Origin of the sequence: Candidatus Nanohalococcus occultus (assembly GCF_029207735.1) — an archaeon.
In the GTDB taxonomy this organism is placed as follows: domain Archaea; phylum Nanohalarchaeota; class Nanosalinia; order Nanosalinales; family Nanosalinaceae; genus Nanohalococcus; species Nanohalococcus occultus.
The window spans coordinates 730,299-948,351 of sequence record NZ_CP104395.1 but is presented as its reverse complement, the minus strand read 5'-3'; the positions used below and the strand labels follow the sequence as shown (position 1 = coordinate 948,351).

Below are 218,053 nucleotides of genomic sequence, written 5' to 3'. Positions count from 1 at the left end.
TGGAACTACTCAGAATACCCAAAGATACAGATATCACGCCGTTATATTATTATTACCTTGTTATGTTGAGTTTGTTTTGTTGTCAGAAAACACTCCACAGGAAATCTAGGGGGGTGGGTGTTTTATTAGAAAGGAACGAAAAACTAATTATATGAATTATCACTCTAAAGGCCAAATAGGTTATCATGAACTCGCTAAAATTATGATCGGACGTGGATGCTCTGTAAATGAGCCTGAAGTAGATAGAGGCACAGATATGATTGCGCTGAAAGATAAAAAAGTTGCTTTAATCCAAATAAAGACTGTTATAATGTCTGATGATAAAGAATACAAAACTGTGACTGCTTCAGGATCTAAAAACGGCAGTTTAAAAGAACGATATGAGGGAAGGAATTTAGTGGTTCTCTGTATGAGTAAGAGCTTAGAACGTCGTTATAGCTTGGTTTTTAGTTCCTCAGAGCTTCCAGATGTTCAATCGCTTAAAATACTGCGTAATAAAAGCAGCCTAGGGAAGTATGAGCGTTATGTTGATGCTTTTGAAAATCTTAGCTTTTCAACAATATAGAGGTCTTTGAGAACAGCACCCCATTGTTTCAAGTGGAGATTTTTTGAACAATCCACTTTGAACAACTTTTTGATCGAAATGGTGATTTTGGCCTAGTGTCTCAAACCGGAGAAAAAGTTGGAGTGGAAACCGGGGGGTAGCGGCCTCAGAAAAACCGCTACTTATAAATCAAAATCCTTGGTTTCCTATGGAGACCTTGGTTTCGTCTGCGGTAAAACTTAAGAATTTATCGAACTTCTGTGTTTCTTTTAGGGTTAACTCGAGTAGTTTTTCCGCTGTCTGTTTGTCTATGCCTTCTGCTACTGACTTGGACTTCCCGTCCGATAAAACTGAGCTATAGCTGCCTGAGGAAGTTTTTAACACGTATAGCTGTTTTTCGGGCTTGAAACGTATTTCTGATCGGAAGCTGTCTGTTTGAAGTGTGGAATTGTAGCTTCCGAAACCCTTAGAAAGTTTCAGCTTGGCTTCTTTGTTTTGGATTTCCAAATAGGTTTGATCGTCTTCCTGGTGCTTCTTTAGCTTTGTCTGTCTTCCGGAAACTGTCTTTAAAGCCTTCGAAGTTGAAATCAGCTGATTCAGATCTCTGGATTTTTCCACCTTGAAACTTGTGTTCTTGTCTTCCAGGCTGGCGGTTACGTTACCTTCTTTAACTCCTAGAACCGCCCATTTTACAGTTCTCGAGCTGTTAGGTGGAACTGTGACTTCTTTTGTACGGTTTTCCATAAGTGCTAGGCTTGCGGCTCCATTAAGTTCTAAGCTAAGACTTTTTGCTATTTCGAAGCCGTTAGGGTTCTCGATTACTGCTCGGATATCTCTCTGGGCGCCGGCATCGATATCAGGGCTAAAAAGATAGGTTTTTACGTCCTTTTTCACCCTGAAGCTCTTGGCATCTGAGACACGGATTCTGTCGTTGAACACGTCTATCTGTGCCTCGTACGTTCTGGGTTCGAGAGAACTCAGAGAGATGTTCTCAGAGCCGTCTATACTCCGACTAAATCGGCTTTCATTGCCGTTGATACTGTAGACAAATGTCAGATTCTGGTTGTTACTTGAGTAAACAGTTGCGGACAGTTGGCCCTGACGGTTCACTAGTTCGACGTTGACAGGGGACGTGTAACGTACCTCGAGATGTGCCTCATCCAGAATTAAGGTGTCGTTATCTTCAACTCTCTGAGCTGCCTGAACGTAGTTGAGTTCATCTCCAGTAACCACTCTGTGTTTTTTGCTTGGGGACTCGGTGTACTCAGACGAGCCGTTGGTGAAGTCCCCGGAGTTAGAAAGCAACTTTAACTCGGGGATGGAAATGTTACTTTCTCTATGGTACTCTTCAGAAACCTCTGTCTGTAGAATTTCCGAGCCTTCCGGAAGATGATGTGAGAAACTGTAAAGCGGCACGATAGGTCGGAACGGCTTTAACGCATAATCTGAGGTGTTAAACCGGTAACTGTCCCCGACCTTTTCCGGAGAGGGGTTGATAGAGACTTCCAGAGTACATATCCGGTCTTTACAGTTTTTCGTCGAGTTCAAAGCCGGTTTTTCAAGAGGGTCTTTCACAGTCTCCGGGTTTCCGTAAACCATGCCGGAACGAGCCATCTTCTTCCTAACACCTGGTTTATAGCTCGATGACGGGCTGTAAATAAATCCGGAAGTTCTTAGGCTGTTAACGCCTTCAATAAAGCTCTCACCTGCGGTATCGCCGTACTTGAAGAAATTGTTGGCGATAACAGAGGAGTAACTATGGTATCCTACCGAGGAAAAACCGATGTAGTTTGAAACGCCATTTTTCATCAAGCTCTGTCTTATCTCGGCATCTCTGTCCGCTCCGTTTGTCGAGGAATCGAAGACGATGCTGTCTTTCATCTCGGGGATTTCCTCGGGTGTTAGCTCTTTTTTCGAGTAAGCGCCTTCAATCCTGTTGGTATTCGACGGCAGCTTCCATTCTCTGCTGTTGCCAATCCCTGAATAGTAGAACACGTCAGCCTCACTTAGCCGTTTCTGAAGGTTTTCCTCCGTCAGTTTTTCATGCTTGTCAGGGAAAAGTCCGAAGATAAACTCTTGAAGTTCCTCGACTGTAGGCTCTGTAGGGAAATCGATTTCGAAATCGCTTCCGTATTCATCCCATTCAAACTCCATGTAAACCAGCAAGGTTCCCTTGGCGTATTCAAGTCCTTTGACAATCACTAAGCCGTTTTTAATCATGCTCGCTGAGCTTTCAACGACGTACTCTTCGAGCTTGTCCTGTGTGGCATCCAGTCCTTTCAGGAATGCTGGTCCACCAGCCGTATTGATTAGCAAGCCGACAGGATCCGCACGGTGTTCGACTACATGGGTTGTGTTGTAACCTTCCTTTTCCAGTATCTCCTCGGCGGTGTTCCCGTTCAAAACTCCGCCTCCTAGAGTTGCGAGTACAACCGGCCAGTTTTTATGAAGGTACTCGGATGCGACAACCGCACGCTCGCCTTTATCCCGCCGGATAGAACGGTGGAACAGAACAGAAGCCTTAGAGGTACTTTCCGGGTAACGTCCGACAGCAGCCTCCAGCTTCTTATCGTCGTCCAAGTTACCGTAACTCATATCGCTGTAGAAAATATCGCCGTCTTTCCCATCAGACAGGAGGGGCAGGTTCACAGGATCGCTGTATGCTTTCCGCGGACCTTCTAGTATCGAGACATAACGCCCCTCAGATATGCTTTTCCAGTTGTTCCCGATCTCCGAAAACCGGTCTTTAATCCTAGAATCAACATCTTTGACACCGTTGACTTCGTTGTGTTTCTCGGCCGAGGATTTACGAACAACATCCTGGCTGTAATCAATCGGCATATAGCCTTCCTTTACAGCCATATGAGCTGCTAAAACTCCTGAATCCGAATCCAGATCTGCTAAAACCAGGTGATTCGGCTCGAAAACATCTTCAAACCGTTCTCGGATATCTTCAAGAGAACGATCCGAGAAATCTCTTTCGGCCTCATCCTTGTTGAAAGTTAAGACAGCTCCATTTCTGGCTGCTAAAGCCCCTAGATAGACTGATTTCTCTCGCGAACCAGCGTACCACTTCTCCGAGACATTATAATAATCATAGGCCTCAGAAACCGTACTGTCCGTGGCTTCAACCAGCTTGTTTTCACTTAAATCCTTGAAACTGGATCTTTCCGAACCTACAAAGCTGCTACGGTTCAAGCTCAAAGCCTTAAGCATTGAATCTCCTGTACCATAGAAACTTCGTCCATTAAAGCTTCTATCTCGTTCAACACTTATTCTATACACTTTACGCTGGGTTCGAACCGAAATATCGCCGTTACCATAGAAATCGATCTCTCCCTTGAGATCTCCTATTTTTACAGAAGATAGTTTCTCACCTTCCATGCCGAAAACCGAGAGTTTATCGCCCTGGAAGCCCGCAAGAAGAACTCTTTCCGAGTTCCTAGCTAATTTATCGATTTTCTGATCGAGTTTTTCCGACTTCATCACTTCGCCACTGAAATCTCGCCAAACAAGATGTGTAGAGTTAGAATACAGAAAACTATCTTCAAGCACCACGGGATCGTTCTCTACGTTCTCAACATTTTTCCTCCAGATCTCCGAACCATTACTAGAATGAAGCAACGCGAACTTCCCTTTCCAATCAACAAGAACCTTGTTAGGTGGTACAAACCGCGAGTCGGCATGATGGTTAGAAAATACTTTGTATATCCATTCAACTTCTCCGTTCAGAGTGAAAGCCTCTATTTTTCTGAAGCCTTCCTCTTTAGTCGTGTCTAAAAGCCCTTCCCGTTTATTATCAGAGTCTATATCGTATAGGCGCTCATTAATGGCCTTAATTCGCTTTCTATTAGGGTAATCTAGATTTTTAACTTCGCCATCTTCGATGACTTTGATGAAGCTGTGAGAGGTGGCTAGAAAGACAAAATTTCCATCATCTCTGTATATCTGTCCTTTGTCGAGCCAATTTCCAAGATCTTCTCTATATAATGTTTCTCCGTCTTTGAAGTCCAGAATAATAGCGTCGTTTCCCGTGACCTTGGAAACTGTCATTATATAACCTCTACGTAACGAGAGGTCGTTGAGTCTTACACTGAAGTCCCGGGTAAAGTTCTGACTCGCGGAGATCTTCTTTATAGAGTCTTTGGATGCTATGACTACAGAGTTGTGATGGGTTTTTGCGCTAATTATATCGCGGTTAGAGGAATCTATTTCTTGTTTATCCAACGACAACCCTTGTACTGTAGGTACTAGGATTAAGATTGCTGCTAAGACTGCTTTTTGCTTCATGAAAAGCCTCAAAAAGATTCTAACTAAAAGGAATTTGTATGCGGCAGGCAATATATCATCCGTGGCTCAAGGGTAGAGGTGGCGCGGAAAAAGTAATACTGGAGGCAGCTAAGAACTCTGAGCATGAAACAACGGTTTTCACTCTGTTTTACGATGAAGAACAGACTTTCGAGGAGTTTAAGGATGTAGATATACAGGTAATAGGTTCGAATGCTCAGCCAAGAAATTTTCTGGATAAAGGACTGCGGTTCGGTCTTGGAGCGATGATAAAAAAGCTGCCGCTTGAAGATTACGATGCATTAATAGTTTCAGAAGCAGGTATCGGATCTCTGATTGCTATAAGGAACCACGACATACCTGTAATTGGCTATGTCCATACTCCGCTACGACCAGCGTTACCCGAGTTCAAACAGACTTACAGAGCCGAAAAAAGCGTTTTTACTCGCCCTATTTTTGACATAGGTATTAAAATATATGATATACTGGAAAGACAGGCCTGGAAGCACTTCGATGCTGTATTAGCGAACAGTCAGCTCACTAAAGAACGTATAGTCGAAAAAGGTTTGAAAAAAGAAGATGAGATCGAAGTACTGAATCCTGGAGCCGAACTAGTAGAGGAAACCAGTGACTTAGGAAAATATTTCCTTTATCCGTCGCGTTTCCGACGTTACAAACGTCAAGACTTGGCTATAGAAGCATGGAAGCAAGCAGAAACACAGGACTTCGATTTAGTCCTCGCAGGCGCAGCCCAAGAACAAGATTATATACAGGAACTCGAAGGAAAAGCAGATAGCTCAATCAAATTCAAGTATGATCTGCCTGGAGATCAGTGGAAAGAACAGTTCAAAAATGCTTACGGAGTTTTATTCCTCGCAGAAAAAGAAGACTGGGGTATAGTACCTATAGAAGCAGGAATGTACGGAAAGCCAACAATCGCGGTTAATGAAGGAAGCCCTGCGGAAACAGTAAAAGACAGAGAAACCGGATTTCTAGTAGAAGCTGATTCTGCCGACATTGCCGAAAAAATCGAGGCAATGATCGAATCAAGAGAAAAAGCAGAATTTATGGGTCAGAAAGCGCGTGAAAACGCTGAAAAATACAGCTGGAATAATTTTGGGCAAAAACTGGATGGAAAAGTGAAGCAGGCCGCTGGAAAATGAAGATATCGCTGATCTGTACAGTTTACAACGAAGGAGAATCTATCAGAGATTTGCTGGACTCGCTTCTAGACCAGACAAGGCTTCCGGACGAAGCAGTTTTCGTAGATGGCGGCAGCATCGACAACACTCAAGAAATAATAGAAGAGTACGCAGAAGAAAACGAATGGATTAAGCTCTACGTAGATGAAGGCTGTAACATCGCAGAAGGACGCAATACAGCAGTAAGAAAGGCTGAAAACGATTATATTGTAGGGACCGATGGCGGATGTATTCTCGATGAAAACTGGCTGGAAAGCATGGCAGCTGAGTTCGAAGACGGATACGAGTTTGTTGTAGGAATGTGGAAGCCGCGTTCAGAAAAAATGTTTGAACGGGTTCAGGGACGGATAATAGCAAGCAAAATGAGTCCTGAGGAAGTCAAGAAAGGAAACCGCTCGGCCTCATCGCGTTCAGTAGGATTCACACGGAAAGTATGGATCGAGGTCGGAGGATATCCTGAAGAACTTTATACAGGCGAGGACTCGAAGTTCAACGCAGAAATACTGGCAAAAGGATACGAACAAGGCGTCGCAGAAAACGCATGGGTCGAATGGAAGATGCGGCCAACCTGGAGAAGTCTCTGGGAACAGTTCAAAACATATGGTGAAGGAGATGCCAAAGGAGGTAATCTGTTCACGCACCACAGCAAAAAACTTGGATTGACGAAAAACCTATTGCTTACAGCGTATGCTAAAACGTTTTTACTTACTTTAATTGCTACGGCGGTCTCGGCGCGTTATATACCTGAATACATAAAATATTTGGTTTTGCTGTTAGTTCTAGAGGTTATAGGTCCTTTAATCTATGAAAAAGGCGCTATAATCGAAAGCCTTAGAGAAGACGGTTTCAAGGCGTTTGTATTTGCTTTAGGCATCTCACAGATTAAATTGTGGGCCTGGTTTACAGGGTTTGCCGTGACCTGTTTCAGGAAACCTTCGCTACTGCCATACCAGTTAAAAGAGGTGATAAGGCTTAGATGAGGATAGATTTCTTTGCGGAGACAGAGGGTGTTTCCGGTATCAAAATATATTCTAGGAATCTTCTAAAATATCTCAAAGATCAAGAAATTGGTCATATTATGCCTCCGGATGCTGCCAAACCTTGGCTAGTCAACAGGATTTTTTTGGATTTCTTTGCGCTTAGAAAAGTAGATGCGGATATAGTACATTTAGCTAGCCAAGATCTTCTGTCTGGTATCGTAGTTCCTGAAATTAATAATATGGTTGTCACGGTCCACGATATATTTCCGTATTTAGATGGCTATGCGGGTCCCTTCTACTCGTGGATGGCAAGAAACTATGTAAAGAATTTAGAGAGAAATGCCGACAAGGTAATAGCAATATCTGAAGCCACTAAAGAGCAGCTTGAAGAAAATACGGAGGTAGAAACGCAAAAGATAGAGGTTGTGTATCAAGGAGTTGATCTCGAACTATTTAGGCCTGTTGAAGAAGAGATAGATTACGGTGAGTATTTTCTCCACGTAGGCCATGAACTAGACAGGAAAAATATGGACGGTTTAATTAAAGTATTTGAGAAGATAAAAGAAGAGAAACCGGAGGCGAAACTGGTAAGAGTAGGGAACAAAGATAGGACGAGAAAGTTAATTGAAAATTCGGACATAGTGGATAGCACAGATGTGGTTTACGAGGAGGGCATAGATTCAGATAGATTAGTTAAACTCTATTCTAATGCAGAGAAGCTGTTGTTCCCGAGCGAAGCCGAAGGTTTTGGAAGACCGATGATCGAGAGTCTGGCATGTGGAACTTCAGTAGTAGCTTTTGACAGGAAACCAATGAATGAGGTTCTACCTGAGTTAATGCTTGTAGAGTGGGGAGATACGGAAAGTTTTGCTCAGAAAGCAATTGAACCTCTGGAAAGTCCTGAGGCATGTAGAGAAATTGCTGGAAAGTATAGTTGGGAGACAACGGCTGATCAGACAAAAGAGGTGTATAAGAAATGTCTGAACTGACAGTGATAATACCGACCTATAATCGTTCCGAACCTTTGAAAGGTACTTTGAACTCTCTTCAAGAAACTGAAAACCATCCCGCTGAAGTTATAGTAGTAGATGACTCGGAAGAGGATACGACTCAGCAGGTATGTGAAAATCATGAATACAAAATAAACTATATTCGGCCCGCGAAGTCTATCAATCTTCCGCATGCGCGGAATGTGGCACTAGAAGCGGCTGAAACAGATATAGTGGCTTTTGTAGATGACGACGTAAGATTCAGTGATGGTTGGTGTGACGCGATACTCGAATCTTTCCAGAAAGACGATGTGGGGGCGGTAGGAGGGCCTGCGCTCGAGTATACAGAGGGGTGCCTAAAGCACGCTCGTTCTGAATCTAATGAGAATCAAAATACTGTTACTAAGGAAGGCTTCGTGGATGATAGCTCAGCATATTGGAGGCCGTCGAACCCTGTTGAAACTGATACTCTGAGAGGTGCGAATATGGCGTTTAGAAAATCTGTTCTAGAAGAAATAGGAGGGTTTGACGAAGGATATATAGGCAATTCATTTAGAGAGGATACAGATATCTGCGTCAGAGTAAAAGATAAGGGTTATAGGATAATCTATGATCCGAAGGCAGAACTAGAGCATCTTTATATAGATGAAGGAGGTTGTAGGGATAAAAATAGGGATTTTTGGTACAGTCTCGGATATAATCAGAGACGATTTGTGACAAAAAACTTCGCCTCGAAGACCAGATTAAATTTAATAAAATTCGGTTTTACCTGGGATTACACGCCTTATTCGCTTCTCAAAATTATTCTTTCCGCTATTAAAAATCATGAATTCAAAAGATTAGCTTACGTAAAAGGTCTTATTGGAAGATGAAGAGCTTTGAAGAATCTCCTAACATTGTATTGCTAGTAATGGATACTGTGAGAGCCCAGAATGTTTCGCACTATACTTCTGAGCTACAGACCACGCCGTTTTTTGATAAGGTTGCTGAGGAAGGGGTTGTTTTTGAGAATGCCTATGCGAATTCAATATGGACTCTGCCGTCACACTACTCTCTTTTTACTGGCTTATCTCCTATCGAACATGGCGTAAAATCGAAGGAGTTCAGGGGAAGAATTGATCAGAAAACTTTGCCTGAGAAATTAAAAGACAAGGGCTACCAAACCGTAGGAGTATCAAATAATGGATATGTGTCTCCGATGTACGGTTTCGATAAGTATTTTGACGAGTTTTTCTTTAATACGGAAGAGCCTGAGTTAAATTCATTGATCCTGTTTCCAGACGACAAAAATTTTGAGAAAATGGTTAAAGGAAGTAGAGAGGGAAAATGGGCAAATAGAAGACAAAAATACTATGCTTTCGCAAAGAATTCTCTGTTTTCTCTTTCACCTAAGAGCTTGGTTAATGGGGTCTACTACGTCATGACTCAAAAAGTCATGAGGTCTGTAGATGATGGGGCTCAAGCTTCAAATCAGAGAGCTCAGGACTTAATATCACAGGAGCCTTACTTCCTGTTCGTAAATTATGTTGAAGCACATAGTCCGTATAAGCCACCAAGAGAATATGCTCGAAAATTTATACCGGAAGAAGATATTGAAAAAGCATATGAGCTTGCGGATGAACAAGGTCTAAACAGACTCAGAGATGGAGAGTCTGAAGGAAAAGAATCAGAATTGCTAGAAAAACTGTATAACGCTGAAATTGCCTACTTAGACCACAAAGTTAAAGAATTAACAAAAAGTCTTGAGCAAAATTCAGAACGTGAAACTGTAACGATTATGACTTCTGATCATGGAGAATATTTTGGAGAAAATAATCTTTGGGAGCATATGGGAAGAATAGGTGAAGAAGTTTTGAAAGTACCTTTAGCCATAAAGAATATTGGCAACTTCTCTAGGAAAGAAGTATTCAGTTTAAGCAAGATCAATGATCTTGTCTTGAATCTATCAAACTTGTCTCCTGAAATCCCTCAGAATACTCGCTCAATTGCACACTACGGCGGATTAGAGACGCACCAGTGGGACATAGATTCTGAAGACTTCGATGAAAAATACCTTAGAGAACAGGTATCTCTCAAGGCTCAGGATAAATGGGTATTGAAAGACAGAAAGACATTTGAGTCTGAAGGAATGACTAACAACGAAAAAGATCGCTTTAATACACTCCTCACGAATCTGCTCTTCAAAAAATAAAAATTAAAGCTTTTTGCGTCCGAAAACTATCCATTTGCCCCATTCAACTTCGGAGTCTGAACCTCTCTTAATCTCGTAATCTTCTGAATGAAGCATTTCAACTGTTTCTTCCACGGTGGGTTCTCCTTGTCTTTCAGGCCCGCAATTCACTGCGATTTTTCTTATTTCTAAATCGCTGTCTAGAGCGCCTTTTAGTATCTCTGGTTCTACGCCTTCCGCTTCAATCTTGAGGAAATCAATTTTTTCTATATTATGATCTTTTGCTATGTTGGAAATTGTGTCGGCTTCAACTTTGAAGCCAGTCTCCAAGGAATTCTCATCGGGCGCTAAAATAGAATTATCATTGGGATAGAAAGACTGGTTTATTTCAAGAGTGTCTCTTTCCTTCCAAGCAGCTAGAGCTAGTACCGAAATATTGTCAAATTTTGAAGTATTGTAACTCAGACAGTCGCTGATCTTTGAGTTGGGATCTATGGCAATCACTGTTTTTGCTTTCTTAGATGCCGGTATCGAGAATCCGCCAACGTAAGCGCCTACATCAAAAACAATATCTGAGGTTTCAATGTCAGTAAACTCCTTAGAAGTATAAGTTGAGAACATTAAGCGCTGATGTTTTTCGGAACAATGCCTTGTACCGGCGACCTTTTCTGATAATACAGGTATACGTCTTTTTTCTAAACGCGGCAAAGATACTATCGTCCAATCATTGCCGTTAGGTATGGCCAATCCTTGCTCCTCTATGAAAACATCAATAACGTCAGGCATTATTTTTCTGTATATGAAAAGTGACGACCGCTCTGCTAGGAGTCTAAGGCCTCCTTCTTCGAGCGCTCTCTGAGATTTCATCAGCAGACTCATAGAGTAACTATTGTCTGCCCAACTAATAATCCTTCACGTCGATAAAACTAGTATACGAACAATGTCCGAAGATGTAGTAGAAACATTACTTGAGATAGAGAAAGATCTCGGCCTTCTTGACCAGCAAATCCGGGAAGTCTATTTTTGGGAAAGGATAAGAAATCTTCTGACATCTCGAATAAAAGCCGAGAAAGGGTTAACAAACTCGAATTCGAATGGAATATCTCAAAAGAGGTTGATCCTAAAGAGAATGTACCTCCTTGTGAAGAACGTATTCTTTAGAAATCCTTTACTCGCTAAAGAAAGCGAAGTTATGTTTGTTGGAATACCAAGACGTAAGAAACAAGACGGAAGTTGGAGGGATATTTACTGCGACCCCATCATCGAAAAATTTGAATTAGACTATGTTCTATTTGAGGAGTCTCATCCTTCTCGAAACACTCACAAGACGCCAAGTACTACAGAAAAAATTCGTTATCTGGATCTGATTTACTATTTGGCAGCGATACCTCGATTACTGGGTTTTGGAAAACCAAAACTCTCCAAGAATGAGGCAGAAACTCTTAACGCTCTCGAAAAGACGCTTAATCAGCGTTTGGATGTGGAAATTGACATAGAAGAAGAAGTAGTTCATCAGATCTCTAGGAGAAAGTTCCTGCTTCCCTTGTATAGGATATTATTGCGTATAGTGAATCCTGAGTGTCTGATTATGGTTAGGCCGGGACGTAGAACGTTATTGGAAGCGTGCAAAATTGAAGACGTAGAAGTAGTGGAGCTTCAACATGGAACCATAACAAGAAGACATTTGGAATATTCTTCTTCTAATGGCTCTTTGAAGAACTGCCCGGATAGGATGCTTCTTTGGGGGACGTTCTGGAGAGAGAATTGTGATTTCTCTATCGAAGATGAGCACCTCCACCTGGTCGGATATCCTTTCTTAAGCGATAGGATCTCCCGGAGCGAGAATAGAGAAGGCGAAAAAATTCTTTTCCTATCTCAGTGGGATATAGGAGAAGAGCTTGCTAAAATTGCCGTAAATCTGTCTAAGACGATTTCAGAAGAAATAGTTTTTAAATTACATCCTGAAGAATACAGGAATTGGTCTAAAAAGTATCCTCGGCTGTACAACTCGGATGTAGAGGTGGTTGAGGACGCTGATTTATACAAGCTGTTTTCAGAGTCGAAGCTTCAAGTAGGGGTTTATTCGACGGCTATTTATGAGGGATTGGCGTTCAATCTTCGGACAGTAATAGTGGATCTTCCGGGGTCTGAGAACATGTCTTCTTTAATAGATCAAGAAGGGATACACAACGTGGAAACGGCGTCCGAGATTAGAAAAGTTGTTAATGAGGAAGAAGAGGTGTTGTCATTTGATAGAGACTTATTCTTTGAACCCAAGCCATATGAAAAACTAGAACAAATATTCGATGAACTGGGTGTCAAACATTGAACGTAGCTATCATACCTGCGCGAGGAGGCAGCAAAGGAATAAAAAAGAAGAACATAGTCGATTTCCTAGGTAAACCTCTTATTGAGCACACTATAAATCAAGCCCGCGATAGCAGCTGTCTGGATGGTATCTATGTTTCCACAGATTCTGAGGATATTGCTGAAATAAGCAAGGAGGCGGGTGCAAAAATAATTGATAGGCCAGAGGAAATTGCGGGGGATGAAGCCACTACAGAATCTGCATTACTGCATGCGCTCGAACATATTAGAGAGGAAGAGAATATGGATCCTGATATTATGACCTTGCTCCAATGTACCTCACCTCTAAGAAGACGGAATGATATTGATGAAACGGCAAAGCTTGTTAGTGAGGGAGGATACGACTCTGCTCTCTCAGTATGCGAAGATCACAGCTTTTACTGGGAAAAGGGCAGAAACGGATTTGAGTCTATAAATTACTCTCCACAAACTCGAAAGAGAAGACAGGATCTTGAGAAACGATATCAAGAGAACGGATCTATCTATGTGTTTAAAACAGAAATACTTGAGGAGAAGGAATGTCGTTTGGGGGGTAAAATAGGCGCTCATCAGATGCCGGAAACACACAGTTTCGAGATAGACACTCCTGATGATCTAGAAATAACGCGAGCTGTAGGGCAAAATGTGGTGTTTCATACTGGCTAATTTATAGGTTTCTTAATTCAAAAAGTTCTCAAGCCTCTTTGCTGCTTTTTTGAATCCTTCTGCATTTTTTTCGTGTCCTCTCCATATCTCTGTTGTCTTCGGTACGTTAAGAGTGTTGAGGATTGGCGCCAGTTCTTTCCAGTCTATTTCTCCTTCTTCTATCTGTAATCCTTCTCCGTCTACTCCTGCTGCGTCTGCGATATGTAGGTATTCGATATGTGGTTTGAGTTTTTCCATGTGTTCTTTCAGACTGGTGTCTGAGTAGTTACACCAGAGTTTGGCGTGTGCTGTATCGTAGCAGATTTTCTGGTTGTGTTTTTCACAGTATTCTGCGATCTCGTCTGCGCGCATAAAGTTGTTGTGGTACTGCTGTCCTCCGTAAATCCATGGCAGCGGAGGCATGTTCTCCAGTAGGAGTTCGACGCCTTCGTCGTCTAGGTTGTCCATGGTTTTAGCGAGCTGTTTGTTCATTTCTTCGGTCTGATCTAAAACCATTTTCTCACTGGTGATTCCGCCAGGGTGGATCACAATCATCGGGTCGTTTTCTTTGGAAAAGTGGGGTTTTATCTCGTTCCGGACTTTGTCTATCAGATTCTGGATTATTTCTTCAGCTCTTTTCCTTTCGTCTTCTGTTGTTGAGCTGAGATCCACTATGTCGTGGCCCTTCTGTTCTGGGGCATGTACTGTCAACCTTTTGTCTTTGTGGTCTGATATTTCTATTTCTTCTTCGAGATCTGCTCCGTTTACTCTGAACTCATAGACGTCAGGATCGCCCCAGTCGCTGCCTTCAATATCTGAGAACCGTACAACCACGCCCCAGTCTTCCAGGCTGGTGTCGTACCTGCGTTCTTCCTTCTTTTCAATATCTTCCCACTGTATAATCTGGTCTTCACTCAGGTTTCTTTGTGCTTTCTCGCCTACGATATTGTAGAGTTCTTGTGGTGAAATTCCCTTAGCCGGGCTTTTAGCAGTGAGATCTTCTCTTTTGATTTCTTGACCTTTGTCTATTTTTCTGGAAGCTACAAGGCTTTTTGACAGTGAGACGCGGTTGTTGTATTCGCCACGAGTCATATACCTGACTTCGCTACCTTTACTCTCTTCTATGTTTTCTATATCTCTTACTAGCTTTTTTAGACCTGTTGGCTCTAGGCTTGCGGAGTGATCGGGGCCTTCCATGGTTCTGTCGAGCGTAAAGTGCCTCTCTATAATGGAGGCGCCCATAGTTGCTGCTGCCGCCGATATAGCTATTCCTCGTTCATGGCCGGAGTATCCTATAGGGGCATCGTATTTTTCCATAAGCTTATTCATGAAGTTGAGGTTAAGATTGTGGAAAGGCGCAGGATAGGTGCTTCGGCAGTGTAGAACAGCAAATTCGGCGTTATGTCGCTCTAAGAAATCAACTGTCTTGTCTATTTCTTCCTCATCTGACATACCAGTCGATATTATGATGGGTTTTTCAGTCTCTATGATTTTCTCCAATAAGACAAAGTTAGTCATATCAGGAGAACCGATCTTGTAGGCAGGCATGTCAATGCTTTCCAGAAATTCGACACTTGATTCGTCCCAGGGTGAGCAGAGAAAGTCTATTCCTGCGTTCCTGGCATACTCTGCCAGCTCTCTGAACTGAGCGTCTGAGAGAACAACTTCCTTCAGATTGGAGACTGTGTATTCGACGCCCATTTCCGCGATCGCGGGGTCTTTCACAATGTCTTCTACATAGGTTTCCTCTAACTCTCGCTTTTGGAACTTGACTGCGTCAGCACCAGAATTCTTTGCGACATCGATCAATTCTTTAGCGGTTTGTATGCTTCCATTATGGTTGATTCCTGCCTCCGCTATAATGTAGGGGTCGGAGTTCTCAGAAATTTCTTTTGTTCCTATTTTCATGAATAAATTTCCTAGATCGAACCTTTTGAGTCTGACTCTTGATTCTGTACAGCTCGTCTGACAGACTCTCTGGACTTATTTTTTACATTCCATCCTTCTGCCTTCAGCTTTTCTATGCTTAGACGCATCTCTGGTACGTCGCCTTTCCACCCTTTTTCTCCTCCCGTGTATTCGTATTCGGGATCTTCTTCTAGTTCATCGGATATTATGTCGGCTATTGTATCTACCTCTATGGCGTCTTCAGATCCGATGTTAAATATGACGTCGTCTGATTTCCAAGCCGTCATTATACCAGAGACTGCGTCGGAAACGTGAAGATAAGACTTCTTCTGTTTTCCATTTCCAAGTATAGTGAGCTTTTCGGGGTTTTCTTTTATCTTCTGGAGGAAATCGTAAACTACTCCTTTCCGATTTCTTCCGCCGACGATGTTTGCCAACCGTACTATTGTAAGATCGAAGTTGAACGTTTTAGAGTAGACTTGGCAGATATGTTCTCCGCCACACTTTGTGGCAGCATACATTGAGATAGGGTTCATTTCTGAACTTTCCGAGGTTGGTATTTCTGCGTTTTCTCCATAGACTGCGCTTGAAGATGCAAATATTAGGTTCTCAACATGTGTTTCGCATACTGCGTCGACTACATTTTTAACACCTCCCAGATTCTCTTCGAAATCTTTGTCTCTATCTTCTGGAAAAGTATTGACTTTGGGGTTGGCTGCGAAATGGAAAACAGTGCTGAGATCTTCAAATTCATCACATAAGTTGTCTTCTTTGATATCCTTCCGGATCAGCTCGGCCTTCTCTGGAACATTGCTCTTTTTTCCCGAGCTTAAATTGTCAATGATTTTTACATTATGGCCGTCTTTAATCAGTTCTTCTACTAGGTGGGATCCTATGAATCCTGCTCCTCCAGTAACTGCGATATTCATCTTATGATGATGGATGTTGTGCCGATCTTTATGAGGTGAGGGTTGTCTCAAGAAAACCAGCTTTAAATACTATACATAACTTAAGTATAATATGGCTAGAAAAACTATTTCGCTACCGGATGAACTAGCTGAGTTTGTTGATGAGAACCATATTAATCTCTCGAGGTTTGTTCAGGACAAGCTGAAGGAGCTATCAAATAATGAAAAAGAGAATGAAGAAGTAGATGAAGACGAAGCTAAGGAAATCGCATCTAAGCTTCGACAGTTAGGCTATCTCTGAAAACTGATATTATGGAAGCACCTGTCACACGTGAAGAGATCGAGAACGCACCAATCAAAGCTAAAATCAGAGCGGGAGAGGAAGTTGTAAAACAAGCACTGGAAGAAAATGAGACGGATGAGGTTGTTATTGGTTTCACCGGCGGTAAGGACTCTACTTTGACCGCATGGCTTGTAAAAAGAGTCTGTGAAAAGGAAGGTTTCGAGAAACCGCGGTTCATGTTTGTTGATCACGGCCAGCACTTCGATGAGATCGAACAGTACGTCGAAGATATCGCAGCCGAATGGGGATTCGAGGTCATGGTCGCGAAAAACGAAGACCTGATCGAAAAAGCCGAGAAACCGGGCGATAAAGTGGCTGTCGAAGAGCTAAGCGAACGTAACCAGAGGGAAGCTGACCGTGTCGGAGACTACGAGGAGGTTCCTTGGCTGATGGACACAGAAGCAGGAAACCATCTTCTGAAAACTGTTCCTATGAACCAGCTGCTGGAAAATCACGGCATTAAAGCGGTTATCAACGGCGTTCGCTGGGATGAACACGAATCCCGGGGCAACGAGGAGTTTTACTCTCCTAGAAACGATCCTGATCACACAAGGGTTCACCCGATTCTTCAGTTCGATGAACGCGAGGTATGGGATGTAACCTGGCATCACATGTTGCCGGATACTGTCGAAGCATTCGAAAAGAGCGGTGATTATCCGGAGACGGAAGAAGATCTTCCGAACGGTTTAACCAAAGCTGATCTGCCTATCAGTCCGAAGTACTGGGCCGGGTTCAGAAGCCTTGGATCCGAGGTTTCAACCGATAAGTCAGATGAGATCCCGGCATGGCTACAGGACGTCGAGAACACGAAGGAACGTGCAGGTAGAGCGCAGAACAAGGACGATAAGGAGATTATGGATAAGCTAAGACAGCTCGGCTACATGTAGGCCGGCTCTTTATCTCTTCAAACGCTCTCTTATCTTTTTTCCTTCTTTCTTTATTCTTTCAAGCTCTTCGTCTTTCAGCAAACCTGTTTTCAAGACACCAACTCCGTAGATTAGAGTGAAGACTGTCGCACCGGGTATCAAGGCCCAGAGAGGCACGGTCTCGAAAGCGAGGTTCAAACCAGCATAGACTATCAAGAGCGCGGGTACGGCGGCTAGGACGGGTTTAACGCTGTCTTTGCTGAATGGGTAGACTTTCTTGAAGTGATAGACTTCTACTAGGAGCATTGTTTCGGCGACTATTATCGAGACTGTTGTTGCGATTGCTCCGCCGACGATTCCGTAAAGAGGGATTAGGTAGATGTTCAAACCTACGTTTACAACGAAGTTGATTAATGCGTTTTTGAACAGTATGTCGGTGTGATCCAGGGCTTTGATGACGTTGTCCAAGTGTCCTACTGCTGTTGAGTAAAGATATCCGAACGATAGAACTGTCAAACTCAAGGCGGCTTCTCTGTAAGGCGCTCCGAACAGTATGTGGAGTACTTGCTCGGAGAAAAGAGCCATCAAAACGAACATCGGGAAGCTGACGGTGAATGTCCAGCGTGTCAGGGTCTTGAGGATTTTTGACAGGCTTTTATCGTCTCTTTCCAGGACCTCGCTCATCGAAGGCATTGCCAGTGTGGAAAAAGCAGTGTAAGGCATCATCATCAGGAACGCGGTTGGTAAGGCTGCGTTGTAGAGTCCTACGGCGCTTTCATCCATGTAGTATCCAATAAATGCGGTGTCGGTCCATCCTAGAACTGTGGCGATTGCTCCGGAAAGAACCAACGGGTATGAGTAATGGAAGATCTTGCTGTACTCTCTTCGGCCCTTTATTTTGCTTGTGAGTACTGGTCCGAACTTCTTTTCCATGATGTAGAGTCCGATCACGGCGCTGAAAGCTGAGCCAGCCAGCCAGCCAATGGCTGCGCCTACAACGCCTAGACTGCCTATTATGAGTGTTACCGAAACTAGTAGCTGTATTACGTTCTGTAAAACTCTACGTGTCAGTACTTCGTACTTGGCTTTTCTGTAGGCAAGCGTTAGCGCGAAGCTGTGTTGAGATATTACCGCGAATGGTGGTACGAGTGCGAACACTTTCAAGACAGGTATCAGGTTTGGTGCGTTGAAGATGCCTAGAGAGATTTTCTCTGCGAGTAAAAATATTGAAGCCGAGGCTAGAAGCGATACGGGAAGCGATATTTCGAATGCCGAAGTTACTATTCCTTTTATCGCACCTTCGTCGTTTTCCGCCCGGTACTTTGGCACGAAGTTCTTTATCGCGCTGTTTAAGGCTAGAACGGAGATAGTGGTTGCGAAGCTTACGATCATTATTCCGAGCGACAGGGTTCCATATGCTTCTGGGCCGACAAAACGGGCTATTGCCGCCCGGTAAAGATAGCTGAGGAACTTCGAGACAACTATTCCTATAGCTGTCCAGCCGGCACCTTTCACCAGGCTATCAAGTATGTCGTGATCGGAGTCGCTCACACCAATGGTTCTGTATCAAGCACTTATCAGTTCCCAGCCTATGGGTAAACGGACTTGAATCTTCACCTAGAACAACCAGCCATGGATGTAGTTTTCCTCGGGATGAACGAGGCCGGTCAAAAAGTCCTTGAATGGCTAAAAGATCAAGAAGACGTACAGATAGAAGCTGAGATAACAGAGAAAGAACAACTAAAACGGATTAAACAGATCAAACCTGAGATAGCGATCTCAGCAGGCTTCGAACACAAGGTACCGGAGGAAATAATTGAGGTTCCTGAAAAAGGAATAGTGAATCTCCATCCGTCGTATCTGCCCTTCAACCGCGGTTCCCATCCTTATATCTGGCCTATAGTTGAGAAAACGGTCGCAGGGGTCTCAATCCATTATATGGTTCCGGAGATAGATGAAGGTCCGGTTATAGCCAAGGAAAAAATCGATATAAGACCTGATGATACTGCTAAAACGCTTAGAGATCGTTTAATGAACGCACAGTTCGAGCAGTTCAAGGAGTTCTGGCCGAGAATCAAGGAAGGAATCAGAGCTGAAAAACAGCAGCTCGAGGAAGGTAACGTCCATTACAGCAAAGAACTAGAAGAGTTATCTGAGATCGATCTTAATGAAAGAATGAAGGCCGGAGAGTTAATCGATAGGCTGCGCGGACTCAGCTTCGACGGGGAAAACACTGCTTACTTTGAGAAAGACGGTCAACGGTACTACCTAGATTTAAACATACATAAAGCAGATTAAAGGTTTCTGTGGAGCTTTAACAGGTTTTTCATCGTACAAGCAACTGTTACAGGTCCGAGACCGTTCGGAACCGGAGCTATCAGCGATTTACGAGCAAATTCCTCGGGGTTCGGTATGTCTCCCTGACCTGATTCGTATCCGGCATCGATCACAACGCAGTCGGTTTCCACGTCCGAAGGTTCGATTAGACTCTGTTTTCCTGTCGCAGTCACGATTATGTCCGCTGAACTCAGATGCGCTCCCAGGTTCTCGGTTTTCTCATGGCATAAAGTCACAGTAGCGCCTTCCTGACCAAGGCTCAGGCCTAGAGGCCGGCCTATAAGCACAGAGTTGTTGACAACAACTATGTTTTCACTTTTAAGTTCTATGTTTCTGGCTTTAAGTAGTGTAAGTATGCCTTCGACTGCTGCGGGTCTAATTGCTGGATTTCCACGCACTAACTTCCCTAGATTCTCAGGTGTTAGTCCGTCAACGTCTTTCCGAGGTGATAAAGTTGAGAAAACTTTGTTCTCATCTATGTGGTCCGGTAGAGGCAGTTGTATTAGTATACCGTCTATTTTCTGATCTTTGTTGAACTCTTCGATTTTTTTCAGGAGTTTTCTTTCATCTACGTCTTCGGCTAGCTCTGTTAGATGTGCTTCGAAGTTTATTTTCTGAGCTAACTCCAGTTTCTCGTTTACAAAGGTTCGGGATGCCTCATGGTCGCCTACCAGAACTATTTCCAGCCGGGGCTTTCTATCCGTTTTTTCCAGCTCTTTTTCTATCTCTGCTGCTATTTTTCCGCCGTCTATTTTGCCTTTCACAGGTTGGTGGTTGTCAATGAGGTTCAAAAGTAGGGGCTGACTCAGCTTAAAAAATATCAAGTAATACAAATGTAATATGTCGAAGAAAAGGGTCTCTTTAACGCTGGAAGAATCTCTAGTTGACCGCCTGGATGCTGAAGCCGAGAGAAAAAGCCATAATCGCTCTCAAACTGTCGAAGAAATACTTTCAAAATATTTTGACGCCCAAGGACTTGATACGGCCGTAATACTTTGTGGAGACCCAGAGCTTAAATCTTTAGAGCTTTACAATGGCCGCTCCATTCTTTCAAATATTCTTGAGAATCTATCTGGTCAGGGAATTAGACGTGTTGTGCTTCTAACAGGTAAAAATAAGGAAAGAATTCGGAAAGAGTTCGGTAAAAGCTATGAAGGTATTAGTATAGAGTACGTTGAAGACGAATCAGTTTCCGGCACCGCAGCTGCTCTTGAAAAGCTAGAAGCGGAGCTTACATCCTCTTTCCTTGTTGTAAACGGCCATGTTATTGCTGATGTTGATTTAGATGAAATGTATCGTTTCCATCGGTCGAATGAATCGGTAGCGACCATGGCGTTGACGACGGTAGAAGACCCTTCTCGTTACGGGGTCGCAAGGTTGAAAGGCCGTAAGGTAATCGGCTTCGAGGAAAAACCGGAGCCGGGTAAAGAGCCTTCCCGTCTCATAAACGCGGGGCGTTACGTGCTTGATCCGGAAATATTTGAGCATCTAAGCTCGGAGGACTTGGAAACAGTGTTTGAATCCTTGGCAAAGAGCGGGCGGCTATCCGGATATATTTACGGCGGCGAGTGGAAAGACGTATCTTAGAGAGCGATCCGTCTCTCAACCTTTGCGATCCGTTCGGCCAGACGCTCTTCCAGAATCATCAAAAGGTTGTAGTTCATCGAAACAGACGCACCGGAGACCAGAAACGCAGTCTGCGGTTCGAAACGGGTCAACCACGAGGTCAAAAGTATCGGCACCAACGCCGAGATAAAATGTATCATGCTGAAAACCATGTAGTCTGTCTCCTCGTACTCGACGTTTTCCAAGGGCTGTCTGAAAGCCGCCAGAGTTATCAGACCGAATCCTAGTATGGCTCCTCCGGTGTAAGACAGTACAAGCCCGAGGTCTGGCAGCCCGAAACTGTCTACCAGTACAATTCCCGAACCCCAGAAGGCTAAAGTGAAGCCGTAGGCACGTGATTCCTGTGCCAGCACTGTCCGGAGGAAATTCGAGTTCATATATACGAATTACACGCCCTCACATTTTAAGCTAAACGTAATACGCGGTAATACTATAAATCAAGAGGACTCATTGGAAAACTATGAAGAAGGCATTAGTTACAGGCGGAGCGGGATTTATCGGCTCCAATCTTGTAGAAAAACTTGTAGAACAAGATATACAGGTTGTAGTACTTGATGATCTATACCTGGGTGATGAAAAAAACCTTGAAGCCGTAAAAGACGACATCGAGTTCATTAACGGCAGCGTTCTAGATGAGAAAAAGGTTGAGAAAGCAGTCGCCGATGTAGACACTGTTTTCCACTTGGCGGCCAGAAGCTCGTCTCCAATGCACAAGGAAGATGCCGCAGAAGGCGCAAACGTAAACGTCACGGGTTTTGTAAACACTGTAGAGGCCGCAAAGCAAGCAGGAGTCGAAAAAGTAGTTTATGCTTCGACTTCATCGATGTATGGAAGTGTTAAGCCGCCACATACCGAGGAAGACGATGTCCGACCACCAAATCTGTATACTGCCTCAAAGCTAGCCAGGGAAGTGTATGCGGACTGCTATAGTTACAGAGAGGAAATTCAGACCACTGGACTCCGTTTTTTCTCTGTTTACGGGCCGCATGAAAAGTCTAAAGGGAAGTTCGCAAACATTGTAACTCAGTTCCTCTGGAAGATTCAGAACGGAGAAAGCCCTGTGATATGGGGAGATGGAAAACAGCAGAGAGATCTTGTATATGTAGAAGACGTAGCTAACGCTTTAATCAAGGCAGCTGAAACCAGAAAAGAGCTTGATGGAGAAGTATTCAACGTTGGAACGGGTCGGCCCCAGAGTTTCAATACTGTTGTAAAAGAGCTGAACAATGTCCTAGGCACAGATATTGAAGCCGAACACGTGGAGAATCCACGTGATAACTATGTTGAACAGCACTGTGCAGATCTTGAGAAAACAGAGCAAGTGCTTGGATGGGAGCCAGAATATAGCTTTGAACAAGGCCTAGAGAAGATAGCGGAGTACTACAGCTAGCACTCTGACTTTCTCTATCTTTTCTCTTTTCTTTGTTTAAAGATCAAAGCCGTAGATAATAGCGCCTATAACTCCTTGAACCATAACGCCTATGGTTCTCTGTAAAACTACAAGAGAGAGGGCTGTTGAATAAGGAATGCCTGTATAAACTAGCAAGCCGGTTGCTGCGGCATCACCGGGGCCTATTCCGGCAGGGGAGATAGGGAGAGCTGAGAAAACACTCATTATTGATGTTACGATCGCGGCATCCCAGAAACCTAGGCCTGAAGAGATTGATAGCGCCAAAACGTAGAAAATGATAGCTTCGGTCCACCATTTTATCTGGGAGAGTGTTAAAACTTCCAGAAGCTCTGTAAGGCTGACGGCCCGGAAACCTCCGAGAGTTTCCTCCAAGAATCCGCTGAATCTGTCCGGAAAATGATCTATAACGCCATCTAGCTTCCCTGAGTAAACTAGCATGGCTCCGATTATGAATACGGCTGCGAAAGCTGCTACTGTGCCTGTTACCTGGCTGCCGGTGGTTGTAAACACGGCGGCAACTCCGATGATAAAGGATATACTGGCCGCATCAAGTACTCGCTCGAATCCTGCTCCGCCCAGGATGTTTCCGTGGCTTTCGACATTGTGGTAGCTTTCAGATATTTTTGAACGCACCATGTCTCCGAAGTTCCACGGAAGCAGTTTGTTAAAACTGTATGAGACGGCTACGACTCTTATAGCGTCTAAGAGATTCATTTCGTGTCCGGTAGACTCTGCGATGATCTGCCAGCGTCTTCCACTTGCCAGATACGTAGATAGGAAAAGTAAAACTCCTAAACCGTAGTACTCTAGTTTGACCTTGGAGAGTGTTTGAACTGTTCTGCCTAGATCTGCGAAGTATATGAGTACGGAGACCAACAGCAGAGAGGTCAGGGTTTCTATTAAACGTCTTCTATTCATTTTTGAGTCATTCGAAGTCTTTTCTCAGTGTTCCTTATCTGATCGGCAAGCATTCCGAATATCATGAGCTGTACGGCCAGTATTATCAGCATGGCTGAAAAAACCACGGGTCCAAGGTCCTGTACTCGTCCGGTCGCCAGTTTTTGCTCGAATACTAGGTAGGATGGGTAGCTGGCTATGATTAGAAGCAGGAAAGCTGAGCCTGAGAAAAACTTCAGAGGGTTTAGATCGCGGATGCTCCACATTAAGGTCTTGAAGATGCGCCATCCGTCTTCAATAGGATGTAGTTTGCTTTCTCCGATTCGCTCCGAATAGTTGATATCGACTTCTTTGATGGGAAGATTTGATTCGAGAGTAGATAAGGTCATTTCGGTCTCGATTCCGAATCCAGGGCTGGTAAGTCCGTAATAGTCTATAGAGTTTCTTGTGAACGCACGGTACCCTGAAAGCATATCGGAGACTTCTTTGCCCGTTGCCACTGAAGTCGCTCTGTTGAAAAACCAGTTTCCAATCCGGTTGAAAAACGGTATGGCATCGGCCTCCCTGTTTTTCCTCGCACCTATAACGTGTTCGGCCTCTCCGTCCAGTAAGGGGTCAAGTAACTTTCCGACCTCCTCCGGATCGTAGGTCCCATCACCGTCTATCATAACGTAGTAATCTGCATCTACTTCCGCCAGTATCTCCCTCATCGCATCTCCTTTCCCGCCGTCAAGAGTCTGATGTATTACGTGCGCGCCAGCCTCCTCTGCGTTCTCAACTGTGCTGTCCGAAGAGTCGCCATCTATAACGTATTTTTTAATCTCTTCTCCGCGGTATTTGGAGGGGAATTTTTCTATAACTGATTTTATGGCTTCTCCTTCGTTAAGCGTCGGTATCAGGATCGCTATCATTCCAGCATACCTCTTTCAACCCTGTAGACTATAACCACTGGCTGTGGCTGTGAGCTGATCGGCGAACGAGTCTCTCCGTAACTTCTTACGGGGGTAAGATATTCGGGTGTGTTCGAGAACCGGCTGTAAGCCTCTCTTTGCGAGATCTCTCCGGACTGAAGTGCTGCCCGGACCGAGTTCGGCAGTCTGTAAGGTGCGATACCGGTCTGAGTCCACTGTGGCTGCATAGGCTCGTAGACGTCAACTTCTACATAGCTAATGTTTTTCTCAAGTAAGAAGTTCTGGAACTCTGATTCGTTGTTAGGTGGCATGTAAGCCATACGTGGATGTATGTAGTACCAGAACTGTCCGTTCGAGGTAGCAGCTACATTGCTGTCAAGCGGTGCGTTCTCATCTATGAAATCTCCAGCAGGCTCAAGATGGCTGTAACCTCCTCTCTGCACATCTCCAAGTCCCTGGTTATAGCCCATAAAAACCATCGGTAAGACAATCAAGGCTGTTATTCCAAATGTTTTAATCTCTGAACGTCCTATAAGATTGGATAGCCAGACTGTGAAGCTTCTTACTCCTAGAGAAGCAGTTAAGATTAACGCCGGCATTGTGAAAACGATGTAGCGTGGATCCTTTGTCGCAGGTATCGACATGAAGCCGATCCCTATTCCGGCCCAGATCCATCCAAGTTTCTCGAAGTCCGTCCGGGTGAAAAGAGCCAGCCCGGCCAGAAGAAACATTGGCACAAGTTTTTCCATCAAAACAAAGAGCAATACGGTTCCGCCGAGATAGGTGGCTATCTTGTAAGCTGTTAGCTCTGCGTTCTCCTCATAGCTTTTCATACCTGCGTAAGCCAGCCGGCCGAAAATGAATGCGGCTACTGGCAGGGTAAGCATCAAAGGAAGTGATGAAACGAAAAAGTAAAGTCCCTGAATGTGCTGTACAGCTGGATTGGTTACATCCCGTCCGGCAAAGCTTAATGCGCGCTGGAAGCTACACAACGGGAAACCGCATGTAGACATGTTACGCAACATCCACGGGGTGATTGTCAGGATACCTAATCCTGCGGAAATATAGTATTTCCTATCTGTCAGTTCGCGGTATAACGCCGTTCCCCGGATCTTTCGTTTCTTCCATGCGTCTCGGAAAGCATCTTGTTTCCGGTAAACAAAGTAAAGCGGCAGAATCGCGCCTAAAGCATATCCAGGCTGTTTTGTAAGCACTGTTAGAAGTGTCAACGGTCCAGCAGCGTAAAGACTGTATTTAGAGTACTTGCGGTCTTCAAGGCCGTACCAGAAAGCCAGCATTGTCGCAGTATACATGAAGGTCAGTGTAACTCCTATCAGAATTCTTTCTGAGAGGAACCAGAAGATAGGGTTGACTGAAAGTAAAGCTGCGGCGATTAAACCGGTTTCCCGGTCGCGTATCTCCGCTCCGAACTTATATATCAACGCTATGGTTGCCAGAGATACGATAGGGCTTACAATACGTAGTGCGAACTCGTTGTTGCCGAAAATCAAAACCGAGATGGCCAGCAGGTAAGGGTATACCGGAGGATGGCCTGTTATCTGGCCGTACAGCTCTGAGTTCGTAGAGTAATCCCATAGGTGCTGGGATACTGAGGCCGCTATACGTCCGTAACGGCCTTCATCAATCCACATTCCCTCGAAGAACGCGTATTTGAACCGCAGGAAGCCGGCGAACACTAGAATCCCAAGTAAAAGTAGGAAGCGTTTGTCTGGTATCCGATCTGTCAGTTCTTCGAGTTGTTCTTTCATAGTAATCCTGTGCTTGCTAAGTATAGTGCTAGTCCGCAGATTAAAACTTCTAGGCCTGTCAGTATCCGGGTGATCTGTGGCTCAGTGTAGCCTCTACGCATCAACGGGTGTGTAAGAGAGTAGGTTTTCTCGTGTTGCGGTTTCAGACTTCTGTCTTCCTGTAGAATGCCCCATGAGTGTGGTTTGAAACCTCCTCTGGCTTTAAGGAAAAACTCTGTGATCCAAGGCGTGAATATGAAGACTCCGAACTTCTCCATGTTTCCAAGAACCATTGTCGAAAACAGTGCGGCTCCGCAGAGATAAGTCAATGAATCTCCGGGGAGGAAAGAGGCAGGGTAAAGATTATAGTAAAGAAAAGCCGCTAAGCAGGCTGCTAGGCTTAAACCTATCAGTGCGGCCTCGAGGTTAGAAGCCATCAAAGCCCGGATGCCGAGTGCTGTAGCTGCTACCATGCTCAATGAGGCTGCGAGTCCGTTAGTACCTGCGAGCATATTTACAACGTTTGAGACAAACAGTAGTCCTATAGGTAAAAGCACTAAGGGGTAGAAAATACCCCAGTCAAAGTATCCTATAAACGGCAGAATCATCTCGGTCGATCCCGCACTTACCGCTATCAACGGAAATACTGCGGGCAGGACGAAGATCATCTTCGGTGTCTGTCCAAGCCCTTCCCGAACCATTGTATCGGCTGATTCCTTTTTCGTCACCATGGTCTGGAAGTACTTGCTGGCTTTCTGATGAGGTAGCTCCGATTCAAACTGCTGGAGGAAATCGAACTCCACTTCCTCAGTCTTTATATCCAGCTCTTCTTTCACAATTAATTCAATGTTAACATGTATATCGTCGAGTAAACCGATTAAAGCAATCAGAGTAACTGAGCTTAAAGCAGCTAACACTCCTGCGTCGTTTAAAGGTATATTAAGTAGTGAGGAAACTCCCAGGAAAGAAGTAACTGAAAATATGAATCCGAACAAGACCAAGACGCCTCCCGAGGTCGGAATCCAGGGCTTGTCTTCCTTTTGCTGGTCGACTCCGAATATGCCGGAAGCTAAGAGATAGGTCTTGGCGTAAGGCGCACCGATAAGCACGGTTAGAAAGCCGATCAGCAGGGAAGGAACAAGCTCGATCATTGTCCTTCGAGATCGACTTCCCAGGCTCTTACATAACCGTTTGAACCTTCCGGTACCGGCTCTACATAGTCTATGCCCTGGCCGTTCATCAGGTAAAGGTCAACGAGGTTTGATTCTACGATATTTTTCGGAACAAGCACTATTTGGGCTGTGCCTCCGCTCATCCCTCTCTCGAAGCTGTAGTACGGATGCTCTGCCGCACAGACTTCGACTACTTCTCTTTGTTCCGCCGGGCGATCGAACCATACCTTAGGAAGCTTCGCCGTCTGGTTTGAAGGCGTGTCGAACCGCGTGATCCCGTTTTCCTCGGTCAGGGTACAGTCAACCCGTCCACGTCCGTAAACGCTTTCGACAATCGGAGGGTTCTCGAAACTAATTGAGTTCCCGGAGGATTCAAGCTCTGCGTAAACCGCTGTCCGTGGCAACTGAGCTGTGAAGGCAGCTGATCCGTTGCCCAGTCCCGGCCGAACGTTGTTTGTCGAGGCCATACGCATCGCGCTGAACTCGCTGTTGTCCCTGTTAGCGATCTGGCTCACAGCACCGTACTTGCCAAGCATCCTCGAATCAAGTACGATGTAATCGATGCTGTGCCGTTCCAGCAGATCCGTGTGATTCATCGGATCTGTTCCGGTAAGGAAATCGGCTATAGGGTAGTTAGTCTTTCCGAATACTTCATCGGAGTAGTACTTTTGGTTTCCTCCGTCCGCAGCCGCTGCTCGTCGTCCGATTGACTCGAAGTAGTATCCGTAGTCCCACCAGGAAAGAATGACTGATCCTTCAGGCGTCTCGTTTTCCATCCAGTCAAGGTTATCCATCCAGGCTGAGTTAGGGGACCCTGAGATTCCTTGAGCTGCTGCGAAACCAGATGCTCCGTTTACAAGCATTATGGCTCCTACTATGGCTGCTAGGAGTCCTGCCTTGAGTTCTTTTGCGTTCTCAGGATCGATCTTCGAATAGTCTAGCTCTTTGAGTCCTTTGAATGCCTTTGAGGCTGCGTATCCTCCTACGACTGCTACGGAGAATGTTGAGAGGAATACTAGCCGGGATCTCGTGACTGCTGCTAAAACGTTTGTTATGACCCAGAAGAATGGCAGTATGACGTACCAGTTTTCCGGTATCTTAAAGGTTCCCTCCATCTCGTTCCAGGCGTAGTTTAGCGTAGCCGCTACGATAAAGACTAATGTGGCTGGCACAACTGCTAGGAAGATTGATTCTTTGAAGAATATGCTGAAAGAGATAATCCAGAGCAGGAAGATTGAGGCCAGAAGCTTGTAGTATGAAAGCAGCTGGATCTCAGAATCATCCAGAACATTGAATCTCTTCCCAACCATCAATGCGAAAATCGTACCAAGCATAGCCGTTCCAATAAATGAAAGAGTCCAAGGACCTACAAGATGTCCTAGAAGCCCGAGTCCGGTGTTTATCTGCGCTGCCGGCAATGCTCCTAGCTGTCCGATAATCTGGCTGAGTGTGGCACCCTGGTTTTCCGCGACAGTTCCTGCGATCACGTCAGTGCCTGAGTTTGAAACAGTTACTGTGCCTATAAGCCCCATAACCTTCGAGCCAAGGAACTTCGAGTAAAGCGGTGAGGCTAAGAGTAATACTCCGCCGAGGACTGAGATACTTGGAACCAGGTAGCTCAGCTGTTCTTTCTCAACTAACTGTAGCTCCTCGGCTAGGAAACGCGTCCAGACAAGACCTAACATTCCAAGGTTCACAAGGAAAAAGGTGCTTGTAAACCAGAAACGCGATGGGTTCAAGGCAGCTGCGAGGCCTGCTCCAACCAAAACGGTCGGTGTGTAGGCCATGATCAGCTGCTCGATGTCTCTGTCCATCAAGGCGACAACGCCTACAACCATTGGGTAAAGAAGCCATAGCATCTTCGATCCTCCCCATGATATCGTGAAAAGTCCGAGCATAACTCCCGAGAAAATCCCGGTGAATTTCTCTTTTCTTTTCCAGCATCGGACGAAAAAGTACATCGACATAAGCATCAGGAAGGTTCCGAGCGGTTCTTTCTCGAAGAAACCTGCGGAAGTACGGTGCATTGCTCCTGCTACTGTTGCCAGGAAGAATGCGGAGAAAACTCCAGCGTAATCGTCCCAGACCTCTCTGGCGAAAAGGAAGGATGCGAAAACCCCTAGTCCTCCCATGATAGCTGGGTACATCTTACCCCACTCGAGGTAGCTCATAAACATTGAAGGCCCAAACTGGTAGAGTACGGCAGGGATCAGAATATCGCCCTGGTTCAATGTATATGTAGGTGCGGCATACGGGAAGTAACGCAGAAAGTCAAGCTGAGGGAAGGTTCCTTCCAAGGCTAAGTGCTGGCTTAGCCTGAAGATCATGTAAGGGTCAAGTGCCTGTAAGTACTGCATTCCCTGGGCAGGGCTGAAACGAAGCCAGAAACCGAGCATTGCGATCGCTCCGGCCGCCACAAAAGCCCAGTTGGTCTTTAGTATTTCTTTAAAATCAAGCTGTTCAAAATCAAAATCAAGTTTTCCGGCCGCGTCCATACACACTGAACTGGCTGGCCAGTCTTTTTAAGCTTCTCGCGGCTTTAACCGCCGAGCAGCAACAGACAACCTCTCCAAGTGATTTAAAAGGATTTCAAGAGAATTAGGAATTTGTGAAGCCTGAAAAACTGTTTGACCGGGTTTATGACGACTACGACAAATACATGATTGTACCCGTGGCTCTGATGGTTCTTGCGATCGGAATCCTCGGATTTAACGCTGCGACGAACGGAGAGTTCCTTCAGAAAGGAATCGACTTTACAGGAGGAACTGAGATAACTTATTCGGTACAAGGAGAGTTTACAGCAGTTCAGGCAGAACGAGCCTTCCAAGATTCCGGTAGAAACGATGTTCAGGCCGTAAAACAGATATCGGGAAACAATACTTTACTTCTCGTAAGTCTGCCGCCTCCAGAACTTTCAGAAGAACAGGCAGAGACAATTCTAAATGATGCGGGGATTCAGGCGACGGCTGAAGGATTCCGATCGATATCTCCATCGGTTTCCGGAGCGTTCTTCCAGCAGGCACAGGTTGCTTTCGCCTTAGCATTTACTATAATGAGTCTGGTGATCTTCGTCGCCTTCAAGGACGTTGTGCCTTCGCTGGCGGTAATCTTCGCAGCACTGGGAGATGTTTTGATCGCAGCGGCAGGTATGTCGATACTTGGCATTCCGTTAACGCTTGGATCGCTCGCAGCATTGTTGATGCTTATTGGTTACTCGGTCGATACCGATATCGTACTCTCGACCCGCGTACTCAAACGTAACCGCGGATCGGTGAAATCACGGGTATGGAGTTCGATAAAGACCGGTGTGACGATGAGTTCGGGAGGTATAGCAGGATTTATACTGCTTTACTTTGTATCAAGCTCGATTGTAGGGCCTTCGGAGCTATCAAACATAGCTGCGGTCATGGTTATGGGTCTTCTGGCAGATATGCCGCTTACATGGCTGGGTAACGCGATAGTTCTGAAAAAATACGTTAATGGCGAGGTGAAAACTCCATGGAATTAAAGAAGATGGCAACAGAGTGGAGGATCTGGGTTCTCGTTTTATCGCTGCTAGCAGCGCTTGCGATGCTCGGACCACACTATGAACAACAGGAAAACGGCGAATACACAATAGCAACAGGAATAAACAAAGGACTTGAGCTTCAGGGAGGCACCCGGATACTTCTTGACGTGAACGGCACTAATGTCTCAGAGGAAAATATTACTGAGATCAGGAATATTCTAGGTACGCGTGTATCAGCTTTCGGACTTACACAGACGGATATAAGAACTGTAAGGCTTGGAGATGAACGAAGAATTCAGATAGAGGTTGCTGACACTAATCAGTCTCGTTTGACGCAGCTTTTATCTCAGAAAGGTTCGTTCCAGGCGCGTTTACAGCTTGATGTAACAGGAGAACGCCAGTTTGACATAGAAAACTCTTATACGTTAGAGAAAACATCTGACGGTCTTAGAGCCAATGGCACGGAGTATATGCCGGGCGACCGGTTCAAGCTTGACTCGGTAGAGTTTGTCTATCTCAACGATTCTCAGGAGACAGCCAATCTCGAAGTCGTGATGTATACCGGAGAAGACGTCAAAAACGTTCAGGAGAGTGAGGAAGGCATTACACAGGGAACAACGCGGCGTTTCCCTATTATAATTACAACAGAGGCCGCTGACCGCATCGAGACGATAACACAGAACTATGATACTCGGAGATCTGCCAACGGCCAGAGCTACTTATCGCTTGGAGGCGGCAGCTTCGCACAGCTAAGGCTTTACGTCGATGACAGTAGGGAGGCTTCTCTACAGGTCAGCTCGACATTCCAGTCAGGAGCCGGCACCACGCAGTCCATACAGGTAGGTGGAGAGACTCCTGAGGAAGCCCGGGCAGAGGCAGAACGTATAGCCTCAATTCTACAGTCGGGAGCATTGCCTTACCCTGTCACGATCGAGTCAATCTCGACCATCACCTCCTCTCTGGGATCGGAGTTTATGACTACGGCATTCCTTTCGATCGTTGCCTCACTTATAGCGGTCGGAGTACTCGTTTTCTTCCGTTATGGAGACTTCAAGGTTGCTTTGCCGATTGTAGTTACCGGAAGCAGCGAAGTATTCATTCTGCTTGGTGCCTGGTTCTCGACAGCAGCAACACTTGATCTAGCATCGATCGCAGGGATTATCGCAGCTGTAGGTACGGGTGTGGACGATCAGATCATTATTACTGATGAGTCTGGCCGTGAACGTGTACGTTCGTGGAAAAAACGGATGAAAAGAGCTTTCTTCGTAATCTTTACGTCCGCAGCATCCACGATTGGAGCTATGATGCCGATTGTAACACCTGAGCTTTCGACAATGGCTGTCGGAGCAGCAGGACTAGGACTAATCGGCTACACGCTCAACGGAAAGAAAAACCCTCACTACCTCGCAGTAGGAGCGCTCGCACTCACAGTATCGGCCGTATCCTGGACTATGAGTCCTTCAGGCTTCGCGCTACAGGCGGTACGAGGGTTCGCGGTCACAACGATCTTGGGTATCATGGTCGGTATTGCGATTACACGTCCGGCTTACGCTAAAATCCTGGAAAACATCCAGGATTAGGGCGGGATTAAAGTCGATGAGAACCTAAGTAGCTCATAGATGAAAGTCCTGATAACTGGTGCGGCCAACGGTATAGGAGAAGCGACTACAGAGAAACTTCTTGAAAAAGAAATCGAGGTAATAGCTGTTGACAACGACAAAGATGCGTTGAAAGAACTCTCGGAGGCTGTAAAAACATATGAGTGTGATGTAAGAAACGAAAACGAGGTCCAGGATCTAGTTGGCGGCCTAGAGTTCGATGTTCTGGTCAACTGCGCGGGTTTCTACGAGTTAGGTGCTGTGGCCGATGTTTCTTCTGATACGGCTGAAAAAATGATTGATACGAACTTCCATGGCTACTTGAATCTTATCCGTCACTCGATGGAAACTCTTAGAGATAGCGATGGCCGGGTTGTAAACGTCTCCTCAATCGCCGGTCGGGTCTCCACACCGTACTTCGGGGTCTACTCTGCGTCCAAACACGCAGTTGAGGCAATGAGCGATGCTTTACGTATGAGGAAGCACAGAACAACGTGGATGTAGTTATTGTAGAACCAGGTCCTGTGAAAACGGGTTTTAACCATAGAGCTAGGATGGCGCTGGAAAAGTACGTTCCTGACTCGGTTTACTCGGAAAGATACCGGAAAAAGTTAGAATCAGAGGGTATGACTGGTTCAACGCCGGAGGAAGCAGCAGAGACCATGGTCAAGGCTATAACCGATAAGAATCCGAAAAGAAGATATAAGGTAAGAGCCAGAGACGCTCTGGCCATAAAACTAAAACAGCTTCTTCCTGAAGCTCTATGGGATCGAATACTTCTCAAGCTTTTCTACTGAAGATCCATGACTGCTGAGGCAACGTCTTCATTTTCTTCAAGAGCTTCCTTTGCCTCTGACTCAGAGCAGCCGGTCTTATCGACTACAAGCTCGATGTCCTCGGAGCTAACCTCTGTTTCCTCGGTGTACCCGCCCTGTAGCTGGAAAATCTCCTGTCCCTGTGCCTCGATCTTCGAGATCTCAGGAGAGTTGAAAACCAGTTTCTTCTCGCCTACGGTGATCTCTACCTTATCGGCATCGATTTCTTCCATATCCATTCCTAGCTGCTTCATCATCTGCGACATATCGTTTCCGCCAAACATGTAGAACACACTGTAGACCAGTTTTTAAACAGCTGAGGGAAGCCTGCGATATGATCGAATACCTGGCCGCCACTGTTTTAGGGGTCGCATTCGGAGTATTTACCGGTCTGGTACCGGGCATACACTCGAATACTGTTGTTTTCGTATCGATGCCGTTTTACTTCCGTTACTCTCCTTCTCTCATGGCATACATGAGTTTTATCGCAGCGGTCTCAGTCGCACACACGTTCCACGATTTTCTGCCGTCTATATTCTTCGGTCTCGCGGAGGCAGAAACTGCTCTCGCAGCGCTTCCAGGTCCACGGATGGCAGCACAGGGAAGAGGGCTTGAAGCATTCGCTAGAACAGTATCGGGCGGTTTATACACCGTAACAGGGTTTTTGGTTCTCGCACCGGTACTTTTTCTCGTAGTTGAACCTCTCTATGGCTTTCTCTCAACTTACATGTTCTACATACTGGTGTTTTTCCTTGGCTTTGCGGTATTTCGTTCAGAAAACATGTTTGCCTCAGTTACTATCGTAGCTCTTTCCGGTTTATTAGGTGTTTTAACCTTTAATTCTAATGTTAACCAGTCTTATGCGCTGATGCCTGTTTTCTCCGGGCTTTTTTCTGCCCCAGCAATTGTCAAAGGCATATCTAATGAACTCAATCTACCTGAGCAGCGAAAAAATCTGGAAACCGACTTTGATCTCCCCGGAGTTTCTACAGGTTTTCTATCAGGCTTGGCTGCCGGACTTTTACCAGGTATCGGCTCTGCTATCTCCACATCCTTTTTCTCGCCGTTAATTGAGGAGGAAAACCAGTTTCTAACCGCGATGGGGGCTGTAAATACCGCGGATATATTTTTCTCATTTGTAGCGTTAATGATGATAGGTAAGTCGCGTTCAGGAGCGTCAGTGGCTTTGAACTATCTTTCAAGTTTCAATTATGCTCAGGCAGTATTTTTAATCGGTGTATCTGTGTTTGCCGCAGGCTTGTCCGGCTTTACAGTCTTCAGGGTAGCGAAGTATTTCCTCAAGGTTGTTGATGGATTCAAATTCGCTCATATTTTATCCGCTACCGGTTTGACTGTTCTCGGAGTAAGTTTCTATCTTACAGGAGTCCTAGGGATTTTAATTCTCCTGACGTCTTCAATGATCGGCTATGCGGCTTCTATAAAAGGAGAGCGTAAAAGCTGTATGGCTGTTCTCATAGTGCCTGCGATGAAGTTTTACGCAACCGGTTTAATTGTTTAGTACAAATAAGCCTGTATGGATGTGCAGAAAGCGTTCTTGCTGATTCTGACAGGGCTTTTGACGGTTGTCGCATGGCTCATGGTACGTCCATTTCTCGGATACATACTAGCGTCTGTGCTTTTAGCATTCATGCTACATCCTGTCCACAAGAAAACCCGGAAATACCTTGGAGACAGTATTTCAAGCATAACTGTGGTTTTACTGGCTGTTCTAGCAGCTATAATACCTTTAACACTTGCTTCTGCCGCAGTCGTAAATGACGCCAGCGATTTATCTGAAGACTTAAACAGTACTGACGTTGTAAACACCACGGTACTTGAAGAACAGTTCCACCGATACACCGGACAGGATATAGATATAGAAAGACTTACAGAGGAGACAACAAATCGCTTCACATCTCTCGTGTTCGGAAACTTCTCTAGAATACTTAATGTAGTTGGAAACATGTTTATAGGATTTACTCTAATGACTTTCCTCTCATATTACTTACTGAAGGATGGAGACTCGTTTATTAGATGGGTCAAAGATCTAACTCCTGTATCTGAGAACATACAGAGCGATCTTTACGATCAGATCAATCGCTCGACCTGGGCGGTGCTTAAAGGCCATGTGCTTGTCGCTGTAATACAGGGAGCGGTCGCAGGAATCGGACTGGCCGCAACAGGTGTTCCAAACGCTGTGTTCTGGACGTTTGTCATGATAATGCTAGGATTTATACCGATAATAGGAACTGCAGGTGTCTGGGTGCCTGCTGTAGGATACCTAGTTCTGGTAGGCCGCGTCAACGCTGCTATACTGCTCTTCCTGTACGGAACAATCATGGTTGGGCTTGTAGATAACATTGTCAGGCCGCTCGCAGTAGACCGCTCGGCGAATATTCATCCTGCAGTCATAATCATCGGCGTGTTGGGAGGACTACACATATTCGGAGCTATAGGTCTTTTCATCGGTCCTGTAGTTCTTGGGGCGCTCAAATCAATTCTTATGGTCTTTACCAGATACTATACTCGCTCCTAAACACGTATTTATTAACAGAACGCAGGAAAATCGTTTTGATGACATCAGTTGTACAGGCAGCAGCCGCTGCATCGGTTCTAGTAGGTCTGGTCTCTATACCCGCAGTATCAAAGACTGCGGTCGAGCCTTCCGCAATGAGTGCGGAGATGCCTAATATCTCCGATAACTCGACGACAAGTGAAGTCTCGAAGACCGTAAGCACTGATGGATTCAGAGCTCAGGTACAGACAGCTTTCACGGAGTTTACAACCAACGTCAGGCCTGAAGAGGCAAATGCCACGGTACAGTCTGCCGCTTCAAGGCTACAGGTGGAAAAACAAGCAGGCAAGACAGTCTGGAAGCTTTCAACGTCTACAGGCTCGATGAAGCTTGTTCAAACACCCCAGAAAGTACTTGAAGAAGTTGAAACTCCTAGTGGCACACTTCGAAAAGTACGTGCCGGAGGAACCGTAAGCACAAGCTTCGAAGGCGCTGACAGAGAAGCTGTTGAATCCGCCCGTCAAGATCTCAAGGAGCTACTTGAAAAGAAAAAAGCAGAAATCGACAGAAAGAGAGAAAAGTTCGGAGAAGGCTCCAGTACAGTTTCCAGTAGCTTAGAGCTAAGAGCCAACGAATCAACTGGTTCTGGCTACGGTAACAACACCAGAGAACACGTTGTACTTGTTAACAACGGAGAATCAGTCGATCTTGAAGGCTGGGAGCTCGGGAATAATAACCCTGAGTTCGCCGAACTCGGAGACGTTACGGTCTCAAACGGAGAGTCGGTCAGAATCTACTCGAGTGACATCGATACAGACGGCATCACAGACACAGGACTTACATGGGAGAACGGAGGAGACACAGCAAAGCTCAGAAACCCTGACGGAGAGCTTGTAGCTGAGAAAAGCTACTGAAGCTTCTCCAAATCCCCTTTTATTTTATATTTTTCACCTGTTGCCAATTTCTTCATCTTCATCTCTTCGCCTTCCGCTACAAGTACGAGTCGGTGAAGAAAACCGCTTGAAAGACCGGAACGTTCCTTAAAACCAGCCAAAACCGTCGCACATACAGTCAAGTAAAGAATAGCGGTCAATGTAATCCAGTTAAACCCGTTGAACCGGACTGCAATCAGTCCAAGGCTCGCAGCCGTGCTTCCGACCATCGCATCAGAAACTATCTTATTCACAACCTCAAGCAGAACTCGGCGAGTAAAAACAATTTCTGAAATACTTTTCACACTTCAGTTCGAAGAAGATAGTATGGCTGTCTACTTTCAGTGTCCGGACTGTGGTTACGCACAGAGATCCAAGGCTCAAAAACGGGTTAAATGCCATCGCTGCGGCCGCAGCTACCTGAAACGAGATGCGAAAAAGGTCAAGAAAACTCCGGACGAGGAGAAAGGGACAGGTTTCTTCAAGTACAGCAAGAACTGAGACAAAAAGTTTGCGATTACTAAGGTTTCTGTGAGACACGAATTAAATCCTGAAACCTTCGATCTCGAACAAACACTTACCTGTGGACAGACATTCTGCTGGCACAGATTTGAAGGCCAGCTCTACGACGAAGACGGCGAAAAACGGTTTTACAGCTTTGTAAAAGACCAACCTGTTATAGTTGAGGAAAAAGACGGAAAAGTAATTGTAGAAACTCCTCTGGAAAAACAGGAGGTCGAGGAAGCCCTTGGGCTTCACAAAGACGTAGATAAGATCTTCGATAACTTTCCAGAGGACGAAAGGATCGAGAAAGCCAGAGAAGAGTTCGAGGGCCTGCGTATAATTCAAGACGAGTTTTTCCCGTGCCTGATCAGCTACCTGATGTCTCCGCAGATGAGGATTCCACGTATCAAGAAAATGTTTAATAAGATAGCTGAGCAACACGGAGAAAAAATCGAGTACAAAGGAGAGACATTATTGAAGTTCCCGGATCACGAGACACTGTTAGAGCTATCGGAGGACGAGCTTAGAGACATAGGCGTAGGCTACCGAGCGAAGTACATCGCAGAATCGATGAAAATACTTGAAGAGTTCGAACACACCGATCTCGACGATATGAGCTATGAAGAGGCGCGTGAGGAGATGAAAAAACTTTACGGTGTAGGAGATAAGGTAGCGGACTGTGTGCTGCTTTTCTCAAAGGATTTTACGGAGGCAGCGCCGCTGGATACCTGGGCGAAAAAAGCGTTGAAATCCCAGTTCCCCGAGCTACATTCTGAAGACTACGATGAAGCCTCCGTTAATATCCGAGAGTACTTCGGTTCCGATGCCGGCTACGCGCTAGAATATGTTTTCCATGCAGCCAGAAACGGCGTCTTGGAGGTCGAAGATGAATAAGGATTTGAATATCACTGAGGATCTTTGAAATATGAGAGATGCTCAGCGTCGTGTTGAAGAGTTTGTCCGTGAAAACCAGCTCCGGGGTAAGACTGCGTTCAGAATACTTGATCTGGCTGCGGAAATAGGGGAAATAGCCGGGGATGCGGCTAAATCTGCGGGTTATGGGGTTAAAGAGGATGAAATTGAAGTCAAAGAAGATGAGATAGGAGATGCTCTTTTCTCACTTCTCAGAGTTGCCTCTGATCTAGGGATTGACGCTGAAGAAGCCTTGGAAAAATCTCTAGCCAAGTACAAATCAAGAATTGAAGAAAAAGGGGATCCTGGATCAAAATAACTCTCGTAAGAGATGATCTGGAAAAAGAAGTCGAAAAAGACCTCGAGTTGGATGACGGATCCACGGTAAAGGACTTGCTTGAGGAACAGGGCATTGCTTCCGAGGAGGTCTTGGTATCGATCGATGGAACGGTTGTATCGAAAAGTCGGGTTCTTGAGGACGGTGACTCGATTAGAGTCTTCGATGTTATAGCAGGGGGCTAAATTTTAACTGTAATGATTTCAACGAGTAGATATGGAGTTGTTGAATTTAGAGGGGAAGGATGATAGAGATGTTATATTCACAGTTTTCGGCCTGAACGATCTTCAGAAGTCGATTTTCCAGGAGTTAGAGGACCACAAGCTTACGGTACAGGAGGTCGCATCCAGAGTTGATAGAAACCGATCGACTGTTCAAAGAGCTTTACAGGAGCTTATGGAAAAAGACCTGATTATGAGAGAAGGGCGCACAGATCAAACAGTATACTACCTTTACACCACGCTTCCGCTCGATGATATCAAGGATTTGACACGTGACGCGCTGGATGACTGGCACGAGCAGGTAAAATCAAAGCTTTGAATCCCAGATCAAAACTTCCAGAAAAGAAATCCAAAGTAAAGCACTGCTATAATATCTCCTATTAGCTTGAAACGAGGAACCGCCATGTCTGTCAGGACTGAAAGAGTCCCTATCAACGCCAGAACTGCTACGAACTCTCTTGAACTATCGGACAACGCTTCTTCTAAACTATCATAGCTCTCTCTCAGATAATAAATACTTAGTTTGGAGGTCAGGAAAACAGGTACAAGTAATGTTGCGGTCCTCCAGGTTGCCTGTACGATTTCGTAAGCTAATCCGGTAGCGGACTGTAAAACCATTTACGCTTCCTTTTGAGCATCGCTTGTCTGGAAATCCTTGATCAGCACGATATCGTCGATGGCTTCAACCATGTGGTAAGGAATAACAACGTTTTTCGCCCCGCCGACTTTCTGGGCAAGATAGCTACCTTTCTTAGCACCTACAACTACGGCTCTGACGCCGAACTTCCCCATGTTTATCTCTATATCCTTTAGTTCGCCGCAGTACGATCCTTCTTTCGTAAATACGTCTTTTTCTGTAATGTCGGAGAAGTCAATGATGTTCTCTGTCACGAATCTCGGCCTCTAAACAAGTTTTAGAGTTCAGAATTTTATATAACCCGGCGGCCGAAAAACACTTCCGGCCTACAGGTATTTTAAACAGTTAACTGCCAAACAAGTAGATGCAGACCAAGTCGGGGTCGCATAGCCTGGTCCATTGCGGTGGCTTGCTAAGCCATTGGGGGTGTATGCTCCCACGCGGGTTCAAATCCCGCCCCTGACGCTCAATACGTCTTCATGTTCGCCTAATGATTGTTCTATAAAACCTATAGTTCAATGTTAAACTTGTGGTAGCAGCACTAGCCGTAACGGCAATAATATTAACCAGTCTTTTAGCCACTCTAGGAGCTTTTCTGCTTGCTTTTAACCCGGAAAAGCGGGAGGCCGTTCTGCCGTACCTGATTGCTTTATCCACGGGAGCGATCTTCGGTGGAGTCTTTATTCACCTAATTTTCAAGTATATCAACAAGTATGGTTTCACGCGCTTGACCGGTCTGACGATCGCTTCGACGATCGGAGGAATGCTCTTCCTTGAAAAAATAATTCACTGGCACTGCCATCACAGCGAAAGCGACAAGGAGCCGTTTTCTTACATGGTCTTGTTCGGAGACGCCATCCACAACATCTTCGACGGCATAATAATCGCCTCAGGTTTTGTTATCTCAACGCAGGCAGGTATAGTCGCAACGATCGGCATAATACTTCACAAGATTCCAAAGGAGATCGGGGACTTCGCTACGCTTGTAACCGGTGGTTTTAGCGAAAGGGAGGCACTTCTTTTCAATTTCGGTGTCGGTGTTTTCATGCTTCTCGGTGGAGGAGTGGTTTTGCTTTTCCAGGGATCGGCGGTTGTTGAATCGGTTCTGCTGCCTGTTGCGATCGGATCTTTGATCTACATTGGAGGAACCGATCTTTTCCCGGAGATCAAAGAACACCACTTGAACAACTTCTATCTCGCGGTATCATTTTTCACTGGTGTCGCGGTTATGTATGCGATAGTACTGATAAAACCGGCTTTGGGCTGAGTGAAACTTTGTTAACTCTGCGCTTTGATCTTTAGCTTGATGTCCTCTGGACGAATAGAAGTGATTACAGGAGCGATGTTTTCAGGTAAAACCCGGGAGCTTATCTCAAGAGCTGAACGCGCCGAGATCGCAGGCAACTCCATCAAAGCGTTCAAACCTTCGATCGATGACCGATACGAGGAAGAAAAGATCAGCTCACATGTCGGAAGAAGCCTGGAAGCCGAAGTTCTGGAACCGGAAGAAGATCTCGCTGAAAACTTCGAAGACCTCAAGGAAGATGTCGTAATCATCGATGAAGCTAACTTCTTCCCGGATGAACTTGTAGAGGTATGCCAGAACCTCGCAGAGGGAGGAAAACGCGTTATATTAGCAGGAACTGACCAGACGTTCCGTGGAGAGCCGTTCCCGCCACTACCAAAGCTTTGTGCTATCGCAGAAGAAGTCGAGAAACTGAATGCGGTATGTGTAAAATGCGGTGGCGTTGCCACCAGAAACCAACGTCTAGTTGATGGAGAGCCTGCTGAGAAAGACTCTCCGACAATACTTGTGGGAGCAGAAGAATCCTACGAGGCGAGGTGCCGCCACTGTCACGAACTCAGATAGCTTTAATCGCGTTACTAGTAATGGCGTCTGGCTGTATAGCAAGCCAGGAAGCCACTGTTGTCGACGTAGCTGATGGCGACACTGTTGATGTCCGTTTCAACGGATCTGTGGAGACTGTCCGGCTTATAGGCGTCGATACTCCTGAAATACATACTGAAGTATCTCCTGAAGAGTTCAACGTGCCTGATACCGAAGAAGGCAGACGCTGTCTGTCAAACTGGGCGGAAAAAGCATCGAGGAAAGCAAAGAAACTGGAAGCTCAGGAAGTCAGATTGGCTCACAACGGCGAGCGCGGAACTTACGGCCGACTACTGGGTTATCTCTACGTTGAGAATCGCTCAACGTCTTTTAACTACATGCTAGTGGAAGAAGGTTACGCTCGGGTCTACGAGTCGCGTTTCAAACAGAGATCTCTGTTTCTTGAAGCCCAGACCAGAGCAAAGTTGAATAATAGAGGAGTCTGGAGCTGTAATTAACTGTCAAGCGATGAAGTCGCAGCTTCAGCTATTAAAATCTCTCTCTGTACATGATAGTTTTCCTTACGTATCATAGTGATGTAGCTGGTTATAGCAAACAGTACGAATATCGCTGTCGTACCTAAATACGACGCAAGTCGCTCTACAACACTGGCTTCGCTCTCCAAGCCGACAGTGGCTGCTACAGAGGTTATAATACTTGCGTAGAAAAGAGTCTTCAGACTGGCCTGAATAGCTTTCATATGCCGGTAATGGGTTAATGCGTCCCGGTACCGCTCCATCTGATGTTCCGCAAGCCTCTTTTTCAGAAAACCTCTGACTTCCTTATCGGCCTTCCCTAGAGGAGTCAGTTCGAAAGCAAGCGATTTTAGCTTCACAGTTAACTAGATCTATGGACTGTTAAATAAATCCGCGGGAGTTAAAACCGTTAAGCCAGAATAAGACGGTATGAATCTCCGTGAATCTGATCAAAGTTTTTTCGCTATCGCCTCCATCTTGCTGCTCTTAGGAGCTGTAGCAGGCGGCACAGTCGCTTACGTACATGCCCAACAGCAGATGGATCGACTTGAAGACAGGTTCGAGGACTCGAAAACAACGAAGGTAATACATTATAATGACTCACAGGGATTTTCCCATATATTTGAAGATGTAGAAGGCTCGGTTGTGTCAATAAGAGCTTACGGAGACGCACAGGCACAGGGAAGCGGTTTTGTGTACACAGAAAATGGTTATATTGTAACAAATGAACACGTAGTAGATAACGCGGACAGTGTGGAAGTCGTATTTTCCAGCGGACGCGCATTCAATGCTCGAAAAATTGGAGCCGACCCTTACAGCGATCTAGCTGTCTTGAAGGTTTCAAGACGAAACCTTGAGCCTCTTGAGCTAGGAAATCTCTCAACAGTGGATGTAGGCCAGCCTACCGTTGCTATAGGGAATCCATTTGGACTTCCTGGCACAATGACGGCTGGAATTGTCTCGCAGAAAGGCAGAACTCTTCCGGTACAGGGAGGTTTCTCCATACCAAATGTTTTACAGACAGATGCCGCGATCAACCCTGGTAACTCTGGAGGACCTCTTTTGAACGCAGAAGGTAAGGTTATAGGTGTAAACACGGCGATAGAAACCAATACAGGTACTTTCTCCGGAGTAGGATTCGCCATACCGGTTAGCTCGGTTAAAAATATCGTGCCTCAGATGATAGAGGAAGGAGAGTTCGATCATCCGTGGATAGGAGTGGAAGGCATAGATGTGAACTCGGAGATAGCTAATAAAATGGATTTAGAGGATACGCGCGGTTTCCTGGTTCTTGATGTTGTCGAAGGAAGCCCGGCTGATCAAGCAGGTCTCCGAGCCGGCAACCAGACCACAGACATTAATGAGCGTCAAATGGTTATCGGAGGCGATGTCATAGTTGCTATAAACGACAGAGAAGTCGGCGGGATAAACGATATCCTACAGTATCTGGCGGTTGAGACGGAGGTAGGTCAGACGGTTAACATGACTGTGGTGCGTGATGGGCAGCGGGTTGAGGTTCCGTTGACGCTTGCTGCTCGTTCAGAACGTTAAGGCTTGAAACGTAGGAGTGCGGCCGCTCCTCCCAGGTTCTCGAGGCGTTCGCCGGGTTCGTGATCTGTGTGAACTCTTTTTACCGATCCGCCGGCTTGTTCGACTTTTTTGACGAGTTCTTGGTTGTCTCTGAAGGTTGGAACTGTTATCAGGAGTTTTTCTACCGCTCCCATTTCCGCAAGCTCCTTTATTCGCTCGACGCCGTAATCTGCGTTTCCATCGCCGCGTAACTCATCGAAAAACTCTTCTAGGTCATTTGTCTCCTCTTCTATCCGGGAGCCTTCCACGACCTGTTTTAACGCTCCGCGCTTTACAGCCTCCTGGAAACCGGTTTGCCCGGTAACCGAGGTGTCTTGGACCAGGGTTTTCTGCTGTATTTCTTGTTTCAAAAGATCGTAGATCTTCTGTTTTTCGAATCCAGGGCCTGCCAGGACGAGGTTATCGACTTCTTTTCCGCTTCTTTCCAAGACCTGCTTTAACTCGTTGCGGAAACTTCCTTCTTTCTGGTCGCCATACATCTTCCCGGGAACGTTTTCACTTAGCTTCGAGAGGTCCTGAACTCCCGATTCTCTTACCAGGTAGAGATCGGCCTGACCGGATTCAACTATACAGAAAAGAACTTCGTAGGACTGTTTGGCCTCGGCTTCCTTCAAATGCTCCCACTCGCTATCGGAAAAGTCTTTCCAGAGTTCGAACTCATCGTCGTCTTCAATATTCAGGGTGTGGTAGCCGTGTTCGACTTCCTCTCCGGCCTGCTGGATCTCCCCGGTAACCCGGAGTCGGTCGTTCTGTAACTCTATTTTCTCCGCTCGAACTGTCAGGTTCAAGGTTTTTTTCTCCCGTCCATCGATCTTGGTTCGCTGAGTGAGCGCCCGGACCCGGTCTCCCTTGCCTATAATGCCTTCAAGCTGCCAGAGATCGTCTTCATTTTCCACACGTATCCTGGCGTAACCGTCTCCTCGATTGGTTTTCAGTAGTTTCATATCTGAGAATGAGCTGGCTAACAATAAAAACCTGCGAACCTCTGAAAAATTATGGGACAGGAGTTCGGCGCAGTTATAGCGGTAGGTCTCGCAGTATTCGGCCTAGTATTCGTAGCATCAGAAGCAGTAAATCTAGACCAACAACAGAGGACTACAGAAGACATTGTATTTCTAGAGAGAAACTACGGCGAACTAGGAAACGCGAAACCGGCCTCTCGCACATCCGCATTCGGAAGCTTCAGCGTCGGAGAAGGCCGAGGCGACATACTAGTCGAAAGACGTGACGATGAAACTGTAAGCGCAGAGTTGCTTTCCTCCCAGAGCCTTGAGTTCGATTACAACGGAACACAGCCCCGAGGCGGAACAGTAAGCTTCGAAGTCCTCGGGAAAGAAGGGTACGGCGCATTATACGTCGAAGCCAACGGCCAACGAGTGTTTTCGAACCCGCTAGTAACGGAAGCAACGCCTGAAATCCGAATACCAGAAGGCGTCCTGAAAAACGGGGATAATACAATCAAAATAGGTACTACAAAAGGAGGATTCTTCTCCTCAACAGAATATCGGATAGAAGACTTACAGGTCCGAGTAAACGACAGAAAATTCAACGACCACGTCGATACCTTCCAAATGTATGGCTACGAACTTCAAGACTATGTAAACGGACAGATAAGCTTTAACATCGCAAACTCGGTCATAACAGAACCTCTTGAAGTATACGTGAACGACAACAAGCTCTATGAATTCTCATCGGTCCGAAGCACACAGACAGTGAATATAACACCGCAGAACGCAGAGCTACGTAACGGAATAAACACAGTCAAGTTCAAAACCGATGGAGAAGCCAGCTACGACATAGAAAACGCAGCTCTAACTGTACAGTACCTCGGATCAACACAGGAAGTTAACATAAACGAAGTGTTCGAGCTTACACAGTCCGAGCTAAATTATGCGGAAAGAAACAACACGGTCGAACAGATCAGCTTTGATTACACTGGTCTTCTTGGTTCTCCGCGATCGATGAGCCTTGAACTTAACGACCGACAGTACAACATCACGCCAAGTAATGGAGAAAACCGTATAGAAGTCAACTCTGAGCTAAACGACATGAACTCTCTTGAAATCCGGAGCGATGGAAGCTTCGAACTTGAAAACTTCAGAGTAAACTCGGAAATGGTGGAGTGATACTATTTCAAGTTGGATTAAAGACCGGCTGGGCGATCTTTTCTGGTGTATTCCTATCCCGTTTTTTGATCAGGAAACAGCAGGGTTCTTATTAGGCATCATGGAACTGAAAGGTCTCGATATTGTGCCGCAGTTCTTAGTGAATTTCATGAAAGCCACGGGCGCTAAACCGCTAGATATAGGGAGATTGAATATGATTCAAATAATATTTCTTCTTTTACCGAATGCTGTTGACCGGAACGTCGTCAGGTTGCTTTCTGGAGGTTTTATAGATGTATTTGAAAGCGCAGAAATTCGCGATAATAATCCTACGCTTGATAAGAATCTTATGGATCCTACAAGCTCTAAAAGCTCAGATACGGCTAATAACGTAGGTTTCGATAATTTAAGGAGCGAGGATGGTTCTCCGGCTTTGAAATGGCTTGTCCGTGGGGTAACTGCTGTTGTAGTTATAGGTGTGCTTTTGGCGGTTGTTCCGACAGTTGCCTCGGCGGCAGGTCTGGTAACGGATAATCCGTTAACGGCTTACGCAGGGTTTGGTCTGGATCAGGCCGACGACCGTTTGGCAGGGGAGTCTGATACTGTTCAGGAGGTTTCTAATGAGGTCCGTGGTCCGATTGAGTCGTTGATGTGTTTCATAGAGGGTCCAGGCTGTATGCGTCAGCGGCAGGCCGATCAGCGACCGGGCGCACAGGAAGTAGGGCAGAGTTACGGCTTGGAGATTGAGAATTTCCGGGTTGGCAACGGTGATTCCATAGATGTGTCGTATAGGGCGCGTGATAGCTCGATCCCTGTCGGTTTTACGGTCTCTAACGATATGGAGGGCGGTAAAGGTATCGATGCTCAGGACGTCATATACCGTATCAAGGTTATCGACGGAGATCGCGGGGTAGATAACCCGTACTGTGATACCGGCTGGTTACATCTCGGTAACTCGGATGTCGATGGCGATGGCAGGAGCGATGATATCAGGAAAGGAACGACCGCCGGATCAGGTTTCATGGATCTTAACGAGGATTTCATCGAGGAAACAGCTGTAAAAGACCATGAGGAGTATGGATTGAGGTATAAAAACAATTCTGCGCTTACTTACAAGTCTTGTGAGATGCTTCAGCCAGCTCTAGGTGAAAATCGTAGAATAATGCTTCGTTTAAGGTATGATTACTATTCTGGAGGCCGTGTTACGTTTAATGCGATGTCAAGAGATTACATGCTTGAGGAAAACATAAAGCAGGAAGTTCAACCATCTAAAGCTCCAGACACTCCTGTAAGCGCAGCAGTAAACGTTAAATCGCCTGTAACATTTACAGAAAGCGGTGGTCGCAGTCCTGTGCCGTTTGGAATGGATGTTTTCACGGAGACTGATGATTCGGGCATCAGATACCGTATTAAAGGGGTTGAGGTCATCAACTCTCGTTATACGCGCGGTGTCTCAAGTTCCTGTTCTTTCAATAATCTTGAGCCAGGTGATAGGATGACGTTAAAGGAAGAAGTTGAGAACAGAGTCGTCTACCAGCCGGAGATTGGAAACATTGATTACTGGTACTCTGAAAGCAATACTCCTCCACTTCTAGGATGCCGTATGCTACTGGATGAGGATAGTTTGGATCAGATAAGCCGCACAGGAGAGACTTTGGCGTACAGAGTCCGCGCTAACTACACGGTATCAGAAAAAGAGCCGTTAGATAACTTTAACGTGAATGCGCAAGGTGCGTGTAGTCAGATGGAATGCCCTCGGCTGGTGACTGTTGATTTCAATGATAGTAATCCGGATTACAGTTACAAGACTACTTGTACGGGAGTTGATTCTTACGGAGGCTGTACGATTGTTTCCGGAGAGGACTGGCAGGATCCGACTATGGGTTCGATCACACGGGGAGTTGTAGAGGAAGGTGATGTGGCGGTATCGCTCAGTAACTTCGGTATGAGAAACGCTACAGGTTTCAGCGAGTCAAAATGGCGGCGGCTTGATCCGGATATGGACGGAGACATAGAGCAAGGTAACTGGGAGCAGTACTCTATAATAAGCGCCGAAGAGGACGGTGAAACCGATCTTATCTTACATATCTCCGGGCAAAAATGTGAGGAGGGAGCTGACCCGGGCAGGTACGTCGGCGAGTCGATTTACAATTCCTGTTCCGGTATTATCGATCCTTCCGAAGTTAATGGGGGTTTGTAAGCTCTATAATTCGATCCAAGGGCTTATCAGCCAACTACGGCTGCCGAAATAATATTCCGGGTTCCAAGAGCAAATCCTAGAACTGCGATCAGGAAAAGATAGTAACGTCTCTCGTCGCCTTCCATGTCCATACATATAATGTAGACAGCAGGTATCACGATCAGCGCCTTCATCACGAACATCCCTGCCGGCCCCATTAAATCGATAAAATAGTTGGCTAAGACGTGTTTCTCTGCCGCACCACGAGACAGAGCTACGAAACTGGTCGAGGCATCGAAAAAATGAGCGGATACCGGTATGCCGAAAGAATAAGTGTCTATATCTGATCCCAAAACTCTCGGGCCGTAAATCGATAGAAAAGCCAGTGGGGCGAAAATCAAACCGGTTTCGACAAATACCAACGGGTTTGGGTAGCTGTAAGCACTTAGTACGGCGATGAGGCTGATAAGGCCGATTGAACCGAAAACCTTGCTGTAGCTAAGACTCGAATACTCCTCGATTTTCAGGGAACCGAGTAAAACTGCTGTCGTAAAGCCGAAAAGCATTAGATAGATGAACGGAGTCTCTAGAAGTATTGTATTAACTATATTAGCGTCTTTAAGCGATCTGGCTGCGCCTCCAAGAAATATATAGGGTGCTATGGATAGAAAGAACTTTCTATTGAGTTCGACATCCAGTTTTTCCAGTAAAGGCTTGCCTATGTAGGCAGCTGCGGCTGCGAACGCCAGTGAATAAACCGCGGTATTGAAAGGGTTGTAGTAGACTGACTCGTCCGCTACAGGTCTCCAGAACTTCTGAGCTAGAAAGCTTTTAACCGCGGAGACAACACTCATACATAGTGAAGAAGATACTAGCCTTAAGTCTCCTAGCCCTGACGGCAATTGCCTCAGGCTGTATAGACTCCGGAACCGATGAACCTACCGGCGCAATACACGTCGATTACCTTAACTTCAGGCCGGATGCAAGGGAAATATACACTGGTGGAACAGTAGGCGTAAACATGAAGGTATCGAACATAGGAGAAGCTCCTGCTGAGCTAGAAATTGGAGAAAAAGGCTCGAAAATACTTACAAACTACTGTCCGTACCTCTTCGACCTGGGAAGTTTCCAGAAAACAGGCAGCACAAGTCTTGGATCAGGAGAGGACATAGTTTTGAACTGGGAGCTTGAACAGTCCGGGGAAGTACTTAACATAGGATCTGAATGCCAAGTCGAGTTCAGGCTTCCTTTCCAGTACTCTGCGTCTGTTTACAGACAAATCCAGTTAAGAAGTTCTTCTGATGTCTCAGCTTCTAGAAATCTGGGTTATGAATCCTCTTCCGGCCCTCTAAAGTTTGTGGTTGCCACTATGTCGCCTTCAGGACAGTCACCGGTCTTTACAATGCCTGAAGATGGCAGAAGTAAGACAGTGACGTTGTTGATGCAGATGAGGAATCGTAGATCCGGTCAAGGCTCAATAGACATCAAAGAAGAAAGTTTACAGATCAAGGCTCCTGAATTCGGAATAGATGAAGGTTTTGAGACTGTTACTTCGACAGAAGTTGTTGAAGGAGCATGCGGATCCGGCAGCGGCAGTTCTATGATCACACGACAGCAAGCATTCTGCGTGACAAACGAGAGAGCTGTAAAATGGAGTTCAAACATAGCAGATGAGACAAAATGTAATATCGATGAACTAGAAGCTTTCCGGCTAACAGATTCGAACTCAAGGACGATAAGATGTAACGTCGAACTACCTCAGGACCTATCCGAGGATGTAAGCATTGGTACGTCATCCAGTATTGTCTCGGAGCTTCAAGCCTCTGTTAACTACACTTATACTAGAGATATGCCGTCAAGAACGGTAAGGGTGAATCCTCGTGGATAAGAAAATAATTTTCATGGCATTGGTGATTACAGCATCCGGTTGTACGGATGTTTTGCCGGGTTCCACGTCACCGACGTCTTCATCAGGTTCTGCGGTCCAGATAGCTGATTTTTCGATAAACGACCAGAGTCTTTACGCCGACCAACAGGCGGTGATAACCCTGGTGGTAGAAAATTATAACTCCCAAGCCGAGATAACAGACCTCAAGCTTGTAAATACGGGGGCGCTCAAAATCCAGGACGGTTCATGGAGTCAGCGGTGTAGCGCTGCCGAGCTACCTGAGCCTGTAAATGGGAATCCGGGTGTCATGGAGTGTAGCTGGGAGGTCCGGGCGCCACCTGAATCAGAGCTAGGGAACTTCAACTCGAAGTCGTATTCGCCTGGCTTGATGTTGAGATACCGCTCCGAGCTTTCCAACTCAGACCGCCCCGTGAAAATACATACCAAGGAAGCGCGTGAAATAGAATCAACTAGCCAGGTCTCAAGCAGTTTTTCGAACGGCGAGATCTCGACATCGATAAAAGCTGAAAGCCCTGTAGCTGTCGGTATTGAATCTCCTGTAACGGTCTCTATAGATGCGAACAGCCAGCACGTAGTATCGGAAAACTACGGTTTTGAAATATCGCCTACATCAATGATCGCGAGCTGTGACGGCAGAGAGCCACAGAACGGAAGACTTTCCTTGGATGTAGCGGTCGAACCAAGCGGGAGCGCTCAGTTCAACTGTGTTCTGAACCCTCAGACCTCGACAACACGGAACCTGATCTTCTCCACATCCTATAAATACCAGAAAGCGCCAAGTTTGAATGTAGAGGTCTTAAGCCAGTGAATATTACCAACAGCAAGATTGTTCTAGCGTTAATGATAATTGTAGCAGCATCCGGGTGTACAGATCCTGAAAACAGCTCATCGGATGTACAAATCTCCCAGACAGAAGGACTTGTCATAGATGAGTTCGCGGCCTTCCCGGCCGACGTACCTGAAAAGACCCAGGTACAGATCGATCTTGTAATGGTTAACAAAGGAGAACGTGAGGCCACAAACGTCGACTGGAGCATTGAAAACATTCCGTTCGAAGGATCACGTACATGGAGTAAGGAAGGTGGTTTCGAACAGCAGAACCTGCGTGTTGCCGCAGGAAACCCGGAGACGGGTCAGCAGGCAGGTCGGAGATCCATTCACCCGACGATTTCAGCTCCGGATCTGAGCCAGGGTCTTTCAATTCCTTACACAATGAATGCGAACGTAACCTATGATTACAGCACTATAGGCGTCACAGACGTTACCTTGATGTCTCGCAGCCAGTACCAGGAAACCGGTACATCGAAATCATCGGTCTCACTCGATAACTCGGGAGGGCCAATCCAACTGGAGACAGACACTAGGAATCCTATAGTATACTACAGCACGGGCGGTTCAACCAGCGTACAGAACTCCCGGTTCTGCGTGACAGCTGAGAACGCAGGTACAGGAAACATTGTCGGAGACTCAGTCGATGTATCCGTAGAGACCTCCGGAACGCTCGAAGTATCAGAACAGAGAGACGGAGACTACGGTACAGCGGCCTCAGCACCGATCCAGTTCATCGGCGGACGCTCAAGCTCCCAGAACTGTTTCTACATCAAGGCACCTGGAAGCGTCTCAGGTCAGCTAACACTTCCGATCACAGTCAGAGCTGACTACAGATACCAGATGATGGACTCAACAACAGTTACAGTCAACGGCAGAGGAGAAGGAGGTCTCAACGCACCGGACAGCGGCGATGACTCTTCGAGCTGGACGTGGAGTTATGACTCTTGGGCGGATGAAAGAGAGCAGGCACAGATTGATGCCTTCTGGAATACGGCCTCCGGAACGGGCGGCGTTGCTGAATTAGTTTCAGAAGGTTATCTCTCTGAAAGTGACGCTGAGGACAGAAATGCTGAAACAATTTGTTCCGCATATCACGAGGCAGAACAAGATGATGCGGATGTGGAAACATCTTTCTATGATGAATTGGGCTGTCAGGAGGATTGAGGTTATGAAGCGGCTCGTTATTTCAGCTATTGTTCTGACGGCCTTAATCGTTCCCACGGCTGTAGCTCAGGATAGTTTTGAGCAGACTACGATAGACGAATCTTTTCTAAATCAGATCTATAATAGCTTCATAAGCAGCTCCAATCCTAAAGAGGGGTCTGTTGATACTCTCAACGTCCTTTACAACTGTTTTATTAAAGGAAATTATGAGCAGGTTGGGTCCTGCTATGAGTCTAAGGCTTCGCAACTGTCTGCCACTCCATATGAGGTGTGGTATGGAGAAAGCAGATCTGATGACAATGGCGACGATAAAGCTAATCCTGGCGAACTCGCCATACGAGAAACATCTGCTTTCACAGAATCTACTCCGTTATACACTGCTAACACTCTGAGTGTCAAGGCAACGGATCTAAGAGATCTAAGCAACCAGGAGAAAAAGTTCTACGATGATTCGAAGATAACTTTCACGGTAAGCACCCCTCATTCTGGGGATCGGAGCAGTGTTTCCTGTGAAGGCACTCCGGATCCGAATACATGTACTGCTTCTAAAGAAGTCACTCCTCAGTTTTCCGGGGAGTATACAGTTAAAGCGGAAGCTCAGACCTCGGATGGACGTACCGTGAGTTTACAAAGAAGCTTCCAGGCGGTTGCTAAAGGATTGCCGCCGGAAAATAAACCGGAGCTAGGAGGAGAGTTCAGCGACTGGGAGCCACACTGGGAGACGGCATCGCAGTTAGAAAATTATCTGGAGTTTACAACGCCACGTGATAACAGCTTTGTTCTCATTGACTCCGGCGATACCGGTTTCTGCGGTGACGCAGTTATCAGAAAAACCGTTACAGTTCAGCCTGGTCGCGCCAAGACCGTCAGCGTCGACTATCAGCTCAATACAGGGATAAACCCTGGCGAAGTCGGTATCTGGTGGGGCAGCCAAGAGGAAATCGTTGACTACGATGATGACGTCTCGGAAACGGGTACTTGGAGGCTTGAGATATCGCAGCCGAGCTGGACGGATACGCCTGCCCGTAATCAGTTGAATATCGGTCTAAGAGAATCAGAGGAGACCTGTACGTCCGCTCTCCGGTTACAGTCTCCTACAAGACTCGTGATTGATGATGTGGATATTAGTTAAATCTGCCTAACCTTTCAAGCGTCTCAAGTATCCCCCAGGCGTAGATAACCGACTCCCAGGCCCGAATGTAATCGTTTTCCTCCAAGAAATGGCTTGTATCGTCTCTGTATGCTAGAACGTTTTCCATCTGTTCTACGGATTCGTCGCGTTTTTCTATACGTTCGTTTAGCTTTTCCAGCCATTTTTCGGTTTCTTCCTCGAGTTTTTCCTGAGTCTTATCCATCGTGACTCTCCAAAAACTCCTCTTCCATGTGGTCTGTCTTTCCAACGATTGCCAGGCAGTGAGGTGTTTCTCCTGTTTCGAACTCTTCTCCTAGCTCTATAACCTTCGCGTTCATAGAATCTGCGTTCGCACGCTCAACCAGCACTGCTCTCCTGCCTTCCAAGCTTTCATCTATCTTGACAAGTTTGTCTGCGGCCTTGGAGCCGTCATAGTTGATATCAAGCAAAACAAGTGTGTGTAGTCCGATTGAATCGTTTTTCTCGATATGCTCGGTTATTGATTCTGGTGCGAAATCCTCGGGAAGTGTAACGGTTCGGCCGAACTTGTAAACGTTTAAACCTGTCTCCGCGATGCTTGTAAAGATCGAAGGCGCATGAACAACGGTTGTCTCAATACCTCTCTGTACCGCACGGTGTTTTATCTCGTAATGGGTCGTAGCAGTTAAAGGATCGCCTGAAACAAGGAATGCTGTGTCTTTCTCCTCTGCGGACTCTAGTATGATGTCTTCCTGTTCGACCTTTTCTCTTGAGAGTTTTTCTATCTCTGTGCCTGTCTTTTCTTCCAGCTCTTCTACTGAGACTGTCTCGGTGTTAGTGTAAAACTCTGCGTACGCTTTCTCAGCGTTTTCCAGGGCTTTCAGTCCTTTCTGTGTTATTTCTCCATCGTCAAGTCCGAGACCAACCAAATAAAGCATTTCATCTAGTAACTGGTACCTAAGAGTTATGAAACAGACACAGCTCGAGGAACGAGTAAGACAGATCTTCGAGCAGCAGGGCTTTGAGGTCGAAAAAACAGGTTTCGGGTATAAAGCAGAGAAGGAGAGGCAAAGCTTCGAAATCCAGGTTTTCTCCTCGGAAAAACACAGTGAAAAACAGGTCATGGAATCTGTGGAAAAAGACCTTGTTTTCGTCGACGAACCGTTATCAGCTGTCAAAGACCAGCTGAATGTCGATGTATCGGTTCTAGAGGAAAGAAATGATGAAGAATACGACTTGCCGTCTTTCGAGATAATAGGCGATATCGCGGTTATCAACGAGCTGGTTGATCTTTCCAGAGAAGAGGCCGTTGAAGGAATACTGAACTCGAATCCGAACGTAGAAACAATACTTTTGAAGACAGATTCTTTGAGCGGAGAGTTCCGAGTGGGCGACTACGAGAAACTTTACGGCGAGGAAACCGAGACGGTTCACAAGGAGTTTGGCTGCCGGCTGAAGGTCGATCCAACCAAGGTCTACTTTTCCGAAAGGTTCTCAACCGAGAGAAAAAGAGTAATCGATCAGATAGAAGATGGGGAGAAGGTCTTGGTAATGTTTGCCGGGGTTGGACCATTTGCTATACTGGCAGCTAAACATGCGAATCCAGAGAAAGTTGTTGCAGTTGAGAAAAATCCGATTGCCGCTGAATATCTGGAGGAAAACATCGAATTGAACAGTTTAGAGGGCTTAGTTGAGGGCTATGAGGGCGATGTAGAGGAGATAGTCCCTGAGTTAGGTGAGAAGTTCGATCGGATAATTATGCCTCTACCCGGAATGGCTGATAAATTCCTTTCACTGGCGGTTGATTCGGCTGCTGAAAATGCTGTGGTTCATTACTACCGTTTCCTAGAGGAGGGAAACTGGGAGTCTCTGGATCAAGAAATAGAGGCGTTGGCAGAGGAGTTCGACGTTTTAGACAGAACGGTCTGTGGTGAACGCTCACCGTCATCACAGAGAGTATGTGTGGATATAATGCTGAGAAACCAGGTCTGATAGGTTAGCACCTAGCGGTGACAAATATAAAGATTGGATGTAGTAGATATTTTGTAATGGTCGTACATCTATACCATGGAGTTATAGAGCCTCTTGTTGCCAAAGGCATTGCCAAAGCCCTCGATGAGGGCGATAGCAGAGCAAGAACTATTTTAGACGACAGAGGTTTCCTTGAAGACACGGAATCTGATGTGGGCTTCGAAGACTCCGATCTAGTGCTTTCCGAGCAGGGAGAAGGTTACGTAGTATACGAACCGGCCTCGAGGGCAGGACAGGATACAGAAAACGATGTCGACCCTACAGATGAAAATATGTTAGGTCAAAACCCTGGAACAGATACAGACGGAGGTGAGAATAGAATGACAAACGATTTAGACAGACACGCAAACAACATTGGAAGGATCCTAGATGGAGTGGAAAACGGCGATTTGAACAAGGCTGATGCTATTGAAGGCCTCCACCAGTATATGACGGAGGAGGTTGGATACGGTCAGGCTAGACAGTTCGCTGACAGGTACGAAGATCTTGTAGACAAGGTAGTCGATATGAAAGACGAAGTCCGAGATAGAGTTGACGAGCATGAACAGTACGCTCAGCAGATCTCCAACGAGATGGATACTCAGCTATCCAATTTGGAGTCCTACATTGACTTCATGAGCAACGAACTAGATCACGCAGAAGCACGAATGGACCGAGCAGATTCCCGACTAGATCTTTAAATCGGGTTTCTACATTTTCTTTTCTTCTTTTTTCTCAAAAAACATATAAGTGTTTACTACAGAGTGATAACATATGACTAATGATCTTGACCGCCATGCTTCGGGTGTCGACTCTTCTCTAGATGGTGTCGATAGAATGCTCGAAGGTATCAGAGATAGGACGAACAATCAGATAGAGGATATGAGAGATGAGATTGAGCGTCAAAGAGATGTTCTTGATAGGATGGGTCATCAAGATTTTGTTAAAGGTCTTAGAGATATAGAAAGACATTACAATACGGATTATGATACTAAAAGCGATGCTCGGCAGGCAGAAAACGATATAGATGCTACTTTTGTACGTCATGGTTATGACATGCCCTTCGAAGATGTAGGTCTAAGCAGAGTTGATGTTGATGATAGTGCGGGTTTTGATTGGTTTGCTGATAAAGTTACTACTAGAAGAGCAGTACTGGCCGGAGCAGCAACAGCTATTGGTGGTTTGATCGGAACTGACTTTTTCAACAGTTTTGAAGGAGACCATCCGGGAACGGGTGGCGTAAGATTTGGTCAGGACGACATAGATGGATGGGGAGCCATGGAAGATCCTAGGGCGGGTTATATGAGTAGTCCGCCTTGCGATAAGACGGACGAAGAAGTCCGTGAGACTTTGGATCTTGACGCTGAGGTCTCAGATACGTTCTACGAGCTGAACGGCGAGGATTTGGATGTTTATGTTTTCCAGGATGGACTTCTTGATTACAAGGGTTCTATGGACTATAGAGGGTCTTTGGAGGGGGTGTGTCAGTGAAATTCTCAAGGATTGTTCTTGTGCTTCTTATCTTGGTGCCTACAGCTACAGCACAGATCTCGGTGGGTCTACAGCCTGAAGAAGATAAAGAACTAGGTTCGAATCAGAAAATTGATATATTCGCGGAGGCATCAACTTACCGTTCTAACGGGGTAGAATACCTCAGAATATATTCTCGGGAAGACGCTGGAGAATGGGTTTCCTCTGAGGAAATGCAGGCTTCTGGATGTGCTGATGGCTACTGTAGTGTGGAATTAAAGGAGTCTCAACCTGCTGGAACCACGATCGAATTCAAGGCGAAAGCAAGGTCCAGGGACGGTAGCACTTACACAGAAGGCCCTATAACTATCGAATGGATTTCTAACTCGGGCGAGGACGAAGATAATGGCGAAACCGATCAGGGAAAGGATGCTTCCGTTTCTCTTGGAAGTCCGGCTAATGATGCGGAAGATGTCGGTACGAATCCGAGCTTCCGGTTTACGGTAACTGATGAGGACAGTTACGCTATGGAGTCTGTAACGCTGGCTATAGAGGAAAAACACGGTAGCAGTGACAGCCCTTGGAGTTATTACGGTGAAGGCCAGCGGGCTAAAACTTATACGGTAACGGAGTACGGCTCGGATGTGTATGTGTCCGGTCGGAATTACGCTCAGCAGTTCGATTTCTCTGGAGCTTTACTGGATCCTGGGAAAAGCTATGTTTGGGCGGTAAAAGCTGATGACGGCGATGGGGATGAACCGGCTAAATCAGAGATCCGTAGTTTCACAACAGAGGAAGAAGATGAGGGTGACGGTGAGGACGAGGATAACGGTAACGGAGACGATACTGATTGGAATGAGGATCCGCATGCTGATCTAGTTGTAACTCCGGACCGCGCTGAGTCAGGTACGCGGTTCAAGTTCGATGCCTCGGACTCGGATGATGACGATGGCTTCATCGATTTCTACAGATATGATTTCGACGGCGACGGCGACTGGGATAGAACTACGAGCGATTCAGTGGTCTATAAGCGAATCTATGACGACGGTCGGAAGGAGGCAAGGGTCAGAGCGGTTGATAACGACGGAGCCGCAGATACAGACGAATACGATTATACGGTTACATCTGACGATGACGTGCCGGAGATCGAGCTTAGATCGCCTGAAGACGGAGAGGAGGTCGATCCGGATGTCCGGTTCAGATGGAAGATAACTGACGGAGATGATTCCTCGATGGATGATACCAAGCTAGTTGTTGAGGAAAAAGACTACAACGGCGACAGGCCTTGGGATAACGGAAAAAGCTATGATATCTCCGATATGACTGACTTAGTCCAGTCCAGGACAGTTGACTTAGATGAGGATACTGTCTATGTCTGGGGAATCAAGGCAGATGATGGGCAGGGCGGATACCATCGCTCCGAGGTATTCGAGTTCACGACCACGGAAGACGACGGAGACGGTGACTACGATGGAGACGAAGCCAACCTTGAAATCGAGGTAGAAGACGAGGACGGGGACGAACTCGATGCGGAAGTCGAGGTAGAAGGCCCAGAAGATGAATCCGGTACGACAGGATCGGATGGAGAGATCGACTTTGATCTGGAACCCGGAGACTATGAGGTAACAGTCTCGAAGTCCGGCTACAGGACGGAAACTGAGGACATAGAGCTTTCAGAGGGAGAGGAAGAAACCCTGGACTTCGAGCTTGAACGCGAGCCTGAAGACATCGAAGTACTCTACGCTCGTATACCTCGAACCGTCTGCCGCGGAGACGATCTGACCGCGGAAATAGGTATAACCAACAACGGAGGCAGCGAACACCTTGAGTTGCGACTTGTGGCCGGAAGCTCGATCGCAGGTAAAGACATAGAGATAGATAAGTACTCAACAGAGCTTCGCCGTATTACGGCCGAGAACATCGGCGGCGAAGAGTTCAACGCAGTTTTAATGCTTGAAAACGGCAGAGAAAGACGTTTCACTCAGGAAGTAAAGGTAAATGACTGCGGTAGCACCGACGATATCTCAGTCAATGTAAGACCTAGAGAGATAACTTACGGCCAGAACATCGAAGTATCTGGTTATGTGGAAGCGGAAGATCGCAGACAGCAGGTAGAGGTATTCGTCGATGGAATAAAACTCGGTGAAACAACTACGGATCGGCGCGGACGCTACAGCTTGTTCGTCCGTCCGACGAACGCCGGAAGACAGGACATAAGAGTTGAGGCAGGTCAGGCAACTGCGAGATCCTCGGTTAACGTCATACCTACAGTCAACGTTGCGTCCTTGAAGTTACCGGAGAGAAGCTTCCAGTCCCGTGAGTTCGAGGTATGTGCGGAGGTAAAATCGCAGGTAACGCCCCAGGTACAGCTTGTAAGAGACGGCACTGTCATTGACTCGAAGTCCGCTGAAGGCGATGTCTGTTTCGATACAAGCACCGTTGAGACCGGTGAACATACCTATGGCATACTTGCCTCGGCCTACGGGGTACGAAGCGGACAGGAACGGGAAATAGAAGTCCTCGAGTTAGGTTCAGAGGTCGATACGTTCCCTGAGAAGGTCGCAACGGTACGTGCCGAAGACGGACTCGTGAAAGTCGAAGTCTATAACAACAGGGAAGACAGCGGGCTGTATGAGGTATCGGTCGATGGACTGCCGAACGGATGGTTCACAACCACCGATAAGGCATTCGAGCTTGCGAAAGGAGACCGGAAGACGGTCTACTTTTACTTCGTACCGGAAAGAGAAGGCCGGTTCTACACAGAGATCGAAGTAAGCCGTAACGGCGAGCAGATCCAAACCACGAACGTGCCGATAAAGGCACAGGGAACAACCCAGCCGCAGGTAACGTGGCATGAGCGAATCCGCTCATTGTTCCCGTCGTGGTAACGACTGATATAAAAAACTTACAGCGTGATGTTATCACAAGGTGATTAAACAAATGGACAACTTAGGAAGAACAATCGCAGCATCGGTAATAATGCTTTTATTCGTCGGCTCAGCTGCCGCAAGCACAGCCGATCTATATTTTACAAGCCCGGAACGACAGACGGAGATCGAATCTTACGCTCAGTATGAGCTAACGATCGAGAACACGGGTACAGCAGAGGACGTCTACATGATGTCCGCGGACCAAGATCAGGTACAGATAGCGCCGCAAAGAGTACCTGAAGAAGACACACTTGAGCCTGGTCAGAAAGCCACGGTCAACGTATGGTACGACCCGAAGCCGAACCAGGAAGCAGGAACATACAGTTTTGACATAAAAGCTACTTCACGAGCTTCAGGGAAGACCTATTCGACCGAAGGCCGTGTGAAAGTAATCCGGGACCACGATGTAACTCTGGAGACAACCAGCTCCCAGACAGTATGTCTAGGGAACAAAGCAGTCTACAACGTAGACGTTACCAACGGAGGAACGCAGGCAGAGAACTTCGAGCTTATAACACGTTACGGACAGCTAACACAGAGCGAGATCGCACTCGAGCCAGGCGAGACCAGAAGCGTCAAAGTAGTAGCCTCCTCTAACAGTTCAACAACGGAGAACTTCAACATTATCGCAAGCTCGAAGACAAGCTACGCACAGGACATTATCAACGTAGAGTTTAACGCAGAAAGATGCTGGGCTTCCCAAGTTTCAATTCAACCGGGTAACAAGGAAACCGCAGCTTACACAGGAACAGAGTACGGCGTAACAGTCAGAAACACAGGAACAAAAGACGACACATTCACACTGACAAGTAACGTCGGAGATCTTGAAGAAACAAACTTCGAAATCGAATCAGGACAGACAGCTTCAACAACACTTGAAGTAACGCCTGAAGAACTCGGAACACAGACGTTAACAGTTACAGCCGAATCCCATGTCTCGACCAGAGGTTCAGCCACTCTAGAGGTTTACAACGGAATGGCCTCAACCGTAGCATTCGAAGACAGCGGAACAACGGTCTGTGAAACCGAACAGTTCACAGCAGACGCAACTGTCACAAACACAGGAGAGGCAGAGGAAAGCTTCGCGCTTACATCGACTAGAGGAAATCTTTCCGACTCCGCAGTTGAACTCGACCCAGGGGAATCCGAAGAAGTCGAACTGGAGCTTAACTCCGCAAACATGGCGATGGGAGCGAACAACGTAACGCTTACATCAACAGCCGCAACCTTTGACGCTCCAAGCAGCACATCAACGCTTACCGCAGTCAAGGAAAACTGCCACGACCTTGAGATGAATCTCGTAAGCTACGAGAAATCCGCAGGAGAGAATAAGGCAGCAATCTACCAGATCGCACTAACCAACACCGGAACAAGAGAAAACACCTACAATCTTTCAGTTCAGGCACCTGACTGGGTAACAGTCACACCTGAAAGCAAGACGGTTCCAGCAGGACAGACCCGTTACGGATACATCTACGCAGGAGTTCCGTTCGAGAAGAGAGGAGAGATCCAGATCACAGCCATGGCAGAAGGAACAGAAATTGAGAAAAACATGTCGGCAATGCTGATCGTCGACGACGGCGTCATGCAGAAAATCCTCAGCGAAGAGGACAACACACCGACAGGCAGCTTCTTTTCGAACGTTCCAGGACTCGAGGCAACACAGACCGTTGCCGGAAGAATCACCGCAGCACTCATCCTCGGAATCCTGATCACCGCAGCAATCCTCTACCACGAATGGTAGAGACCTCCTTTCCTCATTTTTCCTTTTCGTTACCGATAAAAACAGCTTCTCCAAAAACTTGACTATGAACGATCCCTGGAAATACATAGCCTTCCCTGCCGCCGCAGTAATAGGGTACCTGGCATCACTTGTACTCACACAACAGGTAGCTGAGATCGCAGGCCTAACAGAGTTCGCATCACGACTCACAGTGATCGGAGGAGCAGGACTAGTATCCGGCTTCATGGTCGATGAACTCATACCAGCATACATAGAGAAAGTCCACGGAACATCTGGTACAGGGACTGGCGGAGGCGACATGGACTTCGATTCAGGTGATCTAGACTTTGACTAGGAAGATATGTATTTTAGTCGTAACGGCGTTGATGGCTACAGGATTGGCGACAGGAACTCATCAAAATAACAATGATATCTTTTCGAACAGTGATTATTCGGCAACTTCTTTCTCAGACTATTCTTCCACTACAGAGTTGCTCTCTGGTTTTGTAGCTCCTTTCTTGCTTTTATTCTTAATATTTCAGCGAGGTCTGGAAAAAGCACTGATGGTTACGTTAGATGAAGATGATAGTAATCCCTGGAATAACGTCAAACAGGAGAAAAAGCGCCTAAAGAAATATTCTATAGTTATGGCGCTTGCTATCACAGGGATGATCGTACCTACGAAATTTTTCCAGAATTTAGATACGATTACAGCTGCTGTCTTTGGAAGTATTACTTTTCTGCTCTACGGCGCTATCTTAATGGCGCTCTTGTGGGTTTTCTACAGGGTCATAACCGGTTAACATTATAAAAACAAGCTACAAAATTGTGGCTGTGAAGAGATACAAGTATTATTCGTTTTTGGCCGCTTTCTTATCGATTTTGGGGTTAGGCGCGGCGCAAACAGACTGGAGAGGCCCTTCAGCTTCTTCTTTAGATCCCGTAGGTTTTCTGCTTGGATTGTGGTCTGGTTTTACACAGGGTATCGGTAATTTCAGCGACCCTTCCTACTTGGCGGGTTTTGTAGTTATATGGGGATTTGTCTATGCGTCAATAGCAATCTTTGTGAATATAGTAGCTCAGAGAGGTCCCTGGAGTTTTAATCATGTTGTTGAGTTCTTAATGGCGGATTCTAGTACAAGTCCTCCGGCAAGAGGCTCTATTAGCCCAAAGAATGGGGTTCTTGTGCTGACAGCTCTCTCACTAATCACTCTTTTAGGTGGCCCTCTGGATTTCCTAGTAGGTAATGTATATTGGTCTATGGCAATCTTCGGAGGCTTTTTAGCGTTGTCTTTCTTGGTTGGAACTCTGCTAATGGGTCCGAGCATTGTTTTCGGCTTGTTTAGTTTTGGAGCTCAGGGTTTAGCTTCCACTTCAAACTATGCTGCTAGTTCATACATGGATTTGAGGAATTCTCCAGTAGGAAGATTTTTTGACAGAGCGGCTGACGGCCTACCTGGTATTGACGGAGTTAACCAGCAATGGAATGACTTTCTTGAGAGTCAGGGTTATCAGCCCTGCTACAACTGTGGAAACCTGAATGACGGCAGTGCTACTAACTGCTCAAACTGCGGAGATCCACTGCCATAGGTGATTTCAATGGCGACTAATTCAACATCTGGTTCAGCAGGTAACAACCCAAAATCTATCTACGAGGCGTACGTCGATCATCTATCTAAGACTGTACGCGGCCTCAATGCCGCAGGACATCAGCTTGAAGAAGACATACAAGAGATGGAGGAAAGGGTCGTTCCTGAAGCTAAGCAGTGTTTGCGGGACGCAAAAGAAGATGAGGGTAATATACAGGACATAAAAAGTCGCCTCGATAATGTGAGGTCTGACATAAATAGGATTCTAAAAGCTGAAAAAGGAGAGCTTTCTGAAGATACTGAGACAAAGTCCTTTGAAGATATAGAAGAGCAGTTAAAGCAGATTAATGCAGATGTTGACTTGCTTCAGGGCAATATTGTTGAGGAGGAAAATTTAATGGATGATGAGCTTCATGAGCTGGGTGCTATGGCCTCAGAGTTTATTGTGGCATACCGCCGAATAGCTGAGTTCAAAGATACTCACAAATGGAATCAGCTTAAGGTCATGGAACGTTCGATGAGACAGTATGCTCAGAGAGAGAATAGACAAGATCTGCTTCAAATAATGTCTCAAACGCCATCTGAAAAATCAGCTGAAGAGTGGGTTAACCACATTGAAGATCTTGAGGGTCAATTAAAAAGTGTGCTTGAAGAGACGCTAGCGATAATAGAGAACGATCTAGATATGGATAGGCAGGAGGACTCTCAAATGGAAACGGAGGTAAAGTTAATCGAACAGCTAGAATCTACACTTCTTCAGATGGTTGATCATCTAAATAATTCCTCAAAAATGAAGACTGTGAATGATATCATCGGAAAACTCCAATCTATTGAGAACAAGCTGTCCAAAGAACATGAAGAAGAGGTTGTGATTCGAGAGGCAGGTACTAAGGTTATGCGTCTAGAGCAAAAACTCGAGCAGCTAGGTCACTAGTTCATTTATTTAAACCAGAAACAGGCAATTAACCTTTAGGTAGATTCAAAATGGCAGAAGCAGGATTAATGCAACAGTTAATGTCGGCGGCTATGGCTAACCCGGACGTGCTAATTCTAGGTGTCGCGGCAGGATACCTTATCAGTTGGGCCCAAAACCGGAATAAAAGAAAGAATCAAATGGGAGGGTTCATGTAGGTGGAAGTAAAATGAGTGAAAAAAGATCTTTCTCTGACTTCATTTACAACATTGAAAATATAGTTGATGAGTTTACAATCGTGGCTCTATCGTTCGGATTTGTAGTTGTTACGATCTGGGCGTTTTTCTTCGCGGCAGGAGACGTCAGCATGATAGAGTTCGGAAAGCAGGTTGTCAGCCCGTGGCTCACACCATTGGCGTTGATGATTATCGCACGTGAGCTTTGGTTGATGAACCGGAACATGAGTGAGTAATTCAGATGGCAACGGGCTTTAACGAACTGATCAGACTCTTCATGGAGCAGGATGTGTTTACAGGGGTACTTCCGTTTGTACTGACTTATGTCATCTTGTTCCTTGGTGTCAAGAGAGTACCTATATTTGACACAGATGATGGAAGAGGAGAGCAGTTCGCAGCCCTTGTATCTATTGTAGGCGCGTTTTATGTAGCGCGCTTCCTTATCGCCCGGCCTTTCTACCAGCAGTTTTTCATCCAGTATTTCGGGAAGTTCGCGGTTGGAATGGTCGGTCTGCTGGGTTTAATGACTATACTTGCGTTCCTGGGACTGGATCTCGGAGACGACAATAGCTACTTCCCAGGCCCGCTACTGATACTCGCTGCTGTTGCTATGGCAGGTGCGGCTTTCACCTCTGCAGGAGGTTTCGGGCCACCAATATTAACAGAGCTTAACGTCGGAGCTATAGCTCCTATCATCAACGGATTAGTTGAATCCGGTTTGATCTGGGCGGTTGTCATCGGAGGAGTCCTCCTATGGACGTTAAGCGAGGGCGGCGATGACGGTGGCGGAGGCCCGCCTCTAAGAAGACTGATGCTTGATCCATCGGCATGGACTGAGGACTGGGACGATGACTGAGGTGAGAAAATAAATGGGAGTATTTGATGAACTAGTCAGAACTATGATGGACATGGGAGTGTTCCAGGTGATCTTCCCATGGCTGATTGTCATGTCTGTGACTTACGGTGCGCTCAGCAAGTACGAGTACTTTGAGGATGAAATGGTTAATGGCGCCATCGCACTTTCCCTAGGATTCCTTACCTCGGCAGGTATGGTGATGTTCGTCCCAGAAGGTCTTTTCACCAATTTTATGGCGGCCTTGGCTTTCGTGGCTGTAGGCTTGATCGGGATAATCGTCCTGGCTGCGATCGGCGGGATCGATTTCTCAGAGATTGATAGAGAGGACAATCCGATCGGAGGTATTGCCATCGGGTTCAGCTTAATCGCCTTAGTGCTTGTATTCCTCTACCAGTACGATATAACTGGTCTGATCCCACAGACATCAGGCAGCGTCTGGGAGGATGCGGTAATGCCGGTCTTGACAATGATATTCATAATTATTCTCGTAGCAGTGACCGCAGGCGGTGGCGGCGGAGACGACGAGTAAAAGTTTATTTTGATCTGACTGAAACAAGCAGAGGCTAATATTCAGGGAAAAATTATCTGACTGGCTGTTTTACCAGTCTTCCATATTCATGTTTTCGATCTTCTCGGTATCGATGTCTTTTTCTGTCTCGATACCTCTCTCGTCTTTGATCTCTTGTACAAGACCGGTGAGATCCTGGACGTTGTCCACAAGTGATGGAAGTACCTGCTGGAATGCTTTCTCGAGTCCGCCGATACGTGACTGGTAGTTATCGACATGGCTCTCCATCTCTTCGACTTTCTGGACGAACTGCTGTTGGTCCTCATCGTCACGAACCTCGAGGTCGTGAAGACGCTGTTCCATATCCTCCATCTGTTCTTTGATACTATCAATTTCGCCGTAAACGTTTTCGAACTCTGAGAAAATATCATCGATGTTCTCGGCTATAACTGTCTCAACCAGCTCTTCTACCCTTGGATCGACGTTCCCGCTACGTGAAGGCTGATCCATCTGCCCGCCTTGCTGAGGTATAGGCTCCGGGTCTTGATCGGGCTGCTGGTCGAAGTTTCCGTTATCCATACTATCGTTTTGCTCTTGGTTCCTATTGAAGCCTTCGTCCATAGGGCTTACCGCGCCACCGCTTTGATCGCTCTGGTACGGTGTCATCGGTTCCGGTCCGTTGGAACGGGAATTACCCTGCGCCGATGAGGCAACCGCGTTAGTGATTGCCTGATCTATATCCGATTCGTTGTACTGTCCGGCCAGTTCCTGTTTTATCTCGTCTTCGCTGTAGCCCTGTGAAAACATGCTTTCTACAGTTCTGTCTAGGCTATCGCCCATACTCATCTGGTCGTTGGCGGTTCCAAAACTCGAGCCGTACTCGCTGTCGCTCGAAGCACTGTCTCCGCCATCATTGTCCCGTAATCGGCCGAATAGTTCAAACTTCATTCCAAACCAGTTTTAGATTCGCTCTGCTTGCTTTTTATCTTTCTGTCTATCATTTTCTCAACTTCCTTTTTCGAAACCGTTTCCCGGCCGTCCAGTTCATCCTCTAACTGGTTCTGGGTCACGAAGTTCGAGTTCAAAGGATTCATCAGCTTCATGAAGTTCTCCATCTCATCCAGCTGCTGTTCGGAGACAAACTTTCTTTTCTCCCTGTTTATCTCTTTGATGTCGACTTCCATGTTCGCGATACGGTCCCGAACCTCCTCGATCTCATCCTCTAAGTCCTGCATGTTGTTGCTTAGAGACTGGGTCTTGTCTAAAAGACTGTCATCCAAGGTGTTTACCCTTGCGTTCATGTTACGGATCTTCTCTTCCAGGTCTCGGATACGACGGTTGAAGTCGTTTACTCGGTTTACAACCTGGTTTAAAGTGTCTTGCTGGCGGGCCACATCTTTTATTCACGCCCGCCTGAATAATAATCCTAGGGGCATGACTGTTCACAATCTCGACGTTTTCGACTACGAGTACGATGAAGACACGGCTACAGTCAGTGTCAACGTCCTCGGCTCTATCTACGGAGCATCCATCGAGGACTACGAACAGGTAATGAGCCGTGTAATAAACATACTACAGGAAGTCCCGGATGCGAACTCGGTAGTACTCTCCGAATCACGGGATTACGAATACGGCGAAGAACAGATCGATCTGCTTAGAGAGATAGCGCATGTAATACAGGATATATCCGCACAGGGATACCTTTCCCAGAACCCTGGATCTCGCTGCGATTCCTTTTACAGCGAACAGCTGCCTGAGGTCCAGAGCATAATCGTAGATACGTTAAGAAAGGATCCGGTCGGTGCCTACGTCGAACTGCTGCGTAAACGACGGCATCTCAACCAGCAGCGTGGAGAAACATACGAACGGAAGGATAGGTGTATCAAATACTTTTTCCAGGATGTAATCGATCCAATACTCGATGAGCTGGAGGAAACGCAGCTAATACAGCAGGCAAGAGACAACGACTACGTGACAGGTCATCACGTCGGCGATCGTGAGGTCTACAGAGAGTTTTTCCACCCGCTTGTACGTCCGAACTTCATGCTTACAAAGTACATGAGCCTGCCTCCGGAGAGAGGCAAGGAGATCGACCGGTATACGGTTAGAAACAACATCGAGGTCTCGATCTACGAGGTACCGGACAAGGTCCAGCCGGTCTACCATGTGAATGCTCCGGAGTTCCAGTTAAGCGAGGAAAAGTACCGGATACTGGATGCCGCCCGGCGGTTTATGGCCTCTCACCAGCCGGAAAGCGGAGAGTTCGCCCGCCCGGAACGTATGCGCCAGGTTTTCGAAAACATTGGAAGGGACATGCTGCGGGATATATCCAACCAGATGAACATCTCTCTCAATCAGGAAGAACTCGAGGACCTGACAGCAATACTGAACAGGTACACTTCTGGTCTGGGAGTTCTAGAGCTTTTACTAAGCGATCCGAAGATCCAAGACGTTTTTGTAAACTCGCCTATCGGAGACTCGGAGATATTCATAACTCACGAAGAGTACGAAGAGTGTGAGACCAACCTTATACCGACCAAAGACGAGGCAGAATCCTGGGCAACACGTTTCAGAATCAAATCAGGCCGTCCACTGGATGAAGCCAACCCTGTACTCGATACGGAAGCACAGGTACCGGGAGGTCGGGCAAGAGTAGCTATAATACAGGAAAGCCTCTCGCCAGAGGGCCTGGCCTTTGCCTTCCGACGTCACAGATCCAAGGCCTGGACATTACCGCTTTTCATGGACCAGGACATGGTTAACCCGCTAGGAGCCGCATTGATATCTTTCATCGTGGACGGAAACCGTTCTGTGCTTTTCTCAGGAACCCGTGGAGCCGGAAAGACATCTCTATTAGGCGCCTCCATGCTTGAGATAATGAAAAAACACAGGATAGTCTCCGTAGAGGACACTCTCGAGTTGCCGATCAATCAGATGAAGGACTTGGGTTACAACGTCGAAAGGATGAAATCACGTTCGGTAATTACACAGGTGGAAAACGAACTCGGAGCGGATGAGGCTATCCGTACTTCTCTGCGGCTTGGAGACTCCGCGCTTGTAATTGGAGAGGTTAGAAGCGATGAGGCTAAAACTCTTTACGAGGCCATGCGTGTGGGGGCCGTAGCAAACTTTGTTGGAGGAACTATCCACGGAGAGTCAGCCTACTCTGTATTCGACCGGGTTGTAAACGACCTAGGGGTTCCAAAAACCTCTTTCAAAGCAACTGACGTCATCGTCAGCGTCAACAAGATCCGTTCACCGGATGGTATGGAGACCTACAGACGTATAACGGGCATAACAGAAGTTAGAAAGGACTGGACAGACGATCCTGAAGAGGAAAACGGCTTCGTTGATCTTATGCGGTATGATTCGAACAAAGACGAGCTTGTACCAACTGATACATTGCTTAACGGCGAATCAATGGTTCTTAACAGGATCGCTGAAAATATCCGGGAGTGGAAAAACGACTGGGAGGCTGTATGGGACAACATACAGCTCAGAAAGAAGATGAAACAGAGACTTGTTGAGAGATCCCATGAGGTCGACAATCAGGAGATTATGGAGGCTGATTTCGTAGTTGAAGCCAATCAGAAGTATCATAAACTGGCTAATAAGGTCAGTCAAGAATATGGGGAGCAAAACGCCGAGCGCATCTATGCGCGCTGGAATGAATGGCTTGAGAGGAATACGGGGTAGGGTTCCATGAATGAAGATGAAAAAGACAAGCTCAAAGGAATTGTAAATAATCTTAACCGTGATATAGAGCTTCCGCCGTACGATAACGACACTCAGAGAGGTTATTCCAGGGATTACAAGAAGTACAAGAAAGAGGAGGTCCAAGAGCAAGGTCTGTCGCGTTATGAACGTCTTTGCCAGAAAGCCGGCTCTTTGTTTAATATAAGAGCAGGAGAATCGTCTATGAAACGTCTCGGCCCTCCACTTCGTTTACTTGGATGGGAAGTCTCTCCAGGAATGGTTCTTAGCGCTTCGACGCTTGTAGGTTTCATAACTTTCATGATGTGGATGGTTCTGATCGGCCTGAACTTTCTGACAGGCACAACTGTCAGCACGCCTGATGGGACGACTGTTCAGTACCTGCTGCCGATGGAGATGCTGTTTTTGCTTATAATATTCCCTATTTCCGCGACGGCATATACCTACCTGAAACCGGTCTATGATGCTAAAGAGAAGATGATAACGTCTTCCGGAGAGATGATACTGTCTATACTTTACATGGTTGTCTATATGCGTAGCTCTCCGAACATCGAGGGCGCAGTCCGTTTCGCGGCTTTGAATCTCAACGGAGAAATCGCCTCGGATCTGAAAAGGGTTCTTTGGAATGTGGAGGTAGGTAACTATTCCAGGGTTTCTAAATCGCTTGAAGAGTACACTAAGGTCTGGAAAGACTACAATGACGATTATCTTCAGTCCTTACAGATGCTGGAGGCTGCTATGCGTGAATCAAACACTGAGCGACGGAAAGACATGCTACAGGACTCAATTGATAACATACTCGAAGGCACACAGGAAAAGATGAAACACTATGCACAGGGCCTGAAAACACCTGTGATGATACTTAACGCATTGGGTGCGCTTTTACCGGTCTTAGGTCTTATTATGCTTCCTCTTGTCTCGATTTTCATGGGGGGTGTCATAACACCGGTTCATTTGGTGATGCTGTTCAATATTATGCTGCCTACCGGGCTGTGGTGGTTCATGCAGAGACTTCTGACGTCTCGGCCGCCTACAACATCTACACAGCCTGTTGACGATGATTATCTGCCTGAACGCGGAAAAACAGGTTTTACAATAGCAGGTCAGAAAATCCGGATACCTTCATGGGTTGTAGGCGTTGTTATATTCGGTTTGCTGTCGGTTTACGGTTTACTTGGGTATTTACAGTTCCCTCATATGTATCCGTTTACCGCAGAGGAGGTATCGTCTGTTCCAGGTCTTTACGGTTCTGTCAGCAATCCTGACTCGCTTATGATGTTGCTTAGAAGTCTTTCGATCACTTCCGGGCTTGGACTCGGTATAGGCGCCACGATGTACCTCGGGAACCGTAATCGGAAGGAGGCTATCGAGAAACTTCAGAAGATAGAGCGCCAGTTCCCTGACGTACTCTTCCAGTTAGGTAACAAGGTTTCCGGCGGCACACCTGTTGAGGTGGCACTTCAGAAAGCAGCAGAGGATTCAAAGGACATGGAGATATCAGGGCTTTTCCAGAAAGCCTCTGAAAACGTTACAAGGATGGGAATGACCTTTGAAGACGCTCTTTTCGATTCAACGCACGGCGCGATCAGAGAGTATCCAAGTCAGACTATCGAGACAGTTATGAAGGCTATAACCCAGTCTTCGCAGAAAGGAACACAGATGGCGGCGGTAACAATGATGACTATCTCCCGTTACCTCCAGAACATTCACAGAACTCAGGAGACGCTTAATGACTTGCTTGAAGAAACTACAACCACTCTTGTGATGCTCTCCTATATTCTGGCGCCGATAGTATCGGCGATCGCGGTTGGAATGTCCCAGACGATTATGACAGCAATGTTTAAGATATCTCAGTCTTTTACCGATCTTGAGTCGAACCAGGCGCCGAGTGCCGGTTTCGGTTTCGCCCAGGACATCGGTGGCGCTATACCTCCAGAAGCCTTACAGCTTGTTGTCGGGGTTTATCTGATCCAGCTGCTTTACATTCTTGGCACGTTCAGCACAAAGATAACTAAAGGCGAGGAACCTACTTACAGGGCGCTTACAATCGGTAAAATGCTTATATCTGGCGTCATAATTTACTCGCTGGTCATGATAACCATTAGCTGGCTGTTTGGAGGTGTTGTATCATCGGTCGCAACAGGATAGGCTCTGTAACCCTGCCTACGGAGATACTGGTGCTTATAGTCATAGCAGGTATTGTAACTCTCGTCGTAGCAGGTATACTGTCTACAGGTTTCGAAGAGATAATTCAGAACGCACGTCCAGGCACGCTCAGTTAATTATACCGGGGGTGATAAACTAGGGTATGGAGAAAGGCAGTATTCCCATAACAGTCGTTGTGAAACTGGTGATTTCTATATTCGCAGCCCTGATTCTGATAACTGTGATAGTGCCGCTTCTTCAGGCCCAGGGAGGAAATACTATGTGTGTGGGTCCTTGGCGAGCAACAGCCTCAATGGTCGCAGATATGACTGGCAGGAACATCTGCGGATAAGGTTGAATTAATAATACAGAGAAGACAATAGAAACTGTGAAAGGCTCGATAGCGATAGGTACAATTCTGGCGATCGTTGCCGCATTTGGAGCGGCCGGGACAGTAATGACTGCTTACACCGACGGCCCTATCGCAGATATTATAGATCAGGGAACTGAAGCCATAGGACAGCAGTCCGATTACACAGTCGATGTCGCAAATAAGCAGGATGTCTCCGATCTCGCAATGCTTGTCTACCAGAGAGGTTCAAACGACGGATGCAGATACGACACCGATGAAAACGGAGAACTGCTGTGTAAACAGGGTATGCATCCGATGGTCTGCTACCAGAACAATCCGTCTCAAAGAAATTTTGATGTAAAAAAGAAAGGTTACTGGCCTCAATCCGGTTACCCTGCTCTTGCCGATACTTACCTGGGTCAGTACCCGGACTGTTACGGCGCGAGATCCACGGGGCTGGGTCAGACAGGGGTGGCTCAGAGAACAGGACAGGATATGGAAGGAATCTTCTCCCGTGAGCGGTTCGAGGTAAAAGAGACGATTACTTTGACTTCGAACGACGATTCGACGTACCTTGAGTCCAAGCTGAAAGGATTCTCCGATAAATCCTACGATCGCTGGGCAGAACTATGTGAGGGAACTGTTCTCTCATCACAGTCCTATACTCTTTACTTCGATGTCGAGCAAGATATTGACGGCCGTGCCAGCGACTGGAGCGTTAACGATCTTGAAAACAGTCCTTACTGTGGTGGCGAACAGGAAGTGAGCGGCAGTGAAACCGTCAAGGGTTTAGACGGTAAGGACTCGGTAAAACTCTGTAAGGGTGATAAAGGATACATCCAGATAAACAAAGGCTCTCCAACAAACGACGGTGAGGCCGGAGAGGAGTATGGCACAGGTAACGCACCGAAATTCGCCCGCATAGTTATAACAGAGGTTGAAGAACCGAATTGCGGCTCTGTTACGGGCGTACAGCCTGACGGTCCGACCTCTTCGCCGTACATGGCCTTAAGAGTTAACTATCGACAGTTCCCTACGAAGACTCGGCAGATGGCGCTTTCATTCTCTGCCAGTGGATGGACTACGGCTTTTTACGAATGGCATGAACCTACCAACTCGCAGTGCGCGCTTCATTTCATGGACAACGATCCCAACTCGTTTGACGACCCTGGCGGAGCTTACTACTGGAACGGCACGGTTATACAGCACGATGGTACGTTTCCGCCTGTAAACTCGGTCGAGGTATCGTCAACGGCGTTTTCGGTAAGTCATAACTTCGAGAAAGGCTCAGGCGATCTCTACAGAGACAAACTTGTGGCTGAAGGTTTCAGCGATGAAACTGTCGATAGTACCGAGATTGACTTCTTGAAGGGCAGTAAAAAGGATAGCGATCAGGTCTTCCAGCCGTACGGCGATCTGATCTGTGGCGATCTTGCCTCCGATAACCGGCAGAGATCGGTTTGGGCTGTATGTGATGAAGCACTACCCGGCCCTAGAAGGGTCAGGGTCCATGAACAGGGAGAGGAGAAGATATACGTATGTGAACCGGGAAACAGGAAATGGGTGGAACAATGAAATACAGGAAAGGAATGATATCGATAAGTTTTACGATGAAAATCGTCATAGGCGTCATAACAGTGGCTTTAATCCTGGCTGCGGCCACAGGATGGGTAGATCAGCTGCTCGGTGATTTCGCGAACTCTGTTGAGTTTCCTTCACCGCAGTAATATTAACCTCCGAGAGTCAATAGTTAGATTATGCGCCGTAAAGGATTCATCATGCCGCTGAACTACGTAGTTTTACTTGTAATCGGGATGATAGTTCTTGTGCTAGCCTCGGTTTTCGCACAGTCACATGCTCAAAACCTCAGTAACTTCGCAACCAACGCCACACTCGGATGATATCCCGAGACTTCGTAATAGCGCTGGCGCTCGGAATAATTATTGTACTAGCAGTTATAGGCGTTTTAACAGTTACAGAGCGGAGAGCTGATAGTCAAGTCGGTAAACAAACAGATTCTTTAAGCGAAGATGCGGAATGTATCTTTGAAGAACAGGGTCTGGAAAACGCCGCAGAGTGTACTGATTACACGGAAAACAGGTTGAGAACTCATGCGACGTAAAGGTATAGCAGAAGAAGCTGTTGGAGAGGTTACAGTCGGCTTTCTAGTAGCCTTAACAGCTATAGTAATAGTTACTAGCATGTCTATGATGCTAGCTACAGACGATATAACAGGCAGTCCTAAGGATAAGGTAGAGTCGATAGCAAACCAGATCGCCGATAGATGCCAGGCCGTAAATGAAGAAGACAAAGAAAGCTATGATGAACAAAAATACGTATTGGGTACGATTTCAAACCTGAAGATAGATACAGAGGACTCCGAATCACGGCTTGTAGCGGAGCTAGAGTCTTCTACAAGAACTCATGTGCTGAACGATGACTGTTCGTATGAATGGCCGGGTACAAGCATCGATGGGGCGGAATGGTCGATCAACGTCTCGGCTCAAAACCCTTCAAGTCCCAAGATCGTTGTGGAAGCGGAAAAACAGTGAGTGCCAGCTTTCTGGAAAACATCGATCCGCTTCTCACAGCTATGGTCCTGCTAACGGTAAATCTGACATTGGCCTTCAACAGCACGGCTTTTCTTAAGACCTCTACTCTGGACGTACAGTCTACACGTATTAGCTCTACCGCGCTTTCCGTAGATTCGGCTGATGCCGAGGCTAAGCTTAAAATGAAGGGTTACGAGATAGCACATGATCCTAGCGAGCAGACAGTTAGTTTGAGGTATGACGGTGAGTCTATTTCAGAAGATTTTTCTCTTGTATATGAGTCTTATTCTGGTGTCGTTGCGCCTACAGATTTCCGTACTATAGACTCACAGCTTTGTATTTACAGTGAAAACGACGTACTGTATCTTGATGTAGAAGGGTGTGCTAGTTGAGTCTTACCGCGGAAAACGCCCTGAAGAAAATACCTTATACGCTGATGATGTTGACTGGGTTCGGAATAATTGTATCGCTGTTTTTCACAGGACTGGTCGATATAAACATACAGACCGAGGATCTGGGGGAAGACGAGTTCATGGCTGCAACTGTTCTCCAGAATCTCTTGACTTATCAGGTGCCGGAGTCAAAACAGGGCAGCTTGAACTACGAATACAGTGGGCGCAGAGCGACTCTGCCGGTAGAGCTTTTCACACAGGAGGCAACGGACTCACAGCTAGGCTACATGGAAGAAAGTTCTTACTGTTACATACCGGAGGTCAACGGCCTTGATGGGGAAAACTTCGCGGTCTTCATTGAACCTCTTTCCGAGACCTCCTATGACCTTGAATGTACTCAACAGCAAGGAATCTCGACCAGGAGACAGGTAACGGTTTACACAGAGCCTGTAAGCGCTCCTGTAACTTTACAAGGCGAAAAAGAAAACGTTTTAGCACGGGTGAGTGTCTATCAGATCCTCTAAAGGTCAGGAGATGATCGGGGAGATTGTGGTATACGGTGCGGCGATCTTCACAGCGCTCGCATTCTTCTTAATAATTACACTGGGGGAGGCAAGGTTGGAGGAAGATATAAGGCCGAGAGTCGATTACTCTCTAAATGAAGTGAAAGCCGGCTCTGCGATCAAAACCTCATTAAACGGAGATATCTACATCGACGAACAACCTAGCTCCAAGTACGGTCAAATAGCTCCTAAAGAGCTTCTGTCACTTTACCTGTCGACAAACGGCAACATAAGGCTGGGAGAGGATACTTTCTCGGAATCAGAGGTTCAAAGCGATCTCGAACAGCATTTTAATTACACACTTGATGCCTCACTTGACTCATCGTATTACCGGATGAAAGTGGAAAACAGGGCATCTGTTATAGAGGTCAGCGACGGTCAGGCAAACCGCCAGATCTCGTATTCCAGGATGATTCCTCTTGCCGGTGGAGAGACCGCAGAGTTCGAGCTGTGGGTACAGGATTCTGTAGGTGATGAAAGTTGAGGAAAGGCGTAGCAGCAGATGTATTAGCTATTACTATAATGTTCGGAATGAGTTTAACGCTCTCGGGTCAGTCGCTGCTGCTTTCTGAGTCCGTAACCCAGCAGACATCTTACGTTGTAGATGATCTGCGCATGGTCTCAAGGGCGAGTTCAGCAGCTGACAGCTACCTGTATGATTACGCTCAGGTAGGGGTTGAAAGATCCATCGAGCAGAAAACACTTGAGAAAGCAAGGGCGGGCGGCGATATTTCCTGGACTGGTCAAAAGGTCTCAACTTTTACCGCTGAAAACTTACGAAGTACCGCAGTCAGCAACCTTGAGACTGCCTCCGAGAGCTACTTTCATGAAAACTATGTGGCTGATGAAAAACCGGTACCATGTCGCATAACCAACCCGGAAATCGATATAGCGATCACGGAAACACAGGATGTGTTAAAAGGAGAGTTAAGCCCTGAGAACTATCTTGCGGTCGAATGTAGCGCACAAAAGACAACTGTGACTGCTACTAAGGAGTCTTCCACAACGGCCGCGTTCAACTCCCGGAACAACCGTTACGGTACTTACGCCGCAGAGGCAGCAAAGATACTCTACGACCTACAGTCAGAATGGGAAGGCAACCGAAGACGGTATACAGGAACAGCTTCAGCATGTGGGACTACAGCAGGTTTAGCAGCTGAGGCTAACTCAGAGGCAAGATCTGATGCGTATGATCTCTACAGCCGGGAAGCTGAGCAGGCTGTCTCAACAAACCTCGAAGACACGAGCATACAGGATGAAGACTACCGTCTTTCAGAAGTAACTGAGACCAGATCCGAAACTGATTCTTCCGGGGTCTGTAGCTGCGATCCTGAACCGGTTCCATGTAAAACCGGTACCTGTACCAGAGTCATATGTGATAAAACCGAGTTCGAGTCAGTTTCCGAGATCAGAGTAGATGAAGCACAGGCTAGCATGACTTTAAAGGACGATAAGTACAAAATACTCGGCGAACGCGGCTTTCAACCCTTGGAATTCAAAATAAGCGATTATACGCAGAGTTTTAACTCGGATTGACGGATCAACGGTTTAAATTTTCCTTACAAAAATCGTGGTAGGTGATCAAACAGTGCCAGAAGAAGACGACAACACAGTATACATTGGATCCAAACCGCCGATGAGTTACGTTCTAGCGGTTGTAACTCAGTTCAGCGGCGACAGAGATGAAGTACACGTTAAAGCAAGAGGTAAAGCCATTTCCCGGGCAGTCGATGTAGCGGAGATGGTGACAAGAGATCACGTCGAGGAAGCAGACGTAGAGGACATAGAGATTGGCACAGACGAGATCGAGACGGATGAAGGAGACAGCATGAAGGTATCATCAATCCAGATCGACCTAGCAAGATAATCCAAGAGAGGCCTTCTCGGCCTCAAAACTTCATGTTTTTTATACGACTTCTACAAAATTAGCTGATATGAACAAAGGAATGTCCCAGACACTGACCCTGGTAGTAATCGCATCCGTACTTATGATGACGGCTTTGACGGTCGCGGTACTGGGACGAACAACTCTTCTAGATAGCAGCGAAAACTTGAACCGTGACGCATGCGTTCAAGCAGTTGAAGGCGCCTGTGGTCTGTCTGAATCGGTTCCGGCTCCCTCTCAATGTGTGGAAAGATCGGATGATGGCAGTATAACCAGCCACGTCGATATAGCGAGCTACAACTACGAGGACGGAAGATACATCTGTTCAGGAAATTAAAATGGAAGTAACGCTTCGAATGATAGTTGCCTTCGCATTGTTGGGCATAATGGCTCTTCTGGCAGGTTCTATCGCTCAGGATCAGACTCAGAGCGCGGATTCGACTCTTGATTCTCAGGTCACTTCGGCTAAGTGTGATCTCTGGGAGGTTCAGAGAAGTGAGAGTTCTGACGGGTGTAATAGGGCTCGCTACCTCTATGAGAAAAACTGTGGCTCCGGTAGCGTTTCCAGTAAATGCCAGACTAAATACGGCGATTAAGCTTATTTTTTAGCTTCCAAGGACAGCTCGCTGGAAATAATGTTCTCTATCTCCCAGAGTTCGCTGTGTTCCTTTTCGAACTCTAAATCTACTCCTATCAGCGGCACAGGGTTCAATGTATGAGAGGTCTTGTTCTCATCTGCGGTTCCTAAGTCCTCACAGTTTCCATGGTCTGCGGTAACAACCATTCCATAATCCGAGTCCTTGACTGCCTCAACTAGCCGCCCCAGATTTCTGTCAACTGTTTCTACTGCGGTGATAGATGCGTCCAGGTCTCCGGTGTGTCCTACCAGATCTCCGTTTGCGTAGTTCAAAAGGATGAAATCGTATTTTCCATCTTCTATAGCGTCCAGAACAATGTCTGTTGTCTGTTCGGCATGCATCTCCGGTTTCTGATCGTAGGCCTTGATCTTATCGCTTTCAATGAACTCTCTGTCCTCGTCTTCGAACTCAAGCTCTCTCTGTCCGTTGAAAAAGTAGGTTACATGCGGTTTCTTCTGGCTTTCTGCCACCCGCAGCTGACTTTGTCCTGCGGCCTGTATCTTCTCGCCTAACGTGTTTTCCACTACCTGCTTTTCGAAAAGCACAGGGTTCTCGAACTCCTCTCGATAACGGAACATCGAGGTAAAGTTCGGCTTAATGGCGGCTTCGAACTCGCTGAAACCTTCCTTTATCAGCGCATCCGCTATCTGACGTTCACGGTCCGCACGGAAGTTGTAGAAAACTACCTCCTCATCGTCTTTCATGCCTTCATAGTTTTCCGCTATACTTGGTTGGATGAAATAATCGTAGTCTCCGTCCTCGTAGCATTTTTCGACTGCTTCTGCGGGTTCGCTGAACTCAAAGCCTTCTCCCGCGGTCATCGCACGGTAGGCTTTCTCTGTCCGCTCCCAGTTGCTATCGCGGTCCATCGAGTAAAAACGACCCATGACAGTTGCGATCTCTCCGCCGTATAGATCGCAGAACTCGCCGACCTTTTCCAGGTATTTTTCCGCGCTCTTCGGGTCTACGTCCCTTCCATCGGCAAAACAGTGGATGCGTACTTCCACATCGTAGTCCGAAGCCGCTTCCATCAACGCTTCTAAGTGGTCTATGTGTCCATGGATTCCTCCATCGCTGATGATTCCTGCGAAATGAACTGTAGTATCGTTTTTCTCAGCTCTTTCCAAGGCCTGTACAAGCCCGTCATTGTCCTGTAGTTTGCCTGATTCAACTGCGTTGTTGATCCGTGTCAGCCGCTGTGGTATGGCTCTGCCGGCGCCCATGTGTAGGTGACCTACTTCGCTGTTCCCGGTATAGCCTTCCGGCAGCCCGACGGCAGGTCCGGAGGCTTCAAGTCTCTGGAATCCGGTCTCCATCAAACTGTCAAGCGTCGGTGTATCCGCCTGCTTGAACGCGTTACCCTGTTTTTCATCTCTGAGACCTACTCCGTCCATTACTACTAGTACTACCGGTTCCATACGGTTTGATTCGGGCGGCGTGAATTAGTTAGTTCTGGTTTTATATTCGAGAAAAAGGAATCAAGTACCGATGGGTTTAACCGATAGGCTGAAACACGCAACGGAGAAGGTCTCGGGCGATAAAGACGTTGAGGAATCTTCTGCTAACTACGAGACTATAGAGGATAATTTACAGCAGATCAAAGACGAGATAACAGGAACGCCCAAGACAAGTGTAACAGACCTAGAAAACTCTTCGATGCGCAGACAGGTAGAAGAGACCGTGGCTGACGACGAAGACAAAGAACAAGGCCCGAAGGTAAACTCTGAGCCGAAAAGTATCAAGGAAGAACAAGGCCCTGACAAAGAAGAGCTGATGGATGAAATCGCAGAACTCGAATCAGAGTCCGGGGCGGACGATGAAACTCTGGAAGAACTCGAGGAACGTATAACGGAAGTAGAAAAAGAACTGATGTCCGCTGAAACCGAGAAACTATCGGAAATCGGCGATCTTGAACAGAGAGTAACACAGCTAGAAGTAGACGAACAGAAAGATGAGGCAGGCTTCGAAGAGTTCGAGCAGAGAATGAATCGGCTTGAAGCCGAACTTGAAACACTTGACTCGCCTGAAATACTTGACAATCGTCTCACGGAGCTAGAAGACCTTGTAGAGAACCCTGAGCGCCGGATGAACTGGCTTATCGAAAACGGCCTAGAAGACCGGCTCGACCTAGATTTCGATACTTCAGGGCTTGAAAACAGGCTTGACTCGGTTGAAGACCGGCTGGAGGACTTCCAACAGAAGCTGGAGTCAAACGAAGGCGTACAGCAAGAGGAGTTCGACCAGCTGAAAACTGAGATAGTTGAGCTACGGGAAAAAACAGATAGTTTAGAGGAGGAAATGCGTTCAAGGCTCGAGAATCTCGAAGACGACTCTGGAAATGTCGAGGAGTTATGGGAGGCGATGGATGAAGAAGTCTCGATGCTTGAAAAACGCATAGAGGACAACAAGCGCCAAAACGAGCAGCTTCTCGATCAGATGGTACAGCTCACCGAGCTAGTGAAGGACGGACTCCGGTAGCGTTTTAATTCTTTGACCACTTCACGGTATTAAGTGATTCAAAAGTGGCGGAAGAGGTAATTTTCGGTGGAGATGAAGAAGACCAAACAGAACAACAGGACTCTCAGAAATCCCTTCTAGACGAACAGAAGGAAGAAACTGAAGAAGAGTCGGAAAAAGTACCAGAAGAAACAGAACAGGAAGATGAAGACAAAGACTCTTCCGAAGAACTTCTACAGACGGAAGAAACTGGAGAAAACACAGAGAAAGATGAGGTCTCCGAGCCAGAGGGCAACTCGGATCTCGAAGAACAGTTCCAGGAAAGACTGGATGAGATGGAAAATCGGTTCGAAGGCCGTATCGAGTCCCTTGAGAACCAGCTCGAAGAGGAAAAAGCCAGCGATGGTCTGGACGAGTTAGAACAGAGAATTAACGTACTGGAATCTAACTCAGGGCTTAAAGCAGAGTTCGTAGAGGACTTAGAAGCGAGACTGGACGGACTTGAAAACGCCAGAGAAGAACTAAACGAAAAAATTGAAGAGCTTGATTCTCAAGACGGCGATGTGTCGGAAGAAGAGATCAAGAACCTGAAAGCAAGCATTGAAGATCTACCGGATTCTGATATCGTAAAAGACATTGAATCGGAGCTTGAAGAGGTTAAAGACCGCGTAGCGGAAAAATCAGATTTAATATCGGATGTAAGAGAAAACCTGATTGAAAGAATTGAAGAAGTTGAAGAATCCGGGGCAGATACCAATGAACTTGACAAAGCACGGGTTAAAGCGGATAACCTCGAGTCTAGGATTGAGAGCCTTGAAGATTCCGATGCTAAAGACGTCTCAGAGTTCGAGGACAGGATTGACGAGCTTGAAGCATCATTGTCCGATATCAGATGGATATTCAACGACTTCGAGGATCTAGCGGAGCTTAAACTTCTAACAGATGAAGAGTTCGAGGATCTAAAGGCCTCAGATCAAGAGTTCGACGTAGATGTGGAAAGCATCGAAGACAGAGTTAATGGTTTACAGGAAAGATTTGATGAACTTGAAGACGCACATTACGATCTTAAAGACGAACTTGGCGGCGTCGGCAGCGATGAAGAGCTTGGATTAATCAGGGAACGACTTAATCAGGTCGAAAGTAACTCTGGTATTGAAGCAGAGTTTATAGATACCTTGGAGGATAGAATTGAAGCTCTTGAAGCTGAAAAACAGCCAGATATTGAACCAATCCTCAACGAAATCGAAAGACAGGAAGAGGAAGTTCGGGACATCCGTGAAGGATATCAGGAACTTGGAGAGATGATGAGAGTCATTCTCAAAGAGCTAAGAGAGACACGCTAGTCTCCTATTCGCCCTTATTTTTTATACGAAACTGTCAAGACCTGGCTGACGGGATTCTAGAGCAGTTTCGAGCTTTTTAAGGCCGGAGTTGACTCTTTTCTCCGAGAAACCATGGTCTTCGACCAGAACCTTTCTGATTTCGTCTTTATCCGGCTCTCCGAACTCGTAACTGGTTTCCTCGACAGGCGGATTCAGGAAAAACTCCTCGATAAGCTCCGGATCGTTTTCAAACTCCGTGTCCTTGACCTTGTCCTCTTCTAGAATATCTTCCAGACTATCATGCTCTCTTACGATCTTTAAAGCTGTCTTAGGGCCGATGCCGTGAACTCCGTCCGGGTTGAAATCGGTTCCCATCAGGATTCCCATCCAGACAAGCTGTCTGTGGCTTACTTCTAGTTCGTCCAGCACGTTCTCGAGTTCTATTCTCTCGACTGAGATCTTTTTCGTGCCTCCGCCGGAACTCTTGCGGGTTTTCCGGGATGTAAGGTTCCTGACCATCCGGTCGGCTCCGAAAAGCATACAGTCCCAGTCCTGGCTTCCAACCGCATAGACCTCATCTCCTACCATGGAGGCGGCTTGAGCCTCTCCTTCGCTTGGCGCTTCGACGTAAGGAACGCCCATCGCATCAAGCAGTCGTTTGGACTCTTCTATCATATCTCCTGTAAGTTTAGAGGACTGTGTTGCCTTCGAGTAGGCTTCTGATATCTTTCCCTCATCTTTGAGCTTCTCCCACTCGTCTCTCGCCTCTTCTCGTTTTTTACGGCGCTTGGAAGATTCCTTTGACTTTAAATCCGGCATCTCGCCGTCGAAAACATAGACAGGACGTATCTCATTTTCCATCAAGTTGATTGTTCTGTAGAAAAGCCCTGAAAGATGAGATGTTACATTTCCGTCGCTGTCTTTCAACGGGGTGCCGTCTCTCTGTCTTATTATTGATAAAAACTGGTACAACGTGTTCATAGCGTCGATGGCCAGTTCTTTGTTATGTAAATCCTCGAAACCTATTTCTTCAGGCTCTATCAGCTCTCCTAGATCTACGCCCATAGAAAAACGTTTAGGCTTCCAAGCTTAATAACCGGGTATGGATGATCTATGTGGGTACTGCGGTCAGAAAAAGGCAACCGAGAGCTGCGAGGTCTGCGGTTCGAACGTTTGCTCGAACTGTAAGCTAGAGTACGGATGTAAAGTCTGTGGCGGCGGAACAAAGAGTTTTTGGATGAAAAAAGAAGGATGAGCTTAGAGCTTGTCGAAATGCTCTAGCTCTATGCTTTGAAGGCCTTCAACTTCCTCGAGCTGGTTCTCAACGAAGTCCGTACCTCCTTTCTCATCTGTCGTAATAGCCGATACCTTGATAGCTTTCAGTCCGAAAGCCACATCTTCCTCTCCAATATCTGTTACGTCTACCTTTTCACGTACCTGTTCCTTTATCTCTTCTAAGTCGGTTTCGGCATCTTCCGGCATAAGTTTGAAAACACAAGCAATCTTTCCCATAAACGTAAATGAAAGAGAAAAGTATAAAACAGGATTTGACTCTCCTGCGCGCTCTAGGCTAGGCCTAGCTTCTGCTTCAGTTTCTTCAGTAGCTCTTTCATTTGTGGTTTAGTCACCTCGGGAAAAACGATTAGTACCCCGGGCTTTTCAAGCCAGCCCTAACAGCTTTTTAAAAAAGCTTCAGCTCCTGAATACTATTAGAAGCCCGCATGGTCTAGTGGAAAGACGGCACCTTGCGGAGGTGCAGATCCAGGGTTCAAATCCCTGTGCGGGCGAAACTTCTGAAAGTTTCATCATCAGAGGTCGCATAAAAGCGGCTTTCGGGTAAAAATCTGGGTTTATTCTTCTTTATAAGAAATTGTGGTTATGGACGGATCGATGTTGAAAGTTTAGCTGAGGCTTGGCTGCCCGGAACTTTTCACAAGGAATTTGATCTCATCGACGGTTTCCTGTGTGTCTTTTGAGCCGTCACTTTCCACAAGTATCCGGTAGTTCATGAAATGTCTCAGCGCGTCTTTTTCCCGTTCATTTAACTCCTCGAACCGGATGTCTTCGAACTTTTCGTATCTAAGAGCAAGGCTTCTAATTGATTCGCGGGCTTTCCGCATCTCCAAGCGGGTTTTGTTGGTTTCAGTTTCCAGGTATTCTCGGAATCGTCCGTTCAGCAGCACAGTCATTGTAAGGAATAATTGCTCATGATATCCCTATTAAGGCGATTTACGGATGTCCGAGAATCTGCTTGAGTTCTCTATATCTTGTTTTCCACGGTTCTAGAAGTTTTCCACCGGTGATTCGCTGGTTGTCCGTTAACTGTCCGAAACTTCTTCGAACTCGAGGGCTACAGAGTTTATACAGAAACGTTTCCCGGTCGGTTCCGGACCATCGTCGAAGACATGGCCGAGATGCGAACCGCATTCTGTGCAAAGAACTTCTGTACGCTCCATGCCGTGGGATTTATCCTCCTGGAACTCGACCGATCCCTCATCGGCGTCGTAGAAGGAAGGCCAGCCACAGTTCGAGCTGTACTTGGTCTTGCTGGAGAAAAGCTGGTTTCCACAGGCTGCACACCGGTAAAGGCCGTCATCGTCTTTTTCCACGTACTCGCCTGAAAAACGCGGCTCCGTGCCTTTTTCACGCATAACGCGGTACTGTTCGCTGGAAAGTTTTTCCTTGAACTCTTCTTCCGTTCTTGGCGTTTCCATAGCTAAACAGTAGGCTTGAAATTCCTTAACTCTAAGGTTAAAACTGTGAAAGCAGTTTATGCGGCGTTCTTCCGGCTGGAAAAGAGCAGGGAAATCGAGGTCGGAGCGCTCGGGAAAATACAGTTCCCAGAAGGAATCTATGTTTACGTCGGATCAGCCATGAACTCCGTGGAAAAGAGGTTAGAACGGCATTTTTCCCGGACAGAGAACAAACACTGGCATATAGATTATTTTTCCGCAGTAGCACAGCCCATTGACTATTTCATACTTCCAGAGAATTCAAGCTACGAATGTGTTCTCTCAGAAACAGCGAACGCTATAGGCGAACCTGTCGATAGCTTTGGATCTTCGGACTGTGAGTGTAAAACCCATCTATACAGAATTAAAAACCGTTGACCACGTTTTTCCTGTTTTCCAAGTTATCAAGGGTCGTATCTGTAATTCTCTGTAACGCCTCGATACTGTTAAACGCGTTATGCGGTGTGATCAGCACATCCTCTCTGTCGATCAGTATATGGTCTTCCAGGATTGTTTTCGGGTCGCATTCATCTTCCATCTCGCTGAGATATCCTATATCGTCTTCTAGAAAACATTCTTCTTCCAAGACGTCTAGGCCGGCTGATTTAACCTGGTCTTTCTCCAAAGCCTCGATTAACGCCTCTGTATCGATCAGACCGCCTCTAGCAGTGTTGACTAGAACGGTTCCGTCCATAAGGTCGAATTCCTCTTCGCTTAGAAGGTGTTCTGTCTGCTCGACTAGCGGGCAGTGAAGTGTTATGATGTCTGACTGTCTGAACAGGTCTTCGTTGCTGACGTACATGAAACCGAGTTCTTCCGCGGCTTCGTGATCTGGCTTTGGATCTGAGGCGATTACATCCATGCCAAACCCGTTTGCCATCTGTATTACGTGTTTTCCGATCGAACCGGTGCCTACAACTCCGAGCTTTTTTCCCTCTAGATCGAAGCCGCGCAGTCCTTCGTGATCGAAATCGCCTTCATCAACCTTTCTTATAGCAGAGTATATCTTCCGGCTCAAAGCCAGGATAAGTCCGAAGGTGTGTTCTGCCACAGTGTTGGCGCCATAGTAGGGGACGTTACAGACATCGATGCCCTGCTCACGGGCTTTTTCAGTATCAACATGGTCGAAACCCGTAGAACGACAGGCAACAAGATCCGCATCCAGGGAGTCAAGCACCTCGCCGTTGACATCCGAGGAGACGAAAACAGCTACCGCATCGTAGCCTTCCGCAAGCTCGACGGTCTCGGAGTTCAAAGATTCTTCGAAGAAATCAATCTCCAAGTCGTACTCTTTGTCCTCTAAATATTCTTTCTCCCAGTCTTCGGCGTCGAACCATGCTACCTTCATAGAGAGGTTATTGGCTTCCTTGAACAAAAAGCACGGCCTCGACTGGAATCCGTCCTGATTTAACCACTGAGCTGTAAATTTTCCTGTATGGACGAAATCAGTGTCCGGGTCGCAGGGAAAAAACACAGTGTGGAGCTAGCTGACAGCCTTATACGTCAGTTCTGGGGTCTAAGCTTCCGTTCGGAGGGAAAGATGCTTTTCGACTTCGGAGCCAAGACCAACGCATTCATCGATATGATGCTGCTTTCCGATCCGCTGTACCTGTATTTCCTTGATCCCGAGAGAAAAGTTATTGAGAAGATGGAAGCAGAGCCTTGGGGCTTCGATCCGCGGAGTTGGAAACTCTACAGGTCGGATGAAAAATACAGGTATCTTTTGGAAAGCTTCGAGGAGCTTGAACTGGATCAGGGCGATACCGTGGACTTCGAGCTTTAAAGATTCAGCTACGAACCTAAGGTATGAACTTAACAAAATTCTGCCCGCGTTGCGGTAAAGAAACCGAAAAGCTCTACGGGGAGAGAAAAAAGCTGTGTGCCGACTGTTACCCGGATAAAAACGATCTTCTTGAGATCCCGGACGTCGTAGAGATCACGATCTGTAGTGTCTGCGGCCGGATGGAACAGAGCGGAAAATGGCTCGAAGAGTACTCAGTTATAGACCAGCTATCGGCGAAGTTCTCCGAGTACAACGAGGAAGGGATCGAGATGCAGCTACAGTACTGGGAGGAAGATGAAGACTTCCTTGTGCGCGTACACGCCACCAAAGGCGAAATAAAGGCGTCTTATGATACCGAGGTCAGGTTCAGCAAGACTCAGTGTAAAAACTGCTCGAAGTTCGCCAGCGGATTCTTCAAGGTCAAGATCCAGCTACGGGGAGACGGCGACCTAGAGAAGGTCTCAAACGAGATCATGGATCATGCTGCCGAAATCACCAACGATGACCGGAACAAGTTTCTTTCCAACGTCGAGAAAAACCACAGCGGCTACGACATCTTTCTATCAACCGAGCCGATGGCAAAACAGATCCTCAGCCGGCTGAGAAAGCACTACGACCCCGATATCAAGCGAAGCTACGAGTTAATGGGCGAGGAAAACGGGGAAGAAGTCTACCGGAACGTTGTATCGGTCCGGATCGAGTAGTTGTTCCTGTTTTAAAAGACTGAGTTCTAAAGTTGAGGTATGCCGGAAGATGAAGAACAGGGAATTGGCCGCGTACGTGAACCAAGCGGCGATGAAGTACTAGGAGTCGTATTAAGAAAGGAAGGCGGTGGAAAGTACCGTGTATACTGTACGGACGGCAATGAAAGAATCTGTAGAATCCCTGGAAGCAAAAAACGTGGAATGTGGGTTGAAAGAGACAAAGTAGTGCTTGTAGACCCATGGAAGATCCAAGGCGATGAGAAAGGAGATATTGTAAACTCTTACTCGAACGCTGAGACTCGGTGGCTTGAAGATCGCGGTCACCTGGATGAAATCAGCGAGTTCCTATAGACCAGTCTTTTTCTAATGGAAAGAGAGTTCGAACGTCGATGGCAGGAAAAAAGCCGTAGAATGTTCGATAACTCGGAAGCGAAAAAAGCCTTCGATAACGTATTCGACCATTATACAAAGAAGGCTTTGATGAAGCTCTCGGATCGCGGAGTTCTCTCACAGCTTTATGGAACCATAGAGTCCGGTAAAGAATCGAAGGTTTTCCTGGCCGATACGCCTGACGGCGAACGCGTACTTGTAAAGATATACATGACTCGGGCCGGTGGATTCAGAGAGATGGAACAGTACCTGCGTGGCGATCCACGTTTCGAGAGCTTCAAGTCCGATAGAAGAAGCATAATTGAAGAATGGTGTAAAAAAGAATACCGTAACCTTCAGAAAGCTCAAGACGTTGTAAAATGCCCGAAACCAATCGCAACAGAGAAAAACATCTTAGTCATGGAGTTTATAGGCCAGGATTTTTCGCCTTTCCCGAAGCTCAAAGAAGTTGAGATAGAGAACCCGGAGCTAGGCTGGAAAAAGACAAAGAAAGCGATCAAAAAACTCTGGGAGGAGCAAAAACTTGTTCACGGCGACCTATCCGAGTACAATATCCTAGTGACTGATGAGCCAGCACTGGCATGGATAGACTTCTCACAGGGGGTTCACAGAACTCATCCGAGAGCAAAGGAGCTTCTGGAAAGAGATATTCAAAACACTGCGAAGTTTTTCCGAAGCCAGGGTGCGGAGACCGACGAACAGAACTTCTATAACAGCCTTATTTCCGATTGATAAGCTCTCTACTCAAGATCGAACTATTATAAAGCTTGTACGAGACCATTAGCTGTGAAGCAAGTACGCATACCTGAAGACAGGATCGGCGTTATCATCGGAGAAGGCGGCGAGACCAAACAGGACTTCGAGGAGCTAACCGACTGCGAAGTCAAGATAGAAGGCAACGTAGTCAAAGTTGAAGGAGAAGCATTCGACGAACTAATGGCGGAAAAAGCCGTTAAAGCAGTTGGAAGAGGTTTCAACCCTGACAAAGCTCTACAGCTTGTTGAAAAAGACGTAGGGTTTCACATTATCAACATAAAGGACTTCACGCAGAACTCATCCCGTCAGGAAGAGTTAAAGGGCCGTGTGATCGGAAGAGATGGAGAAACACGCAGACATATCGAAAAGGAAGCTAACATAGATCTATCCGTCTACGGAACGACCGTGGCGCTGATAGGTAAAGGACAGAATATACAGGTAGCGGTCGAAGCACTTAACATGCTGTTAAACGGCAGCACTCATTCGACGGCGTATGACTACCTTGAGAGAAATCAATCGAAGATTGTGCGGTAGCTAGAGCCGGACAGTTAAGAATCATCGGACGTAAAACGATATTATGAGCGAAGGCATGGAACAACCGGAGATGGAAGAATCTGATCACAAAGAGATTTCCGTCGCCGAGTTCTTCGAGAAGAACAGACACCTACTAGGATTTGAGAACCCTCAGAAATCCATAATCACGGTTACGAAAGAGGCAGTAGATAACTCTCTGGACGCATGTGAAGGAGACGAGATTCTGCCGGAAATACACGTACTAATTGATGAGATCGGCGATGAGAAATGCCGTATCGAGATCAGAGACAACGCGATCGGACTTGACAGAGAGACAATTCCGAAGGTATTCGGTAAGCTCCTCTACGGTTCGAAGTTCCACAAGCTTCAGCAGAGCCGTGGACAGCAGGGAATCGGAATCTCCGCTTCCGCGATGTACGCCCAGCTTACAACCGGAGAACCGGTGACAGTATGGTCCAAACAGGAAGGAGAGCCATGCCACAAGTTCGTTGTCCGTATCGACACGGAGAAAAACGAACCTGAAATTATAGAAGATGAAGTAGTTGGAAAGGACTCCGATGAGTTCCCAGGCGGGAAGGATTATTACTTCGATCACGGAACCACAATCGAGATGAACATCGAGGCAAAGTACACTGGCGGACATCACTCGGTGAAAAACTACCTCAAGCACACCGCGATCATGAACCCGTACGCACGGATCGTACTAAGAGAGCCGGACGGAAACAAGATCGAGTACCCAAGGGTCTCGAAAGATCTTCCTCAGAAACCGAAGGAGATCAAACCGCACCCACACGGAGTCGAACTCGGAATCATGATGAGGATGATCGAAGGCTCATCGGCCAGAACCGTCTCCTCATTCCTACAAAACGAGTTCACACGTGTCGGAAGAACTTCAGCCGACGACATATGCGAGGAAGCAGGAATCGATTCCGATAGAAGACCGAACACGTTGGACAAAGACGAGATCGAGACGCTGTTGAAGGCAGCCCAGAACGTAAAGCTACAGTCTCCGCCGAAAGACTGTCTTTCCCCGATCGGAGAGGAGTTAATCGAGAAAGGGCTTCAAAAAGAGTTGAACCCGGATATGATCTTTGCGGAAACCCGTAAACCGAAGGTGTACAAAGGAAACCCGTTCCAGGTCGAGGTAGGACTGGCATGGGGAGGAGACATCGATGAAGAAGGATCCTTCGACGAGCTAAGATTCGCAAACAAGGTTCCATTGCTTTACAAGAAATCCTCGTGTGTGACCACGAAAGCAGTAGAGGAAGTATCTTGGAATCGGTATAATGTCTCACAGACAGGAGACCGGCCGCAAGGACCGCTTTACATCCTAGTCCACATCGCATCGGTATGGGTTCCGTTCACATCCGAAGGAAAGGAAGCCGTAGCGAACTATGAGGATATCCGCAAGGAGATGAAGCTAGCCTTGCAAGAAGTCGGCCGCAAGCTAGGCCGAGAGCTTAAACGCCAGGAGCGACGTGAGATCCAGGAAAAGAAGAAAAGACAGCTTACGTCCTACGCAAAAGAGATGGGGCCGGCGATCGTCGAGCTAGCAGGAGAAGGAAGCCCAGAAGAGATCGAAGAGAAAATCCAGGCAATGGTCCATGCGGACTACAACCCGGAACAGCTCTAAGAGGAGTTACAAGTGAAGAGAGATACAATGAAGACTCAGACAGCAAATCAAAACCAGAAAGCCGCCGGAGCGCGGCTCAACCTGATCAAACTTGGTGAGGTTTGATGCCAAAGAAAGACTTAGCAAACGACGAAACAACGATTGAAAAACTAACACATCTAGGACGTAAGCTGAAAAACCAGCTTTACGATGCCGACTCGGAGAATCTGACGATAGAGACAAAGGTGCGCTCAAAGTCCAACGTCGAGTACGACGAAGAGGACGGAAGACTTGAGCTAGGAGACAGCTTCTCCCAGAGAAAGTTCCTGAATATCAGCCACGCCAGAAAATTCATGCAGACCACTCTGGTCGCAAGCAAGGCAAAGGAACTGGTTGAAAACGGCCGTACTGCCTCAATCAGAGAGGTTTACTACCAGTTAAAGCACACAGTTCCCGGACTGGATGAGAACACATTTGAAGATCAGGACGAGTCCAACAACGTAGTAGTCGACATCGAGACTGCTACAGGAGCGATCAGAGAGGACCTACACCTGTTCGCAGAGCCGAAAGGACGGCTTTTCGGACCTATCAAGATTAACGACTCCGGTGACACTATCGACGGTATGAGCATGGGTTCTGCCGGAATGGCGATTCCATCTATTGTTGATCACCTGGAATTTGAGGAGAACAACGCTGATTTCATCCTCGTAGTCGAGACATCTGCTATGGTTAACCGACTGGTAGAAGAAGACTTCCACGAGGAACAGAACGCGATCATCATCGGTACAGGAGGACAGCCAGCAAGAGGAGCCAGACGCCTGATCAACATGATGCACAACGAACTGGATCTACCGGTATACGTCTTCACTGACGGTGACCCATGGGGATACTACATATACTCAGTTCTCAAATCCGGATCGATGAGCCTCGCATTCCAGTCAGACCGCCTGGCAACACCGGATGCGAAGCTAATCGGTATGACAATGGAGGACATCGAAACTTATGACCTCCATCACGTAACAGAAGACCTGAAAGGAAAGCCAAAAGGAAGTGGTGGACCGACAAAGGACTTCAAGCGAATCCACGACGTCATGGACTACGAGTGGATGAAAAACGACGACTGGCAGAACCAGCTACAGAAGATGCTGGACATGGGAGTCAGAGTAGAACAGCAGGCTCTAGCAGCACAAAGCCTAGAATTCGTGGCAAACGAGTACCTGCCAAACAAGATCGAGAACGAAGAGTTCCTGGACTGAAAAGCTAGTTCAGTAACTGGTGCCTAACGGCACCCCTCATTTTCTCTTCTTTTACTTGTTTGTTAGCCCGGATAAGTCTTTTTCAGGGCCGATTGGAAATTCTAGGCATGCACACCAAAGATATAGGGGATCTTGCCGAAATAGCGGTGGCTAAGAAGGTAATGAGTTTGGGAAAATCTGTTTCGTTCCCGTTCGGAGACAATGAACGTTACGACCTCCTTGTTGATGACGGCGACATCCAAAAAGCACAGGTAAGGAAAGCAGCATATAAGCAAGATTGTCTGGTTTTTAGATGCTATAGCAACCACAGAGAGAATGGTGAAATAGTACGAGAGAGCTTCAGCTCCGAACAGATAGATGTCTTCTACGTCTGGTGCCAGGAGATGGACGAGGTTTTCAAAATACCTGTTGAACAAGCGCCGAACTCAACTATGAGCCTAAGAATAGAGGCTGCTGACAACGGTCAGAAAAAAGGCGTGAATTGGGCGGAAGATTACAGAATCTGAGCCAGACAAGCACTTGATTAAAAAGCATTTCTGTAAATACACTATTATACAGCCCAGGTAGCTCAGCAGGTAGAGCGCGACGCTGTTACTTATTTTCCGTAAAACGAAAATGAACAGACACGTCGTGGTCGCAGGTTCGAGCCCTGCCCTGGGCGCTCTGTCTTTCATAATTAAGTCAGTCATTTGATTTTTCGCCTATACTAAATTCAGTCTTTCGCTGTCGTGACCAGCTAGATTTTCAACTAAACGAGCGCTGAGAGTAGGAGGTGTCGAGCTTCAAATATCAGGAGGTATAGCTCTCGAGCTGTTGAGTGGCGCCTACTCTTTCCCGGATCTCTTTCATGATTCTTCTTTCTCTCAACTTTAGGAACTTGTCGTAGTCGTCGTTTTTCATTGCGTAATAGGCATCTTCAGGAATTAAATGGTCTTCCAAGACTTTTTTGACTTCTTCCTCGCTCCCTAATGAGTTTTCCATTTCCTCGATATATTTAGATGGGGCTTTAGCTTTAATTTTTTGATTTGTCTTCTTTTTAATCAGTGAGCGATTCAAAACAGTATTGCGTTTGTTGCTGTCAACTCCCTGATCTTTTAGATATTTTTTAGGGAATAGATGGTGATCCTCAAGGTTATGGTGGTCTACAGAATCTCCTGTAAGGAAGTCTCTTGCTCCGGAGAGAAGAGCTAGACTTATAACGCCCTTGTAGACTCCACTTGACTTAGAACTAACCGAACTGAGATCCATCTCTTTTAATTGATTGTCTGACATCAGAGCTTCTGGTTTAGCATCATCCCACTTTTCGAAATCTCTAACGTCTTTATGAGACTTAGTTGAGGTCTGGCTGCTGTATCTTTGGCTGAAAACAGTACTCCAATACCAGGTCTGTAATCTCTCATATTGTTTAGCTTCATCGTTCTCATTGTCTATCGATCTGAGAATAGCTGCCGTAGGCGCAACCAGTCCATTATAAGGGATCCAGTCCGAGTTCTTAACTCCGAAACCGCCATCTTGATTGCTTTTCATTCTGTTAAGGGCTTTCTCGAAGCTTCTGGCGGACTCTTTCCAATCTTCATCAAAGTCCGCTGTATCGAGCATAATGAGATTTTTTCTCTTAGGAGGCTGATCTCTTATCAGTGCTAAAGTACGCAATATGTTCTTTTTGTAGGTGTTGTCGTCCTTTCCATCTGCAAATTCGTGGATGCGGGGAAACTCCTCTCTGTTTTCGTATATTCCGTTCCAGAGATCTCGAAGTCGAATGTCTTCTCTAAAAAGACGAGCAGTAAGTAGATCGAATACGGCAAGAGGCTTTCCTGTTTTGTTAATTCGTTCGAATATTTCTACGACCGTATTTAGGTCTTCATCATCTTCTACTCGTGGTAATTCGACTGTTGCAACGCTAAAATCCATCATGTTCTCCGCATAGTTCTCAAAGTTGTCCCATAGATCGTCATTACCTGTCAAGTCCTTGTATTTGTTGCTCCAGTTAATCATATTTTTGTAATTTCTGAGCGCCTTAAGAGGCACCACATTTTTTCTGAAGCATTTTTCCTCGCTTTCGTAGGGCTTGTAAGATCTTGTACCTCTCCTTTCGCTGAACACTGCGTCCTCCCATTCTTCTTCCACAGCGTGTTCCATGTCTATAAAGAACTCGTATACGTAGTTAGTGTTTCCTAGACCTTTTTCCTCAGGAAATCTATGAGAATTAAAGGCATAATAGAGCGAAGTTATTCTTTGCTGACCGTCTAATATCATTCTCCTTGGATTTTTTGTGGTTTCTTGTACGCCTTCTATGGTTCGTGGTTCAAAGGGGGCGTCCTCTGGATCTACTCTTAGTAAAAGTAATGTGCCTATGAAATAATCGTTTAATATTGAGACTAGCAGCTCCTCCACCTCGTTCCGGTTCCATACGAAGGATCTTTGAAAGTGTGGTAGTACTAACCTTCCATTTTCGCTTTCGTCAATAAGGTCTACTAGTCCTTCTTCTCCCGGTTGCATGCTCATACAGATACATTTTAAAATCCTAAGGCTTATCTAATTGATGCCCTTGATGTTTTGACTAGGGCATTGCCTTGGGCGCTCTGTTTCTACACGAGGTTATTAATTAGATTCTTCAGAAGTTGTGTTTATGTCTGCTCGTAAGGGAAGTTTGCTTGAAAAACAGGTTGATACGGTTTTTTCATCTGCTGGTTTTGAATCAGAGACTAACGTCCGTCTATCGGGCTATGAGGTCGATGTCCATGCCGAAATGGGTGATTTAGAGGTCATCGTTGAGTGCAAACAGTATGAATCAAGCAATCTGAATGTCAAAAACAGGATACACGAGTGGAAGGGTAAAAATGAGTCTATCGGCGCGGACTGCGTTGTTCTAGCGGTTTACGGCCAGGAGATAAAGGATGGTGAGCGTGAGATCGCAGAGGATGCGGGAATGGAGATCTGGGGTCAGGAACGGATTGAAGATCTCTTACAGAAAAACGAGGAGGATCGTAAAGAGTTTTTATTCACGCGACTGGATGTAGAGCAAAAAGAGCTGGGCGTATCTTACCGGAGGAAGATCCGTAAACTGGTCTGGAAACCTTACCTAGAGGGCGATAGAGTTGACGCGGATGTAGCCCATGAGAAGCTTTTGCTGATGGTGAAACGTAGGATACGTAGAGAGCTTAACCAGCAGTCGGTTACTCGAGGAGAACGCAGACGTCACATCAACGTATTCGAGAACATCAAGAAAGATGGCTTGATAAGAAGCAATATCGATGTTAAATCCTCCAGCGAGAAGTTTGATAGGATAAAAAAGAAACTGGATGCTGGGGAAACCGAGCTAGCGGAAGGACGTCAGGAAAAATACCTGAGATACTTGGAGTCTGTTGAATCAGGTTTCAAAGACGCTAAATCTCGGTATCTAGACTCTGAAGGCGAAAAACAGGTCAGAAGACTTGTCAAATCCCGGATGGCGCATTTACTCAAGTACGGAGCTGACGTCGAGTTCTGTCCTCGGAGAAGGGACAAGCCGATCAACGCTTCAAGATCCAACGGGAAGATCTCACTGGACTTTGAAATTGATAACCCAGGGGATCTAGAGACCATAAGATGGATTCTAACCAGAGAGGGGTCCTACCGGCAAGAAGAGAAGGAAAACGGGTTGAAGCGAGATGTTGTTTCCTTCAGCTATGACGGAGTTGAATCAGCAACCGAAGCAGTCCTGAGAATAATGAACGAATACTACGGCTTTGACTTACAGCAAAGACGGATAGTTGATAAGAAAAAAGACAGCTTACAGAGAGGGGAAGGAATCTTCTCCAAACTTCTATCGCGGTAGCTATGAGTCAGGTACCTTCCGCAAATGCCCGAGAACTCTTTTCGCGTCGTTTTCCTCTTCGATCACGTTATCGGATAACAGGTTAACGTTCTCTCTGGAAAGTTCCGGCGTTCCCAGCGGCAGCTTTGAGAGGGCTTTCATCGCTGTCCTTGGAACAAACATGGGCATCGGGAACGAGTAAAACCGCTTTCCATGGCTTCGGTAGTATTTTTCAAACATTTCGTGTGCGTAGAGCTGTTCTGGCCCGCCAATCTCCAGGGTTTCGTTGTCGTAACCCTCTGCAGCCTCTATCATCACATCGACCAGATCTTCTACCATGATCGGCTGCATCTTAACATCCAGCTCTGGGAATGAAAGCACAGGGAATTTTTCTGCTATGTTTTTCATCGAGACGTTTTCGTCTCCGTAAACTATAGACGGCCGAACTATCGTCCAGCGTTCCTCTTGTTTAACAAGCTCTTCTGCCTTCGCTTTGGTGTTCATGTACGGGTGGTCGATCTTTCCAACGCCTAAAGCACTGATGTATACTACTTTATCGGCTTTAACTCCGTCGAGAAGGTTCCTTGTTCCATCGACGTGGACGGCCTCGTAAGCTTCTTTCGACTTTGTTCCTGGCTCTAGGCCAACGGTGTGGATCAGGACGTCGAATTCTTCTTCGATTTCGAACTCTTCGGTGATATCGATCTGGTAGTCTCCGGAGTTGAGGCTGAGATACTTAACCTCACCGCCCAGTTTTTCTCCTATACGGGTTCCGATGAATCCTTTTCCTGCGATCAGAACTTTTTGTTTGTCCATAGGCGGTAGTTGTCTCTGACTCTTATTGAACGTATTCATTCGTATCTAAGTGCTTCGGCGGGCGGCATTTTAGCGGCTCTGCGAGCTGGAAGCACTCCGGAAACCATCCCTATGATGAACGAGAAGAGGGCGGCTCCAAGTAAGAGTTCTGCTCCGAGATAGGGGTTGATCGGTAGCTGAGCTATCTCTGTGGCCGCATAGGAGGCGATTGTTGAAAGCGCTACTCCGACAGCCACTCCGATCGTGCCGCCGATTGCTCCGAGTATACCGGCTTCCATAAGGAATAAGGTCATTATCTGGCGTTCGGAGGCTCCTATAGCTTTCATAACTCCGATTTCACGGGTTCTCTGGGTGACGGACGTATACATCGTGTTCATGATGTTTACTGCGCCGACTAAAAGTGAGATCGAGGCTATTCCAATTACTACGCCTCGGACGATCGATAAGATGCTGTTAAAGGAGCTGATAAGATCTTCCTGTGTGGAAACTGAGAAGTTTTCCTCACCTTCCTCAAGTCCACGTTCTCTTCTTAATGCTCTTTCAACGTCCACCTTGGCTTCTTCCGGGGTCGTCCCGTCCTGTATCCGGACAAGAATCCAGTCGTACTGGCCGTCTTCCCGATCTATAAGCTCTGCGGCTGCGTTGAAAGGAAGTGTAACTGACTGGTCTATGCTTGGATCTCCCGAAGGCTTGTAGGTTCCAACAACTCGGAAATCTTTGCCATTCACCTCTATGTTTTCCCTCAAGCCGATTTCCGAGCCGAAATGTCTCTGAGCTACGCTGCTGCCAAGAACTATGTTCGCGCTATCAGTAGATTCTATGTCTCTCCCGGAGTCTATTTCAAGCGCCCAGCTTTCTTTCACCAGCTTCTGTTTTTCTATATCTCCAGGTACGCCTAGAACCGTTACGAACTCCTGCCGATCGTTGTATTCGCCGGTCGTTGTCGCGAATATAAGCCCTGTTGCTGTTTCAACAGTTTTAGAGGAGTCTACGGCAGCTAAATCGTCTTCATTAAGCTTTCTTCCTGAGTACGAGGTCGCACTTCCTGCGGGGTTTATGAACAGTTTGTCGCTTCCTATCTGCTCGAACTCGGATTCAACGGAGTTCTGGAGTCCTTGGCCGAGTGAAACCAGCCCTACGACTGCGGCTATACCTATGAACACGCCTACTACTGTCAGCCATGATCTGCGTTTCCTGTGGCTTATATTCCGGAATGCGATGCCGAATAGGTCTCCTATCATTCGAAACGCAGCGCCTCCACAGGTTCTTTCTTCGATGCTTTCCGTGCCGGCAGAACTCCTGAGATGACGCCGATAATAAAGGAGAATCCGACGGATCCAACTACTAGCTCAACTGAAACATAGGGTGAAAACGGTATAGACACACTCTGTTCGATCAGTATGCCTGCTATATAGCTTATACCGATTCCGACTGTGGCTCCGGCAATGCCTCCTATCATACCGACTATGCCGGATTCTATCATAAACAACGCTAGTATCTGTCGCTGTGTGGCTCCTATAGCTTTCATAACTCCGATTTCACGCGTCCGCTCGGTGACGGCGGTGTACATGGTATTCATTATTCCGATTCCGCCTACCAGGAGCGATATGCTTCCTATACCTAGCAAAACTCCGCGTACGATGTTTAGCTGGTTTCTGAAAGATCTCAGTATGTCTTCTGCTGTTCTGACTTGGAAATCCTCCGAGCCTTCTTCAACATCTCTTTCGTTTCTTAACGCCTCTCTAATTTCGTCAGCAGCTTCCTCCGGTCTAACGCCGTCTTGTGTCTGGGCTATTATGAGGTCGTACTCGTTTTCCTTATCTAATACTTTTCTTGCCTGATCAATTGGCATCACAAATCCGTTTATGCCTTGAAAGCCGCCTGATACAGTGTAGGTCCCTACTATGCTGTAATCTTGATCTATATCTATTTTTGAACGTAAAAACAGCTCTTCTTCGAAGGCATCTTCTGCTAGATCGGTTTCTACAATTACTGCGCTTTCATCTGCCTGTCTGATGTAACGGCCTTCTTTTATCTCCAGTCCTGATATTTCTCGAACTAGATCTGCTTTTTGTCCGGTTGGAACGCCGGTTACAGAGATATACTCAGTTTCTCGCCGGTAGTCTGCGGCCACGCTGCCTGAAATAGTTCCTATGCTGTTTTCAATCTCCGGTACGCGATCAATGGCTTGTATATCATTCTCTGTGAGTTCGAAAGTAGTATCGGAGAATCTTCCGCCGATACCTCCGCCGCTAGAGATGAATACGTTCCGACCGCCCAGCTCCTCTAGCTCCGAGGAAATAGATGATTCCAGGCCTTGACCGATCGAGACAAGTGATACAACGGCCATTATTCCTATCAGAGTTCCTATTATGGTGAGCCAAGAGCGTCTCTTCCGATGCCTCAGACTGTTGACGGATAGCCGGAAAAAGTCTAGGATCATCCTATGATCGTTTCTTTCTCCAGTAATAGATTCCTGCTCCTAGGACGATGATTCCGACAACAGCTGCGGGTAAAAGCCTGTTTCCGGAGCCGGAACCGTATCTCTGTAGCTCTGCCTGGCTGTAAACTTCGGCTTGAACTGTCTGACTGTTCGATACATCTCCATTCTGATCGCTGTAGGAGACTTGTACGGGTATTTCCAGCGGTGCGTCGACACTTTCCTGTTCAGTGTCCACGTAGATATCGAAGCTTGCTGTCTGGAAATCATCCGAGTCCATAGAGCCTATGTAAACCTCTTTGCTGCCTATGACTTCGAGCTGATCTGTCTCATTGAGTTCGACGGTTACGAAATCCGCTGAGCCATGTCCCTTGTTTACAAGTCTCAACGTAACTTCCTGGCGTCCGTCCTCGAGAGGTTCGTCCAGATCTAATCCGGCATCTATCTCCGGTGTCCCTCCGATGTTGATGCCTGTGAAAGTTGACTGTTCGAACTCGGTACCGGCCTCGTTTTCAAACGTCATGCTTACAGGAAGCTTGTAGACTCCGTTTTCCGCATTTTCATCGATTGCTACGGAGTAATTGAAAGATGTTGAGTCCCCGGCCTCGATTTTCTCAATGTTTTTCGTCGAGGATTCTGCGGTCGCAAAAGGCAGGTTCTCGGAGGACACATCGAGTTTGACTTGGATGTTTTTCAGCTGTGAATCCGCAAGGTTTCCAACCACGAGTCTCATCTCGTTTTCCGTTCCCGGAGCAACCTTGCCAGGGAACTCGACGTTTTCAACTGAAAGAACGTTCCTGTCCGAACGTACCTCAACAGGCACCTTCTCCTCAATCCTGGTGCTAGAGGTCTCTACTGTGAAATCTAAGGTGTTTTCTCCCTGTACCGCGTTCTCATCAACCTTCGTCTGTAGATGGAGCTGATATGTCTCTCCTGGCACTATCTCGTCTATACTCCAGTTTACACGGTCGCCGCGGTCAATGGAAAACGGATAGTTCTCCTGGAATGTTATGTCTACGTTATCTGCGGCTACAGTTCCTTCATTTTCTACTTCGAGCCAGATGTCGGCATACTCCGATGTTTGGAGCGGTGTAGGTTCAGTGCTTTTCAGTTCTATATCTATACTTGTACTGGGCTGTGCGCCCGCCATTGAAACAAGTATAAGTGTTGTGAAAGTGATTAAACTAAGTTTGTTCATAGTATCAGTTTTCATTGTCTGTCCTCTCGTCTTCGGGGTTTGTCTTCCCGTCAATTATGGTTATGGTTCTGTCGGCATACTCTGCGTCGTTAGGATCGTGTGTGACCATTATAATCGTCTTTCCATCGTTGTTTAGCTCTGTTAGAAGATCCATGATCTTCGCACCTGTCTTTGTATCCAGGTTGCCTGTAGGCTCATCGGCCAGGATTATCTCGGGGTTGTTTGCCAGCGATCTCGCGATTGAAACACGTTGTCGCTGCCCTCCTGAAAGCTCTGAAGGCCGGTGAGATGTGCGTTCTTCAAGTCCTACCTGTTCGAGCAGGCTGACTGCTCTTTTCTTCCGCTCTGATTTTTTCACGTCTCTGAAAACCATTGGGAGCGCTACGTTCTGCCACGCGTTCATAGAGTTGATCAGATTGAACTCTTGGAAGATAAAACCTATTTTCCGACTTCGTAAAAGCGCCAGCTCGTCTTGTTTCATTTCGCCTATGTCTTCGTCGCCGATACTCACCTTGCCAGAGGTAGGGATGTCTAATGCGCCAATCATATTCATCAGCGTTGATTTACCTGAGCCTGAGGGTCCCATAACTGCTACGAACTCTCCTTGTTCGATTTCCACGTCCGAACCTCTTAGTGCCTCGACTTCTGTCTCTCCTAGCTGGTAAATCTTCCTGACGTTTTCCAGTTCGATTATTCCCACAAAGACATGATTGGACTCAATGCCTTAATTAATTCGGCCTGGTGTTTTTACGTTATTTTTCTTCTCGATCTTTGTTGCTCTGACCGAAACCTGCGCTCAAAACTCTTGTAAGTGCTTGTTCTGCGTCTTCATCGCTTTCAACCAGTTTTTCTTCCTCAATTTCGACTACCGCGCCCGAGGTGATATTGGGTGCGGTCGGCACGAAGACTATCTCCCGTCCGTCCTCGGCTTTATTGCCTGTTTTGAACCCGGAGAACCGGAAGCCGTTGTGTTCGATCTTCACTGGTTTAGAAAAGTCTTCGGCGCTTCCTAGAACTGTCTCGGTTGTAACTTTTGTGATGCTGTAGACTGAGCCAATGAAAGGTATTTTCTCGAATACGTGATCGATAATTCTCTCAGCTTTGAAACCTTTCTTCGTGTTTACTGCTTTGCCTGCTGCTGTGACGGTTACCGCTCCTAGTATAAGTAAAACTGCCAGTCTGTAGCTTTGACTAGCATAGTATGTTACCGTGGCACTGAACTCCAGGCCGAGGAATCCGTTCACGGTTATGTTCTCGATTCCCGGTATCTGGTTGATCTTTCCGAACAGCCATTCTATGACGAGATAAACTGTGAAAAGAGGTAGCAGAACAATCAGTCCGGATGCGGCCGGGGCCTTGGAAGCACCTATCGCATAACTTGCTTTCCCGAGAAGCTGGGATTTACGCTGATCATAATATTTCATCTTCCGATCAAAGGTCTCGCTTAGCTCTTCGATACGTTCCTCGTCAACGGCATCGTCTATAGCTTTCTGTGCGCCTTTCCCTAGGTGTTTACCGCTCTCTTTAAGATGTTCTTTACCTGACTTCTCGTTTTCCTCCCCCGATGCCATGTTAGACTATCGGGGGTTCGGAAGTTAAATTTCTCGGGAAAAACTAGAAAGGAAAGAACTGGGAGAGAAAAAGTCAGTCCCAGTTCGGTGCGAAGTCAGGATCGACCTTCCGATCGCGGCCTTTCAACTCGTTAATTTTCCCCATCTCTTCATCCGTTAGCTCGAAGTCAAAGACGTCGAGATTTGCCTCAATATGTTCCTCGGATGTCGCCTTAGGAATCGCTGCGATGTTTTCCTGCTGGATCAGCCAACGAAGCGCTACCTGAACCTCGGATTTGCCGTGTGCGTCTCCGATCTCCTTCAGGGTCTCGTTTCCAATGACGTTTCCACGTGCCAGAGGCGAGTAAGCCGTAAGCATCATCTCGTTTTCCACACATTTTCCGTGAACTGCTGATTGGTCGAGGAAAGGATGGTACTCAACCTGATCGGTCATCAGATGAGCCTCAGATAGTTCCTGTGCTTCTTCGATCTGATCGGTTGTGAAGTTACTTACACCGATATTCCTGACATTACCTTCGTCTACGAGTTCATTCATCTCATCTAGAACTGCTTCGAGATCCATCTCCTCGAAAGGCCAGTGAATTAAAAGAAGATCGACATAATCTGTCTGAAGCTTCTCGAGACTTTCTTCAACCGAGTCTTTGAGATCTTTTTCGTTCAATCTGTCTCTCCAGACCTTTGTTGTTAGAAAGATATCTTCTCGGTTGACATCGCTCTGTGCTATTCCTTTTCCAACTTTATCCTCGTTTTCGTAGGCTTGAGCGGTATCAATGTGCCTGTATCCTAAGTCTAATGCGGTTTTAACGCCTTCTACGCATTCTTCTCCTTTAAGCTGCCATGTCCCGAACCCTAGTGCCGGAACTTCTGTATCGTTTACTTTGACGTACTCCATTTTCACAGAGTTTAACGGATAGACAGCACTCAAGAATCCGATGGTTCGAAGTTCTTGAAGCTAGATGCGACTAACAGTGGGAAGACCAGCGTGGCCTCTGCTTCGACCTGGGTGTAGTTTCTTGTTTTTTCCTTAATTTTTCCCCAGGAAACCGCTTCCTTAGGAGGCGCACCACTTAGTGATCCGTCGCCCTCCATTCCGGTCGAGATATACACCGCGTAATCGGTTCCGCCACGGAAAAGGTTAGACATGATGGCCTGGTGCTTCGGGACGCCGTCTCCAACCGAGATGATGCCGGTGGTCTCTGCCTCTACGGCTTCGTGGATAAGCTTGTCCCAGTCGTCCAGGATCTCGATTCCGATATCCTCGTCTTGCTCTTGTCTGTAGTAAAACATGTAGTCTCCGATTTCGGCATCGATCAGTGCCGGGCAGAAAACAGGTATCTCGTTTTCGCTGGCGTGGTAAAGGAACGAATCTTTCTGTTCTAGCTCTTCGTCTTCTCCAACTGCCTCGCCAAGTGCTTTAGCTACTTCTGTAGGTGTCCGCATCTTCTTTTCTTCGAAGAACTCGGGGAAAACCTCCGAATTCAGCCACTGTTCGAGCCAGACGTAGTTATCTGATTCAACGTAGATGTTTCCAAGCCTGTTGATGCCTTGTTCACGTAAAGCAGCTTCATCCGCATCCCATGAACCCATCTTGAACTCCTTGGCTGTTTTGATAACGTCTTCGGTGTGTGAGCCGCTTGAAGTAATTATTACGTCCACGAAATCTTCCTTTGCGAGGTAAGCAACCGCTTCACGCAGCCCAGAGCTTATTATATTGGATGTGAAGGTCAGGAATATTTTCGCGTCGTTTTCCCGCATCTCCTTGACCAGCTCGATGGCTTCTTTCATATGGGTTGCTTGGAAGCCGGTGGTCTCGTAGGCATCCAGCATGTCCTCGAGGCTGAACTCGCCGCGGAAGTCGTATCCTTCCACTTTTTTGCCTTTATGGCTTTTCTTGGTTCCGGGTATTACGTGGTCTCTTGTCTCCGAGCTACCGTTTTCCTCAGTCATACTCTGGATGAGTTCTTGAAGTTTTATGAGACTGTAGAGTCCGCAAATCGTAGGGTTTTAAATCCGGGATATCAATTCAATGACTATGGCTTCGCCTGCGATAACCCTGATGATTTACTTTTCAGCGATATTCATGGGTTCTCTGGTTTTCAACTTTATCGCGATCCACTCGATGGCGAATATTGTGCTGTATAAAGGTGCCTCGAGGTCGAAGTCTCTTTCACTGTCAACGGAGTTCGCATTCCTGACGGCTGTAGTGCCGACCTCACTTATCGCCTTAGCCCATGTTATGGGTCAAGAAGTGACGTTCGGATCAGGACTGGTATTTTACGCTATAGCCGGAGTCTCAACTCTGCTTGTCGAACCTTTCAAAATATGGTATGTCAAAGAAGTGTTTGAAACGAACTATATTTACGCGGTTATGATAGCGGAAGGGCTTGCGGTGTTTATATCGATTCTAGTCCTTGTTCTATCCAACACTGTACTGGCTTTGATCTAACGGATTTCGCAACACTTCTTAAAGCTCACCTTGCTAATACAGTTTTACGAAGGCCGATTAGCTCAGCCTGGGAGAGCGCTTCACTGAAGATGGAGTTGTCCCCGGTTCAAATCCGGGATCGGCCAAACAGATCATATAACTTGGATTTGATAGGCTTCGAATCCTGAGGTTCGATCAAGATGCGTGAACTTGTCAACAAACTCTTAGATTCTTACGATTTTCGTGTTGTAAGCACACCGCACGCTGAAAAACACAGCCGCGACGAGCCTTTCCGCAGCTTCAAATACGGCTCGGATAGTGTTAACTTATACGAGGCAGATCCGCCACAGGAGATCTGGAACATATTCCGTGTGAATCCTGTAGAACAAGATACGGTGATAGAGGTTGATTCCGGCGGTGTAAGCACCTACCTTGAAGCTGAAACCGAAACTGTCGATGAATTCCTGGAGGATGTCGATTACGGTACTTTGCCGAGTAAGATAGAGTAGAGTTTACCATGGGTCGTGTTCGAGACCCTGGTCTTCTGCTCTTTCAATCATCTCGTCTTCCGTGGCTTCGTCCGTGGAAGCGTACTGCCATTCTTCGATCTCTCCCATGTTTTTCAGAGCGTCTATCTCTTCTTTCGAGGTTATTGAGATGTTTGCCTTTTCGTCGCTGTAAACTTCGATTATCCAGTAATTTGTCATTAGCTTGTTCTCAGTGTTAATTCTGTTTGATTTCCGGCGTGTATACTGTTTCGGACCAGGATTTCTTCAATACCTGTCTTTGGGCCTACAATCTCCGAGACCTTGTACGTAAAATGGTAAGAGACTCTAATTACTCTTTCGGCTCCGAGCGGAAAGCCGATCGACGGATTCAAACGCGTCAACAGCTCTCCGGACTCAATCAGCTCTCTACGGTCTTCAATCGCTCCGGCGCCGTTCCTCGTGAAAGGTATCAGGAACTCCCCTGTCTTCTGTGTTATGTAGTATCTTTCGCTGTCGATAAATCCTATGCGTAAAGGATCTTCGTTGTAGCTTACAAGCCCCAGTGGCTGGCTACTGGAAACATAGCCGAAAGAAGGAGCTGTCAGCACTTGGGTGTTCTCATAGCTCTGTCCTTCCATATATGCGTTGGAAGGGCTGAACTCCAGCTCCACGGTGATGTTATCCGGTTCCTGGCTTATTCCAGGACTGATCATACAGATCAGGATTAGAGCTGCGAGTGTTTTCCTCACATTACCAGTTTATCGGGGACGGTGTTTATCAGTTCCTGACTCCGATCCGGCTGTTCCGCGCTCTGAGATCCGGACATTCCTCTGCCGACCGAACGATTATACGGGAAGGTCTGATCGAGGTCTCAAAAGACCCGCTCTTGCTTTCTCCGGGAGAAAGCCCGTAGACCTCTGTGCTGTTCAAACGAGTCTTGTTAAGAGCCATGACTTCCAGTGCTTTGTTAAAACGGATTGTACCCGTGTTTTTCAGTATGAAAAACGTGGTCTGGCTGTTTTGATCGTAGTAAGGGTTCTGAATAGATATCGCTGCGTTGTTACATTTTGTGGTCTGCTCTGAATTATCTGCGACGTTGTCTGTAAGATCTTCGGCAAGGTCCGGCGCCCAGCCTGCATACATCGAGGCTAGGGCTACCGAGACGCTTACTAGGAGAACCGATGTTATTACGGTTGAAACTCCCTTCATTGGATGTCCGAGAACTCGGTTGACACACTGTTACAGTTCAGCGATGATGCTCGAACGTAGGCTGGCCTGCTTGAAGTTGAGACGTTGATAGTCTCCAGTCCTTCATCAAGTAGCTCTTCAGTGTTGCTCATAGGGACTCCATTTTTCCATGCGGAAACTCTGACAGTTCCTATGTCTACGTTACTGGTGTTTTCAACCACTACTGCGGTCTGACCTCCAGAGTAGTAGCTAGCTGAGATAATATCCAGACTTGCCTGGTTACACGTCGTCTGATTTGTTGTCTGTCCTTCTGTGCTGTCTAGGACGTCGTTTAGTACGTTTGGCGCCCATCCTGAAAATATCCCTACCATTGTGATTGCTACTGCCAGCACCATTACCGAGCTGACGATTGAAGAAATTCCTTTCATACCTAAACTGTTTGGTATAGTCCCTATTAAATTATAGGAAGAATGTGACTGAAAGATATCCGACAGCGAAAAGAATGGCGGTGTGTTTCAAACCTGCTCTTAGCTCTCCCTCGGCTAGCTTCCCAATTATTAGACCTGAGAAAACCGATTGAAGGTATACCAGGGTTGAAAACCAGTTTTTGTACGAGCTAATGTTTTCCTGTAGGCTTCCGCCGCTGCCTCCGCTTCCGAAAAGTGAGACCGATCCGCCGAACGAACCTGAGGCCTGAGCAAGATTCGGAAGCAGGTAGTTAGTCAGTGCGATAAGAATGCCTATGAAGATGAAGTAGACGATGTATCCTGTCATCATCTCTCCGTACAGCTGGGACTGTCTTTCCTCCTTAAGCTTCTTAACAGATCGAATGTTGTCTCCTACGCTCTCGAGAACGTCTTGGATATTACCTCCGGAGCTGTAAGCCTGTATAATTGTATCAACCGATCTTCTGACTACTGGAGAGCCTGTTTTCTCTCCGAACTGTGAAAGTACTTTGTCGAACGGTACTCCCCACTCCATCTGGTTGTTCATCTTTTCAATATGCTCTTCCAGGCCGTTGTAGCCTTCTGATTCTGTATTCTGTATAGCCTGGGGCAGGGACATTCCGGCACGGGTTCCCTCAACGATCTCCCGTAGGAACTCGGGGAACTCCTGTTCCATTCTCTGCCTTCTCTGGTACTGGCGGTACTTGACGTAACCTATCGGAGTGAATATGAGTAAAATCGCTGAGAAGTTCAAAGCTACGAAAGCCAGGCGCTGCATGTTCGTAAGAGAAGTCACCGAGGCGTCTGTCAAAGTCACATCGCTGAAAGCAAAGTTTCGTCGTTTGATTGTTACATTGTTCGATTCTGCGAGTATGCCAGAGTCTAGGCTAACTGTCGTAGTCTCTCCCTGTATAGTTGATGCTTCCTGTCCGTTAACGCTTACAACCAAAGGATTGGAAGAGCCTACACCTCTACTGAAAACCAAATCGATTGTTGTCTCAGCGGCTAACTGCGGGTTATCAAGCTCGAAGCTGAAACTTGTTGCGTTATCTCCGGATATACGTCTATCTTCGTCCAGCGAGTACTTGTGGATAGCATTCTGATGGTTCAAAATATTGAAACCGGCTATCAGGCTTCCAAGGACTGCTGCGGCTGCGATCATTGTCACGAGATCTCTCTGCTCTCTCCAGAAGTTCCTTAGCTTGAGACTGTAGCCTGTTTCCCTATCCATTCTAGTTCACCTTCAACCCGAGGAAGAGTATGAATACAATGTTTAAGCCCGGAATAAGTACGTGGACTCCCATCCACATCAGATCTCTGATCGCAAAACCCATGACCTGACCTCCAAGCAGGTTCATGACGGAAAGAATTGTGACTAGGAAGACGGGTGCTGCGATCAAAATAGCTGTGTAAAAAGACGCGTAAGTTGACAGGCGTTCAATCTCCTTTTCTCTCTGCATCTTGTAATCGAAAAGCGCTTCCTCTGCCTTCTGATCGAGGAACTCTTCCATGCTTCCTCCGGTCTGAACCGTAGAAAGTATGCCGTAAAGAACATCGCTCCAGTCATCGTTAGGCGATCTGTCCGCTACCTCCCGTAAAGCGGTGGTCAGGTCCTCTCCGAACGTGTTAACTCTTCGGGTTATTTTTTCTGCTTCCTCGGATATCCCTCCGTACTCATCGAAGTTTGAAAGCAGCTCAAACATTGAACTTGGAGGTATACCGGAAGTAGCGATCGCAGCAAGATGGTTTAACGCGAAAGGCAGGTTCTCCTCTATACTTTTCTGCCTCTTACGCGCCCTTTGAGAGGGATAAAGATAAAGCATCCCGAAGATCATCAAAGATACCGCGAACGGTATTCCGAACAAGTAACGTAGAGACTCGAATAGACCGGTGTCCATGCTCAAGACGTAGGTAAGGCTTCCCAAGAAACCGGCTATAAAACCGCCGAAGCTGTAGAAAAGCATCTTTGAGATGTAGGTTCTGAAAAGTACATCCATGTCCGCGTGGTTCAGGTCTTCTTTCAGGTCATCGAAGTACTTCCCGTTTTTATCGATCCAAGGCCCGAACAACGCGTTCGAGGCAGCGCCTATACTTTCCGCCTGGAAAGCCTGCCGTACTCGTGAGGCCTTATCGGTTTCAAAGGGATTTGAACTCATTTTATCTTCAGACCGTCGTTCTTGAAGATGTAGCGGTGTACAGAGTGGTTGAAATCAGTTCCCTTCAACTTTTTGACGTAGATCTGTCTTTTCATACCTTCCTCATCTCTCGTCAAAGACATCTGTATGATGCCGTCTGCGATCTCCTCTTCAAGCTCTGTTGACTCTTCTTGTTCGGCTAAAAGAAGTGTGGTACAGCCAAGCTCCTTTAACTCGTTTTTTATCTCCAGGAGGTTTTTTCTTTGATCTTTCCGTGTATCTATGTACAGATCCAAGTCTGTAACCGGATCCAAGACTACTCTCTCCGCATTGTTTTCCATCAACGCGTTTCTAAGCATGTTCGCGAGTTTTTCGTACCGGTACGGATCGAACTTCTCTATGTTGATCTCTCCGTTCTCCACTTTATCCTTGAACTTCCAGTCGAAGGTTGTGGTACGTAATACCTCGTTTTCCGTATCCTGGAAGGAGATGTAAAGACCGTTCTCTCCTTTCAGTGCGCCGCGGTATAGATATTCCAGTCCAAGATTTGATTTACCTGATCCTGGCTCTCCTTCAACGAGAACGGTCATTCCTTTCGGTATGCCGCCTCCAAGGAGTCTATCGAAGTTCTTGATACCGGAGTCAACTCTTTCCAAACTCATGCCTCGAACGGATTCTCCTCAACTTTCTCATCGGTTTTGAACGGGCTTTCGTCCCCATCTCTCTGCTCTTCAGTACGTTCCTGGATGTTTTCAACTTTCTTCCGTTCCTGTCTAAGCTTCTTTTCCAGATCGCTGACAGGGTTTTCCTCCACCTGTTTTTTCTGATCGATAGGTGTATCGCCGTTTACATCCATCGCTGCCTCTAGATCGTTCGAACCGGTTGGTTCCACATCCTCGTCTAGGCCGCTGTTTGATCTTGAAAGATTGATACGACTTTCCGCGTCAATAACGTCTTCCAGACTGTACTCGCTGTTTTCAGCGTTAACCATCTTCATAATGGATTCTTTGTCCTTGTAGTATTCTGAGATGATCTCTGAGACTTCGCTGAACTCTGTTACGCCTTTATCTTTCAGCCACTGTAGAACTTTCGTTCTTTGTTCCAGTTCCTCCATAAGCTTGTCCTTAGAAACTCCGTAGTCTTCACTGATCTGATCAAATACGTAAGGTTCGCCTCTGCGTCTATGAGAGTCATTTCTGGCAGTCCAGGAGAAAACTACGTTAGTTCTCGCACTCTGTGAGTTGCCAAGAACTTTCTGTACTTCGTGAATGTCTCTAACTCTTCTTGCCGAGTTTTCCACGCCCTTTGCGTGGGTCATCGCGATGATGATGTCCAGTGATTCAACTAGAGCGGGTGAAAGAGAGATAGGTGGCGTAACAAGGCGTTTGACAACGTCGTTCGGTCCGGATGCGTGCATTGTCCCGATCGAAGGGTGGCCGGAAGACATTCCCTGGAAAAGCACGGATGCTTCCTCTCCACGGACCTCTCCGACGATCACATAATCCGGGTTCTCACGGAAAGACTCTTTCAACAGCTTGTCCATGTCGACATCGCTTCCGGAGTCAGATCCAAACATCGAACGGGTGATAGACGGAATCCAGTTTTCGTGAGGTAATCTTAGCTCACGTGTGTCCTCGATCGATACGATCTTGTCCTCTGGCGGAATGAATGATACAATCGAGTTCAGGAAGGAGGTCTTACCTGTTGCGGTTCCTCCGCAGATAAGATAGCTTTGCTGGTACTGTTCTGCGATCCACATGTAGGCCATTACCTCTGCGTTGGCGGTTCCAAGATCCACCATGTTGATGGCGCTGAAAGGAGTCTCTTTGAACTTACGTATGGAAAACGTTGGTCCATGGGCCGTAACGTCTTCGGTTAGAGAAGCGTTCACACGGGAACCGTCCGGTAAAGCCCCGTCAAGCAACGGGTTGGCGTATGAAACGTATTTTCCAGCTCTCTCGGCCAGTTTAATTACAAGATTTTTGAGTTTCTGCTCTTGTTCGTATTTAACATCGGATTTAACGGATCCGAACTCGCTGTGAACTGCGAATATAGGTATTCCGGTTCCATCGCATCCAAGGTCTTCAATGTAGGGATCGTGCATGAATGGCTCGATCTTCCCAAGCCCTACAAAGTCTCTGTAAATGTAGTACATGATCTTCTTGTGCTGTTTTTCGTCCAGATGCATTCCTAGCTCTGTCAGCAGCTCATCGATCTTTTTCTCAAGGTAGCCGATAACCTTCTCACGGTCTTTCATCGCGCTCAGAGAGACATCCAGTTTCTCCGATAGGTTCTCCTTGATCAGGTTAAACGCTTCCTGGTCTTCTTCATCTAGGTTAGGCTCCTCTAAGTTGTATACGACCTCTTTTTCCTCGGCATCCCACTGAATATGTGCGTAGGCAAACGGTTTGATTAACGGATACTTTACATCGATGTCTGCCAGTTTCTCGGCTTTCTGAGTTATCTTAACGTCTTTTTCCGTCGAGATGTCGAAGTCTAGGTCTTCCATGTCATAGTCTGAAGCCTTCTTTGTACTGTTCGAACCTAGCTTGTCTTTCAGGTTTCCGAGAAGCGACATCTCATTTTAATTCATGTCTGCGCTGGTTAATAACTCCTAGCTACATCTCTTCCAAGGCCTCTATTCCCAGTAGATCAAGGCCTTTGTCAGTTACCGAGATGAAATTCTCAATCAGAGCAACTCTTCGTTTCCGATCCTCTTCTTCAGAGTCGATCACAGGCTGGGAGTGATAGAAGCTGTTGAAAACCTCTGATAGCCCGCTCAGATAGTTTGCTATCTTCGCAGGATCTCTGGCTTCTACTGCGTTATCAACTTTCTCTGGGAACTCCCCGAGCTTCTTGACCAGTCGGTATTCTTCCTCGTTGAACTCTCCGGCTAGCTCTCCGTCTGCATCTGTTTTACGTAGAATGGATTTAGCTCGAACGTTCGAGTACTGGAGGTAAGGACCGGAATCTCCTTCAAAGGAAAGTGCGCGATCCCACGAGAACTCGATGTCTTTCGGACGTGAAACCGATAAGTTCGCGTACTTCAAAGCTCCTTGGCCTACAGCCTCCGCATTGCCGATTTCACGTTCATCAACTTCTTCTGCCTTCTCCTTGGCTTCGTCAAGAACATCTCGCAGCGTGATAATATTTCCCTTGCTCGAAGAGATTGAGCCGTCTTCCAAGTGTAAAAGTCCATATGAGATATGTTCGCTTACGATATCTTCGACGCCGAACTGCTTTGCGACTGCGAAAAGCTGTTTGAAATGAAGGTTCTGTTCCGTAGCGACGACATAGAAGTTGTAATCAAATCCTTCGTTTTCACGTTTGATGATGTTCGCTAGATCCCGTGTCAGGTAAAGTGTGGATCCATCGCTGCGTTTGATAATTGTTGAGGGAAGATCCTCGTCTTCGAACTCGACGTAGACACTTCCATCATCGTCCTTTTCAAATATGCCTTTCTCTAAACCTTCTTCGATCAGTTCCTCGGCGTGTTCGGCCACAACGGACTCTCCGGTAACACGGTCGAAATGAATATTCATGCGTTCGTAGTCAACTTCGTTGTACTCGATGGTCGCTTTACGGAAACGCTCCCAGAGTTCTACTGCCTCGTTGTCTCCGTCCTCGATCTTTTTCGACCATTCGCGGGCGGTTTCCTGCATCTCCTCGTCAGCTTCCTGGTTGAGCTTGACGTAAAGCTCGTACATGTGATCCATAGGCGCCTCATGGAACTTCTGTTCATCGCCCCAGAGCTTGTAACCGTAGATTACCTGGCCGTGTTTGGTTCCCCAGTCGCCGATGTAGTTTTCCGAGGTAACATCGTAGCCCGCAAAACGCATCATGCGCTGAATAGAATCTCCCAGCACGTTGTTCCGTAGATGGCCGACGTGCATAGGCTTAGCAAGGTTCGGAGATGAGAACTCAACTAAGGCGTTGCCGTCTTTCTGCTCCACTCCCATATCCTCCGAGTCAACGGTCTCGAAGACTTTCTCCGCGTAAAACTTCTTGTCTAGGAAGAAGTTGACGTAGCCAGGGCCTGCGATCTCGATTTTCTCAACGAAATCAAGCTCTTCAAGAGTATCCTTTGCCTTCTCCGCTATGTTTCGAGGTGAGTCTCCAAGCTCCGAGGCCGCTTTCATCGCCGGATAGGCAAAGTCTCCATGCTCGCCGTCCGGTACTTCAATATCGTTTAAGTTTACCTCTGCTCCGAGCGCTTCCTCGAGTTCATCTGCCAGATTCTGCTTTACTTTCTTCATAACTATTCATTCCTGCGAAGCTTGAAAACAATTGCCCGAAGGACTGACAGCGTCTAGTTCTCAAACTATCTCAATCAGATTCTGTAAAACTTCTCTGCCATTTCCCACAGTCTTTCCTTTCTCGTCAAGACATGGAGCGGCCTCCACCAGGTCTCCGTGGACTGGTTGAACTCGCTCTATGACCTGCCTTACCTGTCCTATTGTAAGCTCTCCGTCAGGGTAACCTGTGCCTGGTGCCAGGGACTGATCAAGTACGTCAATATCTATGGAAAGATAACATGGCTGTTCGCCGAAGGCAAACTCTCTCAGGAACTCATCCCGTTCATCGGCCATGTACACTCTTAGATCATGCTCATCAAGGAACTTCTGTTCGTCCTCATCTATACGAGTTATTCCAACAAACACAATCTCGTCCTCCGAGAAACCGTTTTCCAGCAGCTCCCGTACCACAACATCGTGGGATACATGTCCATCGACCTTCTCCTTCAGATCCAGATGGGAATCAAGCCAGACAAGCTTCAGATCTGGATTTTCCTGTTTCAAAGACTTGACTGTGGGGAAAGAAACTGAGTGGTCTCCGCCGACTGAAATCAAGGAGTTCCCGTAATTTGCCAGTGTCTCCGTGTTTTCCTCGATTCGTCTATGGGTTTCCTCCAAGTTGAATTCGTTAGGGAAAACCTCGTCAACTAAAATTTCTCTCCCCGTGTCTAGATCCGCGGTCAGTTTATCTGGCGCGTTTAACGTCCCTTTCCGCGGGTTCCGGTGTATACCGAGGTCACACGGGAGTTTCTGTACTATAAGTTCTGCGTCTTCTGGAGAGTTAACTTTCATGAGTCAGATTTTGGGAAAAGGTTGGTACGAGTCCGGAGGGATTTGAACCCTCGGCCGATCGGTATCTTATGACGGTGCGCTCCGACCTATTGCCTGCGGTCCACTTCAGCTTTGCTGAAGTCCACAGACCTTCAAGTCAGATCACACTTCGATCGCTAGAAGCCGATCGCTCTGTCCGGGCTGAGCTACGGACTCTTGATGACGAAGCCGTTTACGCGAATAGCCCTGTGTGTAGTGCTAGTTCGATCACAGCTACTGCTCCGCAGATCCCTACAACTGTCTTGGGATTCAGGTCGAAACCTGTATCGGAGTCAAAGTACTGTACTAATCCTCCCTGTCCGGAAGGTAGTGTTGACTGTTCCTGCTTGGCCATAATCCAACTTACGGGGAGAGATTTCAAAAAGGAATCGGCAAAAAGAACTCAACTACATGGGATTCCACAGACCCTCTCACTGTGCGGTAAAGTCGAACACTCTGCTGTAAAACGAAAAGGAAACGTGTTAATCAAATCTAGAAAATATGAAAGAGAGAATATGTGTTATCCATAATTGGTCAGGTTCAGTCAGATCACGTTTTGGAATTAGTGCGTTCCGTCTAATCAGACCACGACGATCAACAATTTTTGTCGATTAAGCTCAAGCTGAGCTATTGTCTCGTCGTTGGACTGGAACCCGCGATTAGTAGTGGTCAGCTGAAATTCTCGTTGCCTTGAATCTTACACTGCCACTCTATCAACCTCGTCTTCTACTGAGAGCGGAGACGGTTTCTTTTAAAGGAGACTTTCGAGCTTAGATGCTTTCAGCTCTTACGTCTGTGAGGCGTAGCTACTCTGCAATACCCTCTCGGATAACAGATACACCAGAGGCCTCATTTCGGGGTTCCTTTCGTACTGTCCGAAATTTCCTCTCAAACCGTCAGAACGCTCCCGGCAGATAGCAACCGATCTGGCTCACGCCGATCTAAACCCAGCTCACGATCCGTTTTAATGGGTGAACACCCCCACCCTTGGCCGCTGTTGCACGGCCAGGATACGGAGAGCCGACATCGAAGTAACAAGCCTGAGGGTCGATGTGAGCTCGCGCCTCAGACAATCCAGTTATCCCTTGAGTACCTTTTCTGTCATACCTGGGTCTCATAAACTTGACACTCAGAGGTTCGCTAGGCCACGCTTTCGCGCCTGGACTCCGTACTGTTGAGAGTCCAGTCAAGCAGGCTTTTGTCCTTGTACTCTACACCCGATTTCTGAACGGGTTGAGCCTACCTTTGGACCCATATGATTGATTATCATATGGATACCGCCCCAGTTAAACTGCCCAACTGCTGCTGTCCGTCCGTAGACGTAAGCCGCAGGGTTCCAAGAGGGTAGTGTCCAATGGTTGACTGGGCGACGACCTAGCGGCCGCGTCTCTGTAACGTCTCCTACCTACGCTTCACACTTGGACCCCCGCAGCAACAACAGGCTGCAGTAAAGGTTCAAAGGGTCTTCGCTTCCCACCGGGAGTCACCGGCCTGTGCGCCGGTACGGCGGGTTCACCGGGCCACAACTCGGGACAGTGGAAACCTCGTTACTCTATTGATGCGGGCCAATAATTAATTGGCAAGGGACTACGCTACCTTAAGACGGTCATAGTTACCGCCGCCGTTTACCAGCCCTTCGTCTCCTTGTACGGAGTGTTCAGGTGCTGGCACTGGGCAAGAGTCGCTGACTATACAAATCCTTTCGGAATGGCAGTCAGCTATGTTTTTAGTAAACAGTCGAGCTTCCCTAGTCACTGAGACCTATCGTATCAAGACGATAGGCACCCCATCTTGCGAACGTACGGGGCTAACTTGCCGAATTCCCTGAGTTGCGTTCTACCCGAACGCTTTGGCCTACAAAGCCAGGGTACCTGTGCTGGTTCTGGGTACGGTCTTCTACACTTTTTCAAGGGTTCCAAGACGCATGCTGACCCGGGATTATTCCCAGGCCCATAACAAGTTCTCGTAGTCGATGCGTTACGCTCGTACGAATTACTTGCTTGGACTGCGCGATGGCGCAGCAAGCACTGTCTCGAAACGTCAGTAGTTGTAGTTAGGTACAGGAATATTAACCTGTTTCCCTATTCTTCCACGTCCAGTTGGGAGTGGAATTAGGACCGACTAACCCTCAGCTGATAATCATTGCTGAGGAACCCTTACCCTTCAAGCGCAGAGGATTCACACCTCTGTTAATGATGGTACTGCCGGCAGGATTGTCATATCCACGCGGTCCACAAGAACTCACGTCCTTGCTTCTGTCCGGCGCGGATCGCCTCTCTATCCATGTGTAAAAATTACAATGGTATGGTCTCGGCTCTTGACTTGAGCCCCGTCCATTTTAGGTGCCCCAGTTCTCAACGGGTGAGCTGTTACGCTATCTTTAAAGGGTAGCTGCTTCTAAGCTAACCTCCCCGCTGTCTGAGAACCGGGACTCCCTTCAACAGACACTTAGTCAAGAATTAGGGGCCTTAACCATACTCTGGGTTGTTTCCCTCTAGGGACACTACCTTACGCAGTGCCCCTCACTCCCGGCTTCTATGGCGTCTTCAAGTTCAGAGTTCGACTCCGGGCTTAGGCGCGAGCCTAAGCTGCCAGAATCGGTAGCTTTACCTTGAAGACAACCTCAGCCGAGGCTGAACTTCGATTCATTTCGAGAGGAACCAGCCATCACCGATCTCGATTGACATTTCACCCCTTGACCCAACTCATCCGAGCGCTTGTATCGCAGCAACGGTTCGAGCCTCCACGAAGCTTTCGCTTCGCTTCACTCTGGTCAGGCCAGGATCGACCGGTTTCGGATCGTGTCACGGTGACTTCACGCGAGTTAACACGCGGCCCCTCACAGTAAACTGCTGCGGGCTTCTTGCTTTCGCTATGACTCCACACCGAAAAGTGCTTAGTCTTGCCACGGTGACACACTCCCTGCCCCGTTTTTCAAAACGGATGAAGTGACACTGCATCCACCTCGACCTACTAACTGCTCTCGCAGGGTTCGTTGAAAGGCTTCGACGCTTCCGCGCCACTTCTAGCCTATGACCGGATAGTTTCAGGCTCTTTGCAAATCGCTTCGAACGATGCTTTTCAGCTTTCCCTCACGGTACTTAGTACGCTATCGGACTCGAGAAGTATTTAGCGTTGGAAGAGTTATGCCTCCCATCTTCACACAGAATTTCCAATCCATGCTACTCTCGGAACGCCAGGAACGTTGCTGAAATGGTTTAAGGGACTATCACCCTCTATGGTGCTGCTTTCCAGCAGACTTCAACTATCCAGCTAGGTTCCAACGGCGCCCAAACCACATCCACGTTACCTCTCGGTATCGTGTTCAGTTTGCGCTACGTCCTTTTCGATCGCCTCTAATAAGGACATCCCTGTTGGTTTCTTTTCCTGCGGTTACTAAGATGTTTCAATTCACCGCGTTGCCTCGCATTGTTGCGTAACACTTCGAAAAGTGTTGCGAAGTCGCATTAGGAGATCTTGGGTTCAATGACTGCATGCGTCTCGCCCAAGCATATCGCAGCTTGCCACGTCCTTCGTCGGCTTCTCGAGCCGAGCCATCCGCTAACCGGCTTGACTGACAGTCCAAGTTCGAGTAAATAAACTCAGCTTGAATTGCTTCGACAACAGACAAACTAAATTGTCTGAAATCAGTTTCCAGAAAAATCTGGAACTAGTTGTTAATCGTAAATGTAAATTGTGGTCCGATTAAACGGTTCTGACTGAACCTGCTTCCATCACAACGAACGCGACGGGCATTACTTACCTCCATCATCAAATCAAGAGGCGTGTTCATGCTGAGGACACCTAACTCGGCGCCCTTATGGATATAGTCACTAACGACGGTTAGATCGTAGATGACTCAACCGGGCTGAAGGCCTGAGAAAACATGCTCATCCTTACTTCCTTGCCCGTACCCAGAAAAACCCAGTTAAGTTTTATATAGGTGTACAATTTCTGAAATTAAAAACCGGAACTGTGTTTAAAAGATTCCTCCTCGAAACAGTTGTTACAGTTAAGGGCCCTTAGTTCAGCCTGGCAGAACGTCCGCTTTGCAAGCGGAAGGCCCAGGGTTCAAATCCCTGAGGGTCCACTTCTAACAGTGTTCACAGTTCTCTCTGGCTGATCTTTCAGAGCGAATACTATTTGTGAGGTATCGGTTGACTGATTATGTATAGGTTAAGGCGGAAATAAGGCTCTGAACTAGCGGTTTCCTATGGAGGGATGTTCTCTATGTTTGCCGATTGCGCTGGTCTGAGTGCTGTGGTATGCCTCTCTGCTGTGTTTCAGCGGGCTTTGAGCGCTGTCAGAACGCTCCCGGGGGTTCTTATCGCCGGCTTCGTAGAGTCTTTCTTTACGTATGTGCTTGACTCTGTTAACGTTCTTGGAATTGGAAATAAGTGAGGGAAAGGGTTGGTGGTTGTTTTATTCGGCGGTCTCTGTGTTCGTCTGCTCCTCGGGGTTCTCCGAATCCTGTGTGGTGTTTTGTTCGTCTGTGTTCTCTTCTTCCAGTCCTAGCATGGCGTACAGCTTATCCATGTCTTGTTGATGGGCTTGTTCGTGCTGCTGAAGCTGTCTGTTGCTAGGGCCGAGTATAGGGCGCTGTAGTTCCTCGACCTGTGTCATGTGGCTTGAGCGGTGCTGTTCAGCCCACTGGTTCAGTGTTAAAGCCTCTTCAGTGCCTTCAGAGGCGTTCGGTTCACCCATCTGGCCTGCTGCCAGAGTCACGGAGATAAACAAGGCTGCTGCTAGAGTGAGTTTCTTTCTCATTGAGGTTCACTTAAGGAATGTCAGAGAGTTTAGATATCTATTACTGTATTTTTCCGTGTATACAGACAGCCCTACTTTCTTAAGGCTACAGGAGTCCGTATCTCCTATACTATATTTGCCTCGCTGTAAGCTGATTGAAAAGTGTTCAGTGTCTGAGCTTCGTACTCTTCAAGTCCGTCTATATCCTTCTCTAGAATCGTGCTTCTTGAGAAATGGTTGCCTCGCGGATTTGAGGCGTGATAGCTAATCTTAACATGGTCGTCGTGATCCTCCAGCTTTAGCTCTATAGCAAGATTAGCTCCGTCGTCTTTAATATCTATTTCTTTCTCTATTTCTTTCACGAATCCGTGGATTGTTTTAAGATTCTTTTTGGACTGTCCGGGTTCTTTTGGTTCGTACTGATAGGGCATAGGTACAGCAGCGTGCTTTTTCTTTATGATACGTGGCTATGGAAGAGTGTATGTTTTTCTCCATTGGGTAGAAAATCCTTGGAATTGTTTGAAAATGAAAATGAGTTGATGTAGTGGAAGACGGAATGTCTAAGGCTCCTCGGGTTTGACCGGGAGCCTTGCGTTGTTTGGAGGTGATCCAGCCGATGGTTCCCCAACGGCTACCTTGTTATGACTTAGCCCCCCTTGCCAAGCTCAGACTTGATTCACCAAAAGGTGAAGCTCGTCTGAACCTGACTCGGGTGACTTGACAGGCGGTGTGTACAAGGAACAGGGACTTATTCGCCGCTAGATGATGACCAGCGACTACTACCGATTTCGCCTTCACGAGGACGGGTTGCAGTCCTCGATCCGGATTAGGATCGGATTTAGGGGGTTAGCTTCTCCTCTCGGAGTCGCATCCCTTTGTTCCGACCATTGTGGGCCGCGTGTATCCCAGAGCATTCGGGCCATACTGACCTACCGTGGCCCGCTCCTTCCTCTGTCTTATCGACAGCGGTCTCTCATGAGTGCTGAATTCCCGAAGGAATTCGTCGCAACATGAGATACGGGTCTCGCTCGTTACCGGACTTAACCGGACACTTCACAGCACGAGCTGACGGCGGCCATGCAGCTCCTCTCAGCGCGTCAGGTAAGCTCTTCAAGCTGACCGTCATTCTGCTGTCGGCTCTGGTAGGGTGCGCTGCGTTTGATCTAATTAAACCGCAGCCCCCACCGGTTGTGGTGTTCCCCCGTCAATTCCTTTAAGTTTCAGCCTTGCGACCGTACTCCCCAGGCGGCGCGCTTAGTGGTTTTCCTTAGGCACCAGACAACCACGAGGGTTGCCTGACATCAAACGCGCATTGTTTACGGCCGGGACTACGCGGGTATCTAATCCGCTTTGCTCCCCCGGCTTTCGTTCCTCACCGTCGAATCCGTAATCGTCGAGCGATTTCTCCACAGGCGCTCCTCCAGGGATTTTAGGATTTCACTCCTACCCCTGGAATAGCCTCGACGTCTTCCGGTTCCTAGCCCTGCAGTATCCGCTGCACGTCCAAGCGTTGAGCGCTTGGATTTCACAGCGGACTTACAGAGCCGGCTACGAACGCTTTAAGCCCAGTAAAATTGGCCACCACTTGGGGTCCTGCTATTACCGCGGCGGCTGGCAGCAGTGTTGCCCACCCCTTGTTCCGGCACCTCCTTACAGTGCAGAAAAGTAACCTTCCTTGTGGGAAGATTACACTCGGAGTCCCCTTATCGCACGTTAGTGCATTGTAAAGGTTTCGCGCCTGCTGCACCCCGTAGGGTCCGGCTTCTTGTCTCAGAAGCCGACTGGCAGCTCCCGCTCTCACGGCTGCTACTGATTATGGGCTTGGTGAGCTTTTACCTCACCAACTACCTAATCAGCCGCGGCCCCATCCTGTGGCGTCGAAACATTTCAGAAATTCCACATTCCAGTAGGAATTTCCTATTAACTATTAGCCTCACGTTAGCGAGGTTATTGTTATCCACAGGGCAGGTTAGCCACGTGTTACTCAGCTATCTGCCTCGAGTCAAAGACTCGATAGACTAGCATGGCTAAATCGGACTCCGATAGCAGTAGCCTCCGGCAGGATCAACCGGAATTGCCAACAATCATTCCTGTAGCAGGAATATAGTTGGGTTGGACGGGTTCGAAGATCAAAGATCTTCTCGAACTCCAGAAAATCCCAACAGGATTTTCGGAAGTGTATTCGAAAATCTCAGAGAGATTCTCTCAAACGACAGTATCCATAACTGTCGACCGCACAAAAAAATGTGCTACATGATAAAGTACAATGATGTACTTGGGTCCGTCTTCCTACATCACGCTAAAACAAAAATAAGCGCTCATTCTGGCCTCTCGGCTATTCGCCTGTGTTCACACACTCGGCAAGCTAACAATCAGAATAAAACCTTATAAAGGGAAGGAATTTCCAGATTGAGCCTTCCGGAAACCTATAATAAAAGTTTCTGTTTTCGCGCTGTGGTGTCGTCGGTTCTGGTGATTATTCTACTGTGACTGTTCCGCCTCTCTCGAAAGGCTGGTGGTTGTGGTATCCCCATGTACCTGTTTTCTCAAAAGTGAAGCTAAAACGGTCTCCGGTTGTACACTGGTCGAACGCAGCTATGTTCTGGTCGCCGGCCTCACAGTGTTCGGCCAAACTGTTGCCCGCATACTGTCTGTGAGTAGGGTGTCTGTCCGAGCCAACCCACATCGTCTTCGAGGCGTTGTTAATCCAGGTAACTGTGGTACCTTCCTCTACTGTTATCGAGGCTGGCTGGAAACCGCTGTCAGTAAAGTAGACGGTGGTTGTATTCTCAGGTAGCTCGCTGGGCTGTATGTTTGAAGCTCCAGAGGTCGCTGCGTCCGGATTTTCCCTCGAGGTACCGGATTCTTCTTTAGGTCCTGTAAAAGTTGTACATCCCGAGACTACTACGACCGCGGCCAAAAACAAAATTTTCCAGTTCATATAGTTTTTACAGGAATGGAGGTTTAAGAGAGGAACTCGAAGTTTTGATCATGGAGCTGCCCGCGAAACTTGAGCAACTGGATGTTACCACTGTAGGATTGAGCCTGGTCTTTTTGCTTGCTGGTCTATCAAAACTTGCCGTCCCTCAGTTCTGGACGGGTTACGAACCGGAGTTCGTTCTAGCTTTGTCTCCGGTATCGGCCGGCACTTTGCTAGGAATAACAGGTTTGCTTGAAGCAGCTCTCGGAATATGGATACTTACGGGTGTAAGAAAGACATTTGCTTCGCTGGTTGCGGTCTTGTGGCTTACAGCGATCACGTTACAGGTAACTCAGTTAGGGCTTTACGCCATAGCAATCAGAGATCTTGGACTTGTGTTTCTAGCTCTTGCGATTTTCCAGAAATCCCGGTAGAGCTATAATGCGGTTTCATTAACCGTAAACTCCAAACTATTCTTACTATGAAAGTAACCACAACAAAAGTGTTAGCGCTGCTCGCAGTGCTTATGTTCGCAGCCACACCGGTGATGGCTCAAGAACAAAACGTTACAGATACAGATGACACGCCGGAAGACGACTCAGATATAGAAGACGATGAGGAGACAGATGACGACGATACCGAGGAGACCGAAGAGGAAGAAACAGAACAAGAAGACTTGGAGACTGACGACGCCGACAACTCCACGGAGCTTACAATCACCGAACGAGAAGCTCGAGAAACAGCAGTCAACGCCCTTTCAGACAACAACTGGACGCTTGAAGAGACAAGTCGGGAAGATGGCCGCTACGAGTTCGAGTTCGTTATCTCAGGAATGGATGCTGAAGCAGAAGTCAGGGTAGACGGCTCTTCAGGAGAGATTCTCAGACTTGAAGAAGAGATCGAATCCGAGGAAGACAACGAAGCCGACAATGAGACCGAACCGGAAGAAAGAGCGAACCAGCGCGCAATTGAAGCACGTATCGAAGCAAAGCAGGATCAAATCTCCCGGTACCAGGAGCGAATTGAAGAGCTTAGAGAAGAGATCGAAGCTCTCAGAAACGGAACAAGGATTCCGGAAAGAGAAAGCGATGAGGACGCCGACAGAGAAATCGAAGTTGAGAGAGACGGCAACGAGACCGAGCTAGAAGCCGAAGACGGCGACAGAGAAGTAGAGGTCGAACGGGAAGACGGTCAGACAGAGATCGAGGCAGAAGAATCATCCCAAGAACAAGAAGAAAGCTCAAATGAGACGCCTGGAAATGAAAACGCCCAGGAAAGAAGGCCTGGATTCGTTCAGAGAATGCTTGGCGGATTCTTCCGCTAAGCCCGCTCATTTTCTCTTTTTAGCTATTGTACTTTCTGTTCAGCTGTTCTAGCTGCTCATGTGAGGGAGATGGCACACTCCTGTTATTTCTCAAGTCTTCAGCTGCTTTCTCAAGGTTTTCTGGATTCCAGCCGTGCTTCTGAGCTATTCTCTCAGCTGCTTGCTCGATTGACTCCTCCTCATTTAGTATCTGTCTTACCTCTTTCCCTACCCCTGAGGCTTTCTCAGTCTCATCTTTCAGTTCAAGTTCCGAGATGTGTAGGTGTGCCAGCGCCATAGCCATGTTGGCGAAACCTTCCTTATCTGAGCTAGGATTGTTCTTCTTCATGGAGCCGAGTGCGTCAGTCATCTTCTGAGCTGCTGCCTTCGTATGATCTTCCGAATTCTCCATTTCATGTTCCAAACCTGCTTCCTGCTTTTCAACTTCCTCTTCTTTAGATATAATTCCTCTGAGTCTATCTCCAAGTCCCATAGACGTGTGTTTCCCACTCTCTGTATTAAAAATTATCGCATACGCGCCGTGAACTTCAAAAAACTGTTTTTCAGTATAGTTGAGTCAGGAAACTGAAAGGGCAGACCTCCAAAGAAACTGTTCGGATTAGCTTATGTTGATTGGTTAACTTAGACTAACTTAAATGTTCTCACCGGTTATTCTATTCTCTTCCTTCTGTAAGCTATTCCTCCTATAGCTGCTATTCCTAGTGCTATTACGCCATTAGGTAAGATTGGAGTTGTAGGCATTGGGTCTGTTTGATCATTCAAGGAATCACCATCTGTGTCAGATTCTGTTGGAGAAGTTCCTATATCTACTTCTCTACCATCTTTCAGACCATCTTGGTCAGAGTCTGCTTCATTAGGGTCTGAGCCAATTTCTACCTCTCTAGCATCATCTAAACCGTCGCTATCGCTGTCAGCTTCAGTAGGAGATGTTCCTAACCTTCGTTCTCTGCCATCGTCCAGCCCATCACTATCGGTATCTGCTTCTGTAGGGTTTGTTCCAATATTTATCTCTTTCTGGTCTTCTAAACTGTCTTCATCACTATCAGATTCCGTTGGTTCTGTTCCCAGTTCTTGTTCCCTTCCGTCGTTTATTCCATCGCCATCAGTATCACTTTTCTGTGGATTTGTGCCTATACTTACTTCATTTTCATCTGTCAAGTTATCTGCATCAGTATCTGTTTGTATAGGGTCTGTGTTATGTTTAATGAGTTCTTCCAAGTCTGTGAGTCCGTCTCCATCCACGTCATTCTCGTTGTCTATTATGTTAATTCTGATTATATCCGATTTCTCCATAACTCCAGAACCTCTTGCATAATCATTATAGCTTATTTCTTCTATGTAACCTACGAGTATGCGACTTTTAGGATGATAGAATCTCCTAACTGTTCTTGAATAATCACTGAATGTAGTATCTCCTATTCTTTCACTTGGAGAATAATATTCATAACGAGCCTCAATAGTTCTAGTATTGCCAAATTTCTCTAATTCCACATTTGTTGACTTGGAGGTTATAGTGTATTCCCTACCACCTATTCTTACTTTATCCTGAGTTGATATGTCTCCTTTCAGCCATAATGCGGTGCTATTATCTTCTTCTAGACTTTTGTTAATGAAATAATCTCCAATAAAGTCAAAGCGACCTTTCTTTTCTGTAATTTCTCCGTCATTATAAGCTAGATTTAGGTTTTCTACATCCCGATAATTTGTTCCTGGATACTGTTGATTTCTGAACTCATATACTGATTTATATTCTAATTCCATGTTGTCATAAGGGACGACACCACCAGCGGAAATACTCGCCATAGTTAGAAATAGAAACGCTAAAATTACCTTTTTCATCATTATTACCTTTTTCTTATTTTTCTATTTGTGTTCTTTTTTGATAAAATAAAAGGAAGAAGGGGGCTTTACCTCTATTCTCCTAAGTTTACATAGTGAGGCTCTGCGGTTGAGAACAGTCCTACAGGATTAACCTTGAGTTCTACTGTGTCTGCACTTGTGGATTGTGGTACATCGTAGGCTATTTGTCCATCTACCTGTACTCCTGGGTTAAGCTGTTCGAATGAGAAGCTGTTGTCCATGTAGACTGATGCTTCTGTGTTCGGACTGTATTCTGCGTCTCCAACCATGAGATTGACGCTGGAAGTCCTCATACGGATTGACTCATCTGCGTCGTTCATTACTGACATATCCACTATCAGGAACTGTCCGTTTGCTTCTGCGCCCATGAATGTTCCTGCTGTTGTCTGTCCCTAAGTGAGAGGTCGTTTACCTGGTATCTTACATCTCCTACTGTAAAGGATTCTTCTAATCCTTCCAGCAGACAATGCTTCGGCTTGAAGGTAATTATAGAAGTCGAATATAAGTTCTCTATTGTGTTCGGAAACGGTTTCTAGGGTTTCAAGGTCGTCTAAACAGTTGTCGAGTTTCGATTGGCTCTTGTGGATATCGCCGATTGACATAAGGCATACAACTCCACCCACTTTTTATTGTGGCCGAATTGATTCAGAGAATCGGGAGGGCGGAGGGCGGGATTCGAACCCGCGTCACGACCGCCACAGGGTCGTAGTATAGACCAGCTAACCTACCTCCACCGAACTTCACGAAGTTCGATCACGTCAAGCCATTGGCATGGCTTTCAGCAGGAACTTCTAAGAGACAAGTAAACACTGAAGTTTTTAACTACGTTCAGTGGGTGTTCACCTCATCATCATGCCTTACGCACTCAGAGGTGTTCAGTCCTCATCATCTAAAATTAAAGTCGAACGGAGTTCTTTTCAACCTGTCTGAAAAGAACTTCGGGCTATTGTACTGTTATGAAACTGAATGCTCCTGAACTTGGAGATGAAAACGAACTGAAGGAAAAACACGGATACATGGGAGAAAACGTCAACCCAGCCCTACAGATCGAAGACGTACCGGAGAAAGCGAATGCTCTCGCACTGGTTTTTGAAGACCCTGATGCCCAGGAGATGGCAGGGAAAACCTGGCTTCACTGGCTTGTATGGAACATCCCGGCCGACACAGGGAGAATTGAAAGCGATGAGTCCCCGGGAATCGAGGGAACAACTGATTTCAAGAAAACAGGTTACAACGGCCCGAACCCGCCGGATGGAGAACACGAAGTAGTCTTCAAACTATATGCTTTGAACGAAGAACTTGACCTGCAGGAAGAAGCAACCCTGGATGAGTTCGAAGAAGCGATTGGAGGAAAAGTTGTGGTGAAAACTGAGCTTAAGGCAGTCTATCCTTACGATCACATAGTTCGGGACTAGAACGGTTATGCGGGGGCAGAGATTTGAACTCGAAGCTCCCAACCTCGGAGCTTCTCTATTACATCTCTGCTTAAATTATAGGTGTTTGCGAGGGCAGAGATTTGAACTCTGGAACCCCTACGGGACAGCGCCCTCAACGCTGCGCCTTTGACCACTTGGCTACCCTCGCGTGATTTGCCATGTTTTTTGGAGGGTTGGCAATAGCTCCTTGGCTACTCTCGCGTGATAAGCAGGTCTTCTTAAACAGTGAACCGAGCTAAACTCTTTTGAACCTGAACTTATTCGAAGTAACAGGCCCGGCTTACAGTCATTTCGCTACCTCTTTTGGAGGTCGCTCCGTAAAATCCTGTTCCAAGGAACTGTTCGCTGGAATAAGATTCTGCGAGAAAACTTTCTAGCTCCGATCTATTTTCCTTAATACTGTCCTTGGAAACTCTTGCTACACACTGAAGATCCGAAATAGAATGGGGCGCGGTAAATCCTGGTGTAACTCTGTCTTCGGGGTAGGACATATCCTCTTCTACGTTTTTGACATCTAGCTCGTAGATCCCTTCATCCAGCTCTCCTCCCAGAGCGGCCTCCATCCAGTCTTGAACCTCTTCTTTGGAGTCAAGTTTCTCTCTGTATAACTGATCGGTCATTCTCTGTACAACCATTCACGGCCACGGTATTTATTTCCAAGAGACCTGGCTCTGCCGATTTCTCCCTCTGTAAGCTCTGAGATCTCCCAGTTTTTGCCCTCCAGGAGCTTGGATCTTAAAGCCTCTTGAGATTCCTCAAATGAGGCCTCTGATTCTTTACTTACCGAACTAACCCGTTCTTTGAAATTTTCGATGTGTTTGCCTTTTTTCTTATCGTCACCTGGCTTAATGTATCTAAACATTTCCTTGGGATTTGATTTGTACAGCAAGGTTCCTCCGAAGTATGTAACGCCGTCCTTCCGCCGGATAGTCGAACCTGAAATCTTCCCGTTTTCCGTTACAACGTCGTTTACAGGTTCGTGTCTGGCATCTATACCTAGTTTCTCGACAGCATCCGCTATCAACCCGCATTTTTCCCGGTAGATCTGGTTTACATCATCGGGAAAGTACTCGTCCGGAGCCACTAAGCCCCAAGTGATCTCTCCTTCAGGTGTCAGGAAAGTCGTTCCTCCACCTCCCTGGCGTCGAACAACGGTTATGTCATCGTCTTCACATTTTCCCAAACTGACTCTTTCCTCGATACTCTGGCTTCTGCCGACGTTAACCGTTTTCTTACTCCAGCCGGCCAGAAAAACAACAGGTATGCCGGTTTCTCTAACTGATTCACTCAAGGCATCGTTCAATCCTGTCTTGAAAAACGGATCGTATCTTTCGAACTTGAGGAATCGCCAGTTCATCAGTAAACCGGATTCTTCTCTTCCACATTGTTCAAGTGGTTTTCATGTCGGGCCATCAGGAAGAACAGGTCGCTTAACCGGTTGATGTAGGCCAGGACTTCTTCCCGTATTTCTTCGTTTTGATCCAGTTGAACGATCTTTCTCTCAGCTCTACGGTTGACGCTCCGGGCATTGTGTAGCTGGGCGGCGGATTTACAGCCTCCGGCAAGCACGAAATCGCGCAGTGGTGGGCATTCGTCTTGGTAGTGGTCGCATAGATCTTCGAGTCTGTCGATGTTTTCCTGAGTTATCTTGGTATCTGGCTCTCTGTTCGCGAGTTCTGCTTGTAGTATGTGTAACTCGTTTTGGATCGTCTCGAGTTCGTCTTTTTTCCCCTCGGTGAAGCTCGCACAGACACCTGTCAGTGAGTTCAGTTCATCGACGGTGCCGAACGCCTGGATTCGCTCGCTTGATTTGGAAACTCTCTCACCTGAAGAAAGATCTGTCCGTCCTCTGTCCCCGTTGCCTGTATAGACCATGTTCTCAAATTGTCGTCCGAGCTTTAACCCGTTAACCAAATATAATAATTGTTATTGTTAAGTAGTGATTATGCCTGAAGAAGATATATACAAACAAGTAGAGGAAAACGCCGAGCCGCTAGAGGATACTTTCTCACGTATAATGGGTGAGGATGTCGATATGGATGTCGATGTGGAAAATCAGAAGGTCTATCTGGAACCTGCGCCTAAGAATGGAGATCATGGGAAGAAACCGGATATAGAAGAGGCGATTTCTGAAAGTCTTGGCGCTGAACACAGACTCGTATACGGCGGCTTCAAGACAGGGAACAAGGACTGTAAGCACTACGCACTGGAAAGAGACTGGAGATAAACCGCGCTTATCTGAAATATTCTTTTCCCTGGGAGCTGGCGTTCCATGCCGCACAGCTGTTTAAGTTTTCAAAGACCAAGTTTCGACGTGAAGCTACAGGAAAATGAAGCCAAAAAACTGCTGAAAGAACACGGTCTGACAGTGCCGCAGCGAGGTCTTGACGGAGACAAAGAATACGTTGTTAAGGCTCAAGTTCTGGCCAACCATAGAAAGGAAAACGGCGGCATTAAGTTCGCTAAAGGAGAAAAACAGGCCAAGGCGCTTGAAAAAGAGATTAAAGGCACCCAGCTCGAAGGCCAGGATATTCAAGACGTTTTAATCGAAGAAAAAATAGATTTCCAGGAAGAATACTACGTATCTTTTACCTACGACACCGAAACCCGTAAACCGGCATTAATCTTCTCGAAAGAAGGCGGAACAGGCATAGAAAACAGAGAAGTCTCAAAACTGCCGCTCGAAGACACTTCGCAGTTCCGTTTCAGACAGTTCCTGGCGGAAAACGGGTTCGAAGGCAAGGAAATAATCAAGCTCGGCATGGAGCTACAGAAACTGTTCGAAGCCTTCTTGGAAGCCGACGGGCGTTTGCTCGAGATAAATCCTCTAGCGAAGACAGACGATGGCTATGTTATCCTGGATGCTATGATGGATCTTGACGACGACGCTAGTTATCGGCACAGCTGGGATTATCCGGAACGTTCGGCCTTTGATCGGGAAAAAACCAGCAGAGAGATCAGAGCGAAAAAGATAGATGAAAACGACCATCGCGGAGTCGCAGGCAAATACACCGAGCTGGAAGGAGACATAGGAATGATGCTTGCCGGCGGAGGCGCATCACTGACCAACATGGATGCGCTGATCGCATGCGGAGGAAAGCCGGCGAACTACACCGAGTACGGCGGAAACCCGCCGACCGAGAAAGTCTACAAGCTCTCGAAAGTCATAATGTCGAAAGAGCTAAACGGCCTCTGGCACGTCGGAGGCACCGCAAACAACACCGACGTTCTCCGAACGATGAAAGGCTTCGTTCAGGCTCTCGAAGAGGAAAAACCTGATTATCCTATTGTGATACGGAGAGACGGGCCGAACGCCGATGAAGCCTTCGAACTACTCCGCGAGAAAAAAGAAGAACTCGATCTGAACATGAAACTGTTTAGAAACGACACGCCGATGACAGAGACAGCTGAAACCCTGATGGAGATGGTCGAAGCATTCAAGGAGGACGAAAAATGAGTATATTCGTAGACAAAGACACGAAAGTCCTTGTCCAGGGAATAACGGGCAGAGAGGCATCGGAGAAAGTCCCGGAGATGCTAGAGTATGGAACAGAAGTCCTTGCCGGAGTAACTCCGGGCAAAGGAGGGAAAGAAGTTGCGGGCGTGCCAGTATACGATTCGGTTGCACAGGCAATGGATGAAAATCCAGGTATAAACACGTCTCTAATTTACGTCCCGCCGTTTGCGGCGAAAGACGCAGCCTTTGAGGCGATTGAAAACGACATAGAGTTGCTTAATATTATCACCGAGCGCATACCGGTCAAAGACACTTGGAAGATACTTCGAAAAGCCGAGAAAAACAACGTGACCGTTGTAGGCCCGACCTCTGTAGGTATCATGACGCCAGAGGAATGTAAGCTAGGTCCAATCGGCGGAAACCAGCCTGGGAAAGCTTACGATAAAGGAAAGGTAGGTATTATCTCGAAGTCCGGAGGGATGACAACTGAGACGGCTTGGACGATCAAACAGGCAGGATATGGGGTATCGACCGCAGTAGCAATCGGAGGTGACATCTTGGCCGGCACAACTTTCGCCGATGCGCTTAAAGAGTTCGAAGAAGATGAGGAAACAGAGGTCGTTGTAATGTATGGAGAGCTAGGCGGAACATACGAACAGGAGGCCGCAGAGCTAATTGAGAACGGGAATTTCACCAAGCCCTTGGTTGCGTTCATCGCAGGAGAGTTTACGGAGAACCTTCCGTCCCGTAACTATGGTCATGCTGGAGCGATCATACGTGGAGATTCGGGTAAGCCATCGGTTAAAAAGAAAAAGCTGAGAGACGCAGGCGCATATGTGGTCGATAAACACCATGAGATACAGGGTAAACTGGGTGATCTGCTGTGAGTGAGCCGTTCCGAGATACTTACGAAGAGGAAAACAGGGTTGAGCTGAGAAATACTTATAGTGCCGTAGATGGAGAGCCTATAATCGAAAACTACGAGCTACAGGAACATGCGGTCCGCAACGGATACGAGTTTGTAAACGAAGAGGAAGATGGTTGTCCTAAAACCACTGTGGTTAATGGGAATTTGGAGTACAGTGTGAAGGTTACTCCGACCGGTCATTCGATCGTCAGAATGTCTTTCAGTCCGGAAAATGAGTTACATGATAACTCGGGGGCCAAGCCCTGGAATGATATCATAGAGACAATAAGCGGCAGAGAGGGTACCGCATGACTGACTGGAAAACAAACATATCGAAGTCAGGTGAGGACCCAGAGGTACGTGGAGAAAAGCTCGAGGAGGTAATGGAGATGGAGTTTTCCGATGCTATCTGGCTCGTGCTTAAAGGAGAGAAACCTTCGGAGAACGAATCGGAGATGTTCAAAACTATTCTCTCAAGCTCTATCGATCACGGCGTAGGAAATCCTTCAACCGTCTCGGCCCGAACCGTACAGAGCGGAGGCAACGGCATGAACACTTCTGTTGCGGCCGGAATACTTGCTTTAGGTGACAAACACGGCGGAGCTATCGAAGACTGTATGAAAATGATCCAGAGCGAGAAATCCGCTGAAGAGATAGTAGAGGAAAAACTCGAGAAAGGCGAGACCATTCCAGGAATCGGCCACAAGATCTACAAAGACGAGGATCCTAGAGCCAGTAAAATGCTGGAGAAAGCAGAGGAGCTAGGGATACGCGGAGAGTTCACCGAGAAAATTTGTGAGATCAGAGATGAGTTTTCCGAGAGAAAGGTCGAATTGGTGTTAAACGTTGACGGAGCGATCGCAGGTATCATGAGCGATCTCGGCTGGGATCACAGGCTTGGAAAAGGAATATTCATAATCGCGCGAACACCAGGTCTCGTAGCGCATGTACATGAGGAAATGGATGAAGAGGACTTCCGTAGGGAAGACGGAGAGTACCTCGGCTAGCTTAGATTCTCGTTTAGCTCCTGTAGTTCGCCGAGAATAGCTTTCAACAGATCTTTTTCTGTCTTTTCCGATCCTTTCTTATCGGTCTTTGTCTGCCGGTTGATCGTCTCCTGTACGGTTTTCGGTTCCTGGATTCCAAGGAACCTCATCTCAACTCCGCTGCCACCTGCTGTGCTGATATCGACGTTTCCGTATCCAAAGTTTTTGCCCAGCAGCCCCTGGCTAAATGAGATATTTTGAACTTTGTCCAGCCCGATTTTCTGTACGTTCCGGCTGAAGATCCCGGATTTCCTGTAAAGCGCCTGATTTGTCACAACGTAGTCCGTGAAAGTGAAGCCGATTAAACGCTGGATTTTAGGGTTGCCGTGCCATATAACCTCTTCATCGCTGTCCAATGTAAGCCAGTCGAATTCTTTGTTCATACGCTACGTTTACAGTTCGTCTAATTTAAGATAAATCCGTGAAAAATCATGTAGCTGCCGAGGATTTTCGAAAACAAGTTTTCTTGAGAACCTCCGGCTTCAGCAAATAAGTAGGAGTTTGCGGCTGCCGGGATTTGAACCCGGGTGGTCGGCTCGAAAGGCCGAAATGATTGACCGGACTACACCACAGCCGCTGTAATACTAGAAAATCGATTGAACTCTTTTAAAGGAGAGGTATTATGTTCGGAGATATATCCGGTCTTCCAAGGTCTTGACCTGTCCGGATACCTGCGTCCGACCCTCAGTTATACGGCTCTCACTGTATACAAAGATCACTTCCTGCCCGCTTTCAAGAGTATAGAGGTAGCCGTCCTCGAAATCCTTTCTGAACGATAGCTCGCCCTCAACGGTGGCTCTATCCATCGATCTAGTTACTTCATCTGCGTGTAGCACATCTACGTTGTTCTGTGAGCCTCGATCCATCAGCTCATCGACGTCGTTCCTGACTCCGCTGAGATGCTGTTTCTGATCGTCAAGCCGGAGGTTGACGTTCTCCACTTCGTTTTCAAGCTGACCTAGCTCTTCGACCCTGTCTTTAACTGTTTCCAGCTCCTGTTTTAACTCGGATTTTTCCTTCTTAAGCTTCTCAATCTTGCCGACTGCGCTCTCTACCTGTTCTTTTGAGGCTTTGTTCTCCGTCCGGTCTTCGATCTCAGATTTCAGATCGGATCGGGTTTCCAGTACTTTCTCCTCAAGCTCTTCGATCTCCGAGTCGAACCTTTCAGCATCCGTCTTCGTATCCAGGACTTCCTCTAAGTCGCCGATCCTGCCTTCAAGTTCATCTTCGCCGGCTTTCTCGTCTATCATCGCAGCCAGCTCTGATTCAGTCTTCTCGATCATCTCTTGGGACTGGTTCCGAGACTCGGTGATCTTGCCTTCCAGGCTTTCTATCTCGTCTTCAAGCTTTTTTTGACCTGCTTTCTGATCGATACTTTCTCTCAGCTCTTTTTCGACCTCTTCGATCATTTCCTGAGATTTGGAGGTTGAACTATCTAGTTCTTCTCTTAGCTTTTCCCTTTCAGCTTTGAAGCTCTCTTTGCCGACCTTCTCACCGATCTTTTTCTCCAGTTTTTCTCTGTGTTTTCCGGCCTCTGTTCGAACCTTCTTTATATCAGATCTAAGTCTTTCAGTATTTGAACTAAGTTCTTCGCTGAGCGATCGGTAGACGCCGGTTATTTCTTGACGGTTTGTCTGAACGTCTCTCTCCAAGCTTTCTGTGCTTTTCTCAAGGCTCTCATCCAGTCTCTGTATGCTTTCTATGTTTTTAGCTGTCTCTGTCTCGAGTCTGCTCTCCAGCTGTGTGGTCTCGGAGTTTAAGCTCTGTTTTAAACTTTCTATTTGCTGTTTAAGCTCTTGTTTTTCTTCGGCGAGCCTGTCTTCTGAGGCTTTTTTCTCGATACGTTCTTCCAGCTGCGCTTCTAGATCTTTCTCCTGTTCGATTTCTGATTCGATCTCTGATAGCCTTGAGTCGAACTTTGTTTCCGTCACTCTGTTTTCCAGGTCTTCAGAGAGGTCTTTCTTGACGTTTTCAAGACTGTTTTCGACTTCGCCTTTCACGTCCTCTATCCGGCTTTCGGATCGCTGACCGAGTTCCTCTAGTTTTTCTTGTAGTTCCTCGTGGTTCGCTGTGGCTTCTTCTCTGAGGTTTTCCAGCTGCTGGCTTGATGCTTTACCGTCTTCTAGTTTGGAGGCGGTCTCTGCTAAATCATCTAGCTGTGCCTGTAGCTCGGCTCTTCGCTCCTCGGAGATATTTTCGTGTTCACGCAAACCGGATTTCAAACTCTCCAGCTCCGATTCTGTTGAATCCAGAGAGGATTCTAAGGTTTCAACAGTCTCTGCGTTGGCTTCTGTGCGGTTTCCAAGCTGTTCTTCCAGCTCCTCGAGTTCTTCTCTTAGCTCGCTGGTGATGCTGTTAAGTTTGGTTTCCTCGAAGCCCAGTTCTTCCGTTATCTGTTCTTCTAGCTCTTCTCTAGTTTTTTCCAGGGTTTCAACGTCTGTCTTGTTTTCTATCCGTTCTTCCAGATCGTTTTCGGTCTCAGCTATCTGTTCTCTTAGTTTTTCTACCTTTTCGTCTTTGGTGCCTGTCTTTTCTTCTATAACGGTTTCCAGGTCGTCTCTAGCTTTCTGGATCGAGTTCTGTAGCTCCTCTCGCTTGTTGAAAGAGTCCTCTCGTACCTGTTTTAGCTTGTCCTCAAGTTTCTGGACTCTGGAGTTCTGGGCGCGGCTTTGAACTTCTTCACGTAGCTCTCCAAGTTCGTCTTGAGTGTCCGATCTTATGCTTTCTATGTCTTCGATACTGGCTTGTTCATCCAGTTTTTGCCGGATTTCCTCTATATCCAGGTCTAGGCGGTTTAGCTCTCTTTTACTCGCGGCTTCGTCTACCTTGGTCTCTAGTTCCTCGATACTGCTTTCTATGTCTTCTTCGAACTCGACCATGTCGGTCTGTGAGCTATCCAGTTTCTCCTTTAGCTCTATCAGGCTCTGTTTTTCTGCTTTCGAGCTGATCTGATCTTCCGTTTTGCTGAGTCTTGGATCTAAGTCATTCTCGATCTGGGATCTCAGTTCCTTTACGTCGCCGGTAAGGCTTTCAACCTCGGCTTGACCGGCTTTGTTCTGCTTTAAGCTCTCAAGTTTGGTTTCCTGAGCGTTAAGGTTCTTTCCAGCAGTCTTAACCTCTTTTTTCAGCTGGGTGAAGTCCTTATTATCTGTTTTCTGCTTTATCTGTTTTTTGAAATCCTGTATCTTCGAGTCGACATCGTCTTTGAACTCGTTGTTTTCTTCTTGGATCTCGTTGAACTGTCTTTCGATACGATCGGCAAGTCTACGGACTTCTTCTTCGGTAACGCTTGTTAGCTCATCTGAAAGGCTTTTTACAACATCTTCCTGTATTTTACGGACAGTCTCCAGAAAGTTTTCTCTTTCCTGCTTCCGGTAGCTGTTGTAGGCGTCTTTCCATTTTTCCTCGTTTTCCTCGAGGGATTTTTCGAGAGCTTCGTCTACCTGTTTCATTGCCTCTGCTTTTTCCTCGCCATCGATCTTGTTCTGGCCTTTTTTGTCGTCCGTGAACTTGGATAGTAGCCCCATGCTCTCGTGTTGAATATCCGTCAGACTGGAATATAAAGCATCAGTAAAACCGGTTTAAGCTTCAAAACACAAACCAGGGCTATGAGCGAAGACTGTGTATTCTGTAAGATTATAGAAGGACAAATCCCTTCGAATAAAGTATACGAGGATGAAAACGTGGTTGCTTTCCTGGATGCGAACCCGGTCTCGAAGGGTCACACGTTGGTTGTTCCAAAGGCGCACGTCGATACAGTGTTCGACGCAGAGAGCATGGAGTACATGTGGAAGCCTATTGTGAAGGTTGCGAACGCCATCAGAGAAGCCTTCGACGTTGAAGACATGAACATCAACCAGAACAATGGTTCTCTTGCCGGACAGGAAGTAGATCACCTACATTTCCACCTGACTCCGCGTTACGACGGATCTGAGATCGATATAAGCTACAATCGCTCGGAACCGGAAAACGCAGATGAGGTAGCAGAGCAGATCAGGTCGAAAACAGCCTGAGACGGCACAGTTTTTTATCTTTCCGTCCCGGAGGTGGCCTATGGCTCTGATAGAGTCGTTAGTACTTGTATTTGTAGCCGGCTTCATAACTGATTTAGCGACAGGAATAGGCGCCATACCGTTTTTCTTTGTGGACGAGATGAGTGACCGGCTTCTGGTAGCACTCTGGGGGCTGGCTGCCGGTATAATGAGTTCGGCATCCGTACTCGGTTTGATACCTGAAGGTTTAGCTGCCGGCACTGTTCTTGAGGTCGGAGCGGGGATGGCACTTGGTTTCGGACTTGTTATTGGCGCGAGAAAACTTGTGGGAGATGTCGAGCTGGAACCGAAACATTTCAAGGAAGCGGATCTCAAACGGTTGATTGTAATTCTAGGTGTCTTAACTGTTCACAGCTTCCCGGAAGGGATCGCAATCGGGGTTTCATTCGCAGAAATGGGTCTTGAAGGAGGAATACCAATGTTCGGCCTAGCGGTGCCAATGCTTGCGATAACAATGACTATCGCTATCTCAATCCACAACATTCCGGAGGGAATAGCCATCTCGATTCCTTTCAAGTCCATGAAGATCAGCAACTGGAAGATGCTTGGAGGAACAATTTTCTCAAGTCTTCCACAGCCTATTGGCGCGGTTATCGCATACTTCTTCGTAGAACAGGCCCAGTGGATTCTCGCACCAGGATTCGGTTTCGCGGCCGGAGCAATGCTTTATTTGGTAGCAACTGAGTTCGTAGAAGAGTCTAGAGAGCAGGCCGTAGAATGTGCTTGGGGTCGTAATTTCCTGATCGGAGGTTTAGCTGGCTTTGTGTTTATGGTGCCGTTTTTCCTCGTAGGTCAGGCACAGTTCATGGAGTTACTTGATTTCATCTCCGTAGTAGGAACGCCTTGAGAGTATCTTGTACAGTGTAGAAAGTAAAAAATTAAAGAGAAAAAATGTGGCCGCGAGCTTACGTAATCTTATGCTCTGCGACTTCTTCGACCGTATCAACGTGAGTCATGAAGATTGTTCTGCAGCAGTAACGCTCCAGGCCTAGGTCATCCATAACTTCCTTTGGATGCTCGCCGTCTTCTTCAGTTCGTTCCTTGAACTCTTCCCACTTGTCGCCGATAACCTTACCACATGAAAGGCATCTGACTGGAATTTCCACTTAAAACTCACCTCCGTGAGTTTTTGCGAAGTGTTTTCTTTCAGAATCCACTGTAAAACACCTTTTAACGGTAGGATTTCTGCTGTTTGTGTCGGGCGCCCTTGCTCGACTGGGAAGGTTTTCTGGTCTCTGTACGTCTTGGATCTTCGACAAGCATGTTTCTGTCGTAGTCCAAAAAGTCATGTTTCAGGTCTTCATCGCCTGTGTAGTCTACGAGTCCTCGGGCAACAGCCATTCGGATTGCCTCTGCCTGTCCCTGCTTTCCGCCTCCGTTGGCGGTGACTCGGATTTCAACTTCTTCCGTGATATCTCCGGCGATCGTAAGAGGTTCTTTGATCCGGTTCTGAGCCATCTCTGTCATTGTGTGTAGAGGACGGGAGTTAACTCTGATTGTTCCGTCTCCTTCCTTTACTGTGGCTCTTGCCTTCGCTGTCTTACGTTTTCCGGTTGCCTGTACTGATTCACTCATTTAAGATCGCCTCTTGGAGTCCATCCAATAGATTTAGAGACTTCGCCAAGCTTTACATAGTTCCGGTACCGGAGATCGTCTCCTTCCTTCACATCGACTTCTGTAATTTCTTCCATGTCGTGAGGAACTCCTAGGTAAGCCTTGACTCTTGAGAATGCTTCACGTCCTTCCTTGGACTTGTAAGGAAGCATGTTTCTAACGGTTCTCTTCAGAATCTTGTGAGGTGCCTTCGGGTAGTAAGGACCGTCGTGGCGTGTACCTCTCTCGTATTTCTGTCTGTAGTTAGCGATTACTTCCTCCTTGCTTCCTGAGATAACTACTTTGTCTGCGTTGACAATGTTTACTTCCTTGCCGTCCTTGGCTTCTCTCGCGATCTTTGTCGCGAGCCGGCCGAGGATTTTTCCTTCAGCATCAATTGTTAGACTCATTATTTGACCACCTTCACATCTGATCCTTCAGGGTTCTCTTCTACAAGATCTCGGATGAACATGAACTGTCCGTCCTCTTCGATCTTCTGACGGGCGCCTGAAGAAGCCTTGAAAGCTGCTACGTTTACTTCTTTTGTCAGTCTTCCGCTTCCCAAGACCTTCCCTGGGACAACAACTGTCTCGCCTTCCTCGGCAACGCGTTCAATATCGCTTACGTTGACTTCAGGTCGTCTGCGGTTAACTTTCTCTAGATTTTCTGCTATATCGTTCCAGATCGGAGCCTCCTGTCTGTTAAGAAGCTCGATCGTCTCTAAAAGCACTGGATTCGTTGGATCTGCTTTTTTACTCATTAGTTTCCACCTCGCGACGCTACTAGGTCACTGCTGGTAGATCATAAATTCGAACGAAATTTTATAAACTGGCTTATCCGCCCGGGTCTTGAATTAACTGCTACTGTTCTAGGAAATCTCTGACGTCCGACATGTTTTGATCTGGTCTGATACTGACCAGCTGCTCGCCCTCTATGTAGTTATTATCCTGTTTCACCTGAGAGTACTCTCCGAATCTGTTGTTTGTTGGGTCAGCTAGCATCGTCCCTTCTTTAGTTTCTACTTTGTTCCAGGCATGTCTGTACCTTTTTCCGCCCATAGGCAGGGTTCCCTTAAGATATTCTGAGTCCAGACCGATTCTCTGTGCGAGAACCTGGTAGGTCGCTGCTTGTTCTTTACAAACTCCTTTTCTCTCTTGTAGACCTTTTGTAAGCCAGATTTCGTTTTTGTTGTCCGAGATATCTTCGTATTCGAACTCTTCAGCTATGAAATAGGATAGTTTTTCAGCGGCCTCGAAATCAGTTCCATGGTTGTAGTTTGCGGAGAACTCTCTGTGTAACTGTTCTACGGAAGGTATGTCCGGACTAGGTATTTTTAGCGAGTATCCGTCTTTAGAACTGCTGTCTAAACTTATGCCTCGTAAGAATTTGATTCCTTTGTGTGTACGGAACTGGCCTGAGTTGATAGGCATATTTACTATTGTATGGTCACAATATAATAATCTTTTCGTGGTTTATCGAAGACCATGAGATGCCGGGGGAGAGATTTGAACTCTCGAACCCCTGCGGGAATGGATCTTGAGTCCATCGCCTATGACCCTCTGAACTAAACACTAGTTTACAGAGATTGGCCTGACTTGGCTACCCCGGCTCAAAAACGAATTGTAGGCTCAAGCTTAAAACGCCTAGTCGAAACCCAGCGCATCGTCCTGCCATGACCGGACAATATCACAGAAAATATGTGAGCCAAGCATCGCGTAGCTCAAACCCGCCAGTCTCAAACTAATGGCTGCGAACAAGACGGGGACTGTAGCTAGGATCGCAAAGTGCGAGAGGTACCGACTCCAGTTCGGAATCCGATCTTCAAGCGCGGCTCCGTTGTCCGTAGTTATCGTCCTAACGTCGCTGAAAGCAGATTTCAAGTGATTCCAGTTTCCATCCCGCAGTCTTTGAACCAGAAAATGATCTAGATCGATGAAAACTCCTAGAAAGAAACCGAACAAACTCAGTGGGATGAAATACTGGCCGAAACCGAACAGTTGCCAGACTGCTATCGGCGCTGCGATCGCCGAAATAATTGCGTGTTCGTAGCTCTCCATTATTCTATCTCCGATTCTCCTGGAGGCAACGCCCGGATGATGTAGTCTAGATCGACTTCACAGCCTGAATCCGCGAACTTCCGGTTCAAGGTTTTAGCGATATCCGATTTTTTGGTCCGGCCAGGTTTCAATCCTACAGATATCTCGCAGTTTTCCTCTATAGCTTCCCGAGGTCCGCACATCGGCACGTAGAATTCATCTAGCTTAGCTGGTCCAATCGCCGCATCGACCTTCACGTTCCTGATGTACTCTCGGTCGCCTCTGATCACGAAAGCGCCCTTCGGCAGATACTCTCCGCTCTCCGGGTTCTTCGTTACCTGATCCGGTTCGACGTAGTAAACAGTGTCTGCGCCAATACCTGCCTTCCAGGTCTTTGCGAAGGTGACTGCGGCCTTTGCGGCCTGCTCGATCGATTTTTCTCCGGCGTCTTTCCCGTCTTTCAGGACTACGCTCGGTGCGCCATCGAAGTCGGCGTGGAAGTAAAGATCGTTGCCGTCCATGTGGCGTTTGACAAGCATCTCGTTGGTCTGAGAGTCTCTTCCGGCGCAGACAAGGAATCCTTCGCTCGTCTTGAACCAGCGGTACTTTTCAAACCATTTTTTGCTTCTCTTCTCGGTCTTATCCTCCATGACGTCTTCAACTTCGATGTCCTCCTCGCCAAGTTCTTCAATCTGCTTTTCCGTGTTCTTCTTCGCTTCCTTGGCTTTCTCCATCTTGGCTTCGCTGGCCTTTGCCTTATCGTAGTATCCTGAGGCAGTGGCCTTCAGATCCTCGCCCGGCGTAACCTTTACGGTTTCATCCTCGACTTCTACCACTATAAAACGGTTTTGTTCGTTGAAATCCTTGATGCGATCCGATAGCTCTGATTCAGCTTCGTTGAAACGTTTTTCGACCTCGTCCCATGTGTGGTTTTCCAAGCCTTTCTCTATGGCTTCTTTGATCTCAAGTAGGTCTCCGTAGTTTTCGTATATCAGCTCGGCGATCTTACGGTTCTGCTCGGAGGATTTTTGAAGTCCTTCAATCTTCCGTTCCTGCTGTTCGAGCTGGCGTTCCAGCCCGTTACGTTTTTCCTCGTACTTTTCCCGTTTCTTCCGTTCCTCGGCACGTTGCTCGCGTCGGTAGAAAAACTCATCCAGTGACTCGGAGAAGCTCTCGAACTCCTCTATCTCGTAATTATTGTAGGTCTCTAGTTTGAAAGGTGCGGCCCGGATAAGCTCGCGGTCGTCCTTGTAGATAACTGGTTCAGTGTTTTCCGATGCTTCAATTAACTTGTTGAACTCCTCGCGTACCTTGCTCTTTTCTTCGTCGCTTAACTCTTCTATTTTCCTGTCTTTTTCGATTCCAAGCCGTGAGCAGATCTCTTCTGCGTACGTTCCTCCTAGCGAGAGGTCTGCGGCCAGCGAACGCACTAGCTCTCCGTCCATCGCATCGAAGATATCGTTTAATTCGCGAGGATCGGTTGCCGGTTCTGGGTACTCGTATTCTTCGCCTACAACGATTTTACGGTCCTTGAACTCGATCTGTCGGATCGCACCGATGACCTTGTCTCCATCAAGCAAGACGATGTTTCCTTTACCGAACATCTCGCATATCAAGGTCTTTTCTCCGCTCTTTATCTCAAGTATGCGGTCGAAACCGCGCTGTTCGATCGAATCTATTCGGCCCATGTGTTTTCTAAGCTCCATACAGAATCCTGGCGGTCTCTCCGGGTTATCCCGCTTGTATTTGGAGAGAAAACAGTAGCTGGTGCCTACAATTAAACGTCTTTTTCCTTCTCCGGACACGTATACTTCTATAGTAAGTTCTTCGCCTCGCTGGTAAACTTTCTGGACGAATCCTTCCTCCAGTTCGTTTAGCTCTTCCATGAGGATATGTAGATCGAGGCTTGTAATTTCCATGTGAACGTTGGTGTGGATGAGCTACAAAAAGTAACTGATCTCTAGAGAGCTTTCCTGGATAGCCGTGCGGTTCATAGGTACTCATTTAGAAATGCGGCGAATTTACGTTTTAACGAGTCGTATTCGCGGCATTCAGAGGCTGAAGGCGGCCAAGACTGTAGGGTGGCGCGGGTTTCAAAAAGACCACAATAGTCCTCAAGATAGGGTTCTTTAACGCATCGAGGCTCTGTAATATTTCCGTTTACTCTGTCGGTGTCGAATCCGGTTATGTTTCCATCTCTATAGTTCCAGTTAAGACCTTGATGGCAGCTCAAGCTTCCATAACATTGGTTTCCGATGCCGCATGAAATATTAGTGACGTGTTTAGATACATCGGCTCTTGTAAACTTGTTTACCTCTTCTGAAAGAGGGTAAGCTATCACCAGAAATACAAGGACGAATCCTGTTAAGGCCGAGAATATCGTAACGAGAATTTGATTTTTGTTCACGTTATCACTCTGTGCTTTGGATAAACGTATTACCTTGTCAGCCAGTCGCCTGTTAGAACATCTCAACGCCTTGCTGATCTGCGTCCCGTCCCTGCTCTTCGTTCTCATACTCCTGTTTGAACTGATCGACTGAATCAAAGTCAAAGTACTCCAAAAACTGGTCTGTGACATCGAGTATCGCTGTACGCCCGTCTTTTTCCTTCGATAAGAATCCTCGTTTCACAAGCTCCTTTACATGCTGGTAGGCGCGGTTTCCACGGATCTCAACGATATCGGTCTGCTCGACAGGAGCATTATAAGCAATCAAGGCAAGTGTACGTAGCTCTCCCTGGTTGAGGTCTTGATGCGGTGCTAGATGTGAAACGTGCTGTATGTGGCCTTTTTTCACCTTCAATTCGTATCCTTCCGGTGTCTCGACAAGTTCAAGCCCGCGGTGTTCTTCCTCTAGGTCTTCCCGCACGTCGTTTACGAGCGTCTCTACGTAACCCATTGATCCGAGATCAAGAATATCTGCGATCTCCTCTCTATCGACAGGTTTGTCCGCGAGGAAGAATGCTGCCTCAAGTCTTGCTTTTTTCTCGTCCATACTTAGAGTTTATACCGCCGTAGTTGAAAAACTTAGCAGTGATTTTCTAGTTCGCAACCTCGTCGTCCTCCGGTTCAACGTGTAACTCTCCAAGAAACTCTTCCTGATGGCAGGTAACCTTCCGATCGTTTTCCAGGGTCAGGACCTGCATGAACTTATCGATCTGCTCTTCGCTAGTCTTTTCATCAAGCAGCTGGCTGAACCTGACTTTCTCCGAGGAACTTGAAATCAAATCGGTGACCTTCGAGTAAAGAGAGTCGATCCGGTCACGTATTGTTTCCTCCTCGAATTCGAACTGGTGGTCCATCTCTTCACGTTCCTCGCGTCTTTCCTCTCTCCGCTCTTTTACCTCCATCGCATCTCTTAAGGCGTCTTTCAGCTCGGCTTTGTGCATCCGGCGGCGAGGTTTCGGCTTCGGAGGCATACGTAGCTTGGGTGGTTCCTCGAGATCGAGTTCCTCTTCCTCTCCGGGTTCTTCCTCGAAGTCCATAGGTTCTGGCTCTTGTTCCTGTTCAGGTATCTCGTCCTCGTAATCCAGCGTAATAGCTGCTTTCAGGTTCAATAGCGCCGAGCAAACGCGTATGGCTTTTGCTGAAACCGCCAGGTCGTTTTCCTTCAAAGTATCTATGTATTCGCGGTACCGCTGGGCTAGAACCTTGATATCTATCTCATCGGCGGGCATGTCTTTCGTGAGGAAGTCAATGGTCTCTTCCCAGTGCTGTTCCTTTATCGTTTCTGCGTTATAATTTTCCATTGTCGATCCTGCCTAAACTTCCGCTTCCCCTAGTGTAGAACTTGTCTTCCGCGGTTTTTAATTCAGCAGGGCAGAACTTCGTTATCCGGGTTCAAATCTCCTGGGTCATGGTTTATGCATCCAGTTCGATGCTTCTAACCTTCGAGACTCCGTCTCTCATCGAGATTCCGTAAGCTCGTTCTGCGTGCCTTACTGTGATGTCGTTGTGGCTGATAACGATGAACTGGTTTTCGGCAGCATAGTCTTTTAGCAGCTCCGAGAGAAGCTTCGAGTTGGTTTTATCCAGTGCGGCATCGATCTCATCCATCAGGTAGAAAGGAGATTCCTCGTACTCAAGGATTGCGAAGACGAATGCGATCGCGGTCATAGTCTTTTCTCCTCCGCTTAAAGCATCGATGATGTGCGGTTCCTTGCCTGGTGGCTGCGCTCGGATCTTCAAACCTTTCTCAATGTCGTCATCTTCCAAGACTAGCTCTCCGTTACCTCCTTCGAACAGCTGAGTGAATATCTCGCTGAAAGAATCCTGTATCTGAGTCAGTGTGTCCATAAACCTGCTTCGCTTCCGCTGGTCTATCTCATCTATCATGTCCTCGATCTCCAGTTTTTCCTGCCGAATCTCCGAGACCGTCTGCTTGAATGATTCGAACTCCTCGCTTTTTTTCTTGTATTCGTCGATCGCACGCATGTTGACCGGCCCCATCGAGTTCTGCTTGCGCAAGAGCTGTTTTTTCTTCTTTTTCAGATCCTCCGGAGAGCTATCAGTTTTCAACTCATCGGTATCAAAATCAAACTCTTCCATGTCTTCCTTTATGTTCGATAGCTCTGCTTTCAGCTTAGGTTTCTTGCCTTTCTCGTTGTCGATCTTGGTCTTCAAACGCTGTTTTTCGCTGTAAAGCTCTTGGCGTTCACCTCGGATATCTTTCAGGGCTTCCCGCAGCTGTTTACGCTCTTCTTTAAGCTCTTGATCGGTTTCCTGTTTGCTCTCCCGGTTTTTCTTCATCCGTTTGAGTTCGGCGACGTCTTTCTGAAGGTCCTCGATCTTTTCCTTGACTTTCTTCTTTTCCTTTTTCTTTTCCTCAGGGTCAAGAGAGCTTGAGAGCTTCTTCGAGTTCCCGCGTTTCTTTTTCTTCTTACCTCCGGTCATCGCTCCGCCACGGGACATAATATCGCCGTCCAGGGTTACAACGCGGACGCCATCGATGTTTTTAACTGAATCAAGGTCTTCGGCCACCAATGTATCGGAGAAAACGTAATCGATTGCTTTCTGGTAGTCGTTGTTGTAGTTAATCAAGTTAGACGCATAATCAATCACGCCTTTCTTTTTCTTCGCCATCTTCGATTTGGCGCTTTTGGATTTCTGGTTGATCTTATCCATCGGCAGCATTGTCGCCCGGCCGATGTTCTGACGTTTCAGGTAATTGATCGCATCCGTTGCCGCACTCGAGTTCTCAACGACAACGTTGTTCATACGTGAGCCTGCCGCCGTCTCAATAGCGACCGCGAACTTATCCTGTACGCTAACCAGATCCTGTACCGCACCGATAACGCGGTCATCGTCAAGCTGTAGTACTGCGTTGACCGCTTTCGAGCCTGTATTCGACCGGCTCTGCATTTTCTCAAGCTCCTCGATTGTCTCCTCTAGGTCCTCGAGTTTGTCACGTTTGTTCGATATCTCTCCTTTCTTTTTCTCTATCTTGTTTTCAAGATGCGCAATGTCGTTGCCTTCAGTCTGTTTGTCCTCAATTTCCTCGATCCGATCCTGCTTATTTTCTATTTCGGCATCGATCTCCTCGAGCTTCTGGCTTACCTCTTCTAGCCGTTCTCTTTTATCGGATACATCTGTATTCAGGTTTGCTAGCTGGTTGGAAAGCGCGCGCTTCCGCACTTCCAAGGTCGAGGCCTCCAGCTTTTCCTTCCGTTTTTCGAGCTCGCGGTACTTTAACGCCAGCTCCTTTTCCTCCTTTAACTTTTCGAGCCTGCTTTCCTTTTCCTCCAGCAAAAGCTCCTGTTCCTGTAATTTTGATTCGACTTCCTCCAGTTCCTCGAGTGCTGCCTCTTTTTTTCTATCGAACTCGGCGACTCCGGAAAGCTCATCGATTACCTGCCGGCGAGCAACGTTTGACTGCTCTACAATCTCTGTTACCTTTCCCTGCCGGACAAAGTGGTATCCTTCCGGATCAATATTTGCTTTACGTGCGATCTCATCGATCTTAGAGCGTTTACAGTTAGTTCCCATGAACTTATACATGGAAGAACCGGCTCTGGTGACCTTGCGGCCTACCTTGATCTCATCGGTTTCCTCCTCGTCTTCCAGGAACTCATCGAAAATACCAGAGGAGTTATCCAGTGTGATAGTTACAAGCGCGTAGTCTGCGGGTTTACGGGAGTCTCCGCCGTTGAAGATTAGCTGTTCGAGTTTTTCGGCTCTCAGTTTGGAGCTTCGTCGGCCGAACACAAAGCTTATAGCATCGATAACGTTGGATTTGCCGTTCCCGTTCTCTCCGACGATGGCTGTAAGTCCTTCGTAAAACGGGACAGCGGTTTTCTGCTGAAAAGACTTGAAACCTTTCGATGTAACCTTCTTGATCTTGGTATCGCCAGGACTGTATTCCTTCTCCTCCTGTTGCTCGACTGCTTGTGCCTCGGCCATAGTATAGAAAATTTTAGGCGGAGCGCCATAAAAAGACAAGGTAAAAATGATGCCCGGCAACCGCCGGGACTTGAAATTTTACGGTGTTAGTCGGTCCGGATCTCTTGGGAACAGGATTCCTTCCTTGACGTTGTCCAGTTCGGCGACCTGTCTGACCAGTCTGTCGAGGCCTAGTCCGTAGCCTCCGTGAGGTGGCATTCCGAACTTGAACGATTCTAGGTAGAAGCTTATGTCCTCAGGGTCGATTCCTTCCTCTTCGATCGCTGCCATGAGCTTGTCCATGTCATGCTCTCGCTGTCCGCCGGATGCCAGTTCAAGTCCCTTGTAGATAAGATCGAAACGTCGGGATCCATACTTGTCTCCTTCACGGGCTTCCATGTAGTAGAACTTCTCGCCAGGGTAACCGATTACGAAGAAGGCTGGATGTCCTTGTTCTTCGAAGTGTTCTCCAAGCAGTTTCTCTCCTTTCGTGTCTAGATCGTCTTCTTCTGCTGGTTCGTAGTCATACTCTTCTTTGAGGATTCTGCGGGCTTCCTCGAAGCTGATCCGTGGGAAGTCTTCTTCCGGCACTGTCAGCTCTACGCCGAGTTCTTCTAGATCGTCAGCGGATTTTTTCGCTGTCTCTTCTAGTGTGTAACGCAGCGAGTTTTCCAGTACGTCCATGACGTCGTCTTGGTCTTCGATGAACGCTAGCTCGACGTCGAACATGGAGATCTCGGAGACGTGTCTGGAAGTATTCGAGTTTTCTGCGCGGAATGCGGTTCCTGTCTCGTATACTTTATCGAAGCCTGCTGCCATCAGCATCTGCTTGTATAGCTGAGGTGATTGGCTTAGGAATGCTTCTTCTCCGTAGTAGACTACTGGGAAAAGCTCTGCTCCGCCTTCAGCACCCATCTTTGCGATGTTAGGTGTCTGGATGTTGATGTAATCGTTTTTATCGAAGTACTCTTCCATTGACTCGATTAAATGACTTCTTAGTGAGAAGATTGCGTGGATCTCCGGTCTTCTGAGGTCCATGAACCGGTTGTCGAGTCTTGTTGCTCTATCCGAGTCGATGTCCTTCGATACTTCCATTGGAAGCGGTTGTTCGGCGTCTCCGATGATTTCAAGCGAGGTTGGCATTAGCTCGCGGTCACCTGGTGCCTGATCGGATTCTTTGACTGTTCCTTCGATCATTATGACGTCCTCTCGGCCGACTTCCTGTGCTTTCTCGAATAGCTCTTCGTTTTCGTCTTCCTTGAAAACTGCCTGGATTGTGCCTTCCCTGTCTCTTAACAGGATGAAGGTGATTCCTCCTAGATCTCTTATTTCGTGCGCCCAGCCTGCGACGGCTACTTCTTCGCCGTCCATGTCTGGTGTAATATCGCGTGTGTATTGTCGTTTCAGCATTTCCACGTTGAAATCGATCTGTTCAGATTTTTAACTCCTGTTGCTCTCCAACGGTTTTAATAACAGCGTAAGGTAAACCGTTGATAGATGTCAGAGGACGATCAACTTTACGTAAGGGTAGATGGCTACAAAGTACTACTTCAGGATCTCGAGGCAGTCCGACAGATAATTCAGAACGTAGAAGAAGCCGCAGAAGTCCTCAGACAGGTCAGAGAGGTCAAGGAAAAGACCATCGATACCGTATACGAAAACATCGACCGTATGAACGAGAAGCTTGATGACATCGAAATGGAGGTCCCGGAAGTCGAAGGTGAGGTACCTCAACAGGTTGATCTCAACACACAGAACATCCAGGAACCTGAAATCGATGACTCGGTTGAAGAACTTCACTCCGAACTTCAGAACCTACAGAGCGAACTAAGCGATCTCAACAACTGAAGCGCAAATTATCTAAGTTTTTGTTAAATATTCTTCCTATGGATCCTGCTACAATCTCTGCTGGAGCTAGTGTTCTATCGACGTATTTACGAACATACGAGTTTATCAACGAGGGTTCGGAGGAGGAGAAAGTAGCTCAATCAGTAAATGATGCTGTCAAGAAATTTGTTTTCTTCTATGAGGACAGTCACTGGGACGATCTTCACGGTAAGAAGGTGAGGAGAAGCTATCAGAAACATATCAATAAGGAGGCTAACGGATTCAGAGAAATCGCGGTGAAGGCAGATGGAGTGCTAGACGATGAAACAGTAAAGAAGCTGAGAGAAATTTCCGCGGATTTGGAAAACATAGCGATGGATAATCTTAAGGTAAAGGGAGCAGGCCAAATTGGAGGTAAAAAGGTCGGGTTGATTTTAGAAGAAGAGTTAGAGGACTCTTATGAGCTATCAAAAGAAGTAGTAGAGAGTTTGGAATGATGCCGGGGACGAGATTTGAACTCGTGAACCCCTGCGGGACAGGATCTTAAGTCCTGCGCCTTTGGCCACTTGGCTACCCCGGCTGGTTTCCTGCCTGTATGTTTTACGGGGTTGGCAAGAGTTATTGGCTACCCCGGCTAGGTAATGTTTAGTACATCCAGTCTTTTGGATGTGGTTCAAGATCGTCTTCGTTGAAAGGTTCGGAAGGCTCTCTTGCTAATGTTTCAAGGTGGTAACCTAATATAGCTGCGTTCTCAGTTAGTTCTTCGTAGTAACTGGTCAGGTGTTCCGGTCTGCTGGTTTCCTCGTTGTCGGTCTTTTTCTCTGTCTTTGCTTCCTGCCGTGTCTGAGTGTGTCTATCTATAGAAGGCCCGTTTCTGTCGTACATGCTTACGGAGCCTTCTCGAGGAACGGCTCTTCTTTCCGGTATATCGGCTTCGGGTATCGCTTTTAGCTTCTTTACTGCGTTGTTGTAGCTACCGGCCATCAGTTTGTAGGCTGCCTGATCTGTAAGGTTCCAGGTTTCTCTACAGTTTTCAGAGGCGATTAATTCCTCGGCTACCGTGTCTATGCTTTTTTCTGAGTTCTCCGCGCCCTCTCTACAGCTCCGGTATATTAACACGTCTTCAAGTAGGAGGTCAACTTCCCGCAGTTCGTTTCGGAGAGATCTGGTCTTCTTGGTCTCGAAATCTGAGTCCTTGGAAACTGTGAAGTTGGAGGTCTGAGATATTTTCGTGTATCTATCTGACACGAGAAAAAGATGTATGTGAAAAAGTAAATATGTGGTGTTTTACAGTTCTTCGAGTGCTTCGGAGAACTCATCAAGCTCTTTTTTGATCTCCTTGACAGCCTGCTCGAATAGCTCTTCGTTACTGTAACCGCTTGATGATTCGATTCTGAAGACGAACTCTCCGTCATCAATCTTTTCGTATCCTACTGTTCCGCCCTGGTGTTTGGCGTGTTCCTCTCCGCGTCCAAGCTCGGCTTGACCTTCGAACTCGACTGCCTGACCTTCTTTCAGTGTCGCAATAACCGTATCAGGGTTGACCGGCTCTGCCTCCTCGTTGTCGGTCTTGATGTCTTTCGCGTAGAGCTTTCCAGGTCCTTCCTTCATCGCAGCTATGTGAACTGTGTCTCCGTCTTCAACGGTTTGCGGGATTGTGAAAGGAACTAGTCCTGCTCGGTGTGCGAGCATCTCATCGAAGATAGCTGACTGGTTCTCACTGATATCTAGGTGGCTGATGGAAAGTGTAGGAACCTTTGTTAGAATAGATCGTCTCAAAGCGTTAGCTACAGCAGGGTTCGCATCTGTCAAAGTAATCTTTGTGACATCTGCGTCTTCCTCTACGTTGACATCCATTGGTTTACACCCTTCTTCCGCGTTTTCCGCCCTTGGCTCTACAGCCATCGTGCGGTACAGGTGTTACGTCTTCGATGTCTCCAACGTCTAGATCGCTTCTGGAGATAGCTCTGATCGCTGGCTGTGCGCCTTTACCAGGCATCTTTGCCTTTGATCCACCGGGCGCACGAACCTGAATATCGACCTGTTCGATACCCTTCTCCTTGGCTTCCTCTGTGGCTTGCTTTGCGGCCTTCATAGCTGGGAAAGGCTCTCCCTGCATACGGCCTTTGTCCGTAACCATTCCTGCTGAGATCCTTGCGATTGTCTCAGCTCCTGTGGCATCGGTTACGTGAATTATTGTGTTGTTGAAACTTGAGTAAATGTTTACAATTCCTTTACGAGTCATTCTTCATCTTCCTCCGTTGTCTCCTCTGATTCTTCAGAAGCTTCTTCCTCTGCTTCTTCTGTCTCTTCTTCAACTTCCTCTGGTTCCTCTTCCGGCTCAGGCATTCTGAGTTCGACTTCCTTCTCTTCTTCCTGTGTAAGAAGGTAGCTTGGAACCGTTACGCGCTGTCCATCGACGTAGACGTGTCCGTGGACAACAAGCTGTCGGGCTTCGGATGCTGTATCCGAGAAACCTCTTCTGTTGACAGCTGTCTGTAGTCTTCTATCTAGTATGTCTGTTACCTTCAGAGATAGAACGTCTTCAAGGTGATCGTCTTCTCTGATCAGTCCGAGTCTGTTAACCTTTCCCAGGAACTTCTGCGTTCGGTTCTCGTCTTCAGCAGCAGCAAGCTTCCGTGCCTGCCGTCTGAGATCTCTTACCTGGCTCTGTGCCTTGTGAATCTCCTGTTTCTTGGAAAGACCGTAGTCTTCCTTCAACGAGTCCTCTCTGTTGATTCTTTCTTCGTTCCATCCTTCGTTCGGTGTCTCGTACTGCTTGTTGAGTTTCTTTACCATTCAAAAATCTCCTCCGGTGATTTTCTGTGACCTTCGCATTATTCGTCTCCTCCGTCAGGCGATGCCTCTTCCTGAAGTCTTGCTCGGGAAACTCCGATCTTGCTTCCGGATCTGAATGAGGACTTTGTCTTCTGTCCGCGTACTGGCAGACCGATCTCGTGTCTCCATCCGACGTAGGAACCGATTTCCTTGTAACGTCTGATATCGAACTCCTTACGTAGCTCGAGGTCGGAACCGATTAGATGACGGTCTTCTCCTGTTTCTCTATCTTTTCTCCGGTTTCTTACCCATGCTGGAACTCCAGCTTCTTCCGGACTCTTGATTGTTTCTTCAATTTGATCGATTTCTTCATCGCTTAGAGATCCGATCTTGGTCTCTGTATCGAATTCTAGTACTTTAGCGATAGCATTACCGTACATGTCGCCAACGCCACTTAGTGAGCGGATAGCTTTAGCTATCGGTTTGGTTCCATCGATATCGGTTCTCGCAATTCTTACAATTTCACGGACTTCTGACATGCTGTAGCCAATAAGTTCCAGACAATTCTTTTAAAGGTGGATAAGTGTGGGTGGTTTTCACACCCCTGATTTTTATTCCGAGCTTTACCGTTCGTCGGTTTTCTTTATCAGCCGAAGATCAAAGATCTTCTTGGTGACTAGAAGAACAGAGAGCTACCGCTCATCCGTCTTCTTAATGATCGAAAATCAGAGATTTTCTGCTTCAAACAGAAAACCGACTATCTCTCGTCGGTTTTCTTTATGAGATGCCATCCGAACTGTGTTTCCACAGGCTCGCTGATCTCATCTACGTCCATGCTGAAGGCTTTCTTCTCGAAAGGCTTGGCCATCTTCCCGCGGCCGAAGAATCCTAGGTCGCCGCCTTTCTTGCTTGAAGGACAGTCAGAGTGTTCCTTGGCCATTTCCTCGAAGGTTCCTTCGTCTTTTTCCATCTCTCTTTTGATTTGTGTCGCATGCTGTTCGTTTTCAACTAGAATATGTGACGCACGTACTTCCTTGCTCATGGTTTTGCTTTGGAAGAGAATCTTTTAACCCGTTACCAACAAGGTTTAATCCTTCCAGAACAAACCGAGGCTATGAGGCCTGAAAACTACATTCTGCTTGTTTCCGATGAAAAGAACTACCTGACAACATCTGAAACCGATCTACACACCAAAGAAGGCATGATAGAAAAGCAGAAGCTGGAAAAACGCTCAACTCGGAGACAGTATAGAGACCAACACAGGCAAGATCTTCCGGGTTCTCGAACCGGATCTAAACGACCTGAAAAAACACTTGTTCAAACGCAAGGCTCAGGTCATAACTGAAAAAGACGCCGGAGCCATAATAGCCCAGACGATACTGGCGGCTACATGATGGTTTACTCGCCGGCGCTAGAACAGGCATCCGAGGCTGTCCAGTCAGCTGAGAACTTTGAATTCAAACTGGAGAGCGTTGTCGAGAACATTCAGCGAAACTGGAATGTTGCTCCTAAAAAGTCGTTGAGAGATGAAGTTGGTCACACCGCATTCGTTGTTTTCATGAGAAAGCTTGGCTAAAACCGTGTTATTCTAGGTGTGCGGTATCGTTCATTCGAACTAGTTTCCAGCCTCTTTTTTCACTGTGCTTTATTTCGGTCAAACCTGTGTTGTCCTGTGAAAGCTTGTTGTATCCTTCTCCGCTTAGATTCAGGATTTCCATCAGAGTTGCTTTCAGAGCTACGCTGTGTCCACCTACCAAGATAGTCTCGTCCTCGCCGTGTTTTTCCCTTAGCTCATCTAGCTTTCCAACGAACCGCTCTCCGACCTCTCTCAGACTTTCCCCTCCATCAGGTTTCAGGAAGTGACGGTCGCCGTCATGTTCTCTTACCACTTTGCGCCAATCGTCTTTTGGTCTTCCCTCGTGCTCTCCGAAACCTCTTTCCCGGAACTCTTTGTATCTTTGAGGCTCCAGTCCGTGTCTTTCAGCTATGATCTTGGTGGTCTCGTATGTTCTCTCTAGATCGCTGGAGTAAGCAGCATCGAAACTGTATTTTTCAAGTCTATTCGCTGCCTTTTCAGCCTGCTCAACCCCATATTTGTTCAGGCTCACATCTAGCTGGCCTGTGATAGAGTCTTTAGCATTATGTTCGGTCTCGCCATGTCGGATCAGGACCACACACATAGAATCCGATTGGCGAATCAGTGTTAAATCAGGTTTTACCGAGATGTTAACGTTTTCACTGTAGTAGTCTGAATAGGTTGTAAGGGAATGAACAAAAAGGAGCTTTTGAGGCAGAAACTAGGGATAATCGAAAAATGCGGCGGCCAACGTGAATGGAACAAAAAATCTGGTGTCAACCGCCACGGCGACCAGTACCGCCATTTCATGGTCAAAAGTGCGATCTACGAGATACTATCTGATAACAGTCATGAAGTGAGGACGGAAGTCGAGATACCGAACGAATGGATCGTCGATGTAATAGACGCGGACACTGCGATGATCTACGAGGTTGAGACAAATCTCACGCCAGCCAGCAAGAAAAGCAAAGTCCGGCGCTACCTCCAAGCACAGTGTATGGGGCCGGTAATAGAGGACATAATATTTTTCGATCCAACAGAGCTTCCAACAGATATCTTCGAACTCAAAAAAGAGCTGAAAGAAGAACTCATACTTAATTAGCCTTCCGAGCTTTCTCCGGGTGCGGAGAGGAAAGAAGAGTTAAAACCTAATTTTTCAGTTACAATTATTTGTGGTTCGTAGCCTGGGCTGCTTTAATTTTTAAATGAAATAGAAGCAAATTTGAGGTATGAAATCTGTCAAAGAGGAACTGTCTGGTCTAAAGGAGTTGATGAAGGATGTAGATGGTGTTTTAGGAAGTATTCAGAAGCTGGAGAGGGATGAAAAGAGTAAGGAAGACTCTACCTTTAATCTAATCAAGAAAATAGAGAATGGAAGTCTTTCAAGAGATTCAATAAAGGAGTTGATGAAGGAAAAGAAATCAGAGGTGAAGGAAGAAGACGAAGCAACTAAGGAGCTTAAACAGGCTATCCAGGGCGAAGAAAAGGAAGTTCAAACGTTCACAGATATAGTAAAGAAGATTAGACAAGAGGAAAAGCAGGAAGACCAGGAAATACAGCAGTTAGAACAAGAAATATCTCAGTTGAAGAATCAGGGAGCGACTCAGGAACTGGTTATGGCTATATTAAGGCTTCTGATGGATGCGGCTCAGAGAGCAGCTGATGAGGCACAGGAAGAATACGGGACGACTCAGGAAGGAACGCATATCGCTGATGAGGAGGAGAAGACTGCTCAAGAAATCCAGAACTTGGAAAAAATCGAGCAAGAGGAAGAAAAAGAAGAGAAGGAGATAGACAAGATTGCTAGGAGTAGCGGTAACGAGCAATTAGAGGCGTTTGATCAGGAGCTACATCAGCACACAGAAAGGGATGAGATGATGGCTGTTAAAGAGGCTAAAGAAGAAACAAACCTAGCTCAGAAATTCGAAAGCAGGGTTGAAGCTTTAGGCGAAGAAACCGAACACACCGAAGAAGAAGTCAAAGAACTCTTGGATGATGCAAAAGAGGTTGAATCAATAGTTAAGGGATCTCCTGTTGACTCGGAAGAATTTGAAGAAAAGATGAGCGGAGTGTTTGACACACTCAAAAATGCAGGCAATACCGCTGAGAAGGCGATGGATGGAATCAAGGAAACTGCTAAAGAAGCAACAGACGCAGCAAAGCAAGCTAAGAAAGCAACATAGTGAAATCAGGAATGTAGATTCTCAAAGACGAGATTTACAAGGCTTAGCTGATTTTCCCACATTTCCGATTTAGCAATAAGAGGAGAGGGAGCATTACAAGTCCTGGCCCCGAACCTAAAGAAACATCTATAGCCCCCCCAGGATTCGAACCTGGGTCAGCGGCTATCTTCGATCGAAGAGCAGAACTCTTCTCAATCCTCGTCCAAAATGACTTAAGGTTCCAAAGGCCGCTATGATTGGCCACTACACCAGGGGGCTTGTAGAATAACTCGTTGACTGAACTCTTAAAAGGAATTCTGAAGAGAGGGAGCGGGTCGGAAAGGTTTTTCTTTTTCAGATGTCGTCGGGGTACATGACTTCTGCTTCTCTGTAGGTCTCTTCTATTTTACAGGTCCAGGTCGGATATATTTCATCTCGGAACTCTTCGTAAGAGGCTGTAAACTCTTCGGTGGTGCTTAAGTTAGGGCCTGCGTTGGCTGGTCCGTAGCTCATGTCTGTTATGTATATCTCCATCATGCCTTTGGTATCTTGATGTTTCGGGAATAGGGCTATTCCTATATCGGACTCTTTTTCTGTTTTAAAAGCTTCCATAAAACGGTCTATGGTTTCAACTGTTCTTTCTAAGGACTCTATCCATTCAGGGTTCTCTCTAGACATTAAATAAGAGATCAGTTCGGTTAATAATGGATATGCTTACAGTGAAATGTGTTTGAACTTTAGAATAGTGGAAAATGTGCTGTATTGAAGAGTATGTGTTTTTAGCCCCCACAGGATTCGAACCTGTGTCTCGACCCCCAGAAGGTCGAAGGATTGGCCGCTACCCCAGGGGGCTTTTGCTTCCTGGTAAAACTTAATTCCGAAGCAAGTCTTTTTATGATGAATCAAAAGCCGCCGAAGTTTTATTCCTGCGTGAAAACTAACGGTTATGGGCTTAATCGATAAAATACTGGGCGGTTCAGGCAGTCCGGAGAAACCTGAACAGAAGATCAGAAAATCTCTTAATCAGGTCGCAAAGGAGATCGAATCACTGATCCAGAAGGTTGAACAAGGCGATGAACGGCTTGAATCTCTTGAGGAAAATATCAAAGCCGAAGGTTCTGCGGCCGATGTAAATCGGGCTGAACAGAAATTCAAGGACAATATGATCTACTTCCAGAGCGGAGTCCAGAAGATCGAAGAACACGTTCAAAGAGCGGACGTAGCCTTGAATAATGTAGACTTAGGCCCGGAGTTCGAGAAAAAAGCCCGGCATAACGTACAGTTAGCTAAGAAAATTGTAAGCTATATGGAAAAGGAACTTAACGAAATTGATTCAAGTCTTGAGAGCGCTGAACACTCCGAAGGGATCGAGGAGCTGAATGAACTGGAGAGAATCGAGGAAAAAGACGAGCAGGTCCTTGAAAGAATGGAGAAAATGTTCCGTGGCTCCGGGCCGTTCGAAGACAACCCGGATTACGGATGGATATCACTCTCTTAACTTGTCCAGGCCGGCATATATTCCCACAATAGTTATTGTAGTGAACAGAACTGCTGGCGCGAATATCTGAAGCACCTGGCTGCTTTGGAAAATACCGATATCGATCCCTATCAGCAATACTACCAGTGTCTCGATATCCAGACTTAGCAACGATCCTGCTACTGTGAAAGGACTGTCGAACCCGTGGATCTTTGGTATAACGTATCCGATCGCCAGCTTTGAGACTGTGGAAAGCCCGAATAGGAACAGCGCGGCTTCCATGTTCGCAAGCATTCCGTTAGGCCCGGTGATTGTAAGCCCGAGGCCGAACCATGCGAAAAACAGCGGGATAAACAAGCCTAGGCTGATGGCTTTGATCTTTTCCTGGAAAGCCCTTGATTCGGAGAACTCGCTTCGTGAGACAATTACTCCTGCGAAGAAAGCGCCTACAACGCTTGATAGACCGATTAGCTCGGTTACGTAGGCCATTGAAAGCAGTAAGGCGAATGTGATTGCGAACTGTGCTTCAGCTTCTTCAAACATTATGATGTAATCATCGATCCTGTGGATGAAGTTGTGTAGCACGAAGAAGACTGCTGTGAATCCTAGGATTCCGGCTATCTGGATAGCCAGGCTTTGAACTGTTGATGCGGTTGTCAGCACTAAGACGGTCAAAAGCCCGAATCCGGCGGTGACATTGATAACAGATGCTTTGATCGTGTACTTTCCAAGCTCTCTGTCCAACATTCCACGTGAAAGCATTATCTTTGATGGGACGCCGATATCGATCATCGCGTAAGCCAGGGCTATGAAGACGAACTGCTGGATTCCGCTGAAAGGCAGGAACTGCTCTCCGAAAACCAGCAAGGCTCCGAGAATGAAAGCAAAGCTTCCGATCAACACACCTAGTCCTAGGTCAAGTCCTTTCCGGTGTCGGAATATGTCAACGGCATTCTCCTCACGTAAGCCTGCCTGGAACAGGATCAGCGTGGATCCGATTGTTCCGAAACCTGCCAGCGCCTCCGCGGAGATTGCCCAGCCGGGATCGACAAACGAGAATATCTTTGCCGCCTCCGATAATCCGGGTCCTAAAAGCAGACCTGCGAAAATGTATCCGATAATCGATTCAAGTCCGATCCGCTCGAATAACTCTCCGATCACGAACGAAACCGCTAGAACAGCTGAAATCGCAAACAGTGTTGTAACAGATAAGCCCGCTGCCATCACTCAATCTCCTCGATCAAGTGGTTTTCATGGACGACGCCTATGATCTCTCCGTCTTCTTCCACAGGTAAGGACCTTAGATCCTCTTTGTCCATTAAGAAAGCTAGATCGCCGACATCCTCATCAGGCTCTACCGTGAGGTTATGTTTGCTCATTAAATCCTCTGCGGTCTCCGCTACGTAGCTGCTGTCAAACGAGAAACCTAAGATCCCAATTACTTTCTCCTCATCGACCTTTTCCTCGGGTACAAGCACCTTAAGCAACGAGTTTTCATGTATCTCGCCGACTACCTTCCCTTCTTTCCTTACAATTAAAGTGTTTTCAATTCCCTTGACCTCCTCCATAACTTCCTCGACGGACGCATCCGCTTCAATGAAGTCAGGTTCGTCCATCAACTCTCTTGCGGTCTTCATAGACAAGTTTTGAGGAAAACTCGATTATAATACTAAGCTAGAAAACGCCGGGACAGGGATTTGAACCCGAAGCAGTCGTAGAGTGCTTCTCGCATCAAATCCTGAATATTTGAGGAATACGCCGGGACAGGGATTTGAACCCTGGAGACCCGTCAAGGGTCACCGGTTCTCAAGACCGGCACAATAGGCCAGACTCTGTCATCCCGGCAGGCCGTATACCTTTAATTGAAGGGAAACGGTATTAAGAGTCGGTTCGAATCCAGATAGAAATTAGCTGGTTAAAAAGGAATATGATAGGAAGTGTGGCTTGAGGGCCTTTACTCGTCCTCGTCTTTTGGGATCTCTCCTTCAGTTAGCTTGGCCAGGAAGTCGTCTTCGATCTCGAGTTTTCCTTTCAGCCATTCAGCCATTTCACGGTCTCGATCTGTAGTGTTTTCGGATTCAAGATCGTCTGTGGCAAATACGATTGCGCCGTAAAGCATCTTCGCTGCCTGTTCGCTGATCTCTGTATCGCTGTTTTTGAACTTTTCAGCGATGATTGTCGAGGTAGCTGCTACATCTTCGATCTCGAAGCTTGCTTCTGTGAAGATGTCTTCCTGTAGTTCATCGTCCTTGTTGTTAATTATCTCTTTGACGTCCCCTGGCTTGATCCGGGTGGAAAGCTGTCTCATGTGACTTGCATCTACTATTACGATTTCCTCCATGCTGTAGAGGTGGTATGAGGCATCTGAAATTGATTCTTCTATGTTGTCGAGAAGGTATTTTGCCTGCTTGTCCGGTTCGCCGAATGCTGCGGCTGCCGGGCTTTCATCGTGCTTTTTCAGGTACTCTGAATATCCAAATGCTGCTGCCACTCCATCCAACTTTGGGTTTTCTGGAGGGATTATTAGCTTAGTCGCCATAAACCATTATTCGACAAGTAACTTGAAAACCTCTACTGATCCCAGCGTTTTGGATACTCTTCAGGCTTCATGTGAACGGTCTCCGGTGCGGCCGCATCTCCGTCTTCGCTGAACATCTCCTCGCTGCTCATCAAAGCATCTGCGATACAGATCAACTCTCCTTTCAACGTCATCACCGCGATCATATCTCCTTCCGAGATACCGTCCTGTAGCTTCGAGATACCTGCTGTTCCCAGCTTCGATCCGTTCGCTACGGCGTTGACCGCAGAGTCTTTGACAACGACTTTAGGTATGTCCTTTACAGCGTTCTCTATTGGATGTACGAGTTCACGGATCTTTTCCTCATCTCCATCACCTTTGTAGAAATGGTAGGCATCGACAATGTCCTGTATCTTACAAGTATCTTCTTCGCTCAGAAATCCTTGTTTGGTTCTACGCAGCTCGTTCATATCCGCTGCTACATCCAGTTCGTCTCCGATCTGTTCGATCAATACTCTTACGTAGAAACCTGATTCGCATCTTACACGGCCTAGAATTTTCTTTCCGTCTTTTTCCAGTAGCTCTATTTCATAGACTTCCCGGCTGCGCTCTTCTTTTTTCACAGCTGATTTTTCCGGAGGGGTCTGCTGGTTTTCCCCTAGGAACTGTTTTAGTACGTCTTCGATGTCTTCTTCGGCGCGGTCCTGTGTTAGCTCTGCTTCGAAAATGTATTCTTTTTCTGACTGGCTTAGAACTCTCTGGATCCTTGTACCTCCGTTTATCCCTACTGGTAGGACTCCGGTTGCGTTAGGGTCAAGTGTGCCGAAATGCCCGGTCTTGTGAAGATTCAACTCTTTTTTGATCCATGAAGATACCTGGTTGGATGTAGGGCCGAAGGGCTTGTCTATAACTATGAAGCTTTTCTCAAGTAGCTGTTCTACATTTCTCTGAGAGGGTACTGTTCCGAACTCTTCGCTTGGCTCCGATTCCTCTCGTGTGTACCATTCGACCATAGTTTACTGAGATTCCTTAACTCTTATCATACGATACACTGAATTGGTTTTCAGGCTACACCGAGCAGCTTCCTGAATACGTATGTCAGCGGCATCGCGATCAGGATGTAGAATCCAAGCCAGTTCAACTCGTTTCCTGCCAGGATCGGTATGTTGAAAGGCAGTTTTACGAACATCGCATTGACTTTCACGAACTTGCCCTCGTAACTTGACAGTAAACCCGGTGATTTCTCTCCTACCTTCTTTACGTCCCATGTAACTCCTGAGGCATCGAAGTACTCTCCTACCTTTGCCTGCTGGCTGTCGTACTCAACTACGGGTGTTCCTGTCGAGTTGTTCACTGTTATCAGAGATGTTTGTTCTCCGAACGTAAGGTTGCCCTCATACATTCCTGGAGAGGTCTCTGCTAGCTGGACTGTTGGTGCGAAGGTTGCGCCCAGCCATGGAAAGATCAGTGTGACGAACAGAAGCGTGCCTATCATCGGCTTGAAGTTTTCCTTCATCAGCTCCTGGTTTACCTCCATGGATTTTTGCATGTGCTTGGAGGCTTTGTCTGTTTTATCGTTACTTCGAGCCTCCTTCATCTTATCCTGGTGGTGGCTCATTTTTTCCTTTAGCTTGTCTGCTTTCTCTATGTCAAGGAAATGCCAGTATATTAGTGAAAACAGTCCTGCCAGGCAAACCGAGAAAAACCCTAGTGACGCATACGGGCCGAGAGCTAGCAGTGGCTGAAAGACCACGTTGTAAAAACTGTAAAGTGCTGTAAGTATCGGTGCTAGTTCCGCGACCATGTATTGTTATCCTCCATAGATGCTTTTAAACTCGCTGATCTCCTTTTTTTTGTCACTGCTGGCTCAAGAAGTAGGGGTTGATATGTGGTTTTTTACGATGCGCCCATGAAGTCCTTGAGAGCTGGGTGAAGTTCTTCCATGTGTTTCTGAGCGAGCTGCTCGTACAGTCTGTACAGGATCATGACTGTAAGCAAGATTCCTGTTCCTCCTCCGGCTGCTCCGGTCATGTTGGCTACTGCCGCCAGTAGTCCGACTACTGCTCCGGATAGAATTGTCAGTCCTGGGATGTAACGGTTCAAGACTTTCTTGATTACACGGGTGTCTCTGCGGAATCCTGGGACCTTCATGCCGGTGTCGTGGATCTGCTGGGCTACCGAGTCAGCATCCTGACCGGATGTCTTCATCCAGAAGATCGAGAACACTGTCGATCCTACCACGTAGATTGCTGTGTAAAATATTACGTGGAAGATATCTATCGGTGTGATCGCTGTGAATCCCACGGTCAGCAGGCTGTCGATTATCTGTGTCGGAGGGCTGAGCCATGAGACAAGTCCTGATGTGAACTGTCCGTCGGCACTCAGGGTTCCGAAGATTGATGATGACCCTGCTGCTGTCAGCGTTGTTCCTAGTATTCTAATGTTTGAAACTGCGGCTGCGATCAGGATTACAGGCATGTTTGATGTGTAGAGGAACTTCAGAGGCCATTTCTGCCCGAAACCTCTGGTGTTTCCAAGCGTTAACGGTATTTCAACACGCATTGCCTGTAGATATACTACTGTTAGGAACACTGCTGCTGTCATTATTACTGGTAGGAACTCTGAGAACATTCCTGCTAGGCTTGTGGTCTGTGTTGCCTTGAATATCTGTCCTACAGGTGTTCCGCCTACCGTCCAGAAAAGCGGTGCCGGTGAGCCTCCCTGTGCTAGAGGGGAGATAGCTGTGATGTATACTGCTTTCGATACTCCGGCTGCGATGAATATTCCTACTCCTGATCCGAATCCCCATTTCTGTACTAGGTCGTCCATGAGGATGATCAGCATTCCTCCCAGAGCGATCTGGCTTCCTACTACGGCAAGTGTTCCTGGCGTGTTCATTCCTACGCCGAATACGCCCATTGCGTAACCGAAACCGGTTAGAACTGCTAGTAAGTATGCTAGTACTTTCTGAGCTGCCTGGAACTTCTGTTTTCCTTGCTGTGTGTTTGTATTCCAGTTAAGTAGCTCAGATCCTACAAGCATCTGTAATACAATCGAGGATGTAACGATAGGAGATATTCCGAGCGTGATAATCGTACCGATCTGTGCGCCTAAAATGGTCTGCATAGTTTCAAGCTGAGTTAACGCCTGGGCTACCGCCTGGCTGTCAGCTCCGTAAATGTTGATTGACCCTAGGATGAAGTAAAGCAGTAGGACTACTCCGGTCCATGAAAGCATTTCTTTCAGGGACTGCTCTTTCTCAGGCTCTCTTACTGATGGTAGAAAACCTGCTACCTTCATCAGGGTAGAAGACATCTTACTCCTCAGTTATGGCTTGTCCGTCCGCGTCTTTAATCTTTTCCTCTGCGGAGGATGAGAAGTTTTCAGCGTGAACTTCAACAGGCCGTGTTAGGCGTCCTTTACCTAGAATCTTGTCGTAACCTGCTTTCTCAGCGTAGAAGACGTACTCTCCGTCCTCTTCTTCAGCTGCGCCCTGTTCAACGAACTCTTCAATTCTCTGATCGATATCTCTGAGATTGATTCCGTTCTGAGGGTCTTTCCGGGAGTTAAATCCTTTCTCACCGAGCTGGTGGATCCCGTCTTTCGTCATTTTCTTGTGCTTTGCCTTCTTTCCGCGTCCTGCGTTGCCACGTCCTCCGCGGTTTCCTGCTCCACGGTTCTTCTTGCTTGATCCGTATCCATGGCTCCCGGACTTGTTCTTCTTGGAACGTCTCTTAGTCATTAGTTGAAAACCTCCTGTTTTCGTCTTTCCGGAAATCTGTGATTTCCATCTTTTACACCATCCTCTGGACTAGTTCGTCCATGTCTTCTCTTTTACCTAGTGATCCGCCCTGGCCGACCTGAGACCGTGTTCCCTTGTAACCTTTCTTAGGAGGTCTACAGGAGAATGCGTCTCCGGACTCTACTTCCGAGCCTTTTTTCTCTGCCAGTTTCTCAAGTAGCTGTTCGCTGACTGTTCCGTAAGTGATGTAGTCTTTGACCTTGTTCATCATGCCTTCGTTGGCATCGGATTCGTCGAACACTACTAGCTGGTTCTTTTTCTCTAGGTTTAGATTGTCGAGTGTGTACTCGATGTCTTCCTTGACGTCTACCTGTCCTCGTACTCTTACTGCTGCTAGCATTTACTTGACTACCTCGTTGATGTTCTCGAGTGCTTCGAATGAAGCTTTCAACAGGTTTTCTCTTGTCTGTGTCTTACCCTGTGTCTGTACCCAGACGTCGCTGATTCCTCCTAGTTCAAGGAGTTTCTTGACGTCATCGCTTGCTGCCAGTCCTGTACCTTTAGGTGCTGGCTTCAGACTTACTTGTACGCTTCCAACCTTTGCGGTTGACTCGATAGGAATTGAGCTTGTGTGTTCTGTCTGATCTTCCCAGCTTCCGCTGCCGTGCTGTACCTCGATAAGGTTCAGCTTGGCTTCACGTGTAGCTGATTCGATTGCGGCACGGGTGTCGTTTGCCTCTCCGTATCCAAGGCCTACGACGTTGTTCTTATCGCCTACTACAACCATTGCCTTTGTGTTGTAACGTGCGCCGGATTTGTGCATCCGTGCTGTACGTTTGGAGACGGTTCTTCTCTTACCTCCTCCCTTTCCTGGTGTTCCTCCGATCAGGATTACCTCTTCGTTCAGGTTGATCAGCTGGTCTACGATTTCCGGTTCCATGATTGGCTGATCTGCGTTCATTGCGTCCTTGATGTTTGAAATCTGTCCGTTAGCGACCTTCTTACCTAGCTTGGTCTTCGGATTCCAGACTTCTTCTGCTTCGTCTCTGTCACTCATTGTAGTTCACCTTCGATACTTTCCTTTACGGACTCTACATCATCTGAGATCTCTACGTCCTTCATCTCTTCGATGTGTTCTCCGTGAAGACGTCCCTCTTCAGGAACCATCTGCTCTCCTACAGGGACGTGTACTCCGGCATCGTTCAGGCCCTGTACAGCGGCAAATGTCCGTCCGCCTGCCTTGATGCTTCGAAGCCCTGTATCCAGCACTGCTTTGTCTGTATCAGCCTTCATTCCTGCCAGGAATCCTGTCAGGTATGCTGCTGGAAGATTCCCTGTGCTGTGATCCCAGCCGAACTCTTCTAGCTGCTTGGATACTGTCTGTGCTGTGTTCCGGTCTCCTTCTCTTTCGAACTCGGAGATCTGAACTCTAGTATGCTGGTTTGAGGTTCTGACTACTGCTCGAGGCTTTCCATTCTTCAGTAGGCTTAGCCTGTTCTGGTAGTCTGTTTCCTGATCTCGTCTTCTTCTCTTCTTTACTCTGTAGTTTGATGAATCTGCCATTATTCTACACTCTCTAGCTTGTTGGCTACGTGGTTTTCCAGGTGTTTTGTGTCACGGAAGAACCCTCCCTTAGCCATGTCGTAAAGCTTCCGGTACTGTTCCTGTGTGACTTCTTCCTCGTCTCTCATCTCTTTGAGACGTTTACGGATTGAACGGATCTTTTCCATCCAGTCCTGTTTCTCTGATTTACGAGCAGTTTTCCGTCCTTTACGGGAACCGTGTCCTTTACGGCGTCCTTTCTGCTTTTGCTTCTTAGCTTTTCTGCTTCTTCCTTTCGAAGTACCTTCAACGTCCCGTTTGTCGATCGCTCCGCTCTCAACTAGGTTGCGGATGTCCTGACGTGTGATTGCTTCTTCAATCTTCTCTTCCTGCTCAGGGTCGATCCATACACGGTTCTTTCCTACGCCGAGTACTTCTGCTGCCATTCTTCTCTGGCTCTTTAGATCACTCATCTGTATCTCCTCTGTTTAGTACCTTTAACTCGAGTTCATCTGCTTTCTCGAGAATCTGTGCTTTCTTCTTTCCACCGACTGTTCCAGCGATTCTTGCTGCTTCAGTTTCGCTGTCTAGGTCTTCTAGTTCAACGGGTCGGTTGACAAGCACTTCATCGTAACCCGATGGGTGTTTGCCTCTGACATATTTGTCAGTTCTTCGTCCTGCTTTAGGCTTTGGAGCTGCTCCTTTGACCTCTCTGCGAATATCGCTGTGAGTTCCGTTAGGGCTTCTCCAGCTACCGGATGAAACTCTCTTGTGCTTGTGTGCGTCTTCTCTTTTGAAATCCTTGCTCATTGTTTCTTACCTCTCTTTGTGATGTAAACTCCGTCCTGGAAGCTTCTTGGATCACGGTCGCCTTTATGACAGGCCTGTTCGATACGGGCTGCTGTCTGTGCTACTGCGTCCTTATCGTTTCCTGTAAGCTTCAGGTCATCGCCGTCTACTTCGACTTCGACTCCTTCCATTACATCGATAACACGGTCCTTCCGTTCTCCCATGAAGTTCTGAAGATGAATCTCATCTCCCTGCTGTTTGATTGTCATAGGGAAGTGTGCGTAGACTCCTGAAAGCTCGTAAACGTGTGCTTCCTCAAGTCCTTCTACCATGTTTTCTACGTGGCTCTTGAAAGTTCCTGTAATGCTCTCTACGTTTCTCTTCGAAGTAAGTGCTGTGAAAATTACTTCATCGTCACTTACCTCTACTTCGATGAGGGCATGCTCCATCTTCTTTGTTACTTCGTTGTCTCCGTCGGTTACGGTTAGAACTCCGTCTTCGTAACTTGCTTTGAAGCCTTCAGGTAGCTGTGCTGATGCCATCAGTAAACATACCCCAGGAGCTTTCCTCCTACGTGTTCTTCTTTGGCTTCTCTGTGTGTCATAACTCCTTTCGGTGTTGTGACGATCAGATGTCCGAAGTTCTTAGCCGGTAGGAATCTTTTCTCCCACTTTGTGTACTCATCGGCCTTGACAAAGAAGTTCGGTTTAACAGGTTCGAACTGGTTGATATCTTCCACTTCTACCTTGAACTTTCCGCCTTTGCCGTCTTCGATAAGCTCGAAAACTCCGATGTATTCTTCCTGCTGTAGTTCAATCAGCACGTTCTTGATCAGATTCGTTGCTGGTGAAACTGTTGCGTGATTGTTTTCTATATCTGCTGCGTTGTTGATCGCGCTGATCGCGTCTGAAAGTGTATCGTGTTGCATCTGTTAGATCACTTGAGTTGTTCAAAGCCGAGGTCTTCGGCTACTTCACGGAAGCACTGTCGGCAGTAGTTAAGTCCGTACTTGGAGATAATACCGCGTCCGATTCTTCCGCATCTTCTGCATTCTTTCTTGGATTTTCCGTAATCTCTGTTCTTCGGAGCATTATGTTTCTCGAACTTCAGTCTCTTTCCTTTCTTATGTTCGATCTGTTCTAACACTCGTTCATAACTCATCATTATTCGGTCACCTCTAGTGTCAGCTCGGTTTTCACGAACTCCTTGGCTTCCTGATCGGATACCTTGTGCTGCTTTCCGATCTTGGAAGGCTTGTGGTTACGTCTCTTAACTCTGTAACCCGGTCTTTCCAGGCTTACCGCTACCTCGAATCCTTTCATGCCGATGTCGCTGTCGTAATCGACTCCTGGCACATCGATGTACTCGGATACTCCGAAACCGAAGTTCCCGTTGCCATCAAAGGATCCATCTGTAATCTCGTTTGCTGCTGGAGCGACTTTCTCGAGGAACTCTCTTGCCTCTTCTCCTCGAAGAGTTACCATTGCTCCAATGTTCAGTCCTTCTCTTAGACCGAAGGACTTGGATTCATCCTTGGACTCTGTGCGAACAGGTTCTTTACCTGTAAGCTTCTTCAGTAGGCTTACTGCGTTCTCTACGCCCTGACCTACCTGTCCTTCTCCAATGTTTACTACTACTTTGCTGACTTCGATCTGTTTCATCTCGTTCATTTATCTGGTCACCTCTAGGTTCTCAACTGCTACAAGGTTTCCGAGTCTTGTCTCGAACTCTCTGTCCGATTCAACTGTTGCTGTATCAGGCTTCATTCCTCTACGATTGATTTCCTTGATCTCAGCCTTCTCTCCTGCGTGAGATCCCTCGATTACAAGAGCCTGATTTCCTTCAGCTAACTCGACTTCCTTGACGGAGTCGTTGAAAACAAGAGTGTTTCCTGTTGAGAACTCATCTTCTGTCCGGAAGTTCTCTCCGTTGTGAAGCCGGTAAACGAACTCGTCGCCTTCAACGCTTTTGTCGAGAATCTTGGCTGCCACCTTGTCTCCATCCGTAACCGGAAGGAAAACAAGTTTCTTACCTTGCTTTACAGCTCGGAAAGATTCCTCTGTATCAGGGAACTGTACTACATCAAGTACGCCGATACCCTGCTTGATGTCTCTCAGTTTGTCTCCGTTTCTCAAAATTTTACCTTCTTTAACGATCTTTGTGGCTTCCTTCGCATTATCAGCGTACTCTGTGACTTCTCTCAAGAATACTACTGTTGGGATCGCGGTGTCTCTGCTTCGAGATCCTTTGATCTCGGAGACGTAAGACGATTCCTTCCTGTTGATAGGATAATGCTTCGGAGCCGGAAGTCTCTTGTTATGTGTCATTTATTGGTTCACCTTACCTTCTAACCAGTCAACGAATGTTTTCCGGTTCTTTCCTGCCTTCTCAGCTTCAAGAGCTGCCTCGTAGTCAGGGTTCTCCATCTCGTTCAATGCGTCTTTCGCATCGCCGATGTTGTTATCGACTACACCGCTGTAGTCTGTCTCATCAGCTTCTTCGGATTCGGAATCTTCCTCAGACTCTTCCTCTTCTGCTTCCTCGACCTGGTCTTTGATCTCTTCGAGTTCGTCTTCGTCAATCTCGTCCATGTCGATCGATGAGTCACCTGACTGCATCTGCTTCATCATTTCGTTTTCATCGTCTTCCTCGAGAGCTTCCTCCATCTCTTCTTCGTCGACTTCAATATCTGCGAAGTCGTCTTCGGTGATGTCGAATTTCTCCATTCTCATGTCATCGTCAACGTTCATTGCGACGACCTGAAGATTGGAAGGTCTCAAAGGAATCTGTGATTCTGTACCGTTCTGGCGTTCAACTGTGATGCCGTTTACGTATACTTTCTCGCTAGAATAATCTACCTTGTTTACAATACCGGTTTCTCCTCTGTGATCTCCGCGCTTAACTTCGATCTGATCCCCGGTTCTCAGCTTGATGGTTCGGGTTCCTAGATCTTCACGTAGATCCTTGGAAACGTTGGCCGAAACCAGCTTCCTCTTGACGTGCTGAGGTGCGTTTCTTCTGTATTTGCGTTGTTTACTTGGGTTCTGACTGTTGTTCCAGCTCTTGCTCCAGTTATCTGTCATAAATTATACTACCTGTGATGCGATCTTGCCGATCGCTGAGAATCGTCGGACTACCTCTTTTGCGATAGGTCCGCGTGTGACGTTTCCCTTAGGAACTCCTTCCTCGACAAGCACTGCTGCGTTGTCCTCGAACTCGACACGTGTTCCGTTCGGACGCTGGTACTCCTTTGCCTGACGTACGATCACGGCGTCGAAGACCTGGTGCTTGACCTCCTGATCTCCTTTCAGAATTTTCACTGTTACCTGGTCGCCGACTCCTGCCGCTACTCTGCGCCCTCTACGTCCTTTACGGGACTTGACACCGATGATCTCAAGTCTTTTTGCTCCGGAGTTATCTGCGCAAGTTAGTTCGGCACCTGTATCTAGAGTCCTTGTAATGTTAGAACCTAATGGCTTCATGGAAAAGTCACTGCTCGATAGTCTCAACGATTACATGTGATTTTGTCTTGGAGATTGGCCTGGTTTCCGCAACGCGGACCTGGTCGCCTTCCTCTACTTCAATATCTTCCGGTACGTGAGCCGTTATCTTAGTGTTACGTCTCTCGTAACGCTCGTACTTTGGAATCTTTTCTGTGTATTCCCATCTTACCGTTGCGGATTTCTGCATTTTCGTCGACTGTACTTCTCCGACAAAAACTCCGCCTCTGATGGAGACATCCTCTTGTTCTGCTATTTCTGCGTAATCATTGCTCACGTGTATTTACACCTATTCGACAGTTTCGACTGATCGGCCAACCTTTTAATAGGTAAAACCAATCTAACCTGAAACTGTAAACATACAAACAACTCCAACTCTTTTAAAGGACGTTCACCTGTAAGTGTTGAAACCCGTACTGTTAGTCTACTTCGTATCAGCTTGTCCTTTCAACACGTAATATGTCGCAAGTACATTCTCTTTCTACGGTCACTCTTCTCTCAAAAGCCCGTAGATCTTCATGTCTCGGAACTCTCCGTCCATGTAGACATGCTCTCTCATAGCGCCTTCTAGAGTAAAACCTAGTTTCTCCCAGACTCTGCTAGACTTTTCATTTGTATCGACCACGCGCGCCATAACTCTGTGATGGTTTAGCTGCTTGAAGGCATGCTCGATTACTAGTTCGACGGCTTCGGTTCCGTATCCGTTGCCATGATGTTCGGTGTCAAGCATGATTCCGAACTCTCCGACATTCGGCTCCTTTTCCCTCAAGGCAATGTTGCCAACAACCTCGCCGTCTACACATACTGTAAGTACTAGTCCTTCATAGTTTTCGAACCAGTCCTGTTCATCCTCCAGATTCAGTGGTTCGCGGTGTCCGATAAAACGCCGTACATCCCGCTGGTTTACGATGTCTCTAAGGGTTTCTAAATCCTCTTCTTCGACTGTTCTAAGATTTATGCTTTCTCCTTCCAGAAAAACTGCTCCAGGCATAGAAAAATAGTGGGAAAGATATGTTGAAAACGTTTTTTACTTGACGTTGATTGCGCTGCGTTCGAAGCCTTCTTTGACCAAGACGTCTTTGATCCGGTGAGTGTGGTTGCCCTGTAGTTCGATGTGTCCGTCCTTTGCGGTTCCTCCGCAAGCCAGTTTTGATTTCAGCTTGGAGGAAAGTGTATCAAGGTTGACTTCGTTGTCGAATCCTTCTACAATCGTCATCTCCTTGTTGTAGCTACGGGTATCGATCTTGACGGTGATTGTCTGCTCGGCTTTCGCCATCGAGTCACATACGCAGAGTTCTTTTTCCATCCCGCAGTCCGGGCATACACTCATCTTTGAACCTCTACGTTGTCAAAGCCTTCCTCGGCTAGAATATCTTCAATACGGTGTAGGTGGTTGCCTTGTAGCTCGATGTTTCCATCTTTGACTGTTCCCCCTGCTGCTACCTTGGTTTTCAGCTTGGAGGATAGGTCATCGAGATCCACGTTCTCATCGAAACCTGAGATAATAGTCATCTCCTTGTTGTAGCTTCGAGTGTCGATGTAGACCTCTATCTTCTGATCTGCTTTCGAGACTTGGTCAAACGGGTCGAATTCGTCTGGTACGTCTGGCATGCCTCAGTTTCGCTCGTTTAGAACTGTCTGGATTCGAGCGATGGTTTTGCGCATCTCGCTGATTCTTCCAGGATTCTCTGCGAATCCTCCTACAGCGATCTGCCCTCGCTCTTCTACAAGCTCTTTCTGTAGATCGTTCATCTTCTCATGGAGTTCCGAATCCTCCATGTCTCTCATATCGTCCGCACGTAGAATAGCCATTATACTATACCTCTGTTGTTGAAATGTTTTAATCTAACTGGTTTTCAAGCCAGTCGATTAGTGTTGTGCGGTTTTTGTTCTCCTTTTCTGCTTCAACTGCGGCGTCCCAGTCGACGTCTTCAAGTTCGTTGAGAGCGTCTTTTGCCTCTCCGATTGTGCCGGAGACGATGTCGTTGTAAGCTGTTCCTGTCGAGGATTCGTCCTGTACGTCCTCTGATGTTTCCGGTTCGGCAACTGTATCTTCCTGAAGCTTATCCTCGTACTGTTCGAGGTCGATTTCCTGGTAAAGCTTCAGTGTTGCGACGGAAGACTTCGATCCGAAGCCGGTCTTGATGGTCTCGACTTCGATGCTGTCCTTATCCCAGTCCTGTTCGGCTGAGAGTCTGTCTTTGACGTCTTCTTCGCTTGGAGTTGCTTCCCCTTCGTGATCTAGGTTTACTGTGATTTCCGCTCTTTCGAGAAGCGGGTTGTGTCTTAGTGATTCAATTTTTGCTTCCATTCAAAAATCGCCTCCGCGATTTTCTGCGTGTCCAGAATTTCTTTGAAATTCGTACATAGTATCTTTTTCCTCTAAAAAATTATTTGACTCTGATCGCGTACTCGCCAGGGGTTTTGACGCCTAGCTTTTCTGCTATCTCTGAGTCTTCAGGGTTGTAGATTACAACTGTTCCGCTCCACGTACTGGAGAGATCGTTGTTCTTACATACAGGACACTCTGTTGCGTCCTCTACGATTCTGTTACATTGCTTACAAGCCTTTTCACTCATCTTCTTGTTCCTCTTCGGCTTCGGCCTGTTCTTCTTCGTAAATTTCGATCCATTCGTCTTTACCGAGACCTGGCTGTCTCATTGTCAGGTTGATCTTGTTGGTCTCCTGTTTTTCAAGGCTGACTGCGATGATCCTGGCGGTTACAACGTCTCCGACCTGTAGGTTGAACTCTGAGTCCTCTGCTACAAGCATCTCTGCTTCTTCATCATGGTTGACGTACTGGTCCATTACTTGGCTGACGTGGCATAGTCCGTCGAACGGTCCGATACGGATGAATGCTCCGAAGCCTGTAATATCTACTACTTCTCCGTTTACAACTTCGTGGAGTTCTGGAGTGAAAACAATCGCAGTATACTCTACGTTGTAGTGTACGCCAGCGTCTTCTGGCTCTATAGTTCCGCCCTCTACATGGTTGACGGTTTCAACTCCTACAACAACCCCTTGAAGCTGCTCGTTTATCGTTCCTTCTACCTCTTCTCGGAGTCCTGCTTTTACGCTTTCTTCGACTTCCTCACCGAGATGTTCCGGGGGAACTCGAACCTTGTCCTCTACTGTCAGCCTCTTGTACATCTTAGAAACATGTTCGAACTTCGAGCCAAGTTTTAAATGGTGTTTGAACTCAGGTGGTTGAAATACAGAAAAATTTAGTACTCCTCGGAGTTTACAACTTCCAAGTGAGTCATACTGCGGATGATTATTACCGGTCGACCTTTCTTCTTCAAACGTCTTTTCAGCTCTTTGTCGTTTGTAGCGACTATGAAGTCGTCTGAAATGTTTACGATCAGGTCATCGACCTCTTCGTCACCTTCTGCTGTCAAAAGCTCTACATCTTGTTTTTCCAGCATCTTCGGAACAAGTTCTTTGTACTTTCCGGATTTGATCGACTTTGCTTCCTGTAATGCATCTTCTAGAGTGTATAATTCTGCGTATGGAAACATTTTCTCCAGCTCGTCGTATATATCGAATCCGAACTGGAACGGTGCGACAAGGAAATTAGTGTCCAAGAGGATTTTTTCCGTCATAATCCCTACTTAGTTCTGGTCTTTAAAACTGAACTCGAAGAGCTGTTCTTCGCTGACGGAGGGTTCCTGGAACATTCCTCCGGCTTCAACCTCGTCTTTGAGCTTTTCTGCCCACTCATGGTTGATCTTCCCGATTAAAAGCGGCCAGATCTCTTCTTTGTCCTCCCATTCTTCGTAGCCGGTCTGGTAGATCTGATGGCGTAAAACTTCTCGGTTACGGGCTACAAGTGTGAATGCTCTTGCCGGACTTGCTCCGTACTCGACGGCAGTTTCCACTATGTTCTGGAAATCTTGTTGGTAGTTCTCACAGTTGTGTATTTCGTAGGCAACTATACGTTTCAGGTGGTAGTCGAATCTCTGGTTCGGGTAGCTGGCTTCTGTTCGATGCTCTCTGTAGATCGCTCCGCCTTCTTCGGTCTGATCGTAGAACGGGGTGTCAACTCCAAGTATATCCGGGAAACCTGATTTCTCACCGGCCATGTAGCCGTTGTATGCTCTTACTGAGTGAAAGGTCTCGTGTACGGTTAGCATCTCTGCTTCCTTTCTTGAGAACTTTCTTTCCTCTCCGTCCCCTCTGGCAACAATCAGCTTCCGTTCTTCTGGGATATTGAAACAGCCTCCGACATCTCTGATCTCAACCTCGTATTCAATACCTAGGCGTTCAAATTCCGCTTCAAACATCTGTTTAAGATCGTCTGCCGTCAGTTTCTCTTCAAGATCTTCTTTTTCAATTGATTTAACCTCTTGTTTTGATCTCTCAACTTCGGTTTCAGAAGGCATAGTCCATAGCTGTCCGCATAACTCGTGCCAGTCTTCAAAGCTCTCTATATTCGCACCAAGTTCGATGAAAAGCGTGAACTGTTCGAAAATCTGGGTGAAAAACTCTTGGAAGTCTTTTTCATTCAGTGTCTCGGCGCCGTATCTTTCGAGTTCCTCTGCCGTGATTTTTCCTGCGGCCTCTTGACACTGATTGAGGACGTCCAGAACCTTTTCTTTATCGTATTTAATCTGTTTAAACTTGAATTCGGGTTGGAAATCTGGTTTTCCATCCCATTCTTCTAGAAAACGCTGTTTTTCCTCGTATTTGTTAGTTATTCCTACGTTTTTGGTCCAGGATGCTTTGTTTTTCAGTATCTTGGCTGCTGTGGAAAGCTCTTCGATAAGATTTTCTTCATCGAACTCTATTGATGGATTTTCGACACTTTCCAGCTGTCTAAGGCCCTGAACTTTCATGTCTATGGTTTTGTCTCTCCAAACTTATAGCTCTCAGTGACAAACTAGGTTTATGACTGTCAGTATTGGAGTTCTCTGGGACTATGAGATAGACCATGAAGGCGATGAACCGATGAAAAAGGATGATGGGAACCGTAGCTACGCTCGTTTCTCCGAGTTAGCTGCCGATGAAAACGCTGAGGTATACATGGCAAACTACAAAAAATACAGCGATGGAAAGCTCTCAGAGTCCTACAAATGGAACGGAGAAAATTGGGAGAGAAAGAAAGATATTGAACTCGATGTCGTCTTCGATAAGTTCAAGTTCGATGAGACAACTGTCGAGTTGAAGAAAAATATACAGTCCGAGCTTCCTATGTTAAACGCATTTGGGCTTGAAGAGGTCTGTAAGGACAAGCTCTTGACCTACCAGAGTTTCCCGGAGTTCGTACCTGAGACCGCGCTCGCAGATAAAGAAACTGTCCGAAAAGTCTTGGAAAAAGATGGCAAAGCGATTTTAAAGCCGCGTTTCGGCTCGGAAGGAATGGAGGTTCGGTTAATCGACTCTCTCGAAGAGTTCGAACCTGCCGATAACTTGCTGGTTCAAAGATACGTTGATCCGTCCGGAGGTACACCACATTTTGACTTTGAGGGCGCACATGATTTCAGAGTTATGATTGCCGATGGAGCGCCGCTGGCATGTTACTACAGGCTTAATGAGGCAAGTGATCTTGCGAACGTATCGATGGGAGGCTCCAGAAAGTTTGTTGATGTAGATGAGATCCCGGAAACCGTACATGATCTAATTGAGACGGTCTCGAATGGATTCTCCGAGCTGGATCATACAATGTATTCTGTGGATGTCATGTTTGACAGCGAGATGAATCCCTGGATCATCGAGTTAAGCTCGAAGCCAGGACTGGTCTTTGACGATGAAGACTCGGAAAAACATAAGGTGCCGGTTATGGAGAAAGTAATCAGGATGCTGGTGGATATGGCTCAGCTCTGAACCTGTTTTTCCATAGCAAGCTCGTGAAGCCGCTCGACCATCCGGAGAATGACGTCTTCTCCTATTATCTCATTCATCTCCTCGTTGATTCCGAAGCTTCCGTTAACCTCTAGGACGTATACTTCTCCGTCGTTCTGAATGATATCACAGCCGCACATATCGAATCCGGTGGCTCTTGCCGCGGTCAAAGCAGTTTCCTTCATCTCATCGGTCAGGTTGGCATGAATCCGCTCTCCTCCGCTTGAAATGTTCGACCGCCATTCATCCGAGCTACCGCTTGAACGCGCATAAGCGGTTACATAGTCGTCTATTACAATCACTCGGTTGTCGGTCCCCTCGTGTTCGATGTATTCTTGGAGAACAATGTCTTGCTCGAAGGATCTCATCGCATCCATGATTGGACGTAGCTCTGACTCGCTTGATACTCGCATGACTCCTTCTCCGCCAGCTCCCTGCGCGGTCTTCAAAATGATCGGGAAGCCGAGACGCTCGGCCGCATCCAAGGCAGTCTCCGGTGAAAGCGTGTAAGCGCTGTCAGGTACGTTAACATGGTTTTCAGCCAGTATTTTCATCGAGTAGAACTTGTTGGCCTCATAGCAGTAGGTATCGTTTTCTGCCTGAGTGATTACCCCTGCCTCGTTGAGAACTTCGCTTAGATGCTCGGAGAAATACTGGTCTTGGTCTCCGGTACGGATGTAGATCGCATCAAACGTGGTTAAATCAGTTCCTCGGTACATTACCTGGGTTTCCTCTCCGTGAACGAACTCTACGCTGTCTACAGGCACTGCTAGAACGGTCTCGAATATCTCATCGGCCCGTTCCATCAGCAGCTGGTGTTGGGTCGATATTTCTCCGTAAACAATACCCATTTTCATTGGTAGATCTCCTTGATGTACTTGAAAGCGTCTTTGCCGGATTTATCGGCATAAACTTCCGGGTCCGGGTTGGGTTTGACGTCTATGACCTTTCCGCCTTTGAGAATCACTTCGCCGTACTCGGTTCCGATGGATTTCATTGTGGTTTCGACAAGTTCTTCGAGTTCGTTGCTCAGATTTGAATACTGGAGTTTCTCATCGGAGACTCTCCAGCCCTCTGTCTTGTCTTTCAAAGATATTAGATTTCCGTTCGCATAGAAGACCTTGTATTTTTCGTCTCCGGTCTCTTCCTGGAAGATTAGTATGTCTTCTCCGTAATCGGTTCCTTCCGCAAACTCTTTGGCTTCCTGTTCGTCTTCTAGGCGTGCCGATTCCTCCAGCTGGTTTTCCTCGTATCTCTTCGCAATTATCGGCAGCTCGAGGTAACGGGTTACGTTTTTAGCCGAGTTCTCCGATGCAGCGATAACTGTTTCCGGTATCGAAATGTCTTTCTGCTCCAGTACGTAGTAAAGATAGTTTTTCTTGGCGGTGATGTAGAACCCGATAGAAGGATAATTCGTGGTTATTCCTTTCTCTTCAAGTATCTCTAGCAGCACTCTTCCGAAGATAGGGTTTCGCTCCGGCAGCTTCAGAAAGGCGGACTCACAGTCTTCGATCCCGGAGTTGACTCTTACATCGGCCTCTCCGTCAATTACTTCTGGTGAGAACTCCTCGGTCTCTACAGCACTGACTTCCTCGAAATGCTCATCGAGCTTCTCGGAGACGTTACTCGTCTTCAGAAGTTTCATTTTCTCCCCCTGTTGGCTTCCAGACTCTGGATGCGTACTTGCCGCTTCTCCAGTCATCGACGTACTCACGGACTGATGAAGGCATCACCTGTTTCATGATACGTCCCTGACGGATCATCTTGTTCAGCCGCGCTTCCAAGGTTTTGGAAAGCTCATCGTAGTAAGTCTTATCGCTGTAAAGCAAGTCCTTTTTGATCCTCCAGTAGGCAGTGGTTCCGTTAGGAGCAACAACGGTGTATCCATCGTCATCAGTCATTGCTTCAATCAGATTTGACTGCTCGATGAAGTAGACTCCTCCAGAACTTCTTGAAGGATCGATTATAAGAACTTCATTTTCCTCAACTCCTATGCCGAGTATGTAACGACCTTCGCCTTCTGGAATAACTTCTTCTTTGTCCAATGTGATTGCTACGAGCGCACCGTCGTTGAACCAGGCTTTCAGCTCATCTCCGAGCTTGGTGATCTTTTCCTTTTCCACGTAGCCTGTTTTCACCTCGTTGTTAGTTACGTTCTCAACTGCCTGCATTAGGCTTTCACGGTCTTCTGCGTCCTTCGCCAGCCGTTCCTGACTTGCCTGGTATCCGAATACATCCAGTGCCATCTCCATTACGGCTGGACCCGATCCTTCTCCGCTCTGGGAAACGAAGTAGGACTTGATGTCTTCAAGAGTCTCCAAGTCGTTTTTAGTTCTCTTGAACCGGATCTCCGAGTCCATGATCGCCTTGTTAGGTTTCAACAATGTATAGCCTTTGTCAGTTGTGACTTCCGTGGAGAAAAGTGAGACTTTCTTGATCTCTCCGGTCTCGTCTCCGAGCTTGACCTCTTCTCCGGGCCGGACCATCCTCGAGTTCTTGAGGTAAAGTCCTGCCGCTGTATTAGTGAACAGGTCTTTAAGCCCCCAGAAAAGCAATGCTGCGAGCATCAAGGCGAAAGCCCATGAGGAAGCGGTTACAAGCTCTGCTATGAAGGTATCTCCGACGCTTAACTGGTTAAGTAGTATCTGTAGTAGGATCAGGTACAGGAATGCTTTGACTGCTCCTGCGATTATATCAAGTGTGTTCTCGGTCATCCCGATCTCTTTGAAGTATGCTGTTGTTCCTATGGCTTCGAAAAACTCCTTTCCTGCTTTAATGGATAGGTTGATGGCTATGAATCCTAGAACGCCTATCAGTATAACTGACATCAGCTCCGGGAGTGAATCCGCTAGATCTGAGGAAAGGTTCGATGTCAGTCCTTTGTTCAAGTATAGTAATGCGGCTGTTATGACTCCAGCATCGAGGATGTAGCCTGTGTACTGGACGGTCTCTAGTCTGTCCTCCACTTCTTTCTTGGAGAACTCCTTTGGTGCGATCCATAGTTTTTTTGCGAGGACCTTGGATAGTCTGACACCCAGGTGTCCTACAACCAGTATTATTAGAGATACTAGTACTCTTGTGAAAACGTCGTTAGCTAGCTCCAAACCTAGAATAGCTGTCAGAAAATCGGCCATAATAGAAGTTTGTGGAGGCAGTTGTTTAAAAACCCTCGGCTAGTTTTTGGACGTCAAGGTCGCATGACCTATTAGACGCCATCGAGAGCCTATCTGCCGGGAGATTGCCATCCTGTCGCCTTCCTCCGCACAGATCGGTACCTTGAGATCTACTTTGACGTGCTTACCGGCCTGTGTGACGATTCCTGCGCTCTTTCCGGTTCCGGCGTTGATCATCAGTGGTTCGTTTTTCTTGATGTTTTCGATCTCCTTTTCCCCTTCAGACCCGACCACGCGTTCCATCAGCTCGACTTCCATCTCGATATCTGATGTTGTCTCAGGTAACTCTCCTTTCTTGCCTAGAACGTTTCCGGAAAGTCCATCGGATTTGGTGGTCGAAGGATCAAGCTTGGTCTCAACTGCTAGCAGTCCGCCGGGCGTTCCCTTCTCAACGGGGTTTCCGCCATGCATTATGCTTTCAACCTCTGTGGTAACCGGCTCCCACTTTCTATCGGATTTCTTGACTCCGGGTCGGATCTCGATTTCCTCTCCTTCCTCAAGCTCTCCTTCGATAAGCGATCCTCCGACAACTCCGCCCATCAAACCGGTAGGGTTGCTACCAGGCTTGTTAATATCGAATGAACGGGCCAGAAGCATCTTCGGATCTGCTTCGAGATCTCTTTCTGGTGTAGGAATTTCTTCATCGATCGCATCAAGCAAGGCATCGATGTTGATGTCGTGCTGTGCGCTGATAGGGACAATAGGAGCGTCCTCGGCAACGGTGCCTTCTACGAACTCCTTGATCTGCTCGTGGTTTTCCTTGACCTGTTCCTTGTCAACCAGGTCGATCTTGTTCTGTGCGATTACTATGTTTTCGATACCTGTGATGTCGAGGGCTGCGAGATGCTCTCTTGTCTGAGGTCTCGGACAGTCTTCATCAGCAGCAACCATCAAAACCGCTCCGTCCATGATGGCTGCTCCGGATAAAACGTTTGCCATCAGTGTCTCGTGGCCAGGAGCATCGACCAGTGAAACTGTGCGTACTTCTTCGCCGTCCTTGCTTACGTTGAGAGTTCCGTTATCGTCTTTGTAGTATGTGACGTCTGCGTATCCAATTCGGATTGTGATTCCTTTCTCAAGCTCCTGAGAGTGTTCATCAGTCCATTTGCCTGAAAGTGCTTGAGTTAGTGTTGTCTTTCCGTGGTCAACGTGGCCTACTAGGCCGATGTTTGCTTCTGGTATTCCTTCTGTCATTGTGTTCCCTCAATTTGGTCCTCGTAAACACTTCTTGGCTCTTCATCCAGCACATACGCTACTGGAGCGTTGTCGCCGTGAATGATCTTCATCCAGGACGGAGGATTGACTGCTACGGCTTCTACAGTTCTCTGCTCGCCGGCATAATCTCCTTCAGTCACTCTGACTCTGGAACCTGCCTCATACTTTGGTTCAGTAGAGAACCGGTCTCTGACTGCCTCTCCTGCTCCGTCCAAGATATCGAAGACCGACATTAGCTTACTCTTCTTCCTCTTCTTCGTCGCTTAGAAGCTCTTCAACGGATTTGCTTCCTTCTTCGGCTACTGTTGTGTTTAGCTGCTGTATGTCTTCGCTTACCTGTTTTCCTCGAACGGATTTTCTTCTCCGGACTCCGTCTTCTTCCTCGTTGATTCCGGATCCGTCCTCGATTAGTACTCTTCTTCTGGCAGGTCCTTCGATGGACTCTCTCATAGGGAAGCCTTGTTTGTCGCTTCCGCCTGTGATCTCCAGCTTGTAGCCGTTCAGATCAACTATTCCGCCCTCGAAGGTTTCTCCAATCTCCTTTCCTACTAGCTGAGAAGCGTCTTCTAGTTCAACCTGATGTGTCTTACCGTCGTTAGTTCCAATTGTAATTTGCATTATTTGATTCACCTTGCTCAGTTACCCGAGCATTACTGTAATGTTAGGGAAGTTTTTTGTAAAGGCCTCCGATTTTTCCTCATTTTATATTCCGAGCAACCGAATTCAGAAACTGTGAGAAGTAAGGTAATGCTCCGGTTCGTTGGAAGCTTCCTCCAGGTTTTCGGAGCCTTAGTTTTACTGCCACTTCTCGTAAACATATACTACCAAGGCCCAGAAGTCGCTGCTATAGGCTTTCTAACCTCTGCGGGAACCGCACTGATCATGGGGACTGCTTTGAAACTATATTCGGATGCGGGATCTCCATCAGTCAGCGAAGCCATGCTCGCAACTGTTCTAGGATGGTTCCTAGCGACTATAATTGGAGCGATGCCGTTCATACCTTACATGACGGTTATCGACGCTATATTCGAATCATCAGCCGGTATCACCACCACTGGGATTTCGATGGTTGCCGAACCTTCGAAGCTTCCGCAGTCTGTTCTTTTCTGGAGATCGTTCATGCAGTGGATCGGCGGTCTGGGAATACTCACGTTCTTCATCGCAGTGGTGAGAGAGTCTGGTGGCGCATCAAGGCGGCTTTTCTCTGCAGAAGCTCATAAAACTGATTCTGGGTCGATAAGGCCGTCGTTAACTAAGTCTGTGGCTGCACTTTGGAAAGTCTACGGTTTCATGACTGCCTTGATAATAGGTACCTTCATAGCATTCCGCGTATCGGTTTTCGAATCACTTCTACATGGATTTTCCACTATTTCAACCGGGGGTTTCTCAACGGAGGGTGCGAGTATCGCAGCCTATAACTCTCCCGGACTCGAGGCTTTTACAGTCCTGTTCATGTTTATAGGGGGCGTTAACTTCGTGCTTTTACACAAGTTTTTCCGTTCGGAGTTTTCTCCGCTCTGGAAGAGCAGTGAGTTCAGGCTTTACACCAAGATTTTTCTGGCGGTTGCAGCAGTAATGTCGCTAGAACTCTGGATGAAAACCTCTAATATAGGACATTCGGTTCTTGACGGAGCCTTTCAGGCCGCAGCTGTTGTTTCCTCCACGGGTTATTCGACCATGTCGTTTATGGCATTTTCTTCTGCCATACAGCTTGTTATTGTGGCGGCAATGTTTGTAGGAGGTTCTCTTGGTTCTACGGCAGGAGGAGTAAAGGTTTTCCGTTTAAAGACGTTGTTTGAGCTTTTGAAAACACGGCTTAGAGCATATAATCTTCCGCAGACCGCTATAAACGAGGTTAAAATCGACGGTGAGATTTTAGAGTCCTCGACGGTTCGTACGATTTCCGTGCTGTTTTTCTCGTGGATTGCGGTTGTGTTCGTATCGACTCTGCTTACATTGGTTGCTGAGGATGTATCTCTGATGGCGGCTATGTCTGGCAGTGTTTCAGCTGCCTCGAACATGGGTCCTCTTTTCCTTGAAGGCGAGCAGTTGAGAGCTTTGACGCCGTTTACAAAGATTCTCTGGTCTGTGGTGATGCTTGCCGGCCGTCTGGAGATGCTGCCGATGCTGGCAATCTTTAATAGCAAGCTGCTCAAAGACTCAAAATAATGTATGTAGTGATCGCAGGCATCAACACGCTGTCGAAAAGACTGGTATCATCTCTGGAATCGAATCACGACGTCGTAGTGATAGATGAGGACAAAGACCGGTGTGAACGGCTTTACTCGAGTTCCGCGGCAACAGTAATCAACAAAAAGCCTTCAACACTTACAGCCTTGGAGGATGCGGGCATAGACCGAGCAGATGTTCTTATTGCGGCACGTAAAGATGACAACGAGAACATGGTTGTCTCCTCGCTTGCTAAAAAATACGGGGTGCCGAAAGTAGTCTCTAGAGTAGAGGACAATGAATACTATGATGCTTTCCAGGTTATTGGAGCAGAAACAATCGGTCACACGGATCTTCTTATCAGCGAGTTCGTATCGGCAGTTGAACATCCTTACCTAGTCAAGATAGCGAATTTATCGAATGACAGGGAGATCTTGAAGGCATCCGTTGAACGTAACTCGGGTATAGAAGATATGACGGTTGAAGAAGTGGAATCGGAGAAAAGATTTCCTTCACGTTTCCAGATAGTCTCTGTTCTACAGGGAGAAAACACTTTGTCTGGAGAGTCGAACGTACAGCTCGAAAGAGAGGATGAAATTATTTTGATCGGCCCTCAGGAGAAAAAATCCGAGCTTGATGAGTTTTTCAAGCGACAGTAATTTCAAGTTAAAGGAGTTAATCCTGATGTGCCAGTAGATCTAGATGAGACACGTATGAGTGTCTATGAAGCCGCGTACAACACGTTCCAAATGCTTGAGGAAGAAGGTTACAACCAGCACAGGACATACGGGGCGGTAAATGAAGCCTATGATCGGGATATAGCGCCGTTCGTACGTTCATGTGTAGATAGTGAAGGTCAAGATCCTGAAGCTGAACGAATTGAAATCGAAGTCGGAGAGAATGCCACTAGCGTAAATTCAACGCAGTTTTACCAGCTCATGGATGCGCATATTGCCTTTGCGCTTCGAGACGTGTTCGATCCTGGAAGGGAGAGATTCGAATCGGTTATAAATGAGTTGGAGCGGTAGTTTAAGCCGTGACAGCTATAGTCTGGATCCGCAGATCAATGCGCAAACACGATAACACTGCGCTCGTACAGGCAGCCAAGGAACACGATGAAGTTATTCCGTTCTACGTGGTTGATGAAAACTACTTCGAGACAGCGGATCTCGGATATCCAAGGGTCAGCTTCTGGCACGATTCTCTCAAGGAACTCAAAGAAATTCTACAGAGGGACGGACAGGATCTGGTTGTACGGAAAGGCAAGCCGCTCGAACAGCTCCAGAAGGTAATCGAAGAAACCGATGCGGACAAAGTATACTACAACAGAGATTATTCGCCTTACGCACGGGAGAGAGATCAAAAGGTCGAAAATAACCTGGAGTGTGAAGTAGAAAGCTTCAAGGACCTTGTAATGTTCGAGAAAAGAGAGATACTAACAAACAGCGGCGATCCTTACAGCGTATACTCTTACTACAGTAAAAAATGGTTCAAAAGAGACAAACGCAGGCCGGAGAAACCAGAAGGCTTCGAGACTCCGGAGCTTGAATCCGATGAAATACCTTCGTTGAAAGAACTAGGCTTCGAGAAACCGGAGGGAACGGAAGTCTGGGAAGGAGGTCGTGAAAACGGCTTGAAACGCCTGGAAAACTTCAAGGAACGTATCTGGGACTATGACGATCGCAGAGATCTTGCCTCACAGGATGGAACCTCGAAGCTCTCACCACATTTCAAGTTCGGAACTGTCTCCATTAGAGAAGCTTTCTGGGCCTCCGAGAGAGTCAAAGCCAGGAATCCAAACGAAGACGATTCTGGGATAAAGACCTGGCAGGAGGAGCTGGCTTGGAGAGACTTTTACTTCCAGATGATCTGGAACTTCCCTTACACTGTCGATGAACCTTACCTGGAAAAGTATGGCTCGATCGGGTGGAAGTCCAAGGAAGAAGCTCCCGAACGCTGGGAGGCGTGGAAGGAAGGCAAAACCGGCTTTCCATTCGTCGATGCCGGGATGCGCCAGCTAAAACAGACAGGCTGGATGCACAACAGACTTCGTATGGTTGTAACCTCTTTTTCCAGCAAAGACCTCTGGCTTGACTGGAGAGACGTCCACGAGTACTTCTCGAAGATGTTTATCGACGCCGAGGTATCAGCTATGGTAGGAGGAATCCAGTGGGCGTACTCGATAGGAACGGACGCCCAGCCGTACTTCAGAGTATTCAACCCGATCTCTCAGGGCCAGAGCCACGACAGCGACGGCGAATACATCCGAAGACACGTCGAAGAACTGGAAAACGTGCCTGAAGAGTATATCCACGAGCCTTGGAAAATGCCTGAGCAAGTCCAAGAAGAGGCAGGCTGTATAATCGGCGAGGACTATCCGGAGCCTATCGTCGATCACAGCGAGCAGAGAGAAAAAGCGATAAAACGTTTCGAGGAAGCAAAGGAAGATTAGTTAATGGAATCCGCGGAGGTTTTTATCGTCTGTTTGGCTCTCGTTTTGCTCTGATCTGGCCTGTTCGAGAACAGTTCTGTAAACTACATCCAGTTCGTTGATACCTTCGTTTCTAGGATCTTCAGTCAGCTCCTGATAGCTTAGAGTATTGTTTACAACGTTTTCTCCGCTATCTCTCATTTCCTTGGTCTTGTTATAGGCTTCACGTAGTTCTCTAGGACTTGTTACTAGGTAGGGATCTTCTCTGTTGCTGTACTCTCTGAGCGCCATCCCGAAGTCTTCTCCCATAAAATCTCTGATCTCTCCGAAGCGTATGGTGTCTCCTTCCCCGAGTCTTTTAGCATACATCATGACATCTTTTTCGAAGTCTTCCAAGTCTTCAGCAAGATTCTCACCAATGTCGGGACTCACGTGTTATCATGAGCAGGTAACTGTTATATCTTCCGGCTTTACTCTTCTAATTACTTAAACATCAGTTGGTAAAGAGTGTGTAGTGATTAGCTATTAGGCTACGAACCGTATCAAAGATAACAATACTACTTTTCGCCGCATTAGTAACCCTGACAACTGTTTCTGCTGTAAGCTGGACTTCTCCTAGTTCGGGATCGAGCCATAATTCTGAGGTAACAATTACTGTTGATCCTGACGCGTCAGACGGGAATGTTCAGAATGTGACTTGGGAGGTTACAGATCCTAACTCAAATACTTATTACGTCGGAACGACGAGCGAGGCATCACAAGATAATTGGACTGCTGTTTTCAACAAGGATAATGATGGTGCTGGAACGCACGGCGAATATAGCTTTGTAGCAAATGTCTATGACTCTGGCGATAGTATAATCGAAACGACGGGTTCTAGAACTTTTACTTTAGACGGTAAGCCTCCTGAGGTCACTATCACAGAAGACTCTGATTACGTAGGCGATGATCCGACGATCGAAGTCGAGGTCTCGGATGATTACACGGATGTAGTGGAGGCGAATGTTTCGGTTGATAACGATGTCACTGTCGACGATGAACCTAACGATATTGACTGTGATGCCGGCGAGACATGTACGTTGGATTATGATCTTGATACTTCTGATATTGATGAGGGAGATGATTTCGAGTTCGAGATAGATGTAGCGGATGATGTAGGGAACACCGGTTCTGACTCGAATACGTTTACACTTGATACTACTTACGAAGGCGATGTCAGCCCTAGTATGGACTGGAGTACGGATGTTGAGGATCAGATTATCCAGATGGATGATGATGTCGACTTGGATCTTTCCTACGGAGATGGAGACGAGGATCCGGCTGAGGTAATCTGTTACGATGGTGATACAGACGACGATGACAATGAGTTCGACTCGGATGACGTCGATGATGACAACGAGGCGAGATGTACCTTTGATGAGGATGAGTTTGCCGACGGCCAGGAAGTCGAGTTAAACATCCAGGTCTGTGATGAAGCAGGTAACTGCGAAACTCATGAAGACGGAGATTACACGATCGACACGGAGGATCCGGAGCTGGAAGAGATCTCGATGGCTGCCGGAGCAGTTAACTCGGATTTCTCGGTGGACTACCGGGCCAGTGACACCTCCGGGATCTCCGAGCTTGAATACTTTTTCGAGTCCACGGTGGAAGCCGGGGATGGAAACCAGGTAGATGTTGATTCGGATTCGGAAGACGTCGAATCCAGTTTCACAGTTGACCCTTCGGATCTAGACTCTGGTGACGGCAAAATGGTTTACGTCCGGGTAAAAGATTCAGCAGGCCGATGGAGCAACATCGAACAGCTGGAGTTCAATTATTATCCCGGTGAGAAACCTGAAATCGGTCTTTCCGCCCCTTCCGAGCTAGATATGACTGCCACACAGGAAACTGTTGTCCGGATAACAGTCGAGAACACGGGAATGATTCCGGCAGATGAGATAGAGGTTACATTCGCAGATCTTTTCGAAGGCGCGAAGACTGTAGAAGGACTTGAACCAGGAAATGAGGAAACCGTTCTTCGGTCTTTCACACCTGAAGAATCTGATATAGGGACAGCTTCCATCGAGGTTTCAGCTACAGGGTTTGATGTATCCAAGACGATCAGTGCGCGGATTGTGGCTTCAAGCTCTCAACAGGAAAGCATCAGCTCCAGTCTGGAGACTTACAAATCGAGACTTGAGGAACTCAAGACTAACACTTCCTCTTTGAAACCAAATCTGAACGACAACCTTGAATCAGAGCTAGATTCGAATGTATCGGTCTTCGAAGACAAAGTTAACAGCGCTGAGACTGCGATTGAAGAAGGCAGGTACTATGAGGCAGAGCAGATACTTTCCGGTATTGATTCGGATTACTCTTCGGCAAGACAGTCCTATGAGGATGTAAAAGAGAGACACGCTGCTAACCAGCAAAACCAGATGATTATGATGGTTCTCGGTATCTTGCTTGTAGCAGGTGTTGGAGTAGGAGGCTTCGCATACCATGAGGGTTACTTCGAGCAGTACGATCTGGATCACAACCTTGATCTGGAGGTTGTAACCAGCAAGCTGGGTGATCTAGGAGCCTCTTCTTCGGACGGACGGAAGGTCAAAGGAGAGGACGAGGAAGACGAATTTGAGTGGGGCGGCTTTAACTAGAGTTTTGCCGCATCCCTGAACTTTTCCTTTAACAGTCCCTTGTCTCTTACAGCTCTCAAAATATCGGATACTTCTCCGGTTGGATCTTTATCTACTGCGAGCTTTCCTGCTGCCTCGTTTACAAGTATCATTATCTGCGGGTCGTCTTTCAGCTTGTTTTTAACCGATTGATCTGCGCGCTGATCGTTCAGGTACTGGGATACTGCTGGCTGTGTGATCTCCAGTCTTTGGGCTATATCTCTTTGTGTCATGCCGTAGCTGTCTTTTAGCTCGGATGAGAGCAGACTTCTCACTGCCGGAAGCAGCTCATCGGATATGACTTCGGCTTCAAACTTCACAGAACTTATAACGCCGTAATAATATTAAAACTGGTTCGTTGAACAGAAATTATGAGCAATCGAAAAACCGGGGCTGAAGAGATAATACAGGCCTCCTCGATACTGGAAGGCAGAGAAAGGTCCCGGACGTATCTAGAGGCCAACAGCCATTATCTATCGGAGAATTATCCTGGTAAAACTCTTGTGGCTGTAACTTCGGAGGGTTCGACTGAAATCGCAGGTATGTACAGGTCGGAATCAAGGAACTGGAGGCGAGTCCTTGAAATGATAGAAGAGACGTACTCGGAGCAAGCAGTTCATACAGCAGTGGCCAGGAAAATGGAATAAAAAGGTGAGCGAGTTTTTACTCGTCGCTCTGTGAGACTTCTCTTGAAAGCTTCTCTACGTCTGCGCTGAGAGCTTCAAGCTTCCGGGTGACTCGCTCTTTTTCCTTCAGAACGTTTTCGACCTTCTCGTACTTGCGTGCGGCTTCGTCAAGATGGTGTTTTTCGACGTAAGCTGCGTCTGTCTCCATCATGTTGTCGATGATCTCTTCTGCGATCTCTCCCAGCAGAAGGTTCAGTCCGTAGTATACGTTGCTTCTAACATACTGGCCTTCTCCAGCCTTTGCTCTTATCATGCGTTTGATTCTTGCGTGTGTGAACGGAAGATCCTCGACTTCAGTGTCGTTAGGTACGTTTACCATGGTTATCAAGTGTAGTTACGGGTTAGAAGCTTTTAATGGTTTCAATTTCAGGGCTTAATCAAGGCCTTCAGACACCGTCCGGACTCACTGAGATCTGTTTGCGGTCGTATCCTGAGGTGTTTAAAGAAGAACTACTTTCGTTTCCAGAGATTTTCCTGCTTGCCGTTTTTACACAAAATCTATAAACCGTTTGATCTTCTACTATGTAACATGGTGGCGTTGGAAACAGTTAACTTGGCACTTGATGTGGTGCTGAAAACAGTAGTTCTTGTCTTGATGGTTCTGACAGGTTACGTGCTGTACAGATTCGATAAAGTTGCCAAAAGACTGGAAAAGGCGGCGAAAAACGTTGAGAGATCATCTGATACGATCGACGATGTGGTCTCAGTTCTGCGTAGAATACCTTTTGTAGGTCCTAGAGGTGTTAGAAGAGATGACAAATGAATTGCTCGATGCGGCGAACAACTCAGGTTCCAAAGACTCAAGTGAGGAACGTTACAAGAAGCTCAAGGAAAAACAGGCCGGCAACGACATGAGCGAGTCCGAACAAAGGTATAAAGAACTCAAGAAAGATGCTACAGAAGAGTTCATCGAACAACAGCGCAGAAGAGAACAGGAGGACGAAGAATCGTCTGAGGAACCTGAAGATGTAGAGGAAGAAGATGAAGGCGGTTTTATAACCCACTAAACTGAAGTCTTAAGATATAATGGAGTTCGATAAGGTCCCGGCTATCAGCAAGTATCTTTCAGTAATATTTCTCTTTGGATGGCTGGGAAGAAGCACAGTATGGAACTTTCTGCCTGTCTATTTCGAACAACATATTACAAGCGTCTTCTTGATCGGCATACTCACATCGCTACCGGCCATAATACCTATACTAATTGATATTCCTGTAGGAAATCTCGTTCAACGCGCAGGAGAACGCATAGTGCTTTTCACAGGTCTGATAGTTTCTTTGCTTTCGCCGGTTCTTTATCTTACGGCTATACCTGCGTTTCTTATTTTAGGCAAGGTCTCTGAGGGTTTGACCAAAGCTCTTGTCTGGAACTCCGGATGGAGTCTGAACTTGAAATCCGCTGACCCTGAATATGAGTCTGAATCAATCTCTGTATTTTTCCTAGGCATGAATCTTGCTATAGTCATAGGACCTATCATAGGAGGTTTCCTGATAGCTTCAAACGGATTCAAACTTCCTTTTTACCTCTGGATGTTTACAACGGTCTTGGGGCTAGCTCTTTACTATGTGTATGTAGGTATCGCTACTAAGAAAAGCGTATTTGAGTCCTTGAAGGCTCTTGAGCGGAAAAACACTTACATCGATGACTGGCAGCATTTAACGGATAACTGGGAACATCTTAAGCAGCCTTTCATGCTTGTTTTCCTGTATTCTATAATATTTTCCTTTTACTGGCTGGCAATCCCGCTGCTTTTGAACGAAATAAATGCCAGCTACCCGGAGATGGGGATAGTATTCGGACTGGCGTTGGTTCCAAAGCTTTTCCAGTTCGCATTCGGCGAGGTAGCTGATAAAATAGGCAATCTTAACTCGGTTAAATGGATGTCGCTGTTCCTTGCCGTATTTCTAGCTGCTCTGAGCCAGTTTTCCAATCTTTACATTGTCGCCGGACTGTTTTTCTTCGCACGATTGCTTTCTGGCGGTATGTCGCCGCCAATTCACTCGTTCTTCGATTCAAGGGTTCCTGATGAGCTAGAAGGCGAAATGATGGGGTTCTTTGAATTATTCAAGCATATAGGACAAGCTATAGGGCCTATAATGGCGGGAGCGATTGCCGATGTTTACGGCGTCAGTAGCTCGTTTTTACTGGCTGCTGTTATCGCCGTTGCCATCGCTGTAACAAGTTTTATCTACTCTTGAACTTCGTCCAGGAAGTCCTTGACGCCTAGCCAGGATGCGGCCGGACCGTCTTCGAGGCTGCCTCTGTGGACGTAATTTTCTCCAGACTCCATGTCGTGGTACGATATTCTGAACTCGCCTTCTTGAAGCGCTGGCTCCCGGTAATTTACCAAGTCTCCGTCGCTGTAAAGCTGTACCTGATCTCCGTCAGGGCCGGTGTATACCATCCATCCTTCTGTTCCAAGACTGGAGAGGTCTTCCTGTGGCTGATCTCCTTTCAGCTGGAAGCTTCCCGAGAGAATATCTCCGTTCTCAAACTCCATGTTCATGTTGTCCGTGCCTTTCCGTGGGATCCCTCTGAATCCCTCTGCTAAGTCTCCGTCAACCGAGGTTCCGTAAACTTCGCTTATGCGGTTTAGAAGAGCATTCGCGTTTTTGAGGTATACTTCGCTTGCTATGCGGTCTTTTTCAGCACTGCCTATGTTTGTATCATTATTTCCATCTGTCATAGATGTTCTATAGTATCTTAAGTATTTATAGTAATTCTATTGTATACGATGAAGCCTAGGGAACTCAAATATACCGGCTTCTTTATCTATTGCAATGGCTTTAAGCGTCCTAACGTCTGTTTTATCTCTTAGAACAGGCGAGAGTAACTCTGAGCTAGGCATTTTATTCACTCCGCTCCCTCCTGCCATTTTCGAAAACGCAGGTAGTACGATAATATTTCGATTGTCTTCCATCTGTCCGTATAAAAGGCAGTCAAACTTTTCCGTGATACCTATTTCATCTTCAAGCTTCAATGCGGGATGTTCGTGACCTATAACCAGGGTTTCGAACTCTTTGTCTTCAATACTTCGATGTCCATGCGTGAACAGTACTCCGTCTTCGAGAAAGCTTTCAAACAGGTTTTCTTCGGGGATTATATCCTCTAGATAGGTATCATGGTTGCCTTCGATCACTATTATCTCTTGGAAAACTCTCTGTAGAAATTTGAAGAACTCTTCTATCTCTTCCTTTTCCGAAAAACGTGTGTGGCTGAACTCGTGTTTTAGATCGCCGTTAAGCAGTATGCGTGACGCATCGGTCTGTTCTTTCAGTGTCCGGATGTCTTCTTTAATCTCCTCAAGTTGGAACTTTGGGACGTAGTTTCCATCGTAGCTAACCGCTTTCTCCAGGCCTAGATGTAGATCGGATACTGCGAGTATATCGAGTTCCGGGTGGTAAAGTGCGGGAAGGGAATCAACTGTTTTGAAGCCGAATACATCCATGGAGAATCTAATCGTCCGGAAATCTAAAGTCAGTCCCTGTTCAATCGGCCCCAGACTCTTGAAAACGCATCGAAGAAATCCTCTCCGGTATTAACTTTTACGTACTCGGCACCGTACTTTCTTGCGGTTTCCTCAACCTCGGAAGTATGTTTCTCCATTTTCTGCTCGTAACTTGAACGAATACGTTTAGAGAGATAGGTCCGTAAAGTTGAGCCGGATTCTGGATCTTTCAGTATCTTATCGCCTTCCATATCCGGGCTTATCTCCGAGCTATCAAGAGTGTTGACAAGTATTGTATCGGTGTTCTGTAGGGAGGCAAGTCCGTCCTCGATCTCCTCTATATCGACCAGGAAATCTGATAGAACTACGACGACCGATTTGTTTCTGATCCTGCTGCCATAGTCACTCAGGCAGTTACCTATCTTCGACTCGGGGGTCTTCCTCAGGTTGTTAAGTGTATCAACCAGAGAGGCAAGATCCGCATTCCTCCGTCCGCTGGAGATGTCGGTTACGGTCTCAGAGAAGACTGAGAAACGGAACCGGTCGTTGGTGTTTGAAACCATGTGTGCTATTCCAAGTCCGAGCTTTGAGGCAAAATCGTACTTGTTTTCGGCCTCTCCGTAATCCATGGAGCTTGAACGGTCGATCAGTATGTGGACTGTAACTGATTTTTCCTCCTCGAACCGTTTGATGTAGAGGTCTCCTGTCCGCGCATAGGCTTTCCAGTCCATCTTCCGGATGTCATCGCCGGGCGTATACTTCTTGTGGTCCTCGAAGATCATTCCCTGTCCGGTCGAGTTCGAGGACTGTTCGCCTTGCTTTAATTCTACGGAGTTTTTCTTCAGAGCTAGGTTGAAACGGTCAAGCTCCTTCAGGAAATCGACCTCGATCATCAGTATTTCTCCAGGATCTCCTCTACCACGCTGTCTGCGTCCTTACCCTGTTTTTCAGCCTGGAAACTCAAACCGATTCTATGACGCATTACTGGCTGTGCGACCTCCTCGATGTCCTCTTCCGAGACATGGTTCCGTCCTTCGATAATCGCACGGGCCTTGGCCGCAAGAACCAGGGAAAGCGAGGCTCTAGGTGAGGCACCGAAGTTCAGGTCCTCGTGTTCTCTGGTCTCCGATACAACGTTCACAGCTTTAGTCCTCAAGTCGTCGGCGATAGGGACTTGTCGGGTGAACTCCTGGAGCTTTAGAAGAGAAGCCTCTGAAAGAACCGTGTTTAGCTGAGGATCGAAGTTTAACTCGCCTGTAAACCTATCGACAACTTTTTCCTCCTCTTGTTGGCTTGGATAATCGACTCTGATCTTCATTAAAAACCGGTCGCTCTGTGCTTCAGGCAAAGGATACGTTCCTTCCTGATCGATCGGGTTCTGAGTTGCCATGAGGAAAAACGGTTTATCCAGACTGTAAGACTGGTTTCCTACCGTTACCTGCTTTTCCTCCATCGCTTCCAGCAAAGCAGCCTGGGTCTTAGGTGTAGCACGGTTGATCTCATCGGCCAGAACCATGTTGGAAAAGATCGGTCCCTGCTGAAAGACGAAGTCTTTCTCTCCGCTACTGTTTTCGTTAATTATGTGTGTTCCGGTGATATCGCTTGGCATCAAGTCAGGGGTGTTCTGGATACGGGAAAAGTCCAGTCCTAGAACCTTCGAGAGCGTTCTAACCATCTTGGTTTTTCCCAGGCCGGGGTATGATTCCATCAGTACGTTGCCGTCGCATAGAATTGAGATAAGGAGCTGTCTTTGAACCTTTTCTTGGCCTACGATAACTTTCGAGGTCTCTTCTAGTACTTCGTTTAGTTTCTCGTTAGCCTTTTCGTACTTTCCGGCTTCATCCATTCCTTTGATCTTCATAGTACAGTATGACTGCTCGGGAATTAAATCGGTTAGCCAAGCTCCTTTATAGCCAGGCTGTATCTCCTTGCTAGAGCAAGCTCTTCGTCAAAAGATGCTGTAGAGTCCAAAGTCACTGTTTCGGCGCCTCCATCTTCCGAACCCAGATCTGCGTTCTCCGCGCTGCCTGAACCCTCCACGCTGAAGTTAATACGCATATCCGAGGCATCAATATCGCTTTCATCTCCGAAAACATCCGATGAGTTTTCTAACTCGAATCCATCGTCGTCTCCGTCATTTATGAATCTCTGTAAGTCTTCAGGGGACTGTAGAAGATCGGTTCCCTGGTTGCCAAGCTGGAAATCTGCCAGACCGCTCATAACTGTCAAGAAAGAAAGAATTCCGACGGCCAAGGTCTTGTAAATTATCTGTTTGGCAGGTATGATGCTTTCGGAAGTAACTCTTCTAGCTCGATCCAGAAGATCATCGAAAAGAGCCTGTGATACAATATTGTTTTTGTCAATGTTGTCTCGGGCAGTTCTCAGGATTTCCTGGAGTTCCGGGTTTTTCTCCTCGTATAGCTCCAGGTCGTACTGTTGAGTACGGTAGTATAGATCGGAAAGCGAGAACGCTAGAGTGGCTGCGGCTAGAACATAGCTGTTCGGGACACTCGAGAAGACGTTGATGTTGAAGAAAAACAGAACTATGTTGCTTACAAGGAAGAATACGAGGCCGTCTAACAGCGACTGAAGTAGATTGACTTTGATAAACTCTCTTCTTAGCTGCTTCAGTAACTGTTCGACTCTCATCAGTAATTGTCACCGAATTCGCTTTCACAGAGCGTCTCAGAGTCCTCTGTTATGTTCCCAGAGTCCTCTTCCTCGCTACAGACGGTTTGGAATGTGTCTCGCAAGTCTGTGAAGTTGTCTCTTAAGTCTTCAGCGGTGTCGTTTAGGCTTTCAATCTCTTCGTTGCGATCGTCTATTATATTCTCCAGGCTTGAAATCTTAGCCTCTCTTTCCTTGATTGTAGCATCTAGCTGGTTGTTTAAACTCTTTAACTGGCTTACCGTATCCTCCAGTGTGCTGGATTCCTCTGATAGGTTGGCTTTCTCGGCTTCAAGCGCCTGAATTTCCTCGTTTTTCTCCTGTATCTGTGTCGATAAGTTCTTTTTCTCGCTCATCAGATCGCTTAGCTGTCCTTGCCATGTAACTGCTAGACCTGCGAGCAGAGAAAGCACTAAAACTGTCGAAGCAAGTAAAAACGGGTTCAGACGTCTTTTAAGCATAGGTGTTTCCATTAGCTAGTCACTTCTCTGTATTGCTTGTCTCTTTTCATTTTTTACCTTTCGCCTTTCTGTAGCCAACTTCGGCTAGGAAAACTATTAGCGCGAGAGCTATGAGGTAGCTTCCGAGCTGCTGGCGTTTCACCTTAGTCTTACTTGAGAAGCTCTTTATATCCTGTTTGAGCTGTTCGGTCTCATTCGGTAGGTAGACTCCTCCGCCGGTATCGCGCACTATATCGGTCATTCGAGGGTTATAGCCTACGTTCTGATACTCGTAAGGGTAATTGTACGCGTAAACAGTGTTTTCGTAACTTCCGAAACCTCTTGACTCTGGACGGATGCTCATGCTGTAGAGGTCGGACGACTGACGTTTCAACTCGTCTGAGTCGTAAGACGCTCTTACTGTGATTTTCTCTGGTTTACGTGCGTCTTCGGCCTCAATCCATCTTTCCTGCTTTCTTTGAGGATCTCCAACTGTCCACGAAACGGTCCGTGTTGCCAGAAGAGGATCTTCCTGTAGAAGCAGGTCTTGCTGGCTGCTGCCTCCGCTGAAAGCTGCTACGCGTCCAAGACCGTACCTCCAGCTCGAAAGATAGATGCTTCCGTCCCGTCCTGCGACTAGAACATCTGCCCCTGGCTTGGCTTTTACCGAGTCAAAGTTGGCTGCGCTGGATGAAAGATCCAGTCCTCGTGTAATAAAGTGTTCTCGGACTGTCTCAAGATGGTTTGTTCCGCTCGCCGCACCTCCGGCTGTAAATTCGAAGGCGATGCTTCGAGCATTGTTCGCATCGACGTACTTGCCGTTTCCTTCTTGTGCAAGTTCTCTTAAGAACTCCGTGTTCGTCCGGTCTCCAACTCCGACTGAGATGAGCCGGATGTCGCCCAGCTGTGATGCTTCTTCAAGCGCTTTTTCATCGGCCTTATTCTCTATAACACGTCCATTTAGCGTTGTGTCTTCAGCTCGACCGTCTGAGATGAATATTATGTTTCCTTTGCCTTTTAATGCTTCCTTGGCTCCGCGTACGCCCAGCTGGTGTTCTGAAGGTCCTTCGGTTTTCAGTCTTGAAATCTTTGATTTAAGCATGTCTCTGTTTTCTGCGAGAACTACTGGCTCGTTGATTAGATAGGCCTCGCCGTTGTAGGCTACAACTCCGACCTTTGAATTGCTTGGAAGATCCTCTACAAGGTTGTACGCCAGCTTCTTCGACATTTTCACGCCTTGTTCGCCTGTACTTACTGAAATATCAACTGTCAGCATAATCCTGGCGGCGTCTGTACTCTGATCTGTCTCTGCCTTCGTTACAGGTGAGAGGCCCATTTCTTTCTCTGTATCTCCTGTGTAGATAAACCCGTTGCCTTCAGCTACGTAGCTTGAAAGCTCCGATGATTCTATATCCTTTGTCGATATAATGCTATAGTACTTGTCTAGATCATCTGGAAGACTGCTCCGGTAGGTTACATCGTAGAAACGGGATATTTCGCGCCCAAAGGAGCCTTCAGCTCCTATGAAAAGTACTTCTGGCTTTTCCGTTACTCTAATAGTTTTGAAAAACTCGTTGTTGTTGCTGAAAGAGTCATCGGTGTCTATAGAGGCTTTCAGGCTGTTTGAACCTTTAGAGTCAAATGTTCTCGTAAAACTCCATTTTGACTCTCCGGTTTTCTCCGCATCAATGGTTTCTCCGTTTAAAACAACTTCTGGCTCCGGACTCGTTCCTGTCGAACTTACTGTGACGGTGTAGCTGTTTTCCGCTCCGGGAACCGTTGTACTAGGTCCTTCTATCGATACAGCAGAATCTTGCCGCGTCTCTGGCTTTAAAGCGTTTAAACTCGCGTTTTCCTGATTTATTTTACGGGCTATGTCTTCTAAACTGTCACTGGATTGGAAGTCGCTGACTGTTACGTATGCGGAATCAGGTTCGATGTTTCTGAGTATGCCCTGCCGTAGATCTGAGGTGTTACCTGATGCTATGGTACGAGTCTCGACTTCAACGTCTTCAAAATCTAGTTCGACATCATCCAGCAGCTTGGCCGAACTTGAACTGTCTTTCAGTACCGTTACGGTTGGCTCCTCCATTATCTGCTGTTCAGACTGTATGAATGGCTGTGCGGCCCCGATTGCGAGCAAAATTATTATGCTGATCCTTGAAACTCCTACTAGCGTCTGGAAACTAGACTCTCTCCTATAGATTACATACAGCGCAGGTGCTGCGAGCAAAGCTATAAGAAGCATTAATGGCTGTTCGAAACCTGCCATCTAGACGGGACCTCCTTTCTGAGTTCTGTATTTCTTTATGTCGTTCATCAAAGCTCACCTATCCATTTTAAATAAAGAACTTCTAGAGCTGCTAGAAGCGCAAGCGCTCCTGCTGTGAAGTTCTGTAGGTCTTTTTGACCGCGTCTATCGGCGCTGACCGTACTTGAAACGGTTAAAGGTTCCGAATTTGACTCAGCTACGCTCTCAAGATTTGAGGCATAAGTCGATCCTGAGAGGTTGTAGAAGCCTGAGCTTGTTATTCTTGTACCTTCAACTCGTTCGCCTGTCTCAACGTTAAGCTGAGAGGCCGAAGGCCGTTCTTCTAGCTCTTCGAAAAGCCCTTTCCAGAAAACAGGGTAGTAAAAATCGTATCGGAAGCGATCGTTGTTAAGGTTGTACAATACGATGTTTCCGGCTCCATAGTTTCTGTTCACGAGTGTTCCGGAAGGTATCGCCCAGTTAGAGCCGGTTACATTCGTTGTTTGGAATACTTCTGTGCGTCCAATATTGATTCTCCGCGGTCTTGTGACTTCAACTGTTGCGTTTACTTGGTCTTCTATTTTCGCAGGCGCCTGATTGAATCCTTTAGATTTTAAATCTGGCTGTGCGAACAGAACCAGTGATTTTCCATTTCTAGCCTCGGACTGTAGCTCTGAAGCCGTTGAAGATAGTACTTCATTGGTTTCTCCAACCACGTACACATCAGCGTCTAGACTGTCGTCGATTGGAGGCTTTACGGACTTGAAGGTGGTGAAGCTGATTGCTTCTACCGCTTCTCTGAAGTAAGGGTTTACCTGATCGCCTACGAACGTAACCTCCACTGTCTGGTTTTCCGGGATGCTGATGTAGGCTGTGTTATCGGCTTCAAGACCGTCTTCAGGTAGCTCGACAGTGTTCCGGCCTGTTTCTGTCTCTAACTCGACTTTACGGACTTCTTCGCCAGGCAAACTGATGTTTCGGCTTCCTGCCGGTGTATCGATCTCCAGATCCGTGCTTTGGTTCATGAAGTTCTTTACTTCTATGTAACGTCCGCGGTCATCGACTTCGATAATCCCCCATTTGTTCTGGTTGGAGGCATCGAAACCGGTGATCGAACGATCTACGCCCAGCGAGTCAGCTAGCTGTTTTGCCGAGTTCGAATCACTGGTCTGAACTGTATCGCTCGCCAACACAATGTTTCCCTCGTAGCTTTGAGCAAGCTCGATACCTGATACGATATCGGACTCTACGTCTCTAAGCTCAATTTCTGATATTATGCTTCTTGCCTGACCGGCTGAGGCTGATTGGGCTAGAACATCGGTGTCCTCTCCGGCCACAATTACCGTGTTTTCCTCTCCGAGGTTCGAGGTTGCGAAACTTTTGGCCTCGGAGAAATCATCGCCCATAGATGCGGATACATCAACTAAAATCACAGAGTTTTCCGGTCTCTGCTCTCCAATAATGTAAGGTTGTGCGATCGCCGCTGCCGCACCTACAACAAACAAAATGTGTAAAACAAGTAAGAGGTTTGCTACTAGCCGGCTTAAAGCCTGCTCCATCTTCCCAGACTTCTTTTTCTTCATGAAAAACGCCATCGACGGCATTATACGCTCCTCTGGCTCCGGTTTCATGAAGTAAAACAGTGCCAACGGTATCAAAGACAGCAACGCCAGAAAACCTGCCGGAGCGCTGAAATAATTCGATAGAACCGCGGTTAGCTGCTGGGAGATCACTACCTATAGTTTATAGGCCGCGAATTTTAACGGTATGCGTTGTAGTTCAACAGTTCACTTAATTGCCTATAATCAACTCTGGTCTGTGAGAAGTTGTCCGGAATTTGGCAAGCGAAAGATGTTGTTTCTTGTAGTGATATCTCTGAGCCTGATACTTATCCTAGGCTTTGTCCGATTTAGGTATTTCATGCACTGTGAGTCGGCTGTTGGATGGGTCAACTCGAGCGAGGTAGGTCCTAACGGCCAGTATAAACTAGGGGAGGCTCCGGAAAAACCAGGGTATCTTCATATTCCAGCAACACAGTTCATTTCGGGAGAAGGCGGCCACTACATCAAGATGTGTGATAATGATGCTGTCGTAGAGCCAATGCCCAACGCATCACAGATGACCTAGTCTTTAATTTTCTTAGTTCTACAATTTGAAAAAAGTGCCTTATCGGGTCGTGTACAAGCATTGAGTTTATCTAAATAAGTCGTTATTAATACGGAGATTGAAATTCGACGTATGGCTGATTATGGTTCAAACACAGACCGTAGAGCGTTTCTAAAATCTGTCGGAGCTGGACTTGGTCTAGGGGTTATTGATGGTCGTGATCTCCAACAAGTCGGCGATATAGAGTACGATCCTTCTAAAGAAGTCGCCTATATTGCGGGCTGGGAGAATGTGGAAGGCGGTAAACCTGGAGAAAGAGAGCCTTTCTATAATAAGATCGGCAGAGAAGATTTTGAGAGAAGGTGGTCTACATTCGATGTTAAAGAGCAGATAGATGAGAAACTTTCTCAGTATGATGAGGCCTCAGTTGCTTTCGAACAGATGGAAGATAGCCCTACCGGCTTCGGAGTGGCAGTTTACATGCCTGAGTTGGGTTCAACTGAAAATGATAGAGAGGAAATTGAAAAATTGGTTCCTGCTGAAACAGGTGGGGGCTTTAAATTTGAGAATGATCGGTTTGAAAGATCGCGGGTTCCAGTTAAAGTTGAAACTCAAAATCGTAAGCTGACCTCGTGTAGTAGCACCAATTTTGATTATATTCCTGGAGGTGCGTCTTTGGAAGTCCCGAGTAAACAAAATGAAACAGGTACTTTGGCTGCGGCTTTCTACTCCAATGAGTATGGAGGCGGATGGGTCACGGCCGGTCACGTTGTCAAAGATATAGGAGGTTCTGTGGGAAATGAGATACATCAGGATGCTGGAGAGGTCACAGATCCTTTTGGTGTCGCTAGACAAGCACATTTTGATTTAGCAGATTTAGATTATGCTTTCATCGAACCAACCAGTAGTGAGTCTACCTCGGGTTTTATCACGGGTTCAGATGGATCGACAAAAGAATATGGATTAAGAGGGATTGTTTCTGATGCCGAATTAGTAAATAACGTTGGTAATGAATCTTTTGAGCTGCTGGGCCATGGCCGAACAACCTGTCAGAGCTCTGGCTATATTACAGGAGTTCAAGGATCAGGTACTACGTCAGTGACCACTACTACAGGGGTTCAGCCAGGTGATTCTGGAGGACCTCTATTTAAGGTTGAAGATGGCGAGGCATACATCGCAGGAATTCGATTTATGGATGTAGATGACGGTGCTAGGTCAAAATCTACGACTGCTAATACCGTTGAGAATAAGTTAAACGGGTTTTTCGCCGGAAATTCTTGATGAAAAAGAAAACTTTGGTCTTGGTTTTCCTTTTAGTGGTATTTTTCGTCTCTATCTTAGTTTTTCTCAGGGTCCGGTACTTTATGCACTGTGAAGCGGCTGTAGGTTTCGATCCAGAGATGAACTCCAGTTCCTATCCTTTAATGGATGCGCCTGTGAGGAAAGGCTATTTTCATGTGCCTGCTACACAGTTTTTGGCGGATGGAGCCGGTTTCTACATCGATATTTGCGCTGAGCCGGCTTCTTAGTCCTCGATACTTTCCATCACTTTCTCGTGTAGCTGTTTCAATCGCTCTTTCCGGTCTTCCATCTTTACGGTATCAGTCGATCCCTGTAACAACAGATTGTGGCTGAAAGGAGAGGGCGCACCGCGCTGATCTTTAACCTCATAGCTGATTTCCTCGCTTTCTAGGCCTTCGACCACTTCCTTTGTATGTTTGATGTCCATAGCATCCTCCATGATCTCCCGGTAGGTTTCTTTGATCATCGGAAAGTCTTCGTTGTGCTGGTTCCGGATAACTGAAAGCAGGAAATGTCCTTTCATCTGCTGTTGTCCGACCGTCTTCGAGTTACCCTGGTAGTTCCGTAGAATCATCAAAGAGCGCCCGCCGACGTGTCTAAACCGTCTTTTCATCAGCTCGGTTTTTTTCACCGCTGCTTTCAGCTCTTCTTCCAAGTCACATTCACAGACCTGTTCGATCAATCTATCGATATCGATCGGCCTTCGCGGAGTTACGAGTATGAATCCGTTATCATCTATAACCATTCCGATGTTCGATCCTATCCGTTTCTGGAGCATGTGGGCCATTATCCGGGCCAGCGCATCGTGGGTTCGGCGGCCGTAGATTGTCTGGAAAATGTAGTTTTGCCGTCCGTCATCGTCGACGTATTTTTCGATCACAATGTCTTTGTGGTCCGAGACCTTTCCCATGTAGTTTTGCTGCTGTTTTACGTACTGGAAGATTGCATGCGCAGTGTTTTCATCTAAATAGTAGTTGTGCATTATCCACTGAATGATCGCATCGTCTCCGGCACCAAGCCTGATCTGTTCTGCTACATCCTTCCGGAAACGACCGATATCGATCCCGAGATCGTAGGAAAGCGGCAGACGCTCGGAGTACCAGCTTGGTACTGTCGGCTGTTTCTGTGGTTTCGCATCGACAAACACCTTCATTCCCTTTGCGTACCGGAACTCGTAGGTCTTACCGCCTAAGGTGAAGATATCGCCTTTCGTCAAACGGTCAAGGAACTCTTCTTCGAGCTGGCCGATGAAATCGCCGCTGCGAGTCTTTACATCGTAACCGGATTCGTCAGGTATCGTCCCGATGTTCGTCATATATATTACGCGTGTCATCTTCCCGCTTCGACCCATCAAACCGGCCTCGTGATCCCACCAGATCTTACGGTAAACGTTTTGATCCTCCAGCTCGTACTCTCCCGCCAGATACGTTAAAACGTTCTCAAAGTCCTCTCGATCAAGTCTGCGGTAACAGTAAGATTTTCTTACCGTGTTCAACGCGTGTTCGATATCCCAGCGCTTGTTACATGCCATCCCAACGATCTGCTGGGCTAAAACATCTAGGCAACGTGTCGGTATCTGAATCTTGTCCAGATCATCTTCCTTCGCACATTTTGCGAGTACAGAACATTCGACGGCATCGTCTCTGTCGGTTACGATCATCTTTCCTTTCGCGGTCTCTCCGATCTGGTGGCCGCTTCTACCGATTCTCTGAAGCCCGCGGGCCACGCCTTTCGGCGAGCCAAGCTGTAAGACTAAATCAACTGATCCGATGTCGATTCCCAGCTCCAGAGATGTCGAGGTCACCGCTACCTCCAGTTCTCCTTTTTTCAACCGCTCTTCTACATCCAAACGTACCTCATGGCTCATAGAAGAGTGGTGCGCTCCGATATTGTCCTCGTAGTAATCCGGGAACCGTTCCTGTAAGTTGTTAACAATCCTTTCGGTCGCACTCCGGGTGTTGGTAAATATTATAGTTGACTTGTGATCTTCGACCATGTTATGGATCTGATCGTACATCGCTTCCCGTATCTCCCCTCCGAGAGTGTTTATGAGGTCCTTGACTGGCGATACGGTCTCTAAGTCTATCTCCTTCGATGCTGCGACATCGACTATGTGACAGCCACGTGATTCAAACTCATCCGGCGCGGCTTCTTCGGAGGCGGTTACCTTCGAGCCATCCTGTGCTTCTTTCTCGTAAAGTTCTTGGCTGTGTTCGTATCCTACAAGGTATTTTGCGATCTCATCTATTGGTGCCTGTGTCGCACTCAGTCCTATCCGGGTCGGAGAGGTGTTTGCCATCTCTTCGAGTCTCTCCATTGAAAGCGATAGGTGGACTCCTCGTTTGTTCTCGCACAACGAGTGGATCTCATCTACTATGCTGTATTTTACGTTCCTGAAGTTTTCCCTGAACTTCGGTGAGTTAAGCAGTATTCCAAGCGATTCTGGGGTTGTGATCAGTATGTGCGGCGGGTTATCGACCATCTCTCTCCGTTCCTTGTCGGAGGTATCTCCTGTTCGGACGGCGGACCGAACCTCCGGTACATCGTAACCTAGCTCCTCGGCGGTCTGTTTTATTCCGGCAAGAGGCTCCTGTAGGTTTCTCTGAATATCGTTGTTTAACGCACGGAGAGGTGAGATGTAGACGGCATAGATTTCATCATCTAGCTCGCCGTTGTTTCCCATCTCGAAAAGATGGTTCAGAACCGACATGAACGCGGAAAGGGTCTTACCTGATCCTGTCGGCGCACAGATCAACGAATTTTTATCTTCATGAATTAGATCGAAGGAATGTCTCTGTGGAGCTGAAAGCCCCGGAAACTTCTCGTTGAACCATTCTTTGACGTAAGGCTCGAAGTCCTCGGGTAAGGTATCGGAGGCTGATTCTTCAGTTTCAAATTTTATCTCAGGCATACTGTTTTTCGTCGGATAAATCTTAAGACCTCATCCGTTCGAGTATCTCCCGGAAAATAACTCCGAAAGCACCGGATAGCAAACCTACAAACGGGCTTAGACTGTAAAATCCTAATCCTAGAAGCGGTATTACGGCGATCATCGTCCTCGGAGTGATCAGTTCTCTAAGCCCGGATTCGACCTGATCGGAGATCATCTGTTCTGGGGAGCCGGACTGGCTTTGAGAGGTGGTGTTGAAACGTCCGGGAACAGAGTTTTCCGCATAGTCAAATGAGTTTCTGAGTTCCATAAGCTGGGCTTGGTCCAGTCGCCCGCTCATATTGTTCAAAACTGTTCTCTCAGTTAAAAGCACTGAGGTGCGGGAAACGTTTTTCATGGCTTCTACCTGCCGGTCTTGGCTGCCTGAGATCATCTCGGTGTTTTCCAGCATAAGATCGGCTTGGGCTGATACGAGATCTACCGTAGTGTCTTCAACCGTTGTCTGTATGGATTGATCGTACTGTGTGGCTCCGTAGACACCGGAGCCTACAATCAGACCTGCCAAGAGTAATGGAAGTGCCGCTGAATTGAAGAGGTCCTTGAAGCTATCTCCGCCTGCGAAAACAGATACTAATGGGTTGACAACCGCTACAACTCCTGCTACAAGAGTTACAAGCGGATTAAATCCTGCCAGGAATAAACAGATAACGGATGAAAGCGAGGCTGTGGAAAAACCGTCTTTTGAAATGTAGGCGGTAAATCCCATGCTTGCCGGTATTAAGACCAGTGTTATCAGCGTTAAAGTATTGTTTAAATCTAGGAAGTAGCTGGCTGATACTGCCAGTATCGAAAGCGAGAAAACCCCTACATAGTCGATATAGTCGCTCATCCGCACCAAATTATAGTTCTGGAATCAACTTAAAGCCCTATGACTTCTGCGAACAGCTCCTCGGCATGACCTTCGTCTTCTGCCTCAATAATCGCTCGACCTGATCTAAAAGCTACGAACTCTTTTCCGTTAATCACTGCTCTAACTAGGTACTTGTTTTCCTCAATTCTCTCTCCGGACTGTTTAATACGTTCGAAGCCGGAAGCAGGGATTTCTCTACGTATCTCGTATTTGTTTTTCCCACAGACGGAAGAGACTTTGCTCTGGGATTCAAGGTGCGGGAAGTTTTCCCTATTACATACCTCGCATCCTGAGGATTCGACCTCCAGTTTTCGATCCATATGGACGCCGTAAAGACACTGTTCCGGGGATTTATCTGTCAGGTATTCGACTGCTTTTCTGGCGGAGACTGATCCGGCGATAGTTGAGACTTCTCTAAGTATTCCATCGGTCTCACAGGTACCGACCGTCCCAGGCGAGATGTCTTCAAACACACAGTTGAAACAGTTTTCATCAAACAGCATCGAATAACCTTTCTCACCTAAAGCCGCTGTATAGATCCAGGGAACGTTGTTTTTCTTGCTGTACTCGTTTATCAGGAGCCGTGTTTCCATGTTGTCAGTTCCGTCCACAATCAGATCAACGCCGTCCAGAACACCGATATTTTCCGGGTTCAAGCTTGTAACTTTTGATTCTGTCTGTGTATGGTCTCCCAGCTTCTTGGCTGCGGCCTCCGCCTTCGGTACGTGTTTTTCACACTCTTTAGGCGTGTAAAGATTAGAGGAATAGCAGTCATTAGGTTCAAGATAGTCTCGGTCTATCAAAACCAGTTTAACGCCGTGGCGTGCCAGATGCTCGGCTATCACTGATCCGGTAGCGCCCAGGCCTATGACTGCGACCGTAGAATCCTGTAATTTCTCAAGTTCGTCTTCTCCGTAGTTTCCCAGGGCTTTGAAACGGGAGTACATGTATCCGAACCAGTTTTACAGTCTTAAGTAAACATGTATGGGGGTATCCGGACATAGAAGGGTTTTGCCAAACGCTTTTTACGCCGTCTATTTTGTCCTGTTTGTACTATCGGAGAGGAAACCACGGGCGATTAAAAACCTCGCCGCACGTCAAAGTATATGCCTGAAGAGATAACGGAAGATAACTTCGAGGACGTCAAAAACTCCGACGATACATGGGTGATCGATTTCTGGGCTGAATGGTGCGGACCGTGTAAACAGTACGCTCCAACCTTCAAAGAAGTCTCAGAGGAAACAGAAGGAGTTAAGTTCGGTAAGATTGATATGGAGGCACATCAGCAGCTAGGAACATCGCTCGGTGTCAGAGCCTTGCCGACAACAATAGTAATGAAAAACGGCGAGGAAGTCGACCGGAAGTCCGGAGCTATGAGCAAACAGGAACTGCTTGATTTCGTCGAGAAAAACACCTAGAGACTGTCAGTCCAGTCAACCTTCCCGTAACTACTTTTCCCCTCACTTATCTTTTCTTCTATAGCTTTTACAGTTTCTTCCACTGTTCTGCCCGTGGTATCGACCTCCACAACGGCTTCTTGGTTCTGAACTGCTTGCTGAAGTATCAGATCCATTGCCTCGGATTCAACGTTTTCCCTGACCTTACTCTCGGAGTATCTGCGCTCACCGAGCCTTTCTTCTAGTTCATCAGGGTCGCATCTTAGAACAATACAGATATCGCTGGAGATATAGTGCGCTAGATGCCCCTCAATCAGGTAGTCTCCCTCAGAAGTTTCTTCCTCTAGCTTTTCACACATCGCCTCAGTATCGACCTCGAAGACTTCTCCGTCAGTACCTAGCCCGTGTTCTTTCACGAACTCCGTCAAGTGTATTTTTTCGTATCCTTCGAGCTTCTCGGAGACCGATGTCTTGCCTGTTCCAGGAGTGCCTGTAACCGTTACTTTCACAGTTTCTAGCGGCTCTCGAAAGAATAAAAAGTTAGCAGTCGTTGGTAAAGTATGAGATTCATGAATCAAACCAGTTCCCAGATAGACGTACAGACAACGGTGAAAGCAAAATGATCGATGTATGGACCGAAAAACACCGGCCTGATACCTTAGACGAGGTTGTCGGACAGGAAAAGATAGTTGAACGTTTGAAATCCTTCGTTGAACAGGATTCGATCCCTCACCTGATGTTTACCGGACCTGCTGGAACAGGAAAGACGACATCGGCGATAGCGTTAGCTAAAGATCTCTACGGCGATTCATGGAAGCAAAACTTCATGGAAACAAACGCATCCGACGATAGAGGTATCAACGTTGTCAGAGAAAAGATCAAGAACTTCGCAAGAACCAAGCCGGTCAACGCTGATTACAAGATCATCTTCCTGGATGAGGCAGATAACCTGACAAGCGATGCCCAGCAGGCACTTAGACGTACCATGGAGCAGTTTTCGGAAAACTGCCGGTTTATACTCTCCTGTAACTATTCTTCGAAGATAATCGATCCGATCCAGTCAAGATGTGCTGTATTCCGGTTCAACAGACTGACGGACGAACAGGTCAAACAGTACATAGACAGAGTCGCAGACTCGGAAGGCTTCGAGATCTCGGACGATGCGAAAGACGCAGTTCTCAGAGTTTCTGAGGGAGACTTGCGTAGAGTAACCAATGTACTACAGACAACTTCGCTTAATACGGGCGATATCGAAGAACAAGATGTTTACAGTGCGTCCGCAGCTCTTAAACCAGAGGAGATCACGAAGATCATGGAAAATGCGTTAGCCGGAAAGTTCATGGATGCTAGAGAAGAGTTAAGTGAGCTGATGATTGATAGAGGTCTTGACGGCCAGGATGTAATCGCTTCGGTTCACAGAGAGCTTTTTGACCTTGATATCGATGATAGAAAGAAACTTGAGTTGGTTGATAGCCTCGCTGAATACGAGTTCCGGATCGCGGAAGGCGGAACCGATGATATCCAGATCGAAGCACTGCTCGCAAAGCTAGCCGATCTAGGAACGCGGTGAAAGCATTATGTGGGTAGAAAAATACCGTCCGAAAACCCTCTCCGAGTATAGAGGAGCTTCCAACCAGAAAGAAGAGTTGACTGAGTGGTTGGAAGGCTGGGAGAAAGGAGACAAACCCGTACTTCTTTACGGACAGGCAGGGACAGGTAAAACTTCTCTAGCAGAGGCCCTGGCGAATGATCACGATCTGGAGCTTGTAGAAACTAATGCCAGCGATGTAAGAACCAAAAAGAAGCTGAAAAAGGAACTGAAAGAAGCTACACGTCAGGCTTCGTTTTTCGGAAAGCAGAAGCTGATCTTGATCGATGAGGTCGATGGAATGTCGGGCAACTCCGATCGTGGAGGAACCGCTGAACTCGCCCGTATCGTAGATGAGTCCCGTTTTCCGGTTATAATGACGGCGAACGATGCCTACGATAACTCGATTAGAAACTTGAGGAACAAGTCCAAGCAGGTAGAGCTTAACTCGGTACATACCAACTCGATCAACGCGCATCTCAAAGAGATACTTGAAAACGAAGGCATTGAGTACGAAAAATCTGCCGTGAAAACCATTGCCCGCAGAGGTGGCGGCCAGATCCGTTCGGCGATAAACGATCTTGAAGCCGCGGCCAGAGGAAAGGAAAAACTCACTAAGGAAGACGTAGAGGTAATAGGTGCCAGAGACAAAGAACAAGATGTCTTTGAGGCCTTGAAGATGGTTTTCAAGACGGAGAATGCTGATACAGCCAAGCGTGCGACCGACAATCTAGATGAGGATGCCGGTACTTTCATCGAGTGGGTAAGGGAGAATATTCCGCGCGAGTACCAGCGATCTGAAGACGTCACCCGGGCATACGATCAGATATCGAGGGCGGATGTCTTCAACGGCCGGATCCGGAATACTATGAACTGGTCTCTGCTCAAGTACGTCTATCACTTCTCAACTATCGGGGTAGCCTTAGCAAAGAACCAAAAGTACTCGGGCTGGACCAAGTACCAGTACCCGTCCAAGATCAGACGTATGGGTTCGTCTCGGGCAGCTCGGAACAAACTCGAGTCCATCGAGAAAAAGGTCGGGAAGAAGCTACACGTTTCCGGACGGGAGGCGCGCGCTATGCTTCCATTCATTTCTGGATTGTTAGAGGAAAACAGCGAACTTGCCGAACAGCTTGAGCTGGAAGAGGATGAAACAGAGTTTATATCAAGTTTTTAACGTCCTTTGAGGCAGGTAAGTTCGTACTCGCCGTTTGAAGAGCTGACAGTCGCGTTCATACAGTCGTTTACACTGCCGTACCGGGTGTCAACTCTCAGGCCTTTGTACATTCTTACCATTTCTCTGAATGCCTCTCGGTCGTCTTGCTTGCTGAAATCGAACTCTTCGGCCTCGCTTTTTATCTGGTATATTCTTGAACTATCCTGATCCGGTTCGAAGCTTGAGGCTGTAGCTGTAGCAATTGTTGATGCCGCAGAAATCGTTATCAGTCCGGCGATGACTGCTGAGATCATCATGAACTGTCCTTTCACTCAAGCCACCTCAGGTTCAGGCTGTAGACATCGCCTTCAGGCGTTCGTCCGGCGGTCGTAGTTGATATACTTGAGCTATCGTCCGGCCCGAAGCTTCTCTCATCGTCCAGCATCATGAAAATTGAAGAACTCAGTAGCGCAATGTGTTTTTGAGGATCGGTTCCTGAAACTATAGGGAATCTGCCGAAGCCTTCCGAACTCTGGGTCTCTAAGTCGTTAACGTAGCTAAATACTTCTGTCCGTCTATCGCCTACGAAGTCAAAGGTTACATTGTCGTGGGAGTTTATTTTCACCTGGTAAAGTCGCTGGTTGACTATCAATGTGCTTTCGTTCAGATAGGTTCCTTCACCTCTATCATCGAACTCTCCGTCCGGGTTGCCTGAGCCATCTCCGGTTTTATCGATAGCAACGCCGTACTCGAAACTGGAACATCCGGTGCCTGAAAGCTGTATGCTGTATGCGGTAAGGGTTTCTGATCCTGACTCACCTTCCGGGAACTCGAATGAGCCGTTACGGTAAGGATCCGCGCAGTCGCTTGAAGGTGTGCCTACTGGCTGTACTGTTGTCGTTTCCATGCTGTCATTTGAGCTATCCCACTCGGTGCGGTTATAAGTATAGTCTGCGGAAGCAACTATCTGCTCGTCTCTGGTGTACCGTTCTCCAGAGGAGATCCGGCCGTTCGGAGAGATGGCTATATCGTCTGTAGTGAATCCTTGATGGTTAAAGTAGCTTTCAACCTGCTGGCCTCTATTCCCGTTACCGAACATCAAGCCATCGAAGGCTAAAGGCAGCTTGAAGTTCATATCAACCCACTTCAACCCGGTCTCATCTAGGAAACCGGACCGTAGGTCTGATTGCTGTAAAGCCATCGCGAAAACAGCTTTTCCGTTTTCCATATAGTCCAGAAGCTTTGACTCAAATCCGTTGAGGTCATTCAAGTTTTCACGGTGCTTGAAAACCAATAAATCGTATTCATCGAAGTTATCAGAGCTGTTAAACCTTCTTACTTCGATATCCGCGGATTCAAGCTGTTTGAAGTCCTGTTTCAGTTCATAGCTCAGATCTGATCTCTCAAGCACTGCTTTCGAGTCCGTCAGTGTTTTTATCTTGTACGCGTTCCCGTCCAGTGAGATAAAATCGTTTATTCTGTAAGGGCCTTCATCTCTTGTGAACTGACAGCTCGTCCTGTTATCGACCCATACGCTGTCGTAATCTACTTCATCTGTTCCGCTTGTACCTGGATCGGCGTCTGCGAAGTAAAGCCGTGAGCCAGAACTCATGTGGTTGGTCTCAAAGTCTCCGCTGGAAGACGTACGTAGAATTGTGCCTTCGTCCGGTCGAATTTCCTCCAGGTCGCCTACACAACGGTCTCCGGGAGATCCGTCGGTAGCATCCTGTAAGCTTGTGTCGGAGACCCTATCCGATTCGGAAGGATCCTGATCTGAGTAAACACCGATTAGATACGTTCCTGTTGGCAAACCTGTCACTGTTCCGGCGGCGCTGACACGCTGATCCATTAAAGATGCCGAGACTCCTCGTATAGCACCGGTTTCTCCGCGTCCAACGAAGTTATCGAAATGCTCGGTTTTCTTCAAGGTGTAGGTGAGGTCAGAGGTAGCGGTTTGTTGTTCAAAGCCAACCCAGTCATGATCGCTGCCTATACCTGAATAAGAACCGGCTACAAACGTTAAAAGTACTATTATGGAGATTATGCTTTCTATAATGTATCCTGCGCCTTTCCTGTTTTTCACCAGCTAAGCACCTCCATTTTTAACGGCTCTTCTAGATATACTGCGAATCTTTCAAGTGTTATAACTGATTTATCGGTGCTGGGTTCTGGCCCGAAGCTTCGAAGATGCTGTCTGAGAACTAATGCGTTCCCGCGTGTGGAACCAGTGTTCTGGATTGATTTGAGGTAGAACTCCTCGTCCTGTAAGCTGAACTGATCGCCCTCGGTTATAACAGAACTTCCTGAAAAATCCCAGGTACGGGAGACGTATACTTCATCGTAGATGCCGTTGTGAGAGATCGCGAGGAAGTGAGGATAGCTCTCGCCTATTCTTTCCCGGCCGTACCGCACCGTGTTACCGGAGCTACTGTAACTCGGTGTTGTAGGGGGTATGATCTTCATGTAGTCTTCTTTCCTGTACGGATCTTTTCCTTCTGTGATCTCTGAGATCTCCTGCCTGGAAAGGCTTCTGTTGTAAATCCGTAGGTCGTCGATACCGCCTCGGAAGCCTTCTTCATCTGTTTCAGACCGGTCCTTATCGCCAGCCCCTACTATGACTTCCGATACATCTATTGTCGAGAGGTTTCTGCGGTCGATCCCTGCGCCCCGGAGTTCGCCATTTACATAAAGACTGTAGCTTCCATCACGATCTATTACTGCCGATATATGCGTCCATTCTCGTTTTAAGTTTGCGGAGTATATATCCTCCGTTCCAATAAAATCTGCCGCGTTTAAGCTGACTGCTCCGTCTTCCAGCTCCATGCTCAGATTACGGAAACCTCCTGCGAGATTCAAAAACTGCTGTTCGCCGGACAGACTTTCGGGTTTTATCCACATTGAGACTGTGGCGTTAGGACTATCATAGCTTGAGGTAATGTTTACGTATTCGGCTGAGTCAAAGTAGTAAGCTGAGGTTCCACGTATGCCGGGTTCCCGGTAACCGAAGTTTCCGTAAGCCGTGCCTGTGTTTCCGTTGCCTGATCTATCCTCTGCTATGGCTTCCGGATCAGGGTTGCTGTCAGGTGCTTCTTCGTCAAACGTCCAGTAGCCTACCAAGCTGTCGTCCTCATCGACGGGGATGGTTCCGGATTCATATCTCTTGAACGAGCCGTCAAGCTCCGGGACCGGTAGCCACGTGAAGTTAAACCGGTACTGGTTTCGCACGCCGGATATTTCCTTGAACTCTGAGTAGTTTAGATCGTCAGCGTTCGGGCTGAAATCCTCTAACTTCTCAAGCTTCCCGGGTTCGACCACCATGTGGTTTTCTGCGGACGTCGATAAACCGATAGAAGTCGTAGAGCTGATTGTAGAGTCGTTTTGATCCCAGTCGGTCGTAGAGCCGTAAGTAGAGTAACCTGGTTTCGATAGAAGCTTGCTTGAAGTCGTATAAGCCTCGCTGTAAAGATTTGAGCGTTGAGCGCCGTTTGATATGTCGGGCAATGTTTCTGTGCCTGCGATAAGTATTCCGCCCACAGCACTGATGTAAAGCATTGCTGCGAAAAGAAACTCGAGGTTGATCTGACCTTTCATCTGCTTTTTTCCTCCTAGAATCCTGCTCCTCCGACGATTGTTACGAATATTGCGAACGCCGCGGGCAGCATTATCAGGGCGTGTTTGACTCCTGCGGAAGGGGTTCCGCTGCTTATCTGGCCTGCTACTGCGCCTGTACACGCACCCTGTATCATAAGCATTAGGAACAGCAGTGACTTGTAGTATGCCATGTTTCCGTAACCGTATCTCTGAGAGTACTCCGTCTGGAAGCCGGTTTCTGTAATATTTTCCGGTACAAATCCGAATACCTTAGCGGATTCGCACATAGGTGCTGAGAAATCGAGGTTGGGTCCGCAGAATGAAGGTGTGGTTGAGCCGCCTTCTCCTCCGCTGATGAAATCAAGTCCTCCGAGCGCGCCTTCGCCGGGTGATCCAAGCCCCATCAGCTGCCCCATCATGAAGTAAAGGCCGATGGTGATTCCGATGAAAAGCAGGTAGATGATATACATTATCGCGATCTGCTGTTTTACCATCGAGTTCTTCTTCTGTATTGTCTCCTTGAGCTTTGTCGCATCATCGGCGATCGACTCGATCGTCTTTGTAATGTTCCCGCCGCTCTTGAAGCTCTGTAAAAGGATGGATACAAGCTCTTGGATCACCGAGGAATCACTCATACGTTTGGAAAAACGCTCCATGACCTTTGGGAACGGAACGCCCCAAGATAATTGGTTGTGTATTTTTTCCACTTCTCCGTTAAGACGTCCGTAGTCGGTCTCTTTCGCCGAGTCAAATGCCTGTATTATAGTCATTCCTCCTTTTTTCGATTCCGCCAGGTCCTTCAGGAATGAAGGGAACTGGTCTTCCATCTCCTTTAGCGCCCTGTTTTTAAGAAATGACAGCAAACCGTATGGTAAAACCCCGATTAAAAGCCCGAGGATGATCACTGAGCCTCCGAGCTGCGGTGAGGAGCCATAAAGCGCGAGGCCTAGAAGCCCGAAGACTGCTCCAACTATAGCAGAACCAATCACGACCTTCTCCTCAGTTGAACGTCCTGGTTCGTACTCTTCCTCCGTGAAAAACTCTATCTGACTCATCTTATCCCTCCTGGAGCAAGCCCTCCGACCAGAACTATGAACATGCCTGAGATCATCGGCAGTCCGATAAAGATGGACAGAACCTGTAGCCGGACGATAAACCCTGTACTCATGTTAGGGGAGAACGTGGTCATCACAAGACTCATCGATGTGAATATTATAGAACCGACAATTACGACTGTAATATACATTTCAACAAGCAGTGAGAGCGTCTCGGAGAATTCCTCGACTCTTCTACGGTAATCGTTCATCAGCGTATCTGAACGCTCTCTAAGGAAGGAACGAAGTGATCCTCCTGAGGTAAGAGTGTGGTTCATGCCCCACATCAGATTCTTGAAGTCTTCACTCGGTGTGCGCTCAGCTGCGTTCTTCAAAGCCTCGTTAGTATCCATGTTGAATGTTTCAATATCTCTTGAGATCCTTTCGGCTTCTTTCGCAACCTCTCCGTACTCATCGACCTCTGAAAGAACCTTAAAAAGCTTTGGCAGTGATGTTCCGGTTCCTGCGAGCGTTGAAAGATACATGGTTGCGAATGGAAGTGTGTCCCGGATCTTCGAAGCCCGACTCTTGATTATAATTGAAGGGTATATGTAGAATCCGACGAGTGTAAGAGTCCCTGAGATCAGTGAAAGTATCATACCGTAGATAAGGCCGGCTATCCCGCTACCTATCATCAAAATAGATCCTAGAACTGTCAGTGTTGTTATACTTACAAACATGCTGCTCAGCACCATCGCTGAGACGTACTCTGGCAGCGATACCTGTATATTCGCCTTTGAAAGATGCGGGCGGATGTCTTCGAAGTAATCCAGTGAGTCTAGTATGTAGCTCCCGATTTGATCGTAGCAAAAAGACGCGTATTTTTCAAGCATTATTCAGGACTCGTGAAAAGTTCATCAGGAGCTTTTTCATTCGTGGCGTGTTCTATAACGGTCCCAGGATCGGAATAGTATCTGGAGATTATGTCTCCGACCTTCTTGTAGTTTTTCACTTGGTTTTCCTGCATCCAGCTCAGTACTTTCTGGCGGTTGTTCACTTCCCGCTGAAGTTCCTGTTCGCTCATGTTTGACTGTTCTACAATGTCCTGGAGGATTAAGGAGTTGTTTTTCTGGACGTACTCATCGTTTTGAGCGTCCCAGCCGAAAACCTGGTTGGCATCGATCCCTGTCTGCTTGTCATATCCTCTGACCTCGTAAAGTCCTTTAATACGTCGAATGTAAGAATCGTTGTACCGGATACGGGAGATTAGCATGATACAGTCCAGTGTCTCGATGAGAGACGGAGACAGGTTGATCGGGTTGGTTGTAAGCCGGTCCATAAGCATCTCGATTGAGTCGGCGTGGATCGTACTCAGTCCTGTGTGGCCTGTTGCCATCTGCTGGAACAGGATGTATGCTTCCTCGCCACGGACCTCACCGACAATAATGTATTCTGGTCTCTGACGCAGCGACTCTTTGAGCAGGTCGTCCATTGATACTTCTCCGCCCTCTTCAGCGCTGGATCCGAACCCGCTTCTTGCGACTTCCGGCACCCAGTGGTCGTGAGGCAGCCGCAGCTCAGGGGTGTCCTCGATGGATACAATCTTTTTCTCCGGGCGGATGAAAAGCGATAACGCGTTTAGCTGAGACGTCTTACCTGCACCAGTGGTTCCGGATACAAGCGTTGACTTCCCATGCTCGACTAACGTCCAGAGGTAGCTCATCATCTGGGTGTTTTCCGTCTCGAAATCCATCATGTGGATCGGTGTCAAAGGATCTTCGGTGAACCGTCGGATTGTGAAGTTCGAACCTTTACGTGCGATATCCGTTCCCAGAGTTGCCTGAACACGAGATCCGTCAGGTAACGCACCGTCAAGTAAAGGTGATGCGACAGAGATAGAACGTCCGCAGCGCTGAGCAAGCTTCATCACGAAAGAGTTCAGATTCTCCTTGTCATGCCATTCGATACTTGTCTTGATCGATCCGAACTTCGGATTCCGGTGGTATACGTAGACCGGGATGTCTGTCCCGTCACAGGAAATATCTTCGACCTCCTTGTCGTTTAGAATCGGCTGGAGTTTTCCAAGACCTGCGAGGTTCCTGTAAGCATAGTAACGGATGATCTCTCTTTGCTTGCCGCTGAGTGAGATGTTGTACTTATCGACCACCATGTCGATCTTCTCCGATAGGTAGTCTTCGGCCTCGTTTTGCTCTATATCGCTGAAGTTGATGTCGAAAGAGCGTTCAAGTATTGATTTGATTTCTTCAAGTATTTTCTCGGTCTGATGGTCCAGTTCTGGTTCTATAACCTTGTAGGTCAACTCTCCGTGGGCTTCGTCCCATGTGATATGCGCCCAAGCATACACTGTCTCGCCTTCGTCAGGATCTTCCGGTATCAGAGGGTAGGTGACGTCAGTCTCGGTAAGGTTTCCGCTTTCATCTGCTTGTTCGTTGATCTCTTCCGGAGCGTACTCTCCAGGGGTTGGAAGCCGGATTCCTTCGCTGCTTACAGTTTCCTCTTCTTCCTCTTCTTTCTCAAACCATTCCGGGTGTTTTGCTTTACGTAGCTTGTTTATCAGCCCGTTCATTCTAACTGACATTTTCTATCCCTCCACTACTCTGATTTGGTTTCCTGATTTGAATATGTTAACCGCTCCGCCGGTCGCCGACCCGGAGACCTCCCGCCGCGCGCTCAAACCGTTCAACGGGTAACTGTACTCTCTGAGATTTGATATTATAGTTATGTCCTCATCTACCTCTACAGTGTACTCATTAGATCCCAGTTCTTCCGGCAGATCAAGGCTTCGCTCTCCGTTTTCTACCGCTTCCAGGCTGTACATTGAGCTTTTCAGCTCTGAGGCAACTATCTGTGACTGTTTTTCCGTCGCATCCTCTGAAACACTTGTCTGATACTGATCGAAGATTGTTACAACTCCTGTTGCTAGAGCTATGCCCAGTCCTACGGTGAAAACTGTCTCGACCGCTAGATTCTGACCTTTCACTGTATATCGACCTCGACTACGGTCTTCGTCAGCTGGAATGTCTCACCTGTCGATATCTCGTATGAGGAATCGATCGATCTTCCACGGTTTGTAAGTGATAACGTGAAATCACCGGTTCCTGTTGTCCGCCCGACCGGACTGAGTTCGACTCTTTCCAGGCCTTCTCCGGTTCTACGGTTCCTGAACTCTATCCGGTATTCAATGGTATCGCTGGCACGAGACTCAGTTGTTTTCACTGCTATAACTCCGGGAGAGGACTCTTCGCTTGCGAAATCTCCGCCCCAGATTGATACGTTCTGCCTTGCGTTTCCTTCTATTAACGTCCATCCTGGTGCGTAAGGAGAGTTTTCCGCAGGAGCAGTGACTTGTATGTAGTTTCCTTCATCGTTTACCTCAAGGCTGCCCTGTGTCAGGCTTATCTCCATGTTGGATCTGTGGTTTGACCCGCTTCTCGATACATCATCTACCAAACTATGGATTTCAGTTACCTGTCTCTCAAGTCCGTCTATATCGGACTGACTTTCCTGTTTGTCAATAATTGGCTGACCCCAGATATATGTCGAGGCAGCAGCTCCGATAACTACAGTTGTAATAAGAACAGTTGTGAGGGCCTGAGTCTGTGCTTTCACAGACTATAAAGCCCTCTGCTTGAATATAAAGCCGTCCGTCCGATCAGCAGTAATCGCTTGTACCCGTCTCTGTACAGGTGTACTCTGCTTTGACGGTCTGTCCAACTTGTAGCTGGAAGACGGTGTCAATTCCATCGTCTTCGTAACCTGAGTTCCAGCTGACGCCTGTATCACAGAACTCTGTGCTTCCAGGTGTAAGTCTTCCGAACTCGTCTCCACACTGGTTTCCTCTGACCTCGCTTGCTACCGGTGCGTCTCCGTTAACTCCTACCTGAAGTGTGGATCTGTTTTCAAGGTCAAGTGTGACGTCTCCTGTGTTCTTCAGGCTGATGCCGTATGTATCGGAACCTGTCTTGTTAACTCCGATTATACTGTACTCTGCGTTCTGTACGTCCTGTAGTTGGCCGGCTCTTTCCTGTGCATTGTTTCCTTGTACCAGTTCGTTGAACTGTGTGTATACTACTCCTACTGCGCCAACTGTGATCAGTAGCAATAGTACGATTGCGATTACCGGGGTTATACCCTTACTCTTGCCTAGTTTCATTGATTGTTCTACTAGAACCTTGTTAACCCTTGTTTAAATAATTCAACATGGGCTTCCCTCCGAGGCCGCACATCTATGTACAGAGCTAGCTCCGTACCTCGCTGAAATCTTAAACTCTTTTACGCCCGACGTTGGAAATGTTTCGGTTGAATTAAGAGTTATAGTTGATCCGGCACTGATATTGTCCTGTGGTGTGCCAACGTAGTTCCAGTCCTGTGGTGTGTTCCCTACCGGCTCGCCGTTTACAAACATGCTCAGGTAAGTCTCCGAACCATCAGACAAAGTAATGTATCTAGAGCCGATGTTCCGGATTATTAGGAACGCATAGTTGCCATTGCTTCTGTAGACTCGCTCGATATCGATAGCGGTCTGATCTTCCAGCTCCTCCCGGTTAATCTGGTCTTCGTAGCCTTCCTGAGTCTGCTCCTGTGTGTTTAAAATAAAAGTCCAGGCTGCGAAAGTCGCGGCTATACTTATCCCTATCAGGAGTACAGTCGCTACTACAGGTGTAACTCCCTTACTGGTCATTCTCTTCTTTAAACTTCTGCCTTAGCTTTCTCATGCGGTCGTCCGCTCCCTGATTCTGCTGGCTTCTCTGAGATCCTCCTCTCTGATTGTTCCTCTGCTGCCGGTTACCGGAGTTACCACGGGATCTCTGCTGAGAGTTACTCCGAGACCGTCCATTCTGCTGTCTGCTGTGGTTACGGGACTTCCCGCGTCCTTTCTTGTTCATTATCTCGTCTTTGTTCTGAGCGGCATAACTTCTTCTCATAGTCTCATTCAGCTGCTCGAGGGAATCGACAATCCTTTCGTTTTGATCCTGCATGTCGTTTACAGCATCCTGCATTCGGTCGCCTACCGCGTTCGCGATCTGACCTTGGATATCGCCGACCATCTCGCCTTCCATATCCATCTCGGAGGCATCTTTCAGCAGATCCATAAAGGAGTTCATGTTATCGACTACAGTATCCATCTTGTGAGTGAGGTCTTCAACCGAGTTTTTGAGCTGATGGGTGGATTCGGTCATGTCGTTGACGATCTTCTGGTTCGACTTCATGATGTCGATAACGTCTTTGATCATCTCGTTGTCGGCTCCACCGTTTTGAGCCTCTGTCTCTATATTATCAAGTCTTCTCTCAAGTTTTCTGATCGGACCAATCGGAACTACTTCGTAGTCCTCGTTCTGACTTCCCACGTTTACCTCATCTTTCGGCATTAATTTTGCGACCTCTCTGTGGCTAACTTTGCTCGAACCTGTATAAATAAGCCGGGGCCGGTCTACCTGGCTACAAACAAGCATTCGCCTGAAAGCCGTAGAAACAAAGAAAAGATGAAATGAAAGAAAAAGAGGTTTTTGTGAAAGCCATGCTTGTCATGGCTTAACGCGTGCCGCACTGCGCGTTAGCAGGCGTTCTACATCATTCCTCCCATGCCGCCGGGCATTCCTCCACCAGGTCCGCCAGGCGGTCCTCCTCCTGCGTCTCCGCCATCGGAGTCAAAGCCCGAGGCCGAGATTACATCGTCGATACGCAGGATCATTTCGGCAGCTTCAGAAGCTGACTGGACTGCCTGTGTCTTGATCTGTCGTGGCTCGACAACTCCTTTCTCGAACAGCACTTCCGACTTTCCTGAGGTTACATCGAGTCCTGCCCAGACCTCTCCGTCCTCGTGCTTGTTACGTAGCTCTACCAGTGAGTCAATTGGATCGAAACCTGCGTTCTCCGCCAGCGTTCTAGGCAGTACTTCGATAGCATCTGCGAATGCGTTGATCGCTAATTGTTCGCGTCCGCCAACGGTATCGGCGTAATCTCTCAGCTCGCGGGCGAGTTCTACTTCTGTTGCTCCTCCGCCTCCGACTACGCGGCCGCTGCGCAGAGCTGATACGACTGATCCGATCGCATCTTCCATCGCACGGTCGATCTCGTTTACTACGTGTTCTGTTCCTCCTCTGATCAGGATTGAGACGGATTTGGCTTCAGGGCAGTCCGAGATGAAGGTCATTGGGTCTCCGCCGACCTTCCGTTCCTTGACGCTGCCTGCTCGGCCTAGATCAGCTTTTTCGATGTCGTTGATCGATGTTACGATGTTTGCGCCTGTTGCCTTCGAGAGTTTATCGAGGTCTCCGCTGGAGACTCTGCGTGCTGCGAAGATTCCTTCCTTCGCGAGGTAGTGTTGGGCCATATCGTCGATCCCTTTCTGGCATAGGACTACGTCGGCTCCGGACTCGGCTATGGATTCGACCATCTCCTTTAGCTGCTGTTCTTCCTGTTCTACGAAGTTTTTCATCTGGCTTGGATCGGAGATGTTGATCTCGGCATCGGTCTCGGTCTCTCGGACTTCGATTGGTGATTTCAGCAAGGCGATGTTCGCATCGTCGATGCTGTTTGGCATGTTTCCGTGGACACCTTCCTTGTTCAGGATGACTCCTTGGACTAGTTCGGTGTCTTCGACGCTTCCGCCCTGACTTTTCTCGACCTTGATCTGATCTCGGTCCAGTACGATCTCGTCTCCGGTTTCCTCTGCTACCTGGTGGATTGCCTTGACTGCGACCTCGGCAAGGTAGTCTCTGGATGCTTCCGCGGACTTACCGGTCATCGCTGTCTTGGCGACCTTTTCCAGGGTGTCGGTGTCGTTGACAGATACATCCATCGAGATATCTTCAAGTACTTCTGTGGACTTTTGGCGGGCAAGTCGGAAGCCCTGTGTGATTATTGTTGGATGGATTTCCTGGTCTAGAAGGTCTTCGGCCTGTTTGAGCAGTTCGCCGGCGAATACCACTGCGGATGTGGTTCCGTCGCCTACCTCTTCTTCCTGGGTCTGTGCGACTTCGACCATCATCTTGGCGGCCGGATGCTCGAGGTTCATCTCTTCAAGTATTGTTACGCCGTCGTTTGTCACAACGATGTCTCCCATGGAATCGACCATCATCTTGTCCATTCCCTTAGGCCCCAAAGTTGTTCTTACGGCTTTTGCTACTGTTTTACATGCTGCGATGTTGTTTTCCTGTGCGTCTTCACCTGTCTGACGTTGAGCGTCCTCAGACATGATGAAAACTGGTTGTCCTCCTAGTCCTGCCATAGAATTGAATTCACCTTGTTTTTGATCACGTCCATAAAACTATAAAAACTGAGAGGTTTTCGGGAAGAAGAGTCAGTCAACGTCTTTGAGTTTAATAGAGTTTCTAAGTTATTTCTCTTGTGGAAGAATCAGTTTACAGGTCTGAGCTAGATGATCTTGGTTCTGCGCAGGTAGATTATGATCCGAGAAAGCTGGCTAGCAGGCTGACTGGTATAGAAGAACGTCTGGATGATCAGGAATACAGGTCTGAAGATATTTTGTTTTTGAATGAGGTCTCTGAGTTCGATGATTATGAAGGTCTCCAGGATTACTCCGAGAAATTACTCGACCGCTACAGCCAGGACTTGCTCAGTCAGGAAGTAGAGAAGTTTGAAGAGTACAGGAATCCATTTGAATATGCTAAAAGCCTGGCTCATGACTGGGATGCTCTGGCCAGTAACACTCGCTACGGTGATACTGGTCTTGAATTCTTCTCTGATTCTTCTGTTGAAGAATGGAGAGAGGAAGCCAGAGTCAATGCTTTCAGAGTCATGAGTACGAATATAGGCCGTGAAGTCGTTCTTAACTTCGTTAAGTACAAACCTCGAGGGCCTTTCTGGGATATCGCAGGCGCAAGCTACGGACTCATGAGAGGGATGAGAATGGAGATTGAAGAAAGAGATGTAGAAGAACGGCTTAAAGAAGTCTTTGATTTCTTAGATGACTAAATCCTTTTCTCAAGCTCTTCCTGTAAGATTTCAGAGACCTTGCTGCCGTCAGCGTTAACCTTTGCCATTACCTGTCCCATTAAAGCACCTTGAGCGCGCATGCCTTGCTCTTCGATCATCTCCGATTCTCTCTCGAGGACTTCTTTTACGGCTTCCCGGACTTCATCGTCGCCCGACTTGTTAGCCATAACCTTTTCAATTATCGTGTCTCTAGTTCCGTTTTCCTCTATCAAAGCAACTAGAACGTCTGGTATATCTCCCTTGGAGATCTCTCCGTCTTCCAAAGCCTTGAAAACCGCGCGATAATCTTCTTCATCCAGTTCGCCTACTTTTGTGCCTCCGGATTCGAGCTGAGGCACTATGTTTGTAAAGACAGTTGCGGCAACTTTCTCATCTACTTCGAAGGCCTCGATCATCTTCTCGTAGGTAACAAGCTCTCGGCTTGAGACAATCTGGGATGCTAGCTCCTCTCCAATAAATTCTGCGTACTTTTCCTCGCGTTCTTCCAGTGTGTCTGGAATATTTTCCTCGATCTCGTCAAGTTTCTCGTCAGTTACACGAACAGGTTTGATGTCTGTCTCCGGGTACATCCGTGCTGCTCCTGGTAGAGGACGTGAGTAGCTTGTTGTAAAGTCTGTCTCGGCTGAGCGAGTCTCTTCAGGTATAACTCCATCAACCAGCTTTTCCGCTCGATCTCTTACGGCTTTTGCTGCTTGCTTTGCGTTTTCCCGTGGTCCGGCCAGAACTGCCAGCACGTCATCTTCCTGTGCGTTGAAGACTTCCGCTAGCTCGTCGAACTCCTCGATAAGATTGTATCCTTCGATATCTTCGTCCGTATGGATTATGCCCTGGATTCCACGGCTTTTCGCATAGTCTACAAGTTCTTTCGCGACGTACCGTTCGCCCGAGATCTCGTCTTTCATTTTCCCGTTGAGATCCGGTATTTTGAATCCGTAGACTCGGCCATCGTTACCCATAACGGTTTGTAGTATCTCGTTTTCCGCATCCTCGAAGATATAGGTTACATTGTCCGCCTCAACTTCTTCGGATGTCGCATCGATGTCTTCGCCGAGTTCAACCAGTGTTTTCTGTCTCTGAACTTCTAATTCGATCAGGCTGTCGATGTTGCGTACGTCCTGGAATCCTTTGATCTCGACGCGCGCTCCGTCCTCGATCGATACGTTTACGTCCTGGCGGATTGTTCCAAGTCCTCTGCGAGCCTTGTTTGTAGAACGAAGTAGCATTCCGATTTTTTCCGCTACCTCTCGGGCGTGTTCTGCGTTTTTGATCGAGGCATCGGTTCCGACCTCGATCAGCGGGATTCCAAG

At 47.1% G+C, this 218,053-nt stretch carries 254 protein-coding genes, 14 tRNA genes and 2 rRNA genes (1 of these 270 running past the window's edge); 116 read left to right on the top strand and 154 right to left on the bottom strand.

Going from position 1 to position 218,053, the window contains the following annotated elements; all coding sequences use genetic code 11:
• Positions 1–151 precede the first annotated feature (151 nt).
• Positions 152–565, top strand: a complete 414-nt coding sequence (locus SVXnc_RS05455; RefSeq protein ID WP_347721906.1) for a hypothetical protein — start codon at positions 152–154, stop codon at positions 563–565.
• Positions 566–733: 168 nt separating this feature from the next.
• Here the strand turns inward: SVXnc_RS05455 and SVXnc_RS05450 are convergent, their stop codons facing one another.
• Entirely contained in the window at positions 734–4,771 is a 4,038-nt protein-coding gene (locus SVXnc_RS05450) for a hypothetical protein (protein WP_347721905.1), read from the bottom strand.
• A 101-nt stretch (positions 4,772–4,872) separates the two neighbouring features.
• Here SVXnc_RS05450 and SVXnc_RS05445 point away from each other — a divergent pair, with 101 nt between their 5' ends.
• From SVXnc_RS05445 to SVXnc_RS05425, 5 genes are read left to right on the top strand one after another with little or no spacing between them, the layout of a single operon-like run.
• Positions 4,873–5,994 carry a glycosyltransferase gene (locus SVXnc_RS05445; protein ID WP_347721904.1) on the top strand — a complete coding sequence of 374 codons (1,122 nt, stop codon included), beginning with the start codon at positions 4,873–4,875 and terminating at the stop codon, positions 5,992–5,994.
• Positions 5,991–7,013: a glycosyltransferase gene (locus tag SVXnc_RS05440; RefSeq protein WP_347721903.1), complete on the top strand. Its 1,023-nt coding sequence runs from the start codon at positions 5,991–5,993 to the stop codon at positions 7,011–7,013. Before SVXnc_RS05445 ends, SVXnc_RS05440 begins: the two co-directional genes overlap by 4 nt.
• On the top strand, positions 7,010–8,002 hold the full coding sequence (locus SVXnc_RS05435) for a glycosyltransferase family 4 protein (RefSeq protein ID WP_347721902.1): 993 nt from the start codon (positions 7,010–7,012) through the stop codon (positions 8,000–8,002). Before SVXnc_RS05440 ends, SVXnc_RS05435 begins: the two co-directional genes overlap by 4 nt.
• Complete coding sequence (locus SVXnc_RS05430; protein WP_347721901.1) at positions 7,990–8,874, top strand: glycosyltransferase family 2 protein; 885 nt, start codon at positions 7,990–7,992, stop codon at positions 8,872–8,874. Before SVXnc_RS05435 ends, SVXnc_RS05430 begins: the two co-directional genes overlap by 13 nt.
• Positions 8,871–10,193: a sulfatase gene (locus SVXnc_RS05425; RefSeq protein WP_347721900.1), complete on the top strand. Its 1,323-nt coding sequence runs from the start codon at positions 8,871–8,873 to the stop codon at positions 10,191–10,193. The genes SVXnc_RS05430 and SVXnc_RS05425 overlap by 4 nt, the downstream gene beginning before the upstream one ends.
• A 3-nt stretch (positions 10,194–10,196) precedes the next feature.
• Here SVXnc_RS05425 and SVXnc_RS05420 read toward each other — a convergent pair whose 3' ends face one another.
• Positions 10,197–11,051, bottom strand: a complete 855-nt coding sequence (locus tag SVXnc_RS05420) for an FkbM family methyltransferase (protein ID WP_347721899.1) — start codon at positions 11,049–11,051, stop codon at positions 10,197–10,199.
• A gap of 61 nt (positions 11,052–11,112) precedes the next feature.
• On the opposite strand from SVXnc_RS05420, the gene SVXnc_RS05415 reads away from it, so the two are divergent.
• Both SVXnc_RS05415 and SVXnc_RS05410 read left to right on the top strand, forming a co-directional pair.
• The gene (locus SVXnc_RS05415; RefSeq protein ID WP_347721898.1) at positions 11,113–12,501 is read left to right on the top strand and encodes a hypothetical protein; all 1,389 of its coding nucleotides are present in this window, start codon (positions 11,113–11,115) and stop codon (positions 12,499–12,501) included.
• Positions 12,498–13,184, top strand: coding sequence for an acylneuraminate cytidylyltransferase family protein (locus SVXnc_RS05410; RefSeq protein WP_347721897.1), 687 nt, complete (start codon positions 12,498–12,500; stop codon positions 13,182–13,184). The genes SVXnc_RS05415 and SVXnc_RS05410 overlap by 4 nt, the downstream gene beginning before the upstream one ends.
• Positions 13,185–13,196: 12 nt before the next feature.
• Here the strand turns inward: SVXnc_RS05410 and SVXnc_RS05405 are convergent, their stop codons facing one another.
• Together SVXnc_RS05405 and SVXnc_RS05400 are read right to left on the bottom strand one after the other, a co-directional pair.
• Positions 13,197–15,071 carry an N-acetylneuraminate synthase family protein gene (locus SVXnc_RS05405; protein ID WP_347721896.1) on the bottom strand — a complete coding sequence of 625 codons (1,875 nt, stop codon included), beginning with the start codon at positions 15,069–15,071 and terminating at the stop codon, positions 13,197–13,199.
• 11 nt (positions 15,072–15,082) lie between these two features.
• Positions 15,083–16,000 carry an NAD-dependent epimerase/dehydratase family protein gene (locus SVXnc_RS05400; protein ID WP_347721895.1) on the bottom strand — a complete coding sequence of 306 codons (918 nt, stop codon included), beginning with the start codon at positions 15,998–16,000 and terminating at the stop codon, positions 15,083–15,085.
• A gap of 91 nt (positions 16,001–16,091) precedes the next feature.
• On the opposite strand from SVXnc_RS05400, the gene SVXnc_RS05395 reads away from it, so the two are divergent.
• Both SVXnc_RS05395 and SVXnc_RS05390 read left to right on the top strand, forming a co-directional pair.
• Positions 16,092–16,280: a hypothetical protein gene (locus tag SVXnc_RS05395; RefSeq protein ID WP_347721894.1), complete on the top strand. Its 189-nt coding sequence runs from the start codon at positions 16,092–16,094 to the stop codon at positions 16,278–16,280.
• 11 nt (positions 16,281–16,291) lie between these two features.
• Positions 16,292–17,209, top strand: coding sequence for a phosphoadenosine phosphosulfate reductase family protein (locus tag SVXnc_RS05390; protein ID WP_347721893.1), 918 nt, complete (start codon positions 16,292–16,294; stop codon positions 17,207–17,209).
• Positions 17,210–17,218: 9 nt separating this feature from the next.
• Here SVXnc_RS05390 and SVXnc_RS05385 read toward each other — a convergent pair whose 3' ends face one another.
• On the bottom strand, positions 17,219–18,739 hold the full coding sequence (locus SVXnc_RS05385; protein ID WP_347721892.1) for a flippase: 1,521 nt from the start codon (positions 18,737–18,739) through the stop codon (positions 17,219–17,221).
• 81 nt (positions 18,740–18,820) lie between these two features.
• Here SVXnc_RS05385 and SVXnc_RS05380 point away from each other — a divergent pair, with 81 nt between their 5' ends.
• Positions 18,821–19,486, top strand: coding sequence for a formyltransferase family protein (locus SVXnc_RS05380; RefSeq protein ID WP_347721891.1), 666 nt, complete (start codon positions 18,821–18,823; stop codon positions 19,484–19,486).
• On the opposite strand, the gene SVXnc_RS05375 is transcribed toward SVXnc_RS05380, so the two are convergent.
• Positions 19,483–20,289, bottom strand: a complete 807-nt coding sequence (locus tag SVXnc_RS05375; RefSeq protein WP_347721890.1) for a bifunctional 5,10-methylenetetrahydrofolate dehydrogenase/5,10-methenyltetrahydrofolate cyclohydrolase — start codon at positions 20,287–20,289, stop codon at positions 19,483–19,485. The genes SVXnc_RS05380 and SVXnc_RS05375 overlap by 4 nt on opposite strands.
• Before the next feature lie 76 nt (positions 20,290–20,365).
• On the opposite strand from SVXnc_RS05375, the gene SVXnc_RS05370 reads away from it, so the two are divergent.
• Positions 20,366–21,112, top strand: coding sequence for a sugar phosphate nucleotidyltransferase (locus SVXnc_RS05370; protein ID WP_347721889.1), 747 nt, complete (start codon positions 20,366–20,368; stop codon positions 21,110–21,112).
• On the opposite strand, the gene SVXnc_RS05365 is transcribed toward SVXnc_RS05370, so the two are convergent.
• Complete coding sequence (locus SVXnc_RS05365; protein WP_347721888.1) at positions 21,109–21,528, bottom strand: hypothetical protein; 420 nt, start codon at positions 21,526–21,528, stop codon at positions 21,109–21,111. The genes SVXnc_RS05370 and SVXnc_RS05365 overlap by 4 nt on opposite strands.
• Before the next feature lie 83 nt (positions 21,529–21,611).
• Here SVXnc_RS05365 and SVXnc_RS05360 point away from each other — a divergent pair, with 83 nt between their 5' ends.
• Positions 21,612–22,541, top strand: coding sequence for an SDR family NAD(P)-dependent oxidoreductase (locus tag SVXnc_RS05360; RefSeq protein WP_347721887.1), 930 nt, complete (start codon positions 21,612–21,614; stop codon positions 22,539–22,541).
• Positions 22,542–22,577: 36 nt separating this feature from the next.
• Here SVXnc_RS05360 and SVXnc_RS05355 read toward each other — a convergent pair whose 3' ends face one another.
• The 5 genes from SVXnc_RS05355 to SVXnc_RS05335 are packed head-to-tail and all read right to left on the bottom strand — an operon-like array spanning position 22,578 to position 29,785.
• A complete protein-coding gene (locus SVXnc_RS05355) occupies positions 22,578–23,480 on the bottom strand; it encodes a lysylphosphatidylglycerol synthase transmembrane domain-containing protein (protein ID WP_347721886.1) in 903 nt (300 codons plus the stop codon).
• Positions 23,477–24,370 carry a glycosyltransferase gene (locus SVXnc_RS05350; RefSeq protein WP_347721885.1) on the bottom strand — a complete coding sequence of 298 codons (894 nt, stop codon included), beginning with the start codon at positions 24,368–24,370 and terminating at the stop codon, positions 23,477–23,479. The genes SVXnc_RS05355 and SVXnc_RS05350 overlap by 4 nt, the downstream gene beginning before the upstream one ends.
• Complete coding sequence (locus SVXnc_RS05345) at positions 24,367–26,139, bottom strand: glycosyltransferase family 39 protein (RefSeq protein WP_347721884.1); 1,773 nt, start codon at positions 26,137–26,139, stop codon at positions 24,367–24,369. Before SVXnc_RS05345 ends, SVXnc_RS05350 begins: the two co-directional genes overlap by 4 nt.
• The gene (locus tag SVXnc_RS05340; RefSeq protein ID WP_347721883.1) at positions 26,136–27,269 is read right to left on the bottom strand and encodes an MraY family glycosyltransferase; all 1,134 of its coding nucleotides are present in this window, start codon (positions 27,267–27,269) and stop codon (positions 26,136–26,138) included. The genes SVXnc_RS05345 and SVXnc_RS05340 overlap by 4 nt, the downstream gene beginning before the upstream one ends.
• Positions 27,266–29,785, bottom strand: coding sequence for an STT3 domain-containing protein (locus SVXnc_RS05335; RefSeq protein WP_347721882.1), 2,520 nt, complete (start codon positions 29,783–29,785; stop codon positions 27,266–27,268). The genes SVXnc_RS05340 and SVXnc_RS05335 overlap by 4 nt, the downstream gene beginning before the upstream one ends.
• A gap of 113 nt (positions 29,786–29,898) precedes the next feature.
• Here SVXnc_RS05335 and SVXnc_RS05330 point away from each other — a divergent pair, with 113 nt between their 5' ends.
• Genes SVXnc_RS05330 through SVXnc_RS05315 form a run of 4 tightly spaced genes read left to right on the top strand, consistent with a single transcriptional unit; the run spans position 29,899 to position 33,193 of the window.
• Complete coding sequence (locus SVXnc_RS05330) at positions 29,899–30,798, top strand: protein translocase subunit SecF (RefSeq protein ID WP_347721881.1); 900 nt, start codon at positions 29,899–29,901, stop codon at positions 30,796–30,798.
• Positions 30,789–32,378 carry a preprotein translocase subunit SecD family protein gene (locus SVXnc_RS05325; protein ID WP_347721880.1) on the top strand — a complete coding sequence of 530 codons (1,590 nt, stop codon included), beginning with the start codon at positions 30,789–30,791 and terminating at the stop codon, positions 32,376–32,378. The genes SVXnc_RS05330 and SVXnc_RS05325 overlap by 10 nt, the downstream gene beginning before the upstream one ends.
• 39 nt (positions 32,379–32,417) lie before the next feature.
• Positions 32,418–32,900: an SDR family NAD(P)-dependent oxidoreductase gene (locus tag SVXnc_RS05320; RefSeq protein ID WP_347721879.1), complete on the top strand. Its 483-nt coding sequence runs from the start codon at positions 32,418–32,420 to the stop codon at positions 32,898–32,900.
• A gap of 50 nt (positions 32,901–32,950) precedes the next feature.
• Positions 32,951–33,193, top strand: coding sequence for a Rossmann-fold NAD(P)-binding domain-containing protein (locus SVXnc_RS05315; protein WP_347721878.1), 243 nt, complete (start codon positions 32,951–32,953; stop codon positions 33,191–33,193).
• Here the strand turns inward: SVXnc_RS05315 and SVXnc_RS05310 are convergent.
• Positions 33,187–33,477: a nascent polypeptide-associated complex protein gene (locus SVXnc_RS05310; RefSeq protein ID WP_347721877.1), complete on the bottom strand. Its 291-nt coding sequence runs from the start codon at positions 33,475–33,477 to the stop codon at positions 33,187–33,189. The two genes, SVXnc_RS05315 and SVXnc_RS05310, sit on opposite strands and share 7 nt — an antisense overlap.
• Positions 33,478–33,545: 68 nt before the next feature.
• On the opposite strand from SVXnc_RS05310, the gene SVXnc_RS05305 reads away from it, so the two are divergent.
• From SVXnc_RS05305 to SVXnc_RS05295, 3 genes are read left to right on the top strand one after another with little or no spacing between them, the layout of a single operon-like run.
• Positions 33,546–34,730: a tripartite tricarboxylate transporter permease gene (locus SVXnc_RS05305; RefSeq protein ID WP_347721876.1), complete on the top strand. Its 1,185-nt coding sequence runs from the start codon at positions 33,546–33,548 to the stop codon at positions 34,728–34,730.
• A 15-nt stretch (positions 34,731–34,745) separates the two neighbouring features.
• Positions 34,746–35,747 (top strand): AI-2E family transporter, encoded by a 1,002-nt coding sequence (locus SVXnc_RS05300; RefSeq protein ID WP_347721875.1) that lies wholly within the window; start codon positions 34,746–34,748, stop codon positions 35,745–35,747.
• Positions 35,748–35,785: 38 nt separating this feature from the next.
• Positions 35,786–36,640, top strand: coding sequence for a lamin tail domain-containing protein (locus SVXnc_RS05295; protein WP_347721874.1), 855 nt, complete (start codon positions 35,786–35,788; stop codon positions 36,638–36,640).
• On the opposite strand, the gene SVXnc_RS05290 is transcribed toward SVXnc_RS05295, so the two are convergent.
• A complete protein-coding gene (locus SVXnc_RS05290) occupies positions 36,634–36,912 on the bottom strand; it encodes a hypothetical protein (RefSeq protein WP_347721873.1) in 279 nt (92 codons plus the stop codon). The genes SVXnc_RS05295 and SVXnc_RS05290 overlap by 7 nt on opposite strands.
• Positions 36,913–36,985: 73 nt before the next feature.
• Between SVXnc_RS05290 and SVXnc_RS05285 the strand changes: the two genes are divergently transcribed.
• Genes SVXnc_RS05285 through SVXnc_RS05265 form a run of 5 tightly spaced genes read left to right on the top strand, consistent with a single transcriptional unit; the run spans position 36,986 to position 38,951 of the window.
• Positions 36,986–37,159: a hypothetical protein gene (locus tag SVXnc_RS05285; protein WP_347721872.1), complete on the top strand. Its 174-nt coding sequence runs from the start codon at positions 36,986–36,988 to the stop codon at positions 37,157–37,159.
• A 30-nt stretch (positions 37,160–37,189) separates the two neighbouring features.
• Positions 37,190–38,056: a DNA-3-methyladenine glycosylase family protein gene (locus tag SVXnc_RS05280; protein WP_347721871.1), complete on the top strand. Its 867-nt coding sequence runs from the start codon at positions 37,190–37,192 to the stop codon at positions 38,054–38,056.
• A gap of 31 nt (positions 38,057–38,087) precedes the next feature.
• Complete coding sequence (locus tag SVXnc_RS05275) at positions 38,088–38,393, top strand: MazG nucleotide pyrophosphohydrolase domain-containing protein (RefSeq protein ID WP_347721870.1); 306 nt, start codon at positions 38,088–38,090, stop codon at positions 38,391–38,393.
• Positions 38,384–38,596, top strand: a complete 213-nt coding sequence (gene thiS, locus SVXnc_RS05270; protein ID WP_347722427.1) for a sulfur carrier protein ThiS — start codon at positions 38,384–38,386, stop codon at positions 38,594–38,596. Before SVXnc_RS05275 ends, thiS begins: the two co-directional genes overlap by 10 nt.
• Before the next feature lie 31 nt (positions 38,597–38,627).
• Positions 38,628–38,951, top strand: a complete 324-nt coding sequence (locus SVXnc_RS05265; RefSeq protein ID WP_347721869.1) for a helix-turn-helix domain-containing protein — start codon at positions 38,628–38,630, stop codon at positions 38,949–38,951.
• An 8-nt stretch (positions 38,952–38,959) separates the two neighbouring features.
• On the opposite strand, the gene SVXnc_RS05260 is transcribed toward SVXnc_RS05265, so the two are convergent.
• Entirely contained in the window at positions 38,960–39,250 is a 291-nt protein-coding gene (locus tag SVXnc_RS05260) for a hypothetical protein (RefSeq protein WP_347721868.1), read from the bottom strand.
• A complete protein-coding gene (locus tag SVXnc_RS05255; protein WP_347721867.1) occupies positions 39,251–39,523 on the bottom strand; it encodes a PRC-barrel domain-containing protein in 273 nt (90 codons plus the stop codon). It abuts the gene before it with no gap.
• Positions 39,524–39,644: 121 nt separating this feature from the next.
• On the opposite strand from SVXnc_RS05255, the gene SVXnc_RS05250 reads away from it, so the two are divergent.
• From SVXnc_RS05250 to SVXnc_RS05235, 4 genes are all read left to right on the top strand, one after another.
• Positions 39,645–39,734 (top strand) — tRNA-Ser (locus SVXnc_RS05250).
• A 64-nt stretch (positions 39,735–39,798) separates the two neighbouring features.
• Positions 39,799–40,536, top strand: coding sequence for a ZIP family metal transporter (locus SVXnc_RS05245; protein WP_347721866.1), 738 nt, complete (start codon positions 39,799–39,801; stop codon positions 40,534–40,536).
• Positions 40,537–40,563: 27 nt separating this feature from the next.
• Positions 40,564–41,139 carry a thymidine kinase gene (locus SVXnc_RS05240; RefSeq protein WP_347722426.1) on the top strand — a complete coding sequence of 192 codons (576 nt, stop codon included), beginning with the start codon at positions 40,564–40,566 and terminating at the stop codon, positions 41,137–41,139.
• A gap of 20 nt (positions 41,140–41,159) precedes the next feature.
• Complete coding sequence (locus SVXnc_RS05235; protein ID WP_347721865.1) at positions 41,160–41,615, top strand: thermonuclease family protein; 456 nt, start codon at positions 41,160–41,162, stop codon at positions 41,613–41,615.
• Here the strand turns inward: SVXnc_RS05235 and SVXnc_RS05230 are convergent.
• Positions 41,612–41,992: a hypothetical protein gene (locus SVXnc_RS05230; protein WP_347721864.1), complete on the bottom strand. Its 381-nt coding sequence runs from the start codon at positions 41,990–41,992 to the stop codon at positions 41,612–41,614. The genes SVXnc_RS05235 and SVXnc_RS05230 overlap by 4 nt on opposite strands.
• Before the next feature lie 70 nt (positions 41,993–42,062).
• Between SVXnc_RS05230 and SVXnc_RS05225 the strand changes: the two genes are divergently transcribed.
• On the top strand, positions 42,063–43,184 hold the full coding sequence (locus SVXnc_RS05225) for a S1C family serine protease (protein ID WP_347721863.1): 1,122 nt from the start codon (positions 42,063–42,065) through the stop codon (positions 43,182–43,184).
• Here the strand turns inward: SVXnc_RS05225 and SVXnc_RS05220 are convergent.
• On the bottom strand, positions 43,181–44,167 hold the full coding sequence (locus SVXnc_RS05220; protein ID WP_347721862.1) for an mRNA surveillance protein pelota: 987 nt from the start codon (positions 44,165–44,167) through the stop codon (positions 43,181–43,183). The genes SVXnc_RS05225 and SVXnc_RS05220 overlap by 4 nt on opposite strands.
• 51 nt (positions 44,168–44,218) lie before the next feature.
• Between SVXnc_RS05220 and SVXnc_RS05215 the strand changes: the two genes are divergently transcribed.
• Both SVXnc_RS05215 and SVXnc_RS05210 read left to right on the top strand, forming a co-directional pair.
• Complete coding sequence (locus SVXnc_RS05215) at positions 44,219–45,349, top strand: hypothetical protein (protein WP_347721861.1); 1,131 nt, start codon at positions 44,219–44,221, stop codon at positions 45,347–45,349.
• A 100-nt stretch (positions 45,350–45,449) separates the two neighbouring features.
• Positions 45,450–47,528, top strand: coding sequence for a hypothetical protein (locus SVXnc_RS05210; RefSeq protein ID WP_347721860.1), 2,079 nt, complete (start codon positions 45,450–45,452; stop codon positions 47,526–47,528).
• A 26-nt stretch (positions 47,529–47,554) separates the two neighbouring features.
• On the opposite strand, the gene SVXnc_RS05205 is transcribed toward SVXnc_RS05210, so the two are convergent.
• Positions 47,555–48,361: a DUF63 family protein gene (locus SVXnc_RS05205; protein WP_347721859.1), complete on the bottom strand. Its 807-nt coding sequence runs from the start codon at positions 48,359–48,361 to the stop codon at positions 47,555–47,557.
• Between the two features lie 5 nt (positions 48,362–48,366).
• Here SVXnc_RS05205 and SVXnc_RS05200 point away from each other — a divergent pair, with 5 nt between their 5' ends.
• The 4 genes from SVXnc_RS05200 (at position 48,367) to SVXnc_RS05185 (ending at position 52,543) form a co-directional block, all read left to right on the top strand.
• Positions 48,367–49,395, top strand: coding sequence for a hypothetical protein (locus SVXnc_RS05200; protein ID WP_347721858.1), 1,029 nt, complete (start codon positions 48,367–48,369; stop codon positions 49,393–49,395).
• The gene (locus tag SVXnc_RS05195; RefSeq protein ID WP_347721857.1) at positions 49,388–50,224 is read left to right on the top strand and encodes a hypothetical protein; all 837 of its coding nucleotides are present in this window, start codon (positions 49,388–49,390) and stop codon (positions 50,222–50,224) included. The genes SVXnc_RS05200 and SVXnc_RS05195 overlap by 8 nt, the downstream gene beginning before the upstream one ends.
• Entirely contained in the window at positions 50,221–51,411 is a 1,191-nt protein-coding gene (locus tag SVXnc_RS05190) for a hypothetical protein (protein ID WP_347721856.1), read from the top strand. The genes SVXnc_RS05195 and SVXnc_RS05190 overlap by 4 nt, the downstream gene beginning before the upstream one ends.
• Before the next feature lie 268 nt (positions 51,412–51,679).
• Positions 51,680–52,543: a hypothetical protein gene (locus SVXnc_RS05185; protein WP_347721855.1), complete on the top strand. Its 864-nt coding sequence runs from the start codon at positions 51,680–51,682 to the stop codon at positions 52,541–52,543.
• Here the strand turns inward: SVXnc_RS05185 and SVXnc_RS05180 are convergent.
• The gene (locus SVXnc_RS05180) at positions 52,536–52,766 is read right to left on the bottom strand and encodes a DUF357 domain-containing protein (protein WP_347721854.1); all 231 of its coding nucleotides are present in this window, start codon (positions 52,764–52,766) and stop codon (positions 52,536–52,538) included. The genes SVXnc_RS05185 and SVXnc_RS05180 overlap by 8 nt on opposite strands.
• On the bottom strand, positions 52,759–53,460 hold the full coding sequence (dph5, locus tag SVXnc_RS05175) for a diphthine synthase (protein ID WP_347721853.1): 702 nt from the start codon (positions 53,458–53,460) through the stop codon (positions 52,759–52,761). The genes SVXnc_RS05180 and dph5 overlap by 8 nt, the downstream gene beginning before the upstream one ends.
• A gap of 28 nt (positions 53,461–53,488) precedes the next feature.
• On the opposite strand from dph5, the gene SVXnc_RS05170 reads away from it, so the two are divergent.
• The 12 genes from SVXnc_RS05170 (at position 53,489) to SVXnc_RS05115 (ending at position 64,778) form a co-directional block, all read left to right on the top strand.
• On the top strand, positions 53,489–54,514 hold the full coding sequence (locus SVXnc_RS05170; RefSeq protein ID WP_347721852.1) for a class I SAM-dependent methyltransferase: 1,026 nt from the start codon (positions 53,489–53,491) through the stop codon (positions 54,512–54,514).
• Positions 54,515–54,570: 56 nt separating this feature from the next.
• On the top strand, positions 54,571–55,233 hold the full coding sequence (locus SVXnc_RS05165) for a hypothetical protein (RefSeq protein WP_347721851.1): 663 nt from the start codon (positions 54,571–54,573) through the stop codon (positions 55,231–55,233).
• 73 nt (positions 55,234–55,306) lie between these two features.
• Complete coding sequence (locus SVXnc_RS05160; protein WP_347721850.1) at positions 55,307–56,023, top strand: hypothetical protein; 717 nt, start codon at positions 55,307–55,309, stop codon at positions 56,021–56,023.
• Entirely contained in the window at positions 56,020–58,890 is a 2,871-nt protein-coding gene (locus SVXnc_RS05155; RefSeq protein WP_347721849.1) for a carboxypeptidase-like regulatory domain-containing protein, read from the top strand. Before SVXnc_RS05160 ends, SVXnc_RS05155 begins: the two co-directional genes overlap by 4 nt.
• 52 nt (positions 58,891–58,942) lie before the next feature.
• Positions 58,943–60,676 (top strand): hypothetical protein, encoded by a 1,734-nt coding sequence (locus SVXnc_RS05150; RefSeq protein ID WP_347721848.1) that lies wholly within the window; start codon positions 58,943–58,945, stop codon positions 60,674–60,676.
• Positions 60,677–60,740: 64 nt separating this feature from the next.
• Positions 60,741–61,010 carry a cyclin family protein gene (locus tag SVXnc_RS05145; RefSeq protein WP_347721847.1) on the top strand — a complete coding sequence of 90 codons (270 nt, stop codon included), beginning with the start codon at positions 60,741–60,743 and terminating at the stop codon, positions 61,008–61,010.
• Positions 61,003–61,458: a hypothetical protein gene (locus SVXnc_RS05140; RefSeq protein ID WP_347721846.1), complete on the top strand. Its 456-nt coding sequence runs from the start codon at positions 61,003–61,005 to the stop codon at positions 61,456–61,458. Before SVXnc_RS05145 ends, SVXnc_RS05140 begins: the two co-directional genes overlap by 8 nt.
• Before the next feature lie 31 nt (positions 61,459–61,489).
• Entirely contained in the window at positions 61,490–62,245 is a 756-nt protein-coding gene (locus SVXnc_RS05135; protein ID WP_347721845.1) for a zinc ribbon domain-containing protein, read from the top strand.
• A 9-nt stretch (positions 62,246–62,254) separates the two neighbouring features.
• Positions 62,255–63,178: a coiled-coil domain-containing protein gene (locus SVXnc_RS05130; protein WP_347721844.1), complete on the top strand. Its 924-nt coding sequence runs from the start codon at positions 62,255–62,257 to the stop codon at positions 63,176–63,178.
• Between the two features lie 208 nt (positions 63,179–63,386).
• Positions 63,387–63,629 carry a hypothetical protein gene (locus SVXnc_RS05125; RefSeq protein WP_347721843.1) on the top strand — a complete coding sequence of 81 codons (243 nt, stop codon included), beginning with the start codon at positions 63,387–63,389 and terminating at the stop codon, positions 63,627–63,629.
• Between the two features lie 5 nt (positions 63,630–63,634).
• Positions 63,635–64,249, top strand: coding sequence for a hypothetical protein (locus tag SVXnc_RS05120; protein WP_347721842.1), 615 nt, complete (start codon positions 63,635–63,637; stop codon positions 64,247–64,249).
• 13 nt (positions 64,250–64,262) lie between these two features.
• Positions 64,263–64,778 (top strand): hypothetical protein, encoded by a 516-nt coding sequence (locus SVXnc_RS05115; protein ID WP_347721841.1) that lies wholly within the window; start codon positions 64,263–64,265, stop codon positions 64,776–64,778.
• A gap of 69 nt (positions 64,779–64,847) precedes the next feature.
• Here SVXnc_RS05115 and SVXnc_RS05110 read toward each other — a convergent pair whose 3' ends face one another.
• Together SVXnc_RS05110 and SVXnc_RS05105 are read right to left on the bottom strand one after the other, a co-directional pair.
• Positions 64,848–65,705 carry a hypothetical protein gene (locus SVXnc_RS05110; RefSeq protein ID WP_347721840.1) on the bottom strand — a complete coding sequence of 286 codons (858 nt, stop codon included), beginning with the start codon at positions 65,703–65,705 and terminating at the stop codon, positions 64,848–64,850.
• Positions 65,702–66,151 carry a hypothetical protein gene (locus tag SVXnc_RS05105; RefSeq protein WP_347721839.1) on the bottom strand — a complete coding sequence of 150 codons (450 nt, stop codon included), beginning with the start codon at positions 66,149–66,151 and terminating at the stop codon, positions 65,702–65,704. The genes SVXnc_RS05110 and SVXnc_RS05105 overlap by 4 nt, the downstream gene beginning before the upstream one ends.
• Positions 66,152–66,191: 40 nt before the next feature.
• Between SVXnc_RS05105 and SVXnc_RS05100 the strand changes: the two genes are divergently transcribed.
• From SVXnc_RS05100 to SVXnc_RS05030, 15 genes are all read left to right on the top strand, one after another.
• Positions 66,192–68,453 carry an ATPase, T2SS/T4P/T4SS family gene (locus SVXnc_RS05100; protein WP_347721838.1) on the top strand — a complete coding sequence of 754 codons (2,262 nt, stop codon included), beginning with the start codon at positions 66,192–66,194 and terminating at the stop codon, positions 68,451–68,453.
• A 6-nt stretch (positions 68,454–68,459) separates the two neighbouring features.
• On the top strand, positions 68,460–70,619 hold the full coding sequence (locus SVXnc_RS05095) for a type II secretion system F family protein (protein WP_347721837.1): 2,160 nt from the start codon (positions 68,460–68,462) through the stop codon (positions 70,617–70,619).
• A 160-nt stretch (positions 70,620–70,779) separates the two neighbouring features.
• Positions 70,780–70,968 (top strand): hypothetical protein, encoded by a 189-nt coding sequence (locus SVXnc_RS05090; RefSeq protein WP_347721836.1) that lies wholly within the window; start codon positions 70,780–70,782, stop codon positions 70,966–70,968.
• Positions 70,969–71,004: 36 nt separating this feature from the next.
• Positions 71,005–72,543 carry a hypothetical protein gene (locus SVXnc_RS05085; protein WP_347721835.1) on the top strand — a complete coding sequence of 513 codons (1,539 nt, stop codon included), beginning with the start codon at positions 71,005–71,007 and terminating at the stop codon, positions 72,541–72,543.
• Entirely contained in the window at positions 72,540–72,695 is a 156-nt protein-coding gene (locus SVXnc_RS05080) for a hypothetical protein (RefSeq protein ID WP_347721834.1), read from the top strand. The genes SVXnc_RS05085 and SVXnc_RS05080 overlap by 4 nt, the downstream gene beginning before the upstream one ends.
• Before the next feature lie 30 nt (positions 72,696–72,725).
• A complete protein-coding gene (locus SVXnc_RS05075) occupies positions 72,726–72,869 on the top strand; it encodes a hypothetical protein (protein WP_347721833.1) in 144 nt (47 codons plus the stop codon).
• The gene (locus SVXnc_RS05070) at positions 72,866–73,090 is read left to right on the top strand and encodes a hypothetical protein (protein WP_347721832.1); all 225 of its coding nucleotides are present in this window, start codon (positions 72,866–72,868) and stop codon (positions 73,088–73,090) included. The genes SVXnc_RS05075 and SVXnc_RS05070 overlap by 4 nt, the downstream gene beginning before the upstream one ends.
• Positions 73,080–73,520: a hypothetical protein gene (locus tag SVXnc_RS05065; RefSeq protein WP_347721831.1), complete on the top strand. Its 441-nt coding sequence runs from the start codon at positions 73,080–73,082 to the stop codon at positions 73,518–73,520. Before SVXnc_RS05070 ends, SVXnc_RS05065 begins: the two co-directional genes overlap by 11 nt.
• A complete protein-coding gene (locus tag SVXnc_RS05060; protein ID WP_347721830.1) occupies positions 73,517–73,912 on the top strand; it encodes a hypothetical protein in 396 nt (131 codons plus the stop codon). Before SVXnc_RS05065 ends, SVXnc_RS05060 begins: the two co-directional genes overlap by 4 nt.
• A complete protein-coding gene (locus tag SVXnc_RS05055) occupies positions 73,909–74,436 on the top strand; it encodes a hypothetical protein (protein WP_347721829.1) in 528 nt (175 codons plus the stop codon). Before SVXnc_RS05060 ends, SVXnc_RS05055 begins: the two co-directional genes overlap by 4 nt.
• On the top strand, positions 74,417–74,959 hold the full coding sequence (locus SVXnc_RS05050; protein WP_347721828.1) for a hypothetical protein: 543 nt from the start codon (positions 74,417–74,419) through the stop codon (positions 74,957–74,959). Before SVXnc_RS05055 ends, SVXnc_RS05050 begins: the two co-directional genes overlap by 20 nt.
• Positions 74,956–76,011: a hypothetical protein gene (locus SVXnc_RS05045; RefSeq protein ID WP_347721827.1), complete on the top strand. Its 1,056-nt coding sequence runs from the start codon at positions 74,956–74,958 to the stop codon at positions 76,009–76,011. Before SVXnc_RS05050 ends, SVXnc_RS05045 begins: the two co-directional genes overlap by 4 nt.
• A gap of 52 nt (positions 76,012–76,063) precedes the next feature.
• Complete coding sequence (albA, locus tag SVXnc_RS05040; protein WP_347721826.1) at positions 76,064–76,342, top strand: DNA-binding protein Alba; 279 nt, start codon at positions 76,064–76,066, stop codon at positions 76,340–76,342.
• Positions 76,343–76,409: 67 nt separating this feature from the next.
• Positions 76,410–76,697, top strand: coding sequence for a hypothetical protein (locus tag SVXnc_RS05035; protein WP_347721825.1), 288 nt, complete (start codon positions 76,410–76,412; stop codon positions 76,695–76,697).
• 1 nt (position 76,698) lies between these two features.
• Positions 76,699–76,956 carry a hypothetical protein gene (locus SVXnc_RS05030; RefSeq protein ID WP_347721824.1) on the top strand — a complete coding sequence of 86 codons (258 nt, stop codon included), beginning with the start codon at positions 76,699–76,701 and terminating at the stop codon, positions 76,954–76,956.
• A 2-nt stretch (positions 76,957–76,958) separates the two neighbouring features.
• Here the strand turns inward: SVXnc_RS05030 and gpmI are convergent, their stop codons facing one another.
• Positions 76,959–78,416, bottom strand: a complete 1,458-nt coding sequence (gpmI, locus tag SVXnc_RS05025) for a 2,3-bisphosphoglycerate-independent phosphoglycerate mutase (RefSeq protein WP_347721823.1) — start codon at positions 78,414–78,416, stop codon at positions 76,959–76,961.
• Between the two features lie 70 nt (positions 78,417–78,486).
• On the opposite strand from gpmI, the gene SVXnc_RS05020 reads away from it, so the two are divergent.
• Positions 78,487–79,476, top strand: a complete 990-nt coding sequence (locus SVXnc_RS05020; protein WP_347721822.1) for a hypothetical protein — start codon at positions 78,487–78,489, stop codon at positions 79,474–79,476.
• A gap of 44 nt (positions 79,477–79,520) precedes the next feature.
• A complete protein-coding gene (locus SVXnc_RS05015; RefSeq protein ID WP_347721821.1) occupies positions 79,521–80,798 on the top strand; it encodes a coiled-coil domain-containing protein in 1,278 nt (425 codons plus the stop codon).
• A gap of 21 nt (positions 80,799–80,819) precedes the next feature.
• On the opposite strand, the gene fen is transcribed toward SVXnc_RS05015, so the two are convergent.
• The gene (fen, locus tag SVXnc_RS05010; protein WP_347721820.1) at positions 80,820–81,842 is read right to left on the bottom strand and encodes a flap endonuclease-1; all 1,023 of its coding nucleotides are present in this window, start codon (positions 81,840–81,842) and stop codon (positions 80,820–80,822) included.
• Positions 81,843–81,879: 37 nt separating this feature from the next.
• On the opposite strand from fen, the gene SVXnc_RS05005 reads away from it, so the two are divergent.
• Positions 81,880–82,032 carry an orotate phosphoribosyltransferase gene (locus SVXnc_RS05005; protein WP_347721819.1) on the top strand — a complete coding sequence of 51 codons (153 nt, stop codon included), beginning with the start codon at positions 81,880–81,882 and terminating at the stop codon, positions 82,030–82,032.
• A gap of 2 nt (positions 82,033–82,034) precedes the next feature.
• Here the strand turns inward: SVXnc_RS05005 and SVXnc_RS05000 are convergent, their stop codons facing one another.
• Positions 82,035–82,289 (bottom strand): elongation factor 1-beta, encoded by a 255-nt coding sequence (locus SVXnc_RS05000; protein WP_347721818.1) that lies wholly within the window; start codon positions 82,287–82,289, stop codon positions 82,035–82,037.
• A gap of 203 nt (positions 82,290–82,492) precedes the next feature.
• Between SVXnc_RS05000 and SVXnc_RS04995 the strand changes: the two genes are divergently transcribed.
• A tRNA-Arg gene (locus SVXnc_RS04995) sits at positions 82,493–82,564 on the top strand.
• A 114-nt stretch (positions 82,565–82,678) separates the two neighbouring features.
• Here SVXnc_RS04995 and SVXnc_RS04990 read toward each other — a convergent pair.
• The gene (locus tag SVXnc_RS04990; RefSeq protein ID WP_347721817.1) at positions 82,679–82,966 is read right to left on the bottom strand and encodes a hypothetical protein; all 288 of its coding nucleotides are present in this window, start codon (positions 82,964–82,966) and stop codon (positions 82,679–82,681) included.
• A 129-nt stretch (positions 82,967–83,095) separates the two neighbouring features.
• Entirely contained in the window at positions 83,096–83,491 is a 396-nt protein-coding gene (gene msrB, locus SVXnc_RS04985) for a peptide-methionine (R)-S-oxide reductase MsrB (RefSeq protein ID WP_347721816.1), read from the bottom strand.
• A 45-nt stretch (positions 83,492–83,536) separates the two neighbouring features.
• Between msrB and SVXnc_RS04980 the strand changes: the two genes are divergently transcribed.
• Complete coding sequence (locus tag SVXnc_RS04980) at positions 83,537–83,887, top strand: GIY-YIG nuclease family protein (RefSeq protein WP_347721815.1); 351 nt, start codon at positions 83,537–83,539, stop codon at positions 83,885–83,887.
• On the opposite strand, the gene SVXnc_RS04975 is transcribed toward SVXnc_RS04980, so the two are convergent.
• Positions 83,874–84,857 (bottom strand): NAD(P)-dependent oxidoreductase, encoded by a 984-nt coding sequence (locus tag SVXnc_RS04975; protein ID WP_347721814.1) that lies wholly within the window; start codon positions 84,855–84,857, stop codon positions 83,874–83,876. The two genes, SVXnc_RS04980 and SVXnc_RS04975, sit on opposite strands and share 14 nt — an antisense overlap.
• 87 nt (positions 84,858–84,944) lie before the next feature.
• Between SVXnc_RS04975 and SVXnc_RS04970 the strand changes: the two genes are divergently transcribed.
• From SVXnc_RS04970 to SVXnc_RS04930, 9 genes are all read left to right on the top strand, one after another.
• The gene (locus SVXnc_RS04970; protein ID WP_347721813.1) at positions 84,945–85,292 is read left to right on the top strand and encodes a DUF192 domain-containing protein; all 348 of its coding nucleotides are present in this window, start codon (positions 84,945–84,947) and stop codon (positions 85,290–85,292) included.
• A gap of 23 nt (positions 85,293–85,315) precedes the next feature.
• Positions 85,316–85,996 (top strand): 60S ribosomal export protein NMD3, encoded by a 681-nt coding sequence (locus SVXnc_RS04965; protein ID WP_347721812.1) that lies wholly within the window; start codon positions 85,316–85,318, stop codon positions 85,994–85,996.
• A gap of 39 nt (positions 85,997–86,035) precedes the next feature.
• Complete coding sequence (locus SVXnc_RS04960) at positions 86,036–86,347, top strand: S1 domain-containing protein (protein ID WP_347721811.1); 312 nt, start codon at positions 86,036–86,038, stop codon at positions 86,345–86,347.
• A gap of 15 nt (positions 86,348–86,362) precedes the next feature.
• Entirely contained in the window at positions 86,363–87,118 is a 756-nt protein-coding gene (locus SVXnc_RS04955) for a serine protein kinase RIO (RefSeq protein ID WP_347721810.1), read from the top strand.
• A gap of 54 nt (positions 87,119–87,172) precedes the next feature.
• Positions 87,173–87,676: a KH domain-containing protein gene (locus tag SVXnc_RS04950; RefSeq protein WP_347721809.1), complete on the top strand. Its 504-nt coding sequence runs from the start codon at positions 87,173–87,175 to the stop codon at positions 87,674–87,676.
• A 43-nt stretch (positions 87,677–87,719) separates the two neighbouring features.
• The gene (locus SVXnc_RS04945; protein WP_347721808.1) at positions 87,720–89,309 is read left to right on the top strand and encodes a DNA topoisomerase VI subunit B; all 1,590 of its coding nucleotides are present in this window, start codon (positions 87,720–87,722) and stop codon (positions 89,307–89,309) included.
• Positions 89,310–89,413: 104 nt separating this feature from the next.
• Positions 89,414–90,544 (top strand): DNA topoisomerase IV subunit A, encoded by a 1,131-nt coding sequence (locus SVXnc_RS04940; protein WP_347721807.1) that lies wholly within the window; start codon positions 89,414–89,416, stop codon positions 90,542–90,544.
• 107 nt (positions 90,545–90,651) lie between these two features.
• A complete protein-coding gene (locus SVXnc_RS04935; RefSeq protein ID WP_347721806.1) occupies positions 90,652–91,050 on the top strand; it encodes a group I intron-associated PD-(D/E)XK endonuclease in 399 nt (132 codons plus the stop codon).
• A 51-nt stretch (positions 91,051–91,101) separates the two neighbouring features.
• Positions 91,102–91,205, top strand: a tRNA-Asn gene (locus SVXnc_RS04930).
• A gap of 128 nt (positions 91,206–91,333) precedes the next feature.
• Here SVXnc_RS04930 and SVXnc_RS04925 read toward each other — a convergent pair.
• Positions 91,334–93,049 carry a GmrSD restriction endonuclease domain-containing protein gene (locus tag SVXnc_RS04925; RefSeq protein ID WP_347721805.1) on the bottom strand — a complete coding sequence of 572 codons (1,716 nt, stop codon included), beginning with the start codon at positions 93,047–93,049 and terminating at the stop codon, positions 91,334–91,336.
• Between the two features lie 124 nt (positions 93,050–93,173).
• Here SVXnc_RS04925 and SVXnc_RS04920 point away from each other — a divergent pair, with 124 nt between their 5' ends.
• Positions 93,174–94,361: a hypothetical protein gene (locus SVXnc_RS04920; protein ID WP_347721804.1), complete on the top strand. Its 1,188-nt coding sequence runs from the start codon at positions 93,174–93,176 to the stop codon at positions 94,359–94,361.
• On the opposite strand, the gene SVXnc_RS04915 is transcribed toward SVXnc_RS04920, so the two are convergent.
• The 8 genes from SVXnc_RS04915 to SVXnc_RS04880 all read right to left on the bottom strand — a co-directional run bounded on the left by SVXnc_RS04915 (position 94,362) and on the right by SVXnc_RS04880 (position 102,312).
• Positions 94,362–95,156, bottom strand: a complete 795-nt coding sequence (locus SVXnc_RS04915; RefSeq protein WP_347721803.1) for an SDR family oxidoreductase — start codon at positions 95,154–95,156, stop codon at positions 94,362–94,364.
• Between the two features lie 35 nt (positions 95,157–95,191).
• A complete protein-coding gene (locus SVXnc_RS04910) occupies positions 95,192–96,397 on the bottom strand; it encodes an ABC transporter permease (RefSeq protein WP_347721802.1) in 1,206 nt (401 codons plus the stop codon).
• Positions 96,394–97,599 (bottom strand): ABC transporter permease, encoded by a 1,206-nt coding sequence (locus SVXnc_RS04905; protein ID WP_347721801.1) that lies wholly within the window; start codon positions 97,597–97,599, stop codon positions 96,394–96,396. The genes SVXnc_RS04910 and SVXnc_RS04905 overlap by 4 nt, the downstream gene beginning before the upstream one ends.
• 1 nt (position 97,600) lies before the next feature.
• Positions 97,601–98,809, bottom strand: coding sequence for a COG1361 S-layer family protein (locus SVXnc_RS04900; protein WP_347721800.1), 1,209 nt, complete (start codon positions 98,807–98,809; stop codon positions 97,601–97,603).
• Entirely contained in the window at positions 98,799–99,494 is a 696-nt protein-coding gene (locus tag SVXnc_RS04895) for an ABC transporter ATP-binding protein (RefSeq protein ID WP_347721799.1), read from the bottom strand. The genes SVXnc_RS04900 and SVXnc_RS04895 overlap by 11 nt, the downstream gene beginning before the upstream one ends.
• A gap of 52 nt (positions 99,495–99,546) precedes the next feature.
• Complete coding sequence (locus SVXnc_RS04890; RefSeq protein ID WP_347721798.1) at positions 99,547–100,365, bottom strand: DUF502 domain-containing protein; 819 nt, start codon at positions 100,363–100,365, stop codon at positions 99,547–99,549.
• Positions 100,366–100,438: 73 nt separating this feature from the next.
• On the bottom strand, positions 100,439–101,257 hold the full coding sequence (locus tag SVXnc_RS04885) for an aldo/keto reductase (RefSeq protein ID WP_347721797.1): 819 nt from the start codon (positions 101,255–101,257) through the stop codon (positions 100,439–100,441).
• Positions 101,258–101,286: 29 nt separating this feature from the next.
• The gene (locus tag SVXnc_RS04880) at positions 101,287–102,312 is read right to left on the bottom strand and encodes a deoxyhypusine synthase (protein ID WP_347721796.1); all 1,026 of its coding nucleotides are present in this window, start codon (positions 102,310–102,312) and stop codon (positions 101,287–101,289) included.
• Positions 102,313–102,397: 85 nt separating this feature from the next.
• On the opposite strand from SVXnc_RS04880, the gene SVXnc_RS04875 reads away from it, so the two are divergent.
• The 3 genes from SVXnc_RS04875 (at position 102,398) to SVXnc_RS04865 (ending at position 103,299) form a co-directional block, all read left to right on the top strand.
• A complete protein-coding gene (locus SVXnc_RS04875) occupies positions 102,398–102,811 on the top strand; it encodes a hypothetical protein (protein ID WP_347721795.1) in 414 nt (137 codons plus the stop codon).
• A gap of 51 nt (positions 102,812–102,862) precedes the next feature.
• Positions 102,863–102,936 (top strand) — tRNA-Phe (locus SVXnc_RS04870).
• A gap of 54 nt (positions 102,937–102,990) precedes the next feature.
• Positions 102,991–103,299, top strand: a complete 309-nt coding sequence (locus SVXnc_RS04865) for a hypothetical protein (RefSeq protein WP_347721794.1) — start codon at positions 102,991–102,993, stop codon at positions 103,297–103,299.
• 3 nt (positions 103,300–103,302) lie between these two features.
• On the opposite strand, the gene SVXnc_RS04860 is transcribed toward SVXnc_RS04865, so the two are convergent.
• The 13 genes from SVXnc_RS04860 to SVXnc_RS04800 all read right to left on the bottom strand — a co-directional run bounded on the left by SVXnc_RS04860 (position 103,303) and on the right by SVXnc_RS04800 (position 115,740).
• A complete protein-coding gene (locus SVXnc_RS04860) occupies positions 103,303–103,497 on the bottom strand; it encodes a hypothetical protein (RefSeq protein WP_347721793.1) in 195 nt (64 codons plus the stop codon).
• Positions 103,497–104,027 carry a hypothetical protein gene (locus SVXnc_RS04855; RefSeq protein WP_347721792.1) on the bottom strand — a complete coding sequence of 177 codons (531 nt, stop codon included), beginning with the start codon at positions 104,025–104,027 and terminating at the stop codon, positions 103,497–103,499. The genes SVXnc_RS04860 and SVXnc_RS04855 overlap by 1 nt, the downstream gene beginning before the upstream one ends.
• A 28-nt stretch (positions 104,028–104,055) precedes the next feature.
• Entirely contained in the window at positions 104,056–104,487 is a 432-nt protein-coding gene (locus SVXnc_RS04850; RefSeq protein WP_347721791.1) for a hypothetical protein, read from the bottom strand.
• The gene (locus SVXnc_RS04845) at positions 104,484–104,894 is read right to left on the bottom strand and encodes a hypothetical protein (protein WP_347721790.1); all 411 of its coding nucleotides are present in this window, start codon (positions 104,892–104,894) and stop codon (positions 104,484–104,486) included. The genes SVXnc_RS04850 and SVXnc_RS04845 overlap by 4 nt, the downstream gene beginning before the upstream one ends.
• Before the next feature lie 31 nt (positions 104,895–104,925).
• Positions 104,926–106,143 carry a type II secretion system F family protein gene (locus tag SVXnc_RS04840; protein ID WP_347721789.1) on the bottom strand — a complete coding sequence of 406 codons (1,218 nt, stop codon included), beginning with the start codon at positions 106,141–106,143 and terminating at the stop codon, positions 104,926–104,928.
• Position 106,144: 1 nt separating this feature from the next.
• Positions 106,145–107,068: a type II secretion system F family protein gene (locus SVXnc_RS04835; RefSeq protein WP_347721788.1), complete on the bottom strand. Its 924-nt coding sequence runs from the start codon at positions 107,066–107,068 to the stop codon at positions 106,145–106,147.
• Positions 107,065–107,709, bottom strand: a complete 645-nt coding sequence (locus SVXnc_RS04830; protein ID WP_347721787.1) for an RAD55 family ATPase — start codon at positions 107,707–107,709, stop codon at positions 107,065–107,067. The genes SVXnc_RS04835 and SVXnc_RS04830 overlap by 4 nt, the downstream gene beginning before the upstream one ends.
• Complete coding sequence (locus tag SVXnc_RS04825) at positions 107,706–109,625, bottom strand: type II/IV secretion system ATPase subunit (RefSeq protein WP_347721786.1); 1,920 nt, start codon at positions 109,623–109,625, stop codon at positions 107,706–107,708. Before SVXnc_RS04825 ends, SVXnc_RS04830 begins: the two co-directional genes overlap by 4 nt.
• A 40-nt stretch (positions 109,626–109,665) precedes the next feature.
• Positions 109,666–111,303: an arginine--tRNA ligase gene (gene argS / locus SVXnc_RS04820; RefSeq protein WP_347721785.1), complete on the bottom strand. Its 1,638-nt coding sequence runs from the start codon at positions 111,301–111,303 to the stop codon at positions 109,666–109,668.
• Positions 111,304–111,363: 60 nt separating this feature from the next.
• Positions 111,364–112,134, bottom strand: coding sequence for an arginase family protein (locus SVXnc_RS04815; RefSeq protein ID WP_347721784.1), 771 nt, complete (start codon positions 112,132–112,134; stop codon positions 111,364–111,366).
• Positions 112,135–112,161: 27 nt separating this feature from the next.
• A tRNA-Arg gene (locus tag SVXnc_RS04810) sits at positions 112,162–112,329 on the bottom strand.
• A gap of 16 nt (positions 112,330–112,345) precedes the next feature.
• Positions 112,346–112,507, bottom strand: coding sequence for a preprotein translocase subunit Sec61beta (locus tag SVXnc_RS04805; protein WP_347721783.1), 162 nt, complete (start codon positions 112,505–112,507; stop codon positions 112,346–112,348).
• A gap of 284 nt (positions 112,508–112,791) precedes the next feature.
• A 23S ribosomal RNA gene (locus SVXnc_RS04800) occupies positions 112,792–115,740 on the bottom strand.
• A 428-nt stretch (positions 115,741–116,168) separates the two neighbouring features.
• On the opposite strand from SVXnc_RS04800, the gene SVXnc_RS04795 reads away from it, so the two are divergent.
• Positions 116,169–116,242, top strand: a tRNA-Ala gene (locus SVXnc_RS04795).
• A gap of 332 nt (positions 116,243–116,574) precedes the next feature.
• Here the strand turns inward: SVXnc_RS04795 and SVXnc_RS04790 are convergent.
• The 4 genes from SVXnc_RS04790 to SVXnc_RS04775 all read right to left on the bottom strand — a co-directional run bounded on the left by SVXnc_RS04790 (position 116,575) and on the right by SVXnc_RS04775 (position 119,839).
• A complete protein-coding gene (locus SVXnc_RS04790; protein WP_347721782.1) occupies positions 116,575–116,919 on the bottom strand; it encodes a hypothetical protein in 345 nt (114 codons plus the stop codon).
• Positions 116,920–117,023: 104 nt separating this feature from the next.
• Entirely contained in the window at positions 117,024–117,329 is a 306-nt protein-coding gene (locus tag SVXnc_RS04785) for a hypothetical protein (protein ID WP_347721781.1), read from the bottom strand.
• A 168-nt stretch (positions 117,330–117,497) separates the two neighbouring features.
• Positions 117,498–118,973: ribosomal RNA gene (locus SVXnc_RS04780) — 16S ribosomal RNA — on the bottom strand.
• The 16S and 23S rRNA genes sit together here with 1 tRNA gene alongside, the layout of an rRNA operon.
• A 401-nt stretch (positions 118,974–119,374) precedes the next feature.
• Positions 119,375–119,839: a cupredoxin domain-containing protein gene (locus tag SVXnc_RS04775; protein ID WP_347721780.1), complete on the bottom strand. Its 465-nt coding sequence runs from the start codon at positions 119,837–119,839 to the stop codon at positions 119,375–119,377.
• 50 nt (positions 119,840–119,889) lie between these two features.
• On the opposite strand from SVXnc_RS04775, the gene SVXnc_RS04770 reads away from it, so the two are divergent.
• Complete coding sequence (locus SVXnc_RS04770) at positions 119,890–120,252, top strand: hypothetical protein (RefSeq protein ID WP_347721779.1); 363 nt, start codon at positions 119,890–119,892, stop codon at positions 120,250–120,252.
• Positions 120,253–120,299: 47 nt separating this feature from the next.
• Complete coding sequence (locus SVXnc_RS04765; RefSeq protein WP_347721778.1) at positions 120,300–121,142, top strand: hypothetical protein; 843 nt, start codon at positions 120,300–120,302, stop codon at positions 121,140–121,142.
• Between the two features lie 19 nt (positions 121,143–121,161).
• On the opposite strand, the gene SVXnc_RS04760 is transcribed toward SVXnc_RS04765, so the two are convergent.
• The 4 genes from SVXnc_RS04760 to SVXnc_RS04745 form a co-directional block, all read right to left on the bottom strand.
• Entirely contained in the window at positions 121,162–121,614 is a 453-nt protein-coding gene (locus SVXnc_RS04760) for a hypothetical protein (RefSeq protein ID WP_347721777.1), read from the bottom strand.
• A 176-nt stretch (positions 121,615–121,790) separates the two neighbouring features.
• Positions 121,791–122,981 carry a hypothetical protein gene (locus SVXnc_RS04755; protein ID WP_347721776.1) on the bottom strand — a complete coding sequence of 397 codons (1,191 nt, stop codon included), beginning with the start codon at positions 122,979–122,981 and terminating at the stop codon, positions 121,791–121,793.
• A gap of 74 nt (positions 122,982–123,055) precedes the next feature.
• On the bottom strand, positions 123,056–123,370 hold the full coding sequence (locus SVXnc_RS04750) for a DUF4352 domain-containing protein (RefSeq protein ID WP_347721775.1): 315 nt from the start codon (positions 123,368–123,370) through the stop codon (positions 123,056–123,058).
• 292 nt (positions 123,371–123,662) lie between these two features.
• Positions 123,663–123,736 (bottom strand) — tRNA-His (locus SVXnc_RS04745).
• Between the two features lie 222 nt (positions 123,737–123,958).
• Between SVXnc_RS04745 and SVXnc_RS04740 the strand changes: the two genes are divergently transcribed.
• Positions 123,959–124,417 carry a YbhB/YbcL family Raf kinase inhibitor-like protein gene (locus SVXnc_RS04740; protein WP_347721774.1) on the top strand — a complete coding sequence of 153 codons (459 nt, stop codon included), beginning with the start codon at positions 123,959–123,961 and terminating at the stop codon, positions 124,415–124,417.
• An 86-nt stretch (positions 124,418–124,503) separates the two neighbouring features.
• Here the strand turns inward: SVXnc_RS04740 and SVXnc_RS04735 are convergent.
• The 4 genes from SVXnc_RS04735 to SVXnc_RS04720 all read right to left on the bottom strand — a co-directional run bounded on the left by SVXnc_RS04735 (position 124,504) and on the right by SVXnc_RS04720 (position 126,313).
• Positions 124,504–124,586: transfer RNA gene (locus tag SVXnc_RS04735), tRNA-Leu, on the bottom strand.
• A gap of 109 nt (positions 124,587–124,695) precedes the next feature.
• A complete protein-coding gene (locus SVXnc_RS04730; protein ID WP_347721773.1) occupies positions 124,696–125,058 on the bottom strand; it encodes a hypothetical protein in 363 nt (120 codons plus the stop codon).
• Positions 125,055–125,795: a lipoate--protein ligase family protein gene (locus SVXnc_RS04725; RefSeq protein WP_347721772.1), complete on the bottom strand. Its 741-nt coding sequence runs from the start codon at positions 125,793–125,795 to the stop codon at positions 125,055–125,057. Before SVXnc_RS04725 ends, SVXnc_RS04730 begins: the two co-directional genes overlap by 4 nt.
• Complete coding sequence (locus tag SVXnc_RS04720) at positions 125,795–126,313, bottom strand: cob(I)yrinic acid a,c-diamide adenosyltransferase (RefSeq protein WP_347721771.1); 519 nt, start codon at positions 126,311–126,313, stop codon at positions 125,795–125,797. The genes SVXnc_RS04725 and SVXnc_RS04720 overlap by 1 nt, the downstream gene beginning before the upstream one ends.
• 70 nt (positions 126,314–126,383) lie before the next feature.
• Between SVXnc_RS04720 and SVXnc_RS04715 the strand changes: the two genes are divergently transcribed.
• From SVXnc_RS04715 to SVXnc_RS04695, 5 genes are read left to right on the top strand one after another with little or no spacing between them, the layout of a single operon-like run.
• A complete protein-coding gene (locus SVXnc_RS04715; protein WP_347721770.1) occupies positions 126,384–126,665 on the top strand; it encodes a hypothetical protein in 282 nt (93 codons plus the stop codon).
• 45 nt (positions 126,666–126,710) lie between these two features.
• On the top strand, positions 126,711–127,895 hold the full coding sequence (locus tag SVXnc_RS04710) for an ATP-grasp domain-containing protein (RefSeq protein WP_347721769.1): 1,185 nt from the start codon (positions 126,711–126,713) through the stop codon (positions 127,893–127,895).
• Positions 127,892–128,782: a succinate--CoA ligase subunit alpha gene (locus tag SVXnc_RS04705; RefSeq protein WP_347721768.1), complete on the top strand. Its 891-nt coding sequence runs from the start codon at positions 127,892–127,894 to the stop codon at positions 128,780–128,782. Before SVXnc_RS04710 ends, SVXnc_RS04705 begins: the two co-directional genes overlap by 4 nt.
• Positions 128,779–129,114, top strand: a complete 336-nt coding sequence (locus SVXnc_RS04700) for a hypothetical protein (protein ID WP_347721767.1) — start codon at positions 128,779–128,781, stop codon at positions 129,112–129,114. Before SVXnc_RS04705 ends, SVXnc_RS04700 begins: the two co-directional genes overlap by 4 nt.
• Positions 129,111–129,809: a citryl-CoA lyase gene (locus SVXnc_RS04695; protein ID WP_347721766.1), complete on the top strand. Its 699-nt coding sequence runs from the start codon at positions 129,111–129,113 to the stop codon at positions 129,807–129,809. The genes SVXnc_RS04700 and SVXnc_RS04695 overlap by 4 nt, the downstream gene beginning before the upstream one ends.
• Here SVXnc_RS04695 and SVXnc_RS04690 read toward each other — a convergent pair.
• From SVXnc_RS04690 to SVXnc_RS04680, 3 genes are all read right to left on the bottom strand, one after another.
• Positions 129,806–130,231, bottom strand: a complete 426-nt coding sequence (locus SVXnc_RS04690; RefSeq protein ID WP_347721765.1) for a PH domain-containing protein — start codon at positions 130,229–130,231, stop codon at positions 129,806–129,808. The genes SVXnc_RS04695 and SVXnc_RS04690 overlap by 4 nt on opposite strands.
• Before the next feature lie 119 nt (positions 130,232–130,350).
• Positions 130,351–130,425, bottom strand: a tRNA-Glu gene (locus tag SVXnc_RS04685).
• A 43-nt stretch (positions 130,426–130,468) separates the two neighbouring features.
• On the bottom strand, positions 130,469–133,375 hold the full coding sequence (locus tag SVXnc_RS04680) for a hypothetical protein (RefSeq protein ID WP_347721764.1): 2,907 nt from the start codon (positions 133,373–133,375) through the stop codon (positions 130,469–130,471).
• Between the two features lie 81 nt (positions 133,376–133,456).
• On the opposite strand from SVXnc_RS04680, the gene SVXnc_RS04675 reads away from it, so the two are divergent.
• Positions 133,457–133,861, top strand: a complete 405-nt coding sequence (locus SVXnc_RS04675; RefSeq protein ID WP_347721763.1) for an HIT family protein — start codon at positions 133,457–133,459, stop codon at positions 133,859–133,861.
• Between the two features lie 40 nt (positions 133,862–133,901).
• The gene (locus SVXnc_RS04670; protein WP_347721762.1) at positions 133,902–134,747 is read left to right on the top strand and encodes a ZIP family metal transporter; all 846 of its coding nucleotides are present in this window, start codon (positions 133,902–133,904) and stop codon (positions 134,745–134,747) included.
• Positions 134,748–134,805: 58 nt separating this feature from the next.
• Here SVXnc_RS04670 and SVXnc_RS04665 read toward each other — a convergent pair whose 3' ends face one another.
• The 13 genes from SVXnc_RS04665 to aspS form a co-directional block, all read right to left on the bottom strand.
• Positions 134,806–135,006: a DNA-directed RNA polymerase subunit N gene (locus SVXnc_RS04665; protein WP_347721761.1), complete on the bottom strand. Its 201-nt coding sequence runs from the start codon at positions 135,004–135,006 to the stop codon at positions 134,806–134,808.
• Positions 135,007–135,070: 64 nt separating this feature from the next.
• Positions 135,071–135,475: a 30S ribosomal protein S9 gene (locus tag SVXnc_RS04660; protein ID WP_347721760.1), complete on the bottom strand. Its 405-nt coding sequence runs from the start codon at positions 135,473–135,475 to the stop codon at positions 135,071–135,073.
• On the bottom strand, positions 135,472–135,903 hold the full coding sequence (locus SVXnc_RS04655; RefSeq protein WP_347721759.1) for a 50S ribosomal protein L13: 432 nt from the start codon (positions 135,901–135,903) through the stop codon (positions 135,472–135,474). The genes SVXnc_RS04660 and SVXnc_RS04655 overlap by 4 nt, the downstream gene beginning before the upstream one ends.
• Entirely contained in the window at positions 135,903–136,253 is a 351-nt protein-coding gene (locus SVXnc_RS04650; RefSeq protein WP_347721758.1) for a 50S ribosomal protein L18e, read from the bottom strand. The genes SVXnc_RS04655 and SVXnc_RS04650 overlap by 1 nt, the downstream gene beginning before the upstream one ends.
• A 100-nt stretch (positions 136,254–136,353) precedes the next feature.
• The gene (locus SVXnc_RS04645) at positions 136,354–136,923 is read right to left on the bottom strand and encodes a transglutaminase-like domain-containing protein (RefSeq protein ID WP_347721757.1); all 570 of its coding nucleotides are present in this window, start codon (positions 136,921–136,923) and stop codon (positions 136,354–136,356) included.
• 60 nt (positions 136,924–136,983) lie between these two features.
• A tRNA-Leu gene (locus SVXnc_RS04640) sits at positions 136,984–137,102 on the bottom strand.
• 34 nt (positions 137,103–137,136) lie between these two features.
• Positions 137,137–137,550, bottom strand: a complete 414-nt coding sequence (locus SVXnc_RS04635) for a hypothetical protein (protein ID WP_347721756.1) — start codon at positions 137,548–137,550, stop codon at positions 137,137–137,139.
• Entirely contained in the window at positions 137,550–139,448 is a 1,899-nt protein-coding gene (gene rqcH, locus SVXnc_RS04630; protein ID WP_347721755.1) for a ribosome rescue protein RqcH, read from the bottom strand. The genes SVXnc_RS04635 and rqcH overlap by 1 nt, the downstream gene beginning before the upstream one ends.
• Positions 139,449–139,519: 71 nt before the next feature.
• Positions 139,520–139,870 carry a hypothetical protein gene (locus SVXnc_RS04625; RefSeq protein ID WP_347721754.1) on the bottom strand — a complete coding sequence of 117 codons (351 nt, stop codon included), beginning with the start codon at positions 139,868–139,870 and terminating at the stop codon, positions 139,520–139,522.
• A 118-nt stretch (positions 139,871–139,988) separates the two neighbouring features.
• Entirely contained in the window at positions 139,989–140,522 is a 534-nt protein-coding gene (gene scpB, locus SVXnc_RS04620; protein WP_347721753.1) for an SMC-Scp complex subunit ScpB, read from the bottom strand.
• A 46-nt stretch (positions 140,523–140,568) separates the two neighbouring features.
• On the bottom strand, positions 140,569–141,276 hold the full coding sequence (locus SVXnc_RS04615; RefSeq protein WP_347721752.1) for a hypothetical protein: 708 nt from the start codon (positions 141,274–141,276) through the stop codon (positions 140,569–140,571).
• Between the two features lie 112 nt (positions 141,277–141,388).
• A complete protein-coding gene (locus tag SVXnc_RS04610; protein ID WP_347721751.1) occupies positions 141,389–143,926 on the bottom strand; it encodes a chromosome segregation SMC family protein in 2,538 nt (845 codons plus the stop codon).
• 78 nt (positions 143,927–144,004) lie between these two features.
• Positions 144,005–145,315 carry an aspartate--tRNA(Asn) ligase gene (gene aspS, locus SVXnc_RS04605; RefSeq protein WP_347722425.1) on the bottom strand — a complete coding sequence of 437 codons (1,311 nt, stop codon included), beginning with the start codon at positions 145,313–145,315 and terminating at the stop codon, positions 144,005–144,007.
• A gap of 87 nt (positions 145,316–145,402) precedes the next feature.
• On the opposite strand from aspS, the gene SVXnc_RS04600 reads away from it, so the two are divergent.
• Entirely contained in the window at positions 145,403–145,753 is a 351-nt protein-coding gene (locus tag SVXnc_RS04600; RefSeq protein WP_347721750.1) for a hypothetical protein, read from the top strand.
• Positions 145,754–145,791: 38 nt separating this feature from the next.
• A complete protein-coding gene (locus SVXnc_RS04595) occupies positions 145,792–146,229 on the top strand; it encodes a hypothetical protein (RefSeq protein WP_347721749.1) in 438 nt (145 codons plus the stop codon).
• On the opposite strand, the gene SVXnc_RS04590 is transcribed toward SVXnc_RS04595, so the two are convergent.
• From SVXnc_RS04590 to SVXnc_RS04560, 7 genes are all read right to left on the bottom strand, one after another.
• Positions 146,230–146,312 (bottom strand) — tRNA-Leu (locus SVXnc_RS04590). It abuts the gene before it with no gap.
• A gap of 65 nt (positions 146,313–146,377) precedes the next feature.
• The gene (locus tag SVXnc_RS04585) at positions 146,378–146,980 is read right to left on the bottom strand and encodes a hypothetical protein (protein ID WP_347721748.1); all 603 of its coding nucleotides are present in this window, start codon (positions 146,978–146,980) and stop codon (positions 146,378–146,380) included.
• Between the two features lie 39 nt (positions 146,981–147,019).
• On the bottom strand, positions 147,020–147,589 hold the full coding sequence (locus tag SVXnc_RS04580; protein ID WP_347721747.1) for a hypothetical protein: 570 nt from the start codon (positions 147,587–147,589) through the stop codon (positions 147,020–147,022).
• A 4-nt stretch (positions 147,590–147,593) separates the two neighbouring features.
• Positions 147,594–147,977 (bottom strand): 30S ribosomal protein S11, encoded by a 384-nt coding sequence (locus SVXnc_RS04575; protein ID WP_347721746.1) that lies wholly within the window; start codon positions 147,975–147,977, stop codon positions 147,594–147,596.
• Positions 147,974–148,531, bottom strand: coding sequence for a 30S ribosomal protein S4 (locus SVXnc_RS04570; protein ID WP_347721745.1), 558 nt, complete (start codon positions 148,529–148,531; stop codon positions 147,974–147,976). The genes SVXnc_RS04575 and SVXnc_RS04570 overlap by 4 nt, the downstream gene beginning before the upstream one ends.
• Positions 148,532–148,569: 38 nt before the next feature.
• Positions 148,570–149,049, bottom strand: coding sequence for a 30S ribosomal protein S13 (locus tag SVXnc_RS04565; RefSeq protein WP_347721744.1), 480 nt, complete (start codon positions 149,047–149,049; stop codon positions 148,570–148,572).
• Between the two features lie 218 nt (positions 149,050–149,267).
• Complete coding sequence (locus SVXnc_RS04560; protein ID WP_488592072.1) at positions 149,268–149,552, bottom strand: peptidylprolyl isomerase; 285 nt, start codon at positions 149,550–149,552, stop codon at positions 149,268–149,270.
• Positions 149,553–149,624: 72 nt separating this feature from the next.
• On the opposite strand from SVXnc_RS04560, the gene SVXnc_RS04555 reads away from it, so the two are divergent.
• Positions 149,625–149,855 (top strand): hypothetical protein, encoded by a 231-nt coding sequence (locus SVXnc_RS04555; protein ID WP_347721743.1) that lies wholly within the window; start codon positions 149,625–149,627, stop codon positions 149,853–149,855.
• A 45-nt stretch (positions 149,856–149,900) separates the two neighbouring features.
• Positions 149,901–150,086, top strand: a complete 186-nt coding sequence (locus tag SVXnc_RS04550; RefSeq protein WP_347721742.1) for a hypothetical protein — start codon at positions 149,901–149,903, stop codon at positions 150,084–150,086.
• A gap of 7 nt (positions 150,087–150,093) precedes the next feature.
• On the opposite strand, the gene SVXnc_RS04545 is transcribed toward SVXnc_RS04550, so the two are convergent.
• Positions 150,094–150,690: a histidine phosphatase family protein gene (locus tag SVXnc_RS04545; protein ID WP_347721741.1), complete on the bottom strand. Its 597-nt coding sequence runs from the start codon at positions 150,688–150,690 to the stop codon at positions 150,094–150,096.
• A gap of 87 nt (positions 150,691–150,777) precedes the next feature.
• On the opposite strand from SVXnc_RS04545, the gene SVXnc_RS04540 reads away from it, so the two are divergent.
• Complete coding sequence (locus tag SVXnc_RS04540; protein WP_347721740.1) at positions 150,778–151,188, top strand: hypothetical protein; 411 nt, start codon at positions 150,778–150,780, stop codon at positions 151,186–151,188.
• A 127-nt stretch (positions 151,189–151,315) separates the two neighbouring features.
• A complete protein-coding gene (locus tag SVXnc_RS04535) occupies positions 151,316–152,269 on the top strand; it encodes a coiled-coil domain-containing protein (protein ID WP_347721739.1) in 954 nt (317 codons plus the stop codon).
• 129 nt (positions 152,270–152,398) lie between these two features.
• Here the strand turns inward: SVXnc_RS04535 and SVXnc_RS04530 are convergent.
• The 3 genes from SVXnc_RS04530 to SVXnc_RS04520 all read right to left on the bottom strand — a co-directional run bounded on the left by SVXnc_RS04530 (position 152,399) and on the right by SVXnc_RS04520 (position 153,101).
• Positions 152,399–152,527: transfer RNA gene (locus SVXnc_RS04530), tRNA-Gln, on the bottom strand.
• 75 nt (positions 152,528–152,602) lie between these two features.
• Positions 152,603–152,926 (bottom strand): hypothetical protein, encoded by a 324-nt coding sequence (locus SVXnc_RS04525; protein ID WP_347721738.1) that lies wholly within the window; start codon positions 152,924–152,926, stop codon positions 152,603–152,605.
• A gap of 102 nt (positions 152,927–153,028) precedes the next feature.
• Positions 153,029–153,101, bottom strand: a tRNA-Gln gene (locus SVXnc_RS04520).
• A 93-nt stretch (positions 153,102–153,194) separates the two neighbouring features.
• Here SVXnc_RS04520 and SVXnc_RS04515 point away from each other — a divergent pair.
• Entirely contained in the window at positions 153,195–153,746 is a 552-nt protein-coding gene (locus SVXnc_RS04515) for a hypothetical protein (RefSeq protein ID WP_347721737.1), read from the top strand.
• On the opposite strand, the gene SVXnc_RS04510 is transcribed toward SVXnc_RS04515, so the two are convergent.
• The 30 genes from SVXnc_RS04510 to SVXnc_RS04365 all read right to left on the bottom strand — a co-directional run bounded on the left by SVXnc_RS04510 (position 153,735) and on the right by SVXnc_RS04365 (position 170,651).
• Positions 153,735–154,949 (bottom strand): cation:proton antiporter, encoded by a 1,215-nt coding sequence (locus tag SVXnc_RS04510; RefSeq protein WP_347721736.1) that lies wholly within the window; start codon positions 154,947–154,949, stop codon positions 153,735–153,737. The two genes, SVXnc_RS04515 and SVXnc_RS04510, sit on opposite strands and share 12 nt — an antisense overlap.
• Positions 154,949–155,362, bottom strand: coding sequence for a CBS domain-containing protein (locus SVXnc_RS04505; RefSeq protein ID WP_347721735.1), 414 nt, complete (start codon positions 155,360–155,362; stop codon positions 154,949–154,951). The genes SVXnc_RS04510 and SVXnc_RS04505 overlap by 1 nt, the downstream gene beginning before the upstream one ends.
• 119 nt (positions 155,363–155,481) lie before the next feature.
• Positions 155,482–155,570: transfer RNA gene (locus tag SVXnc_RS04500), tRNA-Ser, on the bottom strand.
• A 109-nt stretch (positions 155,571–155,679) separates the two neighbouring features.
• A complete protein-coding gene (locus SVXnc_RS04495) occupies positions 155,680–156,264 on the bottom strand; it encodes a hypothetical protein (protein WP_347721734.1) in 585 nt (194 codons plus the stop codon).
• A 32-nt stretch (positions 156,265–156,296) separates the two neighbouring features.
• A complete protein-coding gene (locus SVXnc_RS04490) occupies positions 156,297–157,256 on the bottom strand; it encodes an RNA-guided pseudouridylation complex pseudouridine synthase subunit Cbf5 (RefSeq protein WP_347721733.1) in 960 nt (319 codons plus the stop codon).
• A 50-nt stretch (positions 157,257–157,306) separates the two neighbouring features.
• Positions 157,307–158,047: an EMC3/TMCO1 family protein gene (locus SVXnc_RS04485; protein WP_347721732.1), complete on the bottom strand. Its 741-nt coding sequence runs from the start codon at positions 158,045–158,047 to the stop codon at positions 157,307–157,309.
• A 92-nt stretch (positions 158,048–158,139) separates the two neighbouring features.
• Positions 158,140–159,558 carry a preprotein translocase subunit SecY gene (gene secY, locus SVXnc_RS04480; protein ID WP_347721731.1) on the bottom strand — a complete coding sequence of 473 codons (1,419 nt, stop codon included), beginning with the start codon at positions 159,556–159,558 and terminating at the stop codon, positions 158,140–158,142.
• A gap of 1 nt (position 159,559) precedes the next feature.
• Positions 159,560–159,985, bottom strand: a complete 426-nt coding sequence (locus SVXnc_RS04475; RefSeq protein ID WP_347721730.1) for an uL15m family ribosomal protein — start codon at positions 159,983–159,985, stop codon at positions 159,560–159,562.
• A 52-nt stretch (positions 159,986–160,037) separates the two neighbouring features.
• Complete coding sequence (locus tag SVXnc_RS04470) at positions 160,038–160,385, bottom strand: uL30 family ribosomal protein (RefSeq protein WP_347721729.1); 348 nt, start codon at positions 160,383–160,385, stop codon at positions 160,038–160,040.
• Complete coding sequence (rpsE, locus tag SVXnc_RS04465; RefSeq protein WP_347721728.1) at positions 160,386–161,042, bottom strand: 30S ribosomal protein S5; 657 nt, start codon at positions 161,040–161,042, stop codon at positions 160,386–160,388.
• Positions 161,039–161,548 carry a 50S ribosomal protein L18 gene (locus tag SVXnc_RS04460; protein WP_347721727.1) on the bottom strand — a complete coding sequence of 170 codons (510 nt, stop codon included), beginning with the start codon at positions 161,546–161,548 and terminating at the stop codon, positions 161,039–161,041. The genes rpsE and SVXnc_RS04460 overlap by 4 nt, the downstream gene beginning before the upstream one ends.
• On the bottom strand, positions 161,548–162,000 hold the full coding sequence (locus tag SVXnc_RS04455) for a 50S ribosomal protein L19e (RefSeq protein ID WP_347721726.1): 453 nt from the start codon (positions 161,998–162,000) through the stop codon (positions 161,548–161,550). Before SVXnc_RS04455 ends, SVXnc_RS04460 begins: the two co-directional genes overlap by 1 nt.
• Complete coding sequence (locus SVXnc_RS04450) at positions 161,993–162,337, bottom strand: 50S ribosomal protein L32e (protein WP_347721725.1); 345 nt, start codon at positions 162,335–162,337, stop codon at positions 161,993–161,995. The genes SVXnc_RS04455 and SVXnc_RS04450 overlap by 8 nt, the downstream gene beginning before the upstream one ends.
• Positions 162,334–162,858: a 50S ribosomal protein L6 gene (gene rplF, locus SVXnc_RS04445; RefSeq protein WP_347721724.1), complete on the bottom strand. Its 525-nt coding sequence runs from the start codon at positions 162,856–162,858 to the stop codon at positions 162,334–162,336. The genes SVXnc_RS04450 and rplF overlap by 4 nt, the downstream gene beginning before the upstream one ends.
• Positions 162,858–163,244: a 30S ribosomal protein S8 gene (locus SVXnc_RS04440; protein ID WP_347721723.1), complete on the bottom strand. Its 387-nt coding sequence runs from the start codon at positions 163,242–163,244 to the stop codon at positions 162,858–162,860. Before SVXnc_RS04440 ends, rplF begins: the two co-directional genes overlap by 1 nt.
• A gap of 8 nt (positions 163,245–163,252) precedes the next feature.
• Complete coding sequence (locus tag SVXnc_RS04435) at positions 163,253–163,426, bottom strand: 30S ribosomal protein S14 (protein ID WP_347722423.1); 174 nt, start codon at positions 163,424–163,426, stop codon at positions 163,253–163,255.
• A gap of 53 nt (positions 163,427–163,479) precedes the next feature.
• On the bottom strand, positions 163,480–163,986 hold the full coding sequence (locus tag SVXnc_RS04430; protein ID WP_347721722.1) for a 50S ribosomal protein L5: 507 nt from the start codon (positions 163,984–163,986) through the stop codon (positions 163,480–163,482).
• Positions 163,987–164,643, bottom strand: coding sequence for a KOW motif-containing protein (locus SVXnc_RS04425; protein ID WP_347721721.1), 657 nt, complete (start codon positions 164,641–164,643; stop codon positions 163,987–163,989).
• Complete coding sequence (gene rplX / locus SVXnc_RS04420; protein WP_347721720.1) at positions 164,644–165,399, bottom strand: 50S ribosomal protein L24; 756 nt, start codon at positions 165,397–165,399, stop codon at positions 164,644–164,646.
• 3 nt (positions 165,400–165,402) lie between these two features.
• Entirely contained in the window at positions 165,403–165,798 is a 396-nt protein-coding gene (locus SVXnc_RS04415) for an uL14 family ribosomal protein (protein WP_347721719.1), read from the bottom strand.
• 7 nt (positions 165,799–165,805) lie between these two features.
• Entirely contained in the window at positions 165,806–166,093 is a 288-nt protein-coding gene (rpsQ, locus tag SVXnc_RS04410) for a 30S ribosomal protein S17 (RefSeq protein ID WP_347721718.1), read from the bottom strand.
• A 210-nt stretch (positions 166,094–166,303) separates the two neighbouring features.
• A complete protein-coding gene (locus SVXnc_RS04405) occupies positions 166,304–166,807 on the bottom strand; it encodes a GNAT family N-acetyltransferase (RefSeq protein WP_347721717.1) in 504 nt (167 codons plus the stop codon).
• Between the two features lie 36 nt (positions 166,808–166,843).
• Complete coding sequence (yciH, locus tag SVXnc_RS04400; RefSeq protein WP_347721716.1) at positions 166,844–167,146, bottom strand: translation initiation factor; 303 nt, start codon at positions 167,144–167,146, stop codon at positions 166,844–166,846.
• Entirely contained in the window at positions 167,143–167,427 is a 285-nt protein-coding gene (gene yciH / locus SVXnc_RS04395; protein ID WP_347721715.1) for a stress response translation initiation inhibitor YciH, read from the bottom strand. The genes yciH (SVXnc_RS04400) and yciH (SVXnc_RS04395) overlap by 4 nt, the downstream gene beginning before the upstream one ends.
• Before the next feature lie 3 nt (positions 167,428–167,430).
• Positions 167,431–167,628, bottom strand: coding sequence for a 50S ribosomal protein L29 (gene rpmC, locus SVXnc_RS04390; RefSeq protein WP_347721714.1), 198 nt, complete (start codon positions 167,626–167,628; stop codon positions 167,431–167,433).
• A gap of 28 nt (positions 167,629–167,656) precedes the next feature.
• Complete coding sequence (locus SVXnc_RS04385) at positions 167,657–168,127, bottom strand: eS24 family ribosomal protein (protein ID WP_347721713.1); 471 nt, start codon at positions 168,125–168,127, stop codon at positions 167,657–167,659.
• A gap of 79 nt (positions 168,128–168,206) precedes the next feature.
• Positions 168,207–168,395 carry a transcription elongation factor subunit Spt4 gene (gene spt4 / locus SVXnc_RS04380; RefSeq protein ID WP_347721712.1) on the bottom strand — a complete coding sequence of 63 codons (189 nt, stop codon included), beginning with the start codon at positions 168,393–168,395 and terminating at the stop codon, positions 168,207–168,209.
• A complete protein-coding gene (locus SVXnc_RS04375; protein WP_347721711.1) occupies positions 168,388–168,966 on the bottom strand; it encodes a DNA-directed RNA polymerase in 579 nt (192 codons plus the stop codon). The genes spt4 and SVXnc_RS04375 overlap by 8 nt, the downstream gene beginning before the upstream one ends.
• 74 nt (positions 168,967–169,040) lie before the next feature.
• Positions 169,041–169,418: a PIN domain-containing protein gene (locus SVXnc_RS04370; RefSeq protein ID WP_347721710.1), complete on the bottom strand. Its 378-nt coding sequence runs from the start codon at positions 169,416–169,418 to the stop codon at positions 169,041–169,043.
• 9 nt (positions 169,419–169,427) lie between these two features.
• Entirely contained in the window at positions 169,428–170,651 is a 1,224-nt protein-coding gene (locus SVXnc_RS04365) for a tyrosine/phenylalanine carboxypeptidase domain-containing protein (RefSeq protein WP_347721709.1), read from the bottom strand.
• Between the two features lie 52 nt (positions 170,652–170,703).
• Between SVXnc_RS04365 and SVXnc_RS04360 the strand changes: the two genes are divergently transcribed.
• Complete coding sequence (locus SVXnc_RS04360) at positions 170,704–171,639, top strand: ATP-grasp domain-containing protein (RefSeq protein ID WP_347721708.1); 936 nt, start codon at positions 170,704–170,706, stop codon at positions 171,637–171,639.
• On the opposite strand, the gene SVXnc_RS04355 is transcribed toward SVXnc_RS04360, so the two are convergent.
• The 6 genes from SVXnc_RS04355 to SVXnc_RS04330 are packed head-to-tail and all read right to left on the bottom strand — an operon-like array spanning position 171,630 to position 176,663.
• Entirely contained in the window at positions 171,630–172,514 is an 885-nt protein-coding gene (locus SVXnc_RS04355) for an ATP-grasp domain-containing protein (RefSeq protein ID WP_347721707.1), read from the bottom strand. The two genes, SVXnc_RS04360 and SVXnc_RS04355, sit on opposite strands and share 10 nt — an antisense overlap.
• Positions 172,511–173,302, bottom strand: a complete 792-nt coding sequence (locus tag SVXnc_RS04350; protein ID WP_347721706.1) for an ATP-grasp domain-containing protein — start codon at positions 173,300–173,302, stop codon at positions 172,511–172,513. The genes SVXnc_RS04355 and SVXnc_RS04350 overlap by 4 nt, the downstream gene beginning before the upstream one ends.
• Positions 173,280–174,791, bottom strand: coding sequence for a mechanosensitive ion channel domain-containing protein (locus SVXnc_RS04345; protein WP_347721705.1), 1,512 nt, complete (start codon positions 174,789–174,791; stop codon positions 173,280–173,282). Before SVXnc_RS04345 ends, SVXnc_RS04350 begins: the two co-directional genes overlap by 23 nt.
• A 39-nt stretch (positions 174,792–174,830) precedes the next feature.
• The gene (locus tag SVXnc_RS04340) at positions 174,831–176,024 is read right to left on the bottom strand and encodes a translation initiation factor IF-2 subunit gamma (protein WP_347721704.1); all 1,194 of its coding nucleotides are present in this window, start codon (positions 176,022–176,024) and stop codon (positions 174,831–174,833) included.
• Positions 176,021–176,278 carry a hypothetical protein gene (locus tag SVXnc_RS04335; protein WP_347721703.1) on the bottom strand — a complete coding sequence of 86 codons (258 nt, stop codon included), beginning with the start codon at positions 176,276–176,278 and terminating at the stop codon, positions 176,021–176,023. The genes SVXnc_RS04340 and SVXnc_RS04335 overlap by 4 nt, the downstream gene beginning before the upstream one ends.
• Positions 176,279–176,282: 4 nt before the next feature.
• Positions 176,283–176,663, bottom strand: coding sequence for a 30S ribosomal protein S6e (locus tag SVXnc_RS04330; protein WP_347721702.1), 381 nt, complete (start codon positions 176,661–176,663; stop codon positions 176,283–176,285).
• Positions 176,664–176,777: 114 nt separating this feature from the next.
• On the opposite strand from SVXnc_RS04330, the gene SVXnc_RS04325 reads away from it, so the two are divergent.
• Genes SVXnc_RS04325 through SVXnc_RS04310 form a run of 4 tightly spaced genes read left to right on the top strand, consistent with a single transcriptional unit; the run spans position 176,778 to position 180,666 of the window.
• The gene (locus tag SVXnc_RS04325; RefSeq protein WP_347721701.1) at positions 176,778–178,214 is read left to right on the top strand and encodes a TrkH family potassium uptake protein; all 1,437 of its coding nucleotides are present in this window, start codon (positions 176,778–176,780) and stop codon (positions 178,212–178,214) included.
• A complete protein-coding gene (locus SVXnc_RS04320) occupies positions 178,214–178,873 on the top strand; it encodes a potassium channel family protein (RefSeq protein WP_347721700.1) in 660 nt (219 codons plus the stop codon). The genes SVXnc_RS04325 and SVXnc_RS04320 overlap by 1 nt, the downstream gene beginning before the upstream one ends.
• Before the next feature lie 27 nt (positions 178,874–178,900).
• The gene (locus SVXnc_RS04315; protein WP_347721699.1) at positions 178,901–179,242 is read left to right on the top strand and encodes a hypothetical protein; all 342 of its coding nucleotides are present in this window, start codon (positions 178,901–178,903) and stop codon (positions 179,240–179,242) included.
• Positions 179,243–179,250: 8 nt separating this feature from the next.
• Positions 179,251–180,666, top strand: coding sequence for a cryptochrome/photolyase family protein (locus SVXnc_RS04310; protein WP_347721698.1), 1,416 nt, complete (start codon positions 179,251–179,253; stop codon positions 180,664–180,666).
• Here the strand turns inward: SVXnc_RS04310 and SVXnc_RS04305 are convergent, their stop codons facing one another.
• Positions 180,667–181,077, bottom strand: a complete 411-nt coding sequence (locus SVXnc_RS04305; protein WP_347721697.1) for a hypothetical protein — start codon at positions 181,075–181,077, stop codon at positions 180,667–180,669.
• Between the two features lie 260 nt (positions 181,078–181,337).
• On the opposite strand from SVXnc_RS04305, the gene SVXnc_RS04300 reads away from it, so the two are divergent.
• Entirely contained in the window at positions 181,338–183,284 is a 1,947-nt protein-coding gene (locus tag SVXnc_RS04300) for a hypothetical protein (RefSeq protein WP_347721696.1), read from the top strand.
• On the opposite strand, the gene SVXnc_RS04295 is transcribed toward SVXnc_RS04300, so the two are convergent.
• Positions 183,281–183,622 carry a transcriptional regulator gene (locus SVXnc_RS04295; protein WP_347721695.1) on the bottom strand — a complete coding sequence of 114 codons (342 nt, stop codon included), beginning with the start codon at positions 183,620–183,622 and terminating at the stop codon, positions 183,281–183,283. The genes SVXnc_RS04300 and SVXnc_RS04295 overlap by 4 nt on opposite strands.
• A gap of 51 nt (positions 183,623–183,673) precedes the next feature.
• Here SVXnc_RS04295 and SVXnc_RS04290 point away from each other — a divergent pair, with 51 nt between their 5' ends.
• Positions 183,674–183,949, top strand: coding sequence for a hypothetical protein (locus tag SVXnc_RS04290; protein WP_347721694.1), 276 nt, complete (start codon positions 183,674–183,676; stop codon positions 183,947–183,949).
• A 16-nt stretch (positions 183,950–183,965) separates the two neighbouring features.
• Here SVXnc_RS04290 and SVXnc_RS04285 read toward each other — a convergent pair whose 3' ends face one another.
• On the bottom strand, positions 183,966–184,307 hold the full coding sequence (locus SVXnc_RS04285; RefSeq protein ID WP_347721693.1) for a hypothetical protein: 342 nt from the start codon (positions 184,305–184,307) through the stop codon (positions 183,966–183,968).
• A 210-nt stretch (positions 184,308–184,517) separates the two neighbouring features.
• Here SVXnc_RS04285 and SVXnc_RS04280 point away from each other — a divergent pair, with 210 nt between their 5' ends.
• The 3 genes from SVXnc_RS04280 to SVXnc_RS04270 are packed head-to-tail and all read left to right on the top strand — an operon-like array spanning position 184,518 to position 186,184.
• A complete protein-coding gene (locus SVXnc_RS04280) occupies positions 184,518–184,751 on the top strand; it encodes a hypothetical protein (protein ID WP_347721692.1) in 234 nt (77 codons plus the stop codon).
• Positions 184,741–184,995, top strand: coding sequence for a hypothetical protein (locus SVXnc_RS04275; protein WP_347721691.1), 255 nt, complete (start codon positions 184,741–184,743; stop codon positions 184,993–184,995). The genes SVXnc_RS04280 and SVXnc_RS04275 overlap by 11 nt, the downstream gene beginning before the upstream one ends.
• A gap of 19 nt (positions 184,996–185,014) precedes the next feature.
• Positions 185,015–186,184, top strand: a complete 1,170-nt coding sequence (locus SVXnc_RS04270; RefSeq protein ID WP_347721690.1) for an MFS transporter — start codon at positions 185,015–185,017, stop codon at positions 186,182–186,184.
• Here SVXnc_RS04270 and SVXnc_RS04265 read toward each other — a convergent pair.
• Genes SVXnc_RS04265 through SVXnc_RS04230 form a run of 8 tightly spaced genes read right to left on the bottom strand, consistent with a single transcriptional unit; the run spans position 186,175 to position 194,525 of the window.
• On the bottom strand, positions 186,175–186,672 hold the full coding sequence (locus SVXnc_RS04265) for a hypothetical protein (RefSeq protein ID WP_347721689.1): 498 nt from the start codon (positions 186,670–186,672) through the stop codon (positions 186,175–186,177). The two genes, SVXnc_RS04270 and SVXnc_RS04265, sit on opposite strands and share 10 nt — an antisense overlap.
• A gap of 36 nt (positions 186,673–186,708) precedes the next feature.
• Positions 186,709–187,434: a metallophosphoesterase gene (locus SVXnc_RS04260; RefSeq protein WP_347721688.1), complete on the bottom strand. Its 726-nt coding sequence runs from the start codon at positions 187,432–187,434 to the stop codon at positions 186,709–186,711.
• 29 nt (positions 187,435–187,463) lie between these two features.
• Positions 187,464–188,327 carry a DUF58 domain-containing protein gene (locus tag SVXnc_RS04255; RefSeq protein ID WP_347721687.1) on the bottom strand — a complete coding sequence of 288 codons (864 nt, stop codon included), beginning with the start codon at positions 188,325–188,327 and terminating at the stop codon, positions 187,464–187,466.
• Positions 188,327–189,295, bottom strand: coding sequence for an AAA family ATPase (locus SVXnc_RS04250; protein WP_414836520.1), 969 nt, complete (start codon positions 189,293–189,295; stop codon positions 188,327–188,329). The genes SVXnc_RS04255 and SVXnc_RS04250 overlap by 1 nt, the downstream gene beginning before the upstream one ends.
• Before the next feature lie 32 nt (positions 189,296–189,327).
• Positions 189,328–190,083, bottom strand: a complete 756-nt coding sequence (locus tag SVXnc_RS04245; protein WP_347721686.1) for a DUF7502 family protein — start codon at positions 190,081–190,083, stop codon at positions 189,328–189,330.
• The gene (locus SVXnc_RS04240) at positions 190,083–190,574 is read right to left on the bottom strand and encodes a coiled-coil domain-containing protein (RefSeq protein ID WP_347721685.1); all 492 of its coding nucleotides are present in this window, start codon (positions 190,572–190,574) and stop codon (positions 190,083–190,085) included. Before SVXnc_RS04240 ends, SVXnc_RS04245 begins: the two co-directional genes overlap by 1 nt.
• Before the next feature lie 34 nt (positions 190,575–190,608).
• Positions 190,609–192,813 (bottom strand): VWA domain-containing protein, encoded by a 2,205-nt coding sequence (locus SVXnc_RS04235; RefSeq protein ID WP_347721684.1) that lies wholly within the window; start codon positions 192,811–192,813, stop codon positions 190,609–190,611.
• Between the two features lie 47 nt (positions 192,814–192,860).
• Entirely contained in the window at positions 192,861–194,525 is a 1,665-nt protein-coding gene (locus tag SVXnc_RS04230; RefSeq protein WP_347721683.1) for a vWA domain-containing protein, read from the bottom strand.
• Positions 194,526–194,712: 187 nt separating this feature from the next.
• On the opposite strand from SVXnc_RS04230, the gene SVXnc_RS04225 reads away from it, so the two are divergent.
• The 3 genes from SVXnc_RS04225 to SVXnc_RS04215 all read left to right on the top strand — a co-directional run bounded on the left by SVXnc_RS04225 (position 194,713) and on the right by SVXnc_RS04215 (position 196,427).
• A complete protein-coding gene (locus SVXnc_RS04225; protein ID WP_347721682.1) occupies positions 194,713–194,919 on the top strand; it encodes a hypothetical protein in 207 nt (68 codons plus the stop codon).
• A 111-nt stretch (positions 194,920–195,030) separates the two neighbouring features.
• On the top strand, positions 195,031–196,179 hold the full coding sequence (locus tag SVXnc_RS04220; RefSeq protein ID WP_347721681.1) for a trypsin-like peptidase domain-containing protein: 1,149 nt from the start codon (positions 195,031–195,033) through the stop codon (positions 196,177–196,179).
• 83 nt (positions 196,180–196,262) lie between these two features.
• Complete coding sequence (locus SVXnc_RS04215) at positions 196,263–196,427, top strand: hypothetical protein (protein ID WP_347721680.1); 165 nt, start codon at positions 196,263–196,265, stop codon at positions 196,425–196,427.
• Here SVXnc_RS04215 and SVXnc_RS04210 read toward each other — a convergent pair.
• From SVXnc_RS04210 to SVXnc_RS04200, 3 genes are read right to left on the bottom strand one after another with little or no spacing between them, the layout of a single operon-like run.
• Entirely contained in the window at positions 196,424–199,111 is a 2,688-nt protein-coding gene (locus tag SVXnc_RS04210) for an ATP-dependent helicase (protein ID WP_347721679.1), read from the bottom strand. The genes SVXnc_RS04215 and SVXnc_RS04210 overlap by 4 nt on opposite strands.
• A 22-nt stretch (positions 199,112–199,133) precedes the next feature.
• Entirely contained in the window at positions 199,134–199,979 is an 846-nt protein-coding gene (locus tag SVXnc_RS04205; RefSeq protein ID WP_347721678.1) for a hypothetical protein, read from the bottom strand.
• Positions 199,980–200,008: 29 nt separating this feature from the next.
• A complete protein-coding gene (locus SVXnc_RS04200; protein WP_347721677.1) occupies positions 200,009–200,947 on the bottom strand; it encodes a ThiF family adenylyltransferase in 939 nt (312 codons plus the stop codon).
• A 159-nt stretch (positions 200,948–201,106) separates the two neighbouring features.
• On the opposite strand from SVXnc_RS04200, the gene trxA reads away from it, so the two are divergent.
• Positions 201,107–201,418, top strand: coding sequence for a thioredoxin (gene trxA, locus SVXnc_RS04195; protein ID WP_347721676.1), 312 nt, complete (start codon positions 201,107–201,109; stop codon positions 201,416–201,418).
• On the opposite strand, the gene SVXnc_RS04190 is transcribed toward trxA, so the two are convergent.
• Positions 201,415–201,906 (bottom strand): adenylate kinase family protein, encoded by a 492-nt coding sequence (locus SVXnc_RS04190; RefSeq protein WP_347721675.1) that lies wholly within the window; start codon positions 201,904–201,906, stop codon positions 201,415–201,417. The two genes, trxA and SVXnc_RS04190, sit on opposite strands and share 4 nt — an antisense overlap.
• 110 nt (positions 201,907–202,016) lie before the next feature.
• Between SVXnc_RS04190 and SVXnc_RS04185 the strand changes: the two genes are divergently transcribed.
• The gene (locus SVXnc_RS04185) at positions 202,017–202,967 is read left to right on the top strand and encodes a replication factor C small subunit (protein WP_347721674.1); all 951 of its coding nucleotides are present in this window, start codon (positions 202,017–202,019) and stop codon (positions 202,965–202,967) included.
• Between the two features lie 7 nt (positions 202,968–202,974).
• Positions 202,975–204,162, top strand: a complete 1,188-nt coding sequence (locus SVXnc_RS04180) for a replication factor C large subunit (protein WP_347721673.1) — start codon at positions 202,975–202,977, stop codon at positions 204,160–204,162.
• Here the strand turns inward: SVXnc_RS04180 and SVXnc_RS04175 are convergent.
• The 12 genes from SVXnc_RS04175 to thsA all read right to left on the bottom strand — a co-directional run bounded on the left by SVXnc_RS04175 (position 204,159) and on the right by thsA (position 216,018).
• A complete protein-coding gene (locus SVXnc_RS04175) occupies positions 204,159–204,473 on the bottom strand; it encodes a hypothetical protein (protein ID WP_347721672.1) in 315 nt (104 codons plus the stop codon). The genes SVXnc_RS04180 and SVXnc_RS04175 overlap by 4 nt on opposite strands.
• A complete protein-coding gene (locus SVXnc_RS04170; protein WP_347721671.1) occupies positions 204,470–206,224 on the bottom strand; it encodes a hypothetical protein in 1,755 nt (584 codons plus the stop codon). The genes SVXnc_RS04175 and SVXnc_RS04170 overlap by 4 nt, the downstream gene beginning before the upstream one ends.
• Positions 206,221–207,732, bottom strand: coding sequence for a LamG domain-containing protein (locus SVXnc_RS04165; protein WP_347721670.1), 1,512 nt, complete (start codon positions 207,730–207,732; stop codon positions 206,221–206,223). Before SVXnc_RS04165 ends, SVXnc_RS04170 begins: the two co-directional genes overlap by 4 nt.
• A 14-nt stretch (positions 207,733–207,746) precedes the next feature.
• Positions 207,747–208,787 (bottom strand): type II secretion system F family protein, encoded by a 1,041-nt coding sequence (locus SVXnc_RS04160; protein ID WP_347721669.1) that lies wholly within the window; start codon positions 208,785–208,787, stop codon positions 207,747–207,749.
• On the bottom strand, positions 208,784–209,659 hold the full coding sequence (locus tag SVXnc_RS04155) for a type II secretion system F family protein (protein WP_347721668.1): 876 nt from the start codon (positions 209,657–209,659) through the stop codon (positions 208,784–208,786). The genes SVXnc_RS04160 and SVXnc_RS04155 overlap by 4 nt, the downstream gene beginning before the upstream one ends.
• The gene (locus tag SVXnc_RS04150; protein ID WP_347721667.1) at positions 209,659–211,365 is read right to left on the bottom strand and encodes a type II/IV secretion system ATPase subunit; all 1,707 of its coding nucleotides are present in this window, start codon (positions 211,363–211,365) and stop codon (positions 209,659–209,661) included. Before SVXnc_RS04150 ends, SVXnc_RS04155 begins: the two co-directional genes overlap by 1 nt.
• A 3-nt stretch (positions 211,366–211,368) precedes the next feature.
• Entirely contained in the window at positions 211,369–211,767 is a 399-nt protein-coding gene (locus SVXnc_RS04145; RefSeq protein ID WP_347721666.1) for a hypothetical protein, read from the bottom strand.
• Positions 211,764–212,396: a hypothetical protein gene (locus SVXnc_RS04140; RefSeq protein ID WP_347721665.1), complete on the bottom strand. Its 633-nt coding sequence runs from the start codon at positions 212,394–212,396 to the stop codon at positions 211,764–211,766. Before SVXnc_RS04140 ends, SVXnc_RS04145 begins: the two co-directional genes overlap by 4 nt.
• 43 nt (positions 212,397–212,439) lie before the next feature.
• Positions 212,440–212,940, bottom strand: a complete 501-nt coding sequence (locus SVXnc_RS04135; protein WP_347721664.1) for an archaellin/type IV pilin N-terminal domain-containing protein — start codon at positions 212,938–212,940, stop codon at positions 212,440–212,442.
• A gap of 42 nt (positions 212,941–212,982) precedes the next feature.
• Positions 212,983–213,468, bottom strand: coding sequence for an archaellin/type IV pilin N-terminal domain-containing protein (locus tag SVXnc_RS04130; RefSeq protein ID WP_347721663.1), 486 nt, complete (start codon positions 213,466–213,468; stop codon positions 212,983–212,985).
• A complete protein-coding gene (locus SVXnc_RS04125; protein ID WP_347721662.1) occupies positions 213,458–214,156 on the bottom strand; it encodes a hypothetical protein in 699 nt (232 codons plus the stop codon). Before SVXnc_RS04125 ends, SVXnc_RS04130 begins: the two co-directional genes overlap by 11 nt.
• A gap of 197 nt (positions 214,157–214,353) precedes the next feature.
• Positions 214,354–216,018 (bottom strand): thermosome subunit alpha, encoded by a 1,665-nt coding sequence (gene thsA, locus SVXnc_RS04120; protein WP_347721661.1) that lies wholly within the window; start codon positions 216,016–216,018, stop codon positions 214,354–214,356.
• 119 nt (positions 216,019–216,137) lie between these two features.
• On the opposite strand from thsA, the gene SVXnc_RS04115 reads away from it, so the two are divergent.
• Positions 216,138–216,725: a hypothetical protein gene (locus SVXnc_RS04115; protein ID WP_347721660.1), complete on the top strand. Its 588-nt coding sequence runs from the start codon at positions 216,138–216,140 to the stop codon at positions 216,723–216,725.
• Here SVXnc_RS04115 and gatE read toward each other — a convergent pair.
• A protein-coding gene (gene gatE, locus SVXnc_RS04110) for a Glu-tRNA(Gln) amidotransferase subunit GatE (RefSeq protein WP_347721659.1) crosses the window boundary here: on the bottom strand, positions 216,722–218,053 show its 3' portion. It continues 531 nt past the right edge of the window; only the last 1,332 of its 1,863 coding nucleotides appear in the window; the start codon falls outside the window, past its right edge — the gene reads right to left on this strand; it ends in the stop codon at positions 216,722–216,724. The genes SVXnc_RS04115 and gatE overlap by 4 nt on opposite strands.

What these genes read in the sequence shown, in the direction of transcription:
- SVXnc_RS04650 (WP_347721758.1), bottom strand. Translation starts at nt 136,253, where the DNA reads ATGAGTAAAAAAGCAGATCCAACGAATCCAGTGCTTTTAGAGACGATC.
- SVXnc_RS04610 (WP_347721751.1), bottom strand. Translation starts at nt 143,926, where the DNA reads ATGGCCGAGGCACAAGCAGTCGAGCAACAGGAGGAGAAGGAATACAGT.
- SVXnc_RS05325 (WP_347721880.1), top strand. Translation starts at nt 30,789, where the DNA reads ATGGAATTAAAGAAGATGGCAACAGAGTGGAGGATCTGGGTTCTCGTT.
- rpsE (WP_347721728.1), bottom strand. Translation starts at nt 161,042, where the DNA reads ATGAGTGACAGAGACGAAGCAGAAGAAGTCTGGAATCCGAAGACCAAG.
- SVXnc_RS04270 (WP_347721690.1), top strand. Translation starts at nt 185,015, where the DNA reads ATGGAGTTCGATAAGGTCCCGGCTATCAGCAAGTATCTTTCAGTAATA.
- SVXnc_RS04510 (WP_347721736.1), bottom strand. Translation starts at nt 154,949, where the DNA reads ATGGCAGCGGGCTTATCTGTTACAACACTGTTTGCGATTTCAGCTGTT.
- SVXnc_RS05415 (WP_347721898.1), top strand. Translation starts at nt 11,113, where the DNA reads ATGTCCGAAGATGTAGTAGAAACATTACTTGAGATAGAGAAAGATCTC.
- SVXnc_RS05430 (WP_347721901.1), top strand. Translation starts at nt 7,990, where the DNA reads ATGTCTGAACTGACAGTGATAATACCGACCTATAATCGTTCCGAACCT.
- SVXnc_RS04505 (WP_347721735.1), bottom strand. Translation starts at nt 155,362, where the DNA reads ATGAAGACCGCAAGAGAGTTGATGGACGAACCTGACTTCATTGAAGCG.
- SVXnc_RS04225 (WP_347721682.1), top strand. Translation starts at nt 194,713, where the DNA reads ATGCACTGTGAGTCGGCTGTTGGATGGGTCAACTCGAGCGAGGTAGGT.
- rpmC (WP_347721714.1), bottom strand. Translation starts at nt 167,628, where the DNA reads ATGGCTATTCTACGTGCGGACGATATGAGAGACATGGAGGATTCGGAA.
- SVXnc_RS05125 (WP_347721843.1), top strand. Translation starts at nt 63,387, where the DNA reads ATGAGTGAAAAAAGATCTTTCTCTGACTTCATTTACAACATTGAAAAT.
- SVXnc_RS05345 (WP_347721884.1), bottom strand. Translation starts at nt 26,139, where the DNA reads ATGAAAGAACAACTCGAAGAACTGACAGATCGGATACCAGACAAACGC.
- SVXnc_RS04345 (WP_347721705.1), bottom strand. Translation starts at nt 174,791, where the DNA reads ATGGCCGATTTTCTGACAGCTATTCTAGGTTTGGAGCTAGCTAACGAC.
- SVXnc_RS05295 (WP_347721874.1), top strand. Translation starts at nt 35,786, where the DNA reads ATGACATCAGTTGTACAGGCAGCAGCCGCTGCATCGGTTCTAGTAGGT.
- SVXnc_RS04675 (WP_347721763.1), top strand. Translation starts at nt 133,457, where the DNA reads ATGAGCGAAGACTGTGTATTCTGTAAGATTATAGAAGGACAAATCCCT.
- spt4 (WP_347721712.1), bottom strand. Translation starts at nt 168,395, where the DNA reads ATGAGTGAAAAGGCTTGTAAGCAATGTAACAGAATCGTAGAGGACGCA.
- secY (WP_347721731.1), bottom strand. Translation starts at nt 159,558, where the DNA reads ATGTCTTCTACCCTGATGAAGGTAGCAGGTTTTCTACCATCAGTAAGA.
- rqcH (WP_347721755.1), bottom strand. Translation starts at nt 139,448, where the DNA reads ATGGAAATTACAAGCCTCGATCTACATATCCTCATGGAAGAGCTAAAC.
- SVXnc_RS04990 (WP_347721817.1), bottom strand. Translation starts at nt 82,966, where the DNA reads ATGACTGTGCTGCTGAACGGACGATTCCGAGAATACCTGGAAACTGAA.
- thsA (WP_347721661.1), bottom strand. Translation starts at nt 216,018, where the DNA reads ATGGCAGGACTAGGAGGACAACCAGTTTTCATCATGTCTGAGGACGCT.
- SVXnc_RS04710 (WP_347721769.1), top strand. Translation starts at nt 126,711, where the DNA reads ATGCCGCACAGCTGTTTAAGTTTTCAAAGACCAAGTTTCGACGTGAAG.
- SVXnc_RS04770 (WP_347721779.1), top strand. Translation starts at nt 119,890, where the DNA reads ATGGAGCTGCCCGCGAAACTTGAGCAACTGGATGTTACCACTGTAGGA.
- SVXnc_RS04875 (WP_347721795.1), top strand. Translation starts at nt 102,398, where the DNA reads ATGGCTTCGCCTGCGATAACCCTGATGATTTACTTTTCAGCGATATTC.
- SVXnc_RS04885 (WP_347721797.1), bottom strand. Translation starts at nt 101,257, where the DNA reads ATGGAGTACGTCAAAGTAAACGATACAGAAGTTCCGGCACTAGGGTTC.
- SVXnc_RS04570 (WP_347721745.1), bottom strand. Translation starts at nt 148,531, where the DNA reads ATGGTAAAGAAACTCAACAAGCAGTACGAGACACCGAACGAAGGATGG.
- SVXnc_RS04925 (WP_347721805.1), bottom strand. Translation starts at nt 93,049, where the DNA reads ATGAGCATGCAACCGGGAGAAGAAGGACTAGTAGACCTTATTGACGAA.
- SVXnc_RS04425 (WP_347721721.1), bottom strand. Translation starts at nt 164,643, where the DNA reads ATGACACATAACAAGAGACTTCCGGCTCCGAAGCATTATCCTATCAAC.
- SVXnc_RS05225 (WP_347721863.1), top strand. Translation starts at nt 42,063, where the DNA reads ATGAATCTCCGTGAATCTGATCAAAGTTTTTTCGCTATCGCCTCCATC.
- SVXnc_RS04185 (WP_347721674.1), top strand. Translation starts at nt 202,017, where the DNA reads ATGATCGATGTATGGACCGAAAAACACCGGCCTGATACCTTAGACGAG.
- msrB (WP_347721816.1), bottom strand. Translation starts at nt 83,491, where the DNA reads ATGGAAACGCCAAGAACGGAAGAAGAGTTCAAGGAAAAACTTTCCAGC.
- SVXnc_RS04815 (WP_347721784.1), bottom strand. Translation starts at nt 112,134, where the DNA reads ATGAAAGTTAACTCTCCAGAAGACGCAGAACTTATAGTACAGAAACTC.
- SVXnc_RS05070 (WP_347721832.1), top strand. Translation starts at nt 72,866, where the DNA reads ATGATATCCCGAGACTTCGTAATAGCGCTGGCGCTCGGAATAATTATT.
- argS (WP_347721785.1), bottom strand. Translation starts at nt 111,303, where the DNA reads ATGAAGAAAGTAAAGCAGAATCTGGCAGATGAACTCGAGGAAGCGCTC.
- SVXnc_RS04245 (WP_347721686.1), bottom strand. Translation starts at nt 190,083, where the DNA reads ATGAGAGTCGAACAGTTACTGAAGCAGCTAAGAAGAGAGTTTATCAAA.
- SVXnc_RS04845 (WP_347721790.1), bottom strand. Translation starts at nt 104,894, where the DNA reads ATGAAAGGAATTTCTTCAATCGTCAGCTCGGTAATGGTGCTGGCAGTA.
- SVXnc_RS04905 (WP_347721801.1), bottom strand. Translation starts at nt 97,599, where the DNA reads ATGATCCTAGACTTTTTCCGGCTATCCGTCAACAGTCTGAGGCATCGG.
- SVXnc_RS04330 (WP_347721702.1), bottom strand. Translation starts at nt 176,663, where the DNA reads ATGCAAATTACAATTGGAACTAACGACGGTAAGACACATCAGGTTGAA.
- fen (WP_347721820.1), bottom strand. Translation starts at nt 81,842, where the DNA reads ATGGGCGTAGATCTAGGAGAGCTGATAGAGCCTGAAGAAATAGGTTTC.
- SVXnc_RS04955 (WP_347721810.1), top strand. Translation starts at nt 86,363, where the DNA reads ATGGAAAGAGAGTTCGAACGTCGATGGCAGGAAAAAAGCCGTAGAATG.
- SVXnc_RS05265 (WP_347721869.1), top strand. Translation starts at nt 38,628, where the DNA reads ATGGAGTTGTTGAATTTAGAGGGGAAGGATGATAGAGATGTTATATTC.
- aspS (WP_347722425.1), bottom strand. Translation starts at nt 145,315, where the DNA reads ATGCTGAAACGACAATACACACGCGATATTACACCAGACATGGACGGC.
- SVXnc_RS04335 (WP_347721703.1), bottom strand. Translation starts at nt 176,278, where the DNA reads ATGTCGGTCTTCGATATCTTGGACGGAGCAGGAGAGGCAGTCAGAGAC.
- SVXnc_RS04340 (WP_347721704.1), bottom strand. Translation starts at nt 176,024, where the DNA reads ATGACAGAAGGAATACCAGAAGCAAACATCGGCCTAGTAGGCCACGTT.
- SVXnc_RS04540 (WP_347721740.1), top strand. Translation starts at nt 150,778, where the DNA reads ATGAACAAAAAGGAGCTTTTGAGGCAGAAACTAGGGATAATCGAAAAA.
- SVXnc_RS04690 (WP_347721765.1), bottom strand. Translation starts at nt 130,231, where the DNA reads ATGAACAAAGAATTCGACTGGCTTACATTGGACAGCGATGAAGAGGTT.
- SVXnc_RS04220 (WP_347721681.1), top strand. Translation starts at nt 195,031, where the DNA reads ATGGCTGATTATGGTTCAAACACAGACCGTAGAGCGTTTCTAAAATCT.
- SVXnc_RS04765 (WP_347721778.1), top strand. Translation starts at nt 120,300, where the DNA reads ATGAAAGTAACCACAACAAAAGTGTTAGCGCTGCTCGCAGTGCTTATG.
- SVXnc_RS04615 (WP_347721752.1), bottom strand. Translation starts at nt 141,276, where the DNA reads ATGGAAAATTATAACGCAGAAACGATAAAGGAACAGCACTGGGAAGAG.
- SVXnc_RS04670 (WP_347721762.1), top strand. Translation starts at nt 133,902, where the DNA reads ATGGCTCTGATAGAGTCGTTAGTACTTGTATTTGTAGCCGGCTTCATA.
- SVXnc_RS04290 (WP_347721694.1), top strand. Translation starts at nt 183,674, where the DNA reads ATGAGCAATCGAAAAACCGGGGCTGAAGAGATAATACAGGCCTCCTCG.
- SVXnc_RS05020 (WP_347721822.1), top strand. Translation starts at nt 78,487, where the DNA reads ATGGGTTTAACCGATAGGCTGAAACACGCAACGGAGAAGGTCTCGGGC.
- SVXnc_RS04645 (WP_347721757.1), bottom strand. Translation starts at nt 136,923, where the DNA reads ATGCCTATCAACTCAGGCCAGTTCCGTACACACAAAGGAATCAAATTC.
- SVXnc_RS04775 (WP_347721780.1), bottom strand. Translation starts at nt 119,839, where the DNA reads ATGAACTGGAAAATTTTGTTTTTGGCCGCGGTCGTAGTAGTCTCGGGA.
- SVXnc_RS05095 (WP_347721837.1), top strand. Translation starts at nt 68,460, where the DNA reads ATGAATGAAGATGAAAAAGACAAGCTCAAAGGAATTGTAAATAATCTT.
- SVXnc_RS04385 (WP_347721713.1), bottom strand. Translation starts at nt 168,127, where the DNA reads ATGGAAGCAAAAATTGAATCACTAAGACACAACCCGCTTCTCGAAAGA.
- SVXnc_RS04720 (WP_347721771.1), bottom strand. Translation starts at nt 126,313, where the DNA reads ATGGTCTATACAGGCAACGGGGACAGAGGACGGACAGATCTTTCTTCA.
- SVXnc_RS04915 (WP_347721803.1), bottom strand. Translation starts at nt 95,156, where the DNA reads ATGGACAAACAAAAAGTTCTGATCGCAGGAAAAGGATTCATCGGAACC.
- SVXnc_RS04180 (WP_347721673.1), top strand. Translation starts at nt 202,975, where the DNA reads ATGTGGGTAGAAAAATACCGTCCGAAAACCCTCTCCGAGTATAGAGGA.
- SVXnc_RS04890 (WP_347721798.1), bottom strand. Translation starts at nt 100,365, where the DNA reads ATGGCATCGGGGGAGGAAAACGAGAAGTCAGGTAAAGAACATCTTAAA.
- SVXnc_RS05215 (WP_347721861.1), top strand. Translation starts at nt 44,219, where the DNA reads ATGGGACAGGAGTTCGGCGCAGTTATAGCGGTAGGTCTCGCAGTATTC.
- SVXnc_RS04515 (WP_347721737.1), top strand. Translation starts at nt 153,195, where the DNA reads ATGGGCTTAATCGATAAAATACTGGGCGGTTCAGGCAGTCCGGAGAAA.
- SVXnc_RS04835 (WP_347721788.1), bottom strand. Translation starts at nt 107,068, where the DNA reads ATGAGTTCAAATCCCTTTGAAACCGATAAGGCCTCACGAGTACGGCAG.
- SVXnc_RS05110 (WP_347721840.1), bottom strand. Translation starts at nt 65,705, where the DNA reads ATGAAGTTTGAACTATTCGGCCGATTACGGGACAATGATGGCGGAGAC.
- SVXnc_RS05130 (WP_347721844.1), top strand. Translation starts at nt 62,255, where the DNA reads ATGGCGACTAATTCAACATCTGGTTCAGCAGGTAACAACCCAAAATCT.
- SVXnc_RS04365 (WP_347721709.1), bottom strand. Translation starts at nt 170,651, where the DNA reads ATGAAAGTTCAGGGCCTTAGACAGCTGGAAAGTGTCGAAAATCCATCA.
- SVXnc_RS04695 (WP_347721766.1), top strand. Translation starts at nt 129,111, where the DNA reads ATGACTGACTGGAAAACAAACATATCGAAGTCAGGTGAGGACCCAGAG.
- SVXnc_RS04415 (WP_347721719.1), bottom strand. Translation starts at nt 165,798, where the DNA reads ATGAAGCCATTAGGTTCTAACATTACAAGGACTCTAGATACAGGTGCC.
- SVXnc_RS04595 (WP_347721749.1), top strand. Translation starts at nt 145,792, where the DNA reads ATGGATCCTGCTACAATCTCTGCTGGAGCTAGTGTTCTATCGACGTAT.
- SVXnc_RS05170 (WP_347721852.1), top strand. Translation starts at nt 53,489, where the DNA reads ATGAAACAGACACAGCTCGAGGAACGAGTAAGACAGATCTTCGAGCAG.
- SVXnc_RS04135 (WP_347721664.1), bottom strand. Translation starts at nt 212,940, where the DNA reads ATGAAACTAGGCAAGAGTAAGGGTATAACCCCGGTAATCGCAATCGTA.
- SVXnc_RS05315 (WP_347721878.1), top strand. Translation starts at nt 32,951, where the DNA reads ATGGCGCTGGAAAAGTACGTTCCTGACTCGGTTTACTCGGAAAGATAC.
- SVXnc_RS05150 (WP_347721848.1), top strand. Translation starts at nt 58,943, where the DNA reads ATGGACAACTTAGGAAGAACAATCGCAGCATCGGTAATAATGCTTTTA.
- SVXnc_RS05065 (WP_347721831.1), top strand. Translation starts at nt 73,080, where the DNA reads ATGCGACGTAAAGGTATAGCAGAAGAAGCTGTTGGAGAGGTTACAGTC.
- SVXnc_RS04840 (WP_347721789.1), bottom strand. Translation starts at nt 106,143, where the DNA reads ATGGATAGGGAAACAGGCTACAGTCTCAAGCTAAGGAACTTCTGGAGA.
- dph5 (WP_347721853.1), bottom strand. Translation starts at nt 53,460, where the DNA reads ATGCTTTATTTGGTTGGTCTCGGACTTGACGATGGAGAAATAACACAG.
- SVXnc_RS05320 (WP_347721879.1), top strand. Translation starts at nt 32,418, where the DNA reads ATGAAAGTCCTGATAACTGGTGCGGCCAACGGTATAGGAGAAGCGACT.
- SVXnc_RS04740 (WP_347721774.1), top strand. Translation starts at nt 123,959, where the DNA reads ATGAAACTGAATGCTCCTGAACTTGGAGATGAAAACGAACTGAAGGAA.
- gpmI (WP_347721823.1), bottom strand. Translation starts at nt 78,416, where the DNA reads ATGGAACCGGTAGTACTAGTAGTAATGGACGGAGTAGGTCTCAGAGAT.
- SVXnc_RS05370 (WP_347721889.1), top strand. Translation starts at nt 20,366, where the DNA reads ATGTCGAAGAAAAGGGTCTCTTTAACGCTGGAAGAATCTCTAGTTGAC.
- SVXnc_RS05090 (WP_347721836.1), top strand. Translation starts at nt 70,780, where the DNA reads ATGGAGAAAGGCAGTATTCCCATAACAGTCGTTGTGAAACTGGTGATT.
- SVXnc_RS05420 (WP_347721899.1), bottom strand. Translation starts at nt 11,051, where the DNA reads ATGAGTCTGCTGATGAAATCTCAGAGAGCGCTCGAAGAAGGAGGCCTT.
- SVXnc_RS04440 (WP_347721723.1), bottom strand. Translation starts at nt 163,244, where the DNA reads ATGCAACACGATACACTTTCAGACGCGATCAGCGCGATCAACAACGCA.
- SVXnc_RS04495 (WP_347721734.1), bottom strand. Translation starts at nt 156,264, where the DNA reads ATGGCGACTAAGCTAATAATCCCTCCAGAAAACCCAAAGTTGGATGGA.
- SVXnc_RS04255 (WP_347721687.1), bottom strand. Translation starts at nt 188,327, where the DNA reads ATGATCGAGGTCGATTTCCTGAAGGAGCTTGACCGTTTCAACCTAGCT.
- SVXnc_RS05115 (WP_347721841.1), top strand. Translation starts at nt 64,263, where the DNA reads ATGGGAGTATTTGATGAACTAGTCAGAACTATGATGGACATGGGAGTG.
- SVXnc_RS04725 (WP_347721772.1), bottom strand. Translation starts at nt 125,795, where the DNA reads ATGAACTGGCGATTCCTCAAGTTCGAAAGATACGATCCGTTTTTCAAG.
- SVXnc_RS05180 (WP_347721854.1), bottom strand. Translation starts at nt 52,766, where the DNA reads ATGGATAAGACTCAGGAAAAACTCGAGGAAGAAACCGAAAAATGGCTG.
- SVXnc_RS04360 (WP_347721708.1), top strand. Translation starts at nt 170,704, where the DNA reads ATGACTGTCAGTATTGGAGTTCTCTGGGACTATGAGATAGACCATGAA.
- SVXnc_RS05305 (WP_347721876.1), top strand. Translation starts at nt 33,546, where the DNA reads ATGATCGAATACCTGGCCGCCACTGTTTTAGGGGTCGCATTCGGAGTA.
- SVXnc_RS04960 (WP_347721811.1), top strand. Translation starts at nt 86,036, where the DNA reads ATGCCGGAAGATGAAGAACAGGGAATTGGCCGCGTACGTGAACCAAGC.
- yciH (WP_347721715.1), bottom strand. Translation starts at nt 167,427, where the DNA reads ATGCCAGACGTACCAGACGAATTCGACCCGTTTGACCAAGTCTCGAAA.
- SVXnc_RS05395 (WP_347721894.1), top strand. Translation starts at nt 16,092, where the DNA reads ATGGCTAGAAAAACTATTTCGCTACCGGATGAACTAGCTGAGTTTGTT.
- SVXnc_RS04475 (WP_347721730.1), bottom strand. Translation starts at nt 159,985, where the DNA reads ATGACTAAGAGACGTTCCAAGAAGAACAAGTCCGGGAGCCATGGATAC.
- SVXnc_RS04320 (WP_347721700.1), top strand. Translation starts at nt 178,214, where the DNA reads ATGTATGTAGTGATCGCAGGCATCAACACGCTGTCGAAAAGACTGGTA.
- SVXnc_RS04880 (WP_347721796.1), bottom strand. Translation starts at nt 102,312, where the DNA reads ATGACTGAGGAAAACGGTAGCTCGGAGACAAGAGACCACGTAATACCC.
- SVXnc_RS05035 (WP_347721825.1), top strand. Translation starts at nt 76,410, where the DNA reads ATGAACAAAGGAATGTCCCAGACACTGACCCTGGTAGTAATCGCATCC.
- SVXnc_RS04205 (WP_347721678.1), bottom strand. Translation starts at nt 199,979, where the DNA reads ATGAGCGACTATATCGACTATGTAGGGGTTTTCTCGCTTTCGATACTG.
- SVXnc_RS05445 (WP_347721904.1), top strand. Translation starts at nt 4,873, where the DNA reads ATGCGGCAGGCAATATATCATCCGTGGCTCAAGGGTAGAGGTGGCGCG.
- SVXnc_RS04755 (WP_347721776.1), bottom strand. Translation starts at nt 122,981, where the DNA reads ATGAAAAAGGTAATTTTAGCGTTTCTATTTCTAACTATGGCGAGTATT.
- SVXnc_RS05005 (WP_347721819.1), top strand. Translation starts at nt 81,880, where the DNA reads ATGGATGATCTATGTGGGTACTGCGGTCAGAAAAAGGCAACCGAGAGC.
- SVXnc_RS04350 (WP_347721706.1), bottom strand. Translation starts at nt 173,302, where the DNA reads ATGAAACTTCTGAAGACGAGTAACGTCTCCGAGAAGCTCGATGAGCAT.
- SVXnc_RS05260 (WP_347721868.1), bottom strand. Translation starts at nt 39,250, where the DNA reads ATGGTTTTACAGTCCGCTACCGGATTAGCTTACGAAATCGTACAGGCA.
- SVXnc_RS05455 (WP_347721906.1), top strand. Translation starts at nt 152, where the DNA reads ATGAATTATCACTCTAAAGGCCAAATAGGTTATCATGAACTCGCTAAA.
- SVXnc_RS04945 (WP_347721808.1), top strand. Translation starts at nt 87,720, where the DNA reads ATGAGCGAAGGCATGGAACAACCGGAGATGGAAGAATCTGATCACAAA.
- SVXnc_RS04460 (WP_347721727.1), bottom strand. Translation starts at nt 161,548, where the DNA reads ATGGCAGATTCATCAAACTACAGAGTAAAGAAGAGAAGAAGACGAGAT.
- SVXnc_RS05405 (WP_347721896.1), bottom strand. Translation starts at nt 15,071, where the DNA reads ATGAAAATAGGAACAAAAGAAATTTCTGAGAACTCCGACCCCTACATT.
- SVXnc_RS05310 (WP_347721877.1), bottom strand. Translation starts at nt 33,477, where the DNA reads ATGTCGCAGATGATGAAGCAGCTAGGAATGGATATGGAAGAAATCGAT.
- SVXnc_RS05335 (WP_347721882.1), bottom strand. Translation starts at nt 29,785, where the DNA reads ATGGACGCGGCCGGAAAACTTGATTTTGATTTTGAACAGCTTGATTTT.
- SVXnc_RS04550 (WP_347721742.1), top strand. Translation starts at nt 149,901, where the DNA reads ATGATGGTTTACTCGCCGGCGCTAGAACAGGCATCCGAGGCTGTCCAG.
- SVXnc_RS05000 (WP_347721818.1), bottom strand. Translation starts at nt 82,289, where the DNA reads ATGGGAAAGATTGCTTGTGTTTTCAAACTTATGCCGGAAGATGCCGAA.
- SVXnc_RS05440 (WP_347721903.1), top strand. Translation starts at nt 5,991, where the DNA reads ATGAAGATATCGCTGATCTGTACAGTTTACAACGAAGGAGAATCTATC.
- SVXnc_RS04455 (WP_347721726.1), bottom strand. Translation starts at nt 162,000, where the DNA reads ATGAGTGATCTAAAGAGCCAGAGAAGAATGGCAGCAGAAGTACTCGGC.
- SVXnc_RS04975 (WP_347721814.1), bottom strand. Translation starts at nt 84,857, where the DNA reads ATGAAGGTAGCATGGTTCGACGCCGAAGACTGGGAGAAAGAATATTTA.
- SVXnc_RS04535 (WP_347721739.1), top strand. Translation starts at nt 151,316, where the DNA reads ATGAAATCTGTCAAAGAGGAACTGTCTGGTCTAAAGGAGTTGATGAAG.
- SVXnc_RS04555 (WP_347721743.1), top strand. Translation starts at nt 149,625, where the DNA reads ATGAGGCCTGAAAACTACATTCTGCTTGTTTCCGATGAAAAGAACTAC.
- SVXnc_RS05400 (WP_347721895.1), bottom strand. Translation starts at nt 16,000, where the DNA reads ATGAATATCGCAGTTACTGGAGGAGCAGGATTCATAGGATCCCACCTA.
- SVXnc_RS04805 (WP_347721783.1), bottom strand. Translation starts at nt 112,507, where the DNA reads ATGGCCAAGCAGGAACAGTCAACACTACCTTCCGGACAGGGAGGATTA.
- SVXnc_RS04660 (WP_347721760.1), bottom strand. Translation starts at nt 135,475, where the DNA reads ATGAGTGAATCAGTACAGGCAACCGGAAAACGTAAGACAGCGAAGGCA.
- SVXnc_RS04920 (WP_347721804.1), top strand. Translation starts at nt 93,174, where the DNA reads ATGTCTGCTCGTAAGGGAAGTTTGCTTGAAAAACAGGTTGATACGGTT.
- SVXnc_RS04970 (WP_347721813.1), top strand. Translation starts at nt 84,945, where the DNA reads ATGGACGAAATCAGTGTCCGGGTCGCAGGGAAAAAACACAGTGTGGAG.
- SVXnc_RS04260 (WP_347721688.1), bottom strand. Translation starts at nt 187,434, where the DNA reads ATGGATGTATTCGGCTTCAAAACAGTTGATTCCCTTCCCGCACTTTAC.
- SVXnc_RS05380 (WP_347721891.1), top strand. Translation starts at nt 18,821, where the DNA reads ATGGATGTAGTTTTCCTCGGGATGAACGAGGCCGGTCAAAAAGTCCTT.
- SVXnc_RS04825 (WP_347721786.1), bottom strand. Translation starts at nt 109,625, where the DNA reads ATGTCGCTTCTCGGAAACCTGAAAGACAAGCTAGGTTCGAACAGTACA.
- SVXnc_RS04790 (WP_347721782.1), bottom strand. Translation starts at nt 116,919, where the DNA reads ATGAGAAAGAAACTCACTCTAGCAGCAGCCTTGTTTATCTCCGTGACT.
- SVXnc_RS04200 (WP_347721677.1), bottom strand. Translation starts at nt 200,947, where the DNA reads ATGTACTCCCGTTTCAAAGCCCTGGGAAACTACGGAGAAGACGAACTT.
- SVXnc_RS04600 (WP_347721750.1), top strand. Translation starts at nt 145,403, where the DNA reads ATGTCAGAGGACGATCAACTTTACGTAAGGGTAGATGGCTACAAAGTA.
- SVXnc_RS04155 (WP_347721668.1), bottom strand. Translation starts at nt 209,659, where the DNA reads ATGCTTGAAAAATACGCGTCTTTTTGCTACGATCAAATCGGGAGCTAC.
- SVXnc_RS04935 (WP_347721806.1), top strand. Translation starts at nt 90,652, where the DNA reads ATGCACACCAAAGATATAGGGGATCTTGCCGAAATAGCGGTGGCTAAG.
- SVXnc_RS05300 (WP_347721875.1), top strand. Translation starts at nt 34,746, where the DNA reads ATGGATGTGCAGAAAGCGTTCTTGCTGATTCTGACAGGGCTTTTGACG.
- SVXnc_RS05365 (WP_347721888.1), bottom strand. Translation starts at nt 21,528, where the DNA reads ATGAACTCGAATTTCCTCCGGACAGTGCTGGCACAGGAATCACGTGCC.
- SVXnc_RS05210 (WP_347721860.1), top strand. Translation starts at nt 45,450, where the DNA reads ATGGAACTGAAAGGTCTCGATATTGTGCCGCAGTTCTTAGTGAATTTC.
- SVXnc_RS05275 (WP_347721870.1), top strand. Translation starts at nt 38,088, where the DNA reads ATGAGAGATGCTCAGCGTCGTGTTGAAGAGTTTGTCCGTGAAAACCAG.
- SVXnc_RS04830 (WP_347721787.1), bottom strand. Translation starts at nt 107,709, where the DNA reads ATGAGTTTGGAAAGAGTTGACTCCGGTATCAAGAACTTCGATAGACTC.
- SVXnc_RS04560 (WP_488592072.1), bottom strand. Translation starts at nt 149,552, where the DNA reads ATGAGCAAGGAAGTACGTGCGTCACATATTCTAGTTGAAAACGAACAG.
- SVXnc_RS04850 (WP_347721791.1), bottom strand. Translation starts at nt 104,487, where the DNA reads ATGAAGGGAGTTTCAACCGTAATAACATCGGTTCTCCTAGTAAGCGTC.
- SVXnc_RS04565 (WP_347721744.1), bottom strand. Translation starts at nt 149,049, where the DNA reads ATGTCAGAAGTCCGTGAAATTGTAAGAATTGCGAGAACCGATATCGAT.
- SVXnc_RS05390 (WP_347721893.1), top strand. Translation starts at nt 16,292, where the DNA reads ATGGAAGCACCTGTCACACGTGAAGAGATCGAGAACGCACCAATCAAA.
- rplF (WP_347721724.1), bottom strand. Translation starts at nt 162,858, where the DNA reads ATGGCATCAGCACAGCTACCTGAAGGCTTCAAAGCAAGTTACGAAGAC.
- SVXnc_RS04580 (WP_347721747.1), bottom strand. Translation starts at nt 147,589, where the DNA reads ATGGATGTCAACGTAGAGGAAGACGCAGATGTCACAAAGATTACTTTG.
- SVXnc_RS05030 (WP_347721824.1), top strand. Translation starts at nt 76,699, where the DNA reads ATGGAAGTAACGCTTCGAATGATAGTTGCCTTCGCATTGTTGGGCATA.
- SVXnc_RS05205 (WP_347721859.1), bottom strand. Translation starts at nt 48,361, where the DNA reads ATGAGTGTTGTCTCCGCGGTTAAAAGCTTTCTAGCTCAGAAGTTCTGG.
- SVXnc_RS05355 (WP_347721886.1), bottom strand. Translation starts at nt 23,480, where the DNA reads ATGAATAGAAGACGTTTAATAGAAACCCTGACCTCTCTGCTGTTGGTC.
- SVXnc_RS05160 (WP_347721850.1), top strand. Translation starts at nt 55,307, where the DNA reads ATGACTAATGATCTTGACCGCCATGCTTCGGGTGTCGACTCTTCTCTA.
- SVXnc_RS04165 (WP_347721670.1), bottom strand. Translation starts at nt 207,732, where the DNA reads ATGAAAGGTCAGATCAACCTCGAGTTTCTTTTCGCAGCAATGCTTTAC.
- SVXnc_RS05080 (WP_347721834.1), top strand. Translation starts at nt 72,540, where the DNA reads ATGAAATACAGGAAAGGAATGATATCGATAAGTTTTACGATGAAAATC.
- SVXnc_RS04240 (WP_347721685.1), bottom strand. Translation starts at nt 190,574, where the DNA reads ATGGAAACACCTATGCTTAAAAGACGTCTGAACCCGTTTTTACTTGCT.
- SVXnc_RS04865 (WP_347721794.1), top strand. Translation starts at nt 102,991, where the DNA reads ATGCGTGAACTTGTCAACAAACTCTTAGATTCTTACGATTTTCGTGTT.
- SVXnc_RS05145 (WP_347721847.1), top strand. Translation starts at nt 60,741, where the DNA reads ATGAACGATCCCTGGAAATACATAGCCTTCCCTGCCGCCGCAGTAATA.
- scpB (WP_347721753.1), bottom strand. Translation starts at nt 140,522, where the DNA reads ATGGACGAGAAAAAAGCAAGACTTGAGGCAGCATTCTTCCTCGCGGAC.
- SVXnc_RS05360 (WP_347721887.1), top strand. Translation starts at nt 21,612, where the DNA reads ATGAAGAAGGCATTAGTTACAGGCGGAGCGGGATTTATCGGCTCCAAT.
- SVXnc_RS04210 (WP_347721679.1), bottom strand. Translation starts at nt 199,111, where the DNA reads ATGCCTGAGATAAAATTTGAAACTGAAGAATCAGCCTCCGATACCTTA.
- SVXnc_RS04490 (WP_347721733.1), bottom strand. Translation starts at nt 157,256, where the DNA reads ATGGTCGAATGGTACACACGAGAGGAATCGGAGCCAAGCGAAGAGTTC.
- SVXnc_RS05100 (WP_347721838.1), top strand. Translation starts at nt 66,192, where the DNA reads ATGACTGTTCACAATCTCGACGTTTTCGACTACGAGTACGATGAAGAC.
- SVXnc_RS04760 (WP_347721777.1), bottom strand. Translation starts at nt 121,614, where the DNA reads ATGGGACTTGGAGATAGACTCAGAGGAATTATATCTAAAGAAGAGGAA.
- SVXnc_RS05340 (WP_347721883.1), bottom strand. Translation starts at nt 27,269, where the DNA reads ATGATCGAGCTTGTTCCTTCCCTGCTGATCGGCTTTCTAACCGTGCTT.
- SVXnc_RS04275 (WP_347721691.1), top strand. Translation starts at nt 184,741, where the DNA reads ATGACAAATGAATTGCTCGATGCGGCGAACAACTCAGGTTCCAAAGAC.
- SVXnc_RS04545 (WP_347721741.1), bottom strand. Translation starts at nt 150,690, where the DNA reads ATGTGTGTGGTCCTGATCCGACATGGCGAGACCGAACATAATGCTAAA.
- SVXnc_RS04375 (WP_347721711.1), bottom strand. Translation starts at nt 168,966, where the DNA reads ATGTACAAGAGGCTGACAGTAGAGGACAAGGTTCGAGTTCCCCCGGAA.
- SVXnc_RS04750 (WP_347721775.1), bottom strand. Translation starts at nt 123,370, where the DNA reads ATGGGCGCAGAAGCAAACGGACAGTTCCTGATAGTGGATATGTCAGTA.
- SVXnc_RS04860 (WP_347721793.1), bottom strand. Translation starts at nt 103,497, where the DNA reads ATGACAAATTACTGGATAATCGAAGTTTACAGCGACGAAAAGGCAAAC.
- SVXnc_RS04150 (WP_347721667.1), bottom strand. Translation starts at nt 211,365, where the DNA reads ATGTCAGTTAGAATGAACGGGCTGATAAACAAGCTACGTAAAGCAAAA.
- SVXnc_RS04215 (WP_347721680.1), top strand. Translation starts at nt 196,263, where the DNA reads ATGCACTGTGAAGCGGCTGTAGGTTTCGATCCAGAGATGAACTCCAGT.
- SVXnc_RS05235 (WP_347721865.1), top strand. Translation starts at nt 41,160, where the DNA reads ATGGCGTCTGGCTGTATAGCAAGCCAGGAAGCCACTGTTGTCGACGTA.
- SVXnc_RS04450 (WP_347721725.1), bottom strand. Translation starts at nt 162,337, where the DNA reads ATGAGCAAGGATTTCAAAAGAGAAGACGCACACAAGCACAAGAGAGTT.
- SVXnc_RS04965 (WP_347721812.1), top strand. Translation starts at nt 85,316, where the DNA reads ATGAACTTAACAAAATTCTGCCCGCGTTGCGGTAAAGAAACCGAAAAG.
- SVXnc_RS05165 (WP_347721851.1), top strand. Translation starts at nt 54,571, where the DNA reads ATGGTCGTACATCTATACCATGGAGTTATAGAGCCTCTTGTTGCCAAA.
- SVXnc_RS04485 (WP_347721732.1), bottom strand. Translation starts at nt 158,047, where the DNA reads ATGGTCGCGGAACTAGCACCGATACTTACAGCACTTTACAGTTTTTAC.
- SVXnc_RS04355 (WP_347721707.1), bottom strand. Translation starts at nt 172,514, where the DNA reads ATGAAAATGGGTATTGTTTACGGAGAAATATCGACCCAACACCAGCTG.
- SVXnc_RS05075 (WP_347721833.1), top strand. Translation starts at nt 72,726, where the DNA reads ATGCGCCGTAAAGGATTCATCATGCCGCTGAACTACGTAGTTTTACTT.
- SVXnc_RS04900 (WP_347721800.1), bottom strand. Translation starts at nt 98,809, where the DNA reads ATGAAAACTGATACTATGAACAAACTTAGTTTAATCACTTTCACAACA.
- SVXnc_RS04370 (WP_347721710.1), bottom strand. Translation starts at nt 169,418, where the DNA reads ATGACGGAAAAAATCCTCTTGGACACTAATTTCCTTGTCGCACCGTTC.
- SVXnc_RS04635 (WP_347721756.1), bottom strand. Translation starts at nt 137,550, where the DNA reads ATGGAGAGCTACGAACACGCAATTATTTCGGCGATCGCAGCGCCGATA.
- SVXnc_RS04430 (WP_347721722.1), bottom strand. Translation starts at nt 163,986, where the DNA reads ATGAACGAGATGAAACAGATCGAAGTCAGCAAAGTAGTAGTAAACATT.
- SVXnc_RS04280 (WP_347721692.1), top strand. Translation starts at nt 184,518, where the DNA reads ATGGTGGCGTTGGAAACAGTTAACTTGGCACTTGATGTGGTGCTGAAA.
- SVXnc_RS04910 (WP_347721802.1), bottom strand. Translation starts at nt 96,397, where the DNA reads ATGATAGGAGACCTATTCGGCATCGCATTCCGGAATATAAGCCACAGG.
- SVXnc_RS04405 (WP_347721717.1), bottom strand. Translation starts at nt 166,807, where the DNA reads ATGCCTGGAGCAGTTTTTCTGGAAGGAGAAAGCATAAATCTTAGAACA.
- SVXnc_RS04785 (WP_347721781.1), bottom strand. Translation starts at nt 117,329, where the DNA reads ATGCCCTATCAGTACGAACCAAAAGAACCCGGACAGTCCAAAAAGAAT.
- SVXnc_RS04940 (WP_347721807.1), top strand. Translation starts at nt 89,414, where the DNA reads ATGCCAAAGAAAGACTTAGCAAACGACGAAACAACGATTGAAAAACTA.
- SVXnc_RS04130 (WP_347721663.1), bottom strand. Translation starts at nt 213,468, where the DNA reads ATGACCAGTAAGGGAGTTACACCTGTAGTAGCGACTGTACTCCTGATA.
- SVXnc_RS04470 (WP_347721729.1), bottom strand. Translation starts at nt 160,385, where the DNA reads ATGCTAGCAGCAGTAAGAGTACGAGGACAGGTAGACGTCAAGGAAGAC.
- SVXnc_RS04285 (WP_347721693.1), bottom strand. Translation starts at nt 184,307, where the DNA reads ATGGTAAACGTACCTAACGACACTGAAGTCGAGGATCTTCCGTTCACA.
- SVXnc_RS04160 (WP_347721669.1), bottom strand. Translation starts at nt 208,787, where the DNA reads ATGAGTCAGATAGAGTTTTTCACGGAGGAAGAGTACGAACCAGGACGT.
- SVXnc_RS04705 (WP_347721768.1), top strand. Translation starts at nt 127,892, where the DNA reads ATGAGTATATTCGTAGACAAAGACACGAAAGTCCTTGTCCAGGGAATA.
- SVXnc_RS04730 (WP_347721773.1), bottom strand. Translation starts at nt 125,058, where the DNA reads ATGACCGATCAGTTATACAGAGAGAAACTTGACTCCAAAGAAGAGGTT.
- SVXnc_RS05350 (WP_347721885.1), bottom strand. Translation starts at nt 24,370, where the DNA reads ATGATAGCGATCCTGATACCGACGCTTAACGAAGGAGAAGCCATAAAA.
- SVXnc_RS04265 (WP_347721689.1), bottom strand. Translation starts at nt 186,672, where the DNA reads ATGACAGATGGAAATAATGATACAAACATAGGCAGTGCTGAAAAAGAC.
- SVXnc_RS04655 (WP_347721759.1), bottom strand. Translation starts at nt 135,903, where the DNA reads ATGAGTCTAACAATTGATGCTGAAGGAAAAATCCTCGGCCGGCTCGCG.
- SVXnc_RS04680 (WP_347721764.1), bottom strand. Translation starts at nt 133,375, where the DNA reads ATGGGGCTACTATCCAAGTTCACGGACGACAAAAAAGGCCAGAACAAG.
- SVXnc_RS04250 (WP_414836520.1), bottom strand. Translation starts at nt 189,295, where the DNA reads ATGAAGATCAAAGGAATGGATGAAGCCGGAAAGTACGAAAAGGCTAAC.
- SVXnc_RS05220 (WP_347721862.1), bottom strand. Translation starts at nt 44,167, where the DNA reads ATGAAACTACTGAAAACCAATCGAGGAGACGGTTACGCCAGGATACGT.
- SVXnc_RS05435 (WP_347721902.1), top strand. Translation starts at nt 7,010, where the DNA reads ATGAGGATAGATTTCTTTGCGGAGACAGAGGGTGTTTCCGGTATCAAA.
- SVXnc_RS04125 (WP_347721662.1), bottom strand. Translation starts at nt 214,156, where the DNA reads ATGCCGAAAGATGAGGTAAACGTGGGAAGTCAGAACGAGGACTACGAA.
- SVXnc_RS04525 (WP_347721738.1), bottom strand. Translation starts at nt 152,926, where the DNA reads ATGTCTAGAGAGAACCCTGAATGGATAGAGTCCTTAGAAAGAACAGTT.
- rplX (WP_347721720.1), bottom strand. Translation starts at nt 165,399, where the DNA reads ATGACAGATAACTGGAGCAAGAGCTGGAACAACAGTCAGAACCCAAGT.
- SVXnc_RS05285 (WP_347721872.1), top strand. Translation starts at nt 36,986, where the DNA reads ATGGCTGTCTACTTTCAGTGTCCGGACTGTGGTTACGCACAGAGATCC.
- SVXnc_RS05120 (WP_347721842.1), top strand. Translation starts at nt 63,635, where the DNA reads ATGGCAACGGGCTTTAACGAACTGATCAGACTCTTCATGGAGCAGGAT.
- SVXnc_RS05425 (WP_347721900.1), top strand. Translation starts at nt 8,871, where the DNA reads ATGAAGAGCTTTGAAGAATCTCCTAACATTGTATTGCTAGTAATGGAT.
- SVXnc_RS04715 (WP_347721770.1), top strand. Translation starts at nt 126,384, where the DNA reads ATGCCTGAAGAAGATATATACAAACAAGTAGAGGAAAACGCCGAGCCG.
- trxA (WP_347721676.1), top strand. Translation starts at nt 201,107, where the DNA reads ATGCCTGAAGAGATAACGGAAGATAACTTCGAGGACGTCAAAAACTCC.
- SVXnc_RS04575 (WP_347721746.1), bottom strand. Translation starts at nt 147,977, where the DNA reads ATGACTCGTAAAGGAATTGTAAACATTTACTCAAGTTTCAACAACACA.
- yciH (WP_347721716.1), bottom strand. Translation starts at nt 167,146, where the DNA reads ATGAGTGTATGCCCGGACTGCGGGATGGAAAAAGAACTCTGCGTATGT.
- SVXnc_RS04235 (WP_347721684.1), bottom strand. Translation starts at nt 192,813, where the DNA reads ATGGCAGGTTTCGAACAGCCATTAATGCTTCTTATAGCTTTGCTCGCA.